Annotated in this window: 229 protein-coding genes, 5 tRNA genes, 4 pseudogenes, 3 riboswitches and 1 other annotated feature (2 of these 242 running past the window's edge); of the genes and pseudogenes, 131 read left to right on the top strand and 107 right to left on the bottom strand. The window is 34.3% G+C overall.

Annotated features, from left to right (window positions below; all coding sequences use genetic code 11):
• The 9 genes from CKV65_RS05490 to CKV65_RS05450 form a co-directional block, all read left to right on the top strand.
• Positions 1 to 35: the 3' portion of a D-alanine--D-alanine ligase family protein gene (locus tag CKV65_RS05490; protein ID WP_027889757.1), read on the top strand. 898 nt of this gene lie to the left of the window's left edge; only the last 35 of its 933 coding nucleotides appear in the window; its start codon lies beyond the left edge, outside the window; its stop codon occupies positions 33 to 35.
• Between the two features lie 99 nt (positions 36 to 134).
• The gene (locus CKV65_RS05485) at positions 135 to 791 is read left to right on the top strand and encodes a cell division protein FtsQ/DivIB (protein WP_231922643.1); all 657 of its coding nucleotides are present in this window, start codon (positions 135 to 137) and stop codon (positions 789 to 791) included.
• An 8-nt stretch (positions 792 to 799) separates the two neighbouring features.
• A complete protein-coding gene (locus CKV65_RS05480; RefSeq protein ID WP_027889759.1) occupies positions 800 to 1,477 on the top strand; it encodes a DUF881 domain-containing protein in 678 nt (225 codons plus the stop codon).
• Positions 1,478 to 1,846: a small basic family protein gene (locus tag CKV65_RS05475; protein ID WP_231922642.1), complete on the top strand. Its 369-nt coding sequence runs from the start codon at positions 1,478 to 1,480 to the stop codon at positions 1,844 to 1,846.
• Between the two features lie 193 nt (positions 1,847 to 2,039).
• Positions 2,040 to 3,110: a cell division protein FtsZ gene (gene ftsZ / locus CKV65_RS05470; RefSeq protein WP_239478361.1), complete on the top strand. Its 1,071-nt coding sequence runs from the start codon at positions 2,040 to 2,042 to the stop codon at positions 3,108 to 3,110.
• Positions 3,111 to 3,190: 80 nt separating this feature from the next.
• Positions 3,191 to 4,228, top strand: a complete 1,038-nt coding sequence (locus CKV65_RS05465; protein ID WP_027889762.1) for an ABC transporter substrate-binding protein — start codon at positions 3,191 to 3,193, stop codon at positions 4,226 to 4,228.
• 33 nt (positions 4,229 to 4,261) lie between these two features.
• Complete coding sequence (rimO, locus tag CKV65_RS05460) at positions 4,262 to 5,596, top strand: 30S ribosomal protein S12 methylthiotransferase RimO (protein ID WP_027889763.1); 1,335 nt, start codon at positions 4,262 to 4,264, stop codon at positions 5,594 to 5,596.
• Positions 5,597 to 5,618: 22 nt separating this feature from the next.
• Positions 5,619 to 6,869 carry a competence/damage-inducible protein A gene (locus CKV65_RS05455; RefSeq protein WP_027889764.1) on the top strand — a complete coding sequence of 417 codons (1,251 nt, stop codon included), beginning with the start codon at positions 5,619 to 5,621 and terminating at the stop codon, positions 6,867 to 6,869.
• 226 nt (positions 6,870 to 7,095) lie between these two features.
• Positions 7,096 to 8,670 carry a DEAD/DEAH box helicase gene (locus CKV65_RS05450; protein WP_036254504.1) on the top strand — a complete coding sequence of 525 codons (1,575 nt, stop codon included), beginning with the start codon at positions 7,096 to 7,098 and terminating at the stop codon, positions 8,668 to 8,670.
• 57 nt (positions 8,671 to 8,727) lie between these two features.
• On the opposite strand, the gene CKV65_RS05445 is transcribed toward CKV65_RS05450, so the two are convergent.
• From CKV65_RS05445 to CKV65_RS05385, 13 genes are all read right to left on the bottom strand, one after another.
• Positions 8,728 to 10,401, bottom strand: coding sequence for a phosphoethanolamine transferase (locus CKV65_RS05445; RefSeq protein WP_027889766.1), 1,674 nt, complete (start codon positions 10,399 to 10,401; stop codon positions 8,728 to 8,730).
• 188 nt (positions 10,402 to 10,589) lie between these two features.
• A complete protein-coding gene (locus CKV65_RS05440; RefSeq protein WP_027889767.1) occupies positions 10,590 to 11,312 on the bottom strand; it encodes a SagB/ThcOx family dehydrogenase in 723 nt (240 codons plus the stop codon).
• 18 nt (positions 11,313 to 11,330) lie between these two features.
• Positions 11,331 to 12,038, bottom strand: coding sequence for a bifunctional phosphoribosyl-AMP cyclohydrolase/phosphoribosyl-ATP diphosphatase HisIE (gene hisIE / locus CKV65_RS05435; protein WP_036254492.1), 708 nt, complete (start codon positions 12,036 to 12,038; stop codon positions 11,331 to 11,333).
• On the bottom strand, positions 12,035 to 12,793 hold the full coding sequence (gene hisF / locus CKV65_RS05430; RefSeq protein ID WP_027889769.1) for an imidazole glycerol phosphate synthase subunit HisF: 759 nt from the start codon (positions 12,791 to 12,793) through the stop codon (positions 12,035 to 12,037). Before hisF ends, hisIE begins: the two co-directional genes overlap by 4 nt.
• 8 nt (positions 12,794 to 12,801) lie before the next feature.
• A complete protein-coding gene (gene hisA / locus CKV65_RS05425; protein ID WP_027889770.1) occupies positions 12,802 to 13,533 on the bottom strand; it encodes a 1-(5-phosphoribosyl)-5-[(5-phosphoribosylamino)methylideneamino]imidazole-4-carboxamide isomerase in 732 nt (243 codons plus the stop codon).
• Positions 13,534 to 13,540: 7 nt separating this feature from the next.
• Complete coding sequence (hisH, locus tag CKV65_RS05420) at positions 13,541 to 14,155, bottom strand: imidazole glycerol phosphate synthase subunit HisH (RefSeq protein ID WP_027889771.1); 615 nt, start codon at positions 14,153 to 14,155, stop codon at positions 13,541 to 13,543.
• Positions 14,156 to 14,174: 19 nt separating this feature from the next.
• The gene (gene hisB / locus CKV65_RS05415) at positions 14,175 to 14,777 is read right to left on the bottom strand and encodes an imidazoleglycerol-phosphate dehydratase HisB (RefSeq protein ID WP_027889772.1); all 603 of its coding nucleotides are present in this window, start codon (positions 14,775 to 14,777) and stop codon (positions 14,175 to 14,177) included.
• Positions 14,777 to 15,847 (bottom strand): histidinol-phosphate transaminase, encoded by a 1,071-nt coding sequence (hisC, locus tag CKV65_RS05410; RefSeq protein WP_027889773.1) that lies wholly within the window; start codon positions 15,845 to 15,847, stop codon positions 14,777 to 14,779. The genes hisB and hisC overlap by 1 nt, the downstream gene beginning before the upstream one ends.
• The gene (gene hisD / locus CKV65_RS05405; protein ID WP_027889774.1) at positions 15,840 to 17,189 is read right to left on the bottom strand and encodes a histidinol dehydrogenase; all 1,350 of its coding nucleotides are present in this window, start codon (positions 17,187 to 17,189) and stop codon (positions 15,840 to 15,842) included. The genes hisC and hisD overlap by 8 nt, the downstream gene beginning before the upstream one ends.
• A complete protein-coding gene (gene hisG / locus CKV65_RS05400) occupies positions 17,189 to 17,851 on the bottom strand; it encodes an ATP phosphoribosyltransferase (RefSeq protein ID WP_027889775.1) in 663 nt (220 codons plus the stop codon). The genes hisD and hisG overlap by 1 nt, the downstream gene beginning before the upstream one ends.
• Before the next feature lie 19 nt (positions 17,852 to 17,870).
• Positions 17,871 to 18,410 carry an HD domain-containing protein gene (locus CKV65_RS05395; protein ID WP_027889776.1) on the bottom strand — a complete coding sequence of 180 codons (540 nt, stop codon included), beginning with the start codon at positions 18,408 to 18,410 and terminating at the stop codon, positions 17,871 to 17,873.
• Positions 18,411 to 18,486: 76 nt separating this feature from the next.
• Positions 18,487 to 19,659, bottom strand: a complete 1,173-nt coding sequence (gene hisZ, locus CKV65_RS05390) for an ATP phosphoribosyltransferase regulatory subunit (protein ID WP_027889777.1) — start codon at positions 19,657 to 19,659, stop codon at positions 18,487 to 18,489.
• A gap of 12 nt (positions 19,660 to 19,671) precedes the next feature.
• The gene (locus CKV65_RS05385) at positions 19,672 to 19,974 is read right to left on the bottom strand and encodes a YerC/YecD family TrpR-related protein (protein ID WP_027889778.1); all 303 of its coding nucleotides are present in this window, start codon (positions 19,972 to 19,974) and stop codon (positions 19,672 to 19,674) included.
• Positions 19,975 to 20,291: 317 nt separating this feature from the next.
• Between CKV65_RS05385 and CKV65_RS05380 the strand changes: the two genes are divergently transcribed.
• The 12 genes from CKV65_RS05380 (at position 20,292) to CKV65_RS05325 (ending at position 31,325) form a co-directional block, all read left to right on the top strand.
• Positions 20,292 to 21,233, top strand: coding sequence for a sugar-binding transcriptional regulator (locus CKV65_RS05380; RefSeq protein ID WP_027889779.1), 942 nt, complete (start codon positions 20,292 to 20,294; stop codon positions 21,231 to 21,233).
• Between the two features lie 17 nt (positions 21,234 to 21,250).
• Entirely contained in the window at positions 21,251 to 21,655 is a 405-nt protein-coding gene (locus CKV65_RS05375) for a transcriptional regulator GutM (RefSeq protein WP_027889780.1), read from the top strand.
• A 44-nt stretch (positions 21,656 to 21,699) separates the two neighbouring features.
• Positions 21,700 to 22,251, top strand: coding sequence for a PTS glucitol/sorbitol transporter subunit IIC (gene srlA, locus CKV65_RS05370; protein WP_027889781.1), 552 nt, complete (start codon positions 21,700 to 21,702; stop codon positions 22,249 to 22,251).
• Positions 22,252 to 22,288: 37 nt separating this feature from the next.
• Positions 22,289 to 23,299: a PTS glucitol/sorbitol transporter subunit IIB gene (gene srlE / locus CKV65_RS05365; protein ID WP_027889782.1), complete on the top strand. Its 1,011-nt coding sequence runs from the start codon at positions 22,289 to 22,291 to the stop codon at positions 23,297 to 23,299.
• A 27-nt stretch (positions 23,300 to 23,326) separates the two neighbouring features.
• Entirely contained in the window at positions 23,327 to 23,695 is a 369-nt protein-coding gene (locus tag CKV65_RS05360; RefSeq protein ID WP_027889783.1) for a PTS glucitol/sorbitol transporter subunit IIA, read from the top strand.
• Between the two features lie 36 nt (positions 23,696 to 23,731).
• Complete coding sequence (locus CKV65_RS05355; RefSeq protein WP_027889784.1) at positions 23,732 to 24,547, top strand: SDR family oxidoreductase; 816 nt, start codon at positions 23,732 to 23,734, stop codon at positions 24,545 to 24,547.
• A 252-nt stretch (positions 24,548 to 24,799) separates the two neighbouring features.
• Positions 24,800 to 25,477: a fructose-6-phosphate aldolase gene (locus CKV65_RS05350; RefSeq protein ID WP_027889785.1), complete on the top strand. Its 678-nt coding sequence runs from the start codon at positions 24,800 to 24,802 to the stop codon at positions 25,475 to 25,477.
• Between the two features lie 145 nt (positions 25,478 to 25,622).
• On the top strand, positions 25,623 to 26,180 hold the full coding sequence (locus tag CKV65_RS05345; RefSeq protein ID WP_027889786.1) for a biotin transporter BioY: 558 nt from the start codon (positions 25,623 to 25,625) through the stop codon (positions 26,178 to 26,180).
• 23 nt (positions 26,181 to 26,203) lie between these two features.
• Positions 26,204 to 26,872, top strand: coding sequence for a dethiobiotin synthase (gene bioD / locus CKV65_RS05340; protein WP_027889787.1), 669 nt, complete (start codon positions 26,204 to 26,206; stop codon positions 26,870 to 26,872).
• A gap of 14 nt (positions 26,873 to 26,886) precedes the next feature.
• The gene (bioA, locus tag CKV65_RS05335) at positions 26,887 to 28,236 is read left to right on the top strand and encodes an adenosylmethionine--8-amino-7-oxononanoate transaminase (protein ID WP_036254495.1); all 1,350 of its coding nucleotides are present in this window, start codon (positions 26,887 to 26,889) and stop codon (positions 28,234 to 28,236) included.
• 131 nt (positions 28,237 to 28,367) lie between these two features.
• On the top strand, positions 28,368 to 29,324 hold the full coding sequence (locus CKV65_RS05330) for a hypothetical protein (protein ID WP_157738449.1): 957 nt from the start codon (positions 28,368 to 28,370) through the stop codon (positions 29,322 to 29,324).
• A gap of 63 nt (positions 29,325 to 29,387) precedes the next feature.
• Positions 29,388 to 31,325, top strand: a complete 1,938-nt coding sequence (locus CKV65_RS05325) for a TonB-dependent receptor plug domain-containing protein (RefSeq protein WP_231922641.1) — start codon at positions 29,388 to 29,390, stop codon at positions 31,323 to 31,325.
• Positions 31,326 to 31,392: 67 nt separating this feature from the next.
• On the opposite strand, the gene CKV65_RS05320 is transcribed toward CKV65_RS05325, so the two are convergent.
• Together CKV65_RS05320 and CKV65_RS05315 are read right to left on the bottom strand one after the other, a co-directional pair.
• The gene (locus CKV65_RS05320) at positions 31,393 to 31,887 is read right to left on the bottom strand and encodes a hypothetical protein (RefSeq protein WP_027889790.1); all 495 of its coding nucleotides are present in this window, start codon (positions 31,885 to 31,887) and stop codon (positions 31,393 to 31,395) included.
• Positions 31,888 to 31,915: 28 nt separating this feature from the next.
• A complete protein-coding gene (locus CKV65_RS05315) occupies positions 31,916 to 32,203 on the bottom strand; it encodes a hypothetical protein (protein ID WP_027889791.1) in 288 nt (95 codons plus the stop codon).
• A gap of 200 nt (positions 32,204 to 32,403) precedes the next feature.
• Between CKV65_RS05315 and murQ the strand changes: the two genes are divergently transcribed.
• The 5 genes from murQ to CKV65_RS05290 all read left to right on the top strand — a co-directional run bounded on the left by murQ (position 32,404) and on the right by CKV65_RS05290 (position 38,281).
• Complete coding sequence (gene murQ, locus CKV65_RS05310) at positions 32,404 to 33,309, top strand: N-acetylmuramic acid 6-phosphate etherase (protein ID WP_027889792.1); 906 nt, start codon at positions 32,404 to 32,406, stop codon at positions 33,307 to 33,309.
• Positions 33,310 to 33,317: 8 nt separating this feature from the next.
• Positions 33,318 to 34,685 carry a PTS transporter subunit EIIC gene (locus CKV65_RS05305; RefSeq protein WP_027889793.1) on the top strand — a complete coding sequence of 456 codons (1,368 nt, stop codon included), beginning with the start codon at positions 33,318 to 33,320 and terminating at the stop codon, positions 34,683 to 34,685.
• Between the two features lie 3 nt (positions 34,686 to 34,688).
• Positions 34,689 to 35,756, top strand: a complete 1,068-nt coding sequence (locus CKV65_RS05300) for a DUF871 domain-containing protein (RefSeq protein WP_027889794.1) — start codon at positions 34,689 to 34,691, stop codon at positions 35,754 to 35,756.
• Between the two features lie 150 nt (positions 35,757 to 35,906).
• Positions 35,907 to 36,836, top strand: a complete 930-nt coding sequence (gene cysK / locus CKV65_RS05295; RefSeq protein WP_027889795.1) for a cysteine synthase A — start codon at positions 35,907 to 35,909, stop codon at positions 36,834 to 36,836.
• A gap of 152 nt (positions 36,837 to 36,988) precedes the next feature.
• Positions 36,989 to 38,281, top strand: a complete 1,293-nt coding sequence (locus tag CKV65_RS05290; protein WP_027889796.1) for an O-acetylhomoserine aminocarboxypropyltransferase/cysteine synthase family protein — start codon at positions 36,989 to 36,991, stop codon at positions 38,279 to 38,281.
• Positions 38,282 to 38,354: 73 nt separating this feature from the next.
• On the opposite strand, the gene sdhB is transcribed toward CKV65_RS05290, so the two are convergent.
• The 12 genes from sdhB to recJ all read right to left on the bottom strand — a co-directional run bounded on the left by sdhB (position 38,355) and on the right by recJ (position 51,270).
• The gene (gene sdhB / locus CKV65_RS05285; protein WP_027889797.1) at positions 38,355 to 39,110 is read right to left on the bottom strand and encodes a succinate dehydrogenase iron-sulfur subunit; all 756 of its coding nucleotides are present in this window, start codon (positions 39,108 to 39,110) and stop codon (positions 38,355 to 38,357) included.
• Positions 39,110 to 40,858 (bottom strand): succinate dehydrogenase flavoprotein subunit, encoded by a 1,749-nt coding sequence (gene sdhA, locus CKV65_RS05280; protein ID WP_051177590.1) that lies wholly within the window; start codon positions 40,856 to 40,858, stop codon positions 39,110 to 39,112. Before sdhA ends, sdhB begins: the two co-directional genes overlap by 1 nt.
• 82 nt (positions 40,859 to 40,940) lie before the next feature.
• Positions 40,941 to 41,558, bottom strand: a complete 618-nt coding sequence (locus CKV65_RS05275; protein WP_027889799.1) for a succinate dehydrogenase/fumarate reductase transmembrane subunit — start codon at positions 41,556 to 41,558, stop codon at positions 40,941 to 40,943.
• A 173-nt stretch (positions 41,559 to 41,731) separates the two neighbouring features.
• A complete protein-coding gene (locus CKV65_RS05270) occupies positions 41,732 to 42,307 on the bottom strand; it encodes a Fe-S-containing hydro-lyase (protein WP_027889800.1) in 576 nt (191 codons plus the stop codon).
• Between the two features lie 21 nt (positions 42,308 to 42,328).
• Positions 42,329 to 43,174 (bottom strand): fumarate hydratase, encoded by an 846-nt coding sequence (locus tag CKV65_RS05265; RefSeq protein WP_239478358.1) that lies wholly within the window; start codon positions 43,172 to 43,174, stop codon positions 42,329 to 42,331.
• Between the two features lie 663 nt (positions 43,175 to 43,837).
• Positions 43,838 to 44,314, bottom strand: coding sequence for a metallophosphoesterase family protein (locus tag CKV65_RS05260; RefSeq protein ID WP_027889802.1), 477 nt, complete (start codon positions 44,312 to 44,314; stop codon positions 43,838 to 43,840).
• Positions 44,311 to 44,907, bottom strand: coding sequence for an XTP/dITP diphosphatase (locus tag CKV65_RS05255; RefSeq protein WP_027889803.1), 597 nt, complete (start codon positions 44,905 to 44,907; stop codon positions 44,311 to 44,313). Before CKV65_RS05255 ends, CKV65_RS05260 begins: the two co-directional genes overlap by 4 nt.
• 5 nt (positions 44,908 to 44,912) lie before the next feature.
• Positions 44,913 to 45,659: a ribonuclease PH gene (gene rph, locus CKV65_RS05250; protein WP_027889804.1), complete on the bottom strand. Its 747-nt coding sequence runs from the start codon at positions 45,657 to 45,659 to the stop codon at positions 44,913 to 44,915.
• 19 nt (positions 45,660 to 45,678) lie between these two features.
• A complete protein-coding gene (gene ruvX, locus CKV65_RS05245; RefSeq protein WP_027889805.1) occupies positions 45,679 to 46,092 on the bottom strand; it encodes a Holliday junction resolvase RuvX in 414 nt (137 codons plus the stop codon).
• Positions 46,093 to 46,095: 3 nt separating this feature from the next.
• Positions 46,096 to 46,374: an IreB family regulatory phosphoprotein gene (locus tag CKV65_RS05240; protein WP_027889806.1), complete on the bottom strand. Its 279-nt coding sequence runs from the start codon at positions 46,372 to 46,374 to the stop codon at positions 46,096 to 46,098.
• Positions 46,375 to 46,563: 189 nt separating this feature from the next.
• Entirely contained in the window at positions 46,564 to 49,182 is a 2,619-nt protein-coding gene (alaS, locus tag CKV65_RS05235; protein WP_027889807.1) for an alanine--tRNA ligase, read from the bottom strand.
• Between the two features lie 96 nt (positions 49,183 to 49,278).
• A complete protein-coding gene (recJ, locus tag CKV65_RS05230) occupies positions 49,279 to 51,270 on the bottom strand; it encodes a single-stranded-DNA-specific exonuclease RecJ (RefSeq protein WP_027889808.1) in 1,992 nt (663 codons plus the stop codon).
• 223 nt (positions 51,271 to 51,493) lie between these two features.
• Here recJ and CKV65_RS05225 point away from each other — a divergent pair, with 223 nt between their 5' ends.
• From CKV65_RS05225 to CKV65_RS05175, 11 genes are all read left to right on the top strand, one after another.
• A complete protein-coding gene (locus CKV65_RS05225; RefSeq protein WP_027889809.1) occupies positions 51,494 to 52,621 on the top strand; it encodes an MGDG synthase family glycosyltransferase in 1,128 nt (375 codons plus the stop codon).
• 19 nt (positions 52,622 to 52,640) lie between these two features.
• On the top strand, positions 52,641 to 52,928 hold the full coding sequence (locus CKV65_RS05220; protein WP_143746722.1) for an FtsB family cell division protein: 288 nt from the start codon (positions 52,641 to 52,643) through the stop codon (positions 52,926 to 52,928).
• 86 nt (positions 52,929 to 53,014) lie between these two features.
• Positions 53,015 to 53,473, top strand: a complete 459-nt coding sequence (locus CKV65_RS05215) for a S1 domain-containing RNA-binding protein (protein WP_027889811.1) — start codon at positions 53,015 to 53,017, stop codon at positions 53,471 to 53,473.
• Between the two features lie 67 nt (positions 53,474 to 53,540).
• The gene (gene tilS, locus CKV65_RS05210) at positions 53,541 to 54,917 is read left to right on the top strand and encodes a tRNA lysidine(34) synthetase TilS (protein ID WP_051177587.1); all 1,377 of its coding nucleotides are present in this window, start codon (positions 53,541 to 53,543) and stop codon (positions 54,915 to 54,917) included.
• A gap of 15 nt (positions 54,918 to 54,932) precedes the next feature.
• Positions 54,933 to 55,481, top strand: coding sequence for a hypoxanthine phosphoribosyltransferase (hpt, locus tag CKV65_RS05205; RefSeq protein ID WP_036254497.1), 549 nt, complete (start codon positions 54,933 to 54,935; stop codon positions 55,479 to 55,481).
• A gap of 90 nt (positions 55,482 to 55,571) precedes the next feature.
• Entirely contained in the window at positions 55,572 to 57,527 is a 1,956-nt protein-coding gene (gene ftsH, locus CKV65_RS05200) for an ATP-dependent zinc metalloprotease FtsH (protein ID WP_036254499.1), read from the top strand.
• A gap of 166 nt (positions 57,528 to 57,693) precedes the next feature.
• A complete protein-coding gene (locus CKV65_RS05195) occupies positions 57,694 to 58,377 on the top strand; it encodes a response regulator transcription factor (protein ID WP_027889813.1) in 684 nt (227 codons plus the stop codon).
• Entirely contained in the window at positions 58,374 to 59,819 is a 1,446-nt protein-coding gene (locus CKV65_RS05190; RefSeq protein WP_051177588.1) for a sensor histidine kinase, read from the top strand. The genes CKV65_RS05195 and CKV65_RS05190 overlap by 4 nt, the downstream gene beginning before the upstream one ends.
• Before the next feature lie 109 nt (positions 59,820 to 59,928).
• Positions 59,929 to 60,357, top strand: coding sequence for a DUF2680 domain-containing protein (locus CKV65_RS05185; protein ID WP_036254500.1), 429 nt, complete (start codon positions 59,929 to 59,931; stop codon positions 60,355 to 60,357).
• A 174-nt stretch (positions 60,358 to 60,531) separates the two neighbouring features.
• On the top strand, positions 60,532 to 61,014 hold the full coding sequence (locus tag CKV65_RS05180) for a PTS sugar transporter subunit IIA (RefSeq protein WP_027889816.1): 483 nt from the start codon (positions 60,532 to 60,534) through the stop codon (positions 61,012 to 61,014).
• 92 nt (positions 61,015 to 61,106) lie between these two features.
• A complete protein-coding gene (locus CKV65_RS05175; RefSeq protein WP_027889817.1) occupies positions 61,107 to 62,447 on the top strand; it encodes an amino acid permease in 1,341 nt (446 codons plus the stop codon).
• A gap of 314 nt (positions 62,448 to 62,761) precedes the next feature.
• Here CKV65_RS05175 and CKV65_RS05170 read toward each other — a convergent pair whose 3' ends face one another.
• The gene (locus tag CKV65_RS05170) at positions 62,762 to 63,280 is read right to left on the bottom strand and encodes a helix-turn-helix domain-containing protein (protein ID WP_027889818.1); all 519 of its coding nucleotides are present in this window, start codon (positions 63,278 to 63,280) and stop codon (positions 62,762 to 62,764) included.
• A 174-nt stretch (positions 63,281 to 63,454) separates the two neighbouring features.
• On the opposite strand from CKV65_RS05170, the gene CKV65_RS05165 reads away from it, so the two are divergent.
• The 4 genes from CKV65_RS05165 (at position 63,455) to CKV65_RS05150 (ending at position 72,237) form a co-directional block, all read left to right on the top strand.
• Complete coding sequence (locus CKV65_RS05165) at positions 63,455 to 63,739, top strand: hypothetical protein (protein WP_027889819.1); 285 nt, start codon at positions 63,455 to 63,457, stop codon at positions 63,737 to 63,739.
• Between the two features lie 100 nt (positions 63,740 to 63,839).
• On the top strand, positions 63,840 to 71,237 hold the full coding sequence (locus CKV65_RS05160; RefSeq protein ID WP_095197692.1) for an ESPR-type extended signal peptide-containing protein: 7,398 nt from the start codon (positions 63,840 to 63,842) through the stop codon (positions 71,235 to 71,237).
• An 89-nt stretch (positions 71,238 to 71,326) separates the two neighbouring features.
• The gene (locus CKV65_RS05155) at positions 71,327 to 71,749 is read left to right on the top strand and encodes a DUF3887 domain-containing protein (RefSeq protein ID WP_027890680.1); all 423 of its coding nucleotides are present in this window, start codon (positions 71,327 to 71,329) and stop codon (positions 71,747 to 71,749) included.
• Positions 71,750 to 71,757: 8 nt separating this feature from the next.
• Positions 71,758 to 72,237, top strand: coding sequence for a hypothetical protein (locus CKV65_RS05150; RefSeq protein WP_231922725.1), 480 nt, complete (start codon positions 71,758 to 71,760; stop codon positions 72,235 to 72,237).
• A gap of 628 nt (positions 72,238 to 72,865) precedes the next feature.
• Here the strand turns inward: CKV65_RS05150 and ilvN are convergent.
• From ilvN to ilvC, 3 genes are all read right to left on the bottom strand, one after another.
• On the bottom strand, positions 72,866 to 73,363 hold the full coding sequence (gene ilvN, locus CKV65_RS05140) for an acetolactate synthase small subunit (RefSeq protein ID WP_027890665.1): 498 nt from the start codon (positions 73,361 to 73,363) through the stop codon (positions 72,866 to 72,868).
• Positions 73,360 to 75,054, bottom strand: coding sequence for a biosynthetic-type acetolactate synthase large subunit (gene ilvB, locus CKV65_RS05135; protein ID WP_027890664.1), 1,695 nt, complete (start codon positions 75,052 to 75,054; stop codon positions 73,360 to 73,362). The genes ilvN and ilvB overlap by 4 nt, the downstream gene beginning before the upstream one ends.
• 116 nt (positions 75,055 to 75,170) lie before the next feature.
• Positions 75,171 to 76,181: a ketol-acid reductoisomerase gene (ilvC, locus tag CKV65_RS05130; RefSeq protein WP_027890663.1), complete on the bottom strand. Its 1,011-nt coding sequence runs from the start codon at positions 76,179 to 76,181 to the stop codon at positions 75,171 to 75,173.
• A 94-nt stretch (positions 76,182 to 76,275) separates the two neighbouring features.
• Positions 76,276 to 76,530, bottom strand: a binding site (T-box leader).
• 251 nt (positions 76,531 to 76,781) lie between these two features.
• On the opposite strand from ilvC, the gene aroA reads away from it, so the two are divergent.
• The 16 genes and pseudogenes from aroA to CKV65_RS05050 all read left to right on the top strand — a co-directional run bounded on the left by aroA (position 76,782) and on the right by CKV65_RS05050 (position 92,097).
• Positions 76,782 to 78,083 (top strand): 3-phosphoshikimate 1-carboxyvinyltransferase, encoded by a 1,302-nt coding sequence (aroA, locus tag CKV65_RS05125; RefSeq protein WP_027890662.1) that lies wholly within the window; start codon positions 76,782 to 76,784, stop codon positions 78,081 to 78,083.
• Between the two features lie 17 nt (positions 78,084 to 78,100).
• Complete coding sequence (cmk, locus tag CKV65_RS05120) at positions 78,101 to 78,673, top strand: (d)CMP kinase (protein ID WP_081654874.1); 573 nt, start codon at positions 78,101 to 78,103, stop codon at positions 78,671 to 78,673.
• Between the two features lie 555 nt (positions 78,674 to 79,228).
• A complete protein-coding gene (gene tnpB, locus CKV65_RS05115) occupies positions 79,229 to 80,338 on the top strand; it encodes an IS200/IS605 family element RNA-guided endonuclease TnpB (RefSeq protein WP_095197719.1) in 1,110 nt (369 codons plus the stop codon).
• A 114-nt stretch (positions 80,339 to 80,452) separates the two neighbouring features.
• Positions 80,453 to 80,608, top strand: a pseudogene (locus CKV65_RS05110) ((d)CMP kinase); the annotation flags it as partial.
• 18 nt (positions 80,609 to 80,626) lie between these two features.
• Complete coding sequence (locus CKV65_RS05105) at positions 80,627 to 81,208, top strand: lysophospholipid acyltransferase family protein (protein ID WP_027890613.1); 582 nt, start codon at positions 80,627 to 80,629, stop codon at positions 81,206 to 81,208.
• A gap of 208 nt (positions 81,209 to 81,416) precedes the next feature.
• A complete protein-coding gene (ispH, locus tag CKV65_RS05100; RefSeq protein WP_027890614.1) occupies positions 81,417 to 82,253 on the top strand; it encodes a 4-hydroxy-3-methylbut-2-enyl diphosphate reductase in 837 nt (278 codons plus the stop codon).
• Positions 82,238 to 83,368, top strand: a complete 1,131-nt coding sequence (gene rpsA, locus CKV65_RS05095) for a 30S ribosomal protein S1 (RefSeq protein ID WP_027890615.1) — start codon at positions 82,238 to 82,240, stop codon at positions 83,366 to 83,368. Before ispH ends, rpsA begins: the two co-directional genes overlap by 16 nt.
• A gap of 112 nt (positions 83,369 to 83,480) precedes the next feature.
• A complete protein-coding gene (locus CKV65_RS05090; RefSeq protein WP_027890616.1) occupies positions 83,481 to 84,860 on the top strand; it encodes a DUF512 domain-containing protein in 1,380 nt (459 codons plus the stop codon).
• 107 nt (positions 84,861 to 84,967) lie between these two features.
• The gene (gene der, locus CKV65_RS05085; RefSeq protein WP_027890617.1) at positions 84,968 to 86,299 is read left to right on the top strand and encodes a ribosome biogenesis GTPase Der; all 1,332 of its coding nucleotides are present in this window, start codon (positions 84,968 to 84,970) and stop codon (positions 86,297 to 86,299) included.
• Positions 86,299 to 86,895: a glycerol-3-phosphate 1-O-acyltransferase PlsY gene (plsY, locus tag CKV65_RS05080; RefSeq protein WP_027890618.1), complete on the top strand. Its 597-nt coding sequence runs from the start codon at positions 86,299 to 86,301 to the stop codon at positions 86,893 to 86,895. Before der ends, plsY begins: the two co-directional genes overlap by 1 nt.
• A 106-nt stretch (positions 86,896 to 87,001) precedes the next feature.
• Positions 87,002 to 87,448, top strand: coding sequence for an ACT domain-containing protein (locus CKV65_RS05075; protein ID WP_027890619.1), 447 nt, complete (start codon positions 87,002 to 87,004; stop codon positions 87,446 to 87,448).
• 26 nt (positions 87,449 to 87,474) lie between these two features.
• Positions 87,475 to 88,770 carry a homoserine dehydrogenase gene (locus CKV65_RS05070; protein WP_027890620.1) on the top strand — a complete coding sequence of 432 codons (1,296 nt, stop codon included), beginning with the start codon at positions 87,475 to 87,477 and terminating at the stop codon, positions 88,768 to 88,770.
• Positions 88,771 to 88,772: 2 nt separating this feature from the next.
• Complete coding sequence (gene thrB / locus CKV65_RS05065) at positions 88,773 to 89,684, top strand: homoserine kinase (RefSeq protein ID WP_027890621.1); 912 nt, start codon at positions 88,773 to 88,775, stop codon at positions 89,682 to 89,684.
• 74 nt (positions 89,685 to 89,758) lie between these two features.
• Positions 89,759 to 90,403, top strand: a complete 645-nt coding sequence (locus CKV65_RS05060) for a tRNA nucleotidyltransferase/poly(A) polymerase family protein (protein WP_051177649.1) — start codon at positions 89,759 to 89,761, stop codon at positions 90,401 to 90,403.
• Between the two features lie 509 nt (positions 90,404 to 90,912).
• Positions 90,913 to 91,341 (top strand): annotated as a pseudogene (locus CKV65_RS05055) (RNA-guided endonuclease TnpB family protein); the annotation flags it as partial.
• Positions 91,342 to 91,455: 114 nt separating this feature from the next.
• Entirely contained in the window at positions 91,456 to 92,097 is a 642-nt protein-coding gene (locus tag CKV65_RS05050) for an HD domain-containing protein (protein WP_081654857.1), read from the top strand.
• Positions 92,098 to 92,134: 37 nt separating this feature from the next.
• On the opposite strand, the gene CKV65_RS05045 is transcribed toward CKV65_RS05050, so the two are convergent.
• The 8 genes from CKV65_RS05045 to CKV65_RS10985 form a co-directional block, all read right to left on the bottom strand.
• Positions 92,135 to 93,067, bottom strand: coding sequence for a M14 family metallopeptidase (locus tag CKV65_RS05045; RefSeq protein WP_027890294.1), 933 nt, complete (start codon positions 93,065 to 93,067; stop codon positions 92,135 to 92,137).
• Positions 93,064 to 93,996, bottom strand: coding sequence for a M14 family metallopeptidase (locus CKV65_RS05040; RefSeq protein WP_027890293.1), 933 nt, complete (start codon positions 93,994 to 93,996; stop codon positions 93,064 to 93,066). Before CKV65_RS05040 ends, CKV65_RS05045 begins: the two co-directional genes overlap by 4 nt.
• Positions 93,997 to 94,000: 4 nt before the next feature.
• A complete protein-coding gene (locus CKV65_RS05035) occupies positions 94,001 to 94,789 on the bottom strand; it encodes a transglutaminase-like domain-containing protein (protein WP_051177622.1) in 789 nt (262 codons plus the stop codon).
• A 4-nt stretch (positions 94,790 to 94,793) separates the two neighbouring features.
• Complete coding sequence (locus CKV65_RS05030) at positions 94,794 to 95,468, bottom strand: alpha-E domain-containing protein (RefSeq protein WP_027890292.1); 675 nt, start codon at positions 95,466 to 95,468, stop codon at positions 94,794 to 94,796.
• Complete coding sequence (locus tag CKV65_RS05025; RefSeq protein WP_027890291.1) at positions 95,450 to 96,763, bottom strand: circularly permuted type 2 ATP-grasp protein; 1,314 nt, start codon at positions 96,761 to 96,763, stop codon at positions 95,450 to 95,452. The genes CKV65_RS05030 and CKV65_RS05025 overlap by 19 nt, the downstream gene beginning before the upstream one ends.
• 220 nt (positions 96,764 to 96,983) lie before the next feature.
• Entirely contained in the window at positions 96,984 to 97,265 is a 282-nt protein-coding gene (locus tag CKV65_RS10935) for an EamA family transporter (protein WP_269457073.1), read from the bottom strand.
• Between the two features lie 3 nt (positions 97,266 to 97,268).
• Positions 97,269 to 97,709 (bottom strand): EamA family transporter, encoded by a 441-nt coding sequence (locus CKV65_RS10930; protein WP_231922721.1) that lies wholly within the window; start codon positions 97,707 to 97,709, stop codon positions 97,269 to 97,271.
• 2 nt (positions 97,710 to 97,711) lie between these two features.
• Positions 97,712 to 97,846 carry a hypothetical protein gene (locus CKV65_RS10985; RefSeq protein ID WP_269457068.1) on the bottom strand — a complete coding sequence of 45 codons (135 nt, stop codon included), beginning with the start codon at positions 97,844 to 97,846 and terminating at the stop codon, positions 97,712 to 97,714.
• A gap of 250 nt (positions 97,847 to 98,096) precedes the next feature.
• Between CKV65_RS10985 and CKV65_RS05015 the strand changes: the two genes are divergently transcribed.
• The 3 genes from CKV65_RS05015 to CKV65_RS05005 all read left to right on the top strand — a co-directional run bounded on the left by CKV65_RS05015 (position 98,097) and on the right by CKV65_RS05005 (position 102,089).
• A complete protein-coding gene (locus CKV65_RS05015) occupies positions 98,097 to 99,038 on the top strand; it encodes a Ppx/GppA phosphatase family protein (protein WP_231922720.1) in 942 nt (313 codons plus the stop codon).
• Entirely contained in the window at positions 99,031 to 101,136 is a 2,106-nt protein-coding gene (ppk1, locus tag CKV65_RS05010) for a polyphosphate kinase 1 (RefSeq protein ID WP_027890289.1), read from the top strand. Before CKV65_RS05015 ends, ppk1 begins: the two co-directional genes overlap by 8 nt.
• Before the next feature lie 107 nt (positions 101,137 to 101,243).
• Positions 101,244 to 102,089, top strand: a complete 846-nt coding sequence (locus CKV65_RS05005; protein WP_027890288.1) for an AraC family transcriptional regulator — start codon at positions 101,244 to 101,246, stop codon at positions 102,087 to 102,089.
• Positions 102,090 to 102,186: 97 nt separating this feature from the next.
• Here the strand turns inward: CKV65_RS05005 and CKV65_RS05000 are convergent, their stop codons facing one another.
• Entirely contained in the window at positions 102,187 to 102,411 is a 225-nt protein-coding gene (locus CKV65_RS05000) for a hypothetical protein (RefSeq protein WP_027890287.1), read from the bottom strand.
• 258 nt (positions 102,412 to 102,669) lie between these two features.
• On the opposite strand from CKV65_RS05000, the gene CKV65_RS04995 reads away from it, so the two are divergent.
• The 4 genes from CKV65_RS04995 (at position 102,670) to CKV65_RS04980 (ending at position 107,464) form a co-directional block, all read left to right on the top strand.
• Entirely contained in the window at positions 102,670 to 103,242 is a 573-nt protein-coding gene (locus CKV65_RS04995) for a PepSY domain-containing protein (RefSeq protein ID WP_027890286.1), read from the top strand.
• A 184-nt stretch (positions 103,243 to 103,426) separates the two neighbouring features.
• Entirely contained in the window at positions 103,427 to 104,716 is a 1,290-nt protein-coding gene (locus CKV65_RS04990) for an L-cysteine desulfidase family protein (protein ID WP_027890285.1), read from the top strand.
• A gap of 331 nt (positions 104,717 to 105,047) precedes the next feature.
• Positions 105,048 to 105,620, top strand: a complete 573-nt coding sequence (locus tag CKV65_RS04985; protein WP_027890284.1) for a 3'-5' exonuclease family protein — start codon at positions 105,048 to 105,050, stop codon at positions 105,618 to 105,620.
• A gap of 380 nt (positions 105,621 to 106,000) precedes the next feature.
• The gene (locus CKV65_RS04980; protein ID WP_027890283.1) at positions 106,001 to 107,464 is read left to right on the top strand and encodes a pyruvate carboxylase subunit B; all 1,464 of its coding nucleotides are present in this window, start codon (positions 106,001 to 106,003) and stop codon (positions 107,462 to 107,464) included.
• An 833-nt stretch (positions 107,465 to 108,297) separates the two neighbouring features.
• Here CKV65_RS04980 and CKV65_RS04970 read toward each other — a convergent pair.
• From CKV65_RS04970 to CKV65_RS04960, 3 genes are all read right to left on the bottom strand, one after another.
• Positions 108,298 to 108,873 carry an ANTAR domain-containing response regulator gene (locus CKV65_RS04970; protein ID WP_027890282.1) on the bottom strand — a complete coding sequence of 192 codons (576 nt, stop codon included), beginning with the start codon at positions 108,871 to 108,873 and terminating at the stop codon, positions 108,298 to 108,300.
• A gap of 4 nt (positions 108,874 to 108,877) precedes the next feature.
• A complete protein-coding gene (locus tag CKV65_RS04965; RefSeq protein ID WP_027890281.1) occupies positions 108,878 to 110,299 on the bottom strand; it encodes a histidine kinase N-terminal domain-containing protein in 1,422 nt (473 codons plus the stop codon).
• Between the two features lie 73 nt (positions 110,300 to 110,372).
• Positions 110,373 to 111,035 carry a C40 family peptidase gene (locus tag CKV65_RS04960; RefSeq protein ID WP_027890280.1) on the bottom strand — a complete coding sequence of 221 codons (663 nt, stop codon included), beginning with the start codon at positions 111,033 to 111,035 and terminating at the stop codon, positions 110,373 to 110,375.
• Between the two features lie 6 nt (positions 111,036 to 111,041).
• Positions 111,042 to 111,172, bottom strand: a riboswitch (cyclic di-AMP (ydaO/yuaA leader).
• A 181-nt stretch (positions 111,173 to 111,353) separates the two neighbouring features.
• Between CKV65_RS04960 and recA the strand changes: the two genes are divergently transcribed.
• Together recA and CKV65_RS04950 are read left to right on the top strand one after the other, a co-directional pair.
• A complete protein-coding gene (gene recA / locus CKV65_RS04955) occupies positions 111,354 to 112,421 on the top strand; it encodes a recombinase RecA (RefSeq protein ID WP_027890279.1) in 1,068 nt (355 codons plus the stop codon).
• On the top strand, positions 112,402 to 112,863 hold the full coding sequence (locus tag CKV65_RS04950; protein ID WP_027890278.1) for a regulatory protein RecX: 462 nt from the start codon (positions 112,402 to 112,404) through the stop codon (positions 112,861 to 112,863). Before recA ends, CKV65_RS04950 begins: the two co-directional genes overlap by 20 nt.
• A gap of 54 nt (positions 112,864 to 112,917) precedes the next feature.
• On the opposite strand, the gene CKV65_RS04945 is transcribed toward CKV65_RS04950, so the two are convergent.
• Positions 112,918 to 113,373: a MerR family transcriptional regulator gene (locus CKV65_RS04945; RefSeq protein WP_027890277.1), complete on the bottom strand. Its 456-nt coding sequence runs from the start codon at positions 113,371 to 113,373 to the stop codon at positions 112,918 to 112,920.
• 128 nt (positions 113,374 to 113,501) lie between these two features.
• Here CKV65_RS04945 and CKV65_RS04940 point away from each other — a divergent pair, with 128 nt between their 5' ends.
• The 12 genes and pseudogenes from CKV65_RS04940 to CKV65_RS04890 all read left to right on the top strand — a co-directional run bounded on the left by CKV65_RS04940 (position 113,502) and on the right by CKV65_RS04890 (position 123,785).
• Entirely contained in the window at positions 113,502 to 114,671 is a 1,170-nt protein-coding gene (locus tag CKV65_RS04940) for an iron-containing alcohol dehydrogenase (RefSeq protein WP_027890276.1), read from the top strand.
• A gap of 126 nt (positions 114,672 to 114,797) precedes the next feature.
• The gene (locus CKV65_RS04935; protein ID WP_027890275.1) at positions 114,798 to 115,409 is read left to right on the top strand and encodes a flavodoxin; all 612 of its coding nucleotides are present in this window, start codon (positions 114,798 to 114,800) and stop codon (positions 115,407 to 115,409) included.
• A gap of 80 nt (positions 115,410 to 115,489) precedes the next feature.
• Complete coding sequence (locus CKV65_RS04930; RefSeq protein WP_027890274.1) at positions 115,490 to 116,335, top strand: DMT family transporter; 846 nt, start codon at positions 115,490 to 115,492, stop codon at positions 116,333 to 116,335.
• A gap of 29 nt (positions 116,336 to 116,364) precedes the next feature.
• Positions 116,365 to 117,261 carry a LysR family transcriptional regulator gene (locus tag CKV65_RS04925; RefSeq protein WP_027890273.1) on the top strand — a complete coding sequence of 299 codons (897 nt, stop codon included), beginning with the start codon at positions 116,365 to 116,367 and terminating at the stop codon, positions 117,259 to 117,261.
• Between the two features lie 103 nt (positions 117,262 to 117,364).
• Entirely contained in the window at positions 117,365 to 118,366 is a 1,002-nt protein-coding gene (locus CKV65_RS04920; RefSeq protein ID WP_027890272.1) for an aldo/keto reductase, read from the top strand.
• A gap of 12 nt (positions 118,367 to 118,378) precedes the next feature.
• On the top strand, positions 118,379 to 118,516 hold the full coding sequence (locus tag CKV65_RS10925) for a hypothetical protein (RefSeq protein WP_231922719.1): 138 nt from the start codon (positions 118,379 to 118,381) through the stop codon (positions 118,514 to 118,516).
• A 15-nt stretch (positions 118,517 to 118,531) separates the two neighbouring features.
• Positions 118,532 to 119,221 (top strand): annotated as a pseudogene (locus tag CKV65_RS04915) (aldo/keto reductase); the annotation flags it as partial.
• A gap of 236 nt (positions 119,222 to 119,457) precedes the next feature.
• Entirely contained in the window at positions 119,458 to 120,312 is an 855-nt protein-coding gene (locus CKV65_RS04910; RefSeq protein ID WP_331715175.1) for an alpha/beta hydrolase, read from the top strand.
• 19 nt (positions 120,313 to 120,331) lie between these two features.
• Positions 120,332 to 120,964 carry a flavodoxin family protein gene (locus CKV65_RS04905; protein WP_027890271.1) on the top strand — a complete coding sequence of 211 codons (633 nt, stop codon included), beginning with the start codon at positions 120,332 to 120,334 and terminating at the stop codon, positions 120,962 to 120,964.
• A gap of 23 nt (positions 120,965 to 120,987) precedes the next feature.
• The gene (locus CKV65_RS04900) at positions 120,988 to 121,527 is read left to right on the top strand and encodes a flavodoxin family protein (RefSeq protein WP_027890270.1); all 540 of its coding nucleotides are present in this window, start codon (positions 120,988 to 120,990) and stop codon (positions 121,525 to 121,527) included.
• A 298-nt stretch (positions 121,528 to 121,825) separates the two neighbouring features.
• Positions 121,826 to 122,749: an AEC family transporter gene (locus tag CKV65_RS04895; protein WP_027890269.1), complete on the top strand. Its 924-nt coding sequence runs from the start codon at positions 121,826 to 121,828 to the stop codon at positions 122,747 to 122,749.
• A 19-nt stretch (positions 122,750 to 122,768) separates the two neighbouring features.
• Entirely contained in the window at positions 122,769 to 123,785 is a 1,017-nt protein-coding gene (locus CKV65_RS04890; RefSeq protein WP_027890268.1) for an alpha/beta hydrolase, read from the top strand.
• 58 nt (positions 123,786 to 123,843) lie between these two features.
• Here CKV65_RS04890 and CKV65_RS04885 read toward each other — a convergent pair whose 3' ends face one another.
• From CKV65_RS04885 to CKV65_RS04850, 8 genes are all read right to left on the bottom strand, one after another.
• Entirely contained in the window at positions 123,844 to 125,256 is a 1,413-nt protein-coding gene (locus tag CKV65_RS04885; protein ID WP_027890267.1) for an alanine/glycine:cation symporter family protein, read from the bottom strand.
• Positions 125,257 to 125,360: 104 nt separating this feature from the next.
• Complete coding sequence (folE2, locus tag CKV65_RS04880; protein ID WP_027890266.1) at positions 125,361 to 126,146, bottom strand: GTP cyclohydrolase FolE2; 786 nt, start codon at positions 126,144 to 126,146, stop codon at positions 125,361 to 125,363.
• Between the two features lie 4 nt (positions 126,147 to 126,150).
• Positions 126,151 to 126,873: a 7-cyano-7-deazaguanine synthase QueC gene (queC, locus tag CKV65_RS04875; RefSeq protein ID WP_027890265.1), complete on the bottom strand. Its 723-nt coding sequence runs from the start codon at positions 126,871 to 126,873 to the stop codon at positions 126,151 to 126,153.
• A 13-nt stretch (positions 126,874 to 126,886) separates the two neighbouring features.
• Entirely contained in the window at positions 126,887 to 128,743 is a 1,857-nt protein-coding gene (gene pknB, locus CKV65_RS04870) for a Stk1 family PASTA domain-containing Ser/Thr kinase (protein WP_027890264.1), read from the bottom strand.
• A gap of 1 nt (position 128,744) precedes the next feature.
• Complete coding sequence (locus CKV65_RS04865) at positions 128,745 to 130,166, bottom strand: peptidoglycan D,D-transpeptidase FtsI family protein (RefSeq protein ID WP_027890263.1); 1,422 nt, start codon at positions 130,164 to 130,166, stop codon at positions 128,745 to 128,747.
• A 2-nt stretch (positions 130,167 to 130,168) separates the two neighbouring features.
• Complete coding sequence (locus CKV65_RS04860; RefSeq protein ID WP_027890262.1) at positions 130,169 to 131,413, bottom strand: FtsW/RodA/SpoVE family cell cycle protein; 1,245 nt, start codon at positions 131,411 to 131,413, stop codon at positions 130,169 to 130,171.
• Complete coding sequence (locus CKV65_RS04855; protein WP_027890261.1) at positions 131,413 to 132,117, bottom strand: Stp1/IreP family PP2C-type Ser/Thr phosphatase; 705 nt, start codon at positions 132,115 to 132,117, stop codon at positions 131,413 to 131,415. The genes CKV65_RS04860 and CKV65_RS04855 overlap by 1 nt, the downstream gene beginning before the upstream one ends.
• Positions 132,118 to 132,122: 5 nt before the next feature.
• Positions 132,123 to 132,560, bottom strand: coding sequence for an FHA domain-containing protein (locus tag CKV65_RS04850; protein WP_027890260.1), 438 nt, complete (start codon positions 132,558 to 132,560; stop codon positions 132,123 to 132,125).
• A 269-nt stretch (positions 132,561 to 132,829) separates the two neighbouring features.
• On the opposite strand from CKV65_RS04850, the gene CKV65_RS04845 reads away from it, so the two are divergent.
• Positions 132,830 to 134,101: a galactokinase gene (locus tag CKV65_RS04845; RefSeq protein ID WP_027890259.1), complete on the top strand. Its 1,272-nt coding sequence runs from the start codon at positions 132,830 to 132,832 to the stop codon at positions 134,099 to 134,101.
• 177 nt (positions 134,102 to 134,278) lie between these two features.
• Positions 134,279 to 136,306 (top strand): excinuclease ABC subunit UvrB, encoded by a 2,028-nt coding sequence (uvrB, locus tag CKV65_RS04840; protein WP_027890258.1) that lies wholly within the window; start codon positions 134,279 to 134,281, stop codon positions 136,304 to 136,306.
• 60 nt (positions 136,307 to 136,366) lie between these two features.
• Here uvrB and CKV65_RS04835 read toward each other — a convergent pair whose 3' ends face one another.
• From CKV65_RS04835 to CKV65_RS04760, 16 genes are all read right to left on the bottom strand, one after another.
• Positions 136,367 to 137,260 (bottom strand): IS3 family transposase, encoded by an 894-nt coding sequence (locus CKV65_RS04835; RefSeq protein ID WP_157738448.1) that lies wholly within the window; start codon positions 137,258 to 137,260, stop codon positions 136,367 to 136,369.
• On the bottom strand, positions 137,215 to 137,721 hold the full coding sequence (locus CKV65_RS04830; RefSeq protein WP_095197687.1) for a helix-turn-helix domain-containing protein: 507 nt from the start codon (positions 137,719 to 137,721) through the stop codon (positions 137,215 to 137,217). Before CKV65_RS04830 ends, CKV65_RS04835 begins: the two co-directional genes overlap by 46 nt.
• A gap of 73 nt (positions 137,722 to 137,794) precedes the next feature.
• Positions 137,795 to 138,346: a beta-class carbonic anhydrase gene (locus CKV65_RS04825; protein WP_027890825.1), complete on the bottom strand. Its 552-nt coding sequence runs from the start codon at positions 138,344 to 138,346 to the stop codon at positions 137,795 to 137,797.
• A gap of 17 nt (positions 138,347 to 138,363) precedes the next feature.
• Entirely contained in the window at positions 138,364 to 139,248 is an 885-nt protein-coding gene (locus CKV65_RS04820) for an aldose 1-epimerase family protein (protein ID WP_027890824.1), read from the bottom strand.
• 25 nt (positions 139,249 to 139,273) lie between these two features.
• Positions 139,274 to 139,870: a GerMN domain-containing protein gene (locus tag CKV65_RS04815; RefSeq protein ID WP_027890823.1), complete on the bottom strand. Its 597-nt coding sequence runs from the start codon at positions 139,868 to 139,870 to the stop codon at positions 139,274 to 139,276.
• A gap of 27 nt (positions 139,871 to 139,897) precedes the next feature.
• Complete coding sequence (locus tag CKV65_RS04810; RefSeq protein WP_027890822.1) at positions 139,898 to 140,968, bottom strand: N-acetylmuramoyl-L-alanine amidase family protein; 1,071 nt, start codon at positions 140,966 to 140,968, stop codon at positions 139,898 to 139,900.
• 50 nt (positions 140,969 to 141,018) lie between these two features.
• On the bottom strand, positions 141,019 to 141,237 hold the full coding sequence (locus tag CKV65_RS04805; RefSeq protein ID WP_027890821.1) for a DUF3006 domain-containing protein: 219 nt from the start codon (positions 141,235 to 141,237) through the stop codon (positions 141,019 to 141,021).
• Between the two features lie 3 nt (positions 141,238 to 141,240).
• The gene (locus CKV65_RS04800; protein ID WP_027890820.1) at positions 141,241 to 142,101 is read right to left on the bottom strand and encodes a ComEC/Rec2 family competence protein; all 861 of its coding nucleotides are present in this window, start codon (positions 142,099 to 142,101) and stop codon (positions 141,241 to 141,243) included.
• A 133-nt stretch (positions 142,102 to 142,234) separates the two neighbouring features.
• Complete coding sequence (locus tag CKV65_RS04795) at positions 142,235 to 142,609, bottom strand: type II toxin-antitoxin system PemK/MazF family toxin (RefSeq protein WP_027890819.1); 375 nt, start codon at positions 142,607 to 142,609, stop codon at positions 142,235 to 142,237.
• 176 nt (positions 142,610 to 142,785) lie between these two features.
• Positions 142,786 to 144,336, bottom strand: coding sequence for a bifunctional ADP-dependent NAD(P)H-hydrate dehydratase/NAD(P)H-hydrate epimerase (locus CKV65_RS04790; RefSeq protein ID WP_027890818.1), 1,551 nt, complete (start codon positions 144,334 to 144,336; stop codon positions 142,786 to 142,788).
• Positions 144,337 to 144,339: 3 nt separating this feature from the next.
• Positions 144,340 to 144,711, bottom strand: coding sequence for a holo-ACP synthase (gene acpS / locus CKV65_RS04785; protein WP_027890817.1), 372 nt, complete (start codon positions 144,709 to 144,711; stop codon positions 144,340 to 144,342).
• A gap of 10 nt (positions 144,712 to 144,721) precedes the next feature.
• Positions 144,722 to 145,618: a metal ABC transporter substrate-binding protein gene (locus tag CKV65_RS04780; RefSeq protein WP_027890816.1), complete on the bottom strand. Its 897-nt coding sequence runs from the start codon at positions 145,616 to 145,618 to the stop codon at positions 144,722 to 144,724.
• A gap of 94 nt (positions 145,619 to 145,712) precedes the next feature.
• Entirely contained in the window at positions 145,713 to 146,660 is a 948-nt protein-coding gene (locus CKV65_RS04775; RefSeq protein ID WP_027890815.1) for a nitronate monooxygenase, read from the bottom strand.
• 87 nt (positions 146,661 to 146,747) lie between these two features.
• Positions 146,748 to 146,993, bottom strand: a complete 246-nt coding sequence (locus CKV65_RS04770; RefSeq protein WP_027890814.1) for a GIY-YIG nuclease family protein — start codon at positions 146,991 to 146,993, stop codon at positions 146,748 to 146,750.
• The gene (locus CKV65_RS04765) at positions 146,993 to 147,583 is read right to left on the bottom strand and encodes a peptidylprolyl isomerase (protein ID WP_027890813.1); all 591 of its coding nucleotides are present in this window, start codon (positions 147,581 to 147,583) and stop codon (positions 146,993 to 146,995) included. Before CKV65_RS04765 ends, CKV65_RS04770 begins: the two co-directional genes overlap by 1 nt.
• A 15-nt stretch (positions 147,584 to 147,598) precedes the next feature.
• Complete coding sequence (locus CKV65_RS04760; protein WP_027890812.1) at positions 147,599 to 148,300, bottom strand: MBL fold metallo-hydrolase; 702 nt, start codon at positions 148,298 to 148,300, stop codon at positions 147,599 to 147,601.
• A gap of 196 nt (positions 148,301 to 148,496) precedes the next feature.
• On the opposite strand from CKV65_RS04760, the gene aroC reads away from it, so the two are divergent.
• The 3 genes from aroC to aroB are packed head-to-tail and all read left to right on the top strand — an operon-like array spanning position 148,497 to position 151,249.
• Positions 148,497 to 149,642, top strand: a complete 1,146-nt coding sequence (gene aroC / locus CKV65_RS04755; RefSeq protein ID WP_027890811.1) for a chorismate synthase — start codon at positions 148,497 to 148,499, stop codon at positions 149,640 to 149,642.
• Between the two features lie 2 nt (positions 149,643 to 149,644).
• Positions 149,645 to 150,163 (top strand): shikimate kinase, encoded by a 519-nt coding sequence (locus CKV65_RS04750; protein ID WP_027890810.1) that lies wholly within the window; start codon positions 149,645 to 149,647, stop codon positions 150,161 to 150,163.
• A complete protein-coding gene (aroB, locus tag CKV65_RS04745; RefSeq protein ID WP_027890809.1) occupies positions 150,164 to 151,249 on the top strand; it encodes a 3-dehydroquinate synthase in 1,086 nt (361 codons plus the stop codon).
• A 79-nt stretch (positions 151,250 to 151,328) separates the two neighbouring features.
• Here the strand turns inward: aroB and thiH are convergent, their stop codons facing one another.
• From thiH to CKV65_RS04720, 5 genes are all read right to left on the bottom strand, one after another.
• Positions 151,329 to 152,543, bottom strand: a complete 1,215-nt coding sequence (gene thiH / locus CKV65_RS04740; protein ID WP_036254970.1) for a 2-iminoacetate synthase ThiH — start codon at positions 152,541 to 152,543, stop codon at positions 151,329 to 151,331.
• A 20-nt stretch (positions 152,544 to 152,563) separates the two neighbouring features.
• Positions 152,564 to 153,340: a thiazole synthase gene (locus tag CKV65_RS04735; RefSeq protein ID WP_087386022.1), complete on the bottom strand. Its 777-nt coding sequence runs from the start codon at positions 153,338 to 153,340 to the stop codon at positions 152,564 to 152,566.
• A 14-nt stretch (positions 153,341 to 153,354) separates the two neighbouring features.
• Positions 153,355 to 153,987, bottom strand: coding sequence for a sulfur carrier protein ThiS adenylyltransferase ThiF (thiF, locus tag CKV65_RS04730; RefSeq protein WP_027890806.1), 633 nt, complete (start codon positions 153,985 to 153,987; stop codon positions 153,355 to 153,357).
• 3 nt (positions 153,988 to 153,990) lie between these two features.
• The gene (thiS, locus tag CKV65_RS04725) at positions 153,991 to 154,188 is read right to left on the bottom strand and encodes a sulfur carrier protein ThiS (protein ID WP_027890805.1); all 198 of its coding nucleotides are present in this window, start codon (positions 154,186 to 154,188) and stop codon (positions 153,991 to 153,993) included.
• Positions 154,189 to 154,359: 171 nt separating this feature from the next.
• Positions 154,360 to 154,464, bottom strand: a riboswitch (TPP riboswitch).
• Between the two features lie 44 nt (positions 154,465 to 154,508).
• Positions 154,509 to 155,381: a DMT family transporter gene (locus tag CKV65_RS04720; RefSeq protein ID WP_081654880.1), complete on the bottom strand. Its 873-nt coding sequence runs from the start codon at positions 155,379 to 155,381 to the stop codon at positions 154,509 to 154,511.
• A gap of 196 nt (positions 155,382 to 155,577) precedes the next feature.
• Between CKV65_RS04720 and CKV65_RS04715 the strand changes: the two genes are divergently transcribed.
• The 3 genes from CKV65_RS04715 to CKV65_RS04705 are packed head-to-tail and all read left to right on the top strand — an operon-like array spanning position 155,578 to position 157,934.
• Positions 155,578 to 156,141, top strand: a complete 564-nt coding sequence (locus tag CKV65_RS04715; protein ID WP_231922717.1) for a ribonuclease H1 domain-containing protein — start codon at positions 155,578 to 155,580, stop codon at positions 156,139 to 156,141.
• 16 nt (positions 156,142 to 156,157) lie between these two features.
• A complete protein-coding gene (gene tsaD / locus CKV65_RS04710; protein ID WP_239478463.1) occupies positions 156,158 to 157,180 on the top strand; it encodes a tRNA (adenosine(37)-N6)-threonylcarbamoyltransferase complex transferase subunit TsaD in 1,023 nt (340 codons plus the stop codon).
• 10 nt (positions 157,181 to 157,190) lie between these two features.
• Positions 157,191 to 157,934: a sulfite exporter TauE/SafE family protein gene (locus CKV65_RS04705; RefSeq protein ID WP_036254966.1), complete on the top strand. Its 744-nt coding sequence runs from the start codon at positions 157,191 to 157,193 to the stop codon at positions 157,932 to 157,934.
• A 129-nt stretch (positions 157,935 to 158,063) separates the two neighbouring features.
• Here the strand turns inward: CKV65_RS04705 and mnmA are convergent, their stop codons facing one another.
• The 5 genes from mnmA to CKV65_RS04680 form a co-directional block, all read right to left on the bottom strand.
• Complete coding sequence (mnmA, locus tag CKV65_RS04700) at positions 158,064 to 159,137, bottom strand: tRNA 2-thiouridine(34) synthase MnmA (protein WP_269457067.1); 1,074 nt, start codon at positions 159,135 to 159,137, stop codon at positions 158,064 to 158,066.
• Between the two features lie 84 nt (positions 159,138 to 159,221).
• The gene (locus CKV65_RS04695; protein WP_036254964.1) at positions 159,222 to 160,571 is read right to left on the bottom strand and encodes a replication-associated recombination protein A; all 1,350 of its coding nucleotides are present in this window, start codon (positions 160,569 to 160,571) and stop codon (positions 159,222 to 159,224) included.
• 2 nt (positions 160,572 to 160,573) lie between these two features.
• Positions 160,574 to 161,023 carry a dUTP diphosphatase gene (gene dut / locus CKV65_RS04690; protein WP_027890798.1) on the bottom strand — a complete coding sequence of 150 codons (450 nt, stop codon included), beginning with the start codon at positions 161,021 to 161,023 and terminating at the stop codon, positions 160,574 to 160,576.
• A 90-nt stretch (positions 161,024 to 161,113) separates the two neighbouring features.
• Positions 161,114 to 161,188, bottom strand: a tRNA-Cys gene (locus CKV65_RS04685).
• Between the two features lie 3 nt (positions 161,189 to 161,191).
• A tRNA-Gly gene (locus CKV65_RS04680) sits at positions 161,192 to 161,266 on the bottom strand.
• Between the two features lie 277 nt (positions 161,267 to 161,543).
• On the opposite strand from CKV65_RS04680, the gene mscL reads away from it, so the two are divergent.
• From mscL to CKV65_RS11025, 3 genes and pseudogenes are all read left to right on the top strand, one after another.
• Positions 161,544 to 162,002, top strand: coding sequence for a large conductance mechanosensitive channel protein MscL (mscL, locus tag CKV65_RS04675; RefSeq protein ID WP_027890797.1), 459 nt, complete (start codon positions 161,544 to 161,546; stop codon positions 162,000 to 162,002).
• A gap of 87 nt (positions 162,003 to 162,089) precedes the next feature.
• The gene (locus CKV65_RS04670) at positions 162,090 to 163,076 is read left to right on the top strand and encodes a Gfo/Idh/MocA family protein (RefSeq protein ID WP_027890796.1); all 987 of its coding nucleotides are present in this window, start codon (positions 162,090 to 162,092) and stop codon (positions 163,074 to 163,076) included.
• Between the two features lie 28 nt (positions 163,077 to 163,104).
• Positions 163,105 to 163,751: pseudogene (locus CKV65_RS11025) on the top strand (YczE/YyaS/YitT family protein).
• A 113-nt stretch (positions 163,752 to 163,864) separates the two neighbouring features.
• Here CKV65_RS11025 and CKV65_RS04660 read toward each other — a convergent pair.
• Complete coding sequence (locus tag CKV65_RS04660) at positions 163,865 to 164,209, bottom strand: ASCH domain-containing protein (protein WP_027890795.1); 345 nt, start codon at positions 164,207 to 164,209, stop codon at positions 163,865 to 163,867.
• A gap of 182 nt (positions 164,210 to 164,391) precedes the next feature.
• Here CKV65_RS04660 and CKV65_RS04655 point away from each other — a divergent pair, with 182 nt between their 5' ends.
• From CKV65_RS04655 to CKV65_RS04635, 5 genes are all read left to right on the top strand, one after another.
• The gene (locus CKV65_RS04655) at positions 164,392 to 165,363 is read left to right on the top strand and encodes a biotin--[acetyl-CoA-carboxylase] ligase (RefSeq protein ID WP_027890794.1); all 972 of its coding nucleotides are present in this window, start codon (positions 164,392 to 164,394) and stop codon (positions 165,361 to 165,363) included.
• A 28-nt stretch (positions 165,364 to 165,391) separates the two neighbouring features.
• Positions 165,392 to 166,222, top strand: coding sequence for a type III pantothenate kinase (locus tag CKV65_RS04650; RefSeq protein ID WP_051177654.1), 831 nt, complete (start codon positions 165,392 to 165,394; stop codon positions 166,220 to 166,222).
• Positions 166,219 to 167,175, top strand: a complete 957-nt coding sequence (gene dusB / locus CKV65_RS04645; RefSeq protein ID WP_027890793.1) for a tRNA dihydrouridine synthase DusB — start codon at positions 166,219 to 166,221, stop codon at positions 167,173 to 167,175. Before CKV65_RS04650 ends, dusB begins: the two co-directional genes overlap by 4 nt.
• Positions 167,176 to 167,280: 105 nt before the next feature.
• Positions 167,281 to 168,087, top strand: coding sequence for a DUF368 domain-containing protein (locus CKV65_RS04640; protein ID WP_027890792.1), 807 nt, complete (start codon positions 167,281 to 167,283; stop codon positions 168,085 to 168,087).
• Positions 168,088 to 168,268: 181 nt separating this feature from the next.
• The gene (locus CKV65_RS04635) at positions 168,269 to 169,534 is read left to right on the top strand and encodes an O-acetylhomoserine aminocarboxypropyltransferase/cysteine synthase family protein (protein ID WP_027890791.1); all 1,266 of its coding nucleotides are present in this window, start codon (positions 168,269 to 168,271) and stop codon (positions 169,532 to 169,534) included.
• Between the two features lie 57 nt (positions 169,535 to 169,591).
• On the opposite strand, the gene CKV65_RS04630 is transcribed toward CKV65_RS04635, so the two are convergent.
• Positions 169,592 to 170,200 (bottom strand): N-acetylmuramoyl-L-alanine amidase, encoded by a 609-nt coding sequence (locus CKV65_RS04630; protein ID WP_027890790.1) that lies wholly within the window; start codon positions 170,198 to 170,200, stop codon positions 169,592 to 169,594.
• A 279-nt stretch (positions 170,201 to 170,479) separates the two neighbouring features.
• Between CKV65_RS04630 and rplS the strand changes: the two genes are divergently transcribed.
• Together rplS and lepB are read left to right on the top strand one after the other, a co-directional pair.
• Complete coding sequence (gene rplS / locus CKV65_RS04625) at positions 170,480 to 170,821, top strand: 50S ribosomal protein L19 (protein WP_027890789.1); 342 nt, start codon at positions 170,480 to 170,482, stop codon at positions 170,819 to 170,821.
• An 85-nt stretch (positions 170,822 to 170,906) separates the two neighbouring features.
• Positions 170,907 to 171,443 (top strand): signal peptidase I, encoded by a 537-nt coding sequence (gene lepB, locus CKV65_RS04620; RefSeq protein ID WP_027890788.1) that lies wholly within the window; start codon positions 170,907 to 170,909, stop codon positions 171,441 to 171,443.
• Between the two features lie 96 nt (positions 171,444 to 171,539).
• On the opposite strand, the gene CKV65_RS04615 is transcribed toward lepB, so the two are convergent.
• From CKV65_RS04615 to CKV65_RS04550, 15 genes are all read right to left on the bottom strand, one after another.
• Positions 171,540 to 171,614 (bottom strand) — tRNA-Arg (locus CKV65_RS04615).
• An 82-nt stretch (positions 171,615 to 171,696) separates the two neighbouring features.
• Positions 171,697 to 172,185, bottom strand: coding sequence for a Mini-ribonuclease 3 (locus CKV65_RS04610; RefSeq protein WP_027890787.1), 489 nt, complete (start codon positions 172,183 to 172,185; stop codon positions 171,697 to 171,699).
• The gene (gene cysS, locus CKV65_RS04605) at positions 172,185 to 173,612 is read right to left on the bottom strand and encodes a cysteine--tRNA ligase (RefSeq protein ID WP_027890786.1); all 1,428 of its coding nucleotides are present in this window, start codon (positions 173,610 to 173,612) and stop codon (positions 172,185 to 172,187) included. Before cysS ends, CKV65_RS04610 begins: the two co-directional genes overlap by 1 nt.
• Entirely contained in the window at positions 173,605 to 174,324 is a 720-nt protein-coding gene (gene cysE / locus CKV65_RS04600; protein WP_027890785.1) for a serine O-acetyltransferase, read from the bottom strand. Before cysE ends, cysS begins: the two co-directional genes overlap by 8 nt.
• Positions 174,325 to 174,388: 64 nt before the next feature.
• Positions 174,389 to 175,870 (bottom strand): glutamate--tRNA ligase, encoded by a 1,482-nt coding sequence (gene gltX / locus CKV65_RS04595; RefSeq protein ID WP_027890784.1) that lies wholly within the window; start codon positions 175,868 to 175,870, stop codon positions 174,389 to 174,391.
• 81 nt (positions 175,871 to 175,951) lie between these two features.
• A complete protein-coding gene (gene ispF, locus CKV65_RS04590) occupies positions 175,952 to 176,431 on the bottom strand; it encodes a 2-C-methyl-D-erythritol 2,4-cyclodiphosphate synthase (protein WP_027890783.1) in 480 nt (159 codons plus the stop codon).
• A gap of 88 nt (positions 176,432 to 176,519) precedes the next feature.
• Entirely contained in the window at positions 176,520 to 177,266 is a 747-nt protein-coding gene (gene ispD / locus CKV65_RS04585; protein WP_027890782.1) for a 2-C-methyl-D-erythritol 4-phosphate cytidylyltransferase, read from the bottom strand.
• A 59-nt stretch (positions 177,267 to 177,325) separates the two neighbouring features.
• Entirely contained in the window at positions 177,326 to 178,462 is a 1,137-nt protein-coding gene (locus CKV65_RS04580; RefSeq protein ID WP_027890781.1) for a PIN/TRAM domain-containing protein, read from the bottom strand.
• Between the two features lie 102 nt (positions 178,463 to 178,564).
• Positions 178,565 to 179,038: a GNAT family N-acetyltransferase gene (locus tag CKV65_RS04575; RefSeq protein ID WP_027890780.1), complete on the bottom strand. Its 474-nt coding sequence runs from the start codon at positions 179,036 to 179,038 to the stop codon at positions 178,565 to 178,567.
• Complete coding sequence (gene radA, locus CKV65_RS04570; RefSeq protein WP_051177653.1) at positions 179,007 to 180,431, bottom strand: DNA repair protein RadA; 1,425 nt, start codon at positions 180,429 to 180,431, stop codon at positions 179,007 to 179,009. Before radA ends, CKV65_RS04575 begins: the two co-directional genes overlap by 32 nt.
• 11 nt (positions 180,432 to 180,442) lie before the next feature.
• Entirely contained in the window at positions 180,443 to 180,589 is a 147-nt protein-coding gene (locus CKV65_RS10810) for a hypothetical protein (RefSeq protein ID WP_169449333.1), read from the bottom strand.
• Positions 180,567 to 183,068: an ATP-dependent Clp protease ATP-binding subunit gene (locus tag CKV65_RS04565; protein WP_027890779.1), complete on the bottom strand. Its 2,502-nt coding sequence runs from the start codon at positions 183,066 to 183,068 to the stop codon at positions 180,567 to 180,569. Before CKV65_RS04565 ends, CKV65_RS10810 begins: the two co-directional genes overlap by 23 nt.
• Before the next feature lie 17 nt (positions 183,069 to 183,085).
• Positions 183,086 to 184,162: an ATP--guanido phosphotransferase gene (locus CKV65_RS04560; RefSeq protein ID WP_027890778.1), complete on the bottom strand. Its 1,077-nt coding sequence runs from the start codon at positions 184,160 to 184,162 to the stop codon at positions 183,086 to 183,088.
• Positions 184,155 to 184,706 (bottom strand): UvrB/UvrC motif-containing protein, encoded by a 552-nt coding sequence (locus CKV65_RS04555; RefSeq protein WP_027890777.1) that lies wholly within the window; start codon positions 184,704 to 184,706, stop codon positions 184,155 to 184,157. The genes CKV65_RS04560 and CKV65_RS04555 overlap by 8 nt, the downstream gene beginning before the upstream one ends.
• An 18-nt stretch (positions 184,707 to 184,724) precedes the next feature.
• Positions 184,725 to 185,171 carry a CtsR family transcriptional regulator gene (locus CKV65_RS04550; RefSeq protein ID WP_027890776.1) on the bottom strand — a complete coding sequence of 149 codons (447 nt, stop codon included), beginning with the start codon at positions 185,169 to 185,171 and terminating at the stop codon, positions 184,725 to 184,727.
• Positions 185,172 to 185,549: 378 nt separating this feature from the next.
• Here CKV65_RS04550 and CKV65_RS04545 point away from each other — a divergent pair, with 378 nt between their 5' ends.
• A complete protein-coding gene (locus CKV65_RS04545) occupies positions 185,550 to 186,347 on the top strand; it encodes a hypothetical protein (RefSeq protein WP_027890775.1) in 798 nt (265 codons plus the stop codon).
• A 133-nt stretch (positions 186,348 to 186,480) separates the two neighbouring features.
• Here the strand turns inward: CKV65_RS04545 and CKV65_RS04540 are convergent.
• From CKV65_RS04540 to CKV65_RS04510, 7 genes are all read right to left on the bottom strand, one after another.
• Positions 186,481 to 186,556 (bottom strand) — tRNA-Lys (locus CKV65_RS04540).
• A gap of 64 nt (positions 186,557 to 186,620) precedes the next feature.
• Positions 186,621 to 187,202, bottom strand: coding sequence for a xanthine phosphoribosyltransferase (locus tag CKV65_RS04535; RefSeq protein ID WP_027890774.1), 582 nt, complete (start codon positions 187,200 to 187,202; stop codon positions 186,621 to 186,623).
• A gap of 110 nt (positions 187,203 to 187,312) precedes the next feature.
• On the bottom strand, positions 187,313 to 188,338 hold the full coding sequence (locus CKV65_RS04530) for an HlyD family secretion protein (protein WP_027890773.1): 1,026 nt from the start codon (positions 188,336 to 188,338) through the stop codon (positions 187,313 to 187,315).
• A gap of 117 nt (positions 188,339 to 188,455) precedes the next feature.
• Complete coding sequence (gene larC, locus CKV65_RS04525) at positions 188,456 to 189,304, bottom strand: nickel pincer cofactor biosynthesis protein LarC (RefSeq protein ID WP_027890772.1); 849 nt, start codon at positions 189,302 to 189,304, stop codon at positions 188,456 to 188,458.
• Positions 189,305 to 189,424: 120 nt separating this feature from the next.
• Positions 189,425 to 189,501 (bottom strand) — tRNA-Arg (locus tag CKV65_RS04520).
• 88 nt (positions 189,502 to 189,589) lie between these two features.
• Positions 189,590 to 190,951, bottom strand: coding sequence for a PFL family protein (locus CKV65_RS04515; RefSeq protein ID WP_027890771.1), 1,362 nt, complete (start codon positions 190,949 to 190,951; stop codon positions 189,590 to 189,592).
• Between the two features lie 36 nt (positions 190,952 to 190,987).
• Positions 190,988 to 191,257, bottom strand: coding sequence for an ACT domain-containing protein (locus tag CKV65_RS04510; RefSeq protein ID WP_027890770.1), 270 nt, complete (start codon positions 191,255 to 191,257; stop codon positions 190,988 to 190,990).
• A 144-nt stretch (positions 191,258 to 191,401) separates the two neighbouring features.
• Here CKV65_RS04510 and CKV65_RS04505 point away from each other — a divergent pair, with 144 nt between their 5' ends.
• Both CKV65_RS04505 and mnmL read left to right on the top strand, forming a co-directional pair.
• On the top strand, positions 191,402 to 193,147 hold the full coding sequence (locus CKV65_RS04505; RefSeq protein ID WP_027890769.1) for a B12-binding domain-containing radical SAM protein: 1,746 nt from the start codon (positions 191,402 to 191,404) through the stop codon (positions 193,145 to 193,147).
• Positions 193,144 to 194,091 carry a tRNA modification radical SAM protein MnmL/YtqA gene (gene mnmL / locus CKV65_RS04500; RefSeq protein WP_027890768.1) on the top strand — a complete coding sequence of 316 codons (948 nt, stop codon included), beginning with the start codon at positions 193,144 to 193,146 and terminating at the stop codon, positions 194,089 to 194,091. The genes CKV65_RS04505 and mnmL overlap by 4 nt, the downstream gene beginning before the upstream one ends.
• 46 nt (positions 194,092 to 194,137) lie before the next feature.
• On the opposite strand, the gene CKV65_RS04495 is transcribed toward mnmL, so the two are convergent.
• Positions 194,138 to 195,016 carry a helix-turn-helix domain-containing protein gene (locus tag CKV65_RS04495; RefSeq protein WP_027890767.1) on the bottom strand — a complete coding sequence of 293 codons (879 nt, stop codon included), beginning with the start codon at positions 195,014 to 195,016 and terminating at the stop codon, positions 194,138 to 194,140.
• Between the two features lie 216 nt (positions 195,017 to 195,232).
• Between CKV65_RS04495 and CKV65_RS04490 the strand changes: the two genes are divergently transcribed.
• From CKV65_RS04490 to efp, 14 genes are all read left to right on the top strand, one after another.
• Positions 195,233 to 197,026, top strand: a complete 1,794-nt coding sequence (locus tag CKV65_RS04490; RefSeq protein ID WP_027890766.1) for an L-fucose isomerase — start codon at positions 195,233 to 195,235, stop codon at positions 197,024 to 197,026.
• A 38-nt stretch (positions 197,027 to 197,064) separates the two neighbouring features.
• The gene (locus CKV65_RS04485) at positions 197,065 to 197,748 is read left to right on the top strand and encodes a class II aldolase/adducin family protein (protein ID WP_027890765.1); all 684 of its coding nucleotides are present in this window, start codon (positions 197,065 to 197,067) and stop codon (positions 197,746 to 197,748) included.
• Positions 197,749 to 197,946: 198 nt separating this feature from the next.
• On the top strand, positions 197,947 to 199,422 hold the full coding sequence (locus tag CKV65_RS04480; protein ID WP_027890764.1) for a rhamnulokinase: 1,476 nt from the start codon (positions 197,947 to 197,949) through the stop codon (positions 199,420 to 199,422).
• Complete coding sequence (locus CKV65_RS04475; RefSeq protein ID WP_027890763.1) at positions 199,416 to 199,856, top strand: RbsD/FucU family protein; 441 nt, start codon at positions 199,416 to 199,418, stop codon at positions 199,854 to 199,856. Before CKV65_RS04480 ends, CKV65_RS04475 begins: the two co-directional genes overlap by 7 nt.
• Before the next feature lie 33 nt (positions 199,857 to 199,889).
• Positions 199,890 to 201,200 carry an L-fucose:H+ symporter permease gene (gene fucP, locus CKV65_RS04470; RefSeq protein WP_027890762.1) on the top strand — a complete coding sequence of 437 codons (1,311 nt, stop codon included), beginning with the start codon at positions 199,890 to 199,892 and terminating at the stop codon, positions 201,198 to 201,200.
• Positions 201,201 to 201,247: 47 nt separating this feature from the next.
• Positions 201,248 to 201,847: a cytidylate kinase-like family protein gene (locus tag CKV65_RS04465; protein ID WP_027890761.1), complete on the top strand. Its 600-nt coding sequence runs from the start codon at positions 201,248 to 201,250 to the stop codon at positions 201,845 to 201,847.
• A 96-nt stretch (positions 201,848 to 201,943) separates the two neighbouring features.
• On the top strand, positions 201,944 to 202,705 hold the full coding sequence (locus CKV65_RS04460; protein ID WP_027890760.1) for a MurR/RpiR family transcriptional regulator: 762 nt from the start codon (positions 201,944 to 201,946) through the stop codon (positions 202,703 to 202,705).
• 230 nt (positions 202,706 to 202,935) lie between these two features.
• Positions 202,936 to 204,114 (top strand): MFS transporter, encoded by a 1,179-nt coding sequence (locus CKV65_RS04455; RefSeq protein WP_027890759.1) that lies wholly within the window; start codon positions 202,936 to 202,938, stop codon positions 204,112 to 204,114.
• An 88-nt stretch (positions 204,115 to 204,202) separates the two neighbouring features.
• Positions 204,203 to 204,670, top strand: coding sequence for a MarR family winged helix-turn-helix transcriptional regulator (locus CKV65_RS04450; RefSeq protein WP_051177652.1), 468 nt, complete (start codon positions 204,203 to 204,205; stop codon positions 204,668 to 204,670).
• A gap of 316 nt (positions 204,671 to 204,986) precedes the next feature.
• Positions 204,987 to 206,318 (top strand): 6-phospho-alpha-glucosidase, encoded by a 1,332-nt coding sequence (locus CKV65_RS04445; RefSeq protein WP_027890757.1) that lies wholly within the window; start codon positions 204,987 to 204,989, stop codon positions 206,316 to 206,318.
• A 214-nt stretch (positions 206,319 to 206,532) separates the two neighbouring features.
• On the top strand, positions 206,533 to 208,659 hold the full coding sequence (locus CKV65_RS04440) for an alpha-glucoside-specific PTS transporter subunit IIBC (protein ID WP_027890756.1): 2,127 nt from the start codon (positions 206,533 to 206,535) through the stop codon (positions 208,657 to 208,659).
• 165 nt (positions 208,660 to 208,824) lie between these two features.
• Positions 208,825 to 209,268, top strand: a complete 444-nt coding sequence (gene aroQ / locus CKV65_RS04435) for a type II 3-dehydroquinate dehydratase (protein ID WP_027890755.1) — start codon at positions 208,825 to 208,827, stop codon at positions 209,266 to 209,268.
• A gap of 13 nt (positions 209,269 to 209,281) precedes the next feature.
• Positions 209,282 to 210,355, top strand: coding sequence for a M24 family metallopeptidase (locus CKV65_RS04430; protein WP_027890754.1), 1,074 nt, complete (start codon positions 209,282 to 209,284; stop codon positions 210,353 to 210,355).
• A 60-nt stretch (positions 210,356 to 210,415) separates the two neighbouring features.
• Complete coding sequence (efp, locus tag CKV65_RS04425; protein ID WP_027890753.1) at positions 210,416 to 210,973, top strand: elongation factor P; 558 nt, start codon at positions 210,416 to 210,418, stop codon at positions 210,971 to 210,973.
• Positions 210,974 to 211,097: 124 nt separating this feature from the next.
• Here the strand turns inward: efp and CKV65_RS04420 are convergent, their stop codons facing one another.
• The gene (locus tag CKV65_RS04420) at positions 211,098 to 211,523 is read right to left on the bottom strand and encodes a universal stress protein (RefSeq protein ID WP_027890752.1); all 426 of its coding nucleotides are present in this window, start codon (positions 211,521 to 211,523) and stop codon (positions 211,098 to 211,100) included.
• Between the two features lie 185 nt (positions 211,524 to 211,708).
• Positions 211,709 to 214,132 (bottom strand): primosomal protein N', encoded by a 2,424-nt coding sequence (gene priA / locus CKV65_RS04415; protein ID WP_027890751.1) that lies wholly within the window; start codon positions 214,130 to 214,132, stop codon positions 211,709 to 211,711.
• A gap of 503 nt (positions 214,133 to 214,635) precedes the next feature.
• On the opposite strand from priA, the gene CKV65_RS04410 reads away from it, so the two are divergent.
• From CKV65_RS04410 to CKV65_RS04325, 18 genes are all read left to right on the top strand, one after another.
• Positions 214,636 to 216,267, top strand: coding sequence for a hypothetical protein (locus tag CKV65_RS04410; protein WP_095197686.1), 1,632 nt, complete (start codon positions 214,636 to 214,638; stop codon positions 216,265 to 216,267).
• Positions 216,268 to 216,369: 102 nt separating this feature from the next.
• Positions 216,370 to 217,221, top strand: a complete 852-nt coding sequence (locus CKV65_RS04405; RefSeq protein WP_027890749.1) for a CsgG/HfaB family protein — start codon at positions 216,370 to 216,372, stop codon at positions 217,219 to 217,221.
• Between the two features lie 3 nt (positions 217,222 to 217,224).
• A complete protein-coding gene (locus CKV65_RS04400; protein WP_027890748.1) occupies positions 217,225 to 218,325 on the top strand; it encodes an LPP20 family lipoprotein in 1,101 nt (366 codons plus the stop codon).
• Positions 218,326 to 218,360: 35 nt separating this feature from the next.
• A complete protein-coding gene (locus CKV65_RS04395; protein WP_027890747.1) occupies positions 218,361 to 219,239 on the top strand; it encodes an LPP20 family lipoprotein in 879 nt (292 codons plus the stop codon).
• Between the two features lie 79 nt (positions 219,240 to 219,318).
• Positions 219,319 to 219,711, top strand: a complete 393-nt coding sequence (locus tag CKV65_RS04390; RefSeq protein WP_027890746.1) for a hypothetical protein — start codon at positions 219,319 to 219,321, stop codon at positions 219,709 to 219,711.
• A 13-nt stretch (positions 219,712 to 219,724) separates the two neighbouring features.
• Positions 219,725 to 220,525, top strand: coding sequence for a hypothetical protein (locus tag CKV65_RS04385; protein ID WP_027890745.1), 801 nt, complete (start codon positions 219,725 to 219,727; stop codon positions 220,523 to 220,525).
• A gap of 54 nt (positions 220,526 to 220,579) precedes the next feature.
• Positions 220,580 to 221,149: a hypothetical protein gene (locus tag CKV65_RS04380; RefSeq protein ID WP_027890744.1), complete on the top strand. Its 570-nt coding sequence runs from the start codon at positions 220,580 to 220,582 to the stop codon at positions 221,147 to 221,149.
• A 31-nt stretch (positions 221,150 to 221,180) separates the two neighbouring features.
• Positions 221,181 to 221,783: a hypothetical protein gene (locus tag CKV65_RS04375; protein WP_027890743.1), complete on the top strand. Its 603-nt coding sequence runs from the start codon at positions 221,181 to 221,183 to the stop codon at positions 221,781 to 221,783.
• A 27-nt stretch (positions 221,784 to 221,810) separates the two neighbouring features.
• Positions 221,811 to 222,986 carry a hypothetical protein gene (locus tag CKV65_RS04370; protein ID WP_027890742.1) on the top strand — a complete coding sequence of 392 codons (1,176 nt, stop codon included), beginning with the start codon at positions 221,811 to 221,813 and terminating at the stop codon, positions 222,984 to 222,986.
• A 27-nt stretch (positions 222,987 to 223,013) separates the two neighbouring features.
• On the top strand, positions 223,014 to 223,568 hold the full coding sequence (locus CKV65_RS04365; protein WP_027890741.1) for a hypothetical protein: 555 nt from the start codon (positions 223,014 to 223,016) through the stop codon (positions 223,566 to 223,568).
• Positions 223,569 to 223,589: 21 nt separating this feature from the next.
• A complete protein-coding gene (locus CKV65_RS04360; RefSeq protein ID WP_027890740.1) occupies positions 223,590 to 224,342 on the top strand; it encodes a hypothetical protein in 753 nt (250 codons plus the stop codon).
• Between the two features lie 76 nt (positions 224,343 to 224,418).
• A complete protein-coding gene (locus CKV65_RS04355) occupies positions 224,419 to 224,607 on the top strand; it encodes a hypothetical protein (protein WP_027890739.1) in 189 nt (62 codons plus the stop codon).
• Positions 224,608 to 224,675: 68 nt separating this feature from the next.
• On the top strand, positions 224,676 to 225,362 hold the full coding sequence (locus tag CKV65_RS04350; protein WP_027890738.1) for a hypothetical protein: 687 nt from the start codon (positions 224,676 to 224,678) through the stop codon (positions 225,360 to 225,362).
• A gap of 5 nt (positions 225,363 to 225,367) precedes the next feature.
• Positions 225,368 to 226,069, top strand: a complete 702-nt coding sequence (locus CKV65_RS04345; RefSeq protein ID WP_027890737.1) for a hypothetical protein — start codon at positions 225,368 to 225,370, stop codon at positions 226,067 to 226,069.
• Positions 226,070 to 226,098: 29 nt separating this feature from the next.
• Positions 226,099 to 226,752 (top strand): hypothetical protein, encoded by a 654-nt coding sequence (locus CKV65_RS04340; RefSeq protein WP_162141202.1) that lies wholly within the window; start codon positions 226,099 to 226,101, stop codon positions 226,750 to 226,752.
• On the top strand, positions 226,749 to 227,276 hold the full coding sequence (locus tag CKV65_RS04335) for a hypothetical protein (protein ID WP_027890735.1): 528 nt from the start codon (positions 226,749 to 226,751) through the stop codon (positions 227,274 to 227,276). Before CKV65_RS04340 ends, CKV65_RS04335 begins: the two co-directional genes overlap by 4 nt.
• A 12-nt stretch (positions 227,277 to 227,288) precedes the next feature.
• The gene (locus CKV65_RS04330; RefSeq protein ID WP_051177651.1) at positions 227,289 to 227,774 is read left to right on the top strand and encodes a hypothetical protein; all 486 of its coding nucleotides are present in this window, start codon (positions 227,289 to 227,291) and stop codon (positions 227,772 to 227,774) included.
• A gap of 87 nt (positions 227,775 to 227,861) precedes the next feature.
• Positions 227,862 to 228,131 carry a hypothetical protein gene (locus CKV65_RS04325; protein ID WP_027890734.1) on the top strand — a complete coding sequence of 90 codons (270 nt, stop codon included), beginning with the start codon at positions 227,862 to 227,864 and terminating at the stop codon, positions 228,129 to 228,131.
• Between the two features lie 57 nt (positions 228,132 to 228,188).
• Here CKV65_RS04325 and metK read toward each other — a convergent pair whose 3' ends face one another.
• Both metK and CKV65_RS04315 read right to left on the bottom strand, forming a co-directional pair.
• A complete protein-coding gene (gene metK, locus CKV65_RS04320) occupies positions 228,189 to 229,373 on the bottom strand; it encodes a methionine adenosyltransferase (RefSeq protein WP_027890733.1) in 1,185 nt (394 codons plus the stop codon).
• Positions 229,374 to 229,454: 81 nt separating this feature from the next.
• A riboswitch (SAM riboswitch) is annotated at positions 229,455 to 229,565 on the bottom strand.
• A gap of 210 nt (positions 229,566 to 229,775) precedes the next feature.
• Positions 229,776 to 230,686, bottom strand: the end of a protein-coding gene (locus CKV65_RS04315; RefSeq protein ID WP_027890732.1) for a type I glutamate--ammonia ligase. The gene runs 976 nt beyond the window's last position; only the last 911 of its 1,887 coding nucleotides appear in the window; the start codon falls outside the window, past its right edge; its stop codon occupies positions 229,776 to 229,778.

The following is a 230,686-nucleotide window of genomic DNA, read 5'->3' as shown; positions in this document are numbered from 1 at the left end:
GTGAAATGATTTTACAAATGGCGGTGGAAAAATAATAAGGAGCGCTTTTTATGTCGAAAAATCCGGGTAAATCAAGACAATTTATTTCAAAGCGCAATATAGTGAGAGGTCTAATAGGCCTCTTTTCTATATTAATGCTGATATTTATAATTAATTCGCCACTATTAAAAATTGGTTATGTAAAAGTAACAGGAAATTCATATTTGCCACGAGAAGATGTATTGCAGATAGCTAGAATAAAAGAACCACTCAATATTTTCTCTGTACAGACGGATGTAATTCAAGATTATTTACAAAATGATTTGCGTATAGATACTGCAAAAGTATGGAGAGATTTTCCTAACTGCTTAAATATAGAGATTACTGAAAGATTACCTGTAGCCGTGATGAATTGTAATTATGGTTATGTTAATTTAGATAAAAATAGTGTTGTTATAGATATATATACTGATGCAAAAAAAATTCAAAAACCTGTGATAACAGGAATGGTTTTGCAAGATGTTTATATTGGTGATAGTATAAATGATGATACTGTAAAAAAAATATTGGTGTATTTAGGTTTATTAAATAATGAAGTTTTAAGTCAAATTAGACAAGTAAATATTGCAGATAAAGAACATATTGAATTATATACAGTAAAGGGGACAAAAATCATTCTAGGAAATTTAGAAGATGTTGAAAAAATAGCAGAAAAGACACAAGAAATTTTTAAAGATATGAGTACAACAACTATTCCTGTTGAATATATAGATTTGAGTTATTCAAGACCGGTGTTGAAGATTAAACAATGAGGAATTTTATGATGCAAAATAAAAGTTTTTTTTCAATAATTTGTATATGCTTTTTGCTGGGATTTATGATAGCTGTACAGATTAGAACTACACAGGATAATTTAAAATCTTCTACACAGTATCAGCGTATAGAGCAGTTGTCTGATATATTATTGAGTACAGAAAAAGAACGTGATGCCTTAAAAGTTGAATTGGCTAGATTAAAAGAAAATACTGATATGCATGATAAGGTTCCAGAAAAAATAAATTTACTGGCAGGAACAACAGCAGTAAAAGGACCAGGTGTAGTGCTTGAAATAGAAGATAGTAAAAAAATGATATCTTCAACAGATAATACTAATTTGTATATCATTCATGATGAAGATGTTTTAAAAGTTATCAATGAGTTGCGTGCAGCAGGAGCAGAAGCCATTGCTATAAACGAACAACGTTTAATTTCTACATCTGAAATACGATGTGCAGGACCAACTATTTCTATAAATAATACACGTATATCAGCACCGTATGAGATAAAAGCGATAGGTAATGCTAAAAATATGGAAAACGCTATTAAAATGCGAGGCGGTGTAGCAGAAAGTCTTAGTGTTTGGGGTATACAATTAAATGTTCATAAAGATGAAAATATAATAATACCAGCTTATAAAGGTGCAGTACAATTTAAATATGTTACAGCTTTGGAGCAGTAGATGGATAGATATTGGAGATTAGCTGATATGAAGAAAGTTCTTATTTTGTGTATAGTTGCTAGTTTACTTGGTGGCTTAATTGGTTATTTTGTACCTGTAGTCATTCCAGTAGAATGTAGTAAATTATTTTCAGTAGCCATTTTAGCTGGAATTGAATCTGTAGTTAAAGGCGTACGAATGCTTATAAAGAAAGATTTCAAAAGTCATTTATTTATATATGGTTTTTTTATAAATATATTTGTAGCAATAATTTTCGTCTTTATAGGTGATTGTTTAGGTTTGGATTTATATTATGTAGTTTTATTAGCGCTTGGTTTTAAATTGTTACAAGATTTAGATATAGTTAAGCTGTATGTGTTAAATAAATAATGATATATAGTAAGTGAATAATGCTATTTAATAAGTGAATAGTTTTATGTATTAAATAAATAATGTTGTTCAGTAAATAACATACTAAAATATTGGCTAAATGTTTATTTTGGTATATAATTAATAATTAAGCAAATAATGATTAAGTAAATTATTTCTGAAATAATATCATATTGATTTAAAATAATGGGTAATGGAGGTTACTATAGTGTTTGAATTGGACCAAGAGATGGAGCCTATCGCCAAAATAAAGGTAGTTGGCGTAGGTGGCGGTGGAAATAACGCTGTTAATAGAATGATTGCATCTGGTTTGAAAGGTGTAGAATTTGTAGCAATAAATACAGACGCTCAGGCATTAGTACATGCAATGGCACAAAATCGCATACAAATTGGCGAAAAATTAACTCGTGGACTTGGTGCAGGTGCAAGACCAGAAGTTGGTGAAAAAGCAGCTCAAGAAAACCGTGATGATATCATGAAAGCTTTACAGGGGGCAGACATGATTTTCGTTACAGCTGGTATGGGTGGCGGAACAGGTACAGGTGGTGCTCCAATTGTAGCTGAATGTGCTCGTGAAGTTGGTGCTTTGACTGTAGGTGTTGTTACACGTCCTTTTATGTTTGAAGGTAAAAAGCGTTTAAAACAAGCTGAAGCAGGTATTAAAAATTTAAAAGCTAATGTAGATACTTTAATCACAATTCCAAACGACCGTTTGCTTGATATCATTGATAAAAAGACATCAATGATAGATGCTTTCCGCATTGCCGATGATGTATTGCGCCAAGGTGTGCAAGGTATATCTGACCTTATAACTGTTCCAGGCATTATAAACTTAGACTTTGCCGATGTTAAAACTGTTATGAGCAATGCAGGTTCTGCTCTTATGGGTATTGGTGAAGGTCATGGCGATAATGCAGCTGTGGATGCAGCTAAAATTGCTGTAAATAGTCCATTGTTGGAAACATCTATTCAAGGTGCAAAAGCTATATTGTACAACGTTACAGGTGGACCAAATCTTGGCTTGATGCAGATAAGTGAAGCTTCTGAAATTATCAGTGGTGCAGCTCATGAAGATGCTAATATCATTTTCGGTACAGCTATTGATGAAACATTAGAAGATACAGTTAGAATAACTGTAATAGCTACTGGCTTTGATGAAGATGGTGCAGAAGATGTACCAGAATTTCCATCATTACCTAAACAACCAAGCAATGAAAGTGAATTTGGAGATTTCCCAGATTTACCTCGTTGGATGAGAAAATAAGTGAATGGCGGCAAAATATATAAACAGGCAGTCAAGTTATGATTGCCTGTTTTTTATGAAATATATAGGCAGGTGAAAATATGCGTCGTTATATACCATTATTATTAGTAGGGCTATGTGTTTTATTTGTAATATTGGCAATGTTACTATATACAACGCAAATTGTAGGACAGAAAAATCAGGATGAAAAATTTGTACCTGTTACTAAAACATTAACAGCTTATACGACAATGCCTGCTGATATGGCAATGATTATCGCTGAACAATATCAAAAAGAAGACAGCGTTAAGATAAATTTTGTGATGATGAATTCAGATGAATTAGAGCAAAAGATGAACAGTGAAAATGATGCTGATTTGATTATAGCCGATTCAAAATTATTGGAAAAATTTGCCCAAAAAGGTGTTTTAGCGGGCAATATCTCTGAACAAGAAGACATCGTTGCAGATAAATTCAAAAGTCCAACAAATCAATGGATTGGCATTTGGTATGACCCAATTGTATTTTGTTATAATGTAGATTATGTAAAAAATAATTGGTATATACCGACAAGTTGGGATGAATTATCACAGTTTCCACAGATAAAAATAGCAATGACTGATTTTACAGTTGCATCTGCTAGTAGTAATGTTTTATATTCTTTAATAGAAAATAAAGGTGATGTACATACTTTTACAATTTTAAAGAATATACATCAAAAAGTGACTAGATATGCAAAATATTTATCTACGCCAGTACGTATGGTAGGTATGACAGAAGCTGATGTAGCCATAGCTGTGCAAAGTGAAACATTGCGATATATTCATGATGGTTATCCATTGACTATTATTTATCCTGAAGATGGAACGACTTATCAATTAACTGCTGTGGGTATAGTATCAACGAGTAAGCAACAAAATGAAGCTAATGATTTTGTAAAATGGCTCTTAGGTGATAATGTTCAAATGGAATTACAACATCATCAATATTATTATGTGCCAACAAATTATAGTTCATTGACTTATAAAGAATTTGCAGGTAAAAATATATCATTTTTAGAAAAATATACTGAATTGGATAGTATCAATAAAAAGATATTTTTAGACAAATGGGTAAAGGAAATACGATTGGCTAATTAAAATAAAATGAAGAGGAATAGGGAGAGTGGTTTTATGTTAAAAGCAGGTTTTATAAGCCTGGGTTGTTCAAAGAATTTAGTTGATACAGAAGTAATGTTAGGAATTTTGGCAGAAAATAATATTGAATTGACACCAGAACCAGAAAAAGCAGATATTTTAATTGTAAATACATGTACATTCATTCAATCAGCAAAAGAAGAGTCCATTACAACAGTTTTAAACATGGCTGAATACAAACAAAATGGAAAATGTCGTTCATTGATTATCGCTGGTTGCATGGGTCAACGCTATGGAGAAGAATTGTTAAAAGAATTTCCAGAAGTTGATGCTATCGTAGGTACTGGCGCTTGGAGTCGCATTATGGAAGCTGTAAACGCAACTATAAATGAACATAAACGCGTGCTCATCACAGGTGAGTCCAAGGAAATTTATACAGCAGCATCACCGCGTATTTATACAACACCATTTTATACAGCGTATATAAAAATCGCTGAAGGTTGTAATCATCGCTGTGCATACTGTGCAATTCCATATGTACGCGGTAATTATCGCAGCCGTACAATAGAAGATATCAAGCAAGAAGTAGAACGTTTGGCTGAAAAAGGTGTAAAAGAATTCAATATCATTGCACAGGATACTACGTATTACGGTCAAGATATCTATGGCAAACCATCACTTGTCGAACTTTTAAAAGAACTCGTTAAGATTGATAAAGTAAAATGGTTGCGCATTCAATACGCTTATCCACATACTTTTACTGATGAATTAATTGATTTAATAGCTAGCGAAGAAAAAATCTGTAATTATGTAGATTTACCGCTTCAACATGCACATAATGCAGTTTTGAGAAGCATGCGTCGCAGTGATACACGTGAAAGCATTGAAACTTTGCTTGATAAATTGCGTAAACGTATACCGGGAGTAGTAATTCGCTCTAGCTTTATCGTTGGTTTCCCAGGAGAAACGGCTTCCCAATATGCTTCATTGCGTGATTTCTTAGAAAAACAGCACTTTGATAAAGTAGGCATTTTCTCATATTCACGTGAAGAAGGAACACCAGCTTACGATATGCCAAACCAAGTTCCAGAAGATATCATGCAAGAACGTTACCATGATTTGATGAGTTTACAGAGCAAAATTTCTGAAACAATCAATATCTCTATGGAAGGTAAAATCGTTGATGTATTGATTGAAGGACGTGATGATAAGCAACATATTGCATATGGTCGTTCTTATCGCGAAGCACCAGATGTTGATGGACAAGTGTTCATTGAAGGTGATGATGTTAGCCAGCCAGGTGATATCGTTAAAGTAAGAATTTTACAAGGTTTCGATTATGATGTTGTCGGTGAACGAGTAGAAGAATAATTAAAGCTGAGAGGAAATTTTTATGATAGTTGAAATTGTAACTACAGGCAGTGAACTTTTACTAGGACAGATTGTCAATACAAATGCTGCATATATGTCATCTCGTCTTAATGATTTAGGTTTTGATGTACTTTATCAAACAACTGTAGGAGATAATCATGACCGCATGAAAGCTGTGCTTGAACATGCGTTATCACGTGCGGATATAGTTATCACTTCAGGAGGTCTTGGTCCAACACAAGGCGATATTACTAAAGAGGTATCAGCAGAAATTTTTGGTCGAAAAATGAAAGTACATGAAGAAAGTAAGCGTCGTATGGAAGAAAAATTTATACAACGTCATGTGACTTGGACTGAAAACAATATGCGTCAAGTAATATTGCCAGAAGGTGCAGAAGTATTTTTGAATTATAATGGAATTGCTTCTGGTGTTGTTTTAGAGAACAATGGCAAATATTTAATAAATTTGCCAGGACCACCAAGCGAAATGAAAGATATGTTTGAACGCAGCTTGAAGCCATTTTTAAAACGTAAATTTGGCTTTAAACACGTTATTGTTTCTAAAGTATTAAATACAATGGGTCTTGGTGAATCTTTACTGGAAACTAAAATTAAAGATTTAATCTTAGCTCAATCAAATCCAACTTTAGCTCTTTTAATTCGCCCAGCTGGTGTAATTATTCGTATTACAGCAAAAGCAGATACGAGAGAGCAAGCTGAAATTTTAATCGAAGAAATGGAAGCTAAAATTCGTGAGCGCGTTGGCAAATATATTTATTCTATTGATGATGAAAAAATGGAACAAGTAGTTGCCAAATTATTAAAAGATAATTGTTTGAAGGTTGCATGTGCTGAATCATGTACTGGTGGTATGTTATCTCAGCGTTTGACTTCTATACCAGGTAGTTCAGCTTATCTAGATGGTAGTGTTGTGACATATAGCAATGATATTAAAATGAAATTTTTATGTGTAGATGAGAATTTATTGAAGTCAAAAGGTGCTGTATGTGCTGAAGTTGCAGGTCAAATGGCGGAAGGTATTATGCAGTTGATGGAAGCTAATCTCGGTATAGGTATAACGGGCATAGCTGGGCCTACTGGTGGCAGTAAGGAAAAACCAGTGGGGCTTGTATATATTGCTGTTGCAGGAAAATATGGCACAAAGGTTACTGAAAATTACTTTTCTGGGGAAAGAGACCAAATTCGCTATAGAGCAACTCAGCAAGCATTATCTATGCTTCGTCATTATATTATGGAACATGATAAATTATAGAACTAATTTCATAAATGTATTGAACTTAATCAAATAATATACTATTATATGTGTTAATAAACATTAATATAGCCGTAGAACACTTTATATTTATTCAGATTTATAATTGAAGATGATATAAAGTTGTTCTATGGCTTTAAAATATTTATTAATAGAATTAGTATTATTTGTATTTGTTTTATAGGAGGATTTCTTTTTGGAAGAAAATATTATTAAATTTGAAGATATGCAGTTGAGTAAAAAGGTATTAAATGCTGTAAAAGATATGGGATTTGAAGAGCCATCACCAATACAGGCTAAAACTATACCTTTAGCACTAGAAGGTCATGATGTTATTGGACAAGCACAGACTGGTACAGGTAAAACAGCAGCATTTGGTATACCGACAATCGAACAGATTGATGAAAAAAATAAGTATATTCAAGCGTTAGTATTGACACCTACTCGCGAGCTTGCTATTCAAATTGCAGAAGAATTTAATAAGATTGGTAAATACAAGAAAGTGAAGACTCTACCAGTTTATGGTGGACAAATGATTGACCGTCAAATTCGTGCTTTGCGTTTTGGTGTAAAAATTGTTGTTGGTACTCCTGGTAGACTCATTGACCACATTCGTCGCAATACGATAAAACTTGACCATGTAAAAACACTTATATTAGATGAAGCTGATGAAATGTTAGACATGGGTTTTATTGAAGATATTGAAGAAATCATGTCTAATTTAGCGCAAAAAGAAGATAGACAGACTTTATTATTCTCAGCGACAATGCCAGCACCGATTGAAAAACTTGCTAGAAAATACATGAATGACCCTAAAAAAGTCATGATTAGTAGAGAACAGATTACTGTTCCATCTGTTGACCAGCTTTATTTTGAAACACGCGATAAATTCGAAGGTCTTTGCCGTGTACTCGATATCGAAGACAGCGGGAAATATATTATTTTCTGTCGCACTAAGAAAAATGTAGATGATTTGCAGGCATCTTTACAAGTACGTGGCTATATGGTAGGCAGTTTGCATGGTGATATGAGCCAAGCACAACGCGATAGAGTTATGCGTCGTTTCCGCGAAGGTAAATTGGAAATCCTCATAGCAACTGATGTTGCAGCGCGTGGTATTGATATTGATGATATTAGCCATGTTATAAACTTTGATATACCACAAGACCCAGAATCTTATGTACACCGTATCGGTCGTACAGGTAGAGCAGGTCGTACTGGTATAGCTGTTACATTTATTGAACCGAAGGAATATCGTCAGCTCAAATCAATTGAACGCATGACAAAATCCCGCATGATACGCGGTGAATTGCCAACACCTGCTGATGTTATCGAACGCCAACGTGAAGCAATAAAAGAACGTTTACTTAAAACTTTGAATAACAATACCTATGCTGATTACCATATGATTATTTCTGATATTGCTAATGAAGGATATGATTATGTAGATATAGCAGCTGCAGCATTGCAACTTTCTATTGAAGGCGTTAAAGAAAAAGATGATAAACCGCTTGATGAACGATTTGAAAATACTGGTGGTGCACCAGGAATGGTTCGTCTTTTCCTCAATATAGGACGTAAACAGGGAATTCGTCCACAAGATATTGTACGTAGCTTTGCTTCAGAAGTTGACATTCCAGGAAGTATCATCGGTGTTATTAATATTTATGATAAATTCACATTTGTAGAAGTGCCAAAAGATATTGCTGAAAAGGTAATTTCTGTAATGCATAGAAATACTATCAAAGGCTATAAACTCAATATTGAACCGGCTAAAGGCAAAGAAGACAATAAAAAATAAGAAAAAGAAAGGGCTAGAAACTTTTTAGTTTCTAGCCTTATTAATTTTGCTTTTAAATTAACGTTTGTCTTTGATTTCAGTATCGTAATTTAAACCATCAAAAATACGAACGCGTTTGTCATTGAAAGCATCGTTTATAATGCTCTTTGTTGGGTCGAATTCAGCTGTTTTAATATCAGCAATATCCAAGACTGTATGAATCATATCATCTGTCATGTATGGACGTTTTACAGCGTTTTGTATCTGTGCCCATTTTTCTGGATATTTTGCTTTGAATTTATCTGATGCCCACATAATAACAGGTATTTCAATCATATGATGTGTGGGATTTTCTTCAATATGACCGGACATATCTTCACCTTCATCATATACAGCTTCACCATGGTCAGGTACATAAATTACAAGTGTTTCACTATCGCGGAATTTATCAATGATGCTGCTTACAATATAATCATTGTAATAAAGAGCATTATCATACTGTGCTACGATTTCTTTTTTACCATCAGATATTGGCAATTGAATATCATCTTTAGAGAACTTGCTGAAGCTATATGGGAAACGGTTGTAATAAAGACCGTGACCGCCCATTAAATGGATTACATAGAAGTTTCTGTCTTCGCTGCGATGAGCAATAGCATCATCAATTAATGGGAATAATTCGCCATCTTCAATGCCGTAATCTTCACGAGAATCACGAATGCGAGTAAATGCACTTACATCACTGTGTGTAGCATAAATTTGAGCTACATTGCCCCAAATGCCAGATGTTTCTTGGTTGGAAAGCCAATAAGTCTTATAACCAGCGGCATTCATTACGTCAATTAAATTGTTATAGTGGAACCATTCTTTATCAGATTCATAATCACAGAAAGTGAATAATTTGCTGAGTACAGCAATTGTTGTAGAATGAGGACTGATACAATCAGTGAATACGCTGAGTTCACCTTTTTTATTTAAAGCATCAAGATTTGGCGTATTTGGTAAATAATAGCCATAAAGGTGCATGTGATTGCGGTTAGTAGATTCGCCTAAGATGAAAACGATATTTTTAATTTTACTGTTATTTTCAGTTAGTGTTACATTACTGTTAACTTGTGAAGATAAATCATGGTAAGCTTGCATATTGCGAACGGCTACAGAAGTTGAAGCGTAAACACGCTGAATAGGCAAGACATCATCCCACATGAAATCAGTATAAACGGTAAACATTCTAATTGTATAAAAAACACTGACTACAGCGAGTGCAGCAATGGTATTTCTCTTAGCAGTATATGTCAAATGAATTTTCTTTAATGGATTTACTCTGTATAAAATCACGCCAATGACGATTAATGCCACGATTGCTAGAAAACCAGAAAGACCGACATACATTGTTAAAAATTCTGTAGCTTCGCGCATATTTGTTTCCAATGCAGAATTGATGATACCTGTACCGATTAAAGCTTTATAACGGTACATAGTGAAAAATTCACCAATAAAAATTAAACCTGCTGGAATAATGATTATAGTTTTAACGATTTTTTGCAAAAAGCGCTTTGGCAATAAGTCAATCAAGCAAGAAATGACAAAAGAACCAAACCATACAGAAAAAATATAACCAATAGCAACATCAGCTTTTTCTTCATCAAACAAAGACCAAGCAGTTGTCAAACTATTGATTATAAACAATGTAATCATGAATTTAAAATGCTTATCGCAAATTCTTTGCAAATAATTGGCTATCTTTAACAATGACCCCTTATTAAACAACGTAAACTCCCTTTCTAATATAATATACATAATGTAAAATTCGTGTAAATACTAAATAAATATTATACTATAAATGTAAAATTTGCAATGAGAATTTTACGTTGATATCCAGTTATCATCATAAAAAAACACGCTTAAACTTCGTATGCGAGCTTAAGCGCGTTTTTTAATTATTTACCTACTCCAGCACCGTAGACAACGAATTGTTCGTTTCCATCGAGGCCAAGGTTTTTATTTAATTGTTCATCATCGAATGCACCGAGTGCACATACTTTGATTTTCATTGTTTGAGCTGCAAGATAGAGGTTTTGACAAGCATGTCCAGCATCAAGATGGATATAGCGATAAGCTCTTTCCCCGAACATACAAGCCATACGTTCATAAACGGCTGTCCAAATGAATACGACAGCGGCATTATTTGCTACACCAGCAGTTGAAAATTGTCCGCAGATATTTTTTTCAGTATCTTCACTATCAGAAACAAGTACGAGTTTGTGTTCAAGTGGTAAGAAACGATAAAGACCTGGTTTGATGTTTTCTACACGGCGAATGTATAAAAATGTTTCAAGTGCATTGCGACCACCAGCTGATGGAACGTTGCGCACTGTTTTTGTCTGCATCACCATTTTTACGCCTTGAGTGCACCAAAGGAGATACGATAATTCTTTTTGTGTGAGTTTTTCAGTATCATCATATTGACGTAGAGTAGAACGAAGTTCAACCATTTCGAGAAAATTTACATTCATGTCAGGCAATAAATCTGGTTCTGGTAGGTCAATTAATACGGCATCTTTAGGATAAGGCAATTCAAATGGGGGCATAGGGCGCATTTTTTTTGCGTTATTTTTTTTCCATGCCGATTCTTTCATATAATCAATTCTAGCTTGCGACATAAAATTTTCATCCTATCTTTAAGATTTATTTTTCTTTATTACTTCTTTGCCAAAACGATGGTATTCGCCACCATTTCTTCTGTTCATGAGCTCAGCGAATAAATCGTTTGGTGTAATATTGTGGAACGCAAGTAAAACCATGCAGTGATACCAAAGGTCGCCCATTTCGTAAAGAATTTCTTCTTTATCCATATTTTTAGAAGCGAGGATGGTTTCAACAGCTTCTTCACCGAGTTTTTTGAGGATTTTATCTTGTCCTTCTTGGAAGAGATAATTTGTATAAGAGCCTTTTACAGGGTGAATTTGACGGTCTTTAATTGTAGCGTATAAATCGTTTAATACTTTTGTGATGGAAGTATTATCCTGTGGTTGTGCCATTGGAACGAGGTCTTTGCTATCTGGGAACAGACGGCGGTCAGTAAAGCAAGTGTAAGTACCTGTATGGCAAGCCATGCCTGTCTGATGAACTTTGACAAGTAATGTATCGCCATCGCAATCGTAGAAGATTTCGCTGACGGATTGTTTATTGCCAGAAGTTTCGCCTTTGTTCCAGAGTTTTTGGCGAGAACGGCTATAAAACCAAGTATAACCTGTTTCAATAGTCTTTTTAAGGGATTCTTCGTTCATATAAGCGAGCATCATTACTTTGCCGTTAGCTTCTTGAACGATAGCAGGAACGAGTCCTTTTTCATCAAATTTTACTTTAGAAATATCTATATCAATCATAATCTAACCTCCACACCACGTGATTTTAAATATTCTTTGACTTGGCGTATGCTAAATTGTCCATAGTGGAATACGGAAGCAGCGAGAACTGCATCAGCTTTGCCTTCTGTTAATACGTCATAGAAATGTTCTAGTTTGCCTGCTCCGCCAGAAGCGATTACAGGTACATTGACAGCTTCAGAAACAGCACGAGTTAGTGGTATATCGTAGCCGTTTTTTGTGCCATCAGCATCCATACTAGTTAATAGGATTTCACCAGCACCGAGGTCAACAGCTTTTTTTACCCATTCAATACAATCAATACCGGTTGTTGTTCTGCCACCGTTTAAATAAATTTCCCAAGAATTTTCACCATTTCGTTTAGCATCTACGGCTAATACGATACATTGACGGCCAAATTTTTCAGCGCCTTCTTTGATGATAGAAGGGTCTTTGACAGCTGCTGTATTAACTGAAATTTTATCAGCACCAGCTTTGAGCATTTTGCGCATATCGCTTACAGTGCGAATGCCACCGCCAATGGTGAATGGAATAAATACTTGTGCAGCGCAGTCATTTGCGACTTTTACGATTGTATCACGATGTTCATTTGAAGCAGTGATATCTAAAAATACGAGTTCATCAGCCATTTCTTTATCGTAAGTGGCAGCAAGTTCAATAGGGTCTCCAGCATCGCGCAAAGAAACGAAATTCGTTCCTTTTACGACACGACCATTTTTTACATCTAGGCAAGGAATAATTCTTTTTGTGTACATAGTTTATATTATTCCTCCTTTGCTATTTTTAAAGCTTCTGGCAAGGAAAGCGCACCTGTATAAATGGATTTACCAACGATAACGCCTTCAATACCATCTTGTTCGTATTGTTTTAAGAGTTTAATGTCTTCAATGGAAGAAACACCGCCAGAGGCTACGACTTTTACACCGCTATAACGCGCAAGTTCAGCTGTAGCTTCAGCATTTACCCCTGATAATGTACCATCGCGGGAAATATCAGTATAAATGATGTGTTTAACGCCACTTTCAGCCATTTTTTTAGCTAATTCTTTAGCTTCAACATTGCCGGATATACCCCAGCCATCAACGGCAACTATGCCATCTTTAGCATCAATGCCGACAACGATACGTTCACTGCCGTATTTTTTACAAGCCTGTTGTACAAGCTCAGGATTTTTTACAGCTATAGAGCCTAAGATGACACGGCTTACACCCATATCAAGAACTTGTTCTATATTTTCCATTGTGCGAATACCGCCACCGAGTTCTACAGGGATATTCACTGTTTTTAAAATCATTTCCACTGTATCGAGATTTTGAGATTTTCCGGCACGTGCTCCATCAAGGTCAACGAGGTGTAGATATTGACCACCTTCGTCAGCCCATTTTTTAGCCATGTTTTCTGGTCTATCAGAAAAGACAGTTTCTTGATTAAAGTCACCTTTTACAAGGCGAACACATTTACCGCCTCTTATATCTATTGCTGGAAAGATAATCATGATTTATTTACCCCTCTACAAAATTTTTAATAATACTAAGACCAATATCACCGGATTTTTCAGGGTGAAATTGAGTTGCTATAACATTATTTTTACCAACAGCGGCAGTTATTTCTTCGCCATATACAGATGTTGCTAAAATAATGAATTTATCTTCTGGCATAGCATGGTAACTATGCACAAAATAAACGTAAGGATTTTTACGGATATTTTTAAATAAATTTATATCAACATGAGTATTTTCGTTAATTGTAAGACTGTTCCAGCCCATATGTGGAATTTTAAGACCAGGAGCATTTATTTTGCGTACCATGCCTTTAAAAATGCCTAAACCTTTTATATCTGGGCTTTCTTCACTGCCTTCAAACATGATTTGTAAACCAACGCAAATACCCATCACTGGTTTATTATTTTCTACAGCACGCATTACAGCATCCATTAGACCAGAAGCTTTAAAATTTTTCATGCAATCGCCGAAAGCACCGACACCAGGTAGTACGACTTTATCAGCTTTGTCGATGACATCAGCACTTTGTGTCAATATAACATCATCAGAAAATTTGGCAAAGGCTTTTTCCACGCTATACAGATTGCCTACGCCATAGTCAACTATTGCTATCATGGAAATGTTCCTTTCTATATTATAGTACACCTTTTGTCGAAGGAATTTTATTTTTTGCACGTTCATCAAATTCAACGGCATGACGCAGTGCATGACCTAGAGCTTTAAATACACCTTCAACTTTGTGATGAGAATTTTTGCCATAAAGGACTTTTATATGCAATGTGATACCAGCATTAAATGCAAAGGCACGCATGAACTCTTCAACGAGTTCACAATCAAAATCGCCTATCATTGGGGCGAGTTCACCCATATCACAGACGAGAAATGGTCTGCCACTTATATCGAGGCTGACGAGTGCGAGTGCTTCATCCATTGGAACGTAAAATGTACCATAGCGATTGATGCCACGTTTATCTCCGATGGCTTTGCTAAAAGCTTGGCCAAGGGCGATACCGCAATCTTCTACACTGTGATGACCGTCAACTTCGATATCACCATCACAATTTATATCCATATCTATTAAACTATGCGCAGATAAGAGCGTCAACATATGGTCAAAAAAACCTATTTTTGTCTTTATATTGGATTTTCCTGTACCATCGAGATTTATCTTTATTTGAATAGAAGTTTCTGCTGTAGTACGTTTTATTTCACCGCAGCGATTTACTGCATTTTCCATTATTGTACGTTCCCTTCAACAAAATCTTTAATTGCTTTGTACCAAGTATCATTTTCTTCGCGAGTACCCATAGAAAGGCGCAAGCAATTTTCAAGGCGAGGTGCATTGCCGAATGAACGGATACCGATACCAAGGCTTTCGAGGTATTCATTTATTTGTGTAGCCTTAGGGTGTTTTACTAAAATGAAGTTAGTAACAGATGGATAAACAGTCATGCCATCGATTTGTTTTAAAAGTTCACTCATGCGTTTGCGTTCAGCGATGGACATTTGAATGCGAGGAACGTATTCATCACGCATCTGGTAAACTGTATCAGCAGTGATAGCGGAAAGTACATTTACATGGTATGGCATGCAAGCTTTGCTGACCATTTCAATGACTTTTTTATTAGCTAAGAGATAGCCAACGCGGGCGCTAGCTAAAGCATATGCTTTGGAGAATGTGCGAGCAACCATCATATGTGGATATTCTTTTAATAAGCCAGTTACTGTACCGCCATCAAATTCGATATACGCTTCATCAATAGCTAAAGCACAATCGATATTTTTAGCGATGTATTCGATATCAGCTACTGGAATTTTTGTGCCAGTAGGATTGTTCGGTGAGCAGATAACAGCTAAGGAAGCTTTATTTTCTTTAATCGCATCAACAAATGCTATTGGGTCAAATGTAAAATCTTCTCTTAAATCTACAGGAACAGCAGTAGAAGCGCTGAATTTAGCGTAAATTTTATACATGGAAAATGATGGCCAAGGAAAGACGATTTTACGACCGCGACCGCCGAATGCGAAGAATAATTTTTCTAAGATTTCGCTAGAACCATTGGCGATTAAAACATTTTCTTTAGTTAAGTTAAAATTAGCAGCGATTTGTTCAGCTAGTGTATCTACTTGTTCATTTGGGTAACGGTTAAATGCAACACAGGAAAGACGCGCCATCAAGCGTTCTTCTACAAGTGGAGGCATATTTAAATTGGATTCATTGGCATTGACTTTGATATTCCAGTCGCGTTCTACAACGTCATAACTTGGCATATCTTTTAAACCGGTTCTATATTTTAATTTAATCATTATTTTCACCTCTTAAAATTATAGCATTTGCATGAGCATCTAAACCTTCGGCTTTAGCAAGACGAATGATATCGGAAGATACTTCTTGAAGTGCTGGTTGTGTATAAGAAATAATGCTAGTGCGTTTCATGAAAGTTTCTGTATTGAGTACGGAATAATAGCGAGCTGTTCCGCCTGTTGGTAATACATGGTTTGGACCAGCGAAATAATCTCCGAGTGGTTCAGGAGAATAAGCGCCTAAGAATACAGCACCAGCATGGCGGACATATGGCAGATAAGTAAATGGATTTTCAGTTAAGATTTCCATATGTTCTGGCGCGGAATAATTGGCAAGTTCAAAAGCTTGCATGAGATTTTCAGTTAAGATGATACGGCCATTTTTTTCAAGTGAAGCAGAAGCGATTTCTTTACGTGGCAATTTAGCTAATTGTTTTTCTACTTCAGCGAGAACTTTATCAGCGAGCTTGGCATCATCTGTGAGTACGATGCTAGAAGCGAGCATATCGTGTTCAGCTTGGCTGAGCATATCTGCTGCTGTATATACAGGGTCAGCCGTTTTATCAGCGACGATTAAAATTTCACTTGGACCTGCGAGCATATCGATATCGCAATGACCGTAAACAGCTTTTTTAGCGAGTGTTACAAAGATATTGCCAGGGCCTGTGATTTTATCTACTTTTGGAATTGTCTGTGTGCCGAAAGCCATAGCAGCGATTGCCTGAGCGCCACCGATTTTATAGATAGCATTTACGCCAGCTTCTTTAGCGGCGATAAGTACATATGGATTTAATTTGCCGTCGCGAGATGGTGGAGCCATCATGACGATTTCTTTGACTCCTGCTACTTTTGCTGGAACGACATTCATGACAACAGAGGAAGGATAAGCAGCTGTGCCACCTGGTACATAAACGCCAACTCTATCGAGAGGAATGACGGATTGACCGAGAATTGAACCGTGTGCACGGTATGTAATCCAAGAATTTGGTTTTTGTTCTTGATGATAACGGCGTACGTTTTCTATAGCTTTTCTTAAAGACTCTACGATTTTTGTATCAGCTTGAGCGTAAGCTGTTTCATATTCTGCTTCAGTTACGAGAAAATCTTTAGCAGTGAATTCCGCACCGTCGAGTAATTTTGTGTATTTTATGATAGCAGCATCGCCATCTTGACGAACTTCATTTACAATACGGTCAACAATTTGAGCAGCTGTCAAATCTTCACCGTATAATTCTTTATTTTTAGCACGAATGCGTGGATTTAATTTTACTTCATCAAAAGCTTTTTTATCTAAAGTCTTTTTGACGGCTTCAAGACCTAATTCTTTGACTTTTAAAACTTGCATTATTCATTATCCCCTTTTAAAACAGTATCTAAATCTTGAATTAATTTATTGATACGATTGAATTTTAATTTAAAGCTGGCACGGTTAGCGATAAGTCTAGCACTGGCATCAGCAATGAAAGCGATTTCTTCTAAATTGTTTTCGCGAAGTGTTGTACCTGTTTCTACAATATCGACAATGCTTTCAGATAATCCAACAATTGGGCCAAGTTCGATAGAACCATTCATTTTAATGTATTCCATTTGCATGCCTTTGCTGTTAAAGAATTTTTTAGCGATATGTGGAAATTTTGTAGCAACGCGTGTATGAGCGTAATCTGTCAATTTAGCGCGTTTTTTATCTTTAGGAACAGCCATCATTAAATGGCATCTGCCAAAGCCTAAATCAAGCAATTCATAAATATCTTTATCGCTTTCCATTAAAACGTCTTTGCCGATTACACCGATATCAGCTGCGCCGTGTTCTACATAAACAGGAACATCAGCTGTTTTAGCGATAATAAATTTTATTTTTAATTCATCATTAGTTATTACTAATTTACGAGACTTTTCTTCTAAATTTTCTGCGCTGTAACCAACTTTAGCAAATAAATCTTTTGCCAAATAAAATAATTTTCCTTTTGGCAATGCTATAGTTAGATATTGCATATCCTCTGCTGTCATAAACAAAAACCCCTTATAATTAATTAAGGCTGTCAGCCTTGCGTAATATTATTAATTCTTGACAATCATCTTGTCTTTGTGGCGAGTGATGATATTTGATGATTTTAGCAATATCATTTAGCCCGATTTCTTTTAATTTAAGAGCGCCGATATTCGCATGATTATAATAAATAAATAATGCGTGGCGTCTTTTACTAAAGAAACAATGATTTGTATTATCCTTATTATATTTAGCTAATTTATGCGCAACACTTGGCAAGTACTTATCTAGTAATACGGCAAAAACCTTATCTAAAAGGAAGATATCGTTTGCTGTTCGTCCAACATCATGTAAAAGGCAAGCTCTTAATAAAAGTCTTTCATTTACATTAGAGTGATTGCGCTGCATTAATTTTTGTGCTGTATAAGCTACATTTAATACATGGCGTTGGTCATAAATTTGCATAGCAAAAAATAAATTTTGTTCTTTTGCGTTTAAATACATATTAATAAAATCTAAATCATCATCATTTAAACGGGCTTTCACTGCTCGCACAAATTGTTTTATTCTTTGAATCATAAATTTTCCTAGATTTTTAGAAAAAATATATAGTTTATTATATTAATTAGGATAGAAAAAATATTTCATATGAGTATTATTCTATATAAATAAGCTCATTAATATTTTTATCTAATTGGTATTTAATAGCGTCTTCGTGTGTTTGAGCTTTAAAAGCAAGGTCAACAACTTTTCCATTTTCGCGTAATTTCATAGCTTCACTGATAGCTTCTGCATATTTGCCTTGTGAAAATGCGATATATACATCTTTTTTGTTGCAAATATTTTGAGTTTGGTTTTGTTTATCGAGAGCGAGCATTAAACGTTCGATGCCGAGAGCAAAACCTGTAGCTGGGCATTCAGTGCCAAAATCAGAGAGCATATTATCATAACGACCGCCACCGCAGATTGGATAACCAATGCCAGGTGCATAAATTTCAAAGACCATACCAGTGTAATAACTGAAATCACGGTTTACACCTAAGTCGAAAGTCACATTATCAGCTACGCCGTATATTTTTAATAATTCATAGATATCATGCAGATTATCAAGAGCTTTGCGACTTTGTTCATTTAAAGCAAGATTATTAGCGAATTCTAAGATATCTTCTTTGCCTTGAAGCAATGGTATAGATTTCAGTGCTTTTTTTGCTTTTTCAGGTAAATTTGTTTTTTCTACAGCGTTATTTAAATCTACGAGATTGCGCTGTTCTAATGCTAAGCGAATTTCATTTTGTTTTTCTTTAGAAAGACCCATTTGTTGCATTATGCCATTGATGAATTCTACTTGACCGAGGCAAATTTCAAAATTTGTTAAACCTACATTGCGCAAGCTATCTACTGCTAAAGCGATTATTTCAGCATCTGCACTAGCATCTGCAACGCCCATCAATTCAACACCTGCTTGATAAAATTCACATTGACGACCTTCTTGAGCTTGTTCATAGCGATATACACTACTGATGTACGAAAGTTTAAAGGGAAGAACATCATCATACATGCGACTAGCAGCCACACGAGCAATTGGTGTTGTCATTTCATGGCGTAATGCCAATGTGCGATTGTTTTTGTCGAAAAACTTAAATAATTGATTTTCGATACCATTACGATTGTTAATAGTAAGCGTATCTACATATTCAATAGAAGGTGTTACTATTTCATCATAACCCCAAAGGTTAAATGTCTTAGCTAATTTTAATTCAATATTACGTTTAATTTTTGCGTCTTTTGGTAAAAAATCTCTAGTACCGTAAGGTATTTCTAATAACATAAAAAAACACTCCTATTTTTGTTTTGCTTCTAAACGTTTGAGCACTGTATCATAACCATCAGCGCCATAATTTAAACAGCGTTTTACGCGACTAATGGTAGCTGTACTAGCGCCAGTGCGTTCGACTACTTCTTCATAAGTATGTCCAGCACGAAGCATTCTAGCAACTTCCAAACGTTGAGATAAAGCTTTAAGTTCACTAACCGTACATATATCTTCAAAGAATTGATAACATTCGTCAACCGATTGCAAAGATAATACTGCTTCACATAATTGGTCGTTTAAAACATCCTTTAATTTAGGATTTACCAACATAAACACCTCTTTACTTTAATACTTTAACTCGTGAAAATAGCATGTTTATATATTATGACATTAATGTAAATATGTCAAGTGAATTTACTGTAAATTTGTAATGAATTAGAATTTGTAGCTTTTAACAAAATCAGAAAATTTACATTTAAAATAATTTAAAAAATCGCTTGACAGATAGTATTACAAATGCTACTATATAGGTGTCAGAACAAATGAGATAAATAATCACATATGTGAAGGTGGTTAGTTGAGATACTTTCTACTATAATAAAAAATGAATTAATTTATAATTTGTTTTTAGAAGAGAGGTCTTAATCATGCAACCCGTATCTAAAAGAATTCTAATTAAAGTAGCTCATATGTATTATGAAGCAGATATGAAGCAAAGTGAGATTGCCAAAAAATTGGGAATTGACAGAACAACAGTCAGTAAATATTTAAAACGTGCAAAGGAAATGGGCATTGTAAAAATATTTATAGTACAAGACTCATTTGAAGCATTAGAGTCGCAATTAGAAGATAAATTTTCATTAAAAGAGGTTTTTATTGTTCCTTCTAGTAAAAATCCTGATGAAGTTTATTCTAACTTAGGTAAAGCCGGACTTATATTGTTGAAAAGACTTATTAAAAATAAAATGGTAATCGGCTTTAACTGGGGGCGCTCCATGGGAGCAATTGGCGACCAAGCTTCTGTAGAAAGTTTTCCAGCTGTAGATGCTGATTTTGTACCGCTTGTAGGTGGTTCTGAAAGTCTTGATATAGATTTACATGTAAATACTATCTGCTATAAGGTTGCCAATGCATTTCAAGCGAGAAGTCATTATTTATATGCTCCAGCCATAACTAAAACTCCAGAAACAAAACAAGCAATTATAAATGATACTAACTATCAAAAAATACAGCAATTATGGGATAAATTAGATGTTGCTTTTGTTGGGATTGGTTCTCCAACATCGGCTTCAAATGTAATATGGACAGACGGTTTGAAATCAGAATATATTACTTCTTCGTTTGGCAATCGTATTGTTGGTGAAACATGTACTCGTTTTTATGATAAAAATGGTAATGAAGTGCCAACAGAAGTGGTTGACAGAACGATATCTATTCCGTTTTATCAACTACATAAAGTAAAGTATGTTATTGGCGTGGCTGCTTCTGACGAAAAAGTTCCTGCTATTTATAGTGCATTAAAAGGAAAATTAATTAATGTTTTGATTACAGATGAATCGACAGGTAAGGAATTACTGGATTTTGAGTAAAAGGAGTGTTGCCTTGAATGTTTTGGATACTCATTGTTTTAGCTATTGCTATGTGGGTTCTTCAAGGTATTCTAAGCGTGTTTCAGTTAAAGAAGTTTAATAGAGAGTTAAAGAGATTACGTAAATCTGGCCGCGTCGCTATTGGCAAGGCCAGAGGACGTTTTAAAGCTGGTTGTCTTTTAATGCTTTGCATAGATGAAAATTGCAAGATTATTAAAGGAAGAAAATTGCAAGGTATTACCAGTTTTGCTAGCTTTAAAGATTTTAATAATTTAAATGGAATAGTGCTTACGGATATCACGGAAGATTTTTGTAACAATTTTGATAAACAGACTAAAACAGCTATTCTTTCTGCTGTAGAAGAGTATAGGCAATATACTAAACAACAAGAAGAAAAAATGTGTTTAGATACTCCTAAATAATAGTAGTTAAAATATTTTAAATTTTATAAAAGGAGAGATTTTTTATGGACACTTTAGTATTTTTAGCTCAAGGGTTTATCGGTATGTTTAACAAGGGTGGCGAGACCTTTATCGGATTGGCATCGGGCATTGTACCTACACTTATCTGTTTATTAGTAGCAATGAATGCTATTATTCGATTTGTTGGTACAGATAAAGTTGAAAAATTCGCTCATTTATGTGCTGGTAACGTATTTACTCGTTATATGGTTTTACCAGTTATCGGAACGTTCTTCTTTTGTAATCCAATGACATTATCACTTGGAAAATTTATGCCAGAAAAATATAAACCATCATATTATGCAGCAGCTTCTCGTTCTTGCCATACTTTAAATGGTTTGTTCCCACATGTAAATCCTGGTGAATTGTTCGTATTCTTAGGTGTTGCTAATGGTATTACAATGCTTGGTTTGTCTCAAGTAGACTTAGCACTTCGTTATTTTTTAATCGGTATTGTTATTAACTTTATCGGTGGTGTAGTTACAGATTTTACGACAGCATATGTATCTAAACAGCAGGGCGTTGTTTTAAGCGACAAAGTAAAAACTACACATTAATGTTTAGCTTTAATTAATAAGTAAAGGGGAATTTATTATGGCTCAATATAAAGATGTCGTTGTTAGTGCTGGTTCAAGCGGTTTTGGCGGTCCACTCGTACTTAAACCAACAGATAAAAAGAATAAAGTTGTTAATATAACTGGTGGCGTTATTTCTCCAGTATCACAGAAAATTGCTGAATTGACTGGTTGCGAACTTATTGATGGATTTAAAACAAGTGTTCCTGATGATGAAATTTTATGTGTAATTATTGACTGTGGTGGTACACTTCGTTGTGGTATTTATCCTAAGAAACGCATTTATACTATAAACTTAAATCCAACAGGTGCTAGTGGCCCTTTAGCAAAATTTATTACACCTGATATTTATGTATCTGCTGTAAAAGAAGATTGTGTAAGATATGCAAATGCTGAAGATGAAGCAAGTGCTCCAGTTGTAGAAAAAGTAGAAACTGTAAAAGCAGAAGAAAACAAATCATCTTATGATACAAGTAAAAAAATTACTGAACAGACAAATGTAGGCTTTATGGCTAAAGTTGGTAAATTTATGGGTTATATCACAGCTACGCTTTATCAAGCAGGTCGTGACACAATCGATACTATTATAAAAACTATATTACCATTCATGGCATTCGTATCCATGTTAATTGGTGTAATTTTAGCAAGTGGTATTGGTGATGTTATAGCTCATGTATTATCTCCACTTGCAGGTTCTGTAATTGGTCTTGTAATCTTGGCGCTTATCTGTTCATTCCCATTCCTTTCTCCGTTCCTTGGCCCTGGCGCTGTTATTGCGCAAGTTATAGGTGTATTAATTGGGGTTGAAATTGGTAAAGGAAATATTCCACCTAGTTTTGCACTTCCTGCATTATTTGCCATCAATGCACAAGCTGCTTGCGACTTTATTCCGGTAGGTCTTGGTCTTGCTGAAGCAGAACCACAAACAGTTGAAGTTGGTGTTCCATCAGTATTGTATTCCCGTTTTATAACTGGTCCTATCAATGTAATTTTGGCATGGCTTGCTAGCTTTGGTTTATATGAAAGTTAATATTAAATTTATAAGAGGAGAATAATAATGAAAAAGATTTACTCTACGACTGTAAAAGAACTTGGCCCTATGGTTAAAGACTTTATCGGTGAAAAAATGATAATTTTATTCGGTGAAATGGCACCGGCTGAACTTGCTGAATTTTGTGTAGTTCATACAGGTAATGAACTTACAGATACAATTGAAATTGGTGATGTTTTAAAAATCAATGATATTGAATATAAAATTGTTGAAGTAGGTTGCGAAGTACAGAAAAATTTAAAAAATCTCGGTCATATTTGTTTGCGCTTTAATAATAATGAAGAAGGGGAATCTTTGGAAGGTAGTTTATACCTTGAAGATAAAGATGTACAAATTCCAGAAATTGGTACTGAAATAGCAATTTTTAAAGCGTAATAAAGAATTAATTTTAAATATTGGAGTGATGTAATAATGTCATGGTTAGCTCTTGAAGGTAAAACAGCTGTAGTTACAGGTGGTGCTTCTGGTATTGGTAAAGCAGTAGTACAGGCATTTTTAGATAATGGTGCTAATGTAGTTGTTTGTGATATGAACCCACAAGAACCAGAATATACTTTAAATGAAAATAGCGGCGAAGTTTTATATGTACAGACTGATGTAACAAAAGCAGATAGTGTAAATGCTATGGTTAAAGCAGCTAAAGAAAAATTTGGTAAAATAGATGTTCTTGTAAATAATGCAGGTATAAATATTCCACGTTTACTCGTTGATAAAAAAGACCCTTATGGAAAATATGAACTTGATGAAAAAGTATTCGATAAAGTTTCCGCTGTAAATATCAAAGGTGTATATCTTTGTGCACAGGCATTAGGTCATGAATTTGTAAAAAATGGTGAAGGTGTTATCATCAATATGTCTTCTGAAAGTGGATTAGAAGGTTCTGAAGGACAGAGCATTTATGCAGCTACTAAAAATGCAGTAAATTCCTTTACTCGTTCATGGGCTAAAGAACTTGGTAAATATAATGTTCGTGTAGTAGGTGTAGCTCCTGGTATTTTGGAAGCAACAGGACTTAGAACACTTGCATATGAAGAAGCTCTTTCTTATACACGTGGTATCACAGTAGAACAGCTTCGTGCAGGTTATACTAGCACAAAAACAACACCACTTGGCCGTGATGGAAAACTTACTGAAGTTGCAGATATGGTAATGTTTTTAGCAAGTCATCGTGCTTCTTATGTACATGGTGTAACATTTAATGTTGCTGGTGGTAAAACAAGAGGTTAATTAATAAAAATAAAGATAGGAAGATTTTGTATGAAGAGTGCAATAAAAAAAGCCGCCATGAAATTGCAGTTTCACAGCGACTATAGCCTAGATTTTTGCAGAGTGTTTAGGCTATTAAATAGCATACGATACACAAAATTTTCTGTCAAGAATAAATGGATATTTGAATAAGTTTTAAATATAATAGAAGCAGTCATTAATTTATTGGCTGCTTCTATTTTGATAGAAATATTAGAAAGTGAGGTAAGGTTTATGCAATATTTATTTGATACAGCAAATTTAGCAATAATAAAAGAATACGCTAATAAATTACCAATTGTTGGTATTACGACAAATCCTAGTATTATTAAAAAAGAAGGCAAGATAGATTTTGAAAATCACTTTGCTGAGATTAGAAAGATTATTGGACGAGAAAAGTCACTGCATGTACAGGTAACGACAACTACAGCAGAAGAAATTATACGAGAAGCACATGGTATTTGTGAAAAAATTGACAAAGATGTATATATTAAAATTCCAGTGACAGTAGAAGGTCTTGCAGCAATGCAGGCATTGAAAAAGGAAGGATTTAATATCACAGCTACAGCAATTTATACAAAGATGCAAGGCTTTTTAGCAATGGAAGCAGGCGCAGATTTTATTGCACCGTATTATAATCGCATGCAAAATCTTGATATAAATTCAGATGAAACGATAGCAGCTTTTGCCAAGGCAATAGAAAGATATAATTATGGTACAAAAATCTTAGCAGCAAGCTTTAAAAATATGGGACAGGTAAATCGTGCCATTGAAATGGGAGCTCAAGCAGTAACAGTAGGGCCAGAAATTATCTTAGATGCATTTAAAATGCCATCTATCACTAAAGCTGTAAATGATTTTAATGCTGATTGGGTAAAAACTTTTGGTAATGTAAGCATAGATAAATTGTGATTTTAAATATGAGTAGGGAGCAAATAAACTTCCTACTTTTTTATTTTGATTAAATGTAAACTATAAAAAAATATAGGTTGACAATTTATGCAACTTATGATTTAATAACTTTGACGTCAAATATTTTAAGTTTTGAGGTAATTTTATGTATGCTGAAAAAAAGTTGTTAAGTACGAAAAATATGATTTTATCTGCACTGTTTGTGGCACTTATAGCTATTGGTGCTTTTATTAAAATACCAGTACCAATTTGTCCATTTACACTGCAATTATTATTTACTACATTAGCAGGTCTTTTATTAGGAGCGCGATTAGGTTTTATATCTGTATGTGTATATATTGTAATTGGTCTTATTGGCGTTCCTATATTTACTCAAGGCGGAGGGCCTGCATACGTTTTACAGCCGACATTTGGTTATTTAATCGGTTTTGCAGTAGGTAGTTATGTTGTCGGTTTATTGACAGAGCGATTCGTACGATTAACTTTAACTAATTTAATAATCGGCAATTTTATAAATTTATTTATCGTTTATTTATTTGGTATGATTTATGTCTATTTAATAAATACATTTTATCTGAATACTCCTATTGGTATTTGGCCTTTGTTTTTATACTGCTTTATATTAGCAGTGCCAGGTGATATTGTCTTATGTATTATTGCTGCTATTTTAGGTAAAAAATTAATACCAATAGTTAAAAAATAATTTTAGGAAAAGAGATGTTTAAGTTGAGTAAAGGATTATTTATTTCAGCAACTGGAACAGATATTGGTAAAACGTATGTTACAGCACTCATTGTTAAAAAATTGCGTGAAGCCGGTCTTAATGCAGGTTATTATAAGGCTGCATTAAGTGGTGCTGATTGCATAAAAAATAGTGATGCTGGTTTTGTGAATGAATTTGCTAAAATTGGTCAAGATGAAAATACTTTATTGTCGTATTTATATAAAAATGCAGTATCACCTCATTTAGCAGCAAAAATAGAAGGCAATCCAGTGGAAAAAGATGTTGTCATACAGGGATATAAAACTGTTCAAGCAAAATATGATTATGTGACAGTTGAAGGCAGTGGCGGAATAATCTGTCCTATTCGCTATGATGATAAAGCACAATATTTTTTAGAGGATATTATAAAATGGCTTAATTTATCTGTTCTTTTAGTGGCTGATGCAGGGCTTGGCACGATAAATTCCGTTGTACTTACAAAAGAATATATGCAAAATCATGGTTTAAAATTGCAAGGTATTATTTTAAATAATTATACGGGAACTGTTATGCAAAAAGATAATATTAAAATGATTGAAGAAATGACAGGTCAAAAAGTCTTAGCACTTGTAAAACCTAATGATACGGATATTGATATCGATGTAGAAGTTTTGCGCAATTTATATGAATAGGTAGGGGTTTTGCAATGTGTAATATTGATTGGACTCAGGAAGATTTAAAATATATTTGGCATCCATGTTCACAAATGAAAGATTATGAAGATTTAAAGCCGATTGTAATTGACCATGGCAAAGGTGCGTATTTATATGATATAAATGGCAAAGAATATATAGATATCATAAGTTCTTGGTGGTGTAATCTTTTAGGTCATGCCAATCCTAAAATTAATACGGCAGTAAAAAATCAACTGGATAATTTAGAACACGTTATTTTTGCTAATTTATCACATAAACCAGCTATTGAATTATGCCGTGAACTTATTAAAATCGTGCCGAAAGGGTTATGTAAATTTAATTTCAGTGATAACGGTTCAGCTTCAGTGGAATGTGCATTGAAAATGGCTTTTCAATACCATTATCAAACGGGGCATCCAGAAAAACAGCGTTTTATGTGTTTATCTGAAGGTTACCATGGTGAAACGATTGGTGCATTATCTGTTGGAAGTATGGACTTATATGCTAAGATTTATAAACCGATGTTGATGAATGCAGTACATACACAAGCACCTGATTGTTATCGTTGTCCGTTTAATAAAAATAGAGATAATTGTAGTTGCGAATGTTTTAAATATGCTGAGGAAGATTTTGTTAAATACGGTAAAGAACTCGCTGCTGTGATTGTAGAACCACTCATTCAAGGTAGTGCAGGTATGCGAATTTATCCACCACTATACTTGGAAAAATTGCGTAAATTATGTGATGAATATAATGTACTTTTAATTGCTGATGAAATTGCTACAGGTTTTGGTAGAACGGGCAAGATGTTCGCATTTGATTATACAAATGTCAGTCCAGATATTATGACTGTATCAAAGGGTCTTACGGGTGGTTATATGCCAATGGCTATAACGATTACAACACAAAAAATATATGATGCTTTTTATGCCGATTATAATGAAGGCAAGGCATTCATGCACAGTCACACGTATAGTGGTAATCCGCTTGGCTGTAGTGCAGCACTGGCAGTGCAAAAGATTTTGCGTGAAGAGAATATTTTAGAAAAAGCAAATAAAATGGCTATTTATTTACATGATAATCTGCAAAATACACTTGGGGATTATAAATACGTTGGAGAAATTCGCCATTTAGGCTTAATAAATGCCATTGAATTAGTTAAAAATAAAGATACAAAAGAAGCCTTTGATAGCAAAAAACGCCTTGGTTATGCGGTTTATAAAAAGGCGTTGGAAAAAGGTTTGTTACTCCGTCCATTAGGTGATGTATTGTATTTTAATCCACCGCTTAATATTGAAAAGCAAACTTTAGATAAAGCTGTAAAACTTTGCGCGCAAGCGATAAAAGAAGTATTAAATTAAATATATTGTACCTAATAAAAGGCAGTATTTATTTGATTGTTCAAATTAAATAAATATTGTCTTTTTATTATACATATTGCATAATAAATAAGAGATGTATATTGTTTAGAGTTACTAGATAGGACATAACTATGAGAAAAAAATCATTGTTAGATAAAGTAAAGTTTTATTTACGTATTCGTTGGCGTGCATTTAAACGACGTCCATTAATTTTTTTACGATATATGTTTAATATATTATTTTTCCGCTTTTTAGGAATTATTATCTGCTTATTTTTGACAGTGATACCGCTTCCTTTAAATCATTTAGTACAGAATATGTTTAATTTAAATTTATCGTTTAATTCTTTTAGGGAAATTGTTTCATCTGTACAAAAAATAGCACTCAATTTTAATCATTTAATGCCTTCGCCTAATGATATATTACGTGTGATAAATACGGTGCTTACAAATATAAATCCGTATAATTTAATAAATATTATACGTGATATACCTACGGATTTACGTCAATTCATCTTGAGATTTTTAGATTATTTACGTGAACGATTTAAAGATTTACGGTTATTTATAAAAAGTTTATGGCCACCTAAAAATATTTGGTTTAAATTTAAAATTTTTATAAAAACACATGCTTTAATTTTAAGACGAATTAAAAAAAATATATTTATGATGATTGGCAGTTTAATACTTGTGAAATTATTGTTTTTAATGATAATACCATTTTTGGGTATTGGTGCCATTTATTTTTTAGATGTAAATATCAGTCTTATTATCATAGCTATATTGAGTTTGATTTCTTCACAATTAGGTTCGTTAATTGGTCGTTTGATTGATAATGCTTTAGTAAAATTGTATGATAGATTAGAAAGACGACAAACGACGCGTACTATGAGCAAATTTATGAGCTTATTATTAATCTGTATTGCTGAAGTTTATAGAAATATAAGATTTTTATTTTTGGTGACAAATGTTTTAATTTGTCAAAGTATCAATCTTTATATACAGAAAATAAAAAAAGCAAAAATTACTTTATTTGTTATTTATATATATTATAAAAGCTATTTAAAGGATAAGAGTTTGAAAAAATGATAATAAAATGAAATTTTTTGTTATAATAAAATAAATTTCAAATGACATAAAGGAGTTTTTATTTTGAATAAACGAGATTTAATTTTAACTGCTTGTTTAATGGGTATGGTGATACCTACAGTAGTTAATGCACAAACTTCTATTGAAAATAATGAAAATGATAACGAAAAAATCAATGCACATAGCGTAGTGCAAAATACAAATTTAATTCCGACTCCAGCATATACTACAATTATAACAAGTGAAGAGATACATGATAATCATTATAAGAATATAGCTGAAGCGTTGTCGTATGCAAATGGCGTATTTGTAAATCCTGGTTCACTTAATACTTCGCATCTTGTTGTGCGTATTGATGGTGATGACCGCGTGGCAATTATGGTTGATGGTCGCCGTGTTAATATGGATAAAGGTATTATGAGCGGGCGCGCTTCATATGATTTAGATTTGTTGCCACCTATAATGAGCGTAGAACGAATTGAAATCGTTCATGGTGCAGCTGGTTCATATGCTATTAATTATGATACGCCAGGTGGTATTATCAATATTATCACGAAAAAAGGTGATAAACGTGAAACGACTGTTGATATGGCGGCAGGTGACCATGGGGCATGGAAAGTTAAGGTTGCTACGGGTGGTCATATAGATGATTGGAGCTGGATGGCTACTGGCGGTTTTGATAATGTTGATTACCATAAATATAAAGATAGTGATGGTAAGACGCACGAATTGCCTAATTCTGATAATAATCGCCGAGAAATGAATTATCGCATAGATAAAAAGCTTACGGATAATAGTTCACTGACTTTTGATTATGGCCATTTGAGCAATGATACAGGTACATGGTTTTCAAGATATAATCCACAAGATTATAATTATGAGAAATTAATCAATCATTTTGCATTGACATATAATTATAAAGAGGACACTGTAGCACCTGGATATATCACGTATTATCACAATTATACACAGGGCGATACTTATATTCCTGGTTGGTTTAATGACCATGAAGATGAACAGTCTTATAGTCGTTGGGAAAATACGGTGGATGGCATTGATTGGCGTGATGGCTGGAGAATAAGTAAAGACCACACTGTTACTGCTGGTTTAATGTATCGCAAAAATTCAGTGGATAATATCAGTACTAATATAAATAATCCATTTAATTTAAGTGGCAATTATGATGAAGATATGACAAATACATCGATTTATCTGCAATCTATACGCCGTTTTGATAAACTCACTTTGACAGGTACTTCGCTTTATAATGATAATAGTAAATTTGGCGGAAAATACGTGACAAATGGTGCTTTTGATTATACGGCTGATGATAAGACGACTTTTTATGGTTCACTTCAGCAGATTTATTCACTGCCATCATTAGATGAACTTTATTATGATAATAGATATGTTCAAGGAAATCATAATTTAAGACCAGAAACGGGACGAAAAGGAAGTTTAGGCGTGCGCTATAAATTATCTAATGACACAAATTTAAATTTCAATGCGTTCATTGCTGATATTGATGACCCTATTGGTTGGTATAGAGAAGATAATGTATATCATGCAACTAATTTTGAAAATCAGAAGAAACGTGGATTTCAATTAGCCGTTGACCATAAATTCAGCGATAAATATAAAGCTTCATTATCTTATGCATACACAGATACTCATACAGATAAAGGTGATGGATTGGGCAACCAGGTTGATGTAAATGCCGTTGCACCAAACAGCTATAAAGCTATAGTGACATATCATGATGATAGATGGACGAATAATATAATGTTTACAGCTGGAACTGGCAGAGATAGTAATTATTATACTGGCAGTTATTATGTATGGGATGCTAATCTCAATTATAAAATCAGTGATGATTGGTCAACGTATTTAAAATTATATAATATTACAAATGAATCATATGAGAAACTTGGCTCATTATTCGTCGGTGATGTTCCAGCATATGGCAGAACTGTAATCATGGGCATGGAATACAATTTCTAAAATGATAAAAAGAAAAGGTAGACTGCATATTAATTATAGCAATCTACCTTTATTTTTTAAGTAATTATCAGGTGTTTTTAGCGATAATAGCACCGATTACACCGCCAACTAATACAGCTGTAGTGATATCGCCTTTATCGTAGTCTTTGTCATCATCTCTGTCCCAACGGTCTTTGTCGCGGTCGTGACGTGGAGGAGGTGGTGGTGGATTTTTTTTATCTTTGTCCCAACGGTCTTTGTCGCGGTCGTGACGTGGAGGAGGTGGTGGTGGATTTTTTTTATCTTTGTCCCAACGGTCTTTGTCACGGTCATGACGTGGAGGAGGGTTCTTATCTTTATCCCAGCGGTCATTTTTTGGAGGGCGTTTTTTATCTTTATCCCAACGGTCATTATCACGGTCATGACGAGGTTCATGGCGCTGGTCAAATTGAATTTGATTATCTAGTGCTGCTGCTGCCGCTGAACTTACGCTCATGGTATAGCTTATAGGCGTAGCTAAAAAACAAGTTAGTGCAGCAATACCGATAACTTTTTTTGTTTTTTTAGTAAATAATTCTAACATGATTAAACCTCCTTTGTAATATTATTTATTAGGTGTTTTTAGCGATAATGGCACCAATTACACCGCCAACTAATACTGCTGTTACAATATTGCCTTTACTGTAATCGTTATCATCATCATCTTTTCTATCTCTATCATGTCTATCTTTTCTGTCTTTATCTTTATGTGGCGGATTATCATGTCTGGAGTCATAAGAATATGAAGCTGCACTCGCTGTTGGTAATGTTGCTACATAGCCGAGCGGACTGCAAAGGAAACATGCTAATGCCAGAACACTTATAGCCTTTGTAAATCTTCCTTTAATTAATTTTAACATATTAACACATCCTTTAACATAGTTTTCAGTAAATTCTATGTGGTATTCGTTACTTTATATTAATAATATAACAGTAAAAGATTAAATTCTGCTTAGAAAATTATTTAAAATAGATTAAATTTTATTAAAAAAATCCACGTATTTGATTTAAGCCAATTTATTATTTATAATGAAATACATATTATTTTTATGGAGGTCTTATGATGAATTTAGGTAATTTATTAACGGAAAGACGCAATCCGTATACATTAGATATAGATAAAGTATCTTCTTTAGAAATGTGTTTACTGATAAATGAAGAAGATAAAAGAGCTGCTGTAGCAGTGCGCAATGTTTTACCGCAGATTGCCAGTGCTATTGATGAAATTGCGAATAGATTGGCAAATGGAGGTCGCCTTTTTTATATTGGAGCTGGAACATCAGGTAGACTTGGCATATTAGATGCTGTTGAATGTCCACCGACATATAGCAGTGACCCTGAAATGGTACAAGGCATTATTGCTGGTGGTTATCCAGCTATTTTTAAAGCGCAAGAAGGTGCAGAAGATTCGTTGACTTTAGCACAGGAAGATTTAAAAGCTAAAAATTTGACTGAAAAAGACTGTGTAGTGGGCATTGCGGCTAGTGGTAGAACACCGTATGTAATCGGTGGTTTAGAATACGCTAATAAAGTTAGAGCTTTAACAGTAGCTATAAGTTGTTCTTCAAATACGTTAATCAGTGCTAAAGCTAAAATTGCAATAGAAGCGTTGACTGGCCCAGAAGCGATAACGGGTAGTACGCGTATGAAGGCTGGTACAGCACAAAAAATGATTTTAAATATGATTTCTACTTGTGTGATGATAAAACTTGGCAAAGTTTATAGCAACTTAATGGTAGATGTAAAAGCTTCAAATGAAAAATTGAAGGAAAGAGCTTGTCGCATTGTCATGGAAGCTGCTGATTGCACAAAAGAACAAGCGCAAGAAGCACTGCAAAAGACAGGTGGAAAAGCAAAACCAGCCATTTTGATGATTTTATTGGATTGTGATTATGAAAAAGCTCAAAGTTTATTGGCAGAAAGTAAAGGATTTATTGCTAAAGCTTTAGTAAAAGCTACTAGATGAGGAGAAAAATGGATTTAAAACAGACAGCTAAAGAAATTTATATATTATTGAAGCCGTATGATATAGTTGAAGTGCATAACTGTATGACGCGCTTGAGATTGCATTTAGGTGATTTAGAAAATGCACCGCTAGATAAATTAAAGAAAGTTGATAATGTGTTAGGTGTCAATTTAAATGGCACAGAATTGCAGATTATTTTAGGCCCTGGTAAAGTAAATGAAGTTGCAGAAGAATTTAAAAATCTGCTCGAAAATAAAGAAGAAATACCAGAAGAGCCAAAAACGAAAACAAAGATGGAAATAGGTCAAGCTGAAAAAATTCATCAGCAAATACGACAAAAAAATGCTACGCCATTTAAATTATTGCTAAAAAAGATTTCTAATATATTCATGCCACTAATTCCAGCGTTTATCGCTTGTGGTTTGATTACAGGTCTGCTCAATATCGCTTTTAAAATTGACCCGAGTATTATTGATTATCCAGCAGTGCAGATTTTGCAGATTGCAGGTAACGCTGTTTTTTGGGGATTAAATATTTTTGTAGGTGTGAATACTGCAAAAGAATGTGGGGCATCTCCAATGCTAGGCGGTACGATGGCCGTAATTATAACGCATCCAATGCTCAACAATATCAGTTTATTTGATATCGATTTATTGGCTGGTCGTGGCGGTATTATTGCTGTATTGTTAGTAGTGGCATTTTCCTCTTGGCTGGAAATAAAACTGCATAAGATTGTGCCTAAAATTTTAGATTTATTTTTAACTCCGCTGTTGGTTATCTTGATAGCTACGTTTCCAGCTTTGTTCATATTGCAACCATTAGGCGGGATTATAGCAGAAAACATAGGCTTTGCCGTTACGCAGGCAATAGGAACAGGCGGGGCAGCAGCAGGCTTTATAATTGGCGGTATTTTCTTGCCATTGGTAATGACAGGACTTCATCAAGGCTTGACGCCAATTCATGCTGAATTATTAAATCAATACGGTGTGACTATTTTATTGCCGATATTGGCTATGGCTGGTGCTGGACAAGTAGGTGCATCCATTGCTGTTTACGTTAAGACAAAAAATAAAAAATTAAAGCAGACAATAGCTTCAGCACTTCCTGTTGGTTTTATGGGAATAGGTGAACCGCTTATTTATGGTGTTACGTTGCCACTCGGTAAGCCGTTTATCGCAGCTTGTATCGGAGGAGCTTTTGGCGGAGCTGTACAAGCCTTTTTCGTAGTAGGTGCAACATCTATTGGTCTTTCGGGATTGCCTCTTGCTGCTAGCACGGATAAAATTTTGTATTATTTATTAGGTTTAGTTACGGCATATGTAGCAGGATTTATTGCTGCAATGATTATTGGCTTTACTGACCCAGTGGAGGAATAGGACATGGAAAACGGCATTTCTATTTATTTAGGGTTAGATAATACAATTGAAGAAAATCTACAGTTGATAAAAACAGCACATAAATACGGCATTAAGCGTATTTTTACTTCATTGCACATTCCTGAAACGAATGTAAATTTATTGCAAGCACAATTACAGATTGTATTAAAAACGGCTGTTCAATACGGCATGGAAGTTATATCTGATGTTTCACCGAATACTTTATCTTTATTGAATTTGGATAAATTGGATATAGATAAATTGCAAGAAATGGGAATAAGTACCATTCGTTTAGACTTTGGTTATAGTGAAAAAGATATTGCCGCATTGAGTAAGTTGATAAAAATACAGTTTAATGCTTCTACATTGACAAAAGAGTTTTTAGATGAATTGAAGTTTTACCATACAGATTTTAATTGTATTGATGCACTGCACAATTTTTACCCGCGCGAAGGAACTGGGCTTGATGAAACCTTTTTATTGAAGAAAAATGAATTACTGCATATGTATGGCGTACAAACAGCAGCATTTGTACCTAGTTATAATAAAGCGCGCTCACCACTGAAAAAAGGTTTGCCAACATTAGAAGTACATCGCTATAAACCTTTAAGCATGGCAATAAATCATTTATCATTGTTAAAAGTAGACTCTGTATTTATCGGCGATAGTTTACCGACAAAAGAAGAGATGAAAACTTTATCAGCGTTAACAAAAGATTATGTGACGATAAGGGCAAAATGTTTGACGCAAAATCAATTTATAAAAGATTTATTGGCGAAAAATGTATTTACAACACGTCAAGATGCTGCTTTTATGGCTATTAGAACACAGGAAAGTCGCTTACTTTGCAAAAATGAGAAGATTTATCCTGAGTATATATCAAATCGTGATGTGGGCATGATTACTATGGATAATATAAATAGTGGTCGCTATATGGGAGAATTGCAGATAATATTAAAAGAGCAAAAGCAATATAAAGCTGTTAACATTATCGGTAAAATATTGGATAGTGATATGATTTTGCTTAAATATTTAAAACCAGGCAGTAAATTTAAAATAGAATTAATGTAATCGTGAGATTATAGTAAAAATCTAGTACAATGATTGATTGTGCTAGATTTTTTATGAAATACTTTGTTGACATATAGATAAAGGTAATATATAATTAATCCATACTTATTTGCTATGATTGTAAAAATGTTAACTAAAGAGGCGAAGAGAATGAAAGTATATAAAAATTTTATGGAACTCGTGGGAAATACACCGCTTGTTCAAGTCAGTAATTATATGAAAGCCAATGATTTAAAGGCAAATATTTTAGTAAAATTAGAATACTTTAATCCTGCTGGAAGTGCTAAAGATAGAATTGCTAAAGCTATGATTGAAGACGCTGAAGCAAAAGGTCTTTTAAAACCAGACTCAGTTATTATTGAACCGACAAGTGGCAATACAGGTATTGGACTTTGTGCAGTAGCAGCTTCAAAGGGTTATAAAATCATCATAACGATGCCAGAAACTATGAGTGTTGAACGACGCAAATTGATGCAGATTTACGGTGCAGAACTCGTGCTCACTGAAGGTGCTAAAGGCATGAAAGGTGCTATTGATAAAGCTGAAGAATTGGCAAAAGAAATACAAAATAGCTTTATACCAGGTCAGTTCACTAATTTAGTTAACCGCAAAGCTCATTATGATACAACGGGTCCAGAAATTTGGAACGATACTGATGGCAAGGTAGATATTTTCGTTGCTGGTATTGGTACAGGTGGCACTATTAGTGGAACAGGTAAGTATTTGAAAGAACAAAATCCTGATATTAAAGTTGTAGGTGTTGAACCTGCTACATCAGCCGTAATAACTACAGGCAAAGCAGGAGCGCATGAAATTCAAGGTATTGGTGCTGGTTTTATACCTGATACATTAGATACTACTGTTTATGATGAAGTGATTGCCGTGCCAAATGAGGTGACATATCCAACGAGTAAACAGCTTACAAAAACAGAAGGTTTGCTCACAGGTATTTCTTCAGGAGCTGCGCTTTGGGCTGCAACACAGTTGGCAAAACGACCAGAAAATGCAGGTAAAAATATCGTAGTGCTTTTACCTGACACAGGTGAAAGATATTTATCAACAAAATTATTTGAAGAATAATATTTGCTTTAATAAATAAGATTAGCGGTATAATATATTGATTATATTTAACGATTTTCGATATATTATACTGCTGATGTTTAAAATGGCGAATATTATTATCAATAATTCATATTAAAATTATATTTTAAATAATAAAAGGGAGAAATATTATGGGAAAAGTTTTGGATATAAGTAAATGGAGCTTTGAAACTAAACAATTACACATAGGACAAGAGAGTGCTGATATAGCTACTAATTCAAGAGCTGTACCGATTTATCAAACGACTTCATACGTATTTGATAATTGTGAGTCAGCAGCAGATAGATTTGCACTAAAAGAAGGTGGCAATATATATGGAAGGCTTACAAATTCAACGCAAGAAGTTTTTGAAAAACGCATGGCAGCACTAGAAGGTGGCGCAGGAGCTTTAGCACTCGCTTCAGGAGCAGCGGCAATTGCTTATACTTTGCAAGCACTTGCCAAAGTTGGCGACCATATTGTCGCTTCAAAGACTTTATATGGTGGTACATATAATTTATTAGAGCATACTTTGCCAGATTTTGGAATAACGACGACTTTTGTAGATATTCATGATTTACAAGAAGTAGAAAAAGCTATTAAAGATAATACTAAATGCTTATATTTTGAAACTTTAGGAAATCCAAACAGCGATGTAGCTGATATTGAAGCAATTGCTGAATTAGCTCATCGTTATAAAATACCAGCAGTCGTTGATAATACTTTTGCAACGCCGTATTTAATTCGTCCTATTGAATACGGTGCGGATATCGTCATACATTCTGCTACTAAATTTATTGGCGGACATGGAACGAGTTTAGGTGGAATAATAGTTGATAGCGGTAAATTTAATTGGGAAGAAAGTGGAAAATTTAAATCGCTTGTAGAGCCAAATCCTAGTTATCATGGCATATCTTTTTATAAAGCTGTTGGAAATTTAGCTTTTATAACGAAGGTTAGAGCTATACTTTTACGTGATTTAGGCGCATGTATTTCACCATTTAATGCGTTTTTATTATTACAAGGACTTGAAACTTTGTCACTTCGCGTAGAGCGTCATGTAGAAAATGCTTTAAAAGTAGTAGAATTTTTGCAAAATCATCCTAAGGTAAAAGCAGTAAATCATCCAGCTATAGAAAGTAGATTTGACCATGATTTATATAAAAAATATTTGCCAAATGGTGGCGGTTCAATTTTTACTTTCGAAATTGAAGGCGATGCTAAAGATGCACAAGCATTTATTGATAGACTGCAATTATTCTCGCTATTGGCAAATGTAGCAGATGCTAAATCACTGGTCATTCACCCAGCGACGACGACACATTCACAGATGACAGAAGATGAGTTATTATCATCAGGCATTAAACCTAATACAATACGATTATCAATTGGCATTGAAAATATAAAAGATATCATTGATGATTTAAATCAAGCATTTATTTAAGATTTAAAACTGTATATTAAAAATAAAAAAAGCTATCCCTCGATGAAGAGAGATAGCTTTTTGTAATCTTTGATTATTTATCGAAGATATTTCTGAGAGCTTGTTTATTTACATCACGGTTTAACTGAGCGAGATAAGTAGTTAATTTGATGTGTTTTGGACAAACTTCTACACAGTTCTGGCTGTTACCGCAGCTAGTGATACCGCCTTTTTCCATAAGAGCATTGAGACGTTTTTCTTTGTCGAATTTACCAAATGGATGAAGGTTGAAAAGATAAGCCTGTACAGTTGGAGCAGGTCCGATGAAGTCGGATTGTGGACCAACGTTAGGGCAAGCTTCTAAGCAGCAGCCGCAAGTCATGCAGTGAGAAATTTCATATGCAGTAGCAGCTGTATATGGGTTCTGAATAGGAGCTTCACGGTTTTCCCAGCTACCATCAACATTAATCCAACCTTGGATACGTTTGAGGCTTTCAAACATAACGCTACGGTCGATTAAGAGGTCACGGATTACAGGGAAAGTACGAGCTGGAGCGATACGAATTGGCTGTGGGAGTTTATCGATAAGAGCAGCACAAGCCTGACGAGCACGGCCATTGATAACCATCATGCAGGCACCGCAAACTTTTTCCAAGCAGTTGCATTCCCAAACTACAGGAGTAGTTTTTTTACCGTCTTTTGTTACAGGGTTTTTCTGGATTTCCATTAAAGCTGCAACAACGTTAAGTGCTGGACGATAAGGAATTTCAAATTCTTCAGTATATGGTTTGCTAGTAGGACTGTCCTGACGTTCAATGATGAGATGAACAGTTTTCTGAGTATCTGCCATTATTTTTTGCCTCCTTTAGCGATATCATAACGACGTGGACGAGGTTTAACTAAGGAGTGATCAAAATCAATATAAGTGATTTGTGGTTCACAAGTTTCTGGGTCTATTTTAACGAGAGTTGTCTTTAAGAAATGTTCGTCATCACGGTTAGGGTATTCTTCTTTGTAATGAGCACCACGGCTTTCATTACGCATGAGAGCTGCTTTACAAATAGCCATAGCATAGATGATCATGTTACGGAGCTGACGTACAAACATTGCTTCTTGGTTAGCCCAACGACCTTTATCTGTAAGACCGATATGATCCCATTTTTTCAATACTTTTTTGATTTCTTCGTAGCAATAAGCAAGGTTTTTGTTAATACGTTCAACGAAGCAATAACGAAGCATTAAATCGGATAATTCTTTATGAAGCATATGAGCGTTTACATCGCCATCCATGCTCATGATTTTTTCGAATTCGTCAACTGTTTTCTGTTTAGCAGCTGCGAGTTCTTCTTCAGTTAATGGGTCACCATTGTCTTCAGCAAGAACTTTGCCTTCAATATCCCAAACAGTATCGCCATTTGCCCAGCGAAGAGCTTCTGGACCAGAAATTGTACCAGAATGAGCTGCAGAAAGAAGGGAGTTTGCACCAAGACGGTTAGCACCGTGGTACTGATAGTCACATTCGCCGGAAGCAAAAAGACCAGGAATATTAGTTTTATGTTTGCGGTCAACCCAAATACCACCCATGGAATAGTGGATAGAAGGGAAAATCTGCATAGGAACTTTACGTGGGTCATCGCCTACGAATTCTTCATAGATTTCCATGATACCAGCAAGTTTACGATTTAAGTAATCAGCATCGATATGGGAAAGGTCGAGGTATACGCGGTTTTCACCGTTGATGCCGAGGCCCATATGAACGCAAACTTTGTAAATTTCACGAGCTGCAATATCACGAGGTACGAGGTTACCGTAAGCTGGATATTTTTCTTCGAGGAAGTACCAAGGTTTGCCGTCTTTATAAGTCCATACACGACCACCTTCACCACGAGCAGCTTCAGACATTAAGCGGTTTTTGTCTTCGCCTGGAATAGCTGTTGGGTGAATCTGAATGAATTCAACGTTACCGAGGTAAGCACCTTCTTGGTAAACATCGGAAACAGCGGAACCATTGCAGATAGTGGAAGCTGTGCATTTACCATAGATAACACCAGGGCCACCAGTTGCGAGGATTACAGCGTCAGCAGGGAATGCTACGATTTCCATGGAGTTCATGTTCTGAGCTGTGATACCACGGCAAACGCCTTGTTTATTTCTGATGATATGAACGAATTCCCAGAATTCGTATTTTTTAACTTTACCTTTTACTTCAAGTTTACGAACTTGTTCATCAAGAGCGTAAAGAAGCTGTTGACCAGTAGTAGCACCAGCGAAGCAAGTACGTTTATGTTTTGCACCACCGAAGTTACGAAGGTCAAGGTTACCTTCTGGAGTACGAGTGAAAGGAACGCCCATGCGGTCAAACATTTTGATAAGTTTTGGAGCGTTTTCGCACATGCCTTTTACAGCTAATTGGTCAGCTAAGAAGTCGCCACCATAGATTGTATCGTCGATATGGTCCCAAATAGTGTCATGTTCACCTTTGGAGTCCATGCAAGCGTTAATACCACCCTGTGCGCAGAGGGAGTGAGAACGTTTTACTGGGCAATAAGAGAATAAATCTACAATACCGCCAGCTTCGCAAATTTTAATCGTAGCCATAAGACCGGACAAACCGCCGCCGACAACGATGATTTTTTTGGTAGATTTCACGTGAGTCTCTCCTTATATCTAAAATTATACATTAAAACCAATACATGCTCATGAAAGCAATAGTTAAAAGGGATAATACTACAAATACAAGCATGAATAAGCGGGAGAAGAAAGTCTGAATGCGAGGACCTTTAGCAATACCCCAAGTCATTGTAAATGTAGTAAGACCATTGAAGAAGTGGAAAATTGCTGCAATCATGCCAATTGTGTAAGCAGCCCAAATTACAGGATTAGAGAAGTAAGCCTGTAATAATTCATAGGAAATTGGAGTGCCGCCACCTTTTACCATAATGCGGAGATAAACAACATGCCAAATCAAGAAAAGGAAAATAAGAATTGCAGTTATTCTCTGGAAGAAGAAGTTCCAGTTGCGAGCGAAGCCATAGCTTCTTGGATTGTTTTTAGCTTGCATTAAAATGTAGATACCATAAAGACCATGGAAAAGGAATGGTACTAAAATGAAGCAGATTTCCATAGGAAGCATAATTTCGTGTGGAATAGCTGCTAATCGCTCAACTGCTGCATTGAATGGAGCAGGGCCACCCAATACCATTGAGTTTGTTAAGATATGTTCGAGTAAGAATAAACCTACAGGAACGATACCGCAGAGAGAATGAAGTCTGCGAATGTAAAATGTTGTGTGAATCATCCTTGAACCTCCTGTACATTTTAATTTTCATAGGGAAAATTTACACACTTATGACATGCCAAAAAGCTTCTATTTAAATTTTTAAAATAAAAATAGCAATCCCCGGGTGTCTCACGGTTGACAAAATAAACTGAGCCCCTCTCCAAAAAAAAGGAGCTCAGGATTTTGTTTAATTATTTAATTTGGTCCATATCAAATTTGCGATATGGTGCTTGACCGATTTCGTAGAAATTATTTCCTTCAGAATCAATAACAACGATAGCTGGGAAATCTTCAACCGTAAGAGCAGCAAGTGCTTCAGGTCCGAGTTCAGGATAAGCAATTACTTCATATTTTTTTACACATTTGGAAATGAGGGCAGCAGCACCGCCAACAGCAGCGAAATAAGTAACGCCATTTTTCTTCATGGAGTCAACAACTGCTTTATCGCGGGAACCTTTACCAATCATACCTTTAATTCCCTGTTCGAGCATTGTAGGAGTGTAAGCGTCCATACGACCAGATGTAGTAGGACCGCAAGAACCAATCGGATTACCAGGTTTAGCAGGAGTCGGTCCAAGGTAATAAACGATTTGGTTATGCCAATCAATAGGAAGTTTTTCTCCGCGAGCGAGAGCTTCTGTCATAACTTTATGAGCAGCATCACGTGCACTGTAAATGACGCCGCTGATAAGAACGCTATCGCCTACTTTTAATTTGCGAGATTGTTCTTCAGTTAAAGGTGTGGTAATGCGAATTTTTTCAGCCATTTAAATATACCTCCCGAATAATTATAATACACGTTTAGAATGACGGCATGCATGGCAGCAAATAGTTACTGCAACAGGAAGGCCAGCAATATGAGTTGGGCCCCATTCAATATTTACAGCAAGAGCGCTTGTAGTACCACCGAGCTGTGGGCCAATGCCTGTCTGATTAATCATTTCTAAAAGTTCTTCTTCTAATTTTGCATATTCAGGATGTGGATTGCGAACGTTTGTTGGACGAAGTAATGCTTTTTTAGACATTACAGCAGCACGGTCCATAGTACCACCGATACCGATACCTACAACCATAGGTGGGCAAGGGTTGCAGCTTGCATGGAGAATAATTTCCATAACAGCTTTTTTAACGCCTTTTACACCATCAGCAGGTACAAGCATTTTAAGGCCTGATTTATTTTCGCTACCGAAGCCTTTTGGTTCAACTTGAATTGTAAGTTTATCACCAGGAACAACTTCAGTATAAATAACAGCAGGAGTGTTATTTCCAGTATTTTTGCGGTTGAAAAGTGGTTCTTCAACAACGGATTTACGAAGGTATCCTTCAGTATAGCCTTTTGCTACACCAGCATTAATAGCATCATTTAAGTTGCCACCTTCGATATGAACGTCTTGACCTAATTCGACGAACACGATAGTCATGCCTGTATCTTGGCAGATTGGTCTATCTTCTGCTTTAGCGATTTTGGCATTCTGAATGATTTGGTCGAGTACGTCTCGGCCAACTGGAGACTGTTCACTAAGTCTGCCTCTTTCTAATGCGGCGAAAACGTCTCCTGGTAAATAGTAGGCAGCTTCTTTACACATCTGCGCTACTTCTTGGGTAATTGTTTCTGCTTGGATTGTACGCACCATAACCCCTCCAATAGATAAATTTATTCATTGTTTAATTGTGTATATTAAACTTCCTAAGTATTATAGGCAATCCCCGTTCATGAATTTGACGGTTAAGGCAATATTGAACACTTTTTATTTATAATTGTGTTTGTATTGTCTTTGAATAAGTAAAAAACTTATTCTTATCTAATGAAATAATATCGTTTATATAAAAAATGAAATTATTTCATTAGTAATAATTCCTCATACGTAAAAATTAGAATAAATCATAGTTTTTACGATATTTAGGATAAAATTTAGCAAAATTTGATATATTTAATACATATTATAATTGTTATGTATTGATATAATGTATTCGCAAAGAGAAGGTTTATATCTCATTTATTAATATTATATACTGAATGATAGAAAAATATCATTCAGTATATAATAGATTGTCGTTACATTTTAAGGAATAAAAATATCCTTGTGTAAAGAAAATTTTAGCATATTTTTAAATGTGTTTCAACAATTAAAAAAGCCGTAAAGCCTTAATATTATTAAAGTTGAAGCGCATTCATTTTTATAAATAAAATTTATTTATAGATAAAAACCAGCAAAACTTTATTTTAATTAAATCATAAAGATGATAAATAGAAATAGAAGATTATTATAAGAAAATATATCTACTATAAAAATTTTTTATTTTATAAATATCCGTTGGATATCTATTTTTTTATTTTTTATAGTGGCAATCATAAATGAAGGTAAAAGTCCATCACGTGGTTCAGAAATGCTACCAGGATTTATGAATAATCTATTATCAATTGTTTTTTGTGCACCGATATGACTGTGTCCATATACAATTAAATGAGCATTAACGCAACGAGCCATATCACTTAATTCTTCTAAAGAAGTTTTCACGTTGTAAGTGTGACCGTGTGTCAAGAAAATATTTATATCAGCTAATTTTAGAAGAAGATCGTTAGGTTTTTCATAAGTCCAATCAACATTGCCGATAACACCGTATACCTTTTTGCCTGATACTTTTTCAAGATATTTACTATCTTCAATACTGTCGCCAGCATGAAGCCAACAGTCTACATCATCAGCTAAACAGATAGCATTATCAATAGCATCTAAATTATAATGACTGTCGCTCATTATTCCTATTTTCATTTTAAATAGCCTCGTAATATATTTTCCATATTTTTAAGTGCTAAACCGCGATGACTGATGGCATTTTTTTCTGTAAGGGTAATTTCAGCCATAGTTTTGTCGAGGTTAGGTAAATAAAAATATGGGTCATAGCCAAAACCACCTTCACCGCAAGCAAAATTGCGAATTATGCCGGAACATCTACCTTCACAAGAAAGAGATGAACCATCAGTATCGACGAATGCCAAAGCACAAACATAATGGGCAGGAGAAGATGAAACATTTTTTTTCGCGAGTTCTTCTACCATTTTTTTATTATTAGCACTATCATCTGCATGGTAGCCTGCAAAACGAGCGGAATAAATGCCAGGTGCGCCGCCGAGTACATCTATCTCTAAACCAGAATCGTCAGCAAGGCAAGCACAATTTGTTTGTTTGGCATAAAATGAAGCTTTTTTCAAAGCATTTTCAGCAAAGGTTGAACCATCTTCTATAGCATCTGGTAAATTGCCAAATTCGCTTAAAGAGTGGAGTTCTACATCTAAGTTTTTAAAGGCAGTTATCATTTCTTTGATTTTGCCTTGATTTTTAGTTGCAACAATAATTTTTTTCATTAGTATTAAGGAATCCTTCCTATTTTCCAAACTAAATCATTACCTAAAATATCTTTTTGATAAGAAATCAATTCATCAATACCTTTTTCAGCAAAACTAAGCATTTGAGAAAATTGTTTATGGGTAAAAGGATGTTTTTCACCTGTTCCTTGGATTTCAACAAATTCACCATTGCCAGTCATTACGATATTCATATCAGCAACAGCAGTAGAATCTTCATCATAACATAAATCTAAAATAGGTTTATTTTCTTTTGATAAACCAACGCTTACAGCAGCTAGGAAATCTTTTAAAGGAAAAGGTTTCTTAGGGTCATAAATAGTATCAAGAGCAAGTGCAAGTGCCACAAATGCTCCTGTAATAGAAGCTGTACGAGTACCACCATCAGCTTGAATTACATCACAGTCAATAGTGATAGTTCGTTCGCCAAGCGCTTTAAAATCCATAACACTGCGAAGACAACGTCCGATTAAACGCTGAATTTCTTGTGTTCTACCATTTTGACGACCTCGAGTTGCTTCACGTTGAGAACGAGTAAGTGTAGATGAAGGTAAAAGTGAATATTCAGCGTTGAGCCAGCCTATGCCATTGCCACGCAAAAATGGTGGGACACCATCTTGAATACTAGCGGCACAAATAACTTTAGTATTACCAGTTTCAATCAATACGGAACCAGCAGGATACTTCTGAAAATATTTTGTTATTTTAAAACGACGCATTTGGTCAGCTTCACGTCTGTCAATTCTAGTCATATATATAAAATCTCTCCAATTATTTTAAACTGTCAAGATATCCTTGCAGAATGAATACGGCTGCCATTTTATCAATTACTTTTTTGCGTTTTGCACGGCTGATATCAGCTTCTAATAAATAGCGGTCAGCTGCCACTGTGGATAAGCGTTCATCCCAGAAGATTATTTCTGCTTCAGGTATATCTTCTTTTAATTTTGTAGCGAATTGTTTTACAATTTCACAGCGTTCACCCATGGTGCCATTCATATTTTTAGGCAATCCAACTACAAATTTTGTGGTTTCGAATTGGCGACAAAGTTCTTTAATTCGTCCTAAATCGTTTTTATAAGATTTGCGACGGATTGTTTCAACACCTTGTGCTGTAAATAAAAGTTCATCACTTACAGCTATGCCTACAGTGCGGTCGCCTACATCAAGGGACATAATGCGCATGAATTATTCTGTTCCCTTCTTGATATTTTCATTGTTTTCTAAATAGAAACGTACGAGTTCTTCTAAGAGTTCATCACGTCCGAGGCGACGAATTTCATTTCTAGCGTTTCTATTGCTGGTAATATAAGCTGGGTCATCGGATAATAAATAACCGACGAGTTGGTTTATAGGACTATAACCTTTTTCGAGCATAGCACGGCAAGAAAGGCAGAGTGCTTTTGCTGCTTTATCGTCATCTGCGCCAAAATTAAACATTACAGTTTCATCTTTAATATTGGACATCATAATCACCTCTACATAATATTTATTTAAAGTAGTTAAAAGTTGTTAGAATGTTTTAACTACATATCCTAATTATATCAAAAGTTTTAATCTAAAGACAGCCAAAATATTATAAGGCAAAAATACTATTAAAATAAAAGGAGGCAAATGCCTCCTTAAAATCTAAAAAATCGGTATTAGTAAAGAAAATTATTTAATTTGAGCTTGGATAATTTGATGAGCTTTATCGAATGCTTCTGGTAATTTTTCTGCCTGTTTAGCACCAGCTTGAGCCATATCAGGACGACCGCCACCGTTACCACCTGCAACTTGAGCAACTTCTTTAACGATTTTACCAGCATGAATGCCACGAGCTACAGCGTCTTTATTGGCTTTTACAACAAAGTTTACTTTATCGCCGATAACAGCGCCTAAAACAACAACGCCAGCTTTTTCGTATTTACTGCAAATGAGGTCAGCAGAATTACGCAATTCATCCATAGTAGCAGCTTGAACTTTACCAACGATTACATTTACGCCATTGTATTCTTCAAGACCCATTAAGAGTTTTTGAGAATCAGCTTTAGCGCGAGCTGCTTGAACTTTAGTGAGTTCTTGTTTCATTTCTTTATTTTCAGTGAGAACAGTGTTGATTTTATCTAAAAGATTTGTTTCATTTGTTTTAAGTGTTGAAACAGCTTCAGATAAGAGTTTTGCTTTATTGTTCATGTAATCAATAGCAGCTTTACCAGTTAAAGCTTCAATACGTCTTACACCAGCAGCTACGCCTGTTTCACTGACAATTTTGAACATGCCAATTTGGCCAACGTTTTTAACATGGCTACCACCGCAAAGTTCCATACTGAAACCAGGAACAGTTACAACGCGAACGATATCACCATATTTTTCACCGAATAAAGCCATAGCGCCCATTTCTTTAGCTTCATCTTGTTTCATGAAGGAAATGTTTACATCTTGACCAGTTAAGATTTCAGCATTAACCATAGCTTCAACTTCAGCTAATTGTTCGTCAGTGATTGGTTCAAAGCTAGAGAAGTCAAAACGTAAGTGGTCAGCGTTAACAAAAGAACCAGCCTGATTGATATGGTCGCCAACAACGCGTTTTAAGGCTGCCTGTAAAAGATGTGTAGCTGTATGGTTACGAGCAGAAGCGAGTTTATTTGTCATATCAACAGTGATTTCTACAGCATCGCCAGTATGAAGGCTACCTTCTGTTACATGAACGATATTGTATACTGTGCCATCTGGTAATTTTTTAGTATCAATTACTGTAGCACTACCCATATCAGATTTTAAGCTACCGATATCGCCTTCTTGTCCGCCACCTTCAGCATAAAATGGAGTAACATCTAAGATAACGCCAGCTTCATCGCCATCTTTAAGAGCATCTGTGATTTGAGCGTTTTTCCAAATGCAAACGATTTTTGCTTGACGAGCATTTTCATCGATTTTAAGTTCGCCGATATTGCTGTCACGTAAATCAGGAATATCCATGCGTTTATTTTCGCCACGAGCATTACGAGCACGAGTACGTTGTTGTTCCATTGCTTTATCAAAGGAATCTTTGTCAAGTGTCATATTGTTTTCGTGTAAGATTTCATCAGTGAGTTCCCAAGGGAAACCGTAAGTATCATATAATTTGAAGCCAACTTCACCATCAAGTACAGTTTTGTTTTCAGCTTTTAAGCTTTCGATTTCAGCATTTAAAAGTTCCATACCTTGATTTAATGTAGTAGCAAAGCGTTCTTCTTCAAGAGTGATAACTTTTTTGATATAATCTTTGCGATTTGTGAGTTCATCATAAACACCGCTGTAAATTTCAGCAACGACATCTACAGCACCAGCAAGGAATTTTTCTTGAATGCCGAGTGTGCGAGCATGGCGAACAGCACGACGTAAAAGACGACGAAGTACATAGCCACGACCTTCGTTAGAAGGAAGAATTCCATCCATAACCATGAAGGAAATGCTTCTAGCATGGTCAGCGATAACTTTTAAGGAAACATCAGTTTCTTTGTTTTTGCCATATTCAACACCAGCAACTTTGCTTGCATATTCAATGATAGGGAACATTAAATCAGTTTCAAAGTTGGATGGTTTATTTTGTAATACGGAAGCAACACGTTCCAAACCACAGCCTGTATCAATGTTTTTATGAACGAGTGGATTGTATTTACCATCTTCAGTGCGGTCGAATTGAGTGAATACGAGGTTCCAAATTTCAAGGAAACGGTCGCAATCGCAGCCAACGCCACAAGTAGGAGAACCGCAACCACGTTCTTCACCGAGGTCAATGAAGATTTCAGAGTCAGGACCGCATGGGCCACTGCCGATTTCCCAGAAGTTATCATCGAGTTTAACGATATGGTCTGGGTTGATATCTGTTTCAGTAGTCCAAATTTTGTATGCTTCTTCATCATCAGGATAGATTGTTGCCCAAAGTTTATCTTTTGGTAAATCGAGTTCTTCAGTTAAAAACTGCCAAGCCCAGCGAATGGCATCATATTTGAAATAATCGCCAAAAGAGAAATTGCCGAGCATTTCAAAAAAGGTATGATGACGAGCTGTATGACCAACGTTTTCAATATCACCAGTACGTACGCAACGCTGACTTGTAGTGATGCGTGTGCAAGGTGGTTTCATTTTACCTGTGAAATAAGCTTTAAAAGGAGCCATGCCGGCACCTATCATAAGTAAGCTAGGGTCATCTTTTGGAATTAAAGATGCGCTAGGAAGTTCTAAATGTCCATTTTTTACAAAAAAGTCTAGGTATTTTCTGCGGATTTCTTTACCGCTCATATACTTCAAACTAATCAACCTCCAATATAAAAATGAAAAAACTTATCTAATTATATCTTAATTTACAGACTAAAGTCAATTAAATAGGGGCTGTATGATAGTCATTTACAGCCTTTTAACATTAAATCTTTGAGCAAATGTCAAAGAAGCATTTATATCCATTTTGCCTTGTAGCATAGTATTTAAAATAATAGTATTTTCATCTAGTATAGTTAATACATTTATTTCTTGCATGATTTTTAAACAAGTTTTTATAGCATATTCAGTTATGTCTATATTGTAAAATTGCTTTAATCCATTATTAATAGAAGAAATATTTAATTTATCTGTTTTTGTTTGCATGGATAATTTTCTTAAAGTCAAATAAACTTTGCCTACAGTATCGTAATTAGGATATTTTTCTAAAAATGTAGGTGAATTATCACTAAGGCGAATGTCATTTATTTTAAATTGAATGTAATCTTTATCATTCCAGTGATTTATTTCTGGTTGAAATAAAATATCAATGTATTTATAGGCAATTTTATCCACATATTCAGCCATATTCCAGCCAATAGCAGTGTATCTGTTACTGTGGTATTCAAAAATAAAATGAAGATGATTTTGTTCTCGTCCGATAGCTTTAGCTTGACTTACATATACGTGTTGGCAGACAAATTGTGGTTTAGTATTGCCCATGCCAAAAGGTTCAAGTTTTGTAAGTTCAGATATGAAATCAAGTGTGATATCTTGAGGATAAACGACGGCTTCGATTTTGCAAGTAGGTATCAAAATATCTTCAGATATATTTTCATTAGCATAAGTGTGAATATGTGATAAGAATGTAGGAATTTTATTCACTTCGATAGTAAAACCAGCTGCCATGGAATGACCACCATAAACTACAAAATCATCAGCACAAAAATCAAGAGCATTTTTTATATGGAAACCTTCAATGCTACGACAAGAAGCTTTGCCAATGCCTTCATTTATAGCTATGATGATGATTGGTCGATAATATTTTTCTTGTAGGCGAGAAGCAGCAATTCCGATTACGCCTTCATGCCAATTTTCACCGACAACGACAATTATATTGTCTTTATCTAAATTAGAACTTTCTACTTTTTCAACAGCTTGATTGAAAATATCTTCCACGATATCTTGTCGTTTTTTATTTTCTTCATCTAAATATTGGCTTTTGTCTATAGCTGTTTGTTTATCTTTTGTAAGCAATAATTCTACAGCATTACTAGCATGAGTCAGTCTGCCTGCAGCATTTAAGCGTGGTGCAACACCAAAACCGATATGACCTGTATTTATTGTATCTGTTTGATAATTACAAATGTGAAGTAATTCCAAAATGCCAAGATTTTGTATATGAGTTAAGCCTTTTTTTACGAAGCGACGATTTTCATCAATTAGGGGAACAATATCGGCAACGGTACCGAGTGCCACTATATCGAGATATTGTTCTAAATCGACGTTATCTTTATTTAATGTTTGATATAATGCTTGACATAATTTAAAAGCTACGCCGACACCGCAAAGGCTTTTAAAAGGATAGGAACAATTTTGCTGGTTGGGATTTACAATGGCTAAAGCGTCAGGTAGATTTTCACGTGGTAGGTGATGGTCTGTGATTATGATATCAATTTTATCTTTAGCATAGGCGATTTCTTCAATAGCTGTAATGCCACAATCTACTGTGATGATTAAATTATACTTAGGTATTAATTTATCAAGTGATTCAATGTGTAAACCATATCCTTCGCTATGGCGGTCAGGTAAATAATAATCGACAATAAAACCGAGTTTTTTTAATACAGTGACAAGAAGTGCTGTAGAGGAAATGCCATCGACATCGTAATCACCATAAATACAGATTTTTTCTTGATTTTTTAAAGCTATTTGAAGTCTTTTGCAAGCTTTGTCCATGTCTTTTAATAAAAAAGGATTGTGATAGGTGATTTGTTCAGAATTTAAGAATAAAGTAGCTTCTTCGAGTGAAAAATTTTTGTGTACTAAAATTTGTGCTAATATAGGTGAAATATGCAAGGTTTTTGCAAGGGTTTGTTGTTTTTTCTCGTCTATAGGGGAGATTTCCCAATGTTTTTTCATATAAAACCTCCAATAAAATATTTTACAAAAAATTAATGGTTTTTTTATTTAAAAATGGTATTATAAAGAACAGACTATCATATAGATAAATAGTAAAAAAGATGAATTAAATATAAAGCTGTATTAATTATATTTGTTTTACAGTATAAATTGAATATGATAAAATGTAAAATAAATTAATGAGTAATACATATTATGAAATTAAATGCTGGAGGACCAAATTATGTCAGGAAAAAATATTCTTATTGTTACGGCTTCGATGGGGTCGGGACACAATAAAGCTGCTAATGCTGTTGCAGAGGCGATTAAGAGAAAATATCCTGCCAATAAAATAGATGTAATTGATTTTATGTCCACAGAAACGGCATATTTTAACAGCTTGGTAAAAGATATTTATTTAAAAATGCTTGACCATACACCTAGTGTATATGAGTTTTTTTATAAATTTACAGCAGATGCAGGAAAAGGAAGTATGTTACAAACCGTATTTGCGCATGCTATGAAAAAAGATATGAAAGAATTGATTGATAAGTATGAAGCAGATATGCTTATTTGTACACATCCTTTCCCTTGTGCAGCAGCATCATATTTAAAGCAGACTGGTGGAATTAATATTCCTATAATTACAGTCGTTACAGATTTTTGTTTTCATCAATTTTGGTTTTATAAGAATATAGATATTTATTTTGTAGCTAGTGAAGCTTTAAAACAAGATTTTGTGAAACAAGGTTTATTAGAACAGAAAATTTTTGCTACAGGTATTCCAATTGGCTATAGTTTTTCGTTAGAATACGATAAAGATGAATTGATGAATAAATTTAAGTTAGATAAGACTAAACCTGTGGCACTACTCATGGGTGGTGGTTTAGGTTTAGGTGGCGTAAAGGATGCTTTGTTTCAATTAGAAAAATTAGAAAATGAAATGCAAATTCTAGTTATAACAGGAGCAAATGTATCGTTGTGGTCAGAACTTAATGAATATGCACAGCACTCTAAACATAAGATTATTGTTTGGGGATATTCACACAATGTACAAGAACTCATGGCTATTTCTACATTTTTAATTAGTAAACCAGGAGCTTTAACAATTAGTGAAGCATTGGCGATGGAACTTCCGATGATATTGCAAAATCCAATTCCAGGACCAGAAGCTGATAATGCCAAATTTGTATCGCAAAATGGTGCGGCAATTTGGATTAAGCATCAAGATACTTTTGGCGCAGCTATTAGGGAAATTCTGTCGGATACGACGATTTTGCCACGTCTTAAAAATAATGCTAAACGATTGAAACGAGTCAATGCTGCTGACAATATAGCAGATATTGTTTCGGATATGCTAGGTTTAGATTAATCCTTTTGGGTGAAAAATAATGACAATAATAAAAAAAATAATAGAGCGATTTGTGATATTATCTTTTGTAGTAATAATAGGATATTTAGGTTTTATTATTATAAAACAAGAAATGTATCTTACAGAATTGCATCAAGAAACGGTTGTAACACAGACCCGTTTAGATAAAGCTAAAAAAATAAACGAAAGTTTGAAAACAGAAAAAAGTAACTTAGAAAAAAATGAATATATAGAAAAAGTAGCTCGAGAAGAGTTGGGAATGACAAAGCCTGGAGAAGTACCGTATATTTCAAATGAAAATAAATAATAAAACTTATGTTGACACTAATTATTATGCAAGGGTATAATAATAAAAGTCATAGTTATTTATCTTAAGGAGGACATAAAAACAGTATGTCAATCGAAGTGGGCAATATCTTAGAAGGTGTTGTAACTGGTATTACTAAATTTGGTGCATTCGTAGAATTACCTGGTGGAAAAGTTGGTTTGGTACATATTTCAGAAGTAGCTGATGTTTATGTCAAAGATGTAAACGATTTTCTCAAAGAAAAAGACAAAGTGAAAGTAAAAGTACTAAGCGTTGATGAACAGGGAAAAATCGGATTATCCATTAAACAATTACAAGAAAAGAAGAGCGAAGAAAGAAATACTCGTTCAGAACAAAGTGGAAATTATCATCGCCCGACTCCACGCAAACAGTTTAATAATGATTTTCGTAGAAACAATAGCGTTTCTTTTGAAGATAAATTATCTAAGTTTTTAAAAGATAGCGATGAAAAACTCACAGATTTGCGTCGTAAGACGGATTCTAAACGTGGCGGCCGTGGTGGCGGTTCTCGTAAATATGAATAAAATAAAAGCACTCTTTAAGTAATTAAGGAGTGCTTTTTGTGGTTAGTTTTCTTTAAAGGTTTAATCGATGATGATAGAAAAAGTTGAAAAATTTTGTTTAAATAATAATTTGTTTAAAGTAAATGATTGCTTAATTATTGCTTGTTCTGGAGGGCCAGATTCTATAGCACTTGCTGATATAATGCGTCGTTTGCAAAATAAATATAATTTAAAGATAATCATAGCTCATGCAGAACATGGCATTAGACAAGAAAGTTCATTAATGGATGCTCAATATGTAAAAGAGTATTGTATTAAATACGATTTGCCGTTTTATTTAGAACATTTGAAGGTACCTTCATTTGCTAGAGAAAATAAACTATCTATGGAAACGGCAGCAAGAGTTTTGCGATATCGTTTTTTGCGCAAGATTAAAGAACAAACTGGTGCAGTGAAAATAGCAACAGCACATCATTTAAATGACCAAGCTGAGACTTTTTTGCAACATTTAATTCGCGGTGCTGGCAGTGAAGGGTTAAGTGGTATAAAACCTGTAAATGGTGATATCATAAGACCTTTTTTATGCTTATATCGCCGAGAAATCGAGACATATTGCGAACAGTACGATTTAAAACCGCGCCTTGATGAGACCAATTTAAGTCTTGATTATGAACGCAATAAAATTAGATTGGAACTTTTACCTGAGCTTGAGCGATATAATATTAATGTAGTAAAATCTATTTGCAATAGTGCAAAAATTATTGCTGAACAGAATGATTATATAAATTGTTGCGCTCAAAAATTATATGATGAAAATTGCAAGCAAGAAAAAAATACGATTGTGTTAAAAAGTGAAGCGATAAAAAAAGAGCATATTGCACTTAAATCGGCATTATATCGTTTAATTATCAAAAAAATGCAAGGTAATTTGGAAAATATTGGCTTTAAGCATATTGATAAAATCGATAAGTTTTTATACAATGGACATACTGGGTCGATTTTACAATTACCACATAATTTACGGATAGAACAAAGCTATGGTAACTTAATTTTTCAAAAAAGCTGTGAAGATATCGTATTATTAGGTAATTACAATTTTAAAATAGAAATGAATAGTACTATCGTTTTGCCAGATAACAGCATCATTGAAATGAAACAAGTTGATAAGCCTTTTAAGATAAAGGGAAATAATGAGTGTTTTATTGATGGTGATAAATTAACTGGTACTGTACACGTACGAAATCGTTTGGCAGGAGATAAGATGATGCCAAAAGGTTTAAATGGCACAAAAAAGGTTAAGGATATTTTTATCGATAGAAAAATTCCCGCAAAATTGCGTGATACTGTGCCACTTGTATGTGACGAGCGTGGTATTATTTGGATAGCAGGTGTTCAACAGGATAGTTATTATACAATTGATGAAAATAGCAAAAGTATAGTATATTTAAGTTTAAAAAAATTATAATAGGTGGTTAAAAAAATGAAAACAATGCAAGACGATATTCAATCTGTACTCTATACAGAAGAGCAGTTAAAAGAATGTGTGCAAAAAATTGCTGATAAAATCAATAAGGATTATGAAGGCAAAGAAATTTATGCCATTGGTATTTTAAAAGGCGCAATGATTTTTTATGCTGATTTAGTACGTGCTATAAATGTGCCAGTTGCATTTGATTTTATGGCAGCTTCCAGTTATGGCAAAGGTGCTAGTAGCAGCGGTGAAGTAAAAATTTTAAAAGACCTCGACTTTAGCATAGAAGGAAAACACGTAATTGTAATAGAAGATATAGTAGACTCTGGTCTTACATTATCTTATTTGCTTAGAGTATTACAATCTCGTCATCCAGCAAGCATTAAACTTTGCGCATTATTAAATAAACCAGAACGCAGAGAAGTTGATGTAAAAGTAGATTATGTAGGATATGACGTGCCAAATGAATTTTTGGTAGGTTATGGTCTTGATTATGCTAGCAAATATCGCAATCTTCCTTATATCGGTATCTTAAAACCAGAAGTATACACGAAATAATGAGGGGTAGACTGTTAAATAAAGCAGTTATATGTTATAATTAAGAACTATAATTTGCAGATAGATATTTGCTTATGAGGAGGCAATGGATTGAATAAATTTTTACGTAATGTGGGTTTTTACTTGTTGATAATCCTTATTGCAATCACAGTAATAGACCATTTTTCAATGGATACTACGGATAAACAAGAAATAAACTACACAGAATTTATAAAACAAGTAGATGACAAAAACGTAGACAAGGTTGTAATTCAGAACAACAATATCAGAGGAACCTTAAAAGATGGTACAGAATTTACAACAATAACGCCAGGTTTTCCTAATGGAGATGAAAATCTCGTAAAGGATTTACAGGCAAATGGTGTAGATATTAAAGCAGAAAATCCACCAGAAACCCCATGGTGGACAACATTATTCTCCTCTTTATTGCCGATGTTATTGCTTATCGGTGTGTGGTTCTTTATTATGCAACAATCGCAAGGCGGTGGTAGCCGAGTAATGAGCTTTGGCAAAAGCCGTGCTAAAATGATGGGCGATGGTAAAGTAAAAGTGACATTTAGTGATGTTGCTGGTGCTGATGAAGCTAAACAGGAACTTGCAGAAGTTGTTGAATTCTTAAAACATCCAAAGAAATTCAATGACCTTGGTGCAAGAATTCCAAAAGGTGTTTTACTGTTTGGCCCTCCAGGTACAGGTAAGACTTTACTTGCTAAAGCTGTAGCAGGTGAAGCTGGCGTTCCATTTTTCACTATCAGCGGTTCTGATTTCGTTGAAATGTTCGTCGGTGTCGGTGCTTCCCGTGTGCGTGATTTGTTTGAACAAGCAAAGAAAAATGCTCCATGTATCGTATTTATCGATGAAATTGATGCCGTAGGTCGTCAACGTGGTGCAGGTTTAGGTGGCGGTCATGATGAACGCGAACAGACACTCAACCAATTGCTCGTTGAAATGGATGGTTTCGCTGCTAATGAAGGTATTATCATTATCGCAGCTACAAATAGACCAGATATCTTAGACCCAGCGCTCTTGCGTCCAGGTCGTTTTGATAGACAGATTGTTGTTGATAGACCAGATGTACGCGGTCGTGAAGCTATATTAAAAGTTCATACAAAAGGTAAACCAGTTGATGCTGATGTAAACTTAGATGTATTGGCTCGCCGTACACCAGGTTTTACAGGTGCAGATTTGAGCAACCTCGTAAATGAAGCAGCTCTTTTATCAGCACGTCGCAATAAAAAAACCATTTCTATGAACGCTTTAGAAGAATCTATTGAACGCGTAATCGCAGGTCCAGAACGTAAATCAAAAGTTATCAGCGATAGAGAAAAACGCCTTACAGCTTACCATGAAGGCGGTCATGCTCTTGTGGGACTTTTATTGCCTAATGCAGACCCAGTGCATAAGGTTACAATAATTCCACGTGGAAGAGCTGGCGGTTATACGTTGATGCTTCCAAAAGAAGACCGTTCTTATGCAACACGCGGTGAACTTTTAGATAGACTTAAAACCATGTTAGGTGGTCGTGTAGCAGAAGAAGTTGTATTGAAAGAAATCAGTACAGGTGCTTCCAATGATATTCAGCAGGCTTCTCGCCTCGTTCGCAGTATGATTACTCAATACGGTATGAGTGATGTTTTAGGTCCAATATCTTTCGGTGAAGGTCAAGACCATCAGGTATTCTTAGGTCGTGATTTTAACAATCAGCGCAATTACAGTGAAGATATAGCTTGTGAAATCGATAAAGAAGTTCGTCGCTATATTGAAGAAGCTTATGAAGAATGTCGTCGTCTTATCGTAGAAAATATCGACAAATTGCATTTAATTGCTCAAGCACTTATGGAAAAAGAAACTTTGGAAGAAAAAGACTTGCAGCATATTATGAAAACAGGCAATCTTGAAGGTATTTGCGATACGAAACAAGAAGAAGCAACTGAAACTGCTGATGAAGCAAATACAGTAGAAAAAACAGAAGCTGTTCAAGAAGATGAAAATAAAGACATCAAAGTGAATAGTGAAGATATAAATTCTACATTAAATAAAGTATAAGGTTATAAAATATAAGCACAGGCTATTAAGTCTGTGCCTTTTTATTTTTATATATAATGAAATATTTAGTATAATATAGATAAAAAATACATGTTTATGATAGCATTAAAATGATGATTTACGAGATTGATGTTCTATATAATACATAGATTGAGGATGGTGTTTTATGGTTAAAGTTTTAATAGTAGATGATAATGAACAGATAACTTCTATTTTAGCGGAATATGCCAAAAAAGAAGGATATATGCCTATTGTGGCAACTGATGGGGAAGAAGCCCTGCAAAAATTTAAAAATGAAAATCCAGATATTTTATTGCTTGATGTGATGATGCCGAAAATAGACGGTTTTTCAGTGTGTAGACAGATAAGGAAATCTTCTAATGTGCCGATAATCATGATTACAGCGCGTGGTGAAGACTTTGAAAAAATTATGGGGCTTGAAATAGGCGCTGATGATTATATTGTAAAACCGTTTTCACCTGGTGAAGTTATGGCTAGAATTAAAGCTATAATGCGTCGCATAAAAAGTTATAAACAAGAACAGCAAATTTTTGCTTATGACAATTTAAAAATAAATTTAGACGATTATACAGCATCAGTCGATGATAAAGTATTGCCACTGACTAAAAAAGAAATTGAAATTTTATGGACGCTAGCAACGTATAAAGATAAAGTCTTTTCGCGTGATAATCTTTTAAATAAATTATGGGGATATGATTATTTTGGCGATAGTAGAACAGTTGATAGTCATATAAAAAGACTTAGAGCAAAAATAGATACTGTTTCGCATGATAATTGGGAAATCAAAACCATTTGGGGTGTAGGTTATAAATTTGAGGTTAAAGCATGATGTTTAAAAGTAAAATTGCCTTAAAATTAGCAGTGAATTTTGCTTTAGCATTGATAATATTTTCTGTGATTTTAAGCGGTGTATTTTTCGTATTATTCAAAGATTATACCGTTGAAATTCATAAAATACAATTACAAAAATATGCGCAATCAATGGCAGCACTATTATCGACAGATACAATGCACAATCGTCACGGCCGTGGTGGTATGATGATGTGCATTCCATATCTTTGCGATAGTATGAATGTAGGAATTTGGATAGTTGATGAAAATTTAAATTTAATAATGCCAAATACACGTCATGGTATGCGTCATAATATGGCTTATCAATATAAATTTGCTGACCTTCCACCAAATGCTAGTGAAGTCATAAATGAAGTATTTGAAGATAAAACTGTTTTCAGTGAAGGTTTTAGTGATGTTTTATCACAGCTCACATTGACAGCTGGTGTGCCAATAAAAGATGATACAGGCAAAGTTATAGGAGCAGTATTATTACATTCTCCTGTAGCTGGTATGGAAAACGCCTTAAAACAAGGATTATTTATTTTAAGCGTTAGTATTGCTCTTGCACTTACAGTTGTATTCATCTTATCATTGGGATTAGTTTATTTATTTACAAAACCACTTAATAAAATGAAAGAAGTAGCTTTAAAATTAGCACAAGGCGATTATAAAACGCGTTGTGATGTCATGCAAAATGATGAAATAGGCGAACTTGCTAAGGTGCTGGATTTATTGGCAATGCGTTTAGATGATGCTAGCCAAGAAAGTTTAAAATTAGAAAAAATGCGTAAGGATTTTATTTCAAATATATCGCATGAGCTTAGAACACCTGTAACGGTAATTCGCGGTTCATTAGAGGCACTATGTGATAAAATTGTTACAGAACCTGAAAAGGTGGAGCAATATCATCAGCAAATGCTAAATGAAGCAAAATTTTTGCAAAGACTTGTGGGAGATTTGCTTGATTTATCGCGTTTGCAAAATCCAGATTTTGCGATAGAAAAACAGCCGTTATACTTAAATGATGTATTATCAGATGTATTGCGCAGTGCTAGGCAAATTGCTAAGGCAAAAGATGTTAAAGTCGATTTTATTTCAAATGAAGCGAATTTAAAAATGGAAGGCGATTATGGTAGATTGCGCCAAATGTTTTTAGTAATATTAGATAATGCGATTAAATTTTCTCATGTAGGTGGTAAAGTGGAAGTTATTGTTAAAGGTAAAGACATAACTGTTCGAGATTATGGCATTGGTATAAAACAAGAAGATTTAGAACATATCTTCGAGCGTTTTTATAAGACAAAAGGAGAAAAAAATAAGACGGGTACAGGTCTTGGCTTGGCTATTGCTAAACAGATTGCACAAAGACATGATATTTTATTGACTGCTAAAAATCATGCTAAAGGTGGAGCAGAATTTAATTTTAAATTGCCTTAATTTTGCACAAAAAAAGACATAATTTTGACAAATTTTACTGCTACAATATAATTGAAATAAGAAATGGTGAATAAAAAATAATTAAAAATAAATTTTGGGAGGGTTTATCATGTTGAAGAAAATTATGATGTTAACATTACTTATTGTGGCTATAGCAGTCAGCGGTTTTGCAGCAGGCTCATATAATAATCCTGCTGAACTTGTAGCAGCGATTACAAATCGCAGTGTGGATAGTGTTGTACAAGAACGCCAAGATGGCAAACCGTTTTGCGTTATTGCTAATGAAGCTGGCAAATTGGACGAATATAAATCCGGCATATTAGAAATGCGTAAAGAACAATTAGCACAGCGTGTTGCTGATGGATACATGACACAAGAGAGAGCAGATAGAATTATTGCTCGTATGGAAGATAATTTAGCAAATTGTGATGGTACTGGTTATAACTGTGGCAATGGATATCATTGTGGCGGTGGCTGGGGTGACGGACATGGTCATGGCCATGGCTGGCGCAACGGTGGAAATGGTTGCAGATGGTAAAAAATTTTATTGATGATTATTTGATGGCTTGCATGAAGCAAGTCATCTTTTTTTTTAATAAAAGATAATAAATTATAAAAATTGGCAATAATTAAGGAGTTTTATTGTAATAATTTATGTATTTAGTGTATAATTGAACATAATAGAAATTTGATTTGCTTTGGAGGAATAGTAATGGGTTTATTTTCTAAATTATTTAGTAGTGGGGAGAAAAATTTTGTATCACCGATGACAGGAAAAGTGATTGCTATGGAAAATGTTCCAGACCCTGCTTTTGCACAAAAAATGATGGGTGAAGGCTGTGGTATAGATTTATCAGATGGTACAATAGTAGCACCTTTTGATGCGGAAGTTACAGCAGCTTATCCTACTGGACACGCTTTCGGTTTAAAATCAGAAGAAGATGGAACAGAAATTTTAATTCATATAGGAATTGATACTGTGGATTTAGAAGGCGAAGGCTTTGATACAAATATAAGAAAAGGCGATAAAGTAAAACAAGGTGATGTTTTAGTTGTAGTTGATTTAGATATAGTAAGACAGGCAGGAAAATCACTCGTTTCACCGATTGCTTTTACTGGCAATGAAAAAGTAGAAGTTTTTAAAATTGGACAAAATGTCATTGCTGGTGAAAAAGGTCTTTTAAATTATGAATAAAATGTGTATAATAGTAACATCTATTTGTACTATATCAAACCCTGTAGGAATAGAGAGCCTACAGGGTTTTTCACTTAGTAGGAGGTTTTTTTATGGATAAAAAGCTTAGACGTGGTTTGAAAAATCGCCACTTACAAATGATTGCACTTGGTGGAGCTATCGGTACAGGGCTTTTTTATGGTTCAGCAGCAACAATACAACTTGCAGGACCAGCTATTTCACTGTCATATTTGATTGGTGGTTGTGTTATATTTTTTATAATGCGAATGCTAGGCGAAATGGCAGTAGATAATCCTGTTTCGGGTTCTTTTAGTGAATATGCTAATACATATTGGCATGAATTTGTCGGATTTTTATCTGGCTGGAATTATTGGATGAATTATGTAATTGTAAGTATGGTTGAACTTACTGCTGTAGGAATTTATATAAATTATTGGTTTCCTGATGTACCACAATGGTTATCTGCACTTGTTTGTTTAATTGTTATTACAGCAATAAATTTAATCAATGTTCGCATATACGGTGAATTTGAATTTTTCACAGCTATAATAAAAGTAGTAGCTATATGTTGTATGATAATTTTCGGTATATATATTATATGTACGGATATGGGAACATTTCCAAATAATTTGAGCAATCTTTGGTCACATGGCGGATATTTGCCAAATGGCTGGTGGGGATTAGCACTTTCTTTAGTAGTTGTAATGTTTTCTTTCGGGGGAATTGAATTAATCGGTATTACAGCAGGTGAAGCAGACGAACCGCAAAAATCTATTCCAAAAGCAATAAATCAAGTTATTTGGCGTATATTATTATTCTATATTGGTACACTTGTCGTACTCATGATTTTATATCCATGGAATGAAGTGGGTATGCAGGCTAGTCCATTTGTACAGATTTTTTCTAATATCGGCATACCAGCAGCAGCTCATTTACTTAATATCGTAGTGCTCACAGCAGCAGTATCAGTATATAATAGTGCTATTTACAGTAATTCGCGTATGCTCTACGGTTTAGCGACACAAGGCAATGCACCGAAGATTTTAACATCGTTATCTCGTAATGGTGTACCGATGATTGGTATTTTTGTTTCTTCAGGTATAACTTTAATTGCTGTAGTGCTTAATTACCTTTTCCCAGGAAAAGTATTTATGTATCTCGTATCAATTGCTGTAGCAGCTGTACTTGTAAGTTGGTTTATCATAGTTGTAACTCATTTGAAATTTAAAAAAGCGAAACAGCGTGAAGGGGTAGCAGATAAATTGCATTTTAAATCCATTGGTTATCCTATTATAAATTATTTCTGTATTGCTTTCTTAATTTTTATTGCATTTATGATGTATCAAATTCCAGATACGCAATTAGCATTGTATATTTTACCAGTTTGGATTATTGTACTTGCTATTGGTTATAGTTTGAAAAAGAAAAAATAAAAAACTTTATAAAAAAATAAAAAATAAAACTGCACTTTAAAGGTTAAATAAATGACTTTTAGGGTGCAGTTTTTTTATGTAAATATTTAATATCAAAAATATTTAATTAAATATTTAAATAACAGAAATAAAAGATATTAACTATAGAAAATAAAAAGCACAATATTTTTATTGAGTAATTTAAGCAGAAGCAAATTCAATTAAATAATAATAATGTATACGAGATATATGTTAATTAACAGTTGCAGTAATATTTTTAATATTTTGGGTATATAGTAAAGATTTGTTTATAAAATATTCTTTTTAATATATTCTTAAGAACCACTTGAAGAAATGGAAACTGATGATGTTTGTTTTTTTTCTTCTAAATCTAATTCGTATTCAACAATTTTTCGTTTTTCTTCTACGCTCAATTTATGGTCTGGTTTAGTTAAGATAGGCGAAGTATTAATATTTTCTGAGGTTAATATTTTTAATAAGGAAAGAAAATTATGACGGGAATTTGCTGGTAAACTGATATATTTAGTAATAAAAGATATATCATCTACATTTAAATTATAATCATCGGCTAATTTTTCTAAGCTATTATTTATTTTTGTTGTAGATTCATTATTTACATTTTTATTATCGTAAATTAGAGAATTTATATCGACATCTAGTGCATCAGTAATAGCTATAAGTGTACCGATTTTAGGGTCTTTAATAATTGAAGATAATATCTTATTTAAAGTACTGAGGGGAATGCCTGATTTTTGGGCTAATATTTCATTTGTATAGCCTTTTTCTTGTTTAATTTTTTTTATTTTTTCTAATATGGGTTTAAAGGATTCCATAATGTACTATTCCTCCTATTATGATTATGAAATAGTATAGCATTTATGATTTTTAGTGTAAAGTTGACAAATTTTTTTTATTTATACCAAAAAATCTAGTTTTAAAATTTGACTTTTTCCATAAATGGAAGTAAAATAATTCTAAAATACCACTTTTGGAAAGGAAGTGATGCTATGTATAATAATTTGATACTAGAAATGGTAAAAAAAGGATATAAGTTAAAAGATATACCATGTGTTTTAGCTAATTCCTTAGATTGTTCAAAAAAGATAATAAAGAATAAATTGCAAAATACGGAGGAATTTACTTTTTTAGAAGCCATAAAAATTAATGAACAAATTTTTAATAATGAAATGAATTTGAAATATTTGTTTAGTAATAAACACTCTAGTCGTACTACATATTATAACAGCGTTGCAGATAAAAATTTAAATTTGTTTTCAAAATGGTGGATTTAAAAATATAGTTTATAAATAAAATATAAATTTATTTATATTTTATTAGAAATTTTTTTATATTTTTATTATTTAATAAATTTATCTATAGGAGGGATTTTGTATGAATAAGATCTATAAAGTCATATGGAGTAAGGTAAAACATCAATACGTTGTTGTTTCAGAACTTGCCCATAGTAGCGGCAAACAAAGCAGAACGGCAAGAAAAAGTTTGCGCAGCCGTATTGCGGCGCTCGTAGTATGCGGGGCGATTGCGGCATTCGGAGTGTATGGAGCACTGCCTACGCAACAGGCATTTGCGGCAGAAGGAGATGAAACAGTTTCTACTGCTCCTTTACCTGGAGCTCTTGCTAATATTGAGGATTATGTTGCTTATAAAGCAGAGTCTAATGCTGATCCAAATAATCCGCCGGATGGTTATTATTTATATACTGATCCTGATAATGCAAGTATAAAATACTGGGTTCGTGATGGTTTTACCATTGATCTTGGTCAAATAAAAACTCAAGACGGAACGGGTACTTCATATGGTATTACGAATGTTTATGCACCGGGAGATAAAGGTGTTTTTAATGAGGTATTGACAAATTCAACCGTAGTTGAAGAAGGAATGCAGGCGCATAGAAATGATGGTACCGAAATAGAAGGACAGAAGGTACAGACAAATATTGGTCAAGCATTAAATCAGGTTAATTTAGGAAATCTAGTAGGTTCAACGAATGCGGTGGGTCCAAATGCAGCAAAAGTTCCAATGGATTACAGCTATTATATACAAAATAGTAGAGGCCAATGGGTAAATGTAGGATTAAAACACAATCCAACTGATTTTTACAATAATTTTAAGACGGTAGATAATGGGTTAGATTATGACGAACATACCGGTAAATATTATTATACAAATCCAAATGGCGAAAAAAAGGTTGTAGATTTTGATAATATTTATTATATTGATGTCGGTGAAGAAAAACCAGTTGCGGGTGTATTCGTTAATGATCAAGGATATTTATATGAAGGAACAGTATGGGGTGCAACAGGTGAAATACTTACTACTGCTCAAGATGGCGACGGTTTAAAAACATATTGGTCTGCAGTTGCAAACGCGGATGATATTTATTTAAAAGACAGTAATTTAACCGTTGGTGAACTTAATAAAGCTTTTGATACACTTGAAACAAACGATGAACGACTGTATAACAACGATATTAAGGAAATTACCGTAAAACCTGGTCAAAACGGCGGCGGAACATTAGGTCTGCTCAGAAACGGTACCGATGAAAATGATGAGCCTGTTGAAGGTGCTATAACTGTAGAAGGTGTAGGCGGAACCGGTGGCGATGATACAGGTATTAAATTCTCTCAAAAAGATGAAACAGGTGAAGATATTCCAAATTCTGTATTTACAATAAATACCGGTTCTCGTGTAGAAGGAATAGGTTCTGCTCCGTCAGAAACATCAGTTAATCAGGGTTCGCTTACCGGTTTGACTATTAATGGTCAGTACTATACTGTACCAGAAGTTACTGTTTCAGAAGATGGCGATACGGTTAATATTACAGAAGGCGATACTACCGATATTGATTTAATAACGACTAGTGGTGAAAAACATATAGCTACAAGCGGAGATACAGATCCAGATAATGAAAACAAGCCATATACAGGAGTATATACTGCAGATGCTGATGGAACTGTAGAATTGACTGAAGTAGACGGAACAGGAAAAGCTACAGAAAATACTCTTCAAATTAAAGATGTAGCCAGCAAAACAGCATTAGATAAATTAGATGATTTAGCTGTTAAATATGATGATAAAAACAAAGATGAAATTACACTTGGTGGGCTTGGAGAAGATGGAGAACCTTCAAAAGATCCTGTAGCAATTCATAATGTAGCTAATGGTGTAGGCCTTAATGATGCGGTAAATGTTTCTCAGTTAAAAAAAGTGGAAACATTAGCTGGAAAACACACTACTATGACTGTTAATGGTGGTACACCTGCTCCAGCTGTTCCAGAAGGTGAAACAGAAAGTGATTATACTGACGGTAATTTACAATTAAAACAGACAAATAATGATGGTAAAATTCAATATGATGTAAAACTGAATGACAGAATTGAATTAGGAACGGCACCGGCTGAAGGAACGGCAGATAAACGTGTTGTTGTAGATGGAAATACGGCTACAGTAAGTATCGGTGGCATTGATATAACAAATGAAAATGGACCATATTTAGCTGTAGGTAATGGCAAATTAAAATTTTATGAAGATGGTGGACTTGCAACTGGTAATGAAACAGGTACATTCAGCGTTAGACCAGATGGCGATTTAGAAATAAGTGGAAAAAATAGTTCATTTAATGTAGATGCTGAAACTGGTAATGTAAATGCTATAAATAGTAGTGGTTCTGCTATTATGATGAATGATGATAGTGTAGCTTTGAATGCTAGTGGAAATGGTGTAGCAATATCTGACGAAGGAATTACATTAAATACTAATGGAAGTGCAGTAACTGTAGATAGATTTAATGGAGCAACATTTACTAATACTAATACAACAGAATCTACAAATATTAATGGAGCTACCATTACAACAGGTACAGTTAAAGGACTTAAAAATACCACAACAAATTATGAAGGTTTTGCTACAGAAGGAAAAGCTGCAACAGAAGAACAATTACAACAAGCAGCAGCAGCTTCTAAGACAACATTATCTAATGGTATAAATACTAATGTAACATCTAAGACAGATCCAATTGATGGACATGTTGATTATCAAGTAAATCTTAATGATAACATTAATCTAAATAATAGAGTTTATATCAATGGAAAACCAGCAGAAGGAAATAACACAATTGTTGATATAAAATCTGGCGATACATCTAAAGAAGAATCTATATTTGCTGTAGAAGACAAAGGAAATGGTTCTATAAGTATTGGTGGTATTGATGTAACAAATGTTGATGGACCATATTTAGCTGTAGGCGATGGCAAATTAAAATTCTATAAAGATGGTGGACTTGCAACTGGTAATGAAACAGGTACATTCAGCGTTAGACCAGATGGCGATTTAGAAATAAGTGGAAAAAATAGTTCATTTAATGTAGATGCTGAAACTGGTAATGTAAATGCTGTAAATAGTAGTGGTTCTGCTATTATGATGAATGACGATAGTGTGGCTTTAAATGCTAGTGGAAATGGTGTAGTAGTATCTGATGAAGGAATTACATTAAACACTAATGGAAGTGCAGTAACTGTAGATAGATTTAATGGAGCAACATTTACTAATACTAATACAACAGAATCTACAAATATTAACGGAGCTACCATTACAACAGGTACAGTTAAAGGACTTAAAAATACAACAATAAAATATGAAGGCTTTGCTACAGAAGGAAGAGCTGCAACAGAAGAACAATTACAACAAGCAACAGCAGCTTCTAAGACAACATTATCTAATGGTATAAATACTAATGTAACATCTAAGACAGATCCAATTGATGGACATGTTGATTATCAAGTAAATCTTAATGATAACATTAATCTAAATAATAGAGTTTATATCAATGGAAAACCAGCAGAAGGAAATAACACAATTATTGATATAAAATCTGGCGATACATCTAAAGAAGAATCTATATTTGCTGTAGAAGACAAAGGAAATGGTTCTATAAGTATTGGTGGTATTGATGTAACAAATGTTGATGGACCATATTTAGCTGTAGGCGATGGCAAATTAAAATTCTATAAAGATGGTGGACTTGCAACTGGTAATGAAACAGGTACATTCAGCGTTAGACCAGATGGCGATTTAGAAATAAGTGGAAAAAATAGTTCATTTAATGTAGATGCTGAAACTGGTAATGTAAATGCTGTAAATAGTAGTGGTTCTGCTATTATGATGAATGACGATAGTGTGGCTTTAAATGCTAGTGGAAATGGTGTAGCAATATCTGATGAAGGAATTACATTAAACACTAATGGAAGTGCAGTAACTGTAGATAGATTTAATGGAGCAACATTTACTAATACTAATACAACAGAATCTACAAATATTAACGGAGCTACCATTACAACAGGTACAGTTAAAGGACTTAAAAATACAACAATAAAATATGAAGGCTTTGCTACAGAAGGAAGAGCTGCAACAGAAGAACAATTACAACAAGCAACAGCAGCTTCTAAGACAACATTATCTAATGGTATAAATACTAATGTAACATCTAAGACAGATCCAATTGATGGACATGTTGATTATCAAGTAAATCTTAATGATAACATTAATCTAAATAATAGAGTTTATATCAATGGAAAACCAGCAGAAGGAAATAACACAATTATTGATATAAAATCTGGCGATACATCTAAAGAAGAATCTATATTTGCTGTAGAAGACAAAGGAAATGGTTCTATAAGTATTGGTGGTATTGATGTAACAAATGTTGATGGACCATATTTAGCTGTAGGCGATGGCAAATTAAAATTCTATAAAGATGGTGGACTTGCAACTGGTAATGAAACAGGTACATTCAGCGTTAGACCAGATGGCGATTTAGAAATAAGTGGAAAAAATAGTTCATTTAATGTAGATGCTGAAACTGGTAATGTAAATGCTGTAAATAGTAGTGGTTCTGCTATTATGATGAATGACGATAGTGTGGCTTTAAATGCTAGTGGAAATGGTGTAGTAGTATCTGATGAAGGAATTACATTAAATACTAATGGAAGTGCAGTAACTGTAGATAGATTTAATGGAGCAACATTTACTAATACTAATACAACAGAGTCTACAAATATAAATGGTGCTAATATCACGGCAGGTGAAGGAGAAAACCAAATTAAGATCAATGGTGCTCCAAAAGCTGATGATCCAGCATTGAGTGTAGGTACTGATAAATTTGTAGTAGGACAAGATGGTAGCTTATCAGTAAGTGATAAATTTAATGTAGACGCTGAAACTGGTAATATAAATGCTGTGAATAGTAATGGTTCAGCTATTATGATGAATGATGATAGTGTAGCTTTAAATGCTAGTGGAAATGGTGTAGCAATATCTAATGAAGGAATTACATTAAATGCTAATGGAAGTGCAGTAACTGTAGATAGATTTAATGGAACAACATTTACTAATACAAATACTGGTGAAACTACAAATATTAATGGTGATATTATTACAACAGATACAGTTAAAGGTCTTTCTAATACTACTTGGGATGATGAACTTGCAACACAAGTAGCAAATAGTGAAGAGCTTCAAGGTACAGCTGCAACTCAAGGTCAGTTGCAACAAGCTGTTAGTGCGGTAGCAACTGAAGCTGCCAAACAACATACTACAGTATCTGGCGATGATAACTTAACAGTAAAATCATCAGTAAATGAAAATGGTGGAACAAATTATCAAGTAACATTAAATGATAATATTACTTTGGGTAATCCAAAAGCAGATGTTAAAAATGGTGAAAGTGCTACAAGTATTACACTTAATACAACTGAAAAAGGATATGTTCCTGATATATATAATGAAGATACTGAAGGAGCAAAAGACTTCATTGATGAACACGGTGGATTTATGTTCTATGCAACTAATAGTGCAGGAACTGGATTATTTGGTGTAACAACAGATGGTATGGCACATGCAAAAGACTTTGTATCTTATACAGCAAGTCCAGACCCAACTGTTAAGGATGAAGTAAGATATAGCTTAAATGAAATTGGTGATACTGTATCACAAATGGCAACTTATTATAAAAAAGACAAAGAAGGAAATCTTGAACATAGTTATACTGTATTCTCTCATTATCTTAATGAAGCAGAGAAGGATAATCCATTTGCAACTGTAGATGAAAATGCAACTCGTGATATCCCATTAGCTCTTCGTGATGACGGTGCAGTGCTTATTGGTGCTACTATTAAAGGTGATGACTTCACTGATAATGGTATTAGAATTAATGCTGAAATTGATGATGATGGTAATAATGTTGCTACAATTACAGGTTTAGAAAATACAACATGGACTCCACCAGCACCAGTAGCTACTTTCGCAAATGAAGGAACTGAAACAAGTAGAGCAGCAACAGAAGCACAATTAAATGACTTATATGGCACAGTTGTTGGTTATAATGTTGATACAAATGGTGTTAATTATGGTACTGTTACTTTAGGTGGTGGCAGAACAAGTTATGACCAAGATACACATGAAGGTGGTACAGTACTCAATAATGTAGCATATGCTTCTGGTACTGATGGTAGTGAAGCTGTAAACGTTGATTACCTCAAAGATACTATTAATAAAGCTGTTGAAGCTGGTGGCTCTATTTCTAATAGTGATAAACATCTTGTTGCTAATACAGCAGAAGGTTCTAACGGTGTATATAAACCAAATGCTGAAGGTAATGTAAACTTAATTGTTTCTGATGAAAAAGGTAATAGTAGTACTGTAACTATTGGCGACGTTGCAAGTAAAACTGAACTTGATAGTTTGAAAACTAATGTTGGTGATCTTAACTATGACAAAGTAACTGGCGATAAACTTATAAATGGCGATAGCGTAACTACTGCTATTGGTAAACTTGATAACAAGATTGAAAATATCAGTGGTACAGCAACAGATGCAGCTAATAACACTGTAACTGGTGGTACTATTAAAGATGACGGTACAATTTCCTTAACGCAAAAAGACGGCGGTACAGTAGCTTTAGATGGCAAACTTACAGATAGTGGCGTTGTTCAGGATGGTACTAAATTTGATGGAGAAACTGGTACTTTAACAATTACAAGTCAAGACAAATATAACAAAGGAACAAGCTCTGTAACTGTAAGTGGCATTGCAAGTAAAAATGATATCGGAACTGTTAAAGATACTATCGGTGCTACAAGCAAAGAAGATCTTAAAGATGCTTATAAAGATGCTGATAAAGATGGCAATGCAACTACTGAATATATCACTGATTCTGAAACTATGGTTGATGCAGACGTTGCTCTTGACCATGCAGTTCAAGATGTTGCAAATACTAGCTATGCTAATGATATGATTTTAAGCAATCGTATTGATAACGTTGAAAGTCGTTTAGGCGATGTTGAAGAACGTATTGATAAAGTAGGTGCTATGGCTGCAGCTATCGCAAACCTCAGAACTATGGGATATGACCCAGAAGCTCCAACTGAAGTTGCTGTTGGCGTTGGTCAGTATAAGAGCGAAACAGGTATTGCTCTTGGTATCTTCCATTATCCAAACCAAGACTTCATGCTCAGTGCAAGTATCTCTACTTCCGGCGATGAAGTAATGGGCGGTATCGGTGCTACTTGGAGAATTGGTCGTAAAACTGCTGAAGAAAAAGCTAAAGACGAAGAAGAACGTATTCTCGCTAAAGCTGAAGAAATTAAACAGGCAGCAAAACGCGCTGAAGTAAAAGAACAAGCAGAAAGACATGCTAAACTCTTAGCTGAAAGAGAAGCAAAAGGCGAACCAATTGTACCGGTTGAAGAAAGCGCAGAACAAGCACAAGCTTGATTAAAAATTTAATCTAATAAGTAATAGGCGGCAAATTAATATTTGCCGCTTATGCTTTAATATTTAAAAATAGAGTAAAGGTGATTAAAATGAAAAAGATTATATGTATATTGGTAGCAACTATGATGATGGCTTTTGGAAGCATTTGTAATGCATCAGATAGTAGTGACTTAAGTAGTGAACAAAAAACGGCACAGCTCTTTATAGACGCGTTTAAAGGGGAAAAAGTACCAGCATATGATGTTTTAAGTCGTAATTTTTCTGATGGATTGAAAAATCAGTTTAAAGAAGCTAATTACAGTGGCTTACAGAGAAATATAAAAAATACATTTGGTACATTAACAGAAGATAAATTTTATATTTATCAGCGTCAAGAACAAAATGATATAGTTGCATATAATGTTACTTTTGACAGCAATAAACAAGCTCAATTAATTTTTGTATTTGATAAAGACCAAAAACTCGTTAATGTTGCTGTACAACCTATAAATACACAACAACAGAGTGAATAAGATAAATTATGAAAAAATATATTCTTATAGTAATGGGTTTATTGATGGGAGTCTGTGGTATGACATATGGAGTTGGTTCAAATAATGTAGCAGAGGCAGCTACAGAGCAAAGAATTGGAAATAGTGATTATGGCATTATGTATATATATCCAGATACAGTAGAAGCTGTTAAAAAGGATGGGAGATATTATGTCGTTGTTTCGGCAGAAGACCGTTATACTGATAAACAGTTTTTAGCAGAACTTCGCCAGGGTGAAAATATGCAAAATGTTGTAAGTACTCTTTGTCTATATATGTTTACTAATGATGGTAGATTTTACTGTATGCCACAGAGATATCTTATTGATAATGAAGGCAAAGTATGTGTTGATTTAGGTAGCGATATGCAATTTAGAGGCATTGATGAAAAAATCTTGACACAGGTATATACAGCATCTCTGAAAGTATTAGAATCAAAACAGCGTTTTCAAAAGATGATGAAAAGATGATAGAAATGAATAGAGAATGTCCTGTTTGTCATCATTTTTTTACGGCCAAAAGAAGAAATCAAGTGTATTGCAGTTGCTATTGTCGAAAAAAACATCATAAACAAACATATTATAGTAAAAATAGAATTGTAGAAAATCTAAGTGAACATTTAAATGATGATAATGAAGCACATATAATAAGGCAGTTTAAATGTAAAAAATGTCAGAAGTTAGTAACAATCGTAAATAAAGAGGATAGAAGGACAGTGTTTTGTTCACCTCGTTGTGAAAAACTATATTGGAAGCATTCCAAGAAAGTGATAAAAGCAGTAGTTTAATAAATGAATGATTAATTAATATAAATAGGTAGGAATATATATTTTCTACCTATTTTTTTATTGTTAAAATGGCATGATAAAGCGTATAGTGCGTTAAATAAATTGGATGTATAAAATAACCTGCAATAATATAAAAACGCATATAAGCGATGAGAGGGGCAAATAAGGTAAAAAAATAAAGCCCCAAATTGGGACTTTACCAGTAAAAAAATATGATTATAAATTATTCGAGCATCTATTAGATGCAAGCACAAGAGAAAAGTTTTTATAAAGTTTAACATCTATTAACTTGATTAGTATTAATAGATGAATTACATATCTTTTAAAGGAACGGGGCCACGAGACATGGATAATGTACCAGTACGAGCAACTTCGATAATGCCATAGTCTTTGAGCATTTCGCAAATTGCATCTATTTTTGTATGGCTACCTGTAGATTCAATAACGAGTGTTTCGCGATTTACATCAACGATTTTTGCACGGAAAATATTTACGATATTAACGATATCATTGCGGTTTACTGGATTAGCTTTTACTTTTATCATTACAAGTTCACGATTAATAGAATCAACATGAGTTAAATTTTCAATTTTAATTACGTTGATTAATTTATTAATCTGTTTCATAACTTGTTCTACTTCATTTTCACTATCAGCAGTTACAACAAAACTCATGCGAGTGACATTTTTTTCTTCTGTGTAACCTACAGATAATGTGTTGATATTAAATGAGCGACGGCTGATTAAAGAAACGATATGGCTTAATACGCCAGGAGTATCTTCAGCTAATAAAGTTAATTGATAGTTCATTGTTCTGCCTCCAATACCATTTGGTCAAGTCGTCCGCCGGCCGGAACCATTGGAAATACATTTTCTTCATCAGGAATTAATACATCGATTAAAGCGGCACCTTCAGATTTTAATATTTCAGCAAAATGTTCATTAAATGCAGCTTTGTTATCTAAACGATAACCTTTAACTCCCATAGCTTCAGCTAATTTTACTAAGTCGGTTTTACCACGTAAAACTGAATGTGCATAATGACGGTTATAGAACATACGTTGCCACTGTGCAACCATGCCGAGCATATGATTATTTAAAACGACAACTTTTATATCTAAATCATTATCAGCGAGGGTAGCAAATTCTTGACAATTCATCATGATACTACCATCACCGGTGAATAATACAACTTTTTTATCTGGATTAGCGAGTTTTGCACCAATAGCAGCAGGAAGACCAAAGCCCATAGTGCCAAGACCACCTGATGTGATGAGTGTACGCGCTTTTTGGAAGTTATAATACTGTGCTGCCCACATTTGATGTTGTCCAACGTCAGTAACGATGATTGTATTTTCATCAGATACATCACTTACAGCAGTGATAACTTCTTCTGGCATGATATATTCACTATTTTTGCGGAAGAGTAATGGATTGTTTTTCTTAACATCAAAAATATAGTCACGCCATGGCTGATAGAGTTTTTTGAGTTTATTGCCGATTACAGAGAGTTTAGCAGCAAAAAGTGGTAAAGACCAACGAAGGTCACCGACAACAGGATAGTCAACCATAACATTTTTATTGATTTCTGCACTATCAATATCAAAATGAGCTATTTTAGCATTTGGTGCAAAATCAGAAGTTTTGCTTGTAACACGGTCATCAAAGCGGGCACCAATACCGATTAATAAATCAGATTCCATTACAGCAGTATTGGCAAAATATGTACCGTGCATACCAACCATGCCGAGAGATTCAGGCATATCGCAAGGGAGAGAACCTCTGCCCATTAAGCTTTCAACAACAGGGATACCAGTTGCTTCCGCAATTTGGCGTATATATGGTGCTGTATCAGAAAGAATAACACCACCACCGACGAAGATGACAGGTTTTTCTGCTTCTTGCATTGCTATGATTAAATCATCAATGTCATGAGTATTGCCTTCTTTTTTAGGATGATAGCCTGGAAGATTAACTTCAGTTGGATAGGAAAAGTCAATTTCAGCTTCAAATACATTTTTAGCAATATCAATTACGACAGGGCCTGGTCTGCCACTAGATGCTATATAAAAAGCTTCTTTAAATACTCTAGGTAAATCTTCAACTTTTTTTATTAAATAATTGTGTTTAGTAACCGGAGCAGTGATACCACAAACATCAGCTTCTTGGAAAGCGTCGCGTCCGATAAGGTGTGTTGCTACCTGTCCTGTGATGCAGACAAGTGGTATAGAGTCAATATTTGCTGTAGCAATACCTGTAACTAAGTTTGCAGCACCAGGGCCAGAAGTTGCAAAACATACGCCTACTTTGCCCGTAGAACGAGCATAACCATCGGCTGCATGAACTGCACCCTGTTCGTGTTTTGTCAGGATATGGCGTAAACTGCTTTGATATAAAGCATCATATAATGTTAATACAGCTCCGCCCGGATAACCAAAAACAAGGTCAACATTTTCTTTTTTCAGACATTCAATAACTGCCTGAGCACCGTTCATTCTCATATTTCCTCCTTCATATATATATAAATATTTTTATAAATTATTAGAATTTTTTATAGTGAAAAAAAGAGACGCTAAGCAGCATCTCTCTTTTTCAGCTTTAAAAATCGCCGCATATATTAGTTGTTGATGAGTTTGTCGGAATCATTCCAGCTGTAAAGTTTACGAAGTTCAGCACCGACTTTTTCACATTCATGTTCAGCAGCTTTTTTGCGCATAGCAAGGAAGTGTGCATTGCCAGTAAGATTTTCTGTAAGCCAGTTTTTAGCAAATGTACCGTCCTGAATATCACTGAGAACTTTTTTCATAGCTTTTTTAGTTTCTTCAGTAACAATTTTTGGACCAGTAATATAGTCACCATATTCAGCAGTATTGGAAATGGAATAACGCATTCCAGCAAAACCGCTTTCATAGATAAGGTCAACGATAAGTTTCATTTCATGGATGCATTCGAAATAAGCATTACGTGGGTCATAACCTGCTTCAACAAGAGTTTCAAAGCCAGCTTGCATTAAAGCGCAAACACCACCGCAGAGAACGGCTTGTTCACCGAAGAGGTCAGTTTCAGTTTCAGTTTTGAATGTAGTTTCAAGTACACCAGCTCTGGAGCAGCCAAGACCGCTAGCATAAGCAAGTGCAAGGTCTAAAGCATTGCCTGTAGCATCTTGATATACGGCAACAAGACAAGGAGTTCCGCGACCTATTAAGTATTCGCTTCTTACTGTATGACCAGGGGCTTTAGGAGCAATCATAGTTACGTCAACATCTTTTGGTGGAACGATTTGATTGAAATGAATTGCAAAGCCATGAGCAAACATGAGCATTTTGCCTGGTTTTAAGTTTGGTTCGATAGATTCTTTATACATTTTAGCTTGTTTTTCATCATTAATTAAGATCATGATGATATCTGCTTGAGCAGCAGCTTCAGCAGCTGTATAAACTTTAAGTCCTTGAGCTTCAGCTTTTGCCCAGGATTTACTGCCGTGATAAAGACCTACGATAACATCGCAACCGGATTCTTTTAAGTTTAATGCATGTGCATGACCTTGGCTACCATAGCCGATGACAGCAATTTTTTTACCTTTCAATAAATTGAGGTTACAATCTTCTTGATAATAAATTTTTGCCATAATAAAAAACTCTCCTTTGTGTATACTTTAGTATACGTATTATTAATGCAAACATGCATTTAATAAATATAATAAAAAATCCGTCCCTTAATAATTAAGGGACGGACTATTATAAGCCGTGGTACCACCCAAATTTTGTCAATTGATGACAACACTCAGACTACACTCATATTTTATATACAAATGTATTTTCCGATAACGAGGAAAAATCGTTTTAATCTACTAAGTAAATACTTTTCAACTAAAATCCTCCCAGATGATGTTCATTATAGTATCACACTGATTCGCACCAACCATCAGCTCTCTGCAGCTTTTTACTATGAATTACTTGTCTGTTCATAGGATTTATTATATCTAATTTCATGTTTACAACTTTACGTTATGTATACCTTAAACTATTCAGTATAATTTGTCAAGTGTTTTTTTAGAAAACGAGATTTTATGAGAGTGTTTTAATATAGTATTTTTAAGTATTGTAATGGATTAGAAATTTTATTTAAAAGTTTAGTTAGAGCAAAATTGTAAGATGATTTTCAATTTAAGTAGATAGTGTTATAATTATTCCAAAAATAAAATATTAATTAAGAAAGGTTTGAAGTAATGGATAAATTAAAAGCAATTCAACCTATAAAAAAAGGTTTGTCTGGTGAAATTTTAATTCCAGGCGATAAATCTGTTTCACATCGCAGTGTAATGTTTTCAGGTTTATGCGATAGAGAAGTAAAAATTACTAATTTTTTGCACGCCGCTGATTGTATGTCAACTGTAAATTGCATGCGAGCATTGGGCGTAAGTGTAAAAGAATTAGATGAAAATACTTTAATTGTAAAAGGCAATGGTTTAGATGGTCTTAAAGAACCAGCAGGCATTATCGATGCAGGTAACTCTGGTACAACACTTCGCTTAATGATGGGCATTTTATCTGGTCAGAAATTTTTGACGACATTTACAGGTGATGCTTCACTTAGTCGTCGCCCTATGGGCAGAGTAATAAATCCATTATCTCAAATGGGAGCTAATATTGTAGGTCGTCAAAATAATAAATATTTGCCAATCACAGTAATTCCAACAAAAGAAAATTTACATGGTATATCCTATAAAATGCCAATGGCAAGTGCACAGGTAAAATCTGCAATATTACTCGCTGGTATGAATGCTGATGATGAAACTACCGTAACTGAACCATATACATCACGCGACCATACAGAACGTATGTTGACTGGTTTTGGCGTTAAATTGAAAAAATCTGGTACTAGCATAACTATTTCTAGAGTAAATAAAATGACTCCACCAGCAGAAATTCATGTACCAGGTGATATTTCTTCTGCTGCTTTCTGGCTTGTAGCCGCTTCTATTATTGAAGGCAGTGATGTGATTTTAAAAGATGTTGGCATTAATGAAACACGTACAGGTATTATTGATGTCTTAAAAGACATGGGTGCAGATATACAGCTTTTAAATGTTCGTGATGAAGTAGAACCATTAGCTGACATTCGTGTGCGTTATGCAAAATTGCACGGTACAACTTTTGGCGCAGATATTATGCCACGTTTGATTGATGAAATTCCAATTATTGCAGTTGCCGCTATGTTTGCAGAAGGAACGACAAAAATTACAGGTGCAGGCGAATTACGTGTAAAAGAAACAGACCGTTTGCAGGTTATAACTGATGAATTCAATAAAGTATGTCCGTGCATTGAGGGCTTAGAAGATGGCATGGTTATTACAGGTGGTCAGAAAGATAATTTGAAATTTGCAAGATGTAATTCCCATGATGACCATAGAATTGCCATGGCACTTGCTATTTTAGGTGCAGCAGGAGTAGGGGTAGAAATAGAAAATAGTGAATGTGTAAATATTTCTTATCCTACATTTTATGAAATTCTAACTCATTTTGAATAATGGTATAGGTGATTATTATGACAAAATCTGTAATTGCTATTGATGGGCCAGCTGGTGCAGGAAAATCTACAATTTCCAAGATGGTGGCTAAACAGTTGAAATATATTTATATAGATACGGGGGCTATGTATCGCGCTGTAGCTTGGCGCGTTTTACAGGAATATAAACCGCCGATTTCAACTGAGCAGATAATAGCTTCTGTACAGGATATTGATATAAAATTATCGTATGATGATAAGCAAAATTTACAGGTTGAAACAAATGGTACAAATGTTACTACAGAAATTAGAACTCCGCAGGTAACAGCACTCGTTTCACAAGTAGCCGCTGTCGGACAAGTTCGTGAAAAAATGGTAGAACTGCAAAGAAATATGGCAAAGCAAGGTAAAATATTGATGGATGGTAGAGATATTGGTACTTGCGTATTGCCAAATGCCGATTTAAAAATATATTTGACAGCATCAGCTGATGAAAGAGCAAATCGCCGTGCAAAACAGATGGCACAAAAAGGTTATAATATTGATTATTGTGAGCCGCACACTTGTGATTTTAATCATGAGTTAGGTGAACAAAATAGTCAGCGTATATAGAAATATGTACGTAGAGATAGAATAAGATCTATCCAATACTGTTTGAATTGCTGGAAAGCCCTAAAGATATCTGAACTACAACGTAAACATGAAATAAAGTTAAACGTGAATGTGGCGAAAGCAGAAAAAATCAGATATATAGCATAAGGTTAAATCCTAAGTGTTGAAAAATGGACAATCAGCAGCGAAGCTCCGAATAGGAGAACGTTCAACGACTATTCCTCTTGAGGGAAGTACTCAGTAAGCTATTGACTGAGGAAGTGGACAGACTCTAACAGGTAAAGCTGAGGGATAAGATATAGTCTGTGCCGTTACGAAAGTAACGGAAGTTCATAAGAGAACTGTATAGAAAGTAGCGTTTCTATATGAACGAGACCTCATAATACGATTAAAGAAGAACCTACAGTTCTTGTATATGTTATTTAAAATAGGCAGTTAATATATAAACACTTGCTATATTGCTATACATATGTCATGATTATATTAGATGATAGTATGGAAGTAATACGTGGGATATATTTATTCATTAATTAGAAGAAAGCGTAAGTGTTTATTATGGAAAAAGCTTATAAATTTAGGATATACCCCAATAAAACACAAGAAAGTTTACTTCAAAAAACTTTTGGCTGTGTACGTTTTATATATAATCACTTTTTAGATAGAAGAATTAAAGCATATGAACAAAATAAGAAAAATATAGGTTATAATGAATGCTCAAAAGAGCTTACTCAATTAAAAAAAGAAAAAAAGTGGCTTAAAGAACCAGATAAATCCTCTTTACAAAATGCTTTAAAGAATTTAGATACAGCTTATAAAAACTTTTTTAATAAACAAAAAGCAGGCTTTCCCAAATTCAAATCTAAAAAGAATCGGTATAAATCGTACAAAACAAATATGACAAATAACAACATTGTATTTTTAGGAAATAAAATAAAATTACCTAAAATAGGTAAGATAAAAATAAGAGATAAATATTGCCAAATAGAAGGTAGGATTTTAAGTGCGACAGTATCACAGACTCCTAGTGGAAAATATTACGTTGCACTATGTTGTACAGACTTGCCTCAACCTGAATTCATCAAAACGAATAAATATGTCGGTTTGGATTTAGGAATAAAGGATTTTGTCATAACCTCAGATGCAGTAAAATATAGCAATCCTAAATACTTGCAGAAATCATTGACTAGATTAGCTAAACTCCAAAGAGAGCTTTCTCGAAAAACAAAAGGAAGTTCAAATAGGGAAAAGGCTAGAGTAAAAGTAGCTAAATTGCATGATAGAATTGCCAATCAAAGACGCAATTTACTACATCAAGTAACATGTCAACTTATTAGGAATTACGATATAATCTGCCTTGAAGATTTGCAGATTAAAAACATGATGAAAAATCATAAATTAGCAAGAAATATAGCTGATGTCAGTTGGTCAGAGTTTATGAGACAACTAAAATATAAAGCCAAATGGTTTGGCAGGGTTATTGTCAAAATAGATAAATTTTATCCTTCAAGCCAATTATGTCATATTTGTGGGTATAAAAATATTGAAGTAAAAGATTTAAATGTTAGAGAGTGGAACTGTCCTGAATGTAAAACACATCACGATAGAGATGTAAATGCAGCTATAAATATTAGAAATGAAGGATTAAGAATATTAAACATAGCTTAATCTTGAATAACATATACAAGAACCGTAGGAACTATGGGGATAGCTCGGAGATACTGTATTCGTTAGAATACTTGACCGAGAACCCCGCGACTTTAGTCGTGGGAGGTTCAGGTAGAAAAAATAAAAGCAGATATTATAGCGCGCGATGAAGCTGATATGAATAGAGAAATTTCTCCATTAAAAAAAGCTGATGATGCTGTACTTTTAGATACGACAGACATGACTATTGATGAAGTTTTGAAAACCATAATTAAAATGGTACAAGATTAATTATAGGAATGGTAAATTATGCTGTATAAAATATTAAAATTAATGTTTATGTTTATTTATTCGGTTATTTTTCCGACAAAGGTTGTGGGGGCAGAAAATGTACCGAAAGAAGGTGCTGTAATTTTAGCATCTAATCATTTAAGTAATTGGGACCCACCACTTGTAGGGACTTTTATTCCACGCCATTTGGCTTATATGGCGAAAGAAGAATTATTCCATGTGCCAATTCTTAAAAATATATTATGTAATGTGCATACTTTTCCAGTACGCCGTGGCGCTTCTGATAGAGCAGCGATAAAAACAGCATTAACTATGCTTAAAGCAAAAGAATGTATCTGTATGTTTCCTGAAGGAACGAGAAGTCGTGATGGAAAATTGCATAAGGGGGCACCGGGTGTTGCATTGATTGCAGCTAAATCAAAAGCTGTTGTGGTGCCAGTTGCTATTGAAGGGACTTTTAAATTAAGACCGTTTCGTCGATTGAAAGTATCTTATGGAAAACCAATGTATTTTGAAGCTGAAAAGGCTGATAAAGAAAATTTACAAGAATTTACCGAAAAAATAATGCAAGAAATTTCCTCTATGTTAAAAATACAGTAGAATATAGATAGTAATATATGGTATACTAATTGGTAAGTAGAAGTACACTTTTATGGTTTTTGTCATAATTTGTGTAATAAAAAAACCGTAGGAGCTGCGGGGTTTGCCTAGCAATATATTTTTAATTAAATATTTTAGCTAGGAAATTTGCGATTTTATCGTAAAAAGTTCAAAGGCTTAGTAATATAATTTTTGATGGTGATTGATTTTGGAAGTAATTTTAGCTGACGATTATGGATTTTGTTATGGCGTAAAGCGAGCTATTAAAATAGCAAAAGATAGTGCTGATTTATCAAAAAAAGTTTGTTCTTTAGGCCCAATAATTCATAATCCCCAAATGGTCAAATCTTTGGCTGATAAAGGAATCGGTGTGGTAGAAGAAGTCGAAGATATGAATTGTGGAAAAATAATTATACGTTCTCACGGTGTTGGCCCAAGTGTGTATGAAAAAATACAGGCAAGAGGGCTGGAGCTTGCAGATGCTACTTGTCCACATGTGAAAAAAGCCCAGATGTCGGCTAAAAAGTTGGCAGATGAAGGCTACAAAGTTATTATTATAGGCGAAAAAGAACATCCAGAAGTCATAAGTATTAAAAAATGGGCAGGAGAAAATGCGCTAGTGCTCTGTACAGAAGAAGAAGCTAGCAATATTAGCTTTGTGCCACGATTGGGTATTGTAGCACAAACAACCTTTTCTGCAGATAAATTCAATAAAATTGTCAGTATTTTATTGAATAAATCTTATGATATTAGGATATTAAGAACGATTTGTACGGCTACAAACAAACGACAGTCTGCTGCTATTAAATTAGCTAAAGAAGTAGATATGGTAATCGTTATTGGTGGACGTAATAGTGCTAACACAACTAGATTAGCGCAAATTTGTGCCGAACATTGCGTTGTGCATCATATTGAAACAGTTGATGAACTACAAGATGATTGGTTCAATAATATTAAAAAAATTGGTATTACAGCCGGAGCCTCAACGCCTGACTGGATTATCAAGGAGGTATATGAAAAGTGCAAGACATGGCAAGCTTATTAAAAGAAGAATCTATGAAGGAATTTAATCCACATGAAGTTATAAAGGGTACTGTGGTTTTGGTTAACCGTGATGAAGCGTATGTAGATATCGGTTATAAAACAGAAATTCCTATTCCTAAAAAAGAATTAGCATATCCAGAACCGGATAATGCTACAGATGTTGTAAAAGTCGGCGATGAAATCGACGTTTATGTAGTAGCTCTTGGCGGTGAAAATGGTGTTATCTTATCTAAAACACGCGCTGACCGTTTAGTAGCTTGGAAACAAGTTGAAGAAATCAAAGAAAACGAACAAGTTATTGAAGTTGAAATTCAGCAAGTTGTAAAAGGTGGTCTTTTGACTTCTGCTTGTGGTTTACGTGGTTTCATTCCAGCTTCTCAAGTTGCACTTCACTTTGTAAAAGACTTAAATGAATTTGTAGGTCAAAAAGTAAGTGTAAAAGTTATTGAAGTAGATGCTAAAAAACAGCGTTTAGTACTTTCTCGTCGTGTTGTTTTAGAACAAGAACGTGCTGAAAAACGTAAAGAAGTACTTGCTAATATCGTTGAAGGTGAAAAACGTAAAGGTATTGTTAAACGTTTAGTTGATTACGGTGCATTTATTGATATTGGCGGTGTTGATGGACTTGTTCATATTTCCGACCTTTCTTGGGAACATGTAAAAAATCCATCCGATGTACTTTCTGTAGGACAAGAAGTAGAAGTACTTGTTAAAGCTTTTGATGCTGAAACAGGTCGTATTTCTTTAAGCATTAAAGATACAGTTCGTGACCCTTGGTTCGATAAAGCTGAAAAATATCCTGTAGGTTCTTATGTAAAAGGCAAAATCGTTAAATTAACTGATTTTGGTGCTTTCATGGAAATTGAACCAGGTTTTGATGGCCTTATCCGTATGCGTGAACTTTCTCCAAAACATATCACTAAAGCTTCCGAAGCTGTAAATGTAGGCGATGAAGTTACTGTAAAAGTTATTCATGTAGATATGGATAACAAAAAAATTGCACTTAGCATCACTAGAGTACAACAAGATGCTGAAAAGAAAGAATATCAGGATTTCTTAGCTAAACAAGCAGAAGAAGAAAAAGCTACAACTATCAGTGATGAAGTTAACGAATAATATTTTTTGAATTTAGTTTTTAGTTTAATAAAAAACGATAAAAGAGTGGTGAAATTCATCACTCTTTTTTTCTGATTATCCAACAAAATTTTATTGAAGAGGTGAATTAATTTTGACAAAGGGTGGAATAATTTCCGTAGTACATGAAAATTCTTTAGCACAGGAAATAGAACTTGTACCGGGTGATAAAATTATATCTGTTAATGGGCAAGAATTAATGGATATCATTGATTTGAGTTTTGCATTAGCTGATGAAGAAATAGAGATGTTAGTAGAACACGCTGACGGTGAGCAAGAAGTAATCGGTTTTGAAAAGGATATCGATGAAGAATTAGGGGCAGAATTTGAGTCTGCTGTATTCAATAAAATTCGCCAATGCGCTAATAATTGTTATTTTTGTTTTGTAGACCAAGTTGCACCAGATATGCGCTCTTCACTTTATATTAAAGATGATGATTATAGATTATCATTTTTATATGGCAATTTTATAACCATGACAAATTTAGTTAAACAGGATTTAGAGCGTATAAAGAGATTGCATTTATCGCCTTTATACGTTTCAGTGCATACGACAAATCCAGAGCTTAGAGCAAAAATGCTTCGACAAAAAAGAGCTGCATTGATAATGGAACAGCTTAAAGCTTTAAATGAAGCGCAGGTAGAATATCATACACAGATTGTACTTTGCCCAGGACATAATGACGGTGAAGAATTAGATAGGACGATATCAGATATAATAAATATGCGACCATATGCTTTAAGTATAGGGGTTGTGCCTGTTGGTCTTACAAAATTTAGAGAAAATTGTTATCCACTGGAAACATTTGACAGTGAAGGTGCTAAAAAAGTTATCGCACAGGTTCGTAAATGGCAACAAAAAATGCGCGAAGAAACAGGCAGTGCTTTTGTTTATTTAAGTGATGAATTTTATTTATTAGCAAATGAAGAACTTCCTAGTGCTAGTGAATATGATGGTTTTCCTCAATTAGATAATGGTATTGGATTAGTGCGCAATTTTGTTGAGCAATGGAAAAATACAGAGATTGATACAAAGGACTATGAAAAGCCGCTTGCTTTAGATATTGTCTGTGGTAAATCAGTTGGGAAAATAATTAAAGATTTAGTAGCGAAAATGCCTATTAAAAATTTAGATGTGCAGGTACTTGCTTTAGAAAATGATTTCTTTGGTCATGAAGTAACTGTAACGGGGCTTCTCACAGGACAAGATATCATAAAAAATCTTCAAAAATCAAAGCAAAATCGTCCGCGCCGTGGTATAATAATTCCTTCTAGTGCACTTAGAGAAGGCGAGGATATTTTCTTAGATGATTATTCTTTAGATGATATAAAGAAAGCTTTCAGCGATGAAGAAGTTAAAGTTGCAGATGATGGTACTGATTTGAAAAAACTTTTGACTGATTGGTATAATATAGAATGTAGTCGCAGTAAAGCTATTTATACATGGCAATCTAATGCAGCATATACAAAATAATATTGATGAATATTGTCTTTGTATTTGACGAATATGAAGAATTGATATTATCATGGGTTTTAATTTTAAGTGTAAAAAATTATTAAATAAATTACGAGGTGAATAAATTGGCTAAACCTATAGTTGCTATTGTTGGACGACCAAATGTTGGTAAATCCACTTTTTTTAATCAGATTGGTAAAAAACGTGTATCTATTGTAGAAGATTTTCCAGGTGTTACACGCGACCGCATTTATATGGATGCGGAATGGCTTAATCATCAATTTACAATGATTGATACAGGTGGTATCGAATTGGAAAATGATGGTGAAGGAAAAATATTAGCTTCAATGCGTCAGCAAGCTCGTCTGGCTATTGAAGAAGCTGATGTAATTGTATTTATGGTAGATGGTCGTACAGGTCTTACGCATGATGATGAAGAAATCGCTCATATTTTGCGCAATACACGAAAACCTGTTATTGTGGCGGTAAATAAAATCGATAGTCCTAAACAACATATGGATGTATTCGAATTTTATAATTTAGGATTAGGGGACCCTATTGGTATTTCTGCGGCAAATGCACTTAACGTAGGGGATTTATTAGATGAAATCGTTAAAAACTTCCCGAAAGATTTAGATGATGATATAGAACATGATGAAATTCGCATTGCTGTAATCGGTCGACCAAATGTAGGTAAATCTTCACTTGTAAATGCGCTTTTAGGTCAAGAACGTGTAATCGTAAGTGATGTAGCTGGTACAACACGTGATGCTATTGATACGCAATTTGAAGACGGTGATACGCATTTTACTTTAATCGATACTGCTGGTATGCGTCGTAAAGCTAAAATAGATATGCCAGTAGAACGCTATAGTGTTATGCGTTCTTTGCGTGCAGTAGATAGAGCCGATGTTGTTTTAATGGTTCTTTCAGCTCCAGAAGGCGTAACTGAACAGGATAAAAAGATTGCAGGTTATGCACATGAGTCTGGTAAAGGTTGCATTATCGTTGTAAATAAATGGGATTTAATAAAAAAAGATGATAAAACCTCTTTGCGTTATACAGAAGATATCCGTGATGAATTAGGATTTTTGCAATATGCACCAGTGCTTTATGCTTCAGCACTCACAAAACAGCGTGTACATCGCGTAGTTGATTTGGTTAAATACGTAGCAGAACAACAAGCTATGCGTGTTCAGACAAGTGTATTAAACCAGCTTGTATTGGATGCTGTTTCTATAAATCCACCACCATCTCATAAAGGTAAACAGCTTAAGATTTACTTTATGACTCAAGCAGATATTAAACCACCAAAATTCTTGATATTTGTTAATGACCCAGAATTGATGCATTTTTCCTATTTGCGTTTCTTAGAAAATAGATTGCGCGAATCATTTGGTTTTGAAGGTACACCACTTAAATTAATCGTGCGTGGACGAAAAGAGGAAGATGAATAATGCTATCGTATATTATAGTAATTCTTTGTAGTTATATAATAGGCTCTATTCCAAGTGGATTGATTTTGGGAAAAACTTTTTGGAATGTTGATTTGCGTGAATACGGCAGTAAAAATATTGGTGCAACAAATGCTTGGCGTACTTTAGGCAAATTGCCTGGTTTTATTGTTTTTGTAGCGGATTTACTGAAAGGCATGATAGGTGTATATCTTGGAATGCTTTTAGTAGGGACTTCTACTGCCATGATAATTGGCGGTATTGTGGCAATCATTGGACATTCGCTATCTTTATTTTTAAAATTTAAAGGTGGTAAAGGAGTAGCGACAGGTCTTGGTGTCATAATCATGCTCATGCCAACTGTATCGGCTATTGTCTTTATCATTTGGCTTGTAATTGTAATGATTAGTAAATATGTATCACTTGCTTCGATTATAGCGGCAATATGTGTACCTATTTTTGCCTTTATATTAGGAATGCCATTTGAATTTGTAGCTTTTGGTGTAGTAGCAGCTTTATTTGTCATTTATCGCCATAAGTCCAATATCGGACGTTTAATGAATGGTACAGAAAATAAAATAAAAGCTGGTAAACGATAAATTTTGCAAAATTGTAAAATTCCCTTTGCTATTCTAATTGTAAGATGATATAATGTCTACTATATAAAGAAAATTATCCATTACACAAGTACGGAGGATTTTGATAATGACAAAAAAAGATTCAGGATATTATTTAGTAAAGGAAGATATATTGCCGTCTGCAATTAAAAAAACAATAAAAGTAAAAGAAATGTTGCGTCGTCACGATAATATGACTATAAATGAAGCTGTTTCTAAGATGGGATTAAGCCGTAGTGCTTATTATAAATATAAAGATTTTGTACTTCCTTTCTATGAAGCGAGCATTAATAAAATTGTTTCAGTGTCTTTTGTATTGGACAATAAACAGGGTGTATTGTCCAATGTATTGAATATGATTTCCGCAGATAAAGGAAATGTGTTAACTATTAATCAGGGTATTCCTTTACAAGGAGTAGCAGTGGCTACCGTTTCAATTGAAACTAAAAATATGGATATTGACCTTGAAGCTCTTTTGGATAAATTGCGCATGATAAGTGGCGTAAGACGTTTAGAGGTAATTGGTCAAGTTTAATTTTTAATTGAAGAGAGGAATACAGTATGGTAAAGAAGATAAAATTGGGATTGCTCGGTGGCGGAACAGTTGGCACGGGTGTAATAAAAGTTTTACAGGATAATTATCACGATATAAAAGAAAAAATCGGTTGCGATATTGAAGTATCAAAAGTTTTAGTACGCAATGTAGAAAAACATCGCGCATTATCTGATATGGTAACACTTACTACTAATGCTGATGATATTTTAGAAGATAAAGAAATCGATATTGTTGTAGAACTTTTAGGTGGTATTCATCCAGCACTTGAATATATGCTTAAAGCGATGAATAATGGCAAGCATGTCGTTACTGCTAATAAAGATGTTGTAGCACAATTTGGTAAAGATGTGTTTGATGCAGCAGAAAAAAATGATGTTGATTTCATGTTTGAAGCTAGCGTAGGTGGCGGTATTCCAATTATCACACCGCTTAAACAGAGCTTGACTGCTAATAAAATCACAGATTTAATCGGTATCGTAAATGGTACGACGAATTACATGCTCACTAAAATGGCAGAACAAGGCATGGATTATGCAACAGCACTCCAGAGAGCACAGGCAAAAGGATATGCTGAAGCAGACCCAACTGCTGACGTAGAAGGTTTAGATGCTGCTCGAAAAGTCGCTATTTTATCTTCTATTGCATTTAATACACGTATCAGTCTTGATGATGTAAAAGTGGAAGGTATAACTAAAATCACACCAGAAGACATCAGCTATGCTAAAGAGCTTGGTTTTGCTGTTAAATTATTAGCAGTGGCTAAAAATACTAAAGATGGCATAGATGTCAGAGTTCATCCTACATTTTTACCAAAATCTCATCCATTGGCATCTGTTAGAAATGTGTATAATGCTGTATTCATTCATGGTAATGCCGTTGGTGATACAATGTTTTATGGTAGAGGTGCTGGCGAAAAACCAACAGCTTCAGCCGTTTTAGCGGATATAATTGATGTTGCTCGTGACATGGGCAAAGACCGTTTTGGCAGAATTCGTTGCACATGCTATGAAGAAAAGAAATTATGTCCACCTGATAAAGTTAGATCTGGTTATTATATTCGTTTGCTCGTTGAAGATAAACCAGGTGTACTCGGTGCTATTGCAACAGCGTTTGGCGAAAGTGAAATCAGTTTGCATTCTGTAATTCAAAAACGCAAAGTAGCTGACCGTTCAGAAATTGTAGCGATTACACACGATGTCAATAATAGTCAAATTGAAGATATAAAAGTTCGTTTGAACAATCTCGATGTTGTCAGTGAAATCAGCAATATGATTAGAGTAATAATGCCTCAGGGGGATTGAATATGAGTAGTAGTAAATGTGTAAAAGTTAAAGTACCAGGCACTACTGCTAATTGCGGTCCAGGTTTTGACGTAATGGGTATCGCCTGTAGTATTTATAATGAATTAGAGTTGACTTTATTAGAAGAAAAAAAGTTGACGATAGAGATATACGGCGATGGAGCAGAAAATATACCAAAAGATAATAGAAATATGGTTTGGCGCTGTATTGAAGAATTAGTTAAAAAATCAGGTGCAAAATATAAAGGTGCTCATATAAAAATGACGAATAATGTGCCTTTATCACGTGGTTTAGGTAGTAGTGCTACTGCTATAGTTGCAGGACTTGTAGCAGCAAATGCTTGCCTTGATAATAAATATTCAGTGCAGGAAATATTTGAGATGGCAACAGCAATTGAAGGTCATCCAGATAATGTAGCTCCAGCATTATTTGGCGGTATTACAGTCAGTGCTTTTCTCCATGGAAATTTAAAACATATATCGTTTTTGCCTGATTTCCCATTAAAGATGGTTGTAGCGATACCTGATTTTTATTTGCCAACAAAAAAAGCACGTGCTGTTTTAAAACAACAAATTCCGCTTAAAGATGCTATCTTTAATATTGGTCATATAGCTATGATTATCGGAGCACTTAGTCAAGGTAAAGTAGATGTCTTAAAAGGCGCATTTGAAGATAAATTACATCAACCATATCGTGCTGATTTAATTCCAGGTATGAATGATGTATTTAAAGTTGCTGATGAAAATGGCGCTCTTGGTACGACTATAAGTGGAGCAGGTCCAACACTTATTGCATATACTGTAGAAAATTATGAAGCAATCGGTAAAGCAATGGTAGAAGCTTTTGCGAAACACAAAATTAATGCAAAATATTTAGTGCTTGATATCGATAGTGAAGGTGCTAAAATAGTTTAATAAAGATAAAAAGATATCTCTTAAAATAGGGATATCTTTTTTTGTATCATATAAAATGGAAGTGAGTAAATAAGATGAATGAAGTTGATTTTGCAAATAAAATTGCTTCTTTAGGTGGTAGAGCATATATTGTTGGAGGTTGGATGCGCGATATTTTGCGTGATTATCCACCGAAAGATAAAGACTATATGATTTGTCATTTAAAAGAAGCGACGTTTAAAGAAAATTTTCCCGAGGCAAAAAGAATTGGAAAATCTTTTCCTGTGTATTTATTGAATATTGATGGCAAAAATTGTGAAGTTGCTTTTGCTCGCAAGGAGAAAAAAGCAGGACATGGCTATAAAGGATTTGAAACGACTTGTGATGAAAAAATAACACTTGAAGAAGATTTATATCGCCGTGATACAACGATGAACGCTATAGCGTATGATATATTATCTGAAAAGATATTAGACCCATATAATGGTCTGGAAGATATTAAGAAAAAACAGATAAAAGCTATTTCAAATCATTTTGCTGATGACCCAGTGCGTGCACTTAGAGCGGCTAGACAAGCCAGTGAATTTAATTTTACAGTTACAAAAAACACTTTGGATTTAATGTATAAATGCAAAGATGAATTTTTCTATGAACCGCAAGAGAGAATTTTTGATTATTGTGAGCCGCACACTTGTGATTTTAATCATGAGTTAGGCGAACAAAATAGTCAGCGTATATAGAAACATGTACGTAGAGATAGACTAAGATCTATCCAATACTGTTTGAATTGCTGGAAAGCCCTAAAGATATCTGAACTACAACGTAAACATGAAATAAAGTTAAACGTGAATGTGGCGAAAGCAGAAAAAATCAGATATATAGCATAAGGTTAAATCCTAAGTGTTGAAAAATGGACAATCAGCAGCGAAGCTCCGAATAGGAGAACGTTCAACGACTATTCCTCTTGAGGGAAGTACTCAGTAAGCTATTGACTGAGGAAGTGGACAGACTCTAACAGGTAAAGCTGAGGGATAAGATATAGTCTGTGCCGTTACGAAAGTAACGGAAGTTCATAAGAGAACTGTATAGAAAGTAGCGTTTCTATATGAACGAGACCTCATAATACGACTAAAGAAGAACCTACAGTTCTTGTATATGTTATTTAAAATAGGCAGTTAATATATAAACACTTGCTATATTGCTATACATATGTCATGATTATATTAGATGATAGTATGGAAGTAATTCAAATTGGGAAAAGGCTAGAGTAAAAGTAGCTAAATTGCATGATAGAATTGCCAATCAAAGACGCAATTTACTACATCAAGTGACATGTCAACTTATCAGAAATTACGATGTAATCTGTCTTGAAGATTTGCAAGTTGAAAACATGATGAAAAATCATAAATTAGCAAGAAATATAGCTGATGTCACTTGGTCAGAGTTTATGAGACAACTAAAATATAAAGCCAAATGGTTTGGCAGGGTTATTGTCAAAATAGATAAATTTTATCCTTCAAGCCAATTATGTCATATTTGTGGGTATAAAAATATTGAAGTAAAAGATTTAAATGTTAGAGAGTGGAACTGTCCTGAATGTAAAACACATCACGATAGAGATGTAAATGCAGCTATAAATATTAGAGATGAAGGGTTAAGAATATTAAACATAGCTTAATCTTGAATAACATATACAAGAACCGTAGGAACTATGGGGATAGCTCGGAGATACTGTATTCGTTAGAATACTTGACCGAGAACCCCGCGACTTTAGTCGTGGGAGGTTCAGGAACTGAAAAAAGCATTGTCTACTGAATATCCGTCAAAATTTTTCCGCGTGTTAGAGCAGGCAAATTTGCTAGAAGTACTTTTTCCTGAAATTCATGCATTAATTGGTAAGACTCAGCCGGAATATTTTCATCCTGAAGGCGATGCTTTTGAACATACGATGGAAATTGTCGATTTAATAGCGGGCATGACGAGTGATTTAGCAGTGCGTTTTGCAGGTTTAGTGCACGATATAGGCAAAGGAGCTACGCCGCTAGAGATGTTGCCACATCATTATGGTCATGAAAGAATAGGAGAAAATATCTTGCTTAAATGGAATGAGCGAATGACTTTGCCTAAAAAATGGTTGCAGGGTGGTTTGTTCGTGATTAAAGAGCATATGCGTGCGGGAAGATTAAAAAAAATATCTAAAATTGTCGATTTATTATTAGATGTAGAAAAAAATCCTTTAGGTTTTGAAGGTTTTAACTGTGTAATTTTAGCAGATAGTAAGGGATTGCCTTATTATTTAGCTGATTATAAATCGTATTTAAAAAAATTGCATGATGTATCCATAAAGGATTGCCCTAAAGATATCAAAGGTAAAAAGATTGGCGATTGGATTAGACAACAGCGCATAAAAGTATTTTCGCAAGAAGCAGAATAAGAGAAAAAGCTGTAGCAAATTTTGCTACAGCCTTTTTTTATATATTATTTATTTTTAATTTGACGACAGATGTATGAGCATAAACGATATCTTTAGCATGAACAAAAAATACTGTTCCATTGCATGGTGCAGTTAATTCTTCAATGACGGTGTGTTCATATGGGTCGTAAATTTTAGCGAGAATTTCACCTTTATGAACTTCTTCATTTACTTTAACTAAGCGTTCCATAAAGCCTGCTGTCTTGGATTTTATAGAGAGCATGCGGTCTTCTTCGATTACTTCACTATGGAAACCACCTGGTATAGGCAGTGTTGTTATTTCTTTTTCATGAAGGAAGCGCAATACACTGCGACATGCTTCTTTGGCACTAGGTTTATCGATAAAATCACAAGCTTTTGTATAAAGAGAATAAGCTTTGCAATTCCATATTTGCCAATTGTAATTGAGCGTAGTCGTATCATATGGACGAGGCGCTCTGACTATGACATATGGCAAACCGAATAATTTACTGTTTTCAATATCTTCAAGACCTGTTTTCATCATGCGAATATGTGTAGAAAATTGTCCTGGAATATAAAAACTAGTGAATTGAATGCCGTAAGGGAAATTTTTTACTGCATCAAAAATGCTTTCAGCAATGCGTTGAGTTGTTTCGCCTGCATAGTAACCAGGGAACATGCGATTTATATCAGTATCATCTTGTGGCCAAAATCGTTTTGCTTGGTTCATAGAATAAGTATTTACACAAGGAATGACAACGATTTTTTTACCTTTAGTGATGTAGTTGTTTTCTTCGTAGGATTTTAAGCGTTCGATAAGTAAGGAGCAGATATACATTTGCTGGACTTCATTACCTCTCAATGCTCCGACTATACAGACGCTATCTTCACCTTCACCAAATTCATAGGCGTAAACGCGTAGGCTATCTCTATAAAGGGATTTTAATTCATAAATTAATTTTTTCTTCATAATGTACACTCCAATAAACGACCGAGTAAATTGCCTTCATTGACAATTGGATATTCGCGTAAAGTAAATAATAATCCATCACATGGAGATATTATTTCGCTTTTTATGACGCCACCTAATGGACTTACAATATGACCGATTAAATCGCCTTTACGCACGAGATTTTCATGATGAACAGTTGGTATAAACAGACCGGAGCAAGGTGCATTGAGAAAATGTACTTGTCCATCTGTACTTATAATAGGTTTTTTTATGGATAATTTCTGTACTTTCATCATGCCAAGGTGCATCATAGCGTTTAAAATGCCATCGCAAAGTCTATCGCCATAAGAAGGTGTTAAACGCATACCAACGCCCATTTCTACGACTAAAGTAGGCGTCCATCGTTCGTTTAATGAGTAGGCAAAAGTGCTTTCTAATACAGTGGAAGCGGAATGAATCCAAATATAATCCATATTCAGCCATTTTGCCATTGGCAATAATTTTTCTTTTTGCTGTTCATTAATACGGATTTGAGGAATTTCTCGTAGATAAATATTGCTGGCATGAATATCTATGACTAAATCAGCGCCTTGTATATCATCAATGATACAACTGGATACGTATTCAACCATAGAGCCTTCTGCATCACCAGGGAAAATGCGGTTCATATCTAGGTCAAACATTGGGACTTTGCGAGTGATAGAATCGACTCCTAATGGGTTTAAGCAAGGATAAATATCTACAATGCCATTCCATTTACCTTTTAATTCTTTCAACTTTTCTTGTAAGCGATAACAAACATACTGTCCTTCTAGTTCGTCGCCGTGTATACCGCTGACGATGCAAAGGCGAGTGGGAGTATCTTGATTTTCGCCTATAAGACGTTGTTTTTTTATCATGTAATGTTCATCTATCGGTAAAGGAATACTACTTACCGTGATTTCCATAAAATTATACCTCCTCAACTTTTAATATGATGTTTTGGGATTGTTTGACAGCTACAGGACTGAAAAAAATTCCTTTGTTTACTAGACAATCTTTATAATCGCGACCGCGAGAGAAAACAATATAGGCATCATTTACGAGAAGATTATTCGTAGGGTCAAGTCCATACCAACGCTTATTAACGAAAACTTCTACCCAAGCATGGGTGAATTTTTCATTTAACATTACACCAGCTACATATCGAGATGGAATTTTCATCTTACGAGTAATTGCCAGCATAATTTGAGCATAATCTTGACATACCCCTTTTTTTAAAGAAAAAGCTTCATCTGCTGTCGTTTTTATATTTGTTATCTCGGGAACATAAGACATTGTATTATGTACCATTTGCATGATACATAGACATTTGTCATAATCATTAGAGATATTTTCTGTTTTAATAAGACAGCTTTGATAAAAAGGTAGTAGATTTTCACCTATAGTTGTTTGTGATGTAGGTAAACAAAATACATCTTTTAAATGATTGTCAAAATCGTATTTCTGCCAATTTACTAATGCTTTTGCTGTTACATGTAAATTGAGTTCGGTAGATTCTTGTTCTTTATAACCATACCAAAATCGATTGCCAAAACTATCTTTGCTAAACGAGAAATAATCTGCATCTAAACTAATGCGCACATCACTTATGATTTGACGCGGTTCAGTTTTGGGCAAACATCTTAATGAAAAAAAATGATGATTTATTTTATTATCAAAAGAAATTTTCAAATGATAATCCATATACATATTTTTCATGGTATTAAATTAAACTTTCTGTTAATGATATTGCTTTATTGTAATCTAAATTATCTTGATTTGTATTTGGATTTTTTAACATGGATTGTAGCTCGATAAAAGCTTCTTTATTATAAGGAATATGAGAGTAGTCCAAGCGATGTTCTAGCATATCGCAAGCTTTTACAAGTTCATGCATATCTTTATGAAGATAAAGATACATATCTAATCGTTCAAGTCGTCTACCTAGTTTTATGATATTGCGTATTTCATAATTTTCTATTTCATCGTCGAGTGATGCCCAAAATGCGAGAATATGGTCTAAGATATTCTGTAAATCAATTATGCAGGAGTCAAAATCTTTTAGAGAAGTTAAATCGTTTACAGCAAGTTCTAAATAAGACATTGTCTGTGTGCCAATTTCATTGCGCAAAATAACACAATTATCATAAGCACGATATAAATTAGAAATGATGGAATTTGGGTCATTTGTATCTTTTATATATCGTTTTACAAAATCTTCTGTATCGCTATAGATATTAGGAATTTTGAAATCATTACAGTATTTGATGTAGAAATTAGGATGTTCTAACATCTTGTCGTAACTAATAAAAAATTCTTTAATAGTGCTGTAAACGCGTTCGCTATAACGTCCTAGCCATATTAAATTATCAACCTTGTTTAACGCGATAATATCCATGTGTCTTTAAAACCTCCACCTTGTGATGAATTAACAATAAAACTATTTGGATTGCGAGAAAAACGTGTTAAACCACTTTTCCATACTCTAGTGGTTTCACCACTTAAAACAAAAGCACGTAAATCTGCTTTACGTTCAATGAGCTGTTCACCATCTAAAATTTCTAGACCTTTAAAATCAATGACTTCTTGAGCAATGAAACGACGAGGTTCTTGTTTTAATTTATTGATAAAAGCTGTCTTTTCTTCTGGTGAGAGTGTATTAGCAAAAAATACACCATATCCTCCAGCTTCGGCAACATCTTTGATTACAAGTTTGTCGAAATTATTTAAGACATATTTGAGGTCATCTTCATAATATGGCAAATAAGTAGGAGCATTTTTCAAAATAGGTTCTTCATTTAAGTAATATTTAATCATTTTTGGTACAAAGTAATAAATGCCTTTGTCATCAGCAACTCCATTTCCAGGTGCATTGATGATGGCAACATTGCCTTTTTTGTAGATTTCCATGAGATGTGGTATGCCGATTAAGGAATCTTCACGGAATGTCATTGGGTCTAAGTAATCGTCAGAAATACGGCGATAAAGTGCGCCAATTTTCTTTAAAGAACCAGTGTAATTTTTAAAATATAAATAATCATCTTTTACGATGACATCATCAGTGCTGACAAGTGCAGCACCTGTTTTTTCTGCTAAATAAGCATGTTCAAAATAAGCTGCGTTCATTCTACCAGGTGTAAATACAGCATTGATACCGCCAGTATTTACATAATCCATAACTTCTTTGAGCATATTAGCGTAGTTTCTATTATCTGCTACTTCATTGTGCACATAAGTCATAGGGCTGGCACGGCGGCATATAGAACGAGCAATCATAGGATAAGATGCACCGCTTGGCACACGTAAATTGTCTTCTAATACATACCATGTTCCATTTTTAGCTTGTACTAAATCAATACCAGAAATATGAGAATGAATATTTTTAGGCGGCACAATACCTTCACATTCTACTGAGTAACCACTAGAAGAATAAACAAATTCTGGTGGAATGACATTGTCTTTGATGATGTTTTTTTCGCCGTATATATCACTTAAAAAAGCATTTAAAGCATCGACACGTTGGATTAATCCCATGCTTAAATATTCAAATTCCTCTTTAGTGATTATGCGAGGCAAGCAATCAAATGGAAAAAGTTGTTCATGAAATTCGTGGTTTTTATAGATACCGAATTTCACGCCGTAGCGCTTTAATAAATCGTTGACTTTCTCTGTATATCGGATAAGCTCTACCATAAATATCCCTTCTTACTTTATAAAATAAAAAACGTCCTATTCGAATGAATAGGACGTCTTTGTCGTCTATTAGTGTAATATATTTTTAGAAAATTGTCAACGATAAATTTACAAAAACGATGTATTGTTCCATTGATAAGAGATAAAATATATATAATATCGTATTGTGATTGTATAGTTGTATATCTCTAATGAGGCGAATTATACGATGAAATGATTTTTAATGTTGTTGTATCATTAAAAAAGTACCAAATACAATTAGGAAAAGACCTATACTTGCTTTTAGAGATAATCTTTCTTTAAATACAAAGTAAGAGAAAAAAATACTAACTAATATGCTTAATTTATCGATAGGTACAATGACGCTAGCGGGGCCAATTTGTAATGCCTTATAGAAACAAAGCCATGCGGCACCTGTAGTTACACCAGAAAGACATATAAACAATAATTCTTTTGGCATAATTTTTGAAAGCATTTTTTGTTTATGGGTAAAAAAGACAATAAATCAAGCCATAAATAGTACGATTGCAGTGCGAATTGCTGTGCCTAAATTAGCTTCTACATCGCTTATGCCGATTTTACCTAAGATAGAAGTTAAACTGGCAAAAATAGCAGATAATATAGCATAAATTAACCAAGCTTTATTTGTAGAAGCTCTTGAACTTGCGGTTTTTTGAATCATTAAAAAAGTACCAAGCGTTATTAAAATGATACCGATACCACTTAAATAAGAAAAATATTCATCAAAGATAATTAAGGCAAGTATCATGGTCAAAACGATGCTTGATTTATCAATTGGAACTACTTTATTGACATCACCTAGTTGCAGAGCTTTAAAATAACAAAGCCATGAAGCACCTGTAGCAATGCCTGAAAGAATTAAAAATATCCATGTTTTAATGGATAAAGTAAATATCATTGCTTGAGAATTTACTAAACAAACCATAATTAAAGAAAATACAATACGATGATTGTTCGGATAGCAGTAGCTATGGTTGAATCTGTTTTTTGAATACCGCATTTTGCTAAAATTGTCGTAAGACCAGAAAAAATGGCGGAACCAAAGGCAAATAAAATCCACATTGTAACACGTCCTTAAAGAAAGTATTTATATTATAAAAATAAAAAAGACTTTATTTTAAAGGATAGAGTGCTTAAATTAAAAATTGCTTAAAAACTATTCTATAACTTGTATTTTTATTGTTCAACTGATAAGATATATATAATATGAATGATAAGTTAAATGGTGATTTATAGAAAATTTTTGCATATATTTTACATAAATTTAATATTAGTATAAAAAACATATATTACAATATAATAGGGAGTGGTTATGATGTATGCAGTTGTAGATATTGGTTCAAATACAATGCGCTTAGTTATTTATAAAGTAGAAGGTGGTAGACCACGTGCACTTTTAAATAAAAAAGAAATGGCAGAACTGGCATCTTTTATTAAAGATGGAATGATGGTAGCTGAAGGCATAAATCGTGCTTGTTATATTTTAGATAGTTTTAATTTATTGGCACGAGAATTGGGCGTTACAGATATGCATGTTTTTGCTACTGCATCACTTAGAAATATTTCTAACAGTCAAGCTGCTGTTACAGAAATTGAAGACCGTACAGGTCTTTCTATTTCGCTTTTAAGCGGGGCACAAGAAGCAGAATATGACTTTGTAGGAGCTGCTAGAACAGTTGATTTACAAACTGGTCTTTTGGTCGATATCGGTGGTGGTAGTACAGAACTTGTTTTCTATAAAGATATGGAAATACAACATGCTGTAAGTTTACCAATCGGTTCACTTAGCATGTATACTAAATTTGTAAGTCGTTTATTTCCTACAAAAAAAGAACGTAAAGCAATTGAAAATTGCGTAGAAGATATGCTCGATAGATATGAAGTTAGCAATCTTGGAGATTGCCCGTCAGTTTGTGGGGTTGGCGGTACAATTCGTGCTGTAGATAAATTAAACAGTTATTTTTATAATTTAAGTGCAAATAATCGTTTCGTAACATCAGAAAATTTACGTGCAATGGTTAAGCGATTAGAAAATCGTGAAGATAAGAAATTTATCCCACTTGATACCTTGGAAACACTTTTAAAAGTAGTTCCAGAACGTGTACGCACTATTATGCCAGGTATGATAGTTTTAAACACCATTGTAAAACATTTTAAAGTACAAAATATTTATGTAAGTCGTGCTGGTGTGCGTGAAGGATTTTTGTATAGACAAATTTTAAGTAAAAAAGAGGAAGAAAAAGTTAATGGATAATAAAATTGATACCACATATACACAAAATAGAGAGCTTTCATGGCTTCGTTTTAATGAACGTGTTTTGGAAGAAGCTATTGATGAAAATGTGCCATTATATGAAAAATTAAAATTTGTTGCTATTTATGCTAGTAATTTAGATGAATTTTATCGTGTACGTGTAGGCAGTCTTTGGGATTTAGCTTCAATAGAAACACATGAATTTGATAATAAAAGTTTCATGACACCAAAGCAACAACTTGCTAAAATTTTTGAAACAACAAAAAAACTCAATCAAAAAGCAGATAAAATATTTGCTGATGTAGAAAAAAATTTGAAAAAAGCAGGTATTGAACGTAAAAAAGTTAATTCATTGACTACTAAGGATAAAGCTTACGTAAAAGATTATTTTGATAATTTTGTACGACCATTTCTTTCTCCTCAAATTATCAATGTTAGACATCCTTTTCCTCATTTAATCAATAAAGCTTTATATGTGGGAATTGTTTTAACTCGTAAAAAACGTAAAGTATTTGGTATAATTCCAGTACCAGCTAATTTACCAAAAATAATTTATTTGCCTAATAAAACAAAATTGCGCTATGTTATGATGGAAGATATCATCGCTTCATACGCTAATAAAATATTTGATGGTTATGAAGTAGAAAAAAGTTTAATTCTTTCTGTAACAAGAAGTGCAGATATAAGTCTTGATGATGAACGTTTAGATTTAGGCGAAGATTTTTTGGAACATGCTAGAGAAGTTTTACTTAAAAGACAACGCTTAGCACCAGTTCGCTTAGAAGTTGAAGGCGAATTTGATTCTTCTATGATTAAATATGTGACAAATCAGTTTAAAATCACAGAAAAACAAATTTTTACTTATAAATCTCCAATTAATAAATCATATATCTTTAGCTTAGGTAGTAAATTTACTGATGAACAAAAGAATATGCTCATGTATCCGCCATTTAGTCCATCTACAATTTGCTGTGTACCAGAAAATGCTAATATCATGGATTATGTAAGTCAAAATGATGTGATGTTGCAATATCCATATCAAAGCTTTGATATTTTCCTTAAATTCATTAAAGAAGCTGTGACAAATGATAAAGTATTTGCTATTAAAATCACTTTGTATCGTGTAGGTAGCCATAAAGCACAGCTCATGAATTATTTAGCTATGGCAGCTAAAATGGGCAAAGATGTCACAGTTTTAATGGAACTTCGTGCTAGATTTGATGAAGAAAACAATATCAACTGGGCAGAATTTTTACAAGATGCTGGCTGTAAAGTCATCTATGGTATGGAAGGATATAAAGTACATTCTAAGATTTGCTTGATTATGAAGCAAGAAAACGATGGTATAAAATACTTTACACAGATAGGTACAGGCAATTATAATGCATCGACTTCTTCTTTATATACCGATATTTCTTTGATTACAAGCAATGAAGGCATTGGTAAAGATGCTGTGGAATTTTTCCAGAATATGGGTATTGATAATTTATATGGTGAAGAGTATAAACATTTACTTGTTGCACCAGTATCACTTAAACCAACATTGTTGAAATTAATTCAAGGTGAAATTGAAAAAGCACAAAATGGTCAAGAAACATCTATTTTCTTAAAGATGAATTCACTCACTGACCGTCAACTTATCGATGCACTTAAAGATGCTTCACAAGCTGGCGTAAAAATAAAAATGATAATTCGCGGTATTTGCTGTATTTTACCAGGCATAAAAGGAAAGACGGAAAATATTGAAGTAATCAGCGTTGTAGGCAGATTTTTGGAACATTCTCGTGTATATTGCTTTGGTACAGGTGATGAGATGAAGATGTATATTTCTTCTGCTGATTGGATGACACGAAATACTGAAAATCGCGTAGAAATTGCAGCACCTATTTATGACCGTAAAATAAAAGAAAGTATTTATGATACATTATGTATAATGTGGAAAGATAATCTTAAAGCGAGAATATTGCAATCTAATGGCACATATAAAAAACCAGAAATAAAAGAAGGCGATGAGCTTTTAGATTGTCAAAATTATTTACGTCATGAATATAAAGTGGGTAGAAGAATTACCTTGCATAGAGAAATAAATAAAGAATAATTCATATGATATAAAAGGAAGCATAAAAAATGCTTCCTTTTTCTTTATGTTTATGGTTATAATACTAAAATAAAATATTTTGTATTTGAAAAGAAGTGAATTGAGAAATGGAAAAAATAAATTATGAACAGATAAGAACATCAGTTGTTATTAAAGTTCGTTTTTGTACATTAACAAATAAAGGACGATATGTTCCTAATCATTGGCATAGAGCTATTGAATTAGTGTATTTATTAGAAGGCGAATTGTTAGTATCAGTAGAAAATAATTCACGTATTTTACATCCTGGAGAATGTATGTTAATCAATGCTAATGTAATACATTCAAATAAAGCAATAAGTTTTAATAAATATATTTTGTTGCAAATTCCTTTAGATTTTATTGAAAATTTCATATCGAATATACAACAAGTGAAATTTATTGTCAATGATGGTCAAGAAAATGAGTTAAAACAACAAAAGATAAATAAAATTAAAGCTTTTTTGCGAAAAATGAAGGAATTAGATGACAAGTATGAAGAAAACTTTTTATTATATTTTAATTGTTTATTATTTGAATTATTATGTCTTATACAACGTGACTTTAGTGAGAAAGTATATCAAATAAATGTAAGTCAAAAACAGCAGGATTTAGTCAAATTAAATGAAGTTTTAGATTATGTAGCTAAAAATTATATACGAGCTATACCACTTGACGAAATTGCTCAAGTAGCAGGTTTTCAGGTGAAATATTTTTGTCGTTTTTTTAAAAAACATATGGGAATAACTTTTTTAGAATATCAAAATGAAGTGCGTTTATCATATATTTACAGTGATTTATTAAATACAGATGAATTAATATCACATATTTTAGAAAAATATGGATTTAATAATTATAAATTATTCATGCGTATGTTTAAAATGCGTTTTGGTAATACGCCGTTGAAAATTCGAAAACAACAAAAAATGAAATAAAAAAGCTTCAATACAATTTCGTATTGAAGCTTTTGCTTAAACTGAAAAATTATTTAGATTGAAAATAACATAAAATAAATATGTATTAATTGATAGATTATAAATTATGAGTACTATGACAAGATGTGTAATCATCATTATCATTTAAATTTATAAATTCTTCATTAGTAAATGCGATTTTTATGCCAATAAACTGAATGATAGCAAGGGCTATGTCTGCACTGATAGAAATAGCTAACATAATAGGGCTACCGGAAGCAAGGGAAAGAATTATACCACAGATAAGAAATACGATTGTTTCTATAAAAATAATATTTTTCATAATAAGCACCTCATTTCGTTTCACATTATAACATAACAAAATGGGGAGTCAATAAAAGCAAAGAAAGTTTCTATCTTAAAATTGTTATAAATTATACATATTTTTTAATAATTTTATGAAATGAATATATATATTTATTATATTTTTGATAAGTTGCTATATTGTTATAGAATGGTGTTTAAGTTTATAATATACATAGAGATAATTTTATTAAATAGATTAAAAATAATTGTATTTTTATTTATAGGAGGTATAAAAATGAAATGGCTTTTGGTTGGAATATTTGTAGTTTTATCCTTGGGCATTATTGGATGTGGACAATCAGAAGTAACATCAGAAAATAGTTCATTACCCAATGACATGAACAAAAAATCAACAAAAACCATTGAGTTTAAAGATATTGATGATAAGACGGCTTTTTTAATTGCTCTCGATGATGCAAGTGTGCCACAGGATAATGCGTATAATATTAAGATTGAAAAAGATGAAGATGGAAACATTCCTATTTATGATATTGAATTTGAAACAAATTATGGTGATTATGATTATGAAATAGCCATAGAAGATGGGAGTATTATTGGGGCTGATTATGAGGTAGATGAGAATTGGTTTGATAGATTAGGTGGCAGTCCTGTCACAATAGATGAAGCAAAACAAATTGTACATGAAAAAGTGTTAAATGCGCCAATAGATACAATTGAAATTTGGAAAAAATCTTCAAATGGACGAGATTATTATGAAGGTAAATTGTCATTCAATAATATAAAATATGAATTTGAAATTGACTCAGCAACGGGTATTATCTATGATTGGAATGCAGATTTAGAATAAAATATTTATAAAAAATAAGTGATACTTTTTAGTATTGCTTTTTTTATGTAATAGACTTAAATAAAATCTTTTCAGAGTGTACATAATGATATGGTTTGTTTATATTTTTATTTGTTCGACTTATTTTTTTTCTAGTAGTATGGTATACTTTTAGTAGTTAAATATGTGAAAGGAAGCGATTTTTATGCAACAGGAAATTTATGAAAATTACATTAATATTTTAAAAGAGCAATTAGTTCCTGCATTAGGTTGTACAGAACCAATTGCAATCGCTTATGCTGGAGCGAAAGCAAGAGAAGTATTAGGTGAATTTCCACAAAAAGTAGTAGTTAAATGCAGTGGAAATATAATAAAGAACGTAAAAGGTGTTACTGTGCCAAATTCAGGTGGTTTAAAAGGAATTGATACAGCAGCATTATTAGGTATCATCGGTGGTAAAGCTGATATGCAATTAGAAGTATTAGAAAGTGTCACTGATGAAGATAGAATGTATTTGCGTGAATTGTTGCAAAAAGATATTTGCACTTGTGATTTAGTACCAGGTACGGATAATTTATACATTGATATCACTGTTTATTTTGACAATCATAGTGCGCAGGTAGTAATTTCTGATTCACATACAAATATAATTAAAATTGTTAAAGATGATACAGTTATTTACGATAAAGTGAATAAAATTGCCCATGTTGAAAATTCTGCTCCAGCAGATAAATCCTTATTAAATGTAAAAGATATCATTGAATTTGCAAATACTGTAAATATAGATGATATAAAACCGATTTTGGAAAGACAAGTAAAATGTAATATGGCAATAGCTAGCGAAGGTATTAAAAATAAATATGAAGCTAATGTCGGTCGCAATTTATTAGCTTTATATGGTGAAGATATTTTACCAATAAAAGCTAGAGCTATGGCTTCGGCTGCTTCAGAAGCGAGAATGAGTGGTTGTTCCTTGCCTGTAGTAATTAATTCAGGTAGCGGAAATCAGGGAATAACAACTTGCGTTCCACTTGTAGTTTATGCCCAGTATTATAATATTCCAGAAGAAAAAATGTATCGCGCTTTAGCTGTGAGTAATTTATTAGCTATTCATCAGAAAAAATATATTGGCAATTTGTCTGCTTTTTGTGGTGCAGTAAGTGCTTCATATGCTTGTAGTGCAGCTATAACGTATATGCTCGGAGGCAATTTTAACCAAATTGCATCTACAATTATCAATACACTTGGAAATACTTGCGGTATAATTTGCGACGGAGCAAAACCTTCTTGCGCAGCAAAGATTTCATCTTCATTAGATGCAGCACTTTTAGCGCATACAATGAGTATGAAAGGCGATGGTTTTAAATCTGGTGAAGGTATTGTAAAAGATGATTTAGAAAAAACCATTAGAGCTGTAGGTTATATTGGTAAGGAAGGTATGAAATCAACTGATATTGAAGTCTTAAATATAATGATAGATAAAGTCTGTCCATGATAAAAAATTAATGCACGATTTAGCTAGATTAATTGATAGAAATTTATAAATAAATCTTTAAATAATGATAAAAATAAATTAGTTTGATAAAATACGTGGTAAATAAAATTATTTAAAGAATATGATTTAATATTAATTAATCTAGCTATTGTATTTTTATATGGTTTAGTTTATTTTATCGATGATATCATAAAATATTATTTGATATATATTAATGAAAAATTTATAATAATATTGCACTAGAAATATTATTTTGATTGTGGAATTCACCGTATTTGTAGTATTATATTGTAAGAGAAAAATAAAAGATTATAAATAGGATGTGTTCAATTTGGTTTTTAGACAAGATTGTATTGCCTTTGTAGACCGTGAGCCGTCTGTAATATTTTTTGATATGGAGATGACTGGCGGAAATACCAAATATGATGAAATTTTGCAGCTTAGTATTATAGATTTATATAAAGGTGTTTTATTTAATGAATATATCAAACCGAAAAGATGTAAGTCATGGAAAGATACGGAAAGTATTCATCATATAACACCACAAATGGTAGAAAATTGTTTTACGATGAGTGCATTTCGTCGCGATATTAAAAATATTTTTAAACATGCGGATATGGTTGTGGGCTATGGTATAGAAAATGATGTGCGATTTATGCAAAAAGACCATATATATGTTGGTAGAAATTCTATACTATATGATTTACAAAAATCTTTTTCACGTATTTATAGTCATGATAATAATATGCCTAGTTTGAAATCTTGTGCAAATTATTGTCGTTGTCCTAATTTCGGCGAAGTTCATAATAGTTTAACAGATGTATATATAACGGTGTATTGTTTTATTATGATGTATGGATTAGATATTCCAGCTTGGCTTAATAAAGCAATTAAACAAAATTAATTTGAATAGTATATATATAAGTAAATATATCGGTTTAGAATTATAAATTTTATTTATTATTATATTAAATGTGTTAAAAAAATCACATAAAGTCATTGACAATAGTTTTATTAATACCTATACTGTAATTAGAATGTTTAAGGAATGTGCAACGGTTTAAAACGACACATTTTTGATATATATAATAAGTAAAATCTTATGAGAAATATGTCATAATACCTCTGTTTTAATCATGAGGATATTAATACAAAGGTTGGGGCATCAGCCTTGAAGCTTGATATAAAAAAATTAAAAATATATCATTTAGACTTCGAATTTTTTATAATATTGTTATAGAAAATATGCCAATTGCATATATATGAAGGAGTGTTTATTTTATTATGGCAAAAGTAAAAATTACTGAAACAGTATTACGCGATGGCCATCAGTCCTTACTCGCTACTCGTATGCGTCTTTCCCAGATGCTTCCGCAGCTCGAAGCTCTCGATGCTATCGGCTATAAATCTTTGGAAGCTTGGGGCGGTGCAACATTCGATAGCTGCCTTCGTTTCCTTGATGAAGATCCATGGGAACGTCTTGACACATTGAAAGCACATCTCAAAACTCCTATTCAGATGTTACTTCGTGGTCAGAACCTCTTAGGTTACTATCAATATCCAGATGATGTTGTTCGTGCTTTCGTTAAAAAAGCAGCTCAACATGGTATCGGTGTATTCCGTATCTTCGATGCTTTAAATGATACTCGTAACCTTAAAACAGCTATTGATGCTGCAAAAGAAGCAAAAAATGAAGTTGATCATTATCTAGAAGTTCAGGGTTGCTTAGTTTACACTGTTGGTGGCCCTCATACTACTGATGAATTTGCAGAACTTGCTAAAAAACTTGATGCTATGGGCGTTGATTCCATCTGCATCAAAGATATGTCTGGTTTGCTCGAACCATACACAGCTTATGACCTCGTTAAAAAATTAAAAGCTGCAACTAAACTTCCTATCCAGCTCCATACTCACTACACTAGTGGTTTTGGTTCCATGGCTTACTTAAAAGCTATTGAAGCTGGCGTTGATGTTATCGACTGCGCACTTTCTCCATTTGCTCTCGATACTTCCCAGCCTTGCACAGAAACTATGGTTGCTGCTCTTGAAGGAACTGAATACGATACTGGTCTTAACCGTCAAGCTATGACTCCTATCGCTAAACATTTCCTCAAAGTAAAACAGGATATCATTAAAGAATTCAACTTAAAAGGTTACTTCGATGTTAACCCTAACGTTCTTGACTTCCAGATTCCTGGCGGTATGTTATCCAACCTTGTTAACCAGTTAAAAGAAGCTGGCATGGAAGACAAATATCAAGAACTTCTTGATGAAATGCCACGTGTTCGTGCTGACCTTGGCTATCCTCCACTCGTAACTCCTTCTAGCCAAATCGTTGGTACAATGGCTACATTTAACGTTATGACTGGCGAACGTTATAAAATGGTTCCAAAAGAATTTAAAGAACTTGCTAGCGGCAGATTTGGTCGTACTCCACAGCCTGTTAACCCTGAAGTTCTCGAAAAATGCGGCATTAAACAAGAAGATATCATTACTTGCCGTCCTGCTGACCTTCTCGAACCAGGCATGGAAAAATTCAAAGCAGAACTTGCTGCAAAAGGTTTCCCTAACGCTTCTGAAGAAGATGTTCTTTCTTACGCTTTATTCCCAGCTGTTGCTGAAGAATTCTTCAAAAAACGTACTAAAAAACAACTTCAAGCTCTTGGCGTTGCTAATCCTACAGACGAAGATATTCTTCTTTACAACCTCGATGTAGAAGTTGCTAAAAAATTCTTCGCTGCTAAATAATTTTTACGGTAATAAAAAGACTTCACTTTATGTGAAGTCTTTTTTTGTTATTTAATATAAAAATGATTAAATTAAATGGTATTTTTGATTATCTTTTGACGTGGATGTTTCCAATATAATTTTTCACAACGTGGACTACAAAATTTTTTTCGTCTATCTTTTTCATCAGTAACGAGTACTTGTTTCTTGCATTTATGGCAATAAAACATTCGTATTATTTTTGCATTTTGAACATGTTTATGTTCAGGTCGTTTTTTATCGTAATATACTGTTTTATGGTGTATTTTTCTACAGTGAGAGCAACAGTAAGTATGGTGGTTATTTCGTACTTTAAAAATGGTATGACATACAGGGCATATTTTACTCATATATTATGTCAAATTCTCCTTCTATAGTTGTAATAATTATTTTTTATTAGTAAGAAAATAAATTAAAGGGGAATAATATTTATTTTATATTTTGTAATATAGTGTCTTATTATATTTAATAGAAAATTTTAAATAATGTTTAATTATTAAAATATTATTTGTTCAGTAAGAAAAAATTTTTCTTTACCTACGTAATTGGTGTAATAAAAATTTGTAAAATATAATTTTTTATTTTTATAAACTAGCATAAAATCAGTTCCTTTCTGTGTAGAATTTTTAATTAGTGCTTCATATTATGGTATAAAAACTGATTGTAATTGATACTAGGATAATAGAATAGCAGTATTTATTGTAAAAAACAATAGAATATATATGGGATTATAATAAAAAATAATTAAATTTTTATGAGAAGGTAAAAAGAAAAAGCCATTAGGAATATTATTCCTAAATGGCTTTTTGTTAAAATTATTTAGTTGCAGCATGGATAATAGCTTCTGCTACTTCTTTTATGGATTTTCGTTTTGCCATGCTGTATTTTTGAATACGGCGATAAGCTTCGCTTTCAGTGAGATTGTATGCATCCATTAATATACCTTTAGCTCGGTCAAGTGTTTTACGCATTTCTAATGAATTTTTGACATTATTAAGGTCTTGCTCTAATTGTTGGATTTCAGCAAAACGCGATAAGGCTATTTCAATTGCTGGAAAAAGATTAGCAGGTTGAATAGGTTTTACAAGATAAGCTAAAACGCCAGAATCCTTTGCTTTTTCTACAATATTTTTTTGACTGAATGCTGTAAGTAATATTACAGGTGCTAGTTTTTCTTCGGATATGATTTTAGCAGCGGTGATACCGTCCATTTCAGGCATTTTTATATCCATTATAACTAAATCTGGTTTTAAACGACGAGTTAATTCCACGGCTTTTAAACCGTTAACACTTTCACCGACAATAGTATGTCCGACTTCTTCTAACATTTCTCTTAAGTCCATACGAATAATAGATTCATTATCTGCTATAACGATATTTAATTTAGTCATGTAATTAGTCACCTTCTGTTAGAGATTTAAATGGAATAGTTATTAGAGCATGCGTACCATGGTCATTGTACATAGTAAAAGAACCACCAATATCACCTTCTACCAAATTGCGAACAATTTGTAAGCCTAATGATTTTGAAGTTTGCGGTGAAAAATTTTCTGGCAAACCACAGCCATTATCGTATAGTTCGATGATATATTCTACAGAGTTCTGAGTGATATTAAGCCCTATAAGTCCTTCGTTTTTGACAGCAAAACCATGTTCAATGGAATTTAAAATTAATTCATTAATAATTAAGGCTAAGCTACTGGCTTGTTTTGATGGTAATATAATATTATCACCAGAAAATTCGGCTGTAAGATTAAAGCTATTGTCAATCATATTTTGTTTTACTAAGGTTAATATATTTGTAGTAACCTCTACGACATCAATATTTTCTTCACCTTGTTGTGATAAAAATTCATGCACAACAGATATACTGAGTATACGATTGATGCTTTCTCGCAGAGCTTCTTTTACTTCAGGAGAATTTGAACGACGTGATTGTAAGCGCAAAAGACTGGCAATTGTTTGAAGATTGTTTTTTACGCGATGATGTATTTCTTGAATTACAGCAGATTTTATCATCAATTCTTTATCTTTTTTGCGTATTTCTGTTATATCAGATAAAATTATTATTCTTGTTACTAGATTGCCTGTTTCCATGATTGGAATGTCGCGTTTTAAAATGATTAAATTGCCTGCTTCAATTTCTTTTTCATAAGGGTATTTATTTAAAATTGTTTCTTTTGTTATATGCATGGTGAGTTGGCGGTCAAAGATATGACAACCAATTAAATTATTGATACCGAGTACATGGTAAATGCGAGAAGCTGCTAAATTAGCAAATATAATTCGTTCATCTTTGTCAGTTATTATTATACCATCGCGTGAAGAGATGGATTTATACATATGGCTATCAGCATTTTTATCGGCATTTTTTAAAAGTATTAATGCTGTCCGCATTAGGCGAGAAAATCCATCTTTTTTAGCATCATCACTATTTACTTCAAAACAAATTACAGCAATTACTTCATTATTATCATCTATAACAGGAAATGTATACATATTCAAGAATTTGCCAAAATCTAGTTCACGTTGTCCGTGACATTTTCTTTTAGTATCCATGGATTTTTTTATTAAGGGTTCTTGAATACAAGGAATTAATTTACCTAAAAGAAATTGCTTGAAAGGATTAAATGCTGTGTGTGGTTCAATTGTGGATACAACGACAAAGTTATTTTTTATTTTGGCTCTGACGTAGACGGCTATATGAGCATAAGTTAAATCTGCAACAAGTGGTAATACTTTATTGAGTTGTTGTAATAGATTGATTTTCATACCGGATAAATTAGTGTAGCGTCTGCAATTTTCTGAAATGATCATAGTTTACCTCCTTTTAGATAAAGAAAAAAGGAGACAACAAAAATATTGTCTCCCCTGATTACATTATATGTAATTATAATACTCTACGTGCGCCAATATAAGTGTTTGCCCAATAAGACATACTTAAAGAATCAACGACGACACCTCTACTGGAAGAAGCATTAATGAATTTTCCATCACCTAAATAGATGCCTACATGAGAAGCACCATAAGTATACGTAGAGAAGAATACTAAGTCACCTGGCATAAGATTGTCATAAGAAACAGGTACACCTACTTCGTATTGTACATCTGCTGTACGTGGAAGAGAAATACCGGCACTGGCAAATACGTAACGAGTAAAACCAGAACAATCGAAGCCACTAGGAGTTGTACCGCCGAATACATAAGGTACACCAACATAATTTAAGGAATTATTAATAATACGTCTTGCTATGTAGTTAGAACTACGACTAACTACTGGCATGTTGCGTCCCATCAATGCCTGATATGTCATGGCACCAACTAAACCATCGTTGTCAAGACCATTAGCACTTTGAAATGCTTGAACAGCTGCTTGAGTTGCTGGACCAAAATCACCATCAGCCGTAACATCATAGCCTTGGCTGGCAAGTGCTGCCTGAATTTCTGCTATTTCATTGCCTTGGTCGCCTAATCTAAAAGAAGACGCGCTAGCAATGGAAGCCATACAAATTAAACACAAAGATAGGACTAAAATACGAACTACTTTACTCAAAAAAAAGACTCCTCTCATTAAAGCCTACGAGATTAGCTGACGGGTTAGAATAAGAGTTATTCTTTCATATATAATTATGAATTCACCCCAAAGAAATGGTTCTCCCGCTCCTGAGTTAGATTCGGCCTGTAATATAATGCTCTAAAAAAATTAACACTGTTTATTATTTTACACTATTTCATAAAAAATCTCAATAATTTTGTCTGATTTTTATATTTTATTTGCAAAAGTTCGGTTTTCTGAACAATATTCTTGATTAAAGTTGATGAATTAGAGTATAATTTAATCATTGGTTATTAATAAGAGGTGATTTTTTTCATGGATAAATCAATGGATAAAGTTGAAGCATTGCAAAATGCTTTAAAACAAATTGAACGTGATTTTGGCAAAGGTTCTATTATGAAATTGGGCGATGCCAGTGCTAATATGAATATTGAAGTAATTCACACAGGCTGTTTACCACTTGATGCAGCTTTAGGTGTTGGCGGTGTACCTCGTGGTCGTATTGTTGAAATTTTTGGCCCTGAATCATCTGGTAAAACAACAGTTGCACTTCATATGGTTGCAGAAGCACAAAAAATTGGCGGTATAGCAGCTTTCATCGATGCAGAACACGCACTTGACCCGATATATGCTAAAAAACTTGGCGTGGATATCGATAATTTGCTCATTTCTCAACCAGATAATGGAGAACAAGCTTTGGAAATCGTTGATGCATTAGTGCGAAGCGGCGCAATAGATATAGTTGTAGTCGATTCAGTAGCAGCACTCGTACCAAAAGCTGAAATTGAAGGCGATATGGGAGATTCTCATGTAGGTTTGCAGGCACGACTTATGTCACAAGCTATGCGCAAATTGACAGGTGTCATCAGTAAATCCCGTACAACAGCAATATTCATCAACCAAATTCGTGAAAAAGTTGGCGTTATGTTCGGCAATCCAGAAACGACTACAGGCGGTCGTGCGTTGAAATTCTATGCTTCCATTCGTCTTGATGTGCGCAAAATAGATACAATTAAACAAGGCAATGACCCAGTTGGTAGTCGCACACGTATTAAAGTTGTTAAAAATAAAGTTGCTCCACCATTTAAGCAAGCTGAATTTGACATCATGTACGGTGAAGGAATTTCACGCGAAGGCAGCCTCATCGATATGGGCGTAGCCTTTGAAATCATGGATAAGAGCGGTTCATGGTTCTCATATCAAGGTACACGTCTTGGTCAAGGTAAAGAAAATGTAAAAGCATATCTTAGAGAACATGCCGATACAGCTTTGGAAATAGAAAATAAAATTAGAGAAAAATTATTCGCTAGACCAAATGAAGGAGAAGCTGTTGAAGAAGAAGACGTAGCAGCTTCAGTTGAAAATGAAAAAGCAGAACAATAAAACGGCACTTGTATATGCTGTAGACCTTTTGGCGGTGCGTCCTTACAGTGAAAAGCAATTAGTGGATAAGCTGAAAAGACGCGGTTATGATGAAGCGGAAATTGCCACAGCGATGGAAAAATTACTGAACCGCCGCTATATAGATGACAACGACCTGTGTCAGCGACAATATACGGCATATATCAACGAACAGAAACGCAGTATCAAGGCTATTTTATATAAATTAAAGGAAAAAGGCTTCAGCTCCGCCGATATTGAAAATGCTCAGATAAAATGCGATATTGACACGGATAATTATGAATACCGTACCTGTATGAAACTTTTGGCAGCACATTTCAGACGAACAGCGGACAGACAGAAATGTCAGGCGTACCTTTACCGTAAAGGATTTAACTTTTCCGCAATCAGAAATGCCGTTGATGATTTCTTAAATGAAATATAAATAAAAGAAACAGCTAAAAGATAAAATTTTATCCTTTAGCTGTTTTTTGCATGTTCACTTTTCATTCAAGCGACGCAGTTTATGACGTACTGGCCGAAATTCCTCCGGCAGCTCATCTTCCTTCATATTACGGGGAACTTTCGTCGTACCTGCCTCTTTGGCGGTTTTATAATACCAGCATTTGAATTTCAAAATTTTTAACTGCTCTTCCAGAGAAGCAATAGTTTCTTCCACATGTCGGCGTTGCTGCTGGAACATTTCCAGCCTTTTATCGATGGAAGCATCGCCCTGTTCAACTAGCTTAATAAATTCACGGATATTTTTTACAGGCATACCGGATTTTTTCAGGCAGTCAATAATGAGCAGCCATTCAATATCACTGTCCTTGAACAGGCGGATACCGCTTTCGGAGCGGTCAACAAACGGCATTAATCCCATTTTATCGTAAAAACGAAGCGTAGACGATGGAATATTTAAGTATTTAGCAATTTCTCCTATAGTGTAGGGCATATACATCACCTTAATAAAATTTTTTCTAAAAAATACTTGACTTAAACATTTGTTTAAGTCCTAGAATTTAACTAGATTTAAAAATAATATAACAAATATTATTCATAAATACAATGGAGGCTTTGAACATGGGATTTACTATGTATGTACCGACTAAAATTTTATTCGGACAAGGAGCTTTGGACAATCTGCACAAAGAAGACTGTCTCGGCGTGAACGCGATGATTGTATTGTCCAACGGCGTTTCCGCCAAAAAATACGGTTATTTAGATAAAGTGGAAGAACAATTATCCTTGGCAAAAGTCAACTATGCTGTTTTTGACAAGGTTCAGGCCAATCCGTTAAAGGATACGGTAATGGAAGGAGCAAAATTCTGCCGTGAAAATAAATGTGATTTTATCGTGGCACTGGGCGGCGGCAGCGTAATCGATTCGGCAAAAGCAATTGCCGTCATGGCGGTAAATGACGGTGATTTATGGGACTATATTGCCAGTGGCACAGGCAAAGGCCAGCCGATAACAAATAAACCGCTGCCGATTGTATCCATAAGCACAACAGCAGGCACCGGCTCGGAAGCTGATGCAGGCTGCGTAATAACCAATCCGGAAACGAATGAAAAAGTAGGTCTTAAGACGCCGGATATTTTCCCTGTACTTTGTGTGGAAGATATTAATCTGCAAAAATCTGTTCCGCCGAAATTTACTGCTTATCAGGGATTTGATGCACTGAGCCACAGCCTGGAAGGATATATCTCCAAATTTGCCAATCTGATGAGTGATATGTATGCTATCACCGCCATTGAAAATGTCGGCAGATATCTGGCACGTGCCGTGAATAACGGTAATGATTTGGAAGCGAGAGAACACGTGGCATTCGGCAATATTTTATCCGGAACCGTAATGTGTGTAGGTACGACTTCCAGCCAGCATTCACTGGAACATGCTTTATCCGCTTATCATCCGGAACTTCCGCACGGTGCAGGTCTTATTATGCTTTCCCGTGCATATTTCGGCAATATCATTAAACATAATGTATGTCCGGAACGCTTTATACAGATGGCAAAAGCCATGGGCATGGAAAATGCGACTAAAGCAGAAGATTTTCTCACTGTATTGGAAAAACTGCTGGAAGAGTGCCATGTAGCCGACTTAAAAATGAGCGACTACGGCATTACACCGGATGAATTTCCGAAAATGGCGGATAATGCCATGGGACCTATGGGCGGCCTGTTTGCCTGCGACAGAGTTCAGCTTACAAAAGAAGACTGCATAGCCATTTATCAGCAGTCATATAAATAATGCCCAACCGGGGATTTAAAATCTCATTTCTAATACAACAATACAACAACTAGCCATTTGATGTACCGGTTAAACTGGTTTAGGCGGTACATCAAATCAATACATAATAATCCGAGGAGTTTTGCAATGAAAAAATTAATCTCTATCTGTCTGACCGTAATGGTGTCGTTATTATTTGCCGCCTGCGGCAACGGTTCGGCTACTCAGTCAAACCAAAATCAAACTCAGGCTGAAAGTTCAGCACCGGCAAACGGCAGTTCAAATTCGGATAAGAAAATTTTAATAGCTTATTTTTCGCACAGTGGCAATACAGAGGCTGTAGCACAGCAGATACATGATATGATTGGCGGCGATATCGTGAAAATCGAAACGGTAAATCCGTATCCGAGCGATTACCATGAATGTACCGAAGTCGCTAAAGCGGAAAAGGACAGTAATGCACGACCGCAGCTAAGTACTGTTATTGACAACATGAATGATTATGATACAATATTCATTGGTTATCCTATTTGGTGGCATACAGCTCCGATGGCTATAGGAACATTTCTGGAAAGCTACGATTTAAGCGGTAAGACGATTGTTCCGTTTTGTACAAGCGGCGGCAGTGATATTTCCGAAAGTATGCCGATGATAAAAGAGCTTTGCCAAAAAGCCACAATAAAAGAAGGGTTGACTGCCAGCAAAAACGATGTTGAAAAAACAAAAGCCTGGTTACAAAAACTGGGTTATGTAAAATAAAATTTTAGCTATATGGAAAAGAGGTTGTGGAGATATCCTTCATAATCTCTTATTTTTTTAGAGAAAGAAGATGTGCTATCATGAACAGAGGTTTGGTTTTCGCCATGCTGTCTTCGCTTATGTTCAGCTTTATGAATGTTCTGGTTAAAGAGGCAAGTCATACGCTCGGTACAGGTGAAATTATTTTTGTACGCAGCGTCATTAGTATTTTCATGATATTACTTATCATGCGCATAGGAAAAATAAAATTTTCGCATAAAGACAGAGGAACTCTGATATTTCGCGGTGTCGTCGGCGGCATGAGCATGTGCCTGATATTCCTGGCTGTATCAGGCATGCACTTGGGCGATGCTTCCATATTGCAGCAGTTATCGGCATTTTTCGTGCTGATAATATCAGCAATTTACCTAAAAGAAAAACTGCCTTCACATACTATAATGCCTTTAATCATCATTGTTTTAGGAACATGTCTGATTTTGCGCCCATGGGAGTACAATTCTTTTTCCGTCTATGCGCTGTTTGCCATAGCTTCAGCCTTTACGGGAGCAGTTGTCTACACCACTATTCATAAATTATTCGAAAACGGCGGTCATACTTCATGGGAAGTAATATTTTATCTGTTCTTGTGCAGTGTATTTATCGGTCTTGCCATGATGTACAATAATCATCATATGCCTACCCGCTACGAATGGTTTCTGCTTTTGGGCATAGCACTGACCTCACTGTTCGGGCAGAATTTCATGACGCAGGCATATGAATTCGCCAATCAGGTACTTGTAAGCTTCGTCATGTATCTGGGCGTATTTTTCAATGCACTCTGGGGCTATGTATTTTTCGGCGAAATCATGCACACGCTGTCCGTAATCGGCGGTGTTCTGGTAATCGGCTCGTCCATTTACCTCAGTCATAAAAAAGCGCACAAATAACTTTATCTTAACTGAAAGCAGGTAATTTTATGTATAATCCGCAGATAGAAACTTTTTTAAAAGTTGCCGATGCCGGCAGTTTTTCCAAAGCAAGCGAGCAAATGTATATATCGCCGACGGCTGTCATCAAGCAGATTAATCTATTGGAAAATGAACTTAATCTGCAACTGTTCGTGCGGACGCACCGCGGTTTGACGTTGACAAAAGCCGGCAAATCTCTGTATAAAGACGCCAAATATATCATTGATTATAGCAAGGACGCTGTATTGCGGGCGCAAAAAGCAATGCAGGAAACGGAAGATACAATCCGCATAGGCATATCACCAATGACACCGGGGCAGTTTCTGCTGGACATCTGGGATAAAATCCATGTTAAATATCCCGATATGAAATTTCAGCTTGTTCCGTATGCCAATACACCGGAAAATGCACGGGAAATTTTAAAAAATCTGGGCGACAATATTGATTTGGTGGCAGGCGTATTTGATGAAAAATTTTTACAGACACGCGGCTGTAAGGCTCTGAAACTCTGCATGACGCCGATTTGCTGCGGCGTATCTATCCATCATAGACTGGCGGAGAAAAAAATTCTGTCTCTTGACGACCTGTCAGGTGAAAATCTGATGATTATCACTGAAGGCTGGAATAAATATATAGATGAAATGCGCCGTGATTTGCAGAAAAACCGTCCTGATATAAATATAACGGATTTTCCTTTCTACAGTCTGGATGTATTCAACCAATGCGAAAACAGCAACGGTATTTTAACGGTAATTCCGAATTGGGTCAATACACATCCACTGATAAAAATAATTCCCGTCGACTGGAATTACAAAGTTCCGTTCGGTATAATGCACGCGCCAAATCCCACTCCGCATGTGCGTCAGCTACTACAGACAATAGAGGAAATACTGCTTTGCTTATAACTTTCAGGTTTAAACTGGTAAACAAAGAGAAACTTCTGTCAGATGGATTATTTATTTATACTTAAATAGAAGGTTAAACATTTTACAGAAGGGAAGTTTTGCTATGAAATACCAGATTTTAGGCAAGAATTTAAAAGTTTCCGCTGTCGGTCTCGGATGTATGGGTCTTAGCCATGCTTACGGCGAACCGGTGGATAAGGATACAGCCGTAAAATTTATTCAAAAAGCCGTAGAAGCAGGTTATACTTTCTTCGATACGGCAGAAATTTACGGTACGGCGGACGACCCGCATATCAATGAAAAAATCGTGGGCGAAGCCCTAAAGCCCTACCGCGATAAAGTTGTCATCGCTACGAAGTTCGGCATTACCTTCGACCATGACAGCGGCATAATTCCGCTGCCGCTCGTTACCGATTCCCGACCGGAGGTCATCCGCAAATCAGTGGAAGGTTCGCTGAAAAGACTGCAGACCGACCATATAGACCTATACTATCAGCACCGCCTTGATAAAAATGTGCCGATTGAAGAAGTGGCAGGTGTTATGGCGGATTTAATCAAGGAAGGAAAAATCCTGCACTGGGGTTTGTCGGAAGCGACGGAAGAAACAATCCGCCGGGCACATAAAATCTGTCCGCTGACAGCAATTCAAAACCGTTATCATATGATGTACAGAAATTATGAAAATCTGTTTTCCGTGCTGGAAGAACTGAATATCGGCTTTGTCGCATTCAGCCCGCTGGCCAACGGCTTTCTTTCAGGAAGATATACGGCGGACAGCCGATTTACGGAAAAAGGTGATTACAGGGCAGTTATGCCGCAGTTTCAGCCAGAAGCATATGAAAGTAACAGAAAATTATTACAACTGATTAATGATATGGCTGAAGAAAAACAGGCAACACCTGCACAGATTTCCCTTGTATGGATGATTTGCAAAAAACCGTATATCGTGCCAATTCCGGGAACGAGAAAGGAAAACAGACTTATTGAAAATATAGGAGCCGCCGACATAAATCTTACAGCTCAGGAAATTGCTCAAATAGATAAGGCTTTGGCTGAAATGGATATGTCGGAAGTTTACGGCGGTACAAAAGTTATAAATAAATAAGAGGCTATTGAAATGGAATATGTAATTTTAAATAATGGCGTAAAAATGCCAAAACTGGGTTACGGCGTATATCAGGTTTCCGCCGATGAATGCGAACGATGCGTAACCGATGCTATCAGTGTCGGCTACCGACTGATTGACACGGCTTAATCTTACGGCAATGAAGAGGGAGTCGGCAGAGCCGTCGCTAAATGCGAATTGCCGCGCGAAGATTTGTTCCTGACCACGAAAATCTGGATTTCCAACGGCGGTTATGATAACGCAAAAGCTTCAATCGATGTTTCACTTCAGAAACTGCAAACAGATTATATCGATTTAATGCTTATTCACCAGCCTTTCAACGATTACTACGGAACATACCGCGCTATGGAGGATGCTTATAAAGAAGGCAAACTGCGTGCTATCGGTATTTCCAATTTCTATCCGGACAGATTTGTCGACCTGTGCAGTTTCGTGGAAATAAAACCGGCTGTAAATCAAATAGAAACACATGTTTTCCATCAACAGAAAAAAGCTCATGCCATCATGCAGAAATACCATGTTCAGCATGAAGCATGGGGACCGTTTGCCGAAGGCAGAAAAGATATGTTCACCAATCCGGTTCTGGTGGAAATAGGCAGAAAATACAATAAAAGCGCAGCTCAGACAGCACTGCGATTTCTCATGCAGAGTGATGTAGTCGTAATTCCGAAGTCAACACATAAAGACCGTATGCAGGAAAATATCAGCATATTCGATTTTAAACTGAGCGATGATGATATGAAGGCGATTGCCGCACTGGATGAAAAAGAAAGCGCATTTTTCTCGCATTATGACCCTGAAACAGTGGAAATGATAATAAATCTGGCTAGATGAAAGGATGTTGCAAGATGAAAATAAAAACATTAACGGCAGGTTTGGCTCTGGCACTGAGCGTATGTACAACTTCAGCTTTTGCTATGGACAAGCCAGTAACGATTGCCGACCAGGGAAGCTTTTTTGCCGGATGAACGGTAGTACAAAATGAAGGCACGTATGATTTTGCAAAGCCGACAAATCCGCAGGGACAGACGCTTCACGGCGACCATGCGTACGTATTTTATCAAAAACCGATAAATGCTCATAAATATCCGCTCGTCTTTCTGCATGGTGCCGGACAATCTGCTAAAACATGGGAAACTACACCTGACGGACGCGACGGCTTCCAGAATATTTTTCTGAGCCGCGGCTACAGTGTTTATCTTGTTGACCAGCCGCGCCGCGGTAAAGCCGGACGCGCTACCGTTTCGGGAAATATTGCGGCAGTACCGGACGACCAGATGTGGTTTGATAATTTCCGTCTGGGCAAATATCCTGATTTTTATAAAAACAGCCAGTTCCCGCAGGGCAAAGAAAGTTTGAACCAGTTTTACAGACAGGTAACGCCGAATACAGGTGATTATGATGCAAACGTGATAAGCGACGCTATGGCGAAAGTTTTCGACAAATCAGGTGAAGGAATACTTGTAACTCATTCACAGGGCGGCGGTCCTGGCTGGTATACGGCAATCAAATCGGACAAAGTAAAAGCAGTCATTGCCTATGAACCGGGCAGCGGTTTTGTATTCCCTGAAGGAGAAGTTCCGCAGCCTCTGGCTACAAGCAGTCCTTTCGGTGCACTCGCTGGAGAAGCAATTCCGATGGAGGATTTCATGAAACTGACGAAAATTTCTATCGTTATTTATTACGGCGATAATATAGCAACACAGCCTACTGACGAATGGAACAAAGACAGCTGGCGCGTACGTCTGGAAATGGCAAGATTATGGGCGGATACCGTTAATAAATACGGCGGAGACGTAACAGTAGTTCATCTCCCTGATATCGGTATCACAGGCAATACTCACTTCCCGTTCGCCGACCTCAACAATGTAAAAATAGCCGACGTTACGGAAGCATGGATGCACGAAAAAGGCTTGGATAAATAACAATAGGGAGATGACGATTTTGAAAGTTTTACTGGTAAACGGCAGCCCGCATAAAAACGGCTGTACGTATACAGCTCTTTGTGAAGTGAGTAAATCTTTAAACCAGAATGAAGTGGATACCGATATTTTCTGGATTGGAACAAAACCTATTGCCGGCTGCACGGGCTGTCACGGTTGCGATAAGAAAAATAAATGCGTATTCAATGACACGGTTAATGAATTCCTGGAAATTGCCGGTGATTATGACGGATTTGTATTCGGTACGCCGGTTCACTGGGGCGGTATTTGCGGCAGCATGACTTCTTTCATGGACAGAGCTTTTTATGCCGACCTCTGTGGCAAAGGCGGCCGTTTTCTCTTAAAACCAGCAGCAAGCGTGATATCCGCAAGACGGGCCGGAACCACGGCAACATGGGACCAGATAAACAAATATTTTGCTCTTATGCAGATGCCGATTATTTCTTCACGCTACTGGACAATCGTTCACGGAGCGAAAGCGGAAGATGTTCAGCAGGATATCGAAGGAATACAGACTATGCGTATTTTAGGTAAAAATATGGCGTATTTTCTCAAATGCAAGGATATTGCCACAAAAATGGGCATATCAATGCCGGAACAGGAAACAGCCGTTTTGACTAATTTCATTCGTTAAATTTATATTAGGAGAGTTTTATCATGGGAAAATCTGTTTTAGTTATAGCCGGAAGCCCGCGCAAAGGCGGCAATTCCGATATTTTATGCGACCAGTTCATTAAAGGCTGCGAAGAGGCCGGCCATACAGCGGAAAAAATCTACCTGCGCGATAAAAAGATAAATTTCTGTCTTGCCTGCTATGTCTGCAAGAAAACAGGTCGCTGCTTCCAAAATGACGACGTAGCCGAAATCATTGACAAAATGGAAAAAGCCGATGTTATCGTACTGGCGTCGCCTGTTTACTTCTATGCCATCAGCGGACAGATGAAAACACTGATTGACCGCACACTGCCTTGTTATTATCCGGGAAGTCTCAGTCATAAGGATTTTTATTTTATCATCACGGCAGCCGAAGAAGAAGCTTTTACGAAAAGAGCACTTGATGCTCTGTACGGTTTAGTCGACTGTATTGAAGATGCCACAGTAAAAGGAATAGTCTACGGAACGGGCGCATATGAAAAAGGCGACGTCAAAAAACTTCCGGCAATGAATATAAGCTATAAAATGGGAAAAAACACATAAATAGTGTTCATTTTTCTCTGAAGCTCAAAGAAATAACTCCAAATCACCACGGGCACAAAACTTGAGATGATTAGTAAATTCAACGTCCTTCAGCTCAATTTAAATTTCTGCTGGACATTTGAAGATACGAGCCGAATTCCAAACGTTTCTAGCTATTGTACCGGCTGTATCTATATAAGCATCTTGAAGACTCGCCCAGTGCAGCGTAAGCAAAACGTAAAAAAGGTTTCTTTTTGGTTCGTTTTTCTTTACGTCAAAGAAAAACGAACATAATAAAACTCATGAAGGAAATGATACAATGCCTGTATTACAGCAAATGCTGATTTTTTTCGTAATGATGGCGGTAGGCATGTATGCCCGCAAAAAGAATATGCTGACAAAGGATAATCAGGCGCAGATTTCAGCGATAGTGGTCAATATAGCATATCCTGCCATCATTCTGTCCGGTGCCGTGAGCGAAGGCGAGCGTATTCAGGGGACGGATTTGCTTATAGCCGTAGGAGCTGCCTGCGGTTTACTTGTACTGGCAATGATTGGCGCATATCTGTTGCCGATTATCCTGCGTTATCCGAAAAATCAGCGCGGCATTATCAATGTAATGGTCGTTTTTACCAATATCGGCTTTATGGGTGTACCGATGATTGACGGTCTTTACGGCAAAAGCGCGCTTATTTATATGACGGTATTTTTAATACCGTTTAATCTGCTGTTTTTCTCTTATGCTATTCAGACTATCCGTGGAAAGAAAGACCCGAATCAGAAATTCAGCCTGAAAAGTCTGCTCAATAACGGTATGATAGCATGTTTTCTGTCGATTATTATTTATCTTGCCGATATCCGTCTGCCGTATTTCATCACCTCATCCATTCATATGGTGGGTGCTACAACGGCACCGCTTGCTATGATGCTGATGGGGTCGTTTTTAATGGATATTCGGTGGTCGGAAATTTTTACGGACAGGAAAATAATTCTGTTTACTATAATCAAAATGATTGTGATACCGGTTGTAATCGTATTTATCCTGGGACAGTTCGTGCATAATAATCTGCTTTTGGCGGTATGTATGGCGGCACTGGCTACACCGTCGGGCAATGTAATTGCGCTCTTGGCGGCTCTGTACAATAAAGAGGCGTATCCCGTATCCGTAAAAGGGATTGCGCTTACAACACTTGTTTCCGTATTTACCATGCCGCTTGTATTCATGCTGGCAGGCTTAGAATAAATCGAAGGAGGATTTTACAATGATTACACTTGAAACACAGGGCAGTTTTGCTATCGGCGGAACTACCGTTACACATGACGGTGAATTTTCCATGCAGCGTTTTCTTGAACCGGAAGGACAGACGGCTTACGGCGACCACGCTTACGTATTTTATCAGAAACCGGTCAATGCCAGAAAATTTCCGATAATATTTCAGCATGGCGGAGCACAGTCCAAGCGTACATGGGAAACGACACCGGACGGACGCGACGGTTTTCAGAATATATTCCTGCGTAAAGGGTACAGCGTATATTTAATTGACCAGCCGCGAATTGGCGAGGCCGGTCTTTCCACTGAAGCAGCCGACGCGCAAAATCCGTATGCACAGAACCCGCTTTATGCGGATAAGACTTTATTCATGCTGTGCCGATTGGGAGTTTTTCCGGAATTGTTTCCAAATGTGCAGGTAGCAAACGATGCGGAAACTTTAAATCAGTTTCAGCGCAGTTGGACACCGTATACGGGTAAGCTTGACGATAATCTGTGTGCAAAAGTACTGGCACAGCTTTTTGATAAAGTCGGTGAAAGTATTCTCGTAACGCATTCCATGGGCGGCAGTATTGGCTGGCGTACACCGTTTCATACAAAAAATGTAAAAGCTATTGTTGCATTTGAGCCGGGCGGTACACCGTTCGTATTTCCGGAAAATGAACTGCCTGAATCGATACCGACGACATATGCACCGGTGGCAGCGCAGGCGGAGGAAGTACCGCTTGAAAAATTCAAGAAATTGACGCAAATGCCGATTATTCTGTATTATGGTGATAATATCGCCAGCAAACAGACGAACGTTATCGGACCGGATAAATGGCGCAGTGAAATGGCAATGGCCCGCAAATTCGTCGAAACAATCAACAGACACGGCGGCAGGGCGGAACTTGTCCATCTGCCGGATATTGGCATCTTCGGCAATACACATTTTCTGATGTCGGATTTAAATAATGAAGAAATTGCCAACCTTATGGAAAATTGGCTGAAACAGCAAAATTTAGCATAATAAAAAGCAGACTATTATTCGATAGTCTGCTTTTTTGCTAAGTTTTTTAATTAAGTTTTCACTTATTATCTTTCCACCAGTAAATACCGTCCTGCTTCGGCAGAATGCTGGCTTTGAATACCGGCTCTTTAATACCCTGTTTTTTCTGCTGTTCGTAGTCTTTCAGTGCAATAAATGCGATTTTACCCAGTAACAGAATTGCAATGACGTTCGTTGTTGCCATCAATGCCATAAACAGGTCGGCAAGGTTCCAGACAAGGCTAAGTTCGGCAATAGAACCGAAAAATACCATGAATGTAACGAGTACACGGAAAATATTCAGATACAGCGGGTTGTCAGACAGGTATTTTATATTTATTTCACCATAGTAATAGTTGCCGACAATGGAAGTGAAGGCGAACAAAATAATGAATACGGCTACGGCAGAAACAGCAATATCACCGAAATACAACGATAAATCGTACTGCACCAGCTGAATGCCTGTAAGTCCTGTCGACTGATAATCGGTACTTAAAAGAACGATGAAAGCCGAAGAGGAACAGATTAAAAACGTATCAACGAAAACACCGAACGACTGGATAAGTCCCTGTTTTACAGGATGCGTAACTTCAGCCGTAGCTGCAGCATTCGGCACAGACCCCATACCGGCTTCATTGGAGAATAAGCCGCGTTTGATACCGGTCATGATAGCAGCACCGAAACCGCCGCCGGCAACGGAGTCAATGCCCCAGGCATCTTTAAAAATAACTGCGAAAATATGCGGCAGTTCAGTTATATTATAAAACGTGATAAATAAAGCTACAAGAATATACAAACCCGCCATAAACGGCACGAGGTATTCGGAAACACGCGCAATACGTTTAAGTCCGCCGAAAATTACGATAGCGGAGATAATTGCAATTACAATGCCGATATACGTTGCATCAAAACCGAAAGCCGTCTGCATGGACAGAGAAATTGTATTGGATTGAACTGAATTGAAAATAAGACCGTACGTAATACTGATTATGATAGCAAAAAATACAGCTGCTTTCGTGCTGTGCAGGGCATTTTTAATATAAAAAGCAGGACCGCCCAGATAACCCTTGGCATCAGTACGCGGAATTTTATAAATCTGTGCCAGTGTACTTTCGACAAAACCGGAAGCTGCACCAAGAAAAGCAATCAGCCACATCCAAAATACCGCACCGGGACCGCCAAGCACGACAGCAATAGCGATACCGGCAATATTGCCTACGCCTACACGGGAAGCCGTACTTACACAAAATGCCTGAAAGGAAGAAATCTGCTGGCCTTCCGTCTTATTGCCGACACCTTCCGTCATAAGACGAATCATTTCACGTATCATGCGAAGCTGTACAAAACGTGTGCGGATACTGAAAATGACACCAGCGGCAATCAGCAGGATAATAAGAACATAACTCCAGAAAATATCGTTTATCTGACTGACGATACTGTTTAATAACTCCATAAAAAAACCTCCTGTAAAATATTGTAAAAAAACATTAATATTATACCATTAATGATTGTACAAAAAAAGCTTTGGCTATTTTAAAATAACCAAAGCTTCTTTGCTTATTTAAGATATTCGATATGACTGGCATAAGCATTGTGATTGTGAATGGACTCGAAGTTTTCACATTCTACAGAGAAATAATTTATACCACTTAATGTACGTAAAGCTAAAACACAATCGCGTAAAATATCTTCTACAAATTTTGGATTTTCATATGCTTTTTCTGTTACATATTTTTCATCTTCACGTTTTAAAAGTGGATACAATGGACAAGATGCTTGTGCTTCGATTAAAGAAACGATATCTTGAATTTCTAGTGCTGTCTTATTGCCATCATAATTTATTTTTACAGAAATTATACTGCGTTGATTGTGTGCGCCGTAATCAGAGATTTCTTTACTACAAGGACAAAGTGAAGTCACAGGTACTTTGATTGCCATGACAAAAGGCATTTTACCATTTGCCGTTTTAGCAGCACTGAATTTACAATCTAAATCCAGTAAAGATTTTTTTCCACTTACAGGTGCAATTTTTTCAATGAAATATTTAAAGCTGATGGATAGATGAGCGGAACATGAACCTAGTTTTTCAATAGCTTCATTTAATATATTGCGAATTTCGCCTTGACCGATTGGCACAGTTTGCCATTTTGTCAAGATTTCTTGGAAACGACTCATATGTGTTCCTTTATATTCCATTGGTAAATCTACAGTGAATTTAATCTTGGCAAGCACCGGTTGGCTGTGTTTATCCTGTTTTATTTGTAGTGGAAGATAAACATCACTAATTCCGACACGTTGAATAGCAATACCGCGTTTATCAGTACGATTTTGAACGTCTTGCAAGTGCTCACTCTCCATTTTCATAAGTAATATGATTTTTAGTAGTTGTAATTATTGGTCTTTTTTCATATTCAATAGGGTCTTTAATACCAGCTTCAGCAAAACCTTTTAAGCGGAGCTTACAGCTATCGCACATACCACATGCTTTTTCTCTGCCGTTATAGCAGCTACGTGTTAAATGATATGGTGCACCGAGTTTTGTGCCGAGTTGAATTATTTCTTTTTTAGATAATTTTTGCAGTGGTGTTACTATTTTAATGGATTTACCGTCAACTACAGTTGCTTTACAAGCGTAGTTAGCAAGTTCTTGGAATTTCTGAATAAATTCAGGACGGCAATCAGGGTAACCAGAATAATCAACTGCATTTACGCCGATAAAAATGGCACTAGCTTTTACAACTTCAGCATAGCCGAGTGCATAACTTAAAAATATTAAGTTACGTGAAGGCACATATGTTGCAGGAACTTCAGTGCGGTTTACATCACCTACTGGTACATCAATATGTTCATCAGTGAGTGCAGAACCACCGATGGCATTCATATTTGTATCAATGATTAAATGTTTTTTAGCACCAAAAAATTTAGCAATTTTTTTAGCACTTTCTAATTCAATTTTATTACGTTGATGGTAATTGAAACTTATAGGATATAAATCATATCCTTGACTTTTGGCAACAGCCATACAAGTTGTGGAATCTAATCCACCGGATAATAAAACAACAGCGTTCATGAAAAACCTCCTGTTAATTTTTTTGTCTTTGTGGTACAGCTACACTTGGAGTTGTCTGTTCCGGTTCTTTTGGAGCAGAGGTATTAGATGAATGTGTAGGTGTAGTTGAAGTATTAGTATCTTCACTAGTAGCATTATTATTGCTATTAGCTCTATGAGCATTTGAAGAGGAATTATCAGCAACAGTGAGTTCAATTGTACTACCAGAAGTAGCTTGTGAACCACCTGGAATACTTTGAGCTGTTACTTGACCACTACTTGCAGATGCAGAAACGCTAAAACCTTGTGCAGATAATGTAGATTTTGCAGCATCTACGGATAAGCCTACAACATCAGGTACAGTTACTTTAGCTTTAGAAGTTTCTTGACCTTTACTTATTGTGATATTTACGCTAGTACCTTTTGTTGTCTTATCATTAGCAGCAATGGATTGACGTAATATAGTTCCTTGTGGTTTATCGGAGTATTCTTCTGAAACTTGACCAATTTTTAAGTTTAATTTAGCAAGTTGTGCTTGAGCTTCATTTTGGCTCATGCCAACAATATTTGGCATTGTCACTTCTTCGCCACCTTTACTGATGTAAATGGTGATTAAACGATTTTCTTTTACTGTTTTTCCAGCTTCAGGTGTTTGAGAGACAACTTTACCAGCTTCAACTTTATCATCAAATGTTTCGGCGACTTCCACGCGTAGATTTTCAGCCTTTAAGGTTTCTTCAGCTTGAGCTTGACTCATGCCAACAACATTAGGTACTGTGACTGTTTTGCTGCTCCAAAAATCTCCATAAGAGAGAAAAGCACCAATACAGAACCCTAATACAAGAATGATTACGAGAGAAATACCAAATTTTTTATTAAAAAATCCAGAATGAGATTTTTCTTTTACAGGAAAAACTGGTGGTGGTTCATAAGAAGGTTTAACTTCTGTAGTTGTCGTTTTTGATTTCTTTTTCTTTGGTGGAGAAACAGGTTCAATATTTTGTAATTGGTCCATTTCTTCATTTGTTAATACGCGTGTTGCAAATGGGTCATTTACAGGAATGTTCACATTATCAAACGGTTTAACTTTGGCACGTTCTAGTTCTTTTATTAATTCTGTACTAGAAAATCTATTGTCAGGATTTTTGTCCATGGCTTTTAAGATGATAGCTTCTACAAGTGGTGGAATATCATTGCGAAGTTCATGCGGAGGAATAGGTGTTTCTTGTAAGTGCTTGATGGCTATACCTACAGCAGTTTCACCGTTAAATGGAACTTGTCCAGTGAGCATTTCATACATTACTATGCCCAAAGAATAAATATCTGATTTAGGACTTATAGTATGTCCTTTTGCTTGTTCTGGTGAAAAATAATGTACAGAACCGATGACAGAGCCTGTATAAGTTATAGTAGAAGAGCTAGTTGCACGAGCAATACCGAAATCAGCTACTTTAACATGGCCTGATTCGTTGAGCAAAATATTATGTGGTTTGATATCGCAATGTACTAAATTATTAGCATGGGCATTTTCAAGGGCACTAGCTATTTCTTCAGCGATTTGTAGTGCTGTATTAATAGGTAAAGGCCCTTCACGATTTATTTTATCTTTTAAAGTTTCACCTTTGACATATTCCATTACAATGTAATATTTGCCATCACATTCACCTACATCATAAATGCTTACGATGTTTGGATGAGATAATTTGGCAGCTCCTTGTGCTTCACGGCGAAATCTTTTAACAAAAGCCTCATCACTTGTAAATTGTGGATGTAAAATTTTCACAGCAACAAAACGGTCTAACATTTTATCATGAGCACGATAGACTTCCGCCATACCGCCGTCGCCGATACGTTCAATTAATTCATAACGATTGCCTAAGAGCGTAGACATTTTACTTCCCTTCCTTTGCTAAAATATTTGTAAGTATATTTTTTATAATAGGTGCTGCCTCGCCTCCACCGAAACCACTATTTTCTACAATAATAGCAAAGGCGATGTCTTCATTAGGCATATTAGCGCAACCGATAAACCAAGCATGGTCAGCACCAGCAGAGTTTTCAGCTGTACCAGTTTTACCTATCATTTCGATGCCGTTTACAGCAGCTTTTGTTCCGGTACCTGAGGCAATAACCTGTTTCATATCTTCATATATAATATTGGTTATTTCTGGAGATGATACAGTAAGCCATTGTTGTGGCTCATGAGTTTCGATAACTGTATTATCAGGAGCAGTAATTTCTTTAACTAAAAATGGTTTCATTAAAATTCCTTGATTGCCAATACTTCCCGCTAGCATTGCCATGCGTAGTGGTGTCACAAGTAAAGTAGATTGACCGATACCGACTTGAGCTAATTCGCCGTTACTTAAATTCTTAAAATCGGGCAATTCAGGAGCTGTATTAATGAAATCAGTGTCCAATTCTTTATCATAACCAAAACGAGAAAAAGTTTCAGCAAGACCTTTTTCGCCAAGATTTATACCCATGGTGCCAAAATAGCTATTGCAAGAATGCATGATAGCAGTAGCTAAATTTACTGGACCATGTACTTCACCAGAACTATCAGCTAAAGAATAACTACTATTAATATATAACGAACCAGTACAATTTACAATAGTATCCGTTGTTGCTATGCCTGCTGTGAGTGCACCATCCCCAATTAATGGTTTTATAGTTGAGCCTGGAGGATATAATCCTTGTGTTGCACGATTAAGCAAAGGACTATTTTCATCTGTACGAAGTGAATCCCAATTTGCGTCAATATCATTAGAATTGAAGCTAGGTCTGCTTACCATGGCTAAAATTTCGCCTGTTTTGCGATTTAAAATGATTACGGCACCTTTGCGTTCACCAAGGGCATCATAAGCAGCCTGTTGATAATCAGCTCGTAATGTTAAATGAACATCATTACCGACTTCAGGTTCGAATAATTGTGATAAAGGACCGAGTGCATGAAGTTTCATGTTATTTCCAGCAAGTGGAGCATTTTGTGAAGCTTCAATACCTGAATAACCTAATTTATCACTGACATATCCAAGTGGTGGAGCAAATACTTCACCATATGGATAAACGCGTTTAAAGGAATTTTTTTCTTTTTGTGTATCTGCCAAAATAACGCCTGTACTATCTAAAATTTTACCACGTTGAATTTCTGAAGCTTTTTCCATAACATGAGAATTATGAGGATTATTGATTAAATCTTCAGCTTCATAGATTTGAATATAGGCTAAATTTATAAAAATTACAGCAAATAAAATGGCGAACACTTTGACAATAACGTATATATGTTTATTAATATCATTTTGTCTATGCAAGATTATCTCTCCTTTGTACTAAGAGCGAATAACAGCCCCAGCGAAATGAAAGATGAAATCATAGAACTGCCACCGTAACTGATAAAAGGTAATGTTATGCCGGTTAATGGCAAAAGTTTTGTAACGCCGGCAAGAATAATAAATGTTTGTAATAGCATGGTTATGGATAAACCAAATGCTAATAATTTATATTTTTCATTTTTACAGAAAAACGCAGTTTTGACTCCGCGCATGAAAAGTAAAAGATAGGCTAATAATAGGAAAGAAACACCGATTAAACCGAATTCTTCACCGATGGCGGCAAAGATAAAATCAGTATGAACTTCTGGTATTAAAAGAGGAAAACCGAAAGAAAAACCAGTGCCGAAAATGCCTCCATAAGAAAAAGCAAATAAGGATTGAACAATTTGATAAGCACTGCCCATAGGGTCATTCCAAGGGTGAAGCCAAATGGCAACACGAGTGCGAACGTGTTCAAAGAATAAATAACTTAAATAAGAAGACAACGAGAAGAAAAATAATGCTAAGAATACATATATTTTCTTACCTGTTGCTACATAAGTCATAATGATAACGATACCGAAAAATAATAATGCTGAGCCTAAGTCGCGCAAGCTGACAAACATCAACATTGCAACACTCCAAATCAATAAAAGTGGAGCTAAAAAACGAAATGGCGGGAAATGAAGAAATTTCCAACCGCGACTAGGCAGGGTCAATACGTTTTTATTTTCGGATAAAAATGAAGATAAAAATGCAATAATAAATAACTTGGCAAATTCTGACGGTTGAACTTGAATAGGACCGAGAATAATCCAGTTACGATTGCCGTTGATATCTGTACCAAAAATTAGTACAGAACAAATGATAATGAGTGCTCCAATACCAAGGACATATGGATAATCGAGCAAATCAAGTAATTTGTCAGCAAAAAAAACGACAGTTGCAAAAATTATAAGACCAATACCAATCCAGATTAATTGATGCATAAATAAATCTGGTTTTAAACGTAAAATCATAATTGCGCTTAAACTTGATAAAAATATGACAATGGATAATAAATATTGGTCAGCTTTTGCTCTGAATTTTATGCTGAATATCTGGACAGCAATGAATAATATCGATAAGATTGCAACAGGAATGAATGTTTCCTGTGATAAATTATTGTGTTTTGTACCGATTATAGATGTCCCTAAAAATAATAATAAAATAGGGAAAATAAGTGTAAAATAATATGATTTTGTCATTATATTTCCACCACTATACAAGTAATATTATCTTTTCCGCCATTTTCAAGGGCTTTTTTTACTAATTTATTAGCTTTATTTTCATTAGTATTTTCATAGCAGATATCACGAATGAGCTCATCAGTAACCATATTAGTTAATCCATCTGAGCAAATTAGAAATTTGTCATGTTCTAAAATATCGCAAAAGCCAGTGTCTACTAATAAATTACAGGAGATACCAACAGCTCTAGTTAAAATGTTTTTATGTGGGAAATTAGCTGCTTCTTCTTCTGTGATTTTTTGTTTTTGTAATAGTTCATTTACGAGTGAATGGTCAGATGTGAGTTGATATATCTGTCCATTGCGTAAAAGATAAATACGGCTATCACCTACTTGTGCCCAAGTGGCATAACCATAATGTACATAAAATAAACTGATTGTCGAGCCCATACCATTATAAGTAGGGTTTTCTTGTGAAGCATGTAAAATAGCTTGGTTAGCTTCCAAAACAACGCTACGCAAACGTTCTTCTGTACAATCATCTGGATTTACAAATTCTAAACGATTTTTTATAGTATCAATAATTATTCTGCTTGCAATTTCTCCAGCAGCATGACCGCCCATGCCATCAGCTACAGCATAGATATGGGGTTCAATGCATAAATAACTGTCTTCATTGGTAGTGCGAACGCAACCAATATCGGTAGCATGAGTAATTATCATAGATATCACCTCTCAAAACGAAATGTAACACAGCCGATTTTTATAATATCGCCATTTTGTAAAAAAGCTTTGCCATGCAAAACACTTCCATTTATATATGTATGGTTTCGGCTTTGTAAGTCTTCAATTTGATAAAGATTGTGAACAGGACTGATTACAGCATGGTGATGTGATACATAAATATCATTAAGTACGACATCGTTTTCCTTGCCTCGACCAATAGAGATTTGTCCTGAGAACGATATTTTCTTATTGGCTAAATTGCTGTCAGTTGCTTCGAGTACGATTAAAGCAACTTGATTTGGCGTATTTTCTTTTTCTGGTTTAAGCACGGAGGTGCTTTTTAAATCTTTGAACATGGATTTTACTGTAAAATAAATAAAACCGCAAATACAAAGAAGCATGCCGTATTGCAATGCAACTAGAAAAGCTTTATCTACCATTTAATCACCTCATCAAAGATATATCAATTCCTTATTATAGGCGGAAATGTAAGATAAAGCAACAAAAATCAGATATAGTTTTTTTTATAGTATTTTTGTTATTTTATCAGAAAATAGAAAAAAAAAATAAATTTAAAATTTTACTTGACATTTATAATTAAAAGTATCATAATAATAACAGAAGTTAATGTGGTGAGTAAGGAAAGCGAATTTTCCTTTTTATTTTATCTTTTCAAGAAAACGTTTACCAGTGTTGGAGGTATGTAGAAATGACTAATATTATTGAATTTTTAAAATCTAAAGAAGCTAAACAAAAATTGATGGAACTTTATAATCTTGATGAACAAGGTGTAGAAGCACAAGTTAAACGTTATCAAGACTTAGCTGATGCATTTGCTGCTAAATATCCAGTTGATAATGCTTGTTTCTTTAGCTCTCCAGGACGTATTGAAGTAATTGGTAACCATACAGACCATCAACTTGGCCGCGTTATTGGTGCAAGTACAGATATGGATACTATTGCTATTGTTACAACTAGAGATGATAATAAAATTCATGTAAAAAGCATGGAATATGACGAATTTGAAATTGATGCCAACGATTTTGAAGCTAAAGATGGCGATTCTCGTACAGTAAAACTTATTAAAGGTATGTTAGAAAAATTAGCTCAGAACGGACGTAAAATTGGTGGCTTTAATGCATATATGACTACAACTGTTTTAAGTGCTGCAGGTGTTAGCTCTTCTGCTTCCTTTGAAATGCTTATCGGTGCAATTGTAAATCATGTTTATAATGATGGACAGATTTCTACACTTGAAATTGCTAAAGCAGGTCAGTGGTCTGAAAATAATAAATGGGATAAAAAATCTGGCTTACTTGACCAGCTTGCTTGTGCTACTGGTGGTATGATTACTATTGATTTTGAAAATTATGATTCCCCAGCAGTAACAAAACTTGATAGTAAAATAATCCAAAATAAATATGATTTCTTTATCACTCCAACAGGTGAAGACCATTCTGCTTTAGATGGTGAATATACTGCTATTACTGTTGAAATGAAAGCTATTTCTCAGTTCTTTGGTAAAGAATATTTAAAAGATGTAAGCATGGAAGATATCATGAATAACCTTCCTGCATTACGTGAAAAAGCTGGTGACCGCGCTGTATTACGTGCTGTTCATTTCATTACTGAAACAGAACGTGTTCGTAAATTAGCTACTGAATTTGAAAACCATAATTATGATAACTTTGAAAAAATTATCACTGAATCTGGTCTTTCTTCTTGGAGATTTTTACAAAACTGTGCAACTCCAGACTCCAGACATCAAGGCATTGCATTGCTCCTTGCTATGAATGAAATCTATTTCCAAAATGGTCATAGTGGTGTATGCCGTGTACATGGTGGCGGATTTGCTGGTGCAATTCTCTCCGTTATTCCTAGAACTGAAGCAGAAGAATTCAAAGCATTTATTAAAAATGTACTCAAAAATGAATATTATGAAGTACATGTTCGTGATGCAGGTAGCGTAAAAGTTTTCTAATTTAGCTCTCTCTAACTCTCTTAATATAAAATATAAAAAAGCAAGTAGCTTCTCTCGGCTATTTGCTTTTTTATTTTGTTTTAAAGTAAATATTTTTTATCTATAAAAATAGTAGTTAATTTTAATGGAGTGGGTATAATATAATTAAAATTAAATTAATGAATAAAAGGTGATTATATGGTATATGTACCTAAATTGAATACATTACAAATAGAAAAAAAAATACCGTTTAAAGTACAAGCTCCATTTGAACCGACTGGAGACCAACCACAAGCTATTGAAAAATTAGCGCATGGTATTGAAAATGGACAGACTGCGCAAGTTTTATTAGGAGCAACAGGAACAGGGAAGACTTTTACGATTGCTAAATTGATTGAAAAAGTGCAAAAACCTACTTTAGTCATTGCTCATAATAAGACATTAGCAGCCCAACTTGCTAGTGAGTTTAAAGAATTTTTCCCTAATAATGCAGTAGAATATTTTGTCAGCTACTATGATTATTATCAACCAGAAGCATATATTGCCCAAACTGATACGTATATTGAAAAAGATTCTTCTATCAATGATGAAATTGATAAGTTGCGCCATTCTGCTACTTGTTCATTATTTGAACGAAGAGATGTGATAATCGTTGCAAGTGTTTCTTGTATTTATGGTCTCGGTTCACCGGAAGATTATTATGATTTAGTTCTGTCAGTTCGTGAAGGGCAGGAATATCCACGCGATGATATTTTGCGCAAATTAGTTTCTATTCAATATGAGCGAAATGATATAAATTTTGACCGTGGTAAATTTAGAGTGCGCGGTGATGTTATTGAAGTTTTTCCAGCAGGTTATAGTGATAGAGCTATTCGTATTGAATTATTTGGCGATGAAGTTGACCGCATTTTAGAGATTGATACGATTACAGGGGAAGTTTATGGAGAACGCAAGCATATTTTGATATATCCAGCTTCACATTATGTAATATCAAAAGAACATATGAAAGATGCGCTTGATTCAATACGCAAGGAATTGACAGAGCAATTAAAAATTCTTCGTGATGATAATAAATTATTAGAAGCGCAGCGATTAGAGCAAAGGACAAATTACGATTTGGAAACAATGGAAGAAATGGGATATTGTTCAGGCATTGAAAACTATTCTCGCCATTTGACAGGCAGAAAAGCGGGAGAAGCACCGTATACTTTGCTGGATTATTTTCCTGATGATTTTTTAATTGTAATTGATGAATCGCATGTTACTTTGCCACAGATACGTGCGATGTACGCAGGAGACCGTTCGCGTAAAGAATCACTAGTTGCTAATGGATTCCGTTTGCCATCGGCATTTGATAATAGACCGCTTCGTTTTGAAGAATTTGAAAAACATATAAATCAAATAATTTATGTTTCAGCAACACCAGCAAAATATGAATTAGAACATGCCAATCAAATAGTAGAGCAGATTATTCGCCCTACAGGTCTTTTAGACCCGCAGATAGAAGTGCGACCTTTAGAAGGGCAGATTGATGATTTACTCGGTGAAATAAAATTGCGTGTTAAAAATGATGAACGCGTATTAATCACGACTTTGACGAAAAAAATGGCGGAAAACTTGACCGATTATTTAAAAGAAATGGGCGTTAAAGTGCGATATCTTCATTCCGATATTGCTACGATTGAAAGAGCGGAAATCATTCGTGATTTGCGCATGGGAAAATTCCATGTACTCGTCGGCATAAATTTATTGCGTGAAGGGCTAGATATGCCAGAAGTATCGCTTGTAGCTATTTTAGATGCTGATAAAGAAGGCTTTTTGCGTTCTGAAACTTCGTTGATACAAACGATTGGTCGTGCTGCGCGCAATGCCAATGGTAAAGTAATCATGTACGCCGACCGTATAACAGACTCCATGCAAAAAGCCATAGATGAGACAAATCGTCGCCGTGAAGTGCAAGATGAATACAATAAAGAGCATCATATCATACCGCAGACAATAAAGAAAAAAGTAAAAAATCTCATTGAGACAACTATGGTATCAGAAGATAAAGCTGAATATAATGCTAAATCGACGAAGAAAAAATTGAAGATGACGGCAAAAGAAAAGAAAAAATTAATTCAATCGCTTACAAAAGAAATGCAAGAAGCATCGCGTAATCTTGAATTTGAACGAGCAGCACAATTAAGAGATATTATTTTTGAATTAAATGAAACGAAGAAATAAATAAAAAAGCAGTTATCAGCATTTAGCCGTGATATGCACCCAAAATATTGGACATATTAATTAAGCTACTAATTGAGACTTAGTTCTGTATTCTACGGGACTAAGTCCTTTTAGTTTTATCTTTATCCGTTTTGTATTATAATATTTTATATAAGATTTTAACTCTTTTATAAAATCTTCAACGAATTTAAATTTTTTTAAATAGAATAATTCGCTTTTTAGCAAACCAAAGAAATTTTCTATTACGGCATTATCTAAGCAGTTTCCTTTTCGGCTCATGCTTTGGATAATGCCTTTTTCTTTTAATAACTCCTGATATCTTCTATTCTGATACTGCCATCCTTGGTCTGAATGTAGAATTATTCCTTTTGTTTCTTTTATCTTTCTTGTTGCATCTTTTACCATATCTAATACTTGCTTTAGTATTGGTCTTTTCGATATTTTATAACTTATTATTTCTCCGTTATATAAATCTATTATTGGTGATAAATATATTTTTTCATTGCATAATGCAAATTCTGTTACATCTGTTGCCCATTTTTCGTTTGGTTTTTCTGCTTTGAAATTTCTATTTAATATATTTTTAGCTATTTTCCCTTCTTGCCCTCTATAAGATTTATATTTCTTTGCTCTTACTTTACATGTTAAATTTTCTTCTTTCATTAATCTCATAACTACTTTATGATTGACTTTTATTCCTTGTTTATGCAGCTGCAAAGTTACTCTTCTATATCCATATCTTCCATGATTTTTATTACAAATATTATGAATTAATGTTTTCAATCCTTTATATTTGTCTTCTTTTGATAATTTTTTTAATACATCATAATATGTGCTTTTAGCTAATTTTGTATAGTTTAATAGGGCTTTTAGAGTATATTTTTTCCTTAATTTAGCAATTACTAAAACTAGTGTCTTCCTTCCTTTTCCCATTGCTTCATTAAGGCATGCCACTTTTTTAATAGGTCATTTTCCATCCTTAATTGATAATTTTCTTGTTCTAATTTTTCAACATAAGAAAGTTCTTTTTTAGGTTTGTTAACTTTGTTTTTAGATTTTTTCATAGATGGTCTACCTCGTTTCTTAGAAATTAAGCCAGAAAATCCATAAGAACTATATAACTTTTCCCATGTAGAAATTGTACCAGTATTAGGAATGGAAAATTTTGCTGCTGTTTGATTTAATGATAAATGATGTAGCCATTTATATTCAATAACTTTTTGTTTAAAGATAGGAGTATATTTACGATTTTTATGAAGAAGTTGTGAGATGCCACCATTTTCATAATGAAATATCCATCTACGAAGAGAAGCTGTATTTGGCATGTTTAGAATTTTAGCTACATGATAAATAGAATCTCCTTTTAAAACCATTTTAATTGCTTTAACTTTAAATTCATTTGAGTATTTAGTCATAAAAAAACTGCACCTCCAAAAGTTGTTTTTTTGTCCAACTTTTGGGGTGCAGTTCACCGATAACTGCTTCTATTTATTTATAGCCGTTTACTACGATGTCCACTTTGCCCGTATCAGGATGGAAAATCAATCCGTGCACCGGAATGGTTTCGGCAATGAGCGGATTTTGGCGAATTTTGTCCACAGCGTCCTGAACATTTTCGACCGGATGATGGAAATTGTCCACCCAGTGAATGAGTTCATCTTTTACATTGTCGATGGCGCTCTGTTCTATGCCCATATCGAGCATGGCTTTTATCAGTTCGTCCGATGTGGCATGAGCCATGCCGCACTCATGATGACCGATGACCATGATTTCCTTTACGCCAAGTTCGTAAATGCAGACAAGTAAACTGCGGATGATATCGCTGAAATCGCCCGTAATGCTATTGCCCGCCGTTTTTATGATTTTAGCCTCGCCGCGGCCGATACCCAGTGCAGGTTCAAGAAAATCGACCAGACGGGTATCCATGCAGGTAATGATTGCCAGCTGGCGTTGCGGCAGTTTACTTATGCCTATAAAATCCGCCGGCAGATGAGATACGAATTTTTCATTGGCCTGCGTTACTTCATCCAGTAATGTCATAATAGTCTCCTTTGATATCAGCCGATAGTGATTGTATAATCAGCTTCAAATTTTTCATTTGCACGCAGGTCAATGATACCTTCTTTTACGGAAATTTCGCGTTTCTGCGTGCTGTCGGCAAGACCGTACCACGGTTCAATACAGATGAACGGCGCATTGGACGGTTTCGTCCAGATACCGAGATACGGAAAACCTTTGAAATTCACTTTTACGAAATGATTATTGGCAGGATTTCTAAATTTTACTTCTTCAGAAAACAGATTTTTAAATACGAGTGCGTCTTCTAAAAACAGATTGTGATTTAAACGCAGAACTTTGCCATAAACGAGATTTACAGGGATAACGCGTCCGTCGAATAAACCGGCGGAATTTAAACGATGTGAAGACAGCGGACTTTGTTCCGTCTGCTCAAATTCGATTTCATGTTCATCGAATTTTCCTTCATTGCCGATTGGGCAATTGAAGGCAGGATGAGCACCGATGGAGAAGAACATTTCCTTGCGGTCATCAAGATTGTAAACTTTCCATGCCACTTTTACGGTAAAATGTTCTATGGTATAGATTATCTGCAGTCTGAATTTGAAAGGATAATTTTTTAATGTATCCTCTGTATAGGAAAGTTCGTATGTTAAACTGCTGTCCGTCTGTTCAATCAGAGTAAAGTCCATATCACGGGCAAAGCCGTGTCCCGTCATGTTGTAAACGGAGCCGTCATATTCGTATTGTCCGTTTTTAAGTTTGCCTACAAATGGGAACAGTACCGGAGCATGTCTCTGCCAGTATCTGGCATCAGCCTGCCAAATGTATTCATCGCCTGTTTCTTTCAGGACGAGACTGTGGATTTCGGCACCGTGAGTGTCTACACTGAGACGGATGACGTCATTTTCTAAAGTAGTCAACATATAAAACACCTCTTAATATATTATATTAAAGCAAATCATTCATGCGACTTACAGGTTCAGTTAAATCTAAATGACCGCCTAGAATATCTAATGGTTGACCTTCCAGTGTAAAGCGGACGGATTTAATTTCTTTAAAATCTGTTAAAGTATCAACAATAGAACCTACAAGCATAATTTCACCTGTGGAACCACCAGTAAAATTATTTTGGAATTCTTTACTAAAATCGACAGTAGCTATATTGTTATTAACATTTACGCTTAAAACTTTTGTTCCTTTTGGCATGATAGTAAATCCTTCGCTATCATTTGCAGGGCCTGTAATTAATTCATTTATAGCATTTACATATTTATTGTCATTAGCAGGAATTTGTCTTTTTACAGCTATGAGTTTTTCAGCATTAGCATCTGGAAAGTAAACAGTTATTTCTGTTTGTGTTTGTTTTTGTGTATCAGGTTTATCTTCCAAAATGGAGGTAGTTGCTACTTTTTGAGATTGTTGTTCGCTTTGTACGGTTGAAGTATTACCATCATTTGTTGTTTTTGTATTTTGATTATCGCAACCAGCAGCCATAATTAATACGATAATGGCAAATATTGTGAGTAGGTATTTGATTGGTTTCATAATAAGTCACTTCCTAAATAAATATAATCACCCGTTAAAATATTCATTGATACCACGAGCAATAGCTTGGGCAAATTGCATTTGCCATTGTGCATCGCTGAGCATAGCTTCTTCATTATAGTTAGAGATAAAAGCAGTTTCCACTAATACTGCTGGCATAGCAGAATGTTTTAATACGTAGAAATTAGCAGTTGAAACGCCACGGTTGCGTAAATTATTTGTATTAATCAATTCTTTTTGAATTGCAGAGGCTAAACGTTGACCATTATAACTGCCTGCATAATAAAATGTTTCTGTGCCGTTAGCAGAAGGGTTAGTGAAAGCATTGCAATGTATGCTGACAAAAATATCAGAGCTAGCGCGATTACCAATATTTACACGAGCCTGTAATTCATTGGCAGCGGAGGCATTTGGAGCATATACATCAACATCACTTGTACGAGTCATTACGACATTAGCACCATTTGATGTTAAGATATTAGCTAAATTTTGTGAAATGGCAAATGTGGATTCTTTTTCTGTATAGCCATTTGGTCCAATAGCACCAGTATCAGAACCGCCATGACCAGGGTCGATGGTTATAGTTTTTCCACTTAAATCGCCGATTTGTACATTTGAGTTATTTGAATTTGCAGATGAATTTGCTCCCCTTTGTCCAGCAAATGTGATATCAATAGCTACACCGTTTGTTTTATGATTATCGTCTTTTTCAAACGAATACATTCTATAGCTACTATTAGTTAATTCGCCCTTTGTATACAATTTTCCTTGTACATAATCATTATCTACTTCTTGTAAAAAAATTTTTCTGCCAATTTCACCATCTAATTTTTCTTGACGAGGAATAGAGGTTATTCGCGCGTCTTTTATGCGAAAGATTAATTGACTTTTATCATTAGGATTAAAATTAGCAGAAAATTCTTCTACAGGATGATTAGTGGCAAGTTCTACATGTAAATATTGTACACCATGTTGAGTTGTTTCAACTGAATAAGAAACATTTTTAATAGTGGCATTTCTAGCTGAAGAAATGCTAGGTATGGCAAATAACATCAGCATTAATGAAAATATAAATAGTTTTTTCAACAAGAAAAACACTCCTTGGTTAATTTTGATTATTAAAACATTCTACTTAAATTGATTAAATATCAGTTATTTTTGTCTTTTAATGATTTTAATAGATTTTGTACTTCTTCTTGAGCTTCTTTTGTAGTTTTTGCATCATATTTAATATCTAAAGTGATATAATCCCCTTCTTTTAATTTTTTGTCTAAAAGTTTACGAGGAAAATTTATTTTTATTTCTTCATCGCCTACGAGTAAGACGGCTTTATCTTCTTCAAATCTATCAATTACAGCGCTAAGCATGATTTATTTCTCCTTTGAAATGGTATAGTCATCACTGCCATCTGTTGTGATGGTAATAGTTCCATCTTGGTCAGTACGATAAACATTCATATTGTATTTTTTATATCTGTCTAATGTTTGTTTATGTGGATGACCGTATTCATTGTCAGCAGCTAAAGAAATTATTACATCTTTAGCTTTTACTGTTTTTAAGTAATCATCGCTAGAAGATGTACGACTACCATGGTGTGGTGATTTTAAAACATCGCTTTGTAGTTCATTGCCATATGATTTTACCATGTTTTGTTCAGCATCACGTTCGCTGTCGCCAGTGAAGAGCATAGTGAAATCTTTATAGCGAAGTTGGCCTACAATGGAATTGTTGTTTAAATCATCATCATTTTTAATCATTTTTTCAGTTGGACTGAATACTTTAAAGGAAACACCATCGCCAAAATCAACAGTGTCGCCTGCTTTTAATTGGTGGTAAGCTATATTTTTTTGTTTTATATTCTTTAAATAAGTTTGATATGTTTTTGATGTAGTTGCATCGCCATTATCATAAACTTCTTTTACATTTACATTTTTAAAAACAACATAAGCACCGCCGATATGGTCAGCGTGCGGATGGGTTATTATTAATTTGTCTATAGTTGAGATATTGCGTTCTTTCAATAATTTTTCTAAACGGTCGCGTTCATCGACATCGCCTGTATCAATCATGATGACTTCATCTTTTGTATAAATAAGACTGGCATCACCCTGACCTATATCGAGGACCTCTATTTTGACCGTATCATTAGAATTAGTATTGTTGTTACTTGAAGAGCAACCACTGCATATCAGCGCAAAAATCATCAACATTAATATAAAAAATTTTTTCATGCTATCAACCTTTCTTATCTTGCATTTGTTATTTTAGCTTGAATAGGAAAAAGTGCCCCTTAAAGTTTTTTAATACCATAGGGACACTATAATTTTGTTAGTATTATATAAAATTTTTTATGTATAGACAATTTTAAAATTTAACTAATCCTAAACTAATCATCAATGCCTTGTTTACTTCCTGCATGAAATGTTTATCTAGCGTGGTGACTTTTTTGCTGAGACGAGATTTATCTATAGTACGTAGCTGTTCAACAAGTACGAGAGAATCTCTTTCTAAATTGCATAATTTAGCAGGTAAATCAACATGAGTAGGCATGTGTGTTTTTCCTAATTTAGCTGTAATAGCCGCTACAATAATTGTAGGGCTATATTTATTGCCAATATCATTTTGAACAATTAAAACAGGTCTGAGACCACCTTGTTCAGAACCAATTACCGGACTTAAATTGGCATAATAAATATCACCACGCCTTACAATATCGGTCCTTTTCAGAAGAATTACCATCACAAGAAATTTATTATACATAAATTTGCGCTCTTGTTGCCGGCTTCCAACTCCTTGTCTTTATTAAATCAGATAATTAACGCGACTTTGTAATTATCATTAATATATGTGTTTATTATAACATATATTTAACTAGTTTTTTATATATTTAATTGCAAAATTAACATTAGTAATTATCAATATTTATCAATATATTTGCGTGCTTGTGGAAGATTATTTAAAATATCACTAGCAATAAGACCTGCTTGCCCATTTTTTGCAGCAATATCACCTGCAAGTCCGTGCAAGTAAACGCCGACTGGTGCAGCCATATTACCGCATGAATTTTCTGCCACAAGTCCTGCAATAGTTCCAGCTAAGACATCACCACTGCCAGCTGTTGCCATGCCAGCATTGCCTACTGTTGTTACAAAAATATTACCATCAGGATAAGCAATGATAGTTTTTTCGCTTTTTAATACAAAAATAGCATTAAAATATTCAGCAGCTTTACGGGCAATTTCCCAAAGATTTTGTTTTAAATCATCTATACTAATATGAAGTAATGTTGCCATTTCACCAAAATGAGGTGTGAGAATTGGCGTTTGTTTTATTTGTTTTAATTCGTCTGGTGCTTGGCTGAAAGCAAAAATACCATCAGCGTCAATGATTAATGGCTTGTTTATAGATGTAGCAAATTCGCGTACCATTTTACAAGTTTCATCATCTCTGCCAAGGCCAGGACCGATTAAAACAGCATCATAATCATTTGTCATTTCAGTTAAAGTAGAAAGTGCAGTATCTCCTAAAATACCTGGTTTTATTTCAGGTAAAGGACGAGTCATGACTTCAGTTGATTTAGCAGCTAAAATATCATAAAGGCTTTCAGCTGAAGCGAGCGTAGAGATACCAGCACCGATACGGAGTACAGCACTGCTTGATAATACGGCAGCACCTGTAAAGCACAAAGAACCTGCAACGACTAAAACTTTACCGCAACTTCCTTTATAAGCATCGCGCGGTCTTTTATTTAAATGGTTTTCAATGAAAGTTTTATCGAGTGCTTCTTGTTTTATGCTATCTTGGCTGAGTAATATATGAGGAAGACCAATGGAATTGACAATGATTTTTCCTGTATAGTTACAGCTTGGATACATTATTAAACCGATTTTAGGCAATCCAAGTGTTAAAGTGACTGTAGCTTTTACAGCAATAGGATTTATTGCACCTGTATCAGAATTAATACCGCTTGGTACATCTACAGATAAAATTGGTCTACTACAGGAATTTAAAATGGAGATACATTTTTGTGCATTTTCACGCAGTTCGCCATGTATGCCAGTTCCGAGTAGAGCATCGATTATGCAGTCAGAGAATGTCAGTGCTATTTGTAATCTATTCCAATCTCTTTCTGTAGTAATCTGATAAATTTCTGCATGCATATTCATCAAAATATCATAATTGAGTTTGGCGGAAGGTGTAAAATGTTCTGTATTGCCTACAATAAAAATTTTTACTTTAGCTCTTTCATTTAATAAATGGCGTGCAGCAGCAAAACCATCACCACCATTATTTCCACAACCAGCGATAATGCAAAAGGTTTTTTTTACGCTACCACCACATAATTTAATAGCCTCATTAGCAGTTTCACGTCCTGCATTTTCCATTAGGACTATTTCAGGAATGCCATATACATTGATGGCATCTGTGTCAATTTGTCGCATTTGTGCAGCAGATGAAATTTTCAAGTGTTATCCCTCCAATATGGCTTGAGCTATAGCATATTCTTTAGAATGGCTAAGTGATAAAAATATATTGTAAATTTTACGTTTTGTTGCACTGTAAGCAAAATAGCCGTGTAATTTTATATGTGGCGCTCCACTGTCGTCAACTACAACCTCTATATCTTGCCAGCTACCACCTCGCATACCAGTGCCGAATGCTTTAACGACAGCTTCTTTAGCAGCAAAACGAGCAGCATAAGAAGATGCTCTTAATATATTGCGACTGTTGCAATATGCTTGTTCTTGTTGTGTGAAAATTCGATTGATGAATTTTTTATTATTTAATGATTTTTGTATACGAGATATTTCAACAATATCAATACCAGTTCCTTTTATCATATAATCACCTTTATTTTAATGCCTCTTGTAATGTTTTAGCATTTTCTTGCATAGCCTTAATATAAGCATCAGGGTCATCTTTACCTGTAACGACAGGGTCTAAAGTGTAAATTTTGGCGCCTGTTTCATTGGCGATAGCTTCAGCCGCAGTAGAAGAATATTGTGGTTCCGCAAATAACGCTTTTGTTGGCAAATTTTTTACTTGAGAAATAATATCTGTTAGCTCAGTAGGTGTTGGAGCTGTTCCTGGTTCACGTTCAATGACACCGACGATGTCTAAGTTAAATTCTTCGGCAAAGTAAGGAAATGCTTCATGGAATGTAACTATTTTTTTATTTGGCAATGGGTCAATAGCTGCGTGCATTTCGTTTTGAAGGTCTTTCAAACGTGCGATATAATCTTCAGCATTTTTATGATATTGGTCAGCATGATTTGGGTCTATTTTGCTGAGTTCCTCTGTTATAGTTTCAACTTGCGTAATACAGTTGGAAATACTAACCCAAACATGGGGATTTTCGCCATGTTCATCTATGAGTAAAGGAATGTTGGCAGAAGAGTCGATAACATGTAATTGTTTTTGGTTATTGATGATATCTTCGAGAAAAGATTCCATGCCAGCGCCATTAGCTATGAAGATATTGGCATTTTCCAATTTTTTCATATCAGCAGGTGTCATTTGATAATCATGTAAACAGCCTGTTTGAGGTTTAGTCATATTTTCTACAACGACGCCATCAATTCCTTTTGTGATATTGATGGTTTCAATATAGATAGGATAAAAAGACGTTACAATTTTTAATTCATTAGTATTTTCTGTATTATTTGATGTTGTCTCTTTATCATTGGCACAGCCTGAAAATAAAGTCAAAACCGTTAAACATAGCAGTAAGGACAGTATTTTTTTCAAATTTAATTCTCCTTTATTGTTTGTAAATACATTAAAAAGAATAACTATCAAGATATATCATCTATAATAGTTATTCTTTTTATGCTTAGTTAAATTATATTTTTATTTTAGATGCATTTTCAAGAGTTTCACGAGCCTGAGTCATGATATTTTCAATGATATCTTTAACAGGTTCTTCTTTTTGTAATAATGTCAAGGATTGACCAGCTTGAACCATACCGTTTTCAACATCGCCTTCAACGGCAGCAAGTTTATTTGTGCCTGTAGCCATGCGTAAGAGTTCTTCTTTTGGAGTTTTGCCTTCATTTTCTTTTTGAACAAAATCTACAGAGAATTTATTTTTAAGACCACGAACAGCACCGCCTAAAGTCAAACCAGTGACAATAGTATCAGTATCAATTGCTTCAATTAATTTTGCTTTCATGTTTGGATGAACGCCACATTCTTTAGCAACGAGGAAACGTGTACCCATTTGGATACCGCCAGCACCCATCAATAAAGCAGCAGCGAGTCCACGACCATCAGCAAAGCCACCAGCCATGATAACAGGAATGTTATCGACAACAGGGATTACTTGAGTCATGAGTGCCATCGTAGTGAGGACACCGATATGACCGCCAGCTTCCATACCTTCAGCTACTAAAGCATCAGCACCAGCAGCTGCAACGCGTTTTGCAAGTTTAACGTTTGGAATAACTGGAATGATTTTAATGCCAGCTTCTTTGAATTTAGGGAAATAAGGAACAGGATTACCTGCGCCGAGAGTGACAAATGCTGGTTTTTCTTCGCAGATTACATCTACGATTTCATCTTTATTTGGAGCCATGAGCATTACGTTTACACCGAAAGGTTTATCAGTGAGTTGTTTTGCTTTTCTTATTTCTTCGCGAACGTATTCAGTAGTTCTACCGCCGCAAGAGATGATACCAGCACCGCCGGCATTGGAAACAGCAGCAGCGAGATTAGCATCGGAAACCCAAGCCATACCGCCTTGAATGATTGGATATTTTATTCCTAAAACTTCAGTAATGTATTTTGCCATAGAAAATCCTCCTATATCTGATATCTTTTTTAGTTCATCGATATTATTATACCACGCTTAGTATCTCATATTTATCATGGCATATACCTATGAATTTTTTATGAGTGATAATTTTTCTTGGCGTGACAATTTTTTTATTTGTACTTCACGCCTTTGTGCTTCTTGCTTTGTAGAAAAAATTTCATAATAAAGCAGTTTGACCGGCAAGCGCCCGCGTGTGTAGCGAGCTCCTTTGCCGGCATTATGCGTTTTTATACGTTTGACTAAATCATTAGTCCAACCCGTATAAAGTGTATTATCACTGCATTTTAGTATATAAGTGTAACAGGGCATTAATTGTTTTCTTCAATTGTGATTTTGTTGATGACTACATCTTTAATTGGTTTATCCATGTAATCTGTATCAACATGACCGATTTTTTCTACGACATCCATGCCTTTGATAACTTTGCCAAATACAGCATGATGACCGTCGAGCCATGGAGTTTTATCAAGTGTGATGAAGAATTGAGAACCGCCAGTATTAGGGCCAGCGTTAGCCATGGATAAGATACCAGCGCTGTCATGTCTTAAATCTTTATGAAATTCATCTTTAATTGTATAACCAGGACCACCAGTACCGTTGCCGTTAGGGTCGCCACCTTGTATCATAAAGCCGTCGATTACACGGTGGAAAATCAAGCCGTCATAAAATTTTTCTTGAGCAAGTTTAATAAAATTTGCTGTAGTGATAGGAGCTTTATCTTCGAATAATTCAATAGTGAAAGTTCCCATATTAGTATCAAATACTGCTACGCGATTTTGGTTCATTGATTGAACTTCCTTTCCATTTATATTTAATTGAGGTTCTGCATTAGAGCAGTTTGTGAAATTTATCAGCCCTAAAAGAGCTGTTAGTAAACAAAGAAATACGATTTTTTTCATGGAATATTTCTCCTATTAGCGTTTTATGATATGTGTATCACCAGTAAAGCGAGGACACCATACAGATATTTTGTCTTTATTAGGAAAATCTTCTGGCATTGTCCAAAGTTTATGGCTCATATTGTGCATTGTTATGAGATTTTTTACTGATGTATGAGCACAAAATTCACGCGCACCTAAATCCCAAAACTCTTCGAGGCGACTATCCACAGGGAAAAATGCAATATCAGTTTGAAGATTTTCCATACGTTTTAATTGCTTTTTAAAACCATTGCGAGCAAATGCAATATTTTCTTTTGTATCGCCTTTCCAATGCCACCAGTTGAAATCCCCAGCATGAAAAATTTTCCAACCATCTTTTTCAATATAAAAAGAGATACCTTCATCAGTGGAGCTGAAAGATTTTACCAAAATGGAATTGTCTTCATACGTTACATATTCTTCTAAAATGATTGTCTTATCTTTTGGTGGCAGATTGTTTTTAATATCGTAGCTGATAAAATATTTTGTTACTTTATCGCTAAATTCATTTATTTTAGGATTGAAGTGGTCAAAATGGACATGTGAAGCAAAAAAATAAACTTCTTTTTTATCCTTGATTATTTCTGGTACGAGATTGTTGTCATCTTTATAATAATCGAAAATCATCGCCCAATCATTTATTTCTAAAACGAAACCACTATTTAATAAGTACGTAATTTTTGCTGTATTGTTCATTTAGTTATCTCCTTATCTACATATGTATTTTGGCAAATTTTATAAATAGTGTCAATACCCAGTGGTGTTTATTATAGATTTCTTTTAGCGTATTTAGTATTTTTTTGTATTTTTATAGCGTGTTTTTTTATTTTTAGTTATAATGAATAGTGATAACTTGTAAATATACTATAAATTAACGTTGGGAGTTTTTGTTATGTTTAGATTTTTAACAGCTGGCGAATCACATGGACAGTGTTTGACTGCCATAGTAGAAGGTATACCAGCCGGTCTTAAAATAAATCTTGAGGAAATGAATGCGCAAATGGCGCGCCGTCAAAAAGGTTATGGCCGTGGTGGACGTATGACTATTGAAACGGATAAAGTGGATATTTTATCTGGTGTACGCTTTGGCGAAACGATGGGTGACCCTATTACATTGCGCGTAGTAAATAAAGATTGGGAAAACTGGACAGACAGAATGTCTGTTATGGGTACACCTACATGGACAAAAGTAACAGCAGCTCGCCCAGGTCATGCGGATTATGTCGGTGTAAAAAAATATAATCGTGAAGATATTCGCGACATCTTAGAACGTTCTAGTGCTAGAGAAACAGCAGCGCGAGTAGCAGCTGGTGCTGTAGCTCGTCAATTTTTAGATGCTTGTGGCATAAATATCGTATCACAGGTAATAAATATTGGCGGTGTAAAAGCCGATACAACAAATATTGACTACAAAACACTTAAACCAAATAATAGCGATTTAAATTGCAACGATGCTGATGCTGAACAAAAAATGCATGAAGTAATTCGCGATGCAGGTCAAGCGGGAGATACATTAGGCGGTGTATTTGAAGTCGTAGTTCAAAATATGCCAATCGGTGTAGGCAGTCATATTCAATGGGATAGACGACTTGATATGCAACTTGCAGGTGCTATGATGTCCATTCAAGCTATTAAAGGCGTGGAAATCGGCGAAGGTTTTGGCTATGCAAATAAACCAGGTAGTAAACTTCATGATGAAATGTTTTATGATGAAAACAAAAATGTTTACCGCAAGACAAATCATGCAGGCGGTATTGAAGGCGGTATGAGCAATGGTGAACCGATAATCGTCCGTGCGTGCATGAAACCAATTCCTACACTTATGACACCACTTCATTCCATTGATATTGAAAGCAAAGAAGAAGTTTTAGCTTGCAAAGAACGCAGTGATGTCTGTGCTGTTCAAGCAGCTTCTGTTGTCGGTGAAGCTATGGTAGCGCTTACGATTGCTAAAGCTGTTATAGAAACATTTGGTGGCAGTTGCATGGCTGACTTACTCAACAATATAAAATCTTATAACGAACGAATTAAGGGATAACTATGAAAACTAATATTGTACTTATCGGATTTATGGGTTCAGGTAAATCAATCACTGGTAAACTATTGGCTTATAAGTTGGGGTACAGTTTTGTTGATACAGATAGTGAGATTGAAAAGACTTATAAGCAAAAAATAAAAGATATGTTTGCAAGTGAAGGCGAAGCTGTTTTTCGCGCACGTGAAACAGAAACCATAAGAAAAATAGCAGCTAGAAAAAATCAAGTTATATCTACAGGTGGCGGTGTTGCTACAAAAGAAGAAGATATGAAAATACTGCGTGATAATGCTATTATCGTATCTTTAGCAGCGATGCCACATACGATTTTAAAACGCACAGGTAACGATAAACGACCTTTACTTGCTAAAAAGACAAAAGAAGAACGTTTAAAAACCATAATAGAATTGATGGGAAAACGCGCTAAATATTATAAAAATGCGGATTTAATCGTAAAAACAGATGATACAACTCCGCTACAAAATGTAGAGATAATATTAAAATATTTAAAGGGTGTGAAATAATTGCGCACTGTTAATGTTAACTTAGGTGATAAATCGTATGATATCATCATTGGACATGATTTAAAAAAGCAGATTGTTGATTTTATACAAGGTCAAAAATTTTCGCGTAAAGCACTTCTAATCACAGATACGAATATTGCACCGTTATACGGTGAAAAAGTGCAGGCTATTTTAAATGAAGCAGGGCTTGATGCAAAACTTGCTGTAATTTTAGCGGGTGAACAATCAAAATCCTTGGCTTGTGCTGAAGATTTATACACACAGGCAATACAGCATGGATTAGATAGAAAATCGCCGATTATCGCATTGGGTGGCGGTGTAGTAGGCGATTTAGCTGGATTTATAGCAGCTACTTTTATGCGTGGCGTACCATTCATTCAAATGCCTACTAGCTTATTGGCACAGGTTGATTCTAGTGTCGGCGGTAAAGTTGCTGTAAATCATGCACTCGGCAAAAATTTAATCGGAGCATTCTACCAGCCAAAAGCCGTATTCATGGATTTAGATATGATGAAGAGCTTGCCAAAACGCGAAATAGCTACAGGACTTGGCGAAGTCGTAAAATATGGTTATATTTACGATAAAGAATTTTACGAATATCTCTTAGTGCATAAAGATGAAATCTTGGATTTAAAATCAGAAGCGATAAGCCATGTAATAGCTCGCTCTTGTGAAATCAAAGCTGATGTTGTTTCACAAGATGAAAAAGAAGCTGGACTTAGAGCTATTTTAAATTTTGGTCATACTTTGGCGCATGCGATAGAAAAAGAAACGCAGTATAAAAAATATAATCACGGCGAAGCCGTAGCTATTGGCATGGTGGGAGTTGCTAAAATCAGCAATAAACTTGGCATGATTGATGAAAAAATAGTGACTGATATGGAAAAATTGCTTGCTATGTTCAATCTTCCAGAAAAAGCACAAGATTGCAGCGTAGAAAATATTTATGCTGATATTTTCCACGATAAGAAAACAGTCAATGGCAAAGTAAATTGGGTATTGTTAGAAGAAATTGGCAAGGTTTGTATTTCAAGTAATGTACCTGAACAAATTGTAAAAGAAGCGATTGCAGAAATTTTAGCATAAGATATAAAAAATGAGAGCTATCACAGATTTGTGATAGCTCTTTTTGTCGTGATATTAATTATTGTGGTTTACTGTGATACTAAACGTAGATGTATTCTGCCATTACTGGTTGGAGATTGATTTTTAATAAATCGTTGTAAACTTCGTCGACAGAGCGAGTATCGGAAATTTCAAATTGAGCATCGCCTTTATCCTTTTCAGGATTTTCATTGCTATGTTCGCCGATACCAGTGCTTACACCAGCGGAGATTTTTGTTGCAGCGATGTTTACGAGATTGTTGCGCACGCGGGAACATTCACGTGTAGAAACTGTTATGCTGGCAAATGGCATGAATAAGCGATAAGCGCAAACGACTTGCAATAATTGGCGTTCGTGTACGTCCATTGGATTGATTTTATCGTTGTTGATGATTGGGCGCAAGCGAGGGCAAGAGAATGCTATTTCAGCTTGTGGATATTTTTTCTGTAAATAATATGCGTGCATGCCAGTTGCTAAAGCGTCTTTTCTGAAATCATCAAGTCCCAATAAAGCAGCAAAGCCAACGCCGCGCATACCGCCTTTTAAAGCGCGTTCTTGTGCGTAGAAACGGTATGGGAATACGCGTTTGTGTCCAGCTAAATGAAGTGTTTCATATTTGTCGAAGTTGTATGTTTCTTGGAAAACTGTTACATAATCAGCACCGCATTTTTGCAGATAAGCGTATTCATCGCTGTTTAATGGATAGATTTCAAGACCGATTACGCGGAAATATTTTTTAGCTATTTTGCAAGCTTCGCCGATGTATTCAACGGTAGATTTTTTGCGACTTTCGCCTGTTAAAATCAAAATTTCTTGCAAACCAGATTTTGCGATGGCTGCCATTTCTTTATCTATTTCATCATAGTTGAGCTGAGCGCGTCTTATTTTATTATGACAGTTAAAACCGCAATAGATGCAGTAGTTTTCGCAGTAGTTGGCAATGTAGATTGGCGTAAACATATAGATGGAATTGCCAAAATGTTTGCGTGTTTCCTTTTGAGCGCGCTGAGCGATTTGTTCAATGAATGGTAAAGCAGCAGGGGATAATAATGCTCTAAAATCCTGCGGTGTGATGTGTTCATGAGAGAGTGCAGCTTGCACATCTTGTGCTGTATAGCTGTCATAATCATAGCTGTTCATATCAGCTACTACTTTATCGAGAATATCGCTATCGATAACTTCCATATCAGGAAGATATTGCATGTGATTTGTTCTATTTTGTTTTAAATGTTCTTTGATTTCATCATTTAAAATACTTTCATTAACGTGGTCCATTCTAGTTCCTCCAATATAAATTAATCCTGTAAATAGCCAGTAAGTGGAGATGAAGCACTGCCACCTTTAGCTTTTACTCTGCCGAGTTTTGCTTTATAGCCGAGGCGACCAGCTTCGATAGCGAGGCGGAAAGCTTCTGCCATTAGAGGAATATCGCCAGCAGTTGCAATAGCTGTGTTTGCCATGATGGCAGTTGCACCCATTTCCATAGCTTCGCATGCTTGAGATGGTCTGCCGATACCAGCATCGACGATTATAGGTAAATCTATTTCATCTATGAGAATTTGAATGAATTCTTTTGTAGCGAGTCCTCTATTGGAACCGATTGGAGCACCGAGAGGCATTATGCAGCTAGCACCAGCATTTACCATATCGCGAGCAGCATTTAAATCTGGATACATATATGGCATTACAGTAAATCCTTCTTTAGCGAGGATTTCTGTAGCTTTGATTGTTTCTTGATTATCTGGAAGCAAATATTTTGAATCGCGCATGATTTCTATTTTTACTAAATCACTGCCACAGATTTCGCGGGATAATCTAGCGATGCGGACTGCTTCATCAGCGTTTCTAGCACCGGAAGTATTTGGTAAAAGTTTTACATTGTCTGGAATGTAATCGAGAATATTTGCTACACCGCCAACATTTACACGGCGAAGGGCAAGAGTTACGATTTCAGCTTTTGCCTGTTCAACAGCAGCTTTTATGAGTTCATGAGAATATTTTCCTGAGCCTAAGATAAAACGGGAAGTAAATTCATATTTGCCTAATTTCCAAGTGTCATTTGTAGTTGTCATCATCATAACCTCTTTTACTTTTTTAGAATTAATTCAACTATTATATTGGCTTCATGAGCTGCGCAAATGGCAACGCGTGGAGCTGTTAATGTTTTTTCTGTATCAAGACCGCGTTTTTCATCGCCACACAGATAAAAATTTTGCATGATTTTGCGTGTATGAATGGCATTGCTGTCGCCAAAGCCTGCCATGCCACTAGCTGCCACAAGTTTTTTTTCGGGAAACTGTTCTAAGACAGTGTTTACGAGCATGGCTTTGTTTTCTGGCACATCAAAAGCTTCACAGATATAATCATCATCTTTTAATAAATCAGTGATATTATTTTCTGTCAGTTTTATGCAATCTTTTATGATGTGCAGATAAGGATTAATCTGCAAAAGTTGCTCAGCCAATGCATCCGTTTTATTCATACCTAAATGGTTGATAAAATAATGCTGGCGATTTAAATTGCTCAAATCAACTTTATCAAAATCGATTAAATGAAGTTGCCCTATGCCGACGCGGGCGAGTGCTACTGCAACATTTGAGCCTAGACCACCTAAACCTGCGATAGCTACTTTAGCTTGCATCAATTTATCTTGATTTTCTTTTGTATGGCGGTTGCACAATACTTTGTATATTGCTTCTTTTGTAGGAATAGTCATCATATATCAGCCCCCGCCTACAAATGTTACAATTTCCAGTTTATCGCCGTCAGTAATCATAGTGCTTTCATATTGACTTTTAGGCACGATAACGCCATTTTTTTCTACAGCAATGCGTGTCGTTGGATAATTTTTTTGAGTCAAATAATTAAGAACGCTAAGGGCTTGAGAAAATTCTTCCGTTTGTCCGTTTACTGTAATCACTGCATTTCCTCCTTATACTAAAAAAGAGTTCACGAAAAGAATACACCCGCGGTGGTGCACCCCTTCATGAACTCTTGTTCAATCACATGGTCAACTTTATGGAATTTTATACCTATCATCAAAAATAAAAATAGGTATTAGCAAATAAAAAAGAGATGACAAATGCCATCTCTATTATTCTCATATTGTTCCTACGTTGGCATTATCCAAATCAGGTATATGGGTCGAAGCTTACACTTCCTCTCAGCCGGTGCACCAGCTCCCCGTATTAAATTTATAAATATACTATAATTTATTTATCTTTATTTGTCAATAATTCTCTAAGCGTTTTTTGAAGCAAAAATTTGACTGATGAAAAGTGAGCCAAGGATTAAGATGGCGCCAATCCATTGCATAAAACTCATCGGTTCAGCTAATAAAACTGTCGATAAAATTACGGCTGTAACTGGGTCGATATAGCTAAATAGAGCGACTGTTTGAGCGGATAATTTTTGTAAAGAAGAAAAATACAGCAAATAAGCAAAACCTGTATGAATAGCTCCGACAGTCAGCAATAATAATAAAGAGGAGATATCGACTGACCAGCTATTATTTTCATAAAATACGTATGGCAATAAAATAATCGAAGCTAAAAGCAATTGAGCTATGGTGCTGTCCATAGATGAGATATCTTTTAAAAATTTATTGCTGATGATTACACAAGCGTAAAATGCGGCGGCAATTATACCGTAAATAACGCTTTTCATATTGCCAAAATCAGAATTTAAACCTATAAAAATATCTGCAATTAACATCATGCCGATTAGAGATAAAATTACGCAGAACAATTTTAATAAAGTGAAGCGTTCTTTTAAGAATATCGGCGATGCTAAAACGACAATGGTCGGTGCGAGATAATAAGTCAAAGTAGCTACGGCAATCGTTGTATAATGGTAGGCTTCAAATAAAAAAATCCAATTAAGACCGATAGCTCCGCCAGATATAAATAAAATAAGTGCATTTTTTCGCCAAGCTAGAAGATTTAGAGATTTTTTTAAGAAGAGCATGGCAAATAATAAGATGATAGCCCCAATAAAACCGCGAACAAGTGCTATTTGTGAACTGGCAAGGTCGATATGGCGAACGAATAGACCGATGCTGCCGAAAATGAGCATGGCGGTTATAGTCTTTAAAGTTGCGGGCAAAACAATCACTCCTTACGAACTTTTAAACACCATTATATCATTTTTGCTAGTTAAAGTGGTTTATAAAAATGGATAAATACTAGTAAAAATGCTATAATCATTTGTGCTGACTAGAATAGATAAATTTAAATTACGCATTATTTGATGATTTTGATGTATTTATAAATAATTTGGAGGGATTATCATAAAGAAAAAATTTTATGCAGTGAAGAAAGGTTATAAAACAGGTATTTTTGATACATGGGCACAATGCCAAAAACAGACACAGGGTTTTAAAGGTGCGCTATTTAAATCATTTGCTACGCTAGAAGAAGCAAAAAATTATTTAAATGATGATGAAGCGGTAAATATCATGGAAAAAGATGATGACCGCTATTATATATATGTAGATGGCTCGTATATAAATGGGCAATATAGCTGGGGTATGGCAATTTATCATCAAGGAAAATTGATTGATACATTTAACGGCATTGGTAAATCAAAAGATGCTAGTGAATTGCACAATGTAGCTGGTGAAATAGAAGGTGCTATGGAAGCGGCAAAATGGGCAGCGGCAAATGGTGATAAAGTGGTAATTTGCCATGATTATATTGGTTTATCAGAATGGGCACTCGGCCGTTGGAAGACGAATAAAGAGCTCACAAAACATTATGCAGATTTTATGAAGCCGTATCTTGATTTGGTTTCATTTAAAAAAGTAGCAGGTCATACTGGTGTAGAAGGTAATGAACTTGCTGATAAATTAGCAAAACAAGCTTTAGGATTATGATTTAGGAGGAATTGATTTGGATAATTCACTTACATTAGGAATAGAATCAAGTTGTGATGAAACATCGGTCGCAATATTGCGCGGTGGCAGAGAAATTTTAGCTAATGTCATTTCTACGCAGATACCAATTCATCAGAAATTTGGCGGAGTTGTACCAGAAATCGCTTCACGCAAACATATTGTAAATATCATGCCGGTATTAGATGAAGCATTGCACAAAGCTGATGTGACTTTAAAGGATATTGACCGCATTGCTGTAGCTTATGGCCCTGGACTTGTCGGAGCATTATTAGTCGGTGTATCTGCCGCTAAAACTTTGGCTTTTGCGATTGATAAACCGCTTGTGGCAGTAAACCACTTAGAAGGTCATATCTTTGCCAATTTCTTATCTCATCCAGATTTAAAACCGCCATTCATGGCACTTGTCGTTTCTGGCGGACATACTTCACTTGTACACGTTAAAGATTACAACCATTTTAAATTGATGGGACAAACTCGCGATGATGCAGCTGGTGAAGCTTTTGATAAAGTAGCTCGTGTCATGGGTCTTCCGTATCCTGGTGGCCCTCAAATTGATAAATTGGCAAAAGAAGGTAATCCAGATGCGATTGATTTCCCTATGGCTTTGAATGAAAAAGGCAATTATGAATTCAGTTTTAGCGGTTTAAAATCAGCAGTGCTCAATTATTTAAACAGCATGAAGTTAAAACACATAGAAATAAATAAAGCTGATGTAGCGGCATCTTTCCAAAAATCTGTCGTAAATATTCTCGTGCATAAATCAATTGAAGCTGCACGCCAAATGGGTATGGATAAACTTGTTTTAGCAGGTGGCGTAGCTGCTAATAGTTCACTTGAAGAACATTTGCGCCAAAGTGCAAAAGAAAATAATTTAGAATTTTATTACCCGAGCAAAATTCTCTGCACTGATAATGCGGCAATGATTGCTTGCCGTGGATATTATCAAGCACTCACAGGTCAATTTGCAGATAGTAGTTTAAATGCTGTACCGTATTTGGAATTGACAGATAGAGAGTAGGCTTTAGTCGATGTTTACAGATATTTTATCTGATACAGCACTTTTGTCAGCTATTGGCATTGCTTTTGTTTCGACAATCATTCAATCTTTGACAGGTTTTGGCTTTGCCATCGTATCCACGCCACTGCTTTTAATGGTCTATGATGCCAAAGAAGTTGTAGTCATCTTGCAATTATTATCCGTTGTTTTAGATACGGTATTTATCTTTTTTGTCAAAGCGAATATTGATTGGAAATTTTTAAAGCCATTGTTAATCGGTTCTGTTATAGGGCATCCGATTGGGCTTTTAATATATTTTTTCGCGCCGACGGCAGGATTAAAGATATTCATTGCAGTGGTTATAATATCGTTTTTATTTTTAAGTAAACTGTATCATCGCAAGATAGAAGAAAAAACTTTAAAAACGAGAATTGTCGGCTGTATGTCGGGAATTTTAAACACATCTACGAGTATGAGTGGACCGCCACTCATCTTGTATTTAGCTATGAGTGGTAGAGATAAAACATCACTTCGTGCCACTTGCATTGCATATTTTACAATCGTAAATTATATTGGTGTATTGGCATTCTTTTTAGCAGGCAAAGATTTTACATTTGCCGCTGAACAGAGTATTTATATTTTGCCGTTTTGCTTTTTAGCGCTTTGGATTGGCAATAAATTATTCCCGTACGTTTCGCAAAAGATGTTCAATCGAATTATTTTCTTAATGCTACTGTTTACAGCAGTGTACACTATTTATACATCATTGATATAATAAAAAAGTATCTATTAATTTTCTGAACTGCACCCCAAAAATTGGACAAAAAAACAACTTTTGGAGGTGCAGTTCATTTCGGTTAGTAGATACTTTTCTTTTTGTATATTAAATTTTATCTGGATTTATTTATCGTATAACTTGCTTGATGACGCCACCGCCAACTATGATATCATCATCGTAAAATACGACGGATTGACCTGGTGTTATGGCACGTTGTTTTTCTTTGAAAATGACTTTAGCTAGTTTGCCATCAGCTAGTGGAGAAACTTCACATTCGCATTCACGGCTACCGTAACGGATTTTAGCTGTAGTTGTAAATGGTTTTGTAAAATCATCTTTAGTGATAAAGTTAAGATTTTGAGCGACAAGTCCTTGAGCGTATGTTTCAGTGTTTTTACCGACAATGACGCGATTGTGTTTGACATCCAATCCCACTACGTATAATGGATGAGCCGCGGCGATGCCGAGTCCTTTGCGCTGACCGACTGTATATAATGGAACGCCTTCATGGCGACCTAATACATTGCCTTCAGTGTCTACGATATCGCCAGGTTTTAAGATTTTAGGTGCTTTAGCTTTGATATACGCTTTGTAATCATCGTTTGGAATGAAGCAAATTTCTTGGCTTTCTGGTTTATGGGCAACAGGTAAATCAAGTTTTTCTGCCATTTCGCGTGTTTCAGCTTTTGTGTAATCGCCTAATGGCAATAGAAAATGAGATAAAGCGAATTGATTTAATGTGTATAATACATAAGATTGGTCTTTGCGAACATCAAGACCTTTTTTCAATAAATATCGTTGGGAATTTTCATCGTATTCAATGCGCGCATAATGACCTGTAGCTACAGCATCAGCGCCGAGTTTTAAACAATCTTCTAGTAATGAACCGAATTTTATTTTATTATTGCAAGCAACGCAAGGATTAGGCGTTCTACCATGAGAATATTCACGGATGAAATAATCAATGACATTTTGTTTAAAGCTACCGTGATAATTTACGACATGATGCTCAATGCCGAGTGTATCAGCTACTTTTTTTGCATCAGTGATTGCAGTTGAACCGCCTTCTTCGCGTGAGTCATCACTTAAAGTCATTGTCACGCCGAATATATCAAATCCTTGTTTTAATAGTAAAGCCGCAGTCAAAGAACTATCGACACCACCGCTCATTGCTACAGCTATTTTTTTATTTTTTTTCAATGGTAGTACCTCATTTCTAATTCATACTAATCTACTAAGATTTATTCAATATTAACAGAAGCGTGTATTTTTGTCAAAAATATTTTATTTGTTTTTACATTGCTCACAGAATTTTAGATATTGACCGATTGTCTTTTCATAGCCATTTGAGGTTGGTGTGTAATATTTTGTGCCTTTCATTTTATCTGGCAGATAATCTTGTTTGACGATATGGTATGGATAATCATGAGCGTATTTGTAATTTATACCGTGGCCGAGCTTTGCTGCGCCTTTATAATGGCAATCGCGCAGATGAATAGGTACATCACCGCAGTCTTTGGCGCGTACATCAGCGAGTGCTTTATCAATTGCTAAATAGCTTGCATTGCTTTTAGGAGCGCAGGCAACGTAAGTCACAGCTTGAGCAAGTGGAATTCTAGCTTCAGGCATGCCGATGAATTGTACAGCTTGAACGGCAGCCATGGCGATAACTAAAGCTTGTGGGTCAGCGTTGCCAACATCTTCAGCAGCACAGATGGCAATGCGGCGAGCTATGAAATTTATATCTTCGCCAGCTGCGAGCATTCTAGCCAAATAGTGAATGGCTGCATCAGGGTCACTGCCTCGCATGCTCTTTATGAAAGCGGATACAATATCGTAATGATTGTCGCCGTTTTTGTCGTATTTTTGAATGCGTTCTTCGAGCAATGTATCGATGATGTTTTCATTTATTATATTGTTGTTTTCGCGGGCAATATCACTGGCTTGTTCTAAAATATTTAAAGCGATACGAGCATCACCGCTGGCAAATTGAGCGATGGCGGATAGAATTTTTTCATCGCATTGAATTTTTTGCTTGCCTAAACCGCGCTTCGTATCAGTCAAAGCCATTTGTAGGATTTTTGTGATATGTTCATCGGTCAATGGCTGTAATTGAATGACGCGAACACGCGATAATAAAGCGTGATTTACTTCAAAATATGGATTTTCCGTAGTAGCGCCGATTAAGATTATGCGTCCATCTTCTACGTATGGCAATAATACATCTTGTTGAGCTTTATTGAAGCGGTGAATTTCATCTAAAAATATGATGGTGCGTTTATGGTAAAATTTGCGCTGTTCATTAGCTTTATCGATTAATTTGCGAACATCGTTTATGCCAGAAGCTACGGCATTTAAGCGTTCAAAATTGCTTTTAGTCATATTGGCAATCATCTTGGCAAGTGTAGTCTTACCTGTGCCAGGTGGGCCGTATAATATCATAGAAGGAATTTTATCTTCTTCAATCATGCGGCGCAAAAAGCGACCTTTGCCGAGAATTTGTTCTTGACCGATGTATTCATTAAAATTGCGCGGTCGCATGCGAGAAGCCAAAGGACTGTAATCTATTAAATCATTGTCAGTATTTGAATTGTTTTCTGGTAAACTAGCTGAAAATAAATCTAATGTTTCCATAATTATTCTCCTGTTGAACCAAATCCACCTTGGCGAATTGTATCATCAAGGATTTCGTCATCAACTGTCAAAAATTTATAAAAGATTGCTTGAGCAATGCGCATGCCTTTTTTTATTTGTACATCTTCTGTTCCGAAGTTTATAATGCCAATCATGATATGACCTTCATTGTCGGGATTATTATAATAATCAGCGTCAATGATGCCTTGTGCATTTATTAAGTTTAAATGTTTTTTAAAAGCTAAACTAGAGCGAATGTGTATGCCTAAGTATTCATCATCTAGCATATACGCTTTTAAACCAGTAGGAATGATAGCTGTTTTGCCAGCTTCAATCAATACATCAGTGCCAGCTTCTAAATCGTAACCAGCGGATTTTGCTGTTTTGCGACTAGGCAGATTTATATTTTTATCTTTGTACGTAGAAATTATTTCAAAACCGCGTTTGCGCATAAAATCACCTCGAAAAATATTTTATCAATTATATTTATATTGAGATACAAAAAAAGCACTGTGCATTTACACAGTGCCGTTATATTCGTTTGGAGGCGACACCCAGAATCGAACTGGGGAATAAAGGTTTTGCAGACCTCTGCCTTACCGCTTGGCTATGTCGCCGTCTGGAGCGGAAAACGAGGCTCGAACTCGCGACCCCCACCTTGGCAAGGTGGTGCTCTACCACTGAGCTATTTCCGCATTTGACTTGTTTTTTTGCTTCGCTGTATCAGCGACATGTATTATTATATCCATATGGTATAGTTTTGTCAACAACTTTTTTAAAATTTTTTTTAGTTTATTTGATTTTGTTCAAAAAGCCTTTAAAATAAAGGCTTTAGCTGGTAAATTTTTATGAAAAACTGACGAAATTTATAAAATTTGAAGATATTTTTTATTAATTGAAGGATTTTAAAGCTAAAAGATATAATTTATTTAGAGCACAAAATCGTATAAATCATTTTAGAAAGGTATTATCATGAAAAATTTTTTTAATGAGTTTAAGAAATTTGCCTTTAAAGGCAATATGATTGATTTAGCTGTTGGTATGATTATTGGTGCAGCATTTACGAGTTTGGTAAATTCGATTGTAAAAAATTTAATCATGCCGATAATCAGCATATTCACAGGTGGCATTGATTTCAATAATATGTATTTGCCACTTACAAAAGCTTCTTATGTTCTTTCAGCGCAAGGTGCTGACCTTGAAACTGCTAAAAAAGCGGGAGCTGTTTTTGCCTATGGAGCGTTTTTGACAGATTTTCTACAATTTTTAATCTTGGCATTTGTAGTATTTTGTTTGATTAAACAGCTTAACAAGTTAATTCCCATTCCAAAAGAACCGCCAAAAACAAAGATTTGCCCATTTTGTAAATCTCAAATACCGTATGATGCTGTAAAATGTGCTCATTGTACTTCAGATTTAATGGAAAAATAAATTTATGATTAAAAATAGATTGTTATTTCTTTAGGAGGGCATTTTTTTTATAATGTTAATAAAAATATTTTGAGGAGGCTGATTTTAATGACAAGTACTAAAGAATTAAATTGGGCTGTTTTAGGTGTAGGCGTAATTGCCAATGAGATGGCACAAGCTCTACAAAATATGGGCAAAAAGCTTTATGCAGTTGGCAATCGCACACATAGCAAAGCAGTTGATTTTGCTGAAAAATACGGCATTGAGAAGGTTTATGATGATTTCCAGGATATTTTCACTGACCCTGAGGTTGATATCATTTATTTAACTACACCACATAATACACATTATCCTTTTATGAAAAAAGCACTTGAAAATCATAAACATTTATTTGTGGAAAAATCCATTACTTTAAACAGTGATGAATTAGATGAATGTGTAAAGCTCGCGCAAAAAAATAATTTAATCTTAGCTGAAGCTATGACTATTTGGCATATGCCTATTTATAAAAAATTATGGGAAATGATACATAATAATGAATTTGGCAAAGTGCAGATGATTACTATAAATTTTGGTAGCTTTAAAGATTATGATATGAAAAACAGATTTTTCAATAAGAATTTAGCTGGCGGTGCATTGTTGGATATTGGTGTATATGCTCTCAGTATTACGCGCAGTTTTATGCAAAGTAAACCGACTAAGATTTTAAGTCAAATGCTTCCAGCACCTACAGGTGTTGATGAGCAAGCCACTATTTTATTGATGAATGAAAATAATCAAATGGCTACAATTGCTTTATCGCTTCATTCTAAACAGCCAAAAAGAGCCATGATTAGTTGTGAAAAAGCGTATATTGAAATCATGAAATTTCCTCGTGCTAATAAAGCTGTAATTACTGATGCTGTTACAGGCGAAAAACAGGAAATAATTTTAGGTGATACAAAAAAAGCTCTTCAATATGAAATGGAAGATATGGAAAAAGCAATTTTGCAAGGACAAACTGAACTTTTGCAATTTGCCTATACGAAAGATGTAATGGATATCATGACTAAATTGCGCCGTGAATGGAATTTAGTATATCCCGAAGAAATGTAAAATTAATATATTATATAAAGAGGTTTTTATGTCTACATTTGCAAGTGATACTTCAAAACGAAGTTTAAAAAATTGGATTATAGCACTCAGTATATTGTTACTGGGTTTAATCATTGCCCATTTAGGGATTTCTTTATTTTTATTATCTGAGCTTGGCACTGATACATTCACTGTATTTATTCAAGGATTAGCTCGAACATTTAATTTAACAGTTGGGACATTTCATGTTATTGTCTTATGTATCTTATTGGTGATAATGCTTCTTACTACGAAAGGTTATGTAAAACCTGGTACTATTTTATGTGCTTTTTGCGGTGGTCCTATCATTGACTTTTTTACTTGGCTTTTAGGCGATATTGTAAATGCTGATTCTATTTTGCCATGGCGTATTGTAGCTATGATTTTAGGTTATCCATTGGCATGTCCATTGTAATCAAGAGCAATGCAGGTACTGGCCCTAATGATTTGATAGCTATTATTTTGACAGATAAATTACAAAAATTTCAATTTCGCTGGGTGCGCATGACATGTGATTTATTCTTTGTCATTTTAGGTTATATCTTAGGTGGTACTGTAGGTGTGGGTACAGTGATAGCAGCATTTTTAACTGGTCCACTTGTGCAGTTTTGGCTTCCTAAAAGTGAATTTTTAATCAAACAAGTTTTGAAAGAATAATACATCAAGTATTTAAAATTTATATAGGAATTATTTTTAATTGTATTTTAGTATGAAAAATGACCTTTAGTAGTTTTTGTATAACTATTAAAGGTCATTTGTTTTAAGCTAGATTAAAGAACTTCAGAGAAATAAATTACAGTAACGATATCATCAAGAGTAATGCGACGTTTGTAAATTTCTTCAAAATCGAGGCGTAATCCTTCGATAGTATCTATTTCTGGATTTTGATGGCCTAAGTCAGCAGAAGTCAATTCGGAGAATTTTTTTACACGTACTTTATCGATAAAAGCAGTGTATAATCTTTTTTTTACATCATATTTTTTGCCAGTAGTAATCCATACGATAGAACTTTCAGGATATTGCTTGCGAACATCACCTAAACGAACAGTACAATTTTTTTTGCGAGCCATGAGCAGTTTTTCATGTTTTGGCGCTTGAAAATTTAATGACATCATAAAAATCATCTCCAATTTATAATTATTTAATATTAATTTATATCTTTTGTATATTATAATTAGCGACAGGATAAGAAAAATCCTTTTTTTGGTAAAAATTTATCTATTTTCTTGCGTATATTGTCTGCATAAGATATTATATAGTAAATGTTTAATTTTAAAGAAGAGAGGCTGGCTGTGTAATGCGTTCTAAAATTTTAAATTTGTTAAAACAAGCCGGTGATAATTTTTTATCGGGAGAATATTTGGCAGAGACATTGAATGTATCGCGTACTGCCATTTGGAAACATATAAAAGCTTTGCGTGATAGTGGCTACGATATTGAAAGTGTACCGAGAAATGGATATCGTTTACTTAATTCACCTGATTTATTATCGGCTGAAGAAGTAAAAAATACTTTATCTACTAAGATTTTAGGTTCAGAAATTAAATATTTTACAACAACAGATTCTACAAATAATCAAGCTAAAAAATTTGCAATGCAAGGAGCACCTGATGGTGCTATTGTAATCAGTGAAGAACAATGCGGTGGCAAAGGTAGATTATCGCGTTCATTTTTTTGCCCTAAATATAAAGGTATTTGGTTTTCTGCTATCTTACGTCCAGATTTTTTACCACAGGAAGCGCCAAAATGTACTTTAATGGCGGCTGTGGCTGTAGCACGCGCTATAGAAGATGTTACAGGCGTTAAAGTGGGCATAAAATGGCCAAATGATGTTTTATACGAGGGTAAAAAATTAGTTGGCATCTTAACAGAAATAAGTGCGGAAATGGAACGTATCAACTATATTATTATAGGCATTGGTATTGATGTAAATATAGAAAAAGAAGATTTGCCAGAAGATATCAGAGATATTGTAACTTCTTTAAGTCAAATAACTAAAAAACAGGTTTCTCGTTTAAAACTTTTAAATAAAGTCTTGTATCATTTAGAACAATTATATATAATGGCACAGAGGCATGATTTTGCACCAATTCTTGATGAATGGCGAAGATATTCAATTACATTAAATCAAGATATAAAAGTAATCAGTGGAAAAGATATTACATATGGAAGAGCTATGGATATTGATGATGATGGTGCATTACTTGTTGAAATAAATGGACAAATAAAACGTGTGTTAGCAGGCGATGTATCAATAAGACCTAGATGAGCCGCTAAACTCACAGATGGAGGATAAAATGCTATTAGTTTTTGATATTGGCAACAGCAACATTGTTATGGGTGCATATGAAGGAAAAAAATTATGCTACCATTGGCGAATTTCCACCGACCGACAAAAGACCGGCGATGAGTATGGTATGCTGATAAATGAGCTGTTTCGTTTTCAAGGAATAAATATGAGCGATATAGATGATATAATCATTTCATCTGTAGTACCACCACTTGTTATTCCACTTAGCAAAATGTGTGAACGTTATTTTAAAATAAGACCATTACTTGTTGGCCCTGGTATAAAAACAGGTATCAGACTTGTATATGAAAATCCGCGCCTTTTAGGTGCTGACCGTATTGTAAATGTTGTAGGTGCATTTGAACAATATGGTGGCCCTTTGATTGTAATAGATATCGGTACGGCTACTACTTTTGATGTAGTAAATGAAAAAGGTGATTTTTTAGGCGGGGTAATCGCTCCTGGTATTGGCATGTCAGCAGATGCACTGTTCCAAAAAGCCGCTAATTTGCCACGTATTGAACTCGTTACACCAAAAACAGTAATTTGCCATAATACTATTACAAATATGCAGTCTGGTATTATTTTTGGTGCTGTAGGTCAGATTGATGGAATTGTAGATAGAATTAAAAAAGAATACGGCAAAGACATGAAGGTTATTGCAACTGGCGGATTAGCACGCATGATTGCAAAAGAATCTTCTACAATTGATAAAACAGACCATTTTCTAACTTTGACAGGCTTGCGTGTATTGTATGAACGCAATGCTATTGCTAGAAGGGGGTACCTTGAAAGACTAAAAGCACAAAAAGCTACACAGTCTAATACTAACTTATGAAAATAGGAAATCTTGAAATAATCACTCCAGTATTTTTGGCACCGATGGCAGGTGTTACGGATACGGCTTATTGTATATTAGCTCGTCGAATGGGTTGTGGATTGGTGTATTCAGAAATGGTCAGCGACCAGGGAATTAATTTTCGCAATGAACGCACTTTAGAAATGCTAAAGACAGTGCCAGAGGAAAGACCGATGGCAATTCAGCTTTTTAGCAGTAGTCCAGAACGCATGTACAAAGCGGCTGAATACGTAGCTTCTTTAAACTGTTGTGATATCATTGATATAAATATGGGCTGTCCTGCTCCAAAAATCGTGCGCAATAATGAAGGTTCAGCGCTCATGAAAAATCCATCGCTTGCATATGAGATTATGTGTGCAGCGCGTGAAGCGGTTAAAAATATGCCAGTAACTGTCAAAATGCGCAAGGGCTGGGACAGTGAACATTGCAATGTAGTGGAAATGGCACAGTTAGCGCAAAAAGCAGGGCTTGATGCAGTAGCTGTACATGGCAGAACGCGTGAAGAATTTTATCGCGGTCATGCTGATTGGGATATAATTAAAGAAGTAAAAAATGCAGTAGATATCCCAGTAATTGGTAACGGCGATGTCAGAACGTGTCAAGATTTAAAAAATATTTTTGCGCGAACTGGTTGTGATGCTGTAATGATTGGGCGTGGGGCACAGGGCAATCCGTGGATATTCCGCCGTTTTAAAGAATTTCTTTTCACTGGCGTAGACCCGGGAGAACCAACGATGGACGAACGCCGTGGCGTCATTTTAGAACATCTTGATATGCTCTTAAAATGGAAAGGCGATTATATCGGTCCGCGCGAAATGCGAAAACACGCTACATGGTATACACATGGTTTACCAAATAGTGCTAAATTGCGACAGAAATTTAACATGGCAGAGACAAGACAAGATTTTATTGAGATATTAAAAACCATGTGATAAATAAAGCAAAAAGTTTATAAAAAGACATAACTATTAGCATTAGCTATGTCTTTTTTTATATATAATTTTATTTTATAGAGTAGAAAGGAAAGTATATATCCTATGAAACATTATGTTGTAACTTTTGGCAAGAGTTTGATTGTCGGCAGTACCATGCTTGTTCCTGGTGTGAGCGGCGGTTCAATGGCAATGATACTCGGCATTTATGCAAAGCTAATCTCTGCGGTTAGCTCTTTTATGAAAGACAAAGTTAGGAATTTCTTTTTCTTAGCTGTGTTTTTAGCAGGTTCACTATTAGGAATAGTATCGTTTTCCAAACCGATACTTCATTTGATTGAAACGTATCCAATGCCTATGTTGTACTTTTTTATGGGAGCTGTAGCTGGTAGTATACCGCTCATCTTTAAACAAGCGCAGATTAAAAAGTTTTCTTGGACAATGCCGATTTACATTGCACTTGGTTTTTTAGTTGTGTTCATTTTTGAAATGACACCGATTAGCAGTGTTAGCGCTAATGAAGGAACTAGCTGGATAACGTATTTCTTATTGATAATAGCAGGTTTTATTGCGGCTATAGCACTTGTATTGCCTGGTATAAGCGTATCGTATATGCTGTTGCTTTTAGGTTTGTACGATGAAACTATGCGCGCTGCTTCGACTTTTTATCTGCCATTTTTAGTGCCGATTGGTGTTGGACTCGTTGCAGGAATTTTATTGACTACTAAATTATTGGAAAAATGTATGAATGAATATCCGCGTCCAACATTTTTGATAATTCTCGGCTTTATCCTTGGCTCTTTGCTAGAACTTTATCCAGGTATACCGACAGGCAGGGAAATAATCATTTGCCTTGTAGCACTTGTATTAGGTTTTGGCATAATTAAATATATATCTTCAAAAGATAATTAAAAATGAAGTTAAAAGCTGTAATAGGTAATTTTATCTTATTACAGTTTTTTTTTCTGTAATTTTATTACATGATTACAGATAAATTTTAATAAACATAAATTTTGTCTATTACTACTTTATAAATTAGCTATTTTAGATTATAATAGTAGGTATAGTTGTTTTCCAAGGAGGAATTTTTTTAATGAAAGATGCTACAAAATGCCTGCATTCAGGCTATCATCCTAAAAATACAGAACCAAGAGTTGTACCTATCGTACAAAGCACTACATATGTTTTTGACTCCACTGATGATGTAGCTGCTGTATTTGATGACCCAACAAAAGCACTTATTTATTCTCGCTTTGCTAATCCTACTGTTATGGCAGTTGAACAAAAAATAGCAGAACTTGAAGGTGGCGTTGCTGCTATGTGCACAACTTCTGGTCAAGCTGCTAACTTACTCGCTATTTTAAATATCTGTCGTGCTGGTGATAGCTTTATCAGTACAACTCAAATTTATGGTGGTACAATAAATTTATTCGGTTTTACTTTGAAAAAACTCGGCATTGAATGTATTTTTGTTGGCGAAGAAGCAACTGATGAAGAAATTGAAGCTGCATTTAAACCAAATACAAAAGCTGTTTTTGGTGAAACTATCGCTAACCCTGCACTCAGTGTTTTTGATATTGAACGTTTTGCTAAAATTGCCCATAAACACGGTGTACCTCTTATCGTAGATAATACATTTGCTACACCAATTTTATGCAAACCATTTGAATTTGGTGCAGATATTGTAACACATTCTACAAGTAAATACATGGATGGACATGCTTTACAAATCGGCGGTGTAATCGTTGATAGTGGTAAATTTGACTGGAGCAATGGCAACTTCCCTGAACTCGTTGAACCAGATGAATCTTATCATGGACTTTCTTATGTAAAAGAATATGGCAAAATGGCTTATATCTTAAAAGCAAGAATGCAACTCATGCGTGATTTTGGTTGCTATCCAGCAGCTCATTCCGCATTTTTACTCAATTTAGGTTTGGAAACTTTAGCAGTTCGTATGAAACAGTATTGTGAAAATGCTTTAACTGTAGCAAAATATTTAGAAGCTAATGATAAAGTAGAAAGCGTTATGTATCCAGGACTTGAAAATGATAAATGCCATGCACTTGCTAAAAAATATTTAAAAGGTTGCAGTGGTGTTATCACTTTCGTTATAAAAGGTGGCAAAGCTAACGCTGTTAAATTCATGGACGCACTTAGCCTTGCATCTAATGAAGTTCACGTTGCAGATATTCGCACTTGCGTACTTCATCCAGCAAGTGAAACTCATCGCCAGCTTACTGATGAACAGCTTGTAGCTGCTGGTATCAACAGCGGTATGGTTCGTTTCTCCGTAGGACTTGAAGATGTTGAAGATATTTTAGCTGACCTTGATAAAGCTTTTGCAGCTATAGATTAATTTAATAGTAAATAAAAAAGACAGACATATTTTTATGTCTGCCTTTTTTGTATTGATTTAGATGAAATTAGATGCTGTTTGACGCAAATAATATAAATCTGCATATAGATTTTCGCCTGGGCAAGCTGTAGCATTAAAATCACGATGGCCAAATATTGTGCCTTCATTAGGACTTAAGCTGTACATTTGACAGAGCAGTCCGATTAATTTGCTAGCAGATGCCATTTGCATATCAGTTGGCATTTCGTTGTTGAAGTTACCTGCTAGGCAAATGCCAATGCTGTTATTGTTGTGTTGATATGTATGAGCACCAATATCAGCTAAAGGACGACCTGTTTCAATCAAACCACTTTTTCGAATAAACATATGGTAGCCAATACCTGACCAGCCATTTTGCAAATGCATGCGATGGATATCGGCGGCAGATACATCATCACCTGTTGTGGCTGAATGATGGATTATGATTTGATTAGTTAATCTTCGTTCGGATAATGAAGTGAAATTAAAATAATTTTCTACAATTGGTAAATCAGAAGCATATAAAGTATAGTCTGCTGCTTTAACTTTATCTGGATTTATCAAATTGGCAAGCGTGGAAATACTTCCTCCGGCTAATAAAAGACCGCCAAGTTTTAAGCCATTTAAAATAAAATCTCTACGGTTCATGTATATATGTCATACCTTTCTAAAATGTATTGTAAATTTTTTGTTTATTTTAAATTATAGTATATGAAGTTTACTATAAGTCAAGACAGTATCTTCCTATTTTATTTATATACTATATATAATAGTAGGAAAGCATATTTTTTTCAAGAAAACAGATAAATTTTTCTCAAAATATCATTGCATAGATTTTTTAGATATGATAAAATAGTCGAGTATGCAACAGACGGTCCTCTATACGGCAAGTCCGACATGAACGTCTGAATTAAGGAGGAAAAATAAATGAATATTATTCAGGTTTTAGAACAAGAACAGTTACGTAACGATATCCCTAAATTCATCCCTGGTGATACTGTACGTGTACATGTAAAAGTAGTTGAAGGTTCCAACGAACGTATTCAGATGTTCGAAGGCGTTGTTATCGCTCGTCAGGGTTCTGGCGTACGTGAAAACTTCACAGTAAGAAGAATTTCTTATGGTGTTGGTATTGAACGTACTTTCCCTGTACATTCCCCACGCCTTGCAAAAATCGATGTAGTTCGTAGAGGTATTGTTCGCAGAGCTAAACTTTATTATCTCCGCAACCTCACTGGTAAAGCTGCTCGTATTAAAGAAAGACGCTAATCATATAATAAAAGGGACTGCCTTGAAGGTAAGTCCCTTTTGTTGTAATAGCTAGTTATTTATTTAGTCTAGGAGGATTTTAGTCATGGCTGATAAAAAAGAGTCATCGTTGGGAAGCGAAATCAAAGACTGGGCTATTTCTATAGCCATAGCTGTTGTATTGGCATTATTTATTCGCCATTTTGTCGTAGAGTTGTATTTAGTAGATGGCCCTTCAATGCGTCCTACTTTACAAAATCAAGAACGACTCGTGGTAAATAAATTTATTTACAAATTTCATGCACCAGAACGTGGTGATATTTTAGTATTCCAATATCCAAGCGACCCAAGCCGTGATTTTATCAAACGCGTAATCGCTGTACCTGGTGATACAATTGAAATAAAAGATGGTCATGTGTTTGTAAATGGTGAACTTCAACATGAACCGTATATTTTAAGCACGACTAGAGGAGATTATCCACTTGCTACAGTTCCAGAAGGACATATCTTTGTAATGGGTGATAACCGCAATAATTCAGAAGATAGTCGTTTTGCCGATGTAGGTATGGTTCCATTTGATTTAATTAAAGGTAAAGCTATTCTGATATTCTGGCCACTTGATAAAATAAGAACGTTACCATAATAATAAAAGCTGTAACAATTAAGTAAAAACTTACTGTTACAGCTTTTATTTTATATTAATAACTTGTCAGAGAAAGCAAATATTGGCTAAAATCCTTGGTGCGCCCAACAGGAATCGAACCTGCGTTTTCGGCTCCGGAGGCCAACGTTTTATCCACTAGACTATGGGCGCATACAACAGAGTTAATTATATTATAAAAAAAAATAGCTGTCAATTTTAAAGAGATTGGCAGCTATTTTTTAATTGCGTTAATCTATTGTTGATGAGCTTGATACATATTTTTTGCTACTTGAAGAAAAGAGCGTTCACATAAAAAATCCAAACGATTTTGTTCATTGTTCAAATACAAATACCCTAAAATTGCTTCAAAACCTGTGCTGATATGGTAATCATGCACAGAGGCAACGCGTGGAGCATGAGATTTAGCATTTTTTCCGCGCTTAAAGATATAACTTTCAGTTTCAGTCAATTCATCTTTAATCGCTTCATACGCTTGTACTTGAAAAGTGGCAGATACTATTTGCATGCTAAAATCATTGAGCAAATGAACATGTGCTTGTTCAAAGTTTAATAGGCGAGTGCGAATGTACAAATGGTAATAAGCATCACCTACATAGGCAAGTACTAGTGGATTTAATTGTCTTGGATTAATATCTTCTTTTTTGTAGCGGTCATTTAATACGTTTTGTTCATTAAAAGGAAATAGATTTTTTTTCAGATTTTGGTATTGTTGAAATTTCATTATTTTTTCCAGCGAACACCTGTAGGAGAATCTTCTAATGTAATGCCGATAGCTTTTAATTCATCACGAATTTTATCAGCTACTGCCCAATTTTTATTTTTGCGAGCATCTTGGCGAATGGAAATGATGAGATTCATTAAATTATCAACGAGTGCATTATCAACAGCAGCATTGTTATCAGCTAAAATACCGATGATATCAGCCATTTCTTCAAATACAGCGAGTGCCGTATCTACAGCATTTTTATCGCAAGCTACTTTGCCAGATGTTACTTCATTGTAATAGATATTGATTTCTTTTGCTAAATCAAACATATTAGCAATAGCAAGAGCAGTATTGAAATCATCATCCATTGCTTCATAGAAACCTTTTTTAGCTTCATCTGCTTTTTGCGCTAAATTTGCACCAGAATTATTATTATCAGCTGGTAATTTTGCTAATTCTTTGAGATTATCGAGAGCATTTTTTAAACGAGCAAGGCTAGACGCTGCTTCATCAAGGCGAGCATCGCTGAAATCGAGTGGGCTGCGATAATGTGTGGAAACGATGAAGAAGCGCAATACTTCTGCTGGATATTTATCGAGAATTTCTTTTACAGTGAAGAAATTGCCGAGGGATTTACTCATTTTTTCTTGATTGATTGTGATAAATCCATTGTGTAACCAATAACGAGCAAAGCTATTTTCATCACCGCAATAAGCTTGAGATTGAGCAATTTCATTTTCATGATGTGGGAAGATTAAATCGCTACCACCACCATGGAAATCAAAAGTTTTGCCAAGATATTTTAAAGACATAGTGGAGCATTCGATATGCCAACCTGGACGGCCTTTGCCCCAAGGGCTTTCCCAGAATGGTTCACCTGGTTTTGCAGCTTTCCAAAGTGCAAAGTCCATTGGATTGTGTTTGCGTTCGTTTACTTCGATGCGAGCACCAGCCATCATATCTTCTAATTTACGACCGCTTAATTTGCCATAGCCTTTGAATTTTTCTACGCTGTAATAAACGTCACCATCTAATTCATAAGCATAGCCTTTTTCTACAAGAACTTTAATCATATCGATGATTTCAGGCATAGTCTGGGAAACTCTTGGGTAAACATCTGCATGTTGAACGTTGAGTTTATCCATTACTTCAAAATAAGATTTGATGTATTTATCGGAAACATCGCTCCATTGCACACCATGTTCATTAGCAGTGCGAATAATTTTATCATCTACATCAGTAAAGTTTTGAATGTGTTTTACTTTATAGCCAAGATGACGGAAGTAACGTTTAATAACATCCCAAGTAACGAATGGACGAGCATTGCCAATATGAGGATGATTGTATGGTGTTACACCGCATACATAGATGCTTACTTGTCCTGGTACTAGTGGTTTAAATTCTTCTTTTTGTTTCGTGAGGGTATTATATACTTTAAGCATTTTTCTTGGAAGCCTCCAATTCTTTTTTTACGTTATCCAATTGTGTCTGTAAATCGGAAATGCGTTGTGATAGGGATTTAATCATATCAAGTTCAGGGTCTGGCAATTTATCATGTGATAAGTCGACATCAAGTTCTTCCGCTAATTCACGCATTTTAGGTGAAATATCGCGTACTTGTTCTTGTTTTTTGCCTTTGATTAGAATGACACGTCCTGGAATGCCGACAACAGTAGCATAGGCAGGGACTGGTTTTACAACGACAGAACCAGCGCCAATTTTGGCATGGTCACCGACTGTAAATGAGCCTAAAACCTTAGCTCCACAAGCTACAACGACATTATTTCCGATAGTTGGGTGGCGTTTGCCTTTTTCTTTGCCTGTACCACCTAATGTTACGCCTTGATATAAGGTAACATTTTTGCCAATTATAGTTGTTTCACCGATGACGATACCGGAACCATGGTCAATAAATAGTCCAGGCCCTATTTGTGCGCCAGGGTGAATTTCAATGCCTGTTAAGAAACGGGCTAAATGAGAAATAAGTCGCGGTAACACTACCCATTTTTTGCAGTAAAAATAGTGAGATAAACGATAAAACCAAATGGCATGAAGACCAGGATAACACAGTAATACCTCAATGATATTTTTTGCTGCTGGGTCACGTTCAAAAACAACACGAATGTCTTTTTTTAAAGTCGATATAAAACTCAAATCATCACCGCCTATAATGTATAACCCAGCATTGAAGCTGGGTTATTTTGATTTTATTATATTATTACATATGTTGTAATGTTTGTTCAATACGTTTTACAGCGCGGTCATAGCCTAAAACTTCTACAAGACCAGCAAGGTCAGGGCCGTGCATTTGTCCAGTTAAAGCAACGCGAATTGGCATATATACGGATTTACCGCCGATTTTAATGCCTTTTTCAGCTTTAAACTGTTTCATGATTTGTTTAAATAATGGCTGAATATTTTCTGCTGTAAATTCTTCTATGCTGGAAAGTTTTTCTTTGAATAAAGAAATAACTTCATTAGCAGTTTCTTCTTTTAATACAGTTTGGCAGTCTTCGCTATCAACAGAGAAATCATCTTTATAATAAAGGTCTGCAAAATCTGTATATTGAGCAGCAAAGCTTAAATGGTCACGAATAACTTGAGTGAAGCGATTTAATCTATCGAGTTCTTCACCTGTTGGAGATTCTGAAATATAGCCTTTTTCGATTAAATGAGGAATAGCCATTTCAGTGATTTTTTCAGCAGGAAGTTTCTTCATGTATTGAGCATTAATCCAGTTTAATTTATCGATATCGAATACTGCTGGATTTTTAGCTACATGGTCCATGGAGAATTCTTTAATTAATTCATCAATAGTAAAGATTTCCTGTTCGCTCTGTGGTGCCCAGCCGAGTAATGCTAAGAAGTTTACGATTGCTTCTGGCAAATAACCGAGGTTTTTATATTGTTCAACGGAAGTTGCGCCATGGCGTTTACTCATTTTTGTATGGTCTTTACCTAAGATGAGGGAAATATGACCGAATTTAGGCACAGGGAAACCGAGTGCTTCATATAATACAACTTGGCGTGGTGTATTGGAAAGATGTTCTTCTGCACGGATTACATGAGTAATGTGCATTAAAGCATCATCGATGACAACAGCATAGTTATAAACAGGAATGCCATCAGCTTTTACGATTACGAAATCACCAATACCGTTGGAGTCAAAACTCATTTTACCACGAACCATATCATCGAAGTTTACGCTTTGGTCAGCTGGAGTGCGGAAACGGATAACAGGTTTTCTGCCTTCAGCTTTGTATTTTTCGATTTGTTCTGGTGTAAGGTTACGGCAATGACCACCATAGATTGGCATTTTATTTTCTGCGCGTAATTTTTGGCGTTCAGCTTCGATTTCTTCTTCTGTGCAATAGCAATAATATGCTTTGCCTTCAGCTAAGAGTTTATCTGTGAATTTTTTATAGATATCCAAACGTTCTGTCTGGCGATATGGACCGTATTCACCGCCGATATCAATTCCTTCGTCCCAAGTAATACCAAGCCATTTTAAAGCAGCTTTGATATTTTCTTCAGACTCTTTTGTGGAACGTACTCTATCTGTATCTTCGATACGTAAGATTAATTTACCGTCAGGATATTTTCTGGCAAATAACCAGTTGAATAATGCACTTCTAGCACCACCAATATGGAATGGGCCAGTAGGGCTTGGTGCAAATCTAACTCTGATTTGTTCAGACATTAATAATACCTCCAAATATTTGAGATTACAGTATAATTTATTAGCAAATTATATTATATCATAAAAACCAAGGCTGTTAAGTCATTCGCTGATTTTTTTAATAGTGCAAACAGCGTAAGATGATATACCTTCTTCAGAACCAGTAAAGCCAAGACGTTCTTCTGTAGTCGCTTTGATATTGACATCTTCTAAAGGAATGTCTAAAGTAGTTGCGACATTTTGGCGCATTTGTTCTATATAAGGAAGTAATTTTGGTCGCTGTGCAACGATTGTAGCATCAATGTTATTTACTGCATAATTTTTTTCATTTAATAAATCGCCGACATGTTTTAATAAGATAAGGCTGGAAATTCCTTTATATCGGTCATCACTATCAGGAAAATGTTTGCCTATATCACCAAGGGCTGCGCTGCCAAGCAGTGCATCAGAAATTGCATGGAGCAGTACATCAGCATCAGAATGACCGAGAAGTCCTTTTTCGTGAGGAATATCTACACCACCTAAAATTAATTTACGATTTTCTACTAATTTGTGTACATCATAACCAATACCAACTCGCATAAAAAACCTCCTATTATATTTATAAAGCTATAAAAATATAAAGTATAAATAAGTGCTAATAATATAATTAATATTTTAGATTAAATTTTTATTTTTGAACTGTACCGAGAATTTCGCTGAATAATGAAGATATCTTAAACTTGACATGCTTAGCAGTTTTATGACTAAATAGCATTTCTGCCATCAATAAATCAGTTGGAGTCGTAACTTTAATATTATCATAAGAACCCATGACTAGTTTTACAGCACGACCAGTACGACGAACAAGGCTAGCTTCATCAGTGCCGAGAAAATCGTCTTCTTGGGCTTTTTTATGAGCTTCTACTAAAATTTCTTTTTTAAATCCTTGTGGTGTTTGGATAGCCCATAATTTATTACGGTCAGGTACTTTTTCAATAAAACCCATTTCATTGATTTCAGCTGTTGTGTCTTTTACTGGAACGGCACATACAGCACCACCGGACAACATTACTTCATTTACAACATTTTGAATTACTGTTTCAGAAATTAGTGGACGTGCGGCATCATGTACGAGTACAATATCAGCGTCAGGACTAACTGCCATTAAACCGTTATATACAGAATATTGTCGTTCGCTGCCACCTGCTACTATTTTATATGGTTTTAAACGAGGAATTTTGCTTAAAACTTTTTGAATGACTTCCATTTCATTTACATCAACAGCGATGATGAGTTCATCAACACAATCGCAACGTGAAAACGTCAATAAAGTCTGAATGAGTATTGGTTTACCAGAAAGTTCGGTAAAAATTTTATTAAAGCCGAGCCCCATGCGTTTACCATGCCCTGCTGCGGGAAAAATAACAGATACCATTATCTATTCACTCCTTAAAAAAAAGACGCTACGAAATATATCGTAGCGTTTTCATAGTTTTATTTTGGTTTAGCAAAAATCATGCGTCCTGCTGATGTTTGAAGCACAGATGTAACAACCACCTCTAATGTTTCATTGAGATGTTTGTGTCCGTTTTCAATAACAATCATTGTACCATCATCTAAATATGCAACGCCTTGTCCTTGTTCTTTACCATCTTTGACTATGGTAACTACCATAGTTTCACCTGGAATGACCACAGGTTTTATAGCATTAGCAAGTTCATTAATATTGAGAACTTGCACGCCTTGGAGGTCAGCGACTTTATTTAAATTAAAATCGTTAGTGATGATTTTTGCGCCTATTTCCTGTCCTAAACGAATTAATTTAGAATCAACGCCGGAAATATCATCATAATCATGATGGTCTATTTCTACAAGCATATCAAATTCTGTTTGAATTCGCTTTAAGATATCAAGACCGCGACGACCTCTAGTACGTTTTAATAAATCAGATGAATCTGCAATAAATTGCAATTCTTCTAAAACAAATACTGGAATTAAAAGAGTTCCTTCAATAAAGCCTGTTTTACATATATCAGCAATTCGTCCATCAATGATTACACTTGTATCAAGTAATTTGTAAGATGGAAGATTTTTCTTATTTTTTTCAGATGAAACGTGTTCTGCTTTATGTGTTTCTTTAATAATAGTATCTTTATTACGATTTGGCAATATAGAAATAATATCGTTGCGTTTTTTTATAGTAATATAAAGACCTAGATAACCGAATACTATACTAAAAATAATGGGAATGTATGGCCCAATAAGTGGTATTCTGGAAAAAGCAACGCCTAAAAGATTAGCAATAATAAGACCGATAGCCAAGCCGCATACACCAGCAACTACATCATGAATTGGCGTTTTACTAAGTTGATGTTCTACCCAAATGGAGAAAAGACGAAGTTTTCTTATGCAATATGGAGATATCAGAAAACCAATCGTTCCACCAATGGCACCTCCTAATACAATAGATATGACATTCATCATGGTCATGTCCAGAATGTCCAAATTGATTTGTAAGAATTCTGCGCTGATAATAAAAGCCAAAAGTGGACTGGCAAATTCCAATAAAGTTGCACCAAGTACTACGGCAAATGCTGTGATGAAAAATTTCAATACTTTATCTAATAACACTGTCGTCCTTAAACCCCCTTTTCTAAGATGATATAAACTATTGTACTAAAATAACAAACAAATGTCTATGCAGATTGATAAAATCTAATCAAATTATAATTTTTATAGAAATAAAGTCATAATACATTCAGATTGGTCTTCTGAAACAATTTTAAAACCAGCTTTTTTGTACATATTAATAGCATAATTATTCTTTTGAACTGATAGAGAAATTTGAGTGTAATTTTTTTGTCGTAAAAAATCTAAGAAATTTTTTAATAAAGTAGTGCCAATCCCTTTGCTTCGATACTGGGGATAAATTGACATGGCAAGTTCTGGAGTAGCGTCATTTATATGTCCAAAACCTTGAATACACCGCGTCCAAATGGCACCTACAATATATTTATCGACTTGAGCAACTAAGCAAAAATCATCTTTTTCTTTGCCAAAATTATTTATATAACGCCACAATGTAGGTTCTTGAATTATCGTTCTAGGCAAGGCTGTTTGATTATCGGGAATGAAGATAGCTTCATATAAAAAATCTGTTAATAATGGAATTTCATTATTTTTTATGAGGTGAATTATCGTATTCATTATAAAACACCTCTAAATTAAATGCGATTTTTAAAGCTTCACTTAAATAGCGAACGCCATGAATTTGTACATTGGAAGAGGAATGTTCTAGGCGGTCTAAATTTTTAGCAGGCAAGATGATATTTGTAAATCCCATGCGAATGGCTTCGCGTACTCTGATATCTGGTTGGCTTACAGAACGTACTTCACCAGCCAGTCCCACTTCACCGAAAATAATGGTTTGTGGTTTGATATTTTGGTTGCGAAAACTCGATGCCATGGCACAGCATAGCGCGAGGTCGACAGCAGGGTCATCTATTTTTATGCCACCAGCCACTTTAACGTAGACATCACAACTGCCGATATTTAAATGAACACGTTTTTCTAATACAGCTAATAATAATTGTATTTTTTTTATATCGATAGAGTCAGACGTTCTGCGCGGTGGAACATAAGGCGTTGGTGCCACAAGAGCTTGAATTTCTACAAGTAGTGGACGCGTTCCTTCTAATGCAGGAATTATGACAGTTCCCGAAGTGTTATCATTTTGTTCGGATAAAAACATTTTTGAAGCATCGGGAACATCAACTAATCCATTTTCGCGCATTTCAAAAATGCCGATTTCATTTGTATTGCCAAAACGATTTTTTACAGCGCGCAAAACGCGGTATTCAGCATTGCGTTCACCTTCGAAATACAATACTGTATCGACGATATGTTCTAGTACACGCGGACCAGCGAGTGTACCGTCTTTTGTAACATGACCAATTATAAAAATGGCTATATTATTTTGCTTGGCAATGCGCAAAAGATTGACGGAACATTCGCGGACTTGGCTTACACTGCCAGGCGCACTTTGAATGTCGGGGCGAAAAATAGTCTGAATGGAATCGATGACGAGTAAATCAGGTTTTTGCTCTAATACATGGCGTTCAATGCGCTCTAAATCCGTTTCACTTAGTACATATAAATTGTCATCTAATGCGTTTAAGCGGTCAGCGCGCATGCGAATTTGGCGGGAACTTTCTTCGCCCGTTACGTATAAAACTTTGTGTTTTTTAGCTACATATGCACATATGCGTAAATTCAAACTTGATTTACCAACGCCAGGGTCACCTACCATCAGCACTAATGAGCCAGGTATTATGCCACCACCTAATACGCGGTTCATTTCAGGTGAGCCTGCGGAAAATCTAGGTAAATCTTCTGTTTCAATTGTTTTTATCGGTTTTGGGATAGAGTTTGTCTTATTTGTATTTAAACTGAAATTGCGGTTTATATTAGTAAAGGAACTGGGTTCTTCCAGTTCCTCTACAAGTGTATTCCATTTGCCACAGCCGGGACATTTGCCCAGCCATTTTGGCACACTATAACCACATTCTTGACAAACGTAAAGAGTTTTTCTTTTAGCCATAGTGATTTCCTTTATTTATTTTTGAATAATTTTTGTTTTAAAATTTTGCCAAAGGATTTTATAAGCCAATAGATGGCAATACCAAAATTTAAAATGAAATTTCTAAAATTAGCTAATAGAGATTTTTCCGCTAATTTATTTTTCTGCATCTTGTTCATCTACTACCTCTGGTATATCAGAAAAAGTGAAATCTAGTTTATCATCTACACAATCAACTGTGATTTGTTGATGTTCTTTTACTTTTTTGCGTAAAATTTCTTCTGCCAATGGGTCTTCTAAATAACGCTGAACAGCACGTTTAAGTGGACGAGCACCATAAGCACTATCTGTTCCATGAGATAAAATGTATTGTTTAGCTTTATCTGTGACAGAAATTTTTATGCCTAATAATTGTAAACGATTTTCTACATCATGGAGTAATAAATCAACAATTTGTAATAATTCCTTGTCTGTAAGTGGATTGAAGATGATGATTTCATCGATACGATTTAAAAATTCTGGCTTGAACTGTTTTTTTACTTCTTCCATTACAAGTTTTTTAGCATTGTCATTTACTTCTTCATTAGCGTTATCATTTACAGCAAAACCTAATGTATTATTACTTTGTTTTTGCAATTTAAATGCACCAGCATTTGAAGTCATGATGATAACAGTATTTTTAAAGTCGACAGTGCGACCTTGGCTATCTGTCAAACGGCCATCTTCCAAAACTTGTAATAAGATATTGAATACATCAGGGTGAGCTTTTTCAATTTCATCAAGCAAAATAACAGCGTATGGTTTGCGACGGATTGCATCGGTTAATTGACCGCCTTCATCATAGCCGATATAGCCAGGAGGTGCTCCAACCATGCGGGAAACAGTGTGTTTTTCCATGTATTCACTCATATCAAAGCGAATCATGGCGGATTCATCACCGAATATAGCTTCAGCTAATGAACGAGCAAGTTCTGTTTTGCCGACACCTGTAGGGCCTAAGAATAAGAAAGAGCCAATAGGGCGTTTCGGGTCTTTTAATCCTGCTCTAGCGCGACGAATTGCTTTAGCAACGGCACAAACACCTTCGTTTTGACCGACAACGCGCTTGTGCATGATATCTTCCATATGGAGAAGTCTGTCTGCTTCTTTAGTTACAAGTTTTCTAATCGGTATACCTGTCCATAAAGTAGCGACATCAGCTATATCATTTTCTGTAACTTCTACTTGAGCATTATTTTGTGCTTCCCAATCAGCTTTAATATCTGCTAATTGTTCTTTTAAATTGGTTTCTTCATCGCGAATTTTAGCAGCCAATTCATAATCTTGGTCGTTTATAGCTTTTTCTTTATCTTTGCGCAACGAATTTAATTGCAATTCTAAAGATGTAATATTGCGTGGATTTGCTACTGTGCTTAAGCGAACTTTAGCGGCAGCTTCATCCATTAAATCAATTGCTTTATCAGGTAAAAATCTATCTGTAATATAGCGGTGAGAGATTTTTACTGCTGCTTCAATAGCTTTGTCTGTTATCTTAGCGCAGTGGAATTTTTCATATTTATCGCGAATACCCATCAATATAGAAATAGCGTCTTCAACAGTCGGTTCTTCAACCATTATCGTTTGAAAACGGCGCTCTAATGCAGCATCTTTTTCTATATATTTTTTGTATTCTTTTAAGGTGGTAGCACCAATTATTTGAATTTCTCCGCGAGATAAAGCTGGTTTTAATATGTTGGCAGCATCAAGAGAACCTTCACTAGCGCCAGCACCGACTAAAGTATGCAATTCATCGATAAATAAGATGATGTTTTGTGCTTGAGTGATTTCATCAATGATTTTCTTTAAACGGTCTTCAAATTCGCCGCGATATTTAGCTCCAGCAACTAGTGAAGCCATACTTAAAGAAATAATGCGTTTATTAGCTAAAATTTTAGGGGTTAAGCCTTGAATAAGTCGCTGTGCTAAACCTTCAGCTACTGCCGTTTTACCAACACCAGGTTCACCGATTAAAACAGGGTTATTTTTTGTGCGGCGACTTAAAATTTGGATAACGCGTTCGATTTCGCGATTTCTACCGATGACTGGGTCAATCTTATTGTTTTTTGCTAATTCATTTAAATCACGGCCGTATTTATCCAAAAGTGGGGTATTTGTGTTTTCTTCACTAATTTTATTAGATTTTTCATTGAATTCTTCTTTAGAAATATCTGTATCATTATTTTCGTTGAGTAAATCAAGTACAGTTGATTGAATGATATCGAGGTCTGCTCCTAAAGAAATCAATATTTGTGAAGCGATATTTTCTTTATTGCTGATGATACCGAGTAAAATATGTTCTGCACCGATATAATCATGAGATAAAATCTGCGCTTCTTTTACAGCAAGCTCTAAGGTTTCTTTGGCATCGGGTGTATAGCCAATTTCATGGATATAATAATCATCATAATCTTGTGATGGAGCAATATCATGGACTCTTTGGCGTAAACTGTATAAATCAATGCCCAGTGAAGATAATGCCTTTGCAGCAATGCTATTACCTTCATGTAATAAACCTAAAAGTAAATGTTCAGTACCAACATAATTATGTTTTAAATGTCTAGCTTCATATTGAGCGAGTTTTAATACTTTTATAGCGTTTTGTGTAAAACGTCCTTGCATAATTATTCCTTTCTAGTTCATGGAGTTGGTGTATTTTGTAGTTGAGAAAAAATATTTCGAATGGTTGTTGCACGTTGTTTTTCAATTTCTTGCGGTGTCATATTGTCCATTTCATTTAAATTTTGTAAATAATTTTTCTGTCCTGCAATCAATAATAAATTTAAAATATCGGCTTTTGTTTCATCAATTATGCCCATATCCACGCCTAAACGCACTTTACTAACGAGATTAAGCATTTCATGCTGTGAAATAGAATGAGCATATTTTAATATTCCGAAAGAACGCCAAACTCTATTTTCTAATTTGTCATGTGAATAATTTAAAAGAGCTTTGCGTGCATCATGTTCATGAGAGATAATTTCTTGCACTGTAGCAGAAAGATTTTCAATTAATTCTTCTTCTTTAAAGCCTAATGTCAGTTGATTGGAAGCTTGGAAGAGATTTCCAAGGCTATCTTCTCCGAATAAACCGCGAATAGTCATTCCAAGTTGAGGAGAAATATTGATGATTTTGGAAATCTGTTGCGTTATGACGAGTGCAGGCAAATGCAGTAATACTGTAGCGCGAAGACCAGTACCGAGATTAGTCGGATATGCCGTGAGATAGCCCATTTTTTCATCAAATGCGATGTTTAAATAAGCTTCAATGGCATCATCAATGGCAAAAGCGCGTTTTAAGCAGCTGTCTAAATCAAGTCCTGGAGCTCGGCATTGAATGCGTAAATGGTCATCTTCATTTACCATGATGCTGACAGATAAATCATCACTTAAAAGTACCAAGCGATTTTCAGGATTGTTTATGAGCTTTTGACTTATCAAGAATTTTTCTGCTAAAACATTTTGTTGTAAATGATTTAATTTATCTATTTCAATATATTCAAAATGGAGATTTGTAGCAGTTTCAATGGCAGGAAGTAAACGAAGGATAAGTTCTTTTACTTGAATTAAATCGGAGCGTTTGGCACGGTTAGGAAATGGAATGTTTTTCAAATTGCGCGCTAAACGAACTCTACTAGCGAGAACGATATCACTGTTTTTTCCTTGATTATCGAGCCATGTTAATACAGGACTGGTAAATAAAGTAGAATTAGTCATTTACATCACCTGCCTGTTCTTTATTTAAATTAGTATTTAATTGATTTTCTAATACTTTAATACGGTCGCGCAAAATAGCAGCTTGTTCATATTCTTCTTCTTGAATATATTCTTGAATTTTTTCACGCAGTGAGGCGATTTCTTGTTTTAAGCCTAAGTTGCCACCGGCACGACGTGGAATTTTGCCGATATGTTTGCTATAACCATGAAGACGACGCAAAAATGGTTCTAAGCGTGTAGCAAATGTTTTATAGCAAACACTACAGCCGATTTGTCCAGTGCGTTTGAAATCTTTATAAGTCATATGACAATTTGGGCAAGTCAATTCTGGTTTTAATTTGAGTTGCTGTTTGTTTTCATTAGAACCTTCATGGTTAAAAATTCCAGATAGAAAATCATTAATAGAAAAAATATTATTTTTTTCGGATAGTAAGCCAAATTTAAGAGCACAACTTTCACATAAATGATGCTCTACTTGTCCTTTGTTAGTGAGTTCGGTAATATAAATGCTGGCTTCGTTTTTATGGCATTCATCACACAGCATGGTAATCCTCCTTTAACGCTAGGCAAAATTTGCTAATGTTAAAATCAGCGATTTCATTAATTCAACTCTATCATCTGGTTTTAATTTGTCAAATACAACAGAAATCGTCTGCAACATCAAAGCAGCCTCACGTTTTTTTATGATTTCTCGTTTATACAAATAGTGAATAATATTTCTAAAATCATCAAAAGTTGTTTCTGTATTTATTTTGGCTAAAATGTCTTGATAGATTAAATCTTGGAGAGGCACTCTGCCAATACGGATAAATCCGCCCAATCCGCGACGCGATTCTACAACAAAGCCTTTATCCTGTGTAAAACGTGTACTTAGGACATAACTTATCTGTGAAGGTGCGCAGGAAATTTCATCCGCAATATCTGAGCGTTTAAGTTCCACTTTACGGTTTTGCTCCGCCGCCAGCCGACGTAAGATGTAATCTTCAATTAAATCAGCTATATTGCTCATAATTATCACCTTTACTTTAATTATTTTTGTTACTATTTATATTATAGTTTGACTTTTTGACATTAGCAAGTTTTATTTTAAATAGGTGATATTAAAAAAATTATATTTTTTATTTATGCCAAATATTTAAGTAAGGTATGAAGTTTTATATTTAAAATAAGTAAAAAGTTAAAATAAGAAACATTAATAATAATAAATATTAGTGATATAGTTGTAAAATAAATAAGTTTTTTGGTTTTCTATGAACTGATGAAGAAAATAATAAAATTAAATATAGATTTAAGTATCAGTTTGTTTACTACTTTTGTTATTTTTAAATGCAATTTAGAATATTATTTTAATTTATGTTAAAATAGATATTATTATGGAGGTGTTTTCATGAGATATATTATATTTTTTTGTTTTTTAGTAATAATTATATTATTAGCACAAACTGAAAAAACTAATATAAATTTAACAGCTTTTAAAGATATAGTGACAATTATTACAGGTATATTTTCAACAGGAGCTGCGATTTTTGCAGCGTATATAGCGTATTCATTTAATAATAATTCTAAAAATCAGAAGGAACAATATATATTACAAAGTAAAAGGGAAAACTATGCATCTTTTATAAAAATATATTTGAAATATATGTCTTTTGAACGGAGTAATAATCCTAAAATAAAAAATAGTAAAGAATATGTACAGGTAACAGAAGAGTATGTATTGGAAATAACAAAATTAAATATATATGCCTCAAAAGAAATAATAGATTATATATTTTGTACTAAACTTTTTTTAGAAATATGGCAAAATATTAGTGAGTTGAATCAATTTGTAATGGGAAATTACAATGATAAAATTTTAGTAAAAATAATAGAACAATATTTTTATAAAAATATTGATAAAGATAGAAATTTTATTATAGAGAATCTTAAAATTTTGAAAGAAAAACTTGTTCCTATGATAGATGAAACTCCAAATTTAAAAGCATTTAATGAAAAATATTCAGATAATGTATATTGTGATGCATTTATTACTATGTATAAAATAATGACTCCTGCTTTTTTATTAGGATTAATTAGGAAAGATTTAAAAATGGGTAATACAATGGAATGTTATTCAGCTAGTTTTCCATTGCGTATATTGATAAATGACGAAATTATTCCAATAAGATATGAAGAGAAGATATAAAAGTATTGTTTTATAGTATATATAAGTATAGAGTAAATATAAAAATAGCAACTACTTTATTTGTAGTTGCTATTTTATATTTCAACATATTAAAGAACACAATTTTGATATAAATGCGTTCATTTTTACTAAATGGTGACCCATCGGGGAATCGAACCCCGAACCTGCTGATTAAGAGTCAGATGCTCTACCAATTGAGCTAATGAGTCATTGAGAACATTAACTATTATACTGCTCAAAAATTAATTTTGCAATAGTTTTATTTAAAATTTTTTACTGTTTTCTAAAAGTGATTTTTCCAGTAGTTTCATCCATATCATCTATGATAGCAAGTGATTCTAAATGAATACCAGCTTCACGAAGTTCTGCCCCACCTTTTTGGAAACCTTTTTCAATGACAATGCCAGCACCAATAAGTTTTGCATTTGCCAGTTTTACTATTTCAATAAGACCTTTCATAGCATTTCCATTAGCTAAGAAATCATCTATTAATAAAACTTTATCATTTTCATTGAGAAATTTTTTGGATACGATTACATCATATGTTTTATTATGAGTAAATGATACTACTTTACTGGTATAAACAGCTCCGTCAATATTTTTGGATTTACTTTTTTTTGCAAAAACAACGGGAACATCAAAAAATTCAGCAACGATACAAGCAATGCCGATACCAGAAGCTTCAATTGTTAAAATTTTAGTTATTTCTTCATTGCCAAAAAGTCGTTTGAATTCTTTACCTATTTCTTTAAATAATTTAACATCCATTTGATGGTTTAAAAAACTATCGACTTTTAAAACATTTCCTTCTTTAACGATACCGTCTTTTTGTATTCTTTCTTCCAGCAATTGCATGGGGCCTTTCCTCCTAAAAATTTTCCGTCAATAAATATATAAATAATATTGTACCTATTTTTTAGGATTGTTGCAAGATTTTTTGTAACAAATAAAGAGATTTTGTCTGTTTATTTGTCCAAAGTTATTTGCACTGTAACATCAGCGCCCGGAGTTACTTTATCTATCATGTCATCTGGAAAAGAGATTTTAGCTGCTGTGATGAGATTGTTATCGCTGTCATCAGCATGAGTTACTTCTAAAACTGTGCCGGTTAAATCTAAATCATCAACAGTATAATGAACAAATTGTCCTGGATGAACTTTATTATATTGTTCTTCTGTCAATGGAGCTTCTACCCAAAGGTTTTTAGTATTACCGATATTGATGAATACATCATTTTGTTTTAAGTTATCGCCTTGTTTGAAATCTGTTAAATAGATTATGCCACTTACAGGCGCTGTGATATCTGCATAATTATCATCAGATTGAGCTTGGTTTAATGCAGCCTGTGCTTGTTCAAGTTGAACTTGAGCACTAGCGAGTGCTTCAGAAAGTTCTTTTGATGGAGCTGTAGGTGTTTGTACTTCACGTGTTACTTGTTGTGGTGCACTAGCAGCACTTAAAGCGGCTTGAGCTGCGGAATATTCAGATTGAGCTTCTGTGTATTGGGTAGCACTTACAGCACCAATAGAATAGAGTTTGCTCATTTTTTCAGCTTGGGCAGCAGCAGCATCGACACGAGCTTGGGCAGCAGCAATATTTCCGCTAGAAGGAGCAGAACTTACTACTGTTTGAGTAGTTGTAGTAGAACTTTTTATTTGTTGTTCTATATTATCGTAATTTGCTTGTGCTTCATCGCATGCTTTTTGTAGAGCTTCTATCTGTTCTGGTGTTGTTATTACTTTAACTTTAGCGATTACTTGACCAGCTTCGATTTTATCACCATCATTGACAAGAATTTCTGTAAGCGTTCCATCTGATTGCGCGCTGACATGAACGAGAGAACTTGTCAACTTAGCATCAGAAATATTTAATACGGCTTTAGCTTCATTCCATTTAAAAATACCGAAAACAAGAAGTGCAGCAATAATTAAAATTATAGGCAAGCTGTAGCGTATTATGGGTTTGATTTTTTCAGTAATATCTGTTTCCAAAATGAAAATCCTCCTGAGCTTTTTAATAATATTAAAAGATTACGTATAATATCTTTCCAATAAGTATAAAAATAGCACAAAAAAAGGAATTATACAAGGCAAGGAGGGTTTTTCTAATCAATATTTAATTAACATAGAGCGAACGACATTTGGTATATTATATTGTCTTTTTCCTGCACCGATACCAATTTTTTCAATCATGAAATTTTCTGGCATGGAATCATCAGTTTTTATTGCGGCGATGATAGCAGCTCCAGTTGGAGTGATTAATTCACCTTTTGTATTGGTGAAATGCAGTTTTAAATCATTAGCACTTACAATATTTACAACAGCAGGCACAGGAATAGGTATTGCACCGTGTTGGCAATTAACGAAGCCTTTGCCTTCGGATAAACTAGAGCAAAATACTTTATTTATGTTTAATTTATCAATGCAAATAGCAGCAGCAGTGATATCTACAATAGAATCAACGGCGCCAACTTCGTGAAAATGAACTTGTTCAACTGATGTTCCATGTGCTTTTGCTTCAGCTTCAGCGATTATCTGAAAAATTTTATTAGCAATGGATTTAGCGTTATCCGTGATTTGAGAATTATTGATGATGGTTGTAACGTCATTTAAATTGCGATGTATATGATGAGTGTGATTTGCTTCATGTATATGATGTTCATGGTGTTTATGCTTATGCTCATGACTATGTTCGTGCTCATGTGTATGTTCATGATTTTCTTCATATAAGTATTGCATATCGTGGTCATGATTATCTACATCTAAGATAACATTAAAATCGCAGGCATCTAATGCCATTTTTTTTACACGGCTTATATTTATTTTATATCCTTCTAATGGTAGGGTTTGCAAATTGCTGAGTAAATAATCTTTATCTACACCTAAATCGAGCAGTGAAGCTACAAACATATCACCACTAATTCCAGCGTAACATTCAATATATAGTGCTTGTTCCATAAAAAAACTCCTTTATAAATTATTGTATATATTTTAATCCTTAAAGTTGACTTTAAGTCAATAATTTACATTTTAAGCATAAAAAAAGACCTGACAAAAGTCAGGTCTGTATTTACCAAATGGTGCGCCCAGCAGGATTCGAACCTGCGACCGCACGCTTAGAAGGCGTGTGCTCTATCCAGCTGAGCTATAGGCGCATTTCTCAATCAAGTAAGCTCTTGTCGAGAACATTTAATATTATATCTATATTAATATGATTTGTCAACACTTATTTTTAAAAATTTATCAATTTGTTAAACTGCGGATTGGTGCAGGAATTCGACCGCCACGAGCGATAAATGCGTCAGAGCTGTATTCACTGCGAACTTTTACGATAGGGCAATGACCTAAAAGACCACCGAAGTTTACTGTATCGCCGACTTTTTTGCCTGGAACAGGAATAAGACGAACAGCAGTAGTTTTATTGTTAATCATACCGATAGCAGCTTCATCAGCAATGATACCGGAGATAGTGGAAGCAGGAGTATCACCAGCGACAGCAATCATATCAAGTCCTACGGAGCAAACGCAAGTCATAGCTTCGAGTTTTTCGATAGAAAGACTGCCACAAGCTACAGCATCAATCATGCCAGCGTCTTCACTTACAGGAATGAATGCACCACTTAAACCGCCTACATGAGAAGAAGCCATTAAGCCACCTTTTTTTACAGCGTCATTTAAGAGAGCAAGAGCAGCTGTTGTACCTGGAGCACCGCAACTTTCAAGTCCCATTTCTTCGAGGATATGAGCGACACTATCACCTACTGCTGGAGTTGGAGCAAGGGATAAGTCGATTATGCCGAATTGTACGCCAAGGCGTTTGGAAGCTTCTTTAGCTACGAGTTGACCAACGCGAGTGATTTTGAATGCTGTCTTTTTGATTGTTTCAGCGATTTCAGTGAAATCAGCACCTTTTAAATTTTCAAGAGCGTGTTTTACTACGCCAGGGCCACTGACACCTACACTTACGACTTTTTCAGCTTCGCTTACGCCATGGAAAGCACCAGCCATAAATGGATTGTCGCCAGGGGCATTAGCAAATATTACGAGTTTAGCGCAACCGATAGCTTCGCGGTCACGAGTAAGTTCTGCTGTACGTTTTACGATTTCGCCCATTTCACGCACGCAATCCATATTGATACCAGCTTTAGTTGAGCCTAAATTTACAGAAGAGCAAACTAAATCTGTTACAGAAAGAGCTTGTGGAATGGATTTTATAAGAATACGGTCTCCGTTTGTATAGCCTTTTTCTACAAGAGCAGAAAAACCACCGATAAAATCGATACCGATTTCTTTTGCTGCTTTATCCATAGCTTCAGCTACAGGTACATACGTATCTGTTTTGCAAGCTTCAGCAGCTATAGCGATTGGTGTTACAGATACGCGTTTGTTGATGATAGGAATACCATATTCATTAGCTATATCTTCACCAGTTTTTACTAAAAATTCACCGGATTTGGTGATTTTATCATAAACATTGTCGCAGAATTGTTTTAAATTAGGATGAGCACAATCTCTAAGGCTAAGACCTAAAGTGATAGTACGCACGTCTAATTTGTTTTCTGTTATCATGCGATTTGTTTCTAAGATATCATTTATTGTAATCACAGAATTTCCTCCAAAAATGAAATAAAAATTTGAAAATTAAATAGTGTGCATTGCATTGAAAATTTCTTCGTGCTGTACTTTGATATCTACGTTTAATTCAGTACCTTTTTCTTTGAGAATTTTTTGTAATTCCTGCAATTTAATATTTTTGTCACTTACTTCAGCGATTAATACCATGTTGAAGAAACCATTCATGATATTTTGGTTGATGCTGATAATGTTAACATTATTTTCTGCAAGAATACTGCTAACTGTGGCGATAATCCCCACACGGTCTTTACCTACAACTGTTACAACAAGTTTCATTTGCCAAATCCCCTTATATAAAATGATGTGTTACTAAATTTACGTAACATGGTTATTATATCATTAATATATATATTGTGCTATTATTTTGCTAAAAATACATTGTACATAGTATAATAACACGAAGGAGGTTGGATTTAGATTATGAAAATTTTATTGACAGCGATAAATGCAAAATATATTCATTCATCATTATCAGTGCGATATTTGTATAAAAATTGTACTGATTTAGATTGTGATATGAAGATATTGGAAGTGTCGATTAATAATCATTTGATTGATATAGCTAATCAAATTTTTGATGAACAACCAGATATTTTAGCGATATCTTGTTATATTTGGAATATTGAACTTGTAAAACAGCTTTTGCCGTTGGTGCATAGATTGTTGCCACAGTGCAAGATAATCTGCGGTGGCCCAGAAGTTTCATATGAAACAAAGGAATTTATGAATGATTTTCCAATGGTAAATTATGTAGTGCGTGGTGAAGGTGAAGAAGCTTTTCACAGTTTAATTGAAGCTTTAATCGTTAAAGAAGATGATGGACAGATAGATATAAAAGGTGTAGCAAAGCGCAATGAAGATGGCAGTATAGATGAAAATATAGCCGTAACTGTGGCGGATTTAGATAACATAGCTTTTCCATATGATGAAGCAGATATAGAGAATTTAAAAGATAGAATTATATATTATGAAAGCTCGCGTGGTTGTCCATATTCTTGTAAATATTGTCTGTCTTGTGCAACGCGTGGCGTTAGATACCGTTCACTTGATAAAGTTTTTGCTGAACTTGAATTTTTTATTGCCCACGATGTGCGTCAAGTAAAATTTGTCGATAGAACATTTAATGCAGATAAAGCACATTATTTACCGATTTTAAAATTCATAGCGAAACAAAACTGTCGAACTAATTTCCATTTTGAAATTGTGGCACATCATATTGATGAAGAGATAAAAGAAGTTTTAAAAACCATGCCAAAAGGTAGAATTCAATTTGAAATCGGCATTCAGTCGACGAATTTGAAAACACTCGGGCAGATAAGCCGTGCTAATCCATGGCAGGAAATGACAGATAATATAAAATCCATCATGGCATACGGTAATATTCATTTACATGTGGATTTAATTATCGGGCTTCCGTATGAAGATTTGACATCATTTGCTAAATCTTTCAATGATGTGTATTTATTGCAAGCGGATATGCTTCAAGTAGGCTTTTTAAAATTGTTAAAGGGCGCGGCGATGAACAATTTGACGAAAGAACACGATTATGTTTATATGCCGCAAGCACCGTATCAAGTCATCAGCAATAAATATATGGATTATAAGACAATGCGTTATTTGCAAATCTTTGTGGATATTGTAGAGATGTATTATAATGCGGGCAGATTTCGTCATACGATAACGTATTTAATCGATTTATATGAGCAAGATGCTTATACTTTTTTTGCTGATTTCACTGCGTATTGGAGACGCGAAAAGTTACACTTAGCACCGCATGCACCTAAAAATTTATATAAGTTTTTGGCTGATTTCATACAGATTAATGATAGATTTGTAAATAAAGATGTAATTTATGAGATTTTAAAATTTGATGCTTTAATGAGTGATAATGGTAAATTTAGACCAGAATTTTTGCCATGGCAAGAGTTATCAAAACAAGTTATTGATGATTTTTATATGGGTGAACAGGCACAAAAATATATTAAAAATTATCAATTTAAATCTTGGCGTGATTTGAAGAAAAAATTTACTTTGGAAATTTTTAACTATGATATAGAGAAAGCTTTGCAAAATAAAATTGAAAAATGTAAAAATGTTATGCTTTTTGTTTATGAAGATGGAAAAGTATCTTATCAACAGATAGAACAAGGAGATATTGAATTATGATTTATTATGCTTTTTCCGATTATTTAAAACAGCGTTATGGTGAAAAAGTTTATAAATTGCCGATTGGATTGCCACTTACATGCCCTAATAGAGATGGTTCTTGCGGTAAATTTGGCTGTACATTTTGCGGTAGCATTGGCGCAGGTTATGAAAATTTACCACCGGAATTATCCATAACGGAACAAATTCGCATGAATAAAGCTCATATTGTGCCTAAGTATAAAGCAAAAAAATTTATACCGTATTTCCAAAATTTCAGTAATACGTATATGCCACCAAAGCAATTAGAAGAGTATGTATTAGAAGCTTGTGCTAGTGATGATGTAGTAGCGGTGTATATAGCTACTCGCCCTGATTGTATCAATGATGTTTATTTAGAAATTCTAGCTAGAATTGCTAAAGAAAAAAATATAGATATTTGTGTGGAATTGGGTTTGCAGACTATAAATTATAAAACATTAGAAAAGATAAATCGCGGTCATGGTTTGGCGGAATATATTGATGCAGTGTTGCGCATTAAACGATACGGTCTACTGTGTTGTACTCATGTAATTTTAGATTTGCCGTGGGATGATGATAAAGATTTGATTGAAACAGCTAGAGTGATTTCAGCACTCGGTGTTGACCAAGTAAAATTGCATGCACTTTATATTGTAAAAAATACGAAGATGGCACAGCAATATGAAAATAAGGAATTTGAGATTATTTCTTGTGAACATTACAAGCAAAGGGTGATTGATTTTCTTGAGAATTTATCACCGAATATCGTTTTACAGCGATTAATCGGTAGAGCACCAGCTGAAAATACTTTATTTAGTAATTGGCAAACTGGCTGGTGGAAAATTCGCGATGAAATTGTAAAAGAAATGGAAGAAAAAAATCTTTATCAAGGTCGTTTATGTAATTATTTAAATGGCAGTGCTGTACAAAAATTTTTAAAATAAAGTAAAACCACTATGAAAATAAAATCATAGTGGTTTTTTTATAAAATTAACCTTTAGTTAGTTGTTGATACGTTTTTAGATATTTATTAGGTGTAGTTCCTTTGTATTTGCGAAAGGTTTTTATAAAATAAGATAAATCATTGAAGCCACAATCATAAGCAATATCTGTGATAGAAATTTCAGGGTCGTTTATTAATTTGATACAAGCACATTCAATACGATAATAATTTAAATAAGATATAGGAGATTTATTTGTCATACTTTGAAAGAAACGACAGAAATATTTAGGAGATAAATCAGCTGTTGAAGCTAATTCTTCTAAGGTTAAAGGTTTATTATATGATGTTTCTATTAAATGGAATACTTTTTTTAATTTGTAAATGTTGCGTTGATTATTATTGACGAAATTTGTTAAGGATACAGTATATAATTTATTTTTTAAAACTAATCCAAAAAATGCAAGCAGAGCACCTTTGACAATATATTCAAATCCTTCATATCTATATTTTAAAGTTCTAAAAGTCAGCCATATTAATTCTTTTATTAATGAATGTTCGTTTGTATAGTGCTTATTGATTAGAATTTGATGGTCGAAGAATTTTTGTAGCATACCGCTTTCGCCAATATCTGTTTCAAATAATTTTTTATCAAAAACAATGCATTCATAAATCGTATTTTCTAAAAATGCTTTACCACCGTGAACAGCACCATCGGGAATAAATAAGATTTCACCTTGATTTACAGTATACTCATTTTCATCAACCGTGATGACAATTTTTCCTTGAAGGACACGAATTATTTCGTATTGAATATGCCAGTGATAGGGCATATTATAACGAGGATGATGATTTGTAACATAATGGTATTCTACAGGAAATGAAAAGTTACCACGTTCTCGTTGTTCGTTATAAGATATATGTTTCATAAATGTATTCTCCTAAAAGTTAGTTGTTTGTTAAAAATATAAATTTTTTTATAATTTGTAAAAAGTGAATATTATTATATTTTTGGTGATAATAAAACAAGAATAAAAAAAATGGGACTGATATAATTTAATCATCAAGTGAAAAACAAACTAACTATTAAAAGTATACAACAAAAAAATTAAAATTAACAGATAGTTTTAGGGGGAAAATTTATTATGGCAACTAACAGATTAATTGGAGATTATCCTGTAATTGGTATTCGTCCTACAATTGATGGACGTAGAGGTGTTTTAAAAGTTAGAGAATCATTAGAAGAACAAACTATGGGTATGGCAAAAGCTGCCGCTAAATTATTTACAGAAAACCTTAGATATTCTAATGGTGAACCTGTAAAAGTAGTTATCGCTGATACAACAATCGGTCGTGTGCCTGAAGCTGCTGCTTGTGCAGAAAAATTCAAAAAAGAAGGCGTAGATATCACTTTAACAGTAACACCTTGCTGGTGCTATGGTTCTGAAACAATGGATATGGACCCGAAAACAATAAAAGGTGTATGGGGCTTTAATGGCACAGAACGCCCTGGTGCTGTATATCTTGCTTCCGTACTCGCAAGTCATGCACAAAAAGGTCTTCCAGCTTTCGGTATTTATGGACATGATGTACAAAATGCAGATGCTACAGGTATTCCGGAAGATGTTCAAGAAAAACTTTTAAGATTTGGTCGTGCAGCTGTAGCTGTTGCTACAATGAGAGGTAAATCTTATTTACAGATTGGTTCTATTACAATGGGTATTGCAGGTTCTATCATCAGCCCTGAATTTTTTGAAGAATATCTCGGCATGAGAGTTGAGTCTGTAGACGAAGTAGAAATTATCCGTCGTATGACAGAAGGTATCTATGACCATGATGAATTTGAAAAAGCTTTAAAATGGACTAAAGAAAACTGCAAACAAGGTTTTGATAAAAACCCAGATTTCTGCCGTAAAACGGACGAAGAAAAAGAAGAAGCTTGGGAATTTGTTGTAAAAATGATGTGCATTATAAAAGACTTATTCAACGGTAATAAAAATTTACCAGAAGGTTGTGAAGAAGAAAAAGTAGGACATAATGCAATTGCTGGTGGCTTCCAAGGTCAAAGACAGTGGACGGATTTTTATCCAAATGGTGATTTTGCTGAAGCTTTAATGAATTCTTCTTTCGATTGGAATGGTGCAAGAGAACCGTATATTTTAGCTACAGAAAATGATACTTTAAATGGCGTTGGCATGTTATTTAATAAATTATTGACAAATACTGCACAGATTTTCGCGGATGTTAGAACATACTGGAGCCCTGAAGCAGTTAAACAGGCTACTGGTTATGAATTAGAAGGCGTTGCTAAAGAATCTAAAGGATTTATTCATTTAATCAACTCTGGTGCCGCTTGTCTTGATGCTTGCGGTGAAGCAAAAGATGAAAATGGTAATGGCGTAATTAAACCATTCTGGGAAATGACTGAAAAAGACCAAAAAGCTTGTCTTGATGCAACTGAATGGTGCCCTGCTGATAATGGTTACTTTAGAGGTGGCGGATTTAGCTCTCGTTTCTTAACAAATAGCGAAATGCCTGTAACTATGGTTCGTTTAAATCTTGTAAAAGGCTTAGGCCCTGTATTACAGATTGCAGAAGGTTGGACTGTAAAATTACCAGATGAAGTATCTGATAAACTCTGGAAACGTACTGACTACACTTGGCCTTGCACTTGGTTTGCTCCACGCTTAACTGGTGAAGGTGCATTTAAATCTGCTTATGATGTAATGAATAATTGGGGCGCAAATCATGGTGCAATCAGTTATGGTCATATTGGTGCAGACCTCATTACATTATGCTCTATGCTTAGAATTCCTGTATGCATGCATAATGTTTCTGAAGATAAAATTTTCCGTCCTGCTGCTTGGAATGCTTTTGGCATGGATAAAGAAGGTCAAGACTATAGAGCTTGTAAAAACTATGGACCTTTATATAAATAATTGAAAAATATGATTTAAGTTAATGGAGGAGCTTATATATGGCTTATGAAGAAATAAAAGAACAAATATGTGATATCTGTCATAAAATGTGGCAATTAGGTTGGGTTGCTGCTAATGATGGCAATGTAACTGTAAAATTAGATGATGGCACTTTCCTTGCTACACCAACAGGAATTAGCAAAAGTTTTATTACTCCTGAAAAATTAGTACGTATTAATGCACAAGGAGAAATCTTAGAAGCAAATGAAGGATATAGACCTTCTTCTGAAATTAAAATGCATTTACGTTGTTATGCTGACCGTGAAGATGTAGGTGCAGTACTCCATGCGCATCCACCAACAGCTACTGGTTTTGCTGTAGCGCATGTACCTTTAGATAGATATGATATGATTGAAACAGTAGTAGCATTAGGTTCTATTCCTATTACTCCTTATGGAACACCTTCTACTTATGAAGTGCCTGAAGCTATAGCTCCTTACATTCAAGAACATGATGCGGTTTTATTAGAAAATCATGGAGCTTTAACTGTAGGTTCTAATTTAGTAGAAGCTTATTATAAAATGGAAACATTAGAATTATTTGCTAAGATTAATTTAAATGCTTATCTTTTAGGTGGGCCAAAAGAAATTTCTCGTGAAAATATCGATAAACTTATAAATTTACGTAGTTACTATGGTGTAAAAGGTAGACATCCAGGTTATAAGCATTATCAAAAAGATTAATATTATTTTTAGCAGTAGAAGAGTTTTTAAACTTTTCTACTGCTTTTTTACTATTAATAATAAAAATTCTAATTATTTTTTAAAAGTGAATATAGTACTATTTTTAGTGATAATATAACAAGATTTAATAAACTTAGATTGATATAATTAAATCAACAAAGATGAGAGAAAGATAATTAATAAAAGAGGAGTGAAATAATGGAAAAAAGTATTAATGTTTTAGCTTTAGATTTTGGAGCTTCCAGTGGTAGAGCAATAATAGGAAATTTTGATGGTAAAAAAATAAGATTAAAAGAAATTCATCGTTTTGCAAATGAACCAGTAAATTTATTAGGCACAATGTATTGGGATATATTAAGACTTTTTCATGATATAAAAGTTGGACTCGTTAAATCAAAACAATATGGCGATATAAAAAGTATTGGAATTGATACATGGGGTGTTGATTTTGGTCTATTAGATGAAAATGGAAAATTATTAGACAACCCAGTGCATTATCGTGATGCTAGAACAAAAGGCATGATGGATAAGGCTTTTGATAAGATAGACAAAGAGGTGTTTTATCAAATTACAGGCAATCAATTTATGGAAATTAATACGGTATTTCAATTAATGGCATTGAAACAATATCGCCCAGAGATTTTAAATAGGGCGGAAACAATGTTATTGATACCAGATTTATTGAATTATTTTTTATCAGGTAAAAAAGTAACAGAATATACGATTGCTTCAACAACACAATTATTAGATGCGGTTGATAAAAAATGGTCATCAGAAATTATTGAAAATTTAAATTTACCTAAAAAAATATTCACTGAAATAGTAAAGCCAGGGGTTAAGATAGGTACATTAAAACAAGATATTTGTGATGAACTTGGCTTAAACAAGATGGATGTTATCGCGGTTGCAGGTCATGATACACAATCGGCAATGGTAGCAGTACCAACACAAGAAGATGATTTCATATTTTTATCATGTGGTACTTGGTCACTTTTAGGAACGGAACTCGATAAGCCAATTATCAATGAAAAATCGCAGCAATTTAATATCACAAATGAAGGCGGTGTTAATAATAAAACATCTTTTTTAAAAAATATCATTGGATTATGGCTTATTCAAGAAAGTCGTCGCCAATGGATTAGAGAAGGAAAAGAATATAGCTTTGGTGAGTTGGAGCAAATGGCTTTGAATGTTGGAGATGTAAATGCTTTCATTGATACAGATGATGAAGAATTTATTCCAGCAGGTAATATTCCGCAAAAAATAAAGAATTATTGTGAACATACAGGACAATATGTACCAAAAGATGAAGCAGAAATTGTTCGAGTAATTGACCAAAGTTTAGCAATGAAATACAGATTTGCGTTAGAACAAATAGAACAGTGCACAGGTAAAAAATATACAAGTATAAATATGATTGGCGGGGGAATTCAAAGTAAATTGCTTTGTCAATTAACAGCCGATATCTGTGGCAGAAAAGTGATAGCAGGCCCTGTAGAAGCTACTGTTATGGGAAATATAGCTTTGCAACTGGTTTCTTTAGGAGTGATAACTGATTTAAAACAAGCACGTCAAATAATTGCTAATTCAGAAAATGTAACAGTTTATGAACCTAGAAATTGTGAAAAATGGGAAAGAATATATAAAAAAGTAAAGGAGCAAATATTATGTTAAAAAATATACCTAAAATTTTATCTCCAGAGTTATTAAAAGTTCTTTGTGAAATGGGTCATAGCGATAGAATTGTCATTGGGGATGGCAATTTTCCAGCTGAAACCATGGGAAAAAATGCTATTGTAATAAGATGTGACGGACACGGTGTGGTAGAAATTTTAGATGCAATATTGCAAGTATTCCCATTGGATAAATATATTGATAAGCCAGTATCATTAATGGAAGTAGTGAAAGGTGATACTGTAGAAACACCAATTTGGGATGAATACGAAAAAATAGTGACTAAATATGATGAACGAGGCAATAAAGCAATTGGACATATTGAAAGATTTGCTTTTTATGAAGAAGCTAAAAAAGCTTATGCAATTATAGCTACAAGTGAATCTGCTCTTTATGCAAATGTTATGTTGCAAAAAGGTGTTGTTATAGATTGAAACATATGATTTTTATTTGAGAGGATTTTTGCTATGGATAATAAAGTGAATAATAATATACCGATTGTTGCAAAAGAATATAAATTGTATTTTTTTCTTTTAGTATTTTGTTTTGCTCTTTGGGGACTGCTTAATAACATGAATGATACGCTAGTACCGGCTTTTGCTAAAATTTTTATGATTAAAGCAGTAGATTCTTCTTTGGTACAAGTGGCATTTTATGGTGCATATGCTGTTTTAGCTATGCCAGCAGCGTTTATCATCAAAAAATATTCGTACCGTGTAGGGGTATTAGTAGGATTAGGTTTTTATATGATAGGTGCTTTTGGATATGTACCGGCAGCACTTTTACAGAATTATAATTTATTCCTTGTTTCTATTTTCGTTCTAGCATGTGGTTTATCTGTTTTAGAAACAACATGTAATCCATTTGTACTTTCATTAGGAGCACAAGAAACAAGTGTACGTCGTTTAAACTTTGCTCAAGCATTTAACCCAGTAGGTTCTATTGCTGGATTGTTTTTAGCCAAATATTTAATTTTAGCTAATTTAAATCCAGCTGATTTAGAAGCAAGAATGGCTATGCCAGCTGATGAACTTGCAGCTATTAGACATACAGAATTGTTTTGGATTTGTGTGCCATATATTGGTTTGATTTTTGTAGCAATAATTTTGTGGTTAATTTTCTTTAAAAGTAAACTTAATGAAAAAGATGCTCGTACAGCGATGACAGTACCAGAAGCTTTTAAAAAGTTATTTAGCAAACCTCGTTATTATTGTGGTGTAATTACTCAATTTTTCTATGTAGGAGTACAAGTTGCTGTTTGGACTTGGACTATTAAATACATTATGACTACAGAACATATTGTAGAACATGAAGCGGTAGATTATTTTATTATTTCAATGGTATTATTTATCATTTTTCGTTATGTTTGTGTGTACTTGATGAAGTATTTTGTACCAGCTAAAATGATGGCAGTATTTGCAATTGCTGGCATATTATGTTGTTTTGGTACAATTTATTTACCAGCATCTGCCTCTATATGGTGTTTGATTGCAATTTCTGGTTGTATGAGCTTGATGTTTCCAACTATTTATGGTATTGCGTTACGTAATTTAGGTCCTGAAGTAAAATTTGGTGCAGCTGGTCTTATCATGGCAATCTTAGGTGGAGCTGTAGTGCCACCCGTTATGGGTTGGCTTGTTGATACGGGAGCATTAACATTCTTAATTAGTGGTTTTTCAATAGAAGAAGCATCTATTAGAACAGCATATTATTTTCCAATAGCATGTTTTGTTATCGTGCTTATTTATTCATTAGCATTTAGAAATGTAAAAGATTAATAAAAAATAGCAGTAGAAAAATTAAAATTAACGGAAAAGGGGTTTTTATTTTGAAAAATACAGTTATAGCAATTAGTCGTCAATACGGTAGTGGCGGTCGTGAACTTGCAAATATTTTATCTAAAAAATTAGGTTATAAACTATATGACAGACAAATAGTGCATATGGCTGCTGCTCAATTAGGTATCAGTGGTATGAGTGAAAAAGAGTTAAAAGAATTTGAGGATAATGTTCCACCACTTTCTTTAAAGTTTATGCCTTTTTATATTTTTGGTATGAGTGGTGCAAAACCAATGAACCATAAAATGTTTGAACAAGAATCTGAAATTATTCGCCGTTTAGCTAAAGATGGTAATTGTATTATTCTTGGTAGATGTGCAGATGCTGTTTTACAAGGCAATGAAAATGTGTGTTCTGTATTTGTTTGTGCTAATGATGAATATAGAGCTAAACGAGGTTTAGAAGTATATGAAGGAAAATCAGTTATAGAGTTAAATCAGGAAGATGCTAAACGAGCTGAATATTATGCTTATTATACTGGTAAGGAATGGGGAAATCCTAAAAACTATGATTTATCAGTAAATACAAGTTATAAATCATTAGACGATATAGCGGATATTATCATTGAGTATATAAATAAAGATTAAAAAATTTGTATTAGTAACATAAAATTTTTAGGTGTTTTTTATATATGAAAATTCTGTTAAAATAAAGTAGATTTTATTTTGATAGGAGTAAGTTTTATGTTATTAGAAGATTTAGTTAATAATAGTTTAGCAAAATTAAATCCTACAGACTTAATTGTTTGGCGGTATATTTATGCACATAAAAAGGAATGTTGTTATATATCTATTTATGATATAGCGGATAATTGCAATGTTTCGCGTACAACGGTTTTGCGTTTTGCTAAAAAATTGGGATTAGATGGTTTTAGCGATTTAAAAATGATGCTGAAAATGGAAATAAGTCAGGTAAGAGAAAAACCATCAATGAATATTGCTCAAGCTACAGTAAATTTATGCCAACAAGTTGGCGAAGAGATAGCAAAACAGGATTTTACGAGATTGAACAAGCTGTTATATAAAGCGAAAAGGATTTTTGTTTATGCCTCTGGTCATGTGCAAAGAAATGTAGCTAGTGAAATAGAACGATTATTTGTAAATTGCAATATATTTGTTTACGAGATAAAAGGTTCAGATGAAATGGGGATTATTTCAAAAAATGTGACAAGTGATGATTTGTTTATTATCATTTCTTTAAGTGGAGAATCAAAAAATGTTGTAGATATTGCGCAAAAATTACATTTACAAAAGATACCTGTGATATCGTTAACTAGATTAAAAAGTAATACTTTAGCTACACTTAGTACAGAAAATTTATATATTACCCCTATAGATTTACCAGCAACATTAGACTATGAATATAAATCATTATTAGGCTTTTTCTTAGCTGTAGAAATGTGGTTTGTTAGTTATAGTGGATATTGTGCAGAACAAATTGAATAAATAAGATAAACGGTATTAAGAAATTATTTAATTTTTTAATACCGTTTCTTTATGATAAAATATTATTTTTATATTTTGAAGATTTATAAATATTACATTAAAATAATATTTTTATACGGTATTGACATGTTTTTATAGAAAGTTTATATTAGTTATCAGCTTCAAGTTAACTAGTTAACTATATCCTAGGCTTAAAGTTAACTAGTTAAATCAATGAAAGGATGGATATAATGACAAAAGTAAAATTGTGGACTAGAAATTTTATGGCTTTAGTGTGGGCTAATGGATTGCTTTTTGCAGGCTTTCACTTTTTGTTACCTACATTACCTTTATATGCAGCTTCTATAGGGGCTACAGGTACGGAAATAGGTATAATAACAGGGATTTTTGGTTTTTCTGCAATTTTTATTCGTTTATTCACAGATACTGGTGTTCGTAAATTTGGTAAAAAGAAATGTTTATATTTTGGATTGTTTTGCTCCTTCTTAGCAACATTTAGTTATGATATATTTACTTCTGTATATTCCTTAATATTAGCTCGTATTTTACATGGTATAGGTTTTGGCCTTAGTACTACTTTTGCTGCAGCTTTAGTTGCAGATGTAATTCCTGCTCAAAGACGTGGTGAAGGAATTGGTTATTTTGGCTTAGGTAGTACAGTGGCTATGGCTGTAGCTCCTGCTTTAGGTGTTATGTTATTAACTGATTTTAGTGCTAATATATTGTTTTTAACTTCTATGGTAGTCACTCTCTTATCTGCTGTCAGTGCAAAATTATGTAATGCTAAAGAAGCTCCTTTGCCAGCTGAAAAGAAAAGCATTTCTATTCGTCATAAAATATGTGAATACGGTACAGGTATTCCTTCTATATTGACTGTTTTATTTGGTGCTGCTTATGGTAGTGTAAATACTTTTGTAGCTATGATGGCTAATGAAGCTGGTATTGAAAATGCAGGCTTGTTCTTCATTGTTGGTACAATCTTTGTATTTATTTCCAGACCATTTGGTGGACGTATTTTTGACAGCAAAGGTGGTTTCTGGGTAATCCTGCCAGGCGGTATTTTATATTTAATTGGTTTGTGCATATTGATTTCTTCTAGCTCTTTAACAATGTTGTTAGTTGCTTCTGTATTTTATGGTTTAGGCGGAGGTTTATTATTACCTTCTCTCATGACTTGGATGCTCAATGTTGTTACACCAGACCGTCGCAGTGGTGCTAGTGCAACTTTCTATAATATGTTAGATATCGGTACAAGTAGCGGTATCATCTTATTAGGCAGTGTTGCAGGTTCTATCGGTTACGTTAATATGTATTTTTATGTAATTGCTGTAATGGTAATTTTTATAGTATTTTTCTTATTTAATCATTTTGTATTACAAAAAAACAAAGTAAAAGAAAACACACTTTAGCTTGATTTTGTAAATTAATTTGTATTGTCATATAAAAATTTTTCTGCTATAACAAGATATAAATGGCAGAAAGGAATTATTGTTGATTATGAATGGAATAGATAATGATACTTTAGTATCTCAAGAAAAAGATGGACTGGACGATTTGTTAATACATCAACTTTATCAAACAATGAGGGCATTTTCAAAAACACTTAACAATGAGATTTATACAGCAGATGTATATAGTTCTGAATGGTCGGTTTTGAAAATGGTCAAAGAGCATGATATGATTTCTCAATTGGAATTAGCTAATATGTTAAATGTTGAACCAGCAGCTATATCCAAGACTATAAAGAAAATGGAAGAAAAAAACCTTGTGGAACGAAAACGCCTTCAAGGAAAAAGGGAAAAATATATATTTCTCACTAATCATGCTTTAGAGATTTATGATTTTTTACAAGAAAAGGTATCACAACATCGTATGAAAGCATTAGATGGTTTAAGTAAAGAAGACCGATACGTTTTATTTAAACTCATGCGACGTATTTATGATAATACTCTAAGTGAAAAATAATAAAATATGGTAATACAATCAGTTTGAAATAATATGTATGGAAATTAATTAATAAGATTTTTATAGTATATTATTTTAAACTGATTTTTTTATGCTTGAGTAGCTATGATTATTTATAGTATATATATCAATTTAAAATCTGATGTGATATATCACATGCGCTGTGATATGGTGCAATAATGGTTGCTAATGCCCTAAAACCCTTGAAACTATTGAATTTGTGATTGGCTTGGATTATTATATAGCCATGAGGTTGATAAAAAATAAAAACATAAAACATAAATGTAATTTATGATAAAGAAAAGGGGTTTTAGTTATGAAAAAATCTTCAATCGTAATCGCAGGTGGCGGTAGTACATTTACACCAGGTATCGTAATGATGCTTTTAGACCATGCAGACCGTTTTCCACTTCGCCAAATTAAATTTTATGATAATGATGCAGCTCGTCAAGAAAAAATTGCTAAAGCATGTGAAATTCTTTTAAAAGAAAGAGCTCCTGAAATCGCATTTTCTTATACAACAGACCCAAAAGAAGCATTTACAGATGTTGATTTTGTAATGGCACATATCCGCGTTGGTAAATACGCAATGCGTGAAAAAGATGAAAAAATTCCAATGAAACATGGCGTATTTGGTCAAGAAACTTGTGGCCCTGGCGGAATTGCTTATGGTATGCGTTCTATCGGTGGCGTTATCGAAATCTTGGATTATATGGAAAAATATTCTCCAAACGCTTGGATGCTCAACTATTCCAATCCAGCAGCTATCGTAGCAGAAGCAACTAGAAGACTTCGCCCAAATTCTAAAATCATCAATATTTGCGATATGCCAGTAGGTATTGAAGATAGAATGGCTGAAATCTTAGGTCTTCCTAATGGTAGAAAAGACATGTGCGTTCGCTATTATGGACTTAACCATTTTGGTTGGTGGTGCGATATCCGCGATAAAGATGGTAATGATTTAATGCCTCGTATCAAAGAACATGTTGCAAAATATGGATATATCGTAAATCCTGAATCTCATCATGATGAAGCAAGTTGGAATGATACTTACGGCAAAGCTAAAGATGTATATGCTGTAGACCCTGATACACTTCCAAATACTTATCTTAAATACTACTTATTCCCAGATTATGTATTCAATCATGACAATCAACATCCAGACCATACTCGTGCAAATGAAGTTATGGAAAATCGTGAAAAAAATGTATTTGCAGCAGCTAAGGAAATCGTAGAAAAAGGTACTGCTGTTGACTGCAAATTCAAAAGCGATGACCATGCAAGCTATATCGTAGACCTTGCAGAAGCAATTGCATTCAATAAAAAAGCTCGTATGCTTTTAATCGTTGAAAATGATGGAGCAATTTCAAACTTCGACCCAACTGCTATGGTTGAAATTCCTTGTATCGTTGGTTCTAATGGTTATGAAAAAATTTGTATCGGTAAAATACCTCAATTCCAAAAAGGTTTAATGGAAGAACAAGTTTCTGTTGAAAAACTCGTTGTTGAAGCTTGGATTACAGGAAGCTATCAAAAACTTTGGCAGGCACTCACATTGTCTAAGACTGTACCAAGTGCTTCCGTTGCTAAAGCGATTTTGGATGATTTAATTGAAGCAAATAAAGATTATTGGCCTGAACTTAAATAATTCAGTTCGGTTATTGAGATGAGGCACGAAGCAAATGCTTTGTGCCTTATTTCTTGGAATTGAGTAGTTAGACAATTTATATAATTTTTATAAGTAACAAATTTGATTATATATTATTTTTATTAAGAGAGTTATTTTATAGAATAAGTAATAAATTTAGTTATATATTATTTTTTATTAAGAGAGTTATTTTATCGAAAAGGTGGCTGGGAAAATGGCTTTTAATAAAGATGTTATAATGCAAAAAATACAGCGTTTCGGTGGCGCGATGTTTACACCAGTTATAATGTTTGGCGTATTCGGTATTTTTGTAGCAGTTTCCATTTTATGTAAAAACCCGATGATACTTGGCAGTATTGCTGAGAAAGGTACGGGATGGTATGATTTTTGGTATATTGTTGAACAAGGTGCTTGGACAGTTTTTAATCAATTGCCATTGTTATTTGTAATTGGTTTACCTATTGGCTTAGCTAAAAAAGAAAATGCTAGAGCTGTTATGGAAGCATTTTTGATATATCTTATTTTTAACTATTTCGTATCCGCAATGCTCACATTATGGGGACCAAGCTTTGGCGTAGATTTTGCGAAAGATGCAGTTCCAGGCAGTGGTCTCACAACAATTGCCAATATCAAAACACTTGATACAAGCATGGTTGGTGCAATTTTAATTTCTTCATTAGCTGTATGGTTACATAATAAATTATTTGATGTTGATGTACCAGAATGGCTCGGTTTATTTAAAGGGTCTTCTTTAGTTGTTGTTGCAGGTTTTGGTTTAATGCTTCCTATAGCATTCCTCTTCTGCTTGATTTGGCCACATTTCCAAGCAATAATCGCATCACTTCAAGGTTTCTTGACAGGTGCAGGTGTGCTTGGTGTTTGGGTATATACATTCCTTGAACGTATTTTAATACCGACAGGTCTTCATCATTTTATTTACATTCCGTTTATCTATGGTCCAGCAGTTGTAGATGGTGGTATTCAAGCTTATTGGCTGGCACATATTCAAGAATTTGCTCAATCAACTCAGCCACTCATTGAATTATTCCCACAGGGTGGTTTTGCGTTACATGGTATGAGTAAAATGTTCGGTTGTCCAGGTATCGCACTCGCTATTTATTTCTCCGCTAAAAAAGAAAATCGTAAAAAAGTCGGTTCCTTGTTATTCCCAGCAGCAATTGTAGCTGTTTTATGCGGTATTACTGAACCACTTGAATTTACATTCTTATTTGTTGCTCCTGTATTGTTCTTAATTCATGCACTTTTAGCTGGTACATTAGCAGCTACTATGTATTTCTTCGGTGTAACTGGTAACTTTGGTGGCGGTTTACTCGATACGGATTTATTCCAAAACTGGATACCACTTTTCAATAATCATTGGGGCACATATCTCACACAGATTATCATTGGTTTAATTTTCACTTGCATTTGGTTCGTAGTATTTAGATTTTTAATTGTAAAACTCAATTTGAAAACTCCTGGCCGTGGCGATGATGAAGAAATTAAACTTTATAGAAAAGCTGATTATAAACAAAAACAAGCAGCTGGTCATATGGATGAACGTGATATGAAAGCTGCAGCATTCTTGCAAGCTCTCGGTGGTAAAAATAATATTGTAGATGTAACAAACTGTGCAACTCGTTTACGTGTAACAGTTAAAGATGATAGTTTAGTACAGCCAACAGGTGCATTCACAGCAGCTGGTGCACATGGTCTTGTTCATAATGGACATGCTATTCAAGTAATTGTTGGTCTTTCTGTGCCACAAATTCGTGAACGTTTTGAAGCATTACTTCAAGCACCAGAAACAGAAATAGCTTCATATAATGCAGAAGAAATAACGAAAAAGGCAGAACAGCCTGTTACTGAAGCTACGAAAAAAAGATTTGATGCACATTTAGATGCTTTTGCTACAGGTCATATGGTACCAATTGAAAAAGTGCCAGATGAAGCATTTGCTTCTAAAGCTATGGGTGATGGTGTAGGTATAATTCCTACAGATAAATACATCACAGCCCCAGCTGATGGTTCTGTTATGATGGTAATGGAAGCAACAGGTCATGCTATTGGTTTAAAACTTAATACTGGCTTAGAAATTTTAATTCATATCGGTATTGATACAGTTAATATGAATGGTGATGGTTTTAAAGTTCTCGTCAAAGCTGATGATAATGTAAAAGCTGGTGATAAACTTGTTGAAATCGATATCGATAAAATTAAAAAAGCAGGTTATAATCCGATAACAATCATGGTTGCAACTAATTTTGACCAATATGCTGCACTTAAATTTAAGGCAGAACAAGATGTTGTAGCGGGTAAATCTGAAATAGCTAGTTATTAATTTGCTATCCCCAGCATAAATAAAATAAAAAACCTTCTCACAGATTAAAATAAAATTTAGTGGGGAGGTTTTTTCATTGATAAATAAGGCTTTTTATTTACAGCTTTTTTATTTCATGATAAAATTTTAATATAATTTAATTAGTTTTTGAGGATAGTGATTTTGATGAATAATATTTTAGTTATTCACGGACCAAATTTAAATTTATTGGGAACACGTGAACCTGAAATTTACGGTAGTATGACAATGCAGGATATAAATGAAGATTTACAAAAGCAAGCTAAAGAAGCTGATGTAAATATTGATTTTTTCCAAAGCAATCATGAAGGGGAAATTATTGATAAATTGCATGATGCTCGTGGCAGATATGATTATATAATTTTAAATGCTGGTGCTTATACGCATTATAGTATTGCCATTCGCGATGCACTTGCTGCAATAGAAATTCCAACGATTGAAGTGCATATATCAAATATTCATCAACGTGAAGAATTTCGTCATCATTCAGTGATTGCACCAGTTGTTGTTGGTCAAATTTGTGGTTTTGGTCTTGATAGCTATAAAGCAGCATTGTATGTTGCTATAAGAAAATTACAGGAAGAAGGCTGAAATCGTGAATAATATGGAAAATCGTATCTTTCGTTTGCGTGAATTCTTAAAGCAACAAAATTGTGATGGTGTAATTATTAATAAAGAAGAAAACCTGCATTATTTTAGTGGTTTTACAGGTGATGATACAATTCTTATCATCACATCAAATGATTGTTATTTAATAACTGATTCTCGCTACATTGAGCAAGCAAAGCAACAGACTGATTTTGCTATATTTGAACAAAAGACAGGTTTACTCAGTAAAACTGCACAGATGGTTGAAGAATTAGGATTAAAACGCGTAGCTTTTGAAGGTAATTCATTACGTTACAATGCGTATGCTAAATTAAATAACTTATTGCAAGGCAAAGATATAGATTTTTCTACTTCTGTTGATTTAGATGAATTGCGCGTAGTTAAAGATGATGAAGAAATCGAGCTAATAAAAAAAGCTATTTGGATTAGTGATGAAGCGTATAGCCATATTTTAAAATATGCAAAACCCGGCATGAGTGAAAATGAAATCGCTTGTGAATTAGAAACTGTTATGCGTAGATTGGGCAGTGAACGACCAGCATTTACTACAATTGTAGCTTCAGGTGTAAGAGGTGCACTTCCGCACGGTGTGGCTACAGATAAGTTGATAAATGACGGTGAATTTGTTACAATAGATTTTGGTGCCGTTTACAAGGGCTATCACTCAGATATAACACGTACTTTTTGTATTGGACAGGCAAGTGATAAACAAAAAGAAATTTATGATGTTGTTTTGAATGCGCAACTTTTAGCACTTAAAGAAATTGCTCCAGGCAGAAGTGGCAAGGAAGTTGATGCTCCTGTTCGTGATTATATTGCAAATGCCGGTTACGGACAGTATTTCGGTCATGGTCTTGGTCATGGCGTTGGTCTTGAAATACATGAATTACCACGTCTTTCGCCATTGAGTCCTACGGCGCAGTTATTAAAAAATATGCTTGTTACTGATGAGCCGGGTATTTATTTGCCTGACTTTGGCGGTGTTCGCATAGAAGATACTGTTTTAGTTACGGCTGATGGATGCCAGCCGCTTACACAAAGCGATAAACGGCTTATTGAAATAATGTAAAGCTTTTTGCTTTGCATTTTATAAATTTAGATAATAATATTATTTTGGAGGAATGTTTTAATGATTTCCAGCAGTGATTTCCGCACAGGTCTTACACTTGAAATTGATAACGGTGTATGGCAGATTGTTGATTTCCAGCACGTAAAACCAGGTAAAGGTGCAGCTTTCGTTCGTACTAAAATTAAAAATGTACAGACTGGTGCTGTAGTTGAACGTACTTTCAACCCAAATGAAAAATTACCAGCAGCTCATCTTGAAACAAGAAGCGTACAGTATTTATATGAAGTTGATGGTATGTATACTGTTATGGACAACGAAACTTATGAACAGTTCGAACTCTCTAAAGACCAGCTCGGTGATGCTTTAAATTACTTAAAAGAAAATATGGATATTTCCTTACAGTTCTTTAAAGGTAAAATCATCGGCATCAGCTTACCAAACTCTGTTAATCTTACAGTTGTAGAATGTGAACCAAGTGTTAAAGGTGATACTGCAACTGGTGCAACTAAAATGGCTAAAGTTGAAACTGGCTATGAAGTTCGTGTACCACTCTTCGTTAATGAAGGCGATGTACTCAGAATTGATACTCGTACTGGTAACTATATTGAACGTGCTTAATCACAAGAACCAGCTCTTTTTAAGGGCTGGTTTTTTTTATAAATTAAATCATTTTTTTGCAATAAAAAAACTGCACTAGCAAAAGTGATATTTAGCTTTTGAAGTGCAGTTTTCTGATATTAAATTATTTTACAATTAATACTGGGCATTTGGCATGTTCTAAAACATATTTACTTACGCTGCCAAGTAATACACCACGAACAAGACCTAAGCCTCTACTACCCATAATAATTAAATCTGTATTGATTTCTTTTGCATAATCCATGATTGCTTCTGCTGGGTCGCCCGTACGATAAACTTTAACCACATGCATGGATTCTGGGAACTCATCACAAGCTGCGTTTAATATTCTTTCACCAGCTTTGCTGATTTCAAGCAGAACATTACCCGATAAATAAGAATTAATAGCTAATTTATTGATATCGGCTACATAAAGAATGTGAATTTCTGCTTCACCAAAACGATTGACTTTTATAGCTTGTTGCATTGCACGTTCTGCAATTTCAGAGCTATCAATAGGAACTAAAATACGTTTCATATTAACTGACATACCAAACCCTCCCTAAAATAAATTGAGTGTATTTTAAAGCTTTTATCAAAGCTATTTTTCCTACTTGTTATATTCGATAGAGAGTTTTAAAATCCTGCTAAAATGGGGAAATTTTTTAGCTTTTTACTAGGACTTTATAGTTAATATAATCAATTTTTTATTAATAAATATAGTTTTATTTTATGTTAATTAGTATTAATTGGATTTATATCTATAGTGATATATTTATTAATATCAATATTTTTTTGACGAAGAAATTTATTTACAATCGATAAATCATTAGTTTTTATGAGCAAATTAAAACGATACATATCTTTAAATTTTGAAATGAGTGCTGGAGCTGGTCCCATTACTTGAATATTGTCATTATCTGAAAAATACTTTTCCATATCCATTTTAAAATCATTAGCAATTTTAATAGCTTGTTCTTCTATTTCGTTTTGGAAAATGAGTTTTATTAAATTGCAAAATGGAGGATAATAAAGCATTTTGCGCAATGTGAGTTCTTCGTTATAAAAAGAAATATAATCCTGTTGCATACCGTATTGTACAGCATAGTGTTCTAAATTATATGTCTGTAAAATTACATGACCTTTTTGCGAGCCACGACCTGCTCTACCAGCTGTTTGAGTAATTAAAGCGAAAGTGCGTTCGCTAGCACGAAAATCGGGTAAATTTAAACTTGAATCTGCACTTATGATGCCAACCCCTGTTACATTAGGAATGTCATGACCTTTTGCTACCATTTGAGTTCCAAGTAAAATATCATATAAACCTGCTTTAAATTGTTTTAAAATATCTTGATGGGCAAATTTTTTACCAGTTGTATCTCTATCTAAGCGAATTATTCTAGCATTAGGAAATGTTTGAGATAATTCTTCTTCTAATTTTTCAGTGCCAGAGCCGAAAAATTTAATATATCGGCTAGAACATTTAGGACAAATATCGGGAACAGGTTCAATGATATCGCAATGGTGGCATTGCAATTTGCCTTGCTTATGATAGACGAGAGGCAAACCGCATTGTGGGCATTTTATAACATAACCGCAGGAGCGACACATTACAAAAGTAGAAAATCCACGCCTGTTCAGCATGATAATCAATTGTTGTTTTTTTGCCAATGTAGTAGATATTAATTCTTTTAGTTTACGGGATAAGATTTTACGATTGCCGTGTTTTAATTCCTCACGCATATCTACTCCTTCAATGAATGGCATAGGGATGTTATCGATGCGCTCTTTCATAGTAAGCAATGTATATTCTCCGTTTTGAGCTTTATAAAAACTTTCAAGTGAAGGAGTAGCACTGCCAAGAAGTAATATAGCATCATAAATCTGTGCCATTTTTTCCGCTACATCATGACTATGATATCGGGGGGACTCATCTTGCTTATAAGAAGCTTCATGTTCTTCGTCCATTACGACGAGACCTAAAGTTAAAAATGGAGCAAATAAAGCAGAACGAGCACCGATGACTATCCCCACTTGTCCAGTTCGTATGCGCCAAAATGTATCGTTGCGTTCATTTACTGAAAGCTTGCTATGAATAACGGCTACATCATCGTTAAAATATTGTTTAAAAGACATGACGAGCTGACCTGTCAAGACAATTTCAGGAACGAGAATTAAAACTTGCTTGCCCAAAGCGCGTATTTTTAATGCCATTTCAATATAGATTTGTGTTTTTCCACTACCTGTTACGCCGAATAAGAGAAATTTATTTTTTCCTTGTGATAAACTGTTTTCTATGGTGTTCATGGCTGTTTGTTGTTCTTCAGTTAATGTACGTTGCTGTGCTTTATTAACGAGCATATTTTTATAACTATCACGTAAAACTTGTTTTTTTTCAATTTTAACGTAATTTAATTGAGCTAATGCTTTTAATGTTGTAAGAGAAATGTGCTGTTGTTTTAAATCTGTGACACTAGCTTCTTTTATTTCATTTAAGTATATAAGTGCTTTTTTTTGTGCTGGCTTTCGCTTTAACGTAGCTAAAATATCATCATTTACTAAAGTGTTTAATATTATATAATCTGTGTATATTTTTTTTGCTTGTTTATGATAAATATATGATTTTGTTATATAATTTTTATTAATTAATTTTTCTAAATCAAAAATAAAATTTTCATTTGAACCAAAACTGCGCCTCAATGTTAATAAATCAACATCTTTATATGCTTGCATGTATTTATATAGAGCTTGTTGTTTATCCGAAAGTTTTTTCCATTCTTCAAGGGGGATTTCTTTATCATTGATATTAAAGATAGGACGTATTTTCACACTATTTTTTCCAGGAATAAATAAACGCATCGTTTCACCTAATGAACACATGTAAAAATCTGCCATCCATTTTGCAGTTGCGTACATATTAGGCGTAAACCATGGCTGTGTATCGATTATATCTTTTATTTCTTTTAGTTTTGTTGTATCAATAGAATTATTATCTGGATATATCTTTATGATAAAGCCTTCCATGATGCGATTGCCAAATGGAACGAGTACACGACAACCTACAGTTAATATATCAAATTGTTCCGGTATTAAATAAGTATACGGTTTAGCAATACTTTTTACAGGAATGTTAATATATATATCAGCTATTTTTTTCATTTAATCATCTACCTATAAAATAATATTTTATTATTATTATAATATAGAAAATTATTATGACAAAATTATTTCGTAATAAAGGTGAAAAATATTTGTAGAATAATAATAAAGTTAATAATATGTTTATATGTATTTCATTAATATAATTTAATGAATATATTATTAATTATTTATGTTATTTAAATAGATTTTTATTATATATATGTTAAGATTAATTATATTTTATATTATATATTATGATGATGATAATTTTGACCGTTTATATAGGTAAAATAAAGATAAATATTAAAAAAACATTAAGATGTTATTAAAATTTTATTAAATGAAGTGGGGTTCATTGACAAACTTATTTTTAACTTATATACTTTTTATATCAAAGTATTATGAATGTAAATTAGTAAAGTCATTAATTATATTAATTTACGATTTTTAAATTTATATTTAATTGGGTAATGAAAAGATATAATAATGATTTTATATAATCATTTAAAGGGGTCTTAATTATGTTAAAAAATTTAAAAAAGAAAATAGGTGTGGTATCAATAGCTTTTTTCCTTTGTACGTCTTTAAATTATATACATATAAATTGGGCAGAGGCTGCACCTGTACCACCACCACCGCCTAATCAAACGGAAAAGAAACAACCACCACCAAAGAAAACAGAGCATAAACCAGCAGCAAAACCAAATGTGAATAGACCAAAGCCAACAATGCATAAACCACCAACAAGGCCTAATGTAAATAGACCAAAACCAACAATGCATAAACCACCAACAAGGCCTAATGTAAATAAACCGAAACCGCCAATGCATAAACCAGTAACAAAGCCTAATGCTAATAGACCAAAGCCGTCGGTACATAGACCACCAGTAAAATCCAATGTAAATAGACCAAATAGACCAAATCCACCAGTACATAAACCAGTATCGAAAGTAAATGTAAATAAATCAGGTAATAATAATTTTAAACCACCGATGACTAAACCAGGACAAAAGCCAAATATGAATGTGGGAAGAAGACCGGAACATAAGCCAGGAAATAATGGTTTTAAACCGCCGATGACTAAACCAGGGCAAAAGCCAAATATGAATGTGGGAAGAAAACCAGAACATAGAGCGGAAAATAATGGTTTTAAACCACCGATGACTAAACCAGGGCAAAAGCCAAATATGAATGTAGGAAGAAAACCAGAACATAGAGCGGAAAATAATGGTTTTAAACCACCGATGACTAAACCAGGACAAAAGCCAAATATGAATGTGGGAAGAAGACCGGAACATAAGCCAGGAAATAATGGTTTTAAACCGCCGATGACTAAACCAGGGCAAAAGCCAAATATGAATGTGGGAAGAAGACCGGAACATAAGCCAGGAAATAATGGTTTTAAGCCGCCGATGACTAAACCAGGGCAAAAGCCAAATATGAATGTAGGAAGAAGACCAGAACATAAGCTGGAAAATAAGGGTTTTCAACCACCGATAAATAAACCGAAAAGAGATAAATTACCAAGAAAATCGTTGAAAAAATTTACAGTAGTATCTCCTAAACCGGTAATTTTATCATCTAGAGAAGCACCTCCACCACCACCTGATTATGAATATAAAGAAGATAAACCAAGTGTATGGGAAAGAATTTTGACAGGGATATTCTTAGAACGAATGAGTTTTGCTAAAGATAATGCTAAATTAAGTTCTGAGTTAAATGATATGGGCTTTGATTGTGCTGGCCTTGATCTTGATTATCCAGAAAAATATGTGCAGATTTATTGCAATAATTATTCTAATGTAAGTGATAATCATGTTGATTATTATTTGGATAAAACTTCATTAAAAGTTTCAAATTATAATCCACCGTATTACACAATAAAGGTCAATGAATTTAGTGCAGATGTTTCTAAGCCGATGGATAGAAAAATGAATACATGGGAATTTAAATATAATATTGATGCACATAGTGTAGTATTTACTAATTTATATGGCGATTATCATTATAAATACAAAAATTCTAATTATATGGATTTAAATACAACAGAACCAGATATTGTTGCAATGGCGGAAATGGCTTTTTATATGGCATATAATATGAGATTTTTTGATAATCAAGCAGACAGTTTTTATGATGTGACAACTTTATAAGGATGACATAGGCTATTATAGTAATTAAGCCAGTTGTTTTAGGCTGACTTAATTACTATAACATAATAATTTTATTTTTTATTTATTTTGGGAGGATTACATATGAAACAGAAATTTATTTTACGGTTAACAAGTATTTTTGTATTTGTTTTTATTTTAATGGGAACATTTATAACTACTGAAGCAGCAGTAAAAAAAGTGGCAATAGGAACTTTTGCTAATGGAGCTAAATCTCGTTATGGTACTTTAGCTTGTAGTAATTTAGAATCTAATATATTTAGCGGACTTGTACAAAATAAAAATTATGAAGTAGTAGAACGTGCTCAATTAGACCAAATTTTTCGTGAACTTGGATTACAAAATTCTGGTGTCGTAGATAGCAAATCAGCTATTGAAATAGGTAATTTATCTGGCGCCGATTATACTTTAGTTGGAAAAGTACTTACAGCCGAAGTAATACCGTTTGATAATATTTTATACAGAGGATATAAAGGTAAAGTAGCATTTGAAATGCACTTTGTTGATAACAAAACAGGTTTAGTATTGTATTCTGATGTTATTTCTGATACAGATAGTCAAATGTATTCACCAGGAGTTTCTGTTAATGAACGTGTTTTAATAAGTGGAGCAGCGCATAATGCAGCTAATAAAGTTTTAGAAAAGATGAATGAAATAACACCTCTTACAGGAACAGTTTTGAATGTAGATAGAGCTGAAGACGTTGTTTATTTTGATTTGGGCTATGATAATGGCGTTCGTGAAGGTGATACGTATACTATTTATAAAGAAGGTGCGCCTCTCGTACATCCAGTAACGGGTGAAATTCTCGGAATAAAAGAAACAACTCTTGGTACGGTAAAAGTTAAAGATGTTAAATCAAATTATTCTATAGCTGAAATAAAGAAAGAGAAATCTGCGTTTAAAACTGGCGATAAAATTAAACGAGGTGAATAATCCATGAAAAAAATCATTTATATATGTATAATGGTGTTTTTTTGTTGGTTTAATGTAGCCTCAGCTCAACAAATTACTGTATCTGGTTACGGGACAACTACTGATGAAGCTGAACGTGATGCGCTTAGAAATGCAGTTGAACAAGCTGTAGGAACATTAGTTGATTCAGCTACATTAGTACAAAATAATATGCTTATAAATGATGAAATTTATACTCAATCACGTGGTTATATTACAAATTATACGGTTGTATCTCAAAAAATGAACGGTGATGGAACTTATGAAGTTATGATTAATGCAAATGTGGATACTAATCCTAATTCTAAATTAATGAATGAACTTACGCGTTTGGGCATTATTAATCGTCAATTACGTGACCCTAAAATCGCTGTAGTTATTCCAGAATATCATATTAGAGCACGTGTTCCAGACCCTGCAGGCGAAACAGCGGTAATTAGGAAATTGATTGATGCAGGTTTCTCTCGTATTACAGATATTAGTGATACACGTTATAACTTAAATAAATTAAGTGCGCTTACAAAACAAGATATGGAAAATATAGCAAGAAGTCGTAACGTGGATATTTTAATCGTTGGAGAAGCTTTTAGTGAAGGTGTTGGTGATGTTGGTAAATTTTTACCAACTGGAAGAAATACAGGTATCGTTTCTTGTAAAGCGCGCTTAGAAGCAAAGATTTTTATTGCTAAAACAGGTCAAATTATTTCTGCTAATGGTACATATGGTACAGCAGCGGATTTAACTGAATATATTGCTGGGAAAAAAGCTTTAAATGATGCTGGCGAAAAAATGGGAGATTATATAGTCGAAAAACTTTTAAATTATGGCAGTAGTACTCGTCAAAATTTAGAAGTAGTAGTAACAGCAACGGATTTTAATAAAATAAATGCTATTAATAGTGCTATGCAAAAAATACGTGGAGTAGAAAGTTCCATGGTAACAGATTATAACAATGGCAAAGCAACACTTTCTGTTAAATTTTCTGGAACCCCACAAACGTTATTTAATCAGTTAAATCAAGCAGTTAATTTTAATATAAATATGCAATCTCTATCCTATAATACTTTAAGTATTTCCGCTTATTAATATTATTATTTTATTTTTAGAAGGGAAGTTTTTTTATGAAAAAGTCTTTAATAGCTCTTTCAAGTGTCTTGGTGTTTTCTGTAGCAGTTGGAGCTGCACCGCTTAATGATTATATTGCGCCAACAGCAGTATATGCAGCTCAGTATCAAATTAATAATTCTATGGAAACTATCACTGCTGAAGGTTATGGTCCTATGCCAAGTGGAATGCCAGCAGGGGCAGCTAAAGTTTTGGCTAGAAGAGCTGCTGTTGTTGATGCACAACGAAATCTTTTAGAATCAGTAAAAGGAGTTGCTATTGATTCTGAAACTACTGTAGAAAATTTTATGTTAAAAGATGATATAATTCATAGTAAAGTAAATGGTATTATTACAGGTGCACGTGTTATTTCTGAAGAAGCTCAAGATGGAGTTTATAAAGTTACAATGGCAGTGCCAGTTTATGGCGTAGGTAGCATTGCTGATGTAGCAATTACAGCTGTTGTAGGTGATAAAGCTCCTGTGCCAGTTCCAGCTCCAAGTGTTGATTATGTACCAGGTACAGGTGTTAGTATCTCTGGCAATTATAGCGGACTTGTTATTAATGTTAGAGATAAAGGCTTAGTACGAACTTTCTGTCCAGCTATTTATGATACAAATGGTAGAGCAATTTATGGTGTATACAATGTTGATAAAAAATATGCTATTGATTATGGTGTAGTTGGTTATGCAAAAGGCCCTGAAGGTTGGGGAAAAGTATCTGCTGGTACTTCTCGTGCTGGAATAAAACCACTTGTTATTGAGGCTGTTGGAGTACGCGAAAGAACTGTCAATAAATGTGATGTTGTAATTTCAGTAGAAGATGCAGATAGAATTCTTGCTGAAAACCAACGCAGTCATTTTCTTGATAAATATGCTGTAATGTTTGAAATTTAATGTCATTGTATTATTAAATATTGATTATAGAAAGGCTAGTCTAATAGCAATGTATTGTTTATAAAGTTGGTGAAATAAAGTGACAATTAAAGCAATAATAGTATCAATTGTCGCAGTATGTTTGATGATTTATGGAATAATTCCATTTATTGTATTTATGAATAAAAATCCGTATGATGTTTTGACTCAAGAAAAAATTTATGTAGGAGAATATAAAGATGTTAAATATTACTATATAAAAGAAAGTTATAATAGTGAACAAAATAAGTTTAAAGTATTAATAATAAATAATGATTTTTCTTATGGTGAATATATAGTTAATGTTAATGATGAAGAAAAAACATTTAGAATAGAAGATTTTAAAGTTCATTCTGTTGGTAATAAAAATAGTAAAGAAATTGTTCAACCTAGTGTTTACAAATTAGAAGGATTGACTTTACAAATATATGAAAAAGCTAAAATAATACAATAGGGAGATTAATTATATGGATTATATTAAGACGTTAAATATTTCATTTAATTATTGTGAACAATGGCATATTCAACAAGCTAAATTAAGAAATTTATATAATAAAAAATATGAAATTCAGAATGCTTTAAATACAGATGATAAACAATATAAGAAAAATTGGTTGAAAGATTTGGATGACATTAGATTTCCTATATTTTATTTGATTGAAAATTTTGGATATTTATTTTTAACAGTAAGTTTTTTTGTAGGGATAATTTATACACTCATAGAAGGTTTTTATGGTACTTTAGATCCTATTTTTATATATTATTTTAATAAAAAGCAAGAAGTTTTCTTTCTTATGTTTATTGTGTTAATAACATCTATAGTAATTATTGGACATTGTATAATAATAGATAAAACATATAATAAAGATTTAAAAATTTTTCATAAATTTAAAGAGGAAGCTGTTGTTAATTTGCCTATATTATGTAAATTAATAGAAAATGAAGAAAATATATTTTATAGACTTGAAAAGGAAATGTATGTTAAATGTATAATTCCCCAAAAATATTGGGAAGTTTCAAATGTTTTAAAAAATTATATATTAGATTGTAGAGCCAATAACCTTACTGATGCTATAAATCTTTATGAATATGAATTAGTATTGAAAAGACAGACTCAATTAATTGAAGAACAAACACGTGCTGCACGAGAAACAGAGAAATATTCTAAAATTGCAGCTGAAGAATCTAAAAGAGCTGCTGATAATGCTGGGTTAGCTGTGTTTTTTAGTTTTATGGCTTATTATGAAGCAAGTAAAAAAAGAAAGTGATTATGTTATTAGTAAATAAGAAGATGATTATGATAATCGAAAGGAGTACTTTTTATGAGGATTTTAGGATTGATGTGTATAATAACATTTTTTAGTATATCAATTGTCTTTGCTGAAAATGTAGAATGGGAGAATTGTGGAGTAGATTTTAAGCAAGTTGAGAAAATTTATATTGAACCAGATATTGAATATTATGAAGGTGTAAATTTGTTTGATGTAACAAATGCAGATTTATTAAATGTCATAAATAAAAATCAAAAATACTTAGATGATTATAGAATAGTATCAAATAAAGATATAGCGGACTTAGTAGTTACGATAAGTCTTATTGATTGGAATAAACGAGATGAATATATATATAAATATACGGATATTGCTTATGATACTACTGTAACTTATGAAGACGAATATGGAAATAAAGCATATACAAAAACACCATATATTAAGGAATATGGTGGATATTATAAACACTATGATTATTTTACAATGAAAGGTACGGCGATGACAAAGGATGGTTATGTAGCATATGTTTACATAGATAGTCGTGAAGCACAAAAAGATAATATTAATATGTTTGATAGAGCAATGAAAAATTTCTTTAAAAGTTTAAATAAGACAAAATAATTATTTATGAATGGATGGGGAGCGTGATTTTGTGAAAAAGTTTATTATGATATTAACTATGCTAGTTATGCTATCAAATTTTAATATAGTTTTTGCAGAAAGTAGTTCATGGAAAGATCCTGTATATGATTTTTCTAAAATAAGAACAGTTTACGTAGAGCCAGAAATAATTTATGCTCCTAGTTGTAGTATTGGGGAATTAGAGCTTTATAAAAATTTGGTTAAATTAGATGAAGAAAAAGATAAATTAGATGATTTTAAAATTATTGATGATAAATCTTTAGCAGATGCTGTAATAACGATAAATGTAACTTCATGGAATATAAAAGAAACATATATACCAACAGAAGAATATACAAAAGAAGCCAATATCGAATATGTTGATACAGATGGAAGTACAACATATGAACCTGTAACATTTGATTTATATACAGAAGAACATTATGTATATGAACAGTACTTTACGGCTGAATTTACAGTAACAGATAATACAGGTAAAGTGATTTTTAAAAAAGTAGAAAAACGCGAAGCTGATAAAGATACTTTTGCTATGTTTGGTAGAGCAATAAAGGATTTTTATGATGATTTTAATGAAACAAAGGAAGAATATATGAAAGCACTAAAAGATAAATAATAAAGATTTTAAAGGAGGAAATATATCTTGCGTAAAATATTTTTAACAGTGATAGCATTGTTTTTTATGGTATCTATTTCTTTTGCTAGTCCGCATGAAAATGGTATTGATGATTTTTATTTTGGTCAGCCGATAGAAGAAATTCAGCAGCAATATGAGTTAACTGATAAAGAATTCACTGTTGAAGATGGTGCTGTCATCTATTATAAGGCGCAAGTTCCTTCTTTAAATTTTTATGGAGTGGAAATTAGTCAGCCAATTACTTTAGGTTTTAAAAATAATAGATTATATAAAATAACATTTAATACTGATACAGTTTCATTAATTGAAGCAGAAAATCAGCAAAAAATGATTGCTAATTTTGCTTCAGTACAATATGGTAATAGTTCATTTCATAAAAATCGTATGGAATGGATTACTGATAAGATATTTTTGTGCATGACGTATAATGTAAAGGATAATTTAGCGTATTTATCTTTTAGTATGAATGAAAACACTATATCTGAAAATATTTCAGAGACAGAGAATACATCTTTTTCTGAAGTAAAAGATAATCCTATTTCTATTATAGAACTTCCAAAGAATATGAATCCAATACAAGCACAATTATATGTATTATGTAAAGTTGAATTAAATGCTTCATTAGAAGATACTTCTAATAGAGTTCATTTAATAAGAAATCCTATGCCAACACAAATGAAAAATAAGGATATAATGGGTTATCGTGTATCATTAATAGAACAATATATGTATGGAGTAGATTTTGAAGATAAAGCAGAATTGAGTTTTTATAAAAATTATTTGAATAATGTGTTTTTAATGTTTACAGGAGATGGAGTACAGCTAAAAAATCATCTGATAGAAAATTTAGGCACTCCAATAGCAGAAACGGTTGATATGGCTTCTTTTAGTGCGTTGAATTATTCATGGATAAATGGTGATTATGGATTGAACTTATTATTATATGAAGGTAGAGGGCATTTAAATTTTTACTATGTACCATACCAACAGGAAATAACGAAGATTTCATTATTGAAATATGCAAAAGGTTTGAAATTATCACCTCAAAATATGCATTATTTGGAAAATCTGATAAAAGAAAATCCTCAGTATAAAGAAAATTTTAAAAGTCAAATGAAAAATATTCCTGAATATGAACAAGCTTTAAAAGATGCTGGTATGGATATGAGCATATTCGATTAAGATATTTTATCTAAGGAGAGGATGAGTATGAGAAAAATTTTTTTGATATTAAGTATACTTTGTCTTTTTTCAGCTAGTTCTTTTGCTAGCCCGCATGAAAATGGCATTGATGATTTTTATTTCGGTCAGCCGATAGAAGAAATTCAGCAGCAATATGAGCTATTAAATGAAGAATATGATGAAGAAGAAGGCATAACAAAATATGAAGCACAAGTGCTCTCTTTAAATTTTTATGATATAAAAGTAGACCAGCCTATTACTCTAGAATTTAAAAATAATAATTTATGTGGAATATCTTTTACTTCAGTAACAACAACTCCTGCTGAAACTACTGAATTGTATAAAAATGTAGTGAGTTTTGCTTCTGTGCAATATGGTAAGCCTCTAGGTAATGATTTTATGGCAACGTGGTTTACTGGAAAAATATTTTTAGGTATAGCAAATATAGATTTAACAGAAGCACTTTCTTCTATAAATAGCAATAATAAAAATACTGCGTATGTATCCGTTTATATGTATGAAAAATATATGGGAGAAAATGAACTAAAAGTATTTAAGCAAATGGTGGCTTCCCAAAAGTAATTAATGAAGGAGTAAAATATTATGCAAAAAATATTAATAAGACAAATTGCATTCATTGTTTTGATGATACTGATAAGTCTACCATCCATAACCAATGCTTTGCCATCAAATGTAAATGTAGATTATTATTCATCAAAAAATAATTTTCCTAGTTGGGAAGACATGGCTTCTGTGAATCCTATTCAAGACCAATTATATAAAATATGTCGTATAGAATTGGGAACATCTATAGAGAAAATCTCTGAAAATAATTATTTAGTAAAATCAGATAGACAATTAGATGAAGATGATGTTATAGCGTATGATGTAGTAATGGATTCTTTAAATGTAAATGGAGTGTATTTTGATAAAAATGTTAGATTAGAATTTTATCAAGGTAAATTAGAAAATGTACGATTTAAATTTGATGCAAATGGCGATAAGTTAAAGGAAATTTTGACTAATAATTGGGGAGTAGCTAAAAGTAGTATAGCAATATCGAATAAAGTACGATATACATGGCAAGACGGTGATTATCAAGCAAGATTATTTACAGATGGTGAAGAGGGCTTTTTAGTGTTCTATTATATGCCATATGCAAAAAATGCTACTAAAATTAAGCGTTTAGAATATGCAGAGCATTTAAAAACATCACCAGAAGCAATTAATCGTTTAGAAAATCTAATAAAAAATAATGAACAGTTTAAAGCAAGTTTTAAACAAGAATTACAAAATGACCCAGATTATGCTGAAGCTTTACAAGAAGCTGGTATGAATATGAGTATTTTTGATTAAAATAGTAAAGGATATATTACACTTGTTAAAGAATTACAATGAGTAATAAATTTTGTAAATTAAAAGGAGAACTTTTATGAACCCAATCGTGAGAGGTATATTACTCATTTTATTTGGTATAGCAATTGCTTTTTCATTTTTATCATTTTTTTCAGCAAAGGAAGCTTCAAAAGAGGAAAAGACGTCTTTTGTTATAAAAAACGAATTAGTATGTGTTGAAAACTTTAATGAAGTGTTATTTATAACAGATAAAAAGGAAAAGTAAAGTGGCTATTAGCGGTGTTTTATATAACACCGCTTTTTTTAGTTTTATAAGAAAGGATGATGAATTTTATGCGAAAAATTTTAGGCTTGTTGATATTTATATTTTTGCTGTTTTCAGGAAATTGTTTTGCTATGCAGTTTTCTCAACCAGTAAAAATTGGAACAATAGGAATTTTTCATCCTCCTCTTTGGCATTCTCTTTCTTTTAAAGATCCACAGGGAATTAATTTTGATAATGCTACAAAGGTTTTTATCTCACCTTCTTGGGAATGTTTAGCACGTTTTGGAAACGATGAAGATGCCTTGTATGTACATTATTATCGAAAAAAAGATAAGACGAAGTTTTATTTGGGTAGTGAAAATTTAAAAAATACAGTTTCTATAAACGGTCTTAATTTTACTCTTTTCAAAATTAACACGGATGAAGGATTAACATTATATCCATTATATACACCGTATAAGATAATTAGGACGCGCAATCCGCCGGAAGGATATACTATTATAGGCAGAAAATCTAACGGCATATTCATAAATTATATAGATACAAACGAAGTAACAGAAAAATATTTTCCTCCGGATGTAACTGTTAGATATAACAACTTATCTACACAAGGAAACACCCTGATTATGAAATATAACTGTGTTGATGAAAAACATAGTGCATTTAAAAGAGAAATGGGTGAAATTCATTTCAAATGGAATGATAAAGCTCAATGGTTCGACGTTAAACGGATTTCCAATGATACAGGGAGATGATGTAAATGACAAAAATTTGGGGAATAATTTTATGTATGTGTTTTATACTGTCTGAAACCTGTTATGCAATACAGTTTTCCCAGCCGTTAAAAATTGGAACGATAGATTTTAAACAAGGTGGTGGTGTATTTATTAGTGGAGCGGCTTCTAATAGCGTGCAATTTTTTCCTGAGATTAGAAGAAGATATGTAAAAGATGATACTTTTGGCGCTGAAAAGGGAATTGCTCATTTTGGTGAGGGAACAGATGATTTATATCTTTATTATAATACGGAAAAATGTTTAAACATTGGCGGTAATGCACTGAACAATACTATATCGGAAGATATATGGAGCAGTGATATTTATCAAATTCAATACAGTAAGACTAGCTTTGTATATCCAATATACGATATGAAACATAATCATATTGGCAATGAAACCCGTTTTGAAACGCGTTCTGTATACTCAATATATAATATAAAAGCCGATTATATTATTATTGGCAGGGAGATTAATTCTCTTAGTAGACAATTTGTAAAGTATATTGATACGAAAGAAATAACTAAACGATACTTTGGGGAAAATACTCATGTTATATATAAAAACCTCTCTACGCAAGGTGATACGATAATTATTGACTATTACAGCTCGGGAACAAAAGGGAAATTTTATTTTAAATGGGACGATAAAGCACAATGGTTTAGTGTTAAACAAGTTATTAATTAAGTTAGGAGATGAAAATCATGCGAAGGTTTTTGGGATTGATGATGTTTATATGTTTGTTGTTTTCAGGAAACTGTTTTGCTATGCAGTTTTCGCAACCAGTTCAAATTGGCGCTTTTGGGCAATTTCCTAATCAAGGTTTTACATTTTACTATGGTACAATTATTAATTCTGGTGTTTATTTTGATGAGAATGATGAAGAAAAGGGTTATAAAAAAGGCATAGCTCGTATGGGTGACGGAAAAGATGCATTATATTTTCATTATGACTTGGATAAAGATATATTTAAATTTGGTGATAAAGATATAAAAAATACAATAGATAGAAAATACTTTGTTTATAATGTATATAAAATAAACACTGATGCAGAAATAGTTATTTATCCAATAAATCCTCCGTTGATGTATACTTTTATAGCTAAAATGCCGAATGGTAAATTTATAAAATATATTGATACGGAAGAAATAACGAAAAAATATTTTAAATATGAAAACATTGAAGATATAAGTTATGGAGACTTAAAAGTTCAAGATAATATTTTAACTATGAGGTATTTTAGAAAAGATAAAAATTTGCATGAAGACGAATTCTTTGAAGGTAAGATTTATTTAAAATGGAATGATGAAAAACAAAATTTTGATGTAATAATAGACGGTAAAGAATTTGTTAAGAGGTTGTCTGTATGAAAAAAATAGTTAACATATTTATTATTTTAGGAATAATGATAATTTCAGCTACTGCACTGGCTTTTCCGAAAGATGAGAACGGTTATAAAGAATTTTATTTTGGAGAAGATGTTAATGATATTTTGTCTAAATATGAGGTGATATCTGTTAAAAATAATGATGATGGTTCAGTGGTTTATACGATTGAATATGAAGATAACAGTTTGGAACAATACGATATATTAGCTGCTCCTGATATACAGCTGGAGTTTAAAGACGGCAAATTGTGCTCGATAAACAGATTTTTTGCGGCGGCTTCACCTGAATATGCTGCTTTAAGTTTTGTAAAACTGGCAAATGGAATAAATAAAAGTTTCGGCGAAACACATACTATTGACGGTTCAAAAGAAGATAAAATCGCCTATTATACCTGGCGAGGAGAACATTCTACCGTTGTTTTACTGGTCGATTTAAATCCGCTGGATGTTCCAGACTCGGATATTAAATTATATCGTATATTCTGTACAATCTCACCAACAAAATAAGGAGTGATTTTTATGCAAAAATTAGTGTTTGTATTGGCGTTAATGGTGGTATTTTCTTTCAATGGATTTTCTGTTGCCGCCGCTCATGATTATTACGGAAGCACCATCACCGCTGAGCAGGCGGCGCAAGCTGATGCTATTGCAAAATCCATAGCGGATGAAGTTATGTCCAATTCCGCATATACAACGGATTTGCAAAAAGTACGGGCAGCAGCGGAAATAGTAACCGCCTACGGTGCAAAATGCAGATACGGTAATGACGAAAACAAATATTATCGTTCACCGTATGGTGTGTTTATTTCAGGTAATATGACCTGCGCCGGAATGGTACGGGCTATGGGTAGAGTTTTGGATTTTATGGGTTATGAATATGTACACGTGAATGAAAATGAATGGTCGCATCAGTGGATAACGCTGTATATGGACGGAAAGCAGGGATATATAGACCCGTCCGTATTCCCGGGCGGTTTAGCTGGTTACGGTGAATATAGATATTAATCATTAAACTATATATTTTTGAAGGATAAAGCTGTTTGTAAGACGAATAATATTCATATGTAAATATTAATGAAGGGAGTTTTTCGTATGTTGAAAGACAAAATCAAAAAGACTGTCGGTATTTTGACTATGGCATGTTTTTTGGCGACACCAATCGGTTATGTAATAAGTGCTAGCACAACGGAAGCAGCACCACCGCCACCACCGCCTAGACATAGAATAGAGGCACCTCCTCCATCTCATCATAAAGGACCTAGTTGGAAAAGAACACCACCTCCTCCACAGCATAGATGGAAAGATGATCATAGAAGACCAGATGCACCACCGCCACCACCTAGACATCATCGTTATAGATAATAAAAAAAAACCTCTGACAAAATATAGTCAGAAGTTTTTTTTACTATTGATATAAAATTATAAACCAGCTTGTTTTCTTAATGTTTCAGCTTTATCAGTATGTTCCCAAGGAAGGTCTACATCTGTACGACCAAAATGACCATAAGCAGCTGTTTGAGCGTAGATTGGACGACGTAAGTCTAATTCTTTAATGATACCAGCTGGACGAAGGTCAAAATTGTCTTGTACGAGTTTTGTGATAGCGTCTTCACTGATTTTGCCTGTACCGAATGTATTGATGCTGATAGATACAGGTTTTGCAACGCCGATAGCGTAAGCAAGCTGAATTTCGCATTTATCTGCAAGACCAGCAGCTACGATATTTTTAGCTACATAACGAGCTGCATAAGCTGCGGAACGGTCAACTTTCGTTGGGTCTTTACCGGAGAATGCTCCGCCACCATGACGAGCCATACCGCCATAAGTATCAACGATGATTTTACGGCCAGTAAGACCAGTATCACCTTGTGGACCACCGATAACAAATTTACCAGTAGGATTGATGAAGTATTTTGTGTCAGCTGTTAATAAATCAGCAGGAACAACAGGTTTGATTACTTTTTCGATGATATCTTTTTTGATTTGTTCTAAAGTAACATCTGGGTCATGTTGAGTAGAAATTACGATAGTATCTACAGCAACAGGTTTACCATTTTCATAAACGATAGTAACCTGAGTTTTTCCGTCTGGACGAAGGTAGGAAAGTTCACCGCTTTTTCTAACTTCAGTCAAGCGTCTTGCTAATTTATGAGCAAGAGCGATTGGAAGAGGCATGTATTCTGGAGTTTCATTTGTAGCATAGCCAAACATCATACCTTGGTCACCTGCACCGAGGTCATCTTCATTAGCTTGACCTTCTTTAGCTTCCAAAGATTTATCTACGCCCATAGCGATATCTGGGGATTGTTCGTCGATAGATATGGAAATACCGCAAGTTTCGCAGTCTAAACCAAATTTTGCTCTTGTGTAACCGATTTTACGAATTGTTTCACGAACGATAGATGGAATATCTACATAGCAGTTAGTGGATATTTCACCAGCGATGTGAATTTGACCTGTCATAGCAAAAGTTTCGCAAGCTACACGACCGTTAGGGTCTTTAGCCAAAATAGCATCAAGGATACTGTCAGAAATCTGGTCTGCTACTTTATCAGGATGACCTTCAGTAACAGATTCAGAAGTGAATAACATTCTATTAGTCATTTATGAACCTCCAAAAATTGTATTTATACAATTAAAAAATAACATAAAAAAAACTCCCTTAAAAGAGAGAGTGAAAGATTGCTCTCATCTTCTAAGTTATTACTTAAAGGATTTGGCACCGTTTTGATAAATAAATTATCAATGGTTGCCGCAATGTCATCGGGCCAGTCCCTCAATTGCTCTTGATGAGTTATCTATTTAATTGCTATTCATTATCATAAATAAAAAAATACTATTTGTCAACATTTTTATTATAGTGGTTGTTTATGATGTTTATGAAAAAAATAAATTACAGATATAAAATAATATAAAGTAAAAGCTTAGTTATAAAAAAGGCTACCACTTGTAAATAAAGTGATAGCCCTTTCTATATTATAATCTTTAATTAAATGCTTAATCTAATCAAATCATGTTGTCTTTATAAGAAGCATAAAGAGCTTTTAATTCTTCCATTTTATCGTACATTTCAACTTGTAAGCTGGAAGCAGTTGCAAAATCATCAGAATTCAAAGCTTTGATAAGCTGAGTGAATAAGGATTTTTGGTCAATGCTATCTTTTGCAAGATAATAACGATAGCGATTGATTTTGTTCCAGTTATAAGAATCTTCGTCAGTTACATAAGCAGATTTAATTTCTTTAAATTTGCTGATAAGAGCACGATTTTCAGGAATAATACGGCTGATAAGTTCAGTTTTCCAACGAATTAATTCGCCATTAACAAAAGCGTCGATGATTTGGTCACGAAGTGCGCCGCTAGCAGTTAATACTTTGCGTTTTTCTGGATAGTTGGAAAGGTTGGAGAGGTTTTCCCAAACTGTTGCAGGATGAACGCCAAAGCGCTGATTACGTTCTTCTTCTGTGTAATCTTCAAATACATCATCTTCAGCACGATAAGCACGGTCAGTTTCGAGGTAACCAGCTGTTTCGCCTGGCTGTTTGGAGATTTCTTCAAGAAGTTCAGTAGTTGTTTTAGAAGCAGCGTATTTAACACCGTCTAAAACTGCACTATAAATAGCTGCAAGAACTAAATAAGTGTTAGTGTATGGGTTGCAAGCACGAAGTTCAAAACGAGTTGCTTTTGGATTATTAACATCGCGAACGAGGCCAGCTAAGATTGTACGGTTACGGGAAGGAACTGCTGGATTATGACCTAAGGATGTAACGATACATACAGGAGCTTCAAAGCCTGGTTTCAAACGATTTAAAGAGTCATTTGTTGCGGAAACAAATGGGTTGATAACTTCATAGTTTTTGAGAAGACCCATGATTGCACCATAACCGATAGCACTCATGAAATCTTTTTTCATATCAG

The organism is Megamonas hypermegale, assembly GCF_900187035.1.
In the GTDB taxonomy this organism is placed as follows: Bacteria; Bacillota; Negativicutes; order Selenomonadales; family Selenomonadaceae; genus Megamonas; species Megamonas hypermegale.
The sequence above is the reverse complement of the archived record's forward strand: the minus strand, read 5'-3'. Positions and strand labels throughout refer to the sequence as shown.

Bases quoted from the DNA above. Each gene is read 5' to 3' on its own strand.
- CKV65_RS05485 (WP_231922643.1), top strand. From the start codon at position 135: ATGCTGATATTTATAATTAATTCGCCACTATTAAAAATTGGTTATGTA.
- CKV65_RS05480 (WP_027889759.1), top strand. From the start codon at position 800: ATGATGCAAAATAAAAGTTTTTTTTCAATAATTTGTATATGCTTTTTG.
- CKV65_RS05475 (WP_231922642.1), top strand. From the start codon at position 1,478: ATGGATAGATATTGGAGATTAGCTGATATGAAGAAAGTTCTTATTTTG.
- ftsZ (WP_239478361.1), top strand. From the start codon at position 2,040: ATGGAGGTTACTATAGTGTTTGAATTGGACCAAGAGATGGAGCCTATC.
- CKV65_RS05465 (WP_027889762.1), top strand. From the start codon at position 3,191: ATGCGTCGTTATATACCATTATTATTAGTAGGGCTATGTGTTTTATTT.
- rimO (WP_027889763.1), top strand. From the start codon at position 4,262: ATGTTAAAAGCAGGTTTTATAAGCCTGGGTTGTTCAAAGAATTTAGTT.
- CKV65_RS05455 (WP_027889764.1), top strand. From the start codon at position 5,619: ATGATAGTTGAAATTGTAACTACAGGCAGTGAACTTTTACTAGGACAG.
- CKV65_RS05450 (WP_036254504.1), top strand. From the start codon at position 7,096: ATGCAGTTGAGTAAAAAGGTATTAAATGCTGTAAAAGATATGGGATTT.
- CKV65_RS05440 (WP_027889767.1), bottom strand. From the start codon at position 11,312: ATGTCGCAAGCTAGAATTGATTATATGAAAGAATCGGCATGGAAAAAA.
- hisIE (WP_036254492.1), bottom strand. From the start codon at position 12,038: ATGATTGATATAGATATTTCTAAAGTAAAATTTGATGAAAAAGGACTC.
- hisF (WP_027889769.1), bottom strand. From the start codon at position 12,793: ATGTACACAAAAAGAATTATTCCTTGCCTAGATGTAAAAAATGGTCGT.
- hisA (WP_027889770.1), bottom strand. From the start codon at position 13,533: ATGATTATCTTTCCAGCAATAGATATAAGAGGCGGTAAATGTGTTCGC.
- hisH (WP_027889771.1), bottom strand. From the start codon at position 14,155: ATGATAGCAATAGTTGACTATGGCGTAGGCAATCTGTATAGCGTGGAA.
- hisB (WP_027889772.1), bottom strand. From the start codon at position 14,777: ATGGAAAATGCAGTAAATCGCTGCGGTGAAATAAAACGTACTACAGCA.
- hisC (WP_027889773.1), bottom strand. From the start codon at position 15,847: ATGATTAAATTAAAATATAGAACCGGTTTAAAAGATATGCCAAGTTAT.
- hisD (WP_027889774.1), bottom strand. From the start codon at position 17,189: ATGCAAGTTTTAAAAGTCAAAGAATTAGGTCTTGAAGCCGTCAAAAAG.
- hisG (WP_027889775.1), bottom strand. From the start codon at position 17,851: ATGACAGCAGAGGATATGCAATATCTAACTATAGCATTGCCAAAAGGA.
- CKV65_RS05395 (WP_027889776.1), bottom strand. From the start codon at position 18,410: ATGATTCAAAGAATAAAACAATTTGTGCGAGCAGTGAAAGCCCGTTTA.
- hisZ (WP_027889777.1), bottom strand. From the start codon at position 19,659: ATGTTATTAGAAATACCTTACGGTACTAGAGATTTTTTACCAAAAGAC.
- CKV65_RS05385 (WP_027889778.1), bottom strand. From the start codon at position 19,974: ATGTTGGTAAATCCTAAATTAAAGGATGTTTTAAACGACCAATTATGT.
- CKV65_RS05380 (WP_027889779.1), top strand. From the start codon at position 20,292: ATGCAACCCGTATCTAAAAGAATTCTAATTAAAGTAGCTCATATGTAT.
- CKV65_RS05375 (WP_027889780.1), top strand. From the start codon at position 21,251: ATGTTTTGGATACTCATTGTTTTAGCTATTGCTATGTGGGTTCTTCAA.
- srlA (WP_027889781.1), top strand. From the start codon at position 21,700: ATGGACACTTTAGTATTTTTAGCTCAAGGGTTTATCGGTATGTTTAAC.
- srlE (WP_027889782.1), top strand. From the start codon at position 22,289: ATGGCTCAATATAAAGATGTCGTTGTTAGTGCTGGTTCAAGCGGTTTT.
- CKV65_RS05360 (WP_027889783.1), top strand. From the start codon at position 23,327: ATGAAAAAGATTTACTCTACGACTGTAAAAGAACTTGGCCCTATGGTT.
- CKV65_RS05355 (WP_027889784.1), top strand. From the start codon at position 23,732: ATGTCATGGTTAGCTCTTGAAGGTAAAACAGCTGTAGTTACAGGTGGT.
- CKV65_RS05350 (WP_027889785.1), top strand. From the start codon at position 24,800: ATGCAATATTTATTTGATACAGCAAATTTAGCAATAATAAAAGAATAC.
- CKV65_RS05345 (WP_027889786.1), top strand. From the start codon at position 25,623: ATGTATGCTGAAAAAAAGTTGTTAAGTACGAAAAATATGATTTTATCT.
- bioA (WP_036254495.1), top strand. From the start codon at position 26,887: ATGTGTAATATTGATTGGACTCAGGAAGATTTAAAATATATTTGGCAT.
- CKV65_RS05330 (WP_157738449.1), top strand. From the start codon at position 28,368: ATGAGAAAAAAATCATTGTTAGATAAAGTAAAGTTTTATTTACGTATT.
- CKV65_RS05320 (WP_027889790.1), bottom strand. From the start codon at position 31,887: ATGTTAGAATTATTTACTAAAAAAACAAAAAAAGTTATCGGTATTGCT.
- CKV65_RS05315 (WP_027889791.1), bottom strand. From the start codon at position 32,203: ATGTTAAAATTAATTAAAGGAAGATTTACAAAGGCTATAAGTGTTCTG.
- murQ (WP_027889792.1), top strand. From the start codon at position 32,404: ATGATGAATTTAGGTAATTTATTAACGGAAAGACGCAATCCGTATACA.
- CKV65_RS05305 (WP_027889793.1), top strand. From the start codon at position 33,318: ATGGATTTAAAACAGACAGCTAAAGAAATTTATATATTATTGAAGCCG.
- CKV65_RS05300 (WP_027889794.1), top strand. From the start codon at position 34,689: ATGGAAAACGGCATTTCTATTTATTTAGGGTTAGATAATACAATTGAA.
- cysK (WP_027889795.1), top strand. From the start codon at position 35,907: ATGAAAGTATATAAAAATTTTATGGAACTCGTGGGAAATACACCGCTT.
- CKV65_RS05290 (WP_027889796.1), top strand. From the start codon at position 36,989: ATGGGAAAAGTTTTGGATATAAGTAAATGGAGCTTTGAAACTAAACAA.
- sdhB (WP_027889797.1), bottom strand. From the start codon at position 39,110: ATGGCAGATACTCAGAAAACTGTTCATCTCATCATTGAACGTCAGGAC.
- sdhA (WP_051177590.1), bottom strand. From the start codon at position 40,858: ATGGCTACGATTAAAATTTGCGAAGCTGGCGGTATTGTAGATTTATTC.
- CKV65_RS05275 (WP_027889799.1), bottom strand. From the start codon at position 41,558: ATGATTCACACAACATTTTACATTCGCAGACTTCATTCTCTCTGCGGT.
- CKV65_RS05270 (WP_027889800.1), bottom strand. From the start codon at position 42,307: ATGGCTGAAAAAATTCGCATTACCACACCTTTAACTGAAGAACAATCT.
- CKV65_RS05265 (WP_239478358.1), bottom strand. From the start codon at position 43,174: ATGGTGCGTACAATCCAAGCAGAAACAATTACCCAAGAAGTAGCGCAG.
- CKV65_RS05260 (WP_027889802.1), bottom strand. From the start codon at position 44,314: ATGAAAATAGGAATAATGAGCGACAGTCATTATAATTTAGATGCTATT.
- CKV65_RS05255 (WP_027889803.1), bottom strand. From the start codon at position 44,907: ATGAAAAAAATTATTGTTGCAACTAAAAATCAAGGCAAAATCAAAGAA.
- rph (WP_027889804.1), bottom strand. From the start codon at position 45,659: ATGACTAGAATTGACAGACGTGAAGCTGACCAAATGCGTCGTTTTAAA.
- ruvX (WP_027889805.1), bottom strand. From the start codon at position 46,092: ATGCGCATTATGTCCCTTGATGTAGGCGACCGCACTGTAGGCATAGCT.
- CKV65_RS05240 (WP_027889806.1), bottom strand. From the start codon at position 46,374: ATGTCCAATATTAAAGATGAAACTGTAATGTTTAATTTTGGCGCAGAT.
- recJ (WP_027889808.1), bottom strand. From the start codon at position 51,270: ATGAAAAAACATTGGGAAATCTCCCCTATAGACGAGAAAAAACAACAA.
- CKV65_RS05225 (WP_027889809.1), top strand. From the start codon at position 51,494: ATGTCAGGAAAAAATATTCTTATTGTTACGGCTTCGATGGGGTCGGGA.
- CKV65_RS05220 (WP_143746722.1), top strand. From the start codon at position 52,641: ATGACAATAATAAAAAAAATAATAGAGCGATTTGTGATATTATCTTTT.
- CKV65_RS05215 (WP_027889811.1), top strand. From the start codon at position 53,015: ATGTCAATCGAAGTGGGCAATATCTTAGAAGGTGTTGTAACTGGTATT.
- tilS (WP_051177587.1), top strand. From the start codon at position 53,541: ATGATGATAGAAAAAGTTGAAAAATTTTGTTTAAATAATAATTTGTTT.
- hpt (WP_036254497.1), top strand. From the start codon at position 54,933: ATGAAAACAATGCAAGACGATATTCAATCTGTACTCTATACAGAAGAG.
- CKV65_RS05195 (WP_027889813.1), top strand. From the start codon at position 57,694: ATGGTTAAAGTTTTAATAGTAGATGATAATGAACAGATAACTTCTATT.
- CKV65_RS05190 (WP_051177588.1), top strand. From the start codon at position 58,374: ATGATGTTTAAAAGTAAAATTGCCTTAAAATTAGCAGTGAATTTTGCT.
- CKV65_RS05185 (WP_036254500.1), top strand. From the start codon at position 59,929: ATGTTGAAGAAAATTATGATGTTAACATTACTTATTGTGGCTATAGCA.
- CKV65_RS05180 (WP_027889816.1), top strand. From the start codon at position 60,532: ATGGGTTTATTTTCTAAATTATTTAGTAGTGGGGAGAAAAATTTTGTA.
- CKV65_RS05175 (WP_027889817.1), top strand. From the start codon at position 61,107: ATGGATAAAAAGCTTAGACGTGGTTTGAAAAATCGCCACTTACAAATG.
- CKV65_RS05170 (WP_027889818.1), bottom strand. From the start codon at position 63,280: ATGGAATCCTTTAAACCCATATTAGAAAAAATAAAAAAAATTAAACAA.
- CKV65_RS05165 (WP_027889819.1), top strand. From the start codon at position 63,455: ATGTATAATAATTTGATACTAGAAATGGTAAAAAAAGGATATAAGTTA.
- CKV65_RS05160 (WP_095197692.1), top strand. From the start codon at position 63,840: ATGAATAAGATCTATAAAGTCATATGGAGTAAGGTAAAACATCAATAC.
- CKV65_RS05155 (WP_027890680.1), top strand. From the start codon at position 71,327: ATGAAAAAGATTATATGTATATTGGTAGCAACTATGATGATGGCTTTT.
- CKV65_RS05150 (WP_231922725.1), top strand. From the start codon at position 71,758: ATGAAAAAATATATTCTTATAGTAATGGGTTTATTGATGGGAGTCTGT.
- ilvN (WP_027890665.1), bottom strand. From the start codon at position 73,363: ATGAACTATCAATTAACTTTATTAGCTGAAGATACTCCTGGCGTATTA.
- ilvB (WP_027890664.1), bottom strand. From the start codon at position 75,054: ATGAGAATGAACGGTGCTCAGGCAGTTATTGAATGTCTGAAAAAAGAA.
- ilvC (WP_027890663.1), bottom strand. From the start codon at position 76,181: ATGGCAAAAATTTATTATCAAGAAGATTGTAACCTCAATTTATTGAAA.
- aroA (WP_027890662.1), top strand. From the start codon at position 76,782: ATGGATAAATTAAAAGCAATTCAACCTATAAAAAAAGGTTTGTCTGGT.
- cmk (WP_081654874.1), top strand. From the start codon at position 78,101: ATGACAAAATCTGTAATTGCTATTGATGGGCCAGCTGGTGCAGGAAAA.
- tnpB (WP_095197719.1), top strand. From the start codon at position 79,229: ATGGAAAAAGCTTATAAATTTAGGATATACCCCAATAAAACACAAGAA.
- CKV65_RS05105 (WP_027890613.1), top strand. From the start codon at position 80,627: ATGCTGTATAAAATATTAAAATTAATGTTTATGTTTATTTATTCGGTT.
- rpsA (WP_027890615.1), top strand. From the start codon at position 82,238: ATGGCAAGCTTATTAAAAGAAGAATCTATGAAGGAATTTAATCCACAT.
- plsY (WP_027890618.1), top strand. From the start codon at position 86,299: ATGCTATCGTATATTATAGTAATTCTTTGTAGTTATATAATAGGCTCT.
- CKV65_RS05075 (WP_027890619.1), top strand. From the start codon at position 87,002: ATGACAAAAAAAGATTCAGGATATTATTTAGTAAAGGAAGATATATTG.
- CKV65_RS05070 (WP_027890620.1), top strand. From the start codon at position 87,475: ATGGTAAAGAAGATAAAATTGGGATTGCTCGGTGGCGGAACAGTTGGC.
- thrB (WP_027890621.1), top strand. From the start codon at position 88,773: ATGAGTAGTAGTAAATGTGTAAAAGTTAAAGTACCAGGCACTACTGCT.
- CKV65_RS05060 (WP_051177649.1), top strand. From the start codon at position 89,759: ATGAATGAAGTTGATTTTGCAAATAAAATTGCTTCTTTAGGTGGTAGA.
- CKV65_RS05045 (WP_027890294.1), bottom strand. From the start codon at position 93,067: ATGAAGAAAAAATTAATTTATGAATTAAAATCCCTTTATAGAGATAGC.
- CKV65_RS05040 (WP_027890293.1), bottom strand. From the start codon at position 93,996: ATGGAAATCACGGTAAGTAGTATTCCTTTACCGATAGATGAACATTAC.
- CKV65_RS05035 (WP_051177622.1), bottom strand. From the start codon at position 94,789: ATGAAAAATATGTATATGGATTATCATTTGAAAATTTCTTTTGATAAT.
- CKV65_RS05030 (WP_027890292.1), bottom strand. From the start codon at position 95,468: ATGGATATTATCGCGTTAAACAAGGTTGATAATTTAATATGGCTAGGA.
- CKV65_RS05025 (WP_027890291.1), bottom strand. From the start codon at position 96,763: ATGGTAGAGCTTATCCGATATACAGAGAAAGTCAACGATTTATTAAAG.
- CKV65_RS10930 (WP_231922721.1), bottom strand. From the start codon at position 97,709: ATGGTTTGTTTAGTAAATTCTCAAGCAATGATATTTACTTTATCCATT.
- CKV65_RS10985 (WP_269457068.1), bottom strand. From the start codon at position 97,846: ATGTGGATTTTATTTGCCTTTGGTTCCGCCATTTTTTCTGGTCTTACG.
- CKV65_RS05015 (WP_231922720.1), top strand. From the start codon at position 98,097: ATGATGTATGCAGTTGTAGATATTGGTTCAAATACAATGCGCTTAGTT.
- ppk1 (WP_027890289.1), top strand. From the start codon at position 99,031: ATGGATAATAAAATTGATACCACATATACACAAAATAGAGAGCTTTCA.
- CKV65_RS05005 (WP_027890288.1), top strand. From the start codon at position 101,244: ATGGAAAAAATAAATTATGAACAGATAAGAACATCAGTTGTTATTAAA.
- CKV65_RS05000 (WP_027890287.1), bottom strand. From the start codon at position 102,411: ATGAAAAATATTATTTTTATAGAAACAATCGTATTTCTTATCTGTGGT.
- CKV65_RS04995 (WP_027890286.1), top strand. From the start codon at position 102,670: ATGAAATGGCTTTTGGTTGGAATATTTGTAGTTTTATCCTTGGGCATT.
- CKV65_RS04990 (WP_027890285.1), top strand. From the start codon at position 103,427: ATGCAACAGGAAATTTATGAAAATTACATTAATATTTTAAAAGAGCAA.
- CKV65_RS04980 (WP_027890283.1), top strand. From the start codon at position 106,001: ATGGCAAAAGTAAAAATTACTGAAACAGTATTACGCGATGGCCATCAG.
- CKV65_RS04970 (WP_027890282.1), bottom strand. From the start codon at position 108,873: ATGACTAAATTAAATATCGTTATAGCAGATAATGAATCTATTATTCGT.
- CKV65_RS04965 (WP_027890281.1), bottom strand. From the start codon at position 110,299: ATGATCATTTCAGAAAATTGCAGACGCTACACTAATTTATCCGGTATG.
- recA (WP_027890279.1), top strand. From the start codon at position 111,354: ATGGATAAATCAATGGATAAAGTTGAAGCATTGCAAAATGCTTTAAAA.
- CKV65_RS04950 (WP_027890278.1), top strand. From the start codon at position 112,402: ATGAAAAAGCAGAACAATAAAACGGCACTTGTATATGCTGTAGACCTT.
- CKV65_RS04945 (WP_027890277.1), bottom strand. From the start codon at position 113,373: ATGCCCTACACTATAGGAGAAATTGCTAAATACTTAAATATTCCATCG.
- CKV65_RS04940 (WP_027890276.1), top strand. From the start codon at position 113,502: ATGGGATTTACTATGTATGTACCGACTAAAATTTTATTCGGACAAGGA.
- CKV65_RS04935 (WP_027890275.1), top strand. From the start codon at position 114,798: ATGAAAAAATTAATCTCTATCTGTCTGACCGTAATGGTGTCGTTATTA.
- CKV65_RS04930 (WP_027890274.1), top strand. From the start codon at position 115,490: ATGAACAGAGGTTTGGTTTTCGCCATGCTGTCTTCGCTTATGTTCAGC.
- CKV65_RS04925 (WP_027890273.1), top strand. From the start codon at position 116,365: ATGTATAATCCGCAGATAGAAACTTTTTTAAAAGTTGCCGATGCCGGC.
- CKV65_RS04920 (WP_027890272.1), top strand. From the start codon at position 117,365: ATGAAATACCAGATTTTAGGCAAGAATTTAAAAGTTTCCGCTGTCGGT.
- CKV65_RS10925 (WP_231922719.1), top strand. From the start codon at position 118,379: ATGGAATATGTAATTTTAAATAATGGCGTAAAAATGCCAAAACTGGGT.
- CKV65_RS04900 (WP_027890270.1), top strand. From the start codon at position 120,988: ATGGGAAAATCTGTTTTAGTTATAGCCGGAAGCCCGCGCAAAGGCGGC.
- CKV65_RS04895 (WP_027890269.1), top strand. From the start codon at position 121,826: ATGCCTGTATTACAGCAAATGCTGATTTTTTTCGTAATGATGGCGGTA.
- CKV65_RS04890 (WP_027890268.1), top strand. From the start codon at position 122,769: ATGATTACACTTGAAACACAGGGCAGTTTTGCTATCGGCGGAACTACC.
- CKV65_RS04885 (WP_027890267.1), bottom strand. From the start codon at position 125,256: ATGGAGTTATTAAACAGTATCGTCAGTCAGATAAACGATATTTTCTGG.
- queC (WP_027890265.1), bottom strand. From the start codon at position 126,873: ATGAACGCTGTTGTTTTATTATCCGGTGGATTAGATTCCACAACTTGT.
- pknB (WP_027890264.1), bottom strand. From the start codon at position 128,743: ATGTCTACGCTCTTAGGCAATCGTTATGAATTAATTGAACGTATCGGC.
- CKV65_RS04860 (WP_027890262.1), bottom strand. From the start codon at position 131,413: ATGACAAAATCATATTATTTTACACTTATTTTCCCTATTTTATTATTA.
- CKV65_RS04855 (WP_027890261.1), bottom strand. From the start codon at position 132,117: ATGATAATTACTCATGCTACCGATATTGGTTGCGTTCGCACTACCAAT.
- CKV65_RS04850 (WP_027890260.1), bottom strand. From the start codon at position 132,560: ATGGTAGATAAAGCTTTTCTAGTTGCATTGCAATACGGCATGCTTCTT.
- CKV65_RS04845 (WP_027890259.1), top strand. From the start codon at position 132,830: ATGACTAATATTATTGAATTTTTAAAATCTAAAGAAGCTAAACAAAAA.
- uvrB (WP_027890258.1), top strand. From the start codon at position 134,279: ATGGTATATGTACCTAAATTGAATACATTACAAATAGAAAAAAAAATA.
- CKV65_RS04830 (WP_095197687.1), bottom strand. From the start codon at position 137,721: ATGACTAAATACTCAAATGAATTTAAAGTTAAAGCAATTAAAATGGTT.
- CKV65_RS04825 (WP_027890825.1), bottom strand. From the start codon at position 138,346: ATGACATTACTGGATGAAGTAACGCAGGCCAATGAAAAATTCGTATCT.
- CKV65_RS04820 (WP_027890824.1), bottom strand. From the start codon at position 139,248: ATGTTGACTACTTTAGAAAATGACGTCATCCGTCTCAGTGTAGACACT.
- CKV65_RS04815 (WP_027890823.1), bottom strand. From the start codon at position 139,870: ATGAAACCAATCAAATACCTACTCACAATATTTGCCATTATCGTATTA.
- CKV65_RS04805 (WP_027890821.1), bottom strand. From the start codon at position 141,237: ATGCTTAGCGCTGTAATTGATAGATTTGAAGAAGATAAAGCCGTCTTA.
- CKV65_RS04800 (WP_027890820.1), bottom strand. From the start codon at position 142,101: ATGAAAAAATTTTTTATATTAATGTTGATGATTTTTGCGCTGATATGC.
- CKV65_RS04795 (WP_027890819.1), bottom strand. From the start codon at position 142,609: ATGGTAATTCTTCTGAAAAGGACCGATATTGTAAGGCGTGGTGATATT.
- acpS (WP_027890817.1), bottom strand. From the start codon at position 144,711: ATGATAAAAGGAACTGGTATTGATATTGTTGAAATATCTCGTATACAA.
- CKV65_RS04775 (WP_027890815.1), bottom strand. From the start codon at position 146,660: ATGGCAAAATACATTACTGAAGTTTTAGGAATAAAATATCCAATCATT.
- CKV65_RS04770 (WP_027890814.1), bottom strand. From the start codon at position 146,993: ATGCCCTGTTACACTTATATACTAAAATGCAGTGATAATACACTTTAT.
- CKV65_RS04765 (WP_027890813.1), bottom strand. From the start codon at position 147,583: ATGAAAAAAATCGTATTTCTTTGTTTACTAACAGCTCTTTTAGGGCTG.
- CKV65_RS04760 (WP_027890812.1), bottom strand. From the start codon at position 148,300: ATGAACAATACAGCAAAAATTACGTACTTATTAAATAGTGGTTTCGTT.
- aroC (WP_027890811.1), top strand. From the start codon at position 148,497: ATGTTTAGATTTTTAACAGCTGGCGAATCACATGGACAGTGTTTGACT.
- CKV65_RS04750 (WP_027890810.1), top strand. From the start codon at position 149,645: ATGAAAACTAATATTGTACTTATCGGATTTATGGGTTCAGGTAAATCA.
- thiH (WP_036254970.1), bottom strand. From the start codon at position 152,543: ATGGACCACGTTAATGAAAGTATTTTAAATGATGAAATCAAAGAACAT.
- CKV65_RS04735 (WP_087386022.1), bottom strand. From the start codon at position 153,340: ATGACAACTACAAATGACACTTGGAAATTAGGCAAATATGAATTTACT.
- thiF (WP_027890806.1), bottom strand. From the start codon at position 153,987: ATGATGACTATTCCTACAAAAGAAGCAATATACAAAGTATTGTGCAAC.
- CKV65_RS04705 (WP_036254966.1), top strand. From the start codon at position 157,191: ATGTTTACAGATATTTTATCTGATACAGCACTTTTGTCAGCTATTGGC.
- CKV65_RS04695 (WP_036254964.1), bottom strand. From the start codon at position 160,571: ATGGAAACATTAGATTTATTTTCAGCTAGTTTACCAGAAAACAATTCA.
- dut (WP_027890798.1), bottom strand. From the start codon at position 161,023: ATGCGCAAACGCGGTTTTGAAATAATTTCTACGTACAAAGATAAAAAT.
- mscL (WP_027890797.1), top strand. From the start codon at position 161,544: ATGAAAAATTTTTTTAATGAGTTTAAGAAATTTGCCTTTAAAGGCAAT.
- CKV65_RS04670 (WP_027890796.1), top strand. From the start codon at position 162,090: ATGACAAGTACTAAAGAATTAAATTGGGCTGTTTTAGGTGTAGGCGTA.
- CKV65_RS04660 (WP_027890795.1), bottom strand. From the start codon at position 164,209: ATGATGTCATTAAATTTTCAAGCGCCAAAACATGAAAAACTGCTCATG.
- CKV65_RS04655 (WP_027890794.1), top strand. From the start codon at position 164,392: ATGCGTTCTAAAATTTTAAATTTGTTAAAACAAGCCGGTGATAATTTT.
- CKV65_RS04650 (WP_051177654.1), top strand. From the start codon at position 165,392: ATGCTATTAGTTTTTGATATTGGCAACAGCAACATTGTTATGGGTGCA.
- dusB (WP_027890793.1), top strand. From the start codon at position 166,219: ATGAAAATAGGAAATCTTGAAATAATCACTCCAGTATTTTTGGCACCG.
- CKV65_RS04640 (WP_027890792.1), top strand. From the start codon at position 167,281: ATGAAACATTATGTTGTAACTTTTGGCAAGAGTTTGATTGTCGGCAGT.
- CKV65_RS04635 (WP_027890791.1), top strand. From the start codon at position 168,269: ATGAAAGATGCTACAAAATGCCTGCATTCAGGCTATCATCCTAAAAAT.
- CKV65_RS04630 (WP_027890790.1), bottom strand. From the start codon at position 170,200: ATGAACCGTAGAGATTTTATTTTAAATGGCTTAAAACTTGGCGGTCTT.
- rplS (WP_027890789.1), top strand. From the start codon at position 170,480: ATGAATATTATTCAGGTTTTAGAACAAGAACAGTTACGTAACGATATC.
- lepB (WP_027890788.1), top strand. From the start codon at position 170,907: ATGGCTGATAAAAAAGAGTCATCGTTGGGAAGCGAAATCAAAGACTGG.
- CKV65_RS04610 (WP_027890787.1), bottom strand. From the start codon at position 172,185: ATGAAATTTCAACAATACCAAAATCTGAAAAAAAATCTATTTCCTTTT.
- cysS (WP_027890786.1), bottom strand. From the start codon at position 173,612: ATGCTTAAAGTATATAATACCCTCACGAAACAAAAAGAAGAATTTAAA.
- gltX (WP_027890784.1), bottom strand. From the start codon at position 175,870: ATGTCTGAACAAATCAGAGTTAGATTTGCACCAAGCCCTACTGGCCCA.
- ispF (WP_027890783.1), bottom strand. From the start codon at position 176,431: ATGCGAGTTGGTATTGGTTATGATGTACACAAATTAGTAGAAAATCGT.
- ispD (WP_027890782.1), bottom strand. From the start codon at position 177,266: ATGGTATCTGTTATTTTTCCCGCAGCAGGGCATGGTAAACGCATGGGG.
- CKV65_RS04575 (WP_027890780.1), bottom strand. From the start codon at position 179,038: ATGAATACGATAATTCACCTCATAAAAAATAATGAAATTCCATTATTA.
- radA (WP_051177653.1), bottom strand. From the start codon at position 180,431: ATGGCTAAAAGAAAAACTCTTTACGTTTGTCAAGAATGTGGTTATAGT.
- CKV65_RS10810 (WP_169449333.1), bottom strand. From the start codon at position 180,589: ATGAACAAGATGCAGAAAAATAAATTAGCGGAAAAATCTCTATTAGCT.
- CKV65_RS04565 (WP_027890779.1), bottom strand. From the start codon at position 183,068: ATGCAAGGACGTTTTACACAAAACGCTATAAAAGTATTAAAACTCGCT.
- CKV65_RS04560 (WP_027890778.1), bottom strand. From the start codon at position 184,162: ATGACTAATTCTACTTTATTTACCAGTCCTGTATTAACATGGCTCGAT.
- CKV65_RS04555 (WP_027890777.1), bottom strand. From the start codon at position 184,706: ATGCTGTGTGATGAATGCCATAAAAACGAAGCCAGCATTTATATTACC.
- CKV65_RS04550 (WP_027890776.1), bottom strand. From the start codon at position 185,171: ATGAGCAATATAGCTGATTTAATTGAAGATTACATCTTACGTCGGCTG.
- CKV65_RS04545 (WP_027890775.1), top strand. From the start codon at position 185,550: ATGAGATATATTATATTTTTTTGTTTTTTAGTAATAATTATATTATTA.
- CKV65_RS04535 (WP_027890774.1), bottom strand. From the start codon at position 187,202: ATGCAATTGCTGGAAGAAAGAATACAAAAAGACGGTATCGTTAAAGAA.
- larC (WP_027890772.1), bottom strand. From the start codon at position 189,304: ATGGAACAAGCACTATATATTGAATGTTACGCTGGAATTAGTGGTGAT.
- CKV65_RS04510 (WP_027890770.1), bottom strand. From the start codon at position 191,257: ATGAAACTTGTTGTAACAGTTGTAGGTAAAGACCGTGTGGGGATTATC.
- CKV65_RS04505 (WP_027890769.1), top strand. From the start codon at position 191,402: ATGAAAATTTTATTGACAGCGATAAATGCAAAATATATTCATTCATCA.
- mnmL (WP_027890768.1), top strand. From the start codon at position 193,144: ATGATTTATTATGCTTTTTCCGATTATTTAAAACAGCGTTATGGTGAA.
- CKV65_RS04495 (WP_027890767.1), bottom strand. From the start codon at position 195,016: ATGAAACATATATCTTATAACGAACAACGAGAACGTGGTAACTTTTCA.
- CKV65_RS04490 (WP_027890766.1), top strand. From the start codon at position 195,233: ATGGCAACTAACAGATTAATTGGAGATTATCCTGTAATTGGTATTCGT.
- CKV65_RS04485 (WP_027890765.1), top strand. From the start codon at position 197,065: ATGGCTTATGAAGAAATAAAAGAACAAATATGTGATATCTGTCATAAA.
- CKV65_RS04480 (WP_027890764.1), top strand. From the start codon at position 197,947: ATGGAAAAAAGTATTAATGTTTTAGCTTTAGATTTTGGAGCTTCCAGT.
- CKV65_RS04475 (WP_027890763.1), top strand. From the start codon at position 199,416: ATGTTAAAAAATATACCTAAAATTTTATCTCCAGAGTTATTAAAAGTT.
- fucP (WP_027890762.1), top strand. From the start codon at position 199,890: ATGGATAATAAAGTGAATAATAATATACCGATTGTTGCAAAAGAATAT.
- CKV65_RS04460 (WP_027890760.1), top strand. From the start codon at position 201,944: ATGTTATTAGAAGATTTAGTTAATAATAGTTTAGCAAAATTAAATCCT.
- CKV65_RS04455 (WP_027890759.1), top strand. From the start codon at position 202,936: ATGACAAAAGTAAAATTGTGGACTAGAAATTTTATGGCTTTAGTGTGG.
- CKV65_RS04450 (WP_051177652.1), top strand. From the start codon at position 204,203: ATGAATGGAATAGATAATGATACTTTAGTATCTCAAGAAAAAGATGGA.
- CKV65_RS04445 (WP_027890757.1), top strand. From the start codon at position 204,987: ATGAAAAAATCTTCAATCGTAATCGCAGGTGGCGGTAGTACATTTACA.
- CKV65_RS04440 (WP_027890756.1), top strand. From the start codon at position 206,533: ATGGCTTTTAATAAAGATGTTATAATGCAAAAAATACAGCGTTTCGGT.
- aroQ (WP_027890755.1), top strand. From the start codon at position 208,825: ATGAATAATATTTTAGTTATTCACGGACCAAATTTAAATTTATTGGGA.
- CKV65_RS04430 (WP_027890754.1), top strand. From the start codon at position 209,282: ATGGAAAATCGTATCTTTCGTTTGCGTGAATTCTTAAAGCAACAAAAT.
- efp (WP_027890753.1), top strand. From the start codon at position 210,416: ATGATTTCCAGCAGTGATTTCCGCACAGGTCTTACACTTGAAATTGAT.
- CKV65_RS04420 (WP_027890752.1), bottom strand. From the start codon at position 211,523: ATGTCAGTTAATATGAAACGTATTTTAGTTCCTATTGATAGCTCTGAA.
- priA (WP_027890751.1), bottom strand. From the start codon at position 214,132: ATGAAAAAAATAGCTGATATATATATTAACATTCCTGTAAAAAGTATT.
- CKV65_RS04410 (WP_095197686.1), top strand. From the start codon at position 214,636: ATGTTAAAAAATTTAAAAAAGAAAATAGGTGTGGTATCAATAGCTTTT.
- CKV65_RS04405 (WP_027890749.1), top strand. From the start codon at position 216,370: ATGAAACAGAAATTTATTTTACGGTTAACAAGTATTTTTGTATTTGTT.
- CKV65_RS04400 (WP_027890748.1), top strand. From the start codon at position 217,225: ATGAAAAAAATCATTTATATATGTATAATGGTGTTTTTTTGTTGGTTT.
- CKV65_RS04395 (WP_027890747.1), top strand. From the start codon at position 218,361: ATGAAAAAGTCTTTAATAGCTCTTTCAAGTGTCTTGGTGTTTTCTGTA.
- CKV65_RS04385 (WP_027890745.1), top strand. From the start codon at position 219,725: ATGGATTATATTAAGACGTTAAATATTTCATTTAATTATTGTGAACAA.
- CKV65_RS04380 (WP_027890744.1), top strand. From the start codon at position 220,580: ATGAGGATTTTAGGATTGATGTGTATAATAACATTTTTTAGTATATCA.
- CKV65_RS04365 (WP_027890741.1), top strand. From the start codon at position 223,014: ATGAGAAAAATTTTTTTGATATTAAGTATACTTTGTCTTTTTTCAGCT.
- CKV65_RS04360 (WP_027890740.1), top strand. From the start codon at position 223,590: ATGCAAAAAATATTAATAAGACAAATTGCATTCATTGTTTTGATGATA.
- CKV65_RS04355 (WP_027890739.1), top strand. From the start codon at position 224,419: ATGAACCCAATCGTGAGAGGTATATTACTCATTTTATTTGGTATAGCA.
- CKV65_RS04350 (WP_027890738.1), top strand. From the start codon at position 224,676: ATGCGAAAAATTTTAGGCTTGTTGATATTTATATTTTTGCTGTTTTCA.
- CKV65_RS04345 (WP_027890737.1), top strand. From the start codon at position 225,368: ATGACAAAAATTTGGGGAATAATTTTATGTATGTGTTTTATACTGTCT.
- CKV65_RS04335 (WP_027890735.1), top strand. From the start codon at position 226,749: ATGAAAAAAATAGTTAACATATTTATTATTTTAGGAATAATGATAATT.
- CKV65_RS04330 (WP_051177651.1), top strand. From the start codon at position 227,289: ATGCAAAAATTAGTGTTTGTATTGGCGTTAATGGTGGTATTTTCTTTC.
- CKV65_RS04325 (WP_027890734.1), top strand. From the start codon at position 227,862: ATGTTGAAAGACAAAATCAAAAAGACTGTCGGTATTTTGACTATGGCA.
- metK (WP_027890733.1), bottom strand. From the start codon at position 229,373: ATGACTAATAGAATGTTATTCACTTCTGAATCTGTTACTGAAGGTCAT.